The sequence below is a fragment of the Sanguibacter sp. Z41_6 genome (assembly GCF_059621145.1).
The window spans coordinates 172,566-399,146 of sequence record NZ_JCAQIF010000003.1; the positions used below are offsets into that span (position 1 = coordinate 172,566).

216 protein-coding genes, 6 tRNA genes and 1 other RNA gene (2 of these 223 running past the window's edge) are annotated in these 226,581 nt (G+C 71.2%); 80 read left to right on the forward strand and 143 right to left on the reverse strand.

What is annotated here, in order from left to right; translation table 11 throughout:
- Window positions 1–76, reverse strand: partial view of an SDR family oxidoreductase gene (locus AC54T1_RS08385; protein ID WP_484345241.1) — the 5' portion only. It extends 683 nt beyond the left edge of the window; the window shows 76 of its 759 coding nt (coding positions 1–76); it begins with the start codon at window positions 74–76; the stop codon falls past the left edge of the window.
- Between the two features lie 85 nt (window positions 77–161).
- Here AC54T1_RS08385 and proC point away from each other — a divergent pair, with 85 nt between their 5' ends.
- A complete protein-coding gene (proC, locus tag AC54T1_RS08390; RefSeq protein ID WP_484345240.1) occupies window positions 162–995 on the forward strand; it encodes a pyrroline-5-carboxylate reductase in 834 nt (277 codons plus the stop codon).
- A gap of 40 nt (window positions 996–1,035) precedes the next feature.
- Here proC and AC54T1_RS08395 read toward each other — a convergent pair whose 3' ends face one another.
- From AC54T1_RS08395 to AC54T1_RS08425, 7 genes are all read right to left on the reverse strand, one after another.
- On the reverse strand, window positions 1,036–1,266 hold the full coding sequence (locus tag AC54T1_RS08395) for a helix-turn-helix domain-containing protein (RefSeq protein ID WP_496911652.1): 231 nt from the start codon (window positions 1,264–1,266) through the stop codon (window positions 1,036–1,038).
- A complete protein-coding gene (locus AC54T1_RS08400) occupies window positions 1,266–1,937 on the reverse strand; it encodes a hypothetical protein (RefSeq protein ID WP_496911653.1) in 672 nt (223 codons plus the stop codon). Before AC54T1_RS08400 ends, AC54T1_RS08395 begins: the two co-directional genes overlap by 1 nt.
- Window positions 1,938–2,083: 146 nt before the next feature.
- On the reverse strand, window positions 2,084–2,827 hold the full coding sequence (gene narI, locus AC54T1_RS08405; RefSeq protein ID WP_496911654.1) for a respiratory nitrate reductase subunit gamma: 744 nt from the start codon (window positions 2,825–2,827) through the stop codon (window positions 2,084–2,086).
- Window positions 2,824–3,423 carry a nitrate reductase molybdenum cofactor assembly chaperone gene (narJ, locus tag AC54T1_RS08410; RefSeq protein ID WP_496911655.1) on the reverse strand — a complete coding sequence of 200 codons (600 nt, stop codon included), beginning with the start codon at window positions 3,421–3,423 and terminating at the stop codon, window positions 2,824–2,826. Before narJ ends, narI begins: the two co-directional genes overlap by 4 nt.
- Before the next feature lie 56 nt (window positions 3,424–3,479).
- Window positions 3,480–5,189, reverse strand: coding sequence for a nitrate reductase subunit beta (narH, locus tag AC54T1_RS08415; RefSeq protein WP_496911656.1), 1,710 nt, complete (start codon window positions 5,187–5,189; stop codon window positions 3,480–3,482).
- A 67-nt stretch (window positions 5,190–5,256) separates the two neighbouring features.
- The gene (locus AC54T1_RS08420; protein ID WP_496911657.1) at window positions 5,257–8,967 is read right to left on the reverse strand and encodes a nitrate reductase subunit alpha; all 3,711 of its coding nucleotides are present in this window, start codon (window positions 8,965–8,967) and stop codon (window positions 5,257–5,259) included.
- Window positions 8,968–9,035: 68 nt separating this feature from the next.
- Window positions 9,036–10,289, reverse strand: a complete 1,254-nt coding sequence (locus AC54T1_RS08425) for an MFS transporter (protein ID WP_496911658.1) — start codon at window positions 10,287–10,289, stop codon at window positions 9,036–9,038.
- 350 nt (window positions 10,290–10,639) lie between these two features.
- Here AC54T1_RS08425 and AC54T1_RS08430 point away from each other — a divergent pair, with 350 nt between their 5' ends.
- From AC54T1_RS08430 to AC54T1_RS08440, 3 genes are read left to right on the forward strand one after another with little or no spacing between them, the layout of a single operon-like run.
- On the forward strand, window positions 10,640–11,611 hold the full coding sequence (locus AC54T1_RS08430; protein WP_496911860.1) for a putative F420-0 ABC transporter substrate-binding protein: 972 nt from the start codon (window positions 10,640–10,642) through the stop codon (window positions 11,609–11,611).
- Window positions 11,612–11,618: 7 nt separating this feature from the next.
- Window positions 11,619–12,746: a putative F420-0 ABC transporter permease subunit gene (locus AC54T1_RS08435; protein WP_496911659.1), complete on the forward strand. Its 1,128-nt coding sequence runs from the start codon at window positions 11,619–11,621 to the stop codon at window positions 12,744–12,746.
- A complete protein-coding gene (locus AC54T1_RS08440) occupies window positions 12,743–13,582 on the forward strand; it encodes a putative F420-0 ABC transporter ATP-binding protein (protein ID WP_496911660.1) in 840 nt (279 codons plus the stop codon). Before AC54T1_RS08435 ends, AC54T1_RS08440 begins: the two co-directional genes overlap by 4 nt.
- A 37-nt stretch (window positions 13,583–13,619) precedes the next feature.
- On the opposite strand, the gene AC54T1_RS08445 is transcribed toward AC54T1_RS08440, so the two are convergent.
- Entirely contained in the window at window positions 13,620–14,039 is a 420-nt protein-coding gene (locus AC54T1_RS08445; protein WP_484345230.1) for a CoA-binding protein, read from the reverse strand.
- A 168-nt stretch (window positions 14,040–14,207) separates the two neighbouring features.
- Between AC54T1_RS08445 and AC54T1_RS08450 the strand changes: the two genes are divergently transcribed.
- Window positions 14,208–14,801: an HhH-GPD-type base excision DNA repair protein gene (locus AC54T1_RS08450; RefSeq protein ID WP_496911661.1), complete on the forward strand. Its 594-nt coding sequence runs from the start codon at window positions 14,208–14,210 to the stop codon at window positions 14,799–14,801.
- A 66-nt stretch (window positions 14,802–14,867) separates the two neighbouring features.
- Window positions 14,868–15,917, forward strand: a complete 1,050-nt coding sequence (locus AC54T1_RS08455) for a zinc-dependent alcohol dehydrogenase family protein (RefSeq protein WP_496911662.1) — start codon at window positions 14,868–14,870, stop codon at window positions 15,915–15,917.
- Window positions 15,918–15,927: 10 nt separating this feature from the next.
- On the opposite strand, the gene AC54T1_RS08460 is transcribed toward AC54T1_RS08455, so the two are convergent.
- The 5 genes from AC54T1_RS08460 to AC54T1_RS08480 all read right to left on the reverse strand — a co-directional run bounded on the left by AC54T1_RS08460 (window position 15,928) and on the right by AC54T1_RS08480 (window position 20,360).
- A complete protein-coding gene (locus AC54T1_RS08460; protein ID WP_496911663.1) occupies window positions 15,928–16,719 on the reverse strand; it encodes a coenzyme F420-0:L-glutamate ligase in 792 nt (263 codons plus the stop codon).
- The gene (locus tag AC54T1_RS08465) at window positions 16,716–17,714 is read right to left on the reverse strand and encodes a TIGR03557 family F420-dependent LLM class oxidoreductase (RefSeq protein WP_484345224.1); all 999 of its coding nucleotides are present in this window, start codon (window positions 17,712–17,714) and stop codon (window positions 16,716–16,718) included. Before AC54T1_RS08465 ends, AC54T1_RS08460 begins: the two co-directional genes overlap by 4 nt.
- 62 nt (window positions 17,715–17,776) lie before the next feature.
- Window positions 17,777–18,499 (reverse strand): hypothetical protein, encoded by a 723-nt coding sequence (locus AC54T1_RS08470; protein WP_496911664.1) that lies wholly within the window; start codon window positions 18,497–18,499, stop codon window positions 17,777–17,779.
- A complete protein-coding gene (locus tag AC54T1_RS08475; RefSeq protein WP_496911665.1) occupies window positions 18,466–20,076 on the reverse strand; it encodes a WXG100-like domain-containing protein in 1,611 nt (536 codons plus the stop codon). The genes AC54T1_RS08470 and AC54T1_RS08475 overlap by 34 nt, the downstream gene beginning before the upstream one ends.
- Window positions 20,073–20,360 (reverse strand): hypothetical protein, encoded by a 288-nt coding sequence (locus AC54T1_RS08480; protein WP_484345221.1) that lies wholly within the window; start codon window positions 20,358–20,360, stop codon window positions 20,073–20,075. Before AC54T1_RS08480 ends, AC54T1_RS08475 begins: the two co-directional genes overlap by 4 nt.
- Window positions 20,361–20,495: 135 nt before the next feature.
- Here AC54T1_RS08480 and valS point away from each other — a divergent pair, with 135 nt between their 5' ends.
- From valS to AC54T1_RS08500, 4 genes are all read left to right on the forward strand, one after another.
- Entirely contained in the window at window positions 20,496–23,219 is a 2,724-nt protein-coding gene (valS, locus tag AC54T1_RS08485) for a valine--tRNA ligase (protein WP_496911666.1), read from the forward strand.
- Window positions 23,220–23,428: 209 nt separating this feature from the next.
- On the forward strand, window positions 23,429–24,217 hold the full coding sequence (locus tag AC54T1_RS08490; RefSeq protein WP_496911667.1) for a transporter substrate-binding domain-containing protein: 789 nt from the start codon (window positions 23,429–23,431) through the stop codon (window positions 24,215–24,217).
- The gene (locus AC54T1_RS08495; RefSeq protein ID WP_496911861.1) at window positions 24,214–25,062 is read left to right on the forward strand and encodes an amino acid ABC transporter permease; all 849 of its coding nucleotides are present in this window, start codon (window positions 24,214–24,216) and stop codon (window positions 25,060–25,062) included. The genes AC54T1_RS08490 and AC54T1_RS08495 overlap by 4 nt, the downstream gene beginning before the upstream one ends.
- The gene (locus AC54T1_RS08500) at window positions 25,059–25,871 is read left to right on the forward strand and encodes an amino acid ABC transporter ATP-binding protein (RefSeq protein WP_496911668.1); all 813 of its coding nucleotides are present in this window, start codon (window positions 25,059–25,061) and stop codon (window positions 25,869–25,871) included. The genes AC54T1_RS08495 and AC54T1_RS08500 overlap by 4 nt, the downstream gene beginning before the upstream one ends.
- Before the next feature lie 89 nt (window positions 25,872–25,960).
- Here the strand turns inward: AC54T1_RS08500 and AC54T1_RS08505 are convergent, their stop codons facing one another.
- The 6 genes from AC54T1_RS08505 to AC54T1_RS08530 all read right to left on the reverse strand — a co-directional run bounded on the left by AC54T1_RS08505 (window position 25,961) and on the right by AC54T1_RS08530 (window position 32,006).
- Window positions 25,961–27,175, reverse strand: coding sequence for a baeRF2 domain-containing protein (locus AC54T1_RS08505; protein ID WP_496911669.1), 1,215 nt, complete (start codon window positions 27,173–27,175; stop codon window positions 25,961–25,963).
- Between the two features lie 154 nt (window positions 27,176–27,329).
- Window positions 27,330–28,610, reverse strand: a complete 1,281-nt coding sequence (clpX, locus tag AC54T1_RS08510) for an ATP-dependent Clp protease ATP-binding subunit ClpX (protein WP_484345216.1) — start codon at window positions 28,608–28,610, stop codon at window positions 27,330–27,332.
- 166 nt (window positions 28,611–28,776) lie between these two features.
- Window positions 28,777–29,475, reverse strand: coding sequence for an ATP-dependent Clp protease proteolytic subunit (locus AC54T1_RS08515; RefSeq protein WP_484345215.1), 699 nt, complete (start codon window positions 29,473–29,475; stop codon window positions 28,777–28,779).
- A 49-nt stretch (window positions 29,476–29,524) separates the two neighbouring features.
- Window positions 29,525–30,148 (reverse strand): ATP-dependent Clp protease proteolytic subunit, encoded by a 624-nt coding sequence (locus AC54T1_RS08520; protein WP_484345214.1) that lies wholly within the window; start codon window positions 30,146–30,148, stop codon window positions 29,525–29,527.
- A gap of 212 nt (window positions 30,149–30,360) precedes the next feature.
- Window positions 30,361–31,758 (reverse strand): trigger factor, encoded by a 1,398-nt coding sequence (tig, locus tag AC54T1_RS08525; protein ID WP_496911670.1) that lies wholly within the window; start codon window positions 31,756–31,758, stop codon window positions 30,361–30,363.
- A 174-nt stretch (window positions 31,759–31,932) separates the two neighbouring features.
- A tRNA-Pro gene (locus AC54T1_RS08530) sits at window positions 31,933–32,006 on the reverse strand.
- A 244-nt stretch (window positions 32,007–32,250) separates the two neighbouring features.
- Between AC54T1_RS08530 and AC54T1_RS08535 the strand changes: the two genes are divergently transcribed.
- The 6 genes from AC54T1_RS08535 to AC54T1_RS08560 all read left to right on the forward strand — a co-directional run bounded on the left by AC54T1_RS08535 (window position 32,251) and on the right by AC54T1_RS08560 (window position 37,100).
- Window positions 32,251–32,324 (forward strand) — tRNA-Gly (locus AC54T1_RS08535).
- 491 nt (window positions 32,325–32,815) lie between these two features.
- Complete coding sequence (gene cysK, locus AC54T1_RS08540) at window positions 32,816–33,751, forward strand: cysteine synthase A (protein ID WP_484345212.1); 936 nt, start codon at window positions 32,816–32,818, stop codon at window positions 33,749–33,751.
- Between the two features lie 76 nt (window positions 33,752–33,827).
- Window positions 33,828–34,412 carry a serine O-acetyltransferase EpsC gene (epsC, locus tag AC54T1_RS08545; protein WP_484345211.1) on the forward strand — a complete coding sequence of 195 codons (585 nt, stop codon included), beginning with the start codon at window positions 33,828–33,830 and terminating at the stop codon, window positions 34,410–34,412.
- Between the two features lie 180 nt (window positions 34,413–34,592).
- On the forward strand, window positions 34,593–34,946 hold the full coding sequence (locus tag AC54T1_RS08550) for a GntR family transcriptional regulator (RefSeq protein WP_484345210.1): 354 nt from the start codon (window positions 34,593–34,595) through the stop codon (window positions 34,944–34,946).
- Window positions 34,943–35,980 carry a DUF1648 domain-containing protein gene (locus AC54T1_RS08555; RefSeq protein WP_496911671.1) on the forward strand — a complete coding sequence of 346 codons (1,038 nt, stop codon included), beginning with the start codon at window positions 34,943–34,945 and terminating at the stop codon, window positions 35,978–35,980. Before AC54T1_RS08550 ends, AC54T1_RS08555 begins: the two co-directional genes overlap by 4 nt.
- A 70-nt stretch (window positions 35,981–36,050) precedes the next feature.
- Window positions 36,051–37,100, forward strand: coding sequence for an LLM class F420-dependent oxidoreductase (locus AC54T1_RS08560; protein ID WP_496911672.1), 1,050 nt, complete (start codon window positions 36,051–36,053; stop codon window positions 37,098–37,100).
- Here AC54T1_RS08560 and AC54T1_RS08565 read toward each other — a convergent pair.
- The 3 genes from AC54T1_RS08565 to AC54T1_RS08575 form a co-directional block, all read right to left on the reverse strand.
- A complete protein-coding gene (locus AC54T1_RS08565; RefSeq protein WP_496911673.1) occupies window positions 37,071–37,415 on the reverse strand; it encodes an MGMT family protein in 345 nt (114 codons plus the stop codon). The two genes, AC54T1_RS08560 and AC54T1_RS08565, sit on opposite strands and share 30 nt — an antisense overlap.
- An 80-nt stretch (window positions 37,416–37,495) precedes the next feature.
- The gene (locus AC54T1_RS08570) at window positions 37,496–38,536 is read right to left on the reverse strand and encodes an Fpg/Nei family DNA glycosylase (protein WP_496911674.1); all 1,041 of its coding nucleotides are present in this window, start codon (window positions 38,534–38,536) and stop codon (window positions 37,496–37,498) included.
- A 15-nt stretch (window positions 38,537–38,551) separates the two neighbouring features.
- The gene (locus tag AC54T1_RS08575; RefSeq protein ID WP_496911675.1) at window positions 38,552–39,001 is read right to left on the reverse strand and encodes a ribose-5-phosphate isomerase; all 450 of its coding nucleotides are present in this window, start codon (window positions 38,999–39,001) and stop codon (window positions 38,552–38,554) included.
- 55 nt (window positions 39,002–39,056) lie between these two features.
- On the opposite strand from AC54T1_RS08575, the gene AC54T1_RS08580 reads away from it, so the two are divergent.
- Window positions 39,057–41,066: a M13 family metallopeptidase gene (locus AC54T1_RS08580; protein WP_496911676.1), complete on the forward strand. Its 2,010-nt coding sequence runs from the start codon at window positions 39,057–39,059 to the stop codon at window positions 41,064–41,066.
- Between the two features lie 4 nt (window positions 41,067–41,070).
- Here the strand turns inward: AC54T1_RS08580 and AC54T1_RS08585 are convergent, their stop codons facing one another.
- The 3 genes from AC54T1_RS08585 to AC54T1_RS08595 all read right to left on the reverse strand — a co-directional run bounded on the left by AC54T1_RS08585 (window position 41,071) and on the right by AC54T1_RS08595 (window position 42,914).
- On the reverse strand, window positions 41,071–41,670 hold the full coding sequence (locus tag AC54T1_RS08585; protein WP_496911677.1) for a hypothetical protein: 600 nt from the start codon (window positions 41,668–41,670) through the stop codon (window positions 41,071–41,073).
- Between the two features lie 87 nt (window positions 41,671–41,757).
- Complete coding sequence (locus AC54T1_RS08590; RefSeq protein ID WP_496911678.1) at window positions 41,758–42,267, reverse strand: pyridoxamine 5'-phosphate oxidase family protein; 510 nt, start codon at window positions 42,265–42,267, stop codon at window positions 41,758–41,760.
- Entirely contained in the window at window positions 42,267–42,914 is a 648-nt protein-coding gene (locus tag AC54T1_RS08595) for a mycothiol-dependent nitroreductase Rv2466c family protein (protein WP_496911679.1), read from the reverse strand. Before AC54T1_RS08595 ends, AC54T1_RS08590 begins: the two co-directional genes overlap by 1 nt.
- Before the next feature lie 161 nt (window positions 42,915–43,075).
- Between AC54T1_RS08595 and pepN the strand changes: the two genes are divergently transcribed.
- Window positions 43,076–45,622, forward strand: a complete 2,547-nt coding sequence (pepN, locus tag AC54T1_RS08600; RefSeq protein ID WP_496911680.1) for an aminopeptidase N — start codon at window positions 43,076–43,078, stop codon at window positions 45,620–45,622.
- 49 nt (window positions 45,623–45,671) lie between these two features.
- Here the strand turns inward: pepN and AC54T1_RS08605 are convergent, their stop codons facing one another.
- Window positions 45,672–46,331 (reverse strand): DUF5701 family protein, encoded by a 660-nt coding sequence (locus AC54T1_RS08605; protein ID WP_496911681.1) that lies wholly within the window; start codon window positions 46,329–46,331, stop codon window positions 45,672–45,674.
- Between the two features lie 10 nt (window positions 46,332–46,341).
- Entirely contained in the window at window positions 46,342–48,489 is a 2,148-nt protein-coding gene (gene malQ, locus AC54T1_RS08610; RefSeq protein ID WP_496911682.1) for a 4-alpha-glucanotransferase, read from the reverse strand.
- Window positions 48,490–48,612: 123 nt separating this feature from the next.
- Between malQ and AC54T1_RS08615 the strand changes: the two genes are divergently transcribed.
- Window positions 48,613–49,716 (forward strand): mechanosensitive ion channel family protein, encoded by a 1,104-nt coding sequence (locus AC54T1_RS08615; protein ID WP_484345197.1) that lies wholly within the window; start codon window positions 48,613–48,615, stop codon window positions 49,714–49,716.
- Here the strand turns inward: AC54T1_RS08615 and AC54T1_RS08620 are convergent.
- Together AC54T1_RS08620 and AC54T1_RS08625 are read right to left on the reverse strand one after the other, a co-directional pair.
- The gene (locus AC54T1_RS08620) at window positions 49,664–50,152 is read right to left on the reverse strand and encodes a PTS sugar transporter subunit IIA (protein WP_496911683.1); all 489 of its coding nucleotides are present in this window, start codon (window positions 50,150–50,152) and stop codon (window positions 49,664–49,666) included. The genes AC54T1_RS08615 and AC54T1_RS08620 overlap by 53 nt on opposite strands.
- A gap of 14 nt (window positions 50,153–50,166) precedes the next feature.
- On the reverse strand, window positions 50,167–50,397 hold the full coding sequence (locus AC54T1_RS08625) for a PTS sugar transporter subunit IIB (RefSeq protein WP_484345195.1): 231 nt from the start codon (window positions 50,395–50,397) through the stop codon (window positions 50,167–50,169).
- 113 nt (window positions 50,398–50,510) lie between these two features.
- Between AC54T1_RS08625 and ptsP the strand changes: the two genes are divergently transcribed.
- The gene (gene ptsP, locus AC54T1_RS08630) at window positions 50,511–52,202 is read left to right on the forward strand and encodes a phosphoenolpyruvate--protein phosphotransferase (RefSeq protein WP_496911684.1); all 1,692 of its coding nucleotides are present in this window, start codon (window positions 50,511–50,513) and stop codon (window positions 52,200–52,202) included.
- A 24-nt stretch (window positions 52,203–52,226) separates the two neighbouring features.
- Here ptsP and AC54T1_RS08635 read toward each other — a convergent pair whose 3' ends face one another.
- The gene (locus AC54T1_RS08635) at window positions 52,227–53,006 is read right to left on the reverse strand and encodes a hypothetical protein (protein ID WP_496911685.1); all 780 of its coding nucleotides are present in this window, start codon (window positions 53,004–53,006) and stop codon (window positions 52,227–52,229) included.
- 187 nt (window positions 53,007–53,193) lie between these two features.
- Between AC54T1_RS08635 and AC54T1_RS08640 the strand changes: the two genes are divergently transcribed.
- From AC54T1_RS08640 to AC54T1_RS08655, 4 genes are read left to right on the forward strand one after another with little or no spacing between them, the layout of a single operon-like run.
- Complete coding sequence (locus AC54T1_RS08640) at window positions 53,194–54,303, forward strand: LacI family DNA-binding transcriptional regulator (RefSeq protein ID WP_496911686.1); 1,110 nt, start codon at window positions 53,194–53,196, stop codon at window positions 54,301–54,303.
- The gene (locus tag AC54T1_RS08645) at window positions 54,300–54,698 is read left to right on the forward strand and encodes a globin (RefSeq protein WP_496911687.1); all 399 of its coding nucleotides are present in this window, start codon (window positions 54,300–54,302) and stop codon (window positions 54,696–54,698) included. The genes AC54T1_RS08640 and AC54T1_RS08645 overlap by 4 nt, the downstream gene beginning before the upstream one ends.
- 7 nt (window positions 54,699–54,705) lie before the next feature.
- On the forward strand, window positions 54,706–55,653 hold the full coding sequence (locus tag AC54T1_RS08650) for an acyl-CoA thioesterase (RefSeq protein WP_484345190.1): 948 nt from the start codon (window positions 54,706–54,708) through the stop codon (window positions 55,651–55,653).
- A gap of 36 nt (window positions 55,654–55,689) precedes the next feature.
- On the forward strand, window positions 55,690–56,673 hold the full coding sequence (locus AC54T1_RS08655) for a DNA topoisomerase IB (protein ID WP_496911688.1): 984 nt from the start codon (window positions 55,690–55,692) through the stop codon (window positions 56,671–56,673).
- A 131-nt stretch (window positions 56,674–56,804) separates the two neighbouring features.
- Here AC54T1_RS08655 and AC54T1_RS08660 read toward each other — a convergent pair whose 3' ends face one another.
- From AC54T1_RS08660 to AC54T1_RS08690, 7 genes are all read right to left on the reverse strand, one after another.
- Window positions 56,805–57,299: an acyl-CoA thioesterase gene (locus AC54T1_RS08660; protein ID WP_496911689.1), complete on the reverse strand. Its 495-nt coding sequence runs from the start codon at window positions 57,297–57,299 to the stop codon at window positions 56,805–56,807.
- A 35-nt stretch (window positions 57,300–57,334) separates the two neighbouring features.
- Window positions 57,335–58,960 (reverse strand): GTPase, encoded by a 1,626-nt coding sequence (locus AC54T1_RS08665; protein ID WP_496911690.1) that lies wholly within the window; start codon window positions 58,958–58,960, stop codon window positions 57,335–57,337.
- On the reverse strand, window positions 58,957–60,903 hold the full coding sequence (locus AC54T1_RS08670) for an ABC transporter (RefSeq protein ID WP_496911691.1): 1,947 nt from the start codon (window positions 60,901–60,903) through the stop codon (window positions 58,957–58,959). The genes AC54T1_RS08665 and AC54T1_RS08670 overlap by 4 nt, the downstream gene beginning before the upstream one ends.
- Window positions 60,904–60,949: 46 nt before the next feature.
- Window positions 60,950–62,632 (reverse strand): energy-dependent translational throttle protein EttA, encoded by a 1,683-nt coding sequence (gene ettA, locus AC54T1_RS08675; RefSeq protein WP_484345185.1) that lies wholly within the window; start codon window positions 62,630–62,632, stop codon window positions 60,950–60,952.
- A gap of 181 nt (window positions 62,633–62,813) precedes the next feature.
- Window positions 62,814–63,362, reverse strand: a complete 549-nt coding sequence (locus tag AC54T1_RS08680) for a single-stranded DNA-binding protein (protein WP_496911692.1) — start codon at window positions 63,360–63,362, stop codon at window positions 62,814–62,816.
- A 101-nt stretch (window positions 63,363–63,463) separates the two neighbouring features.
- Window positions 63,464–65,011 (reverse strand): GTPase, encoded by a 1,548-nt coding sequence (locus AC54T1_RS08685; RefSeq protein ID WP_484345183.1) that lies wholly within the window; start codon window positions 65,009–65,011, stop codon window positions 63,464–63,466.
- Window positions 65,012–65,034: 23 nt separating this feature from the next.
- Entirely contained in the window at window positions 65,035–66,699 is a 1,665-nt protein-coding gene (locus tag AC54T1_RS08690) for a GTPase (RefSeq protein WP_496911693.1), read from the reverse strand.
- Window positions 66,700–66,796: 97 nt separating this feature from the next.
- Here AC54T1_RS08690 and AC54T1_RS08695 point away from each other — a divergent pair.
- From AC54T1_RS08695 to AC54T1_RS08715, 5 genes are all read left to right on the forward strand, one after another.
- A tRNA-Arg gene (locus AC54T1_RS08695) sits at window positions 66,797–66,869 on the forward strand.
- A gap of 27 nt (window positions 66,870–66,896) precedes the next feature.
- Window positions 66,897–67,361 carry a ribonuclease HI gene (rnhA, locus tag AC54T1_RS08700; protein WP_484345181.1) on the forward strand — a complete coding sequence of 155 codons (465 nt, stop codon included), beginning with the start codon at window positions 66,897–66,899 and terminating at the stop codon, window positions 67,359–67,361.
- A gap of 3 nt (window positions 67,362–67,364) precedes the next feature.
- Window positions 67,365–68,885: an AMP-binding protein gene (locus tag AC54T1_RS08705; RefSeq protein WP_496911694.1), complete on the forward strand. Its 1,521-nt coding sequence runs from the start codon at window positions 67,365–67,367 to the stop codon at window positions 68,883–68,885.
- A gap of 58 nt (window positions 68,886–68,943) precedes the next feature.
- Window positions 68,944–69,711, forward strand: a complete 768-nt coding sequence (gene map / locus AC54T1_RS08710) for a type I methionyl aminopeptidase (protein WP_496911695.1) — start codon at window positions 68,944–68,946, stop codon at window positions 69,709–69,711.
- Window positions 69,708–70,910, forward strand: coding sequence for a thiolase family protein (locus tag AC54T1_RS08715; protein ID WP_496911696.1), 1,203 nt, complete (start codon window positions 69,708–69,710; stop codon window positions 70,908–70,910). Before map ends, AC54T1_RS08715 begins: the two co-directional genes overlap by 4 nt.
- Here AC54T1_RS08715 and AC54T1_RS08720 read toward each other — a convergent pair.
- From AC54T1_RS08720 to AC54T1_RS08745, 6 genes are all read right to left on the reverse strand, one after another.
- Window positions 70,860–71,621 carry a phosphatase PAP2 family protein gene (locus tag AC54T1_RS08720; RefSeq protein ID WP_484345177.1) on the reverse strand — a complete coding sequence of 254 codons (762 nt, stop codon included), beginning with the start codon at window positions 71,619–71,621 and terminating at the stop codon, window positions 70,860–70,862. The two genes, AC54T1_RS08715 and AC54T1_RS08720, sit on opposite strands and share 51 nt — an antisense overlap.
- A gap of 123 nt (window positions 71,622–71,744) precedes the next feature.
- A tRNA-His gene (locus AC54T1_RS08725) sits at window positions 71,745–71,817 on the reverse strand.
- A gap of 134 nt (window positions 71,818–71,951) precedes the next feature.
- Window positions 71,952–72,635, reverse strand: a complete 684-nt coding sequence (orn, locus tag AC54T1_RS08730) for an oligoribonuclease (RefSeq protein WP_484345176.1) — start codon at window positions 72,633–72,635, stop codon at window positions 71,952–71,954.
- Between the two features lie 93 nt (window positions 72,636–72,728).
- The gene (locus AC54T1_RS08735) at window positions 72,729–73,637 is read right to left on the reverse strand and encodes an ATP-grasp domain-containing protein (RefSeq protein WP_484345175.1); all 909 of its coding nucleotides are present in this window, start codon (window positions 73,635–73,637) and stop codon (window positions 72,729–72,731) included.
- A gap of 126 nt (window positions 73,638–73,763) precedes the next feature.
- Window positions 73,764–73,836, reverse strand: a tRNA-Lys gene (locus tag AC54T1_RS08740).
- A 51-nt stretch (window positions 73,837–73,887) separates the two neighbouring features.
- Window positions 73,888–74,091 (reverse strand): hypothetical protein, encoded by a 204-nt coding sequence (locus tag AC54T1_RS08745; RefSeq protein ID WP_496911697.1) that lies wholly within the window; start codon window positions 74,089–74,091, stop codon window positions 73,888–73,890.
- Window positions 74,092–74,274: 183 nt separating this feature from the next.
- On the opposite strand from AC54T1_RS08745, the gene bcp reads away from it, so the two are divergent.
- From bcp to trmB, 3 genes are all read left to right on the forward strand, one after another.
- A complete protein-coding gene (gene bcp / locus AC54T1_RS08750; protein WP_496911862.1) occupies window positions 74,275–74,751 on the forward strand; it encodes a thioredoxin-dependent thiol peroxidase in 477 nt (158 codons plus the stop codon).
- A 33-nt stretch (window positions 74,752–74,784) separates the two neighbouring features.
- Window positions 74,785–74,866 (forward strand) — tRNA-Leu (locus AC54T1_RS08755).
- A gap of 32 nt (window positions 74,867–74,898) precedes the next feature.
- Window positions 74,899–75,651, forward strand: a complete 753-nt coding sequence (gene trmB / locus AC54T1_RS08760; protein WP_496911698.1) for a tRNA (guanosine(46)-N7)-methyltransferase TrmB — start codon at window positions 74,899–74,901, stop codon at window positions 75,649–75,651.
- On the opposite strand, the gene trxA is transcribed toward trmB, so the two are convergent.
- The gene (trxA, locus tag AC54T1_RS08765; RefSeq protein WP_496911699.1) at window positions 75,648–76,013 is read right to left on the reverse strand and encodes a thioredoxin; all 366 of its coding nucleotides are present in this window, start codon (window positions 76,011–76,013) and stop codon (window positions 75,648–75,650) included. The genes trmB and trxA overlap by 4 nt on opposite strands.
- 178 nt (window positions 76,014–76,191) lie before the next feature.
- Window positions 76,192–79,233, reverse strand: coding sequence for a glycosyl hydrolase (locus AC54T1_RS08770; RefSeq protein WP_496911700.1), 3,042 nt, complete (start codon window positions 79,231–79,233; stop codon window positions 76,192–76,194).
- 223 nt (window positions 79,234–79,456) lie between these two features.
- Here AC54T1_RS08770 and AC54T1_RS08775 point away from each other — a divergent pair, with 223 nt between their 5' ends.
- Entirely contained in the window at window positions 79,457–80,026 is a 570-nt protein-coding gene (locus AC54T1_RS08775) for an NUDIX hydrolase family protein (RefSeq protein ID WP_484345169.1), read from the forward strand.
- Window positions 80,027–80,056: 30 nt separating this feature from the next.
- On the opposite strand, the gene AC54T1_RS08780 is transcribed toward AC54T1_RS08775, so the two are convergent.
- Window positions 80,057–81,706 carry an ATP-binding cassette domain-containing protein gene (locus tag AC54T1_RS08780; RefSeq protein ID WP_496911701.1) on the reverse strand — a complete coding sequence of 550 codons (1,650 nt, stop codon included), beginning with the start codon at window positions 81,704–81,706 and terminating at the stop codon, window positions 80,057–80,059.
- Between the two features lie 43 nt (window positions 81,707–81,749).
- Between AC54T1_RS08780 and AC54T1_RS08785 the strand changes: the two genes are divergently transcribed.
- Window positions 81,750–82,175 (forward strand): DUF3054 domain-containing protein, encoded by a 426-nt coding sequence (locus AC54T1_RS08785; protein WP_496911702.1) that lies wholly within the window; start codon window positions 81,750–81,752, stop codon window positions 82,173–82,175.
- On the opposite strand, the gene rdgB is transcribed toward AC54T1_RS08785, so the two are convergent.
- The 7 genes from rdgB to clpS form a co-directional block, all read right to left on the reverse strand.
- On the reverse strand, window positions 82,132–82,749 hold the full coding sequence (gene rdgB / locus AC54T1_RS08790; protein ID WP_484345166.1) for an RdgB/HAM1 family non-canonical purine NTP pyrophosphatase: 618 nt from the start codon (window positions 82,747–82,749) through the stop codon (window positions 82,132–82,134). The genes AC54T1_RS08785 and rdgB overlap by 44 nt on opposite strands.
- The gene (rph, locus tag AC54T1_RS08795) at window positions 82,749–83,585 is read right to left on the reverse strand and encodes a ribonuclease PH (RefSeq protein ID WP_496911703.1); all 837 of its coding nucleotides are present in this window, start codon (window positions 83,583–83,585) and stop codon (window positions 82,749–82,751) included. Before rph ends, rdgB begins: the two co-directional genes overlap by 1 nt.
- 44 nt (window positions 83,586–83,629) lie before the next feature.
- Entirely contained in the window at window positions 83,630–84,433 is an 804-nt protein-coding gene (locus AC54T1_RS08800) for an MBL fold metallo-hydrolase (protein WP_496911704.1), read from the reverse strand.
- Window positions 84,430–85,236 (reverse strand): glutamate racemase, encoded by an 807-nt coding sequence (gene murI, locus AC54T1_RS08805; RefSeq protein ID WP_484345163.1) that lies wholly within the window; start codon window positions 85,234–85,236, stop codon window positions 84,430–84,432. Before murI ends, AC54T1_RS08800 begins: the two co-directional genes overlap by 4 nt.
- 164 nt (window positions 85,237–85,400) lie before the next feature.
- Window positions 85,401–85,556 (reverse strand): hypothetical protein, encoded by a 156-nt coding sequence (locus tag AC54T1_RS08810; protein WP_484345162.1) that lies wholly within the window; start codon window positions 85,554–85,556, stop codon window positions 85,401–85,403.
- Window positions 85,557–85,690: 134 nt separating this feature from the next.
- Window positions 85,691–86,461: a DUF2017 family protein gene (locus AC54T1_RS08815; RefSeq protein ID WP_496911705.1), complete on the reverse strand. Its 771-nt coding sequence runs from the start codon at window positions 86,459–86,461 to the stop codon at window positions 85,691–85,693.
- A gap of 2 nt (window positions 86,462–86,463) precedes the next feature.
- Entirely contained in the window at window positions 86,464–86,757 is a 294-nt protein-coding gene (gene clpS, locus AC54T1_RS08820; protein ID WP_484345160.1) for an ATP-dependent Clp protease adapter ClpS, read from the reverse strand.
- A 48-nt stretch (window positions 86,758–86,805) separates the two neighbouring features.
- Between clpS and AC54T1_RS08825 the strand changes: the two genes are divergently transcribed.
- Complete coding sequence (locus tag AC54T1_RS08825; RefSeq protein WP_496911706.1) at window positions 86,806–88,128, forward strand: nicotinate phosphoribosyltransferase; 1,323 nt, start codon at window positions 86,806–86,808, stop codon at window positions 88,126–88,128.
- 7 nt (window positions 88,129–88,135) lie between these two features.
- Here AC54T1_RS08825 and AC54T1_RS08830 read toward each other — a convergent pair whose 3' ends face one another.
- Together AC54T1_RS08830 and AC54T1_RS08835 are read right to left on the reverse strand one after the other, a co-directional pair.
- On the reverse strand, window positions 88,136–89,938 hold the full coding sequence (locus tag AC54T1_RS08830) for a DEAD/DEAH box helicase (RefSeq protein WP_484345410.1): 1,803 nt from the start codon (window positions 89,936–89,938) through the stop codon (window positions 88,136–88,138).
- Window positions 89,939–89,982: 44 nt separating this feature from the next.
- Complete coding sequence (locus tag AC54T1_RS08835; RefSeq protein WP_484345158.1) at window positions 89,983–90,330, reverse strand: DUF3039 domain-containing protein; 348 nt, start codon at window positions 90,328–90,330, stop codon at window positions 89,983–89,985.
- A gap of 140 nt (window positions 90,331–90,470) precedes the next feature.
- On the opposite strand from AC54T1_RS08835, the gene AC54T1_RS08840 reads away from it, so the two are divergent.
- Together AC54T1_RS08840 and AC54T1_RS08845 are read left to right on the forward strand one after the other, a co-directional pair.
- Entirely contained in the window at window positions 90,471–90,860 is a 390-nt protein-coding gene (locus AC54T1_RS08840) for an RNA-binding S4 domain-containing protein (protein WP_496911707.1), read from the forward strand.
- 34 nt (window positions 90,861–90,894) lie between these two features.
- On the forward strand, window positions 90,895–92,331 hold the full coding sequence (locus tag AC54T1_RS08845; protein WP_496911708.1) for a lipase maturation factor family protein: 1,437 nt from the start codon (window positions 90,895–90,897) through the stop codon (window positions 92,329–92,331).
- Between the two features lie 23 nt (window positions 92,332–92,354).
- Here AC54T1_RS08845 and AC54T1_RS08850 read toward each other — a convergent pair whose 3' ends face one another.
- From AC54T1_RS08850 to AC54T1_RS08895, 10 genes are all read right to left on the reverse strand, one after another.
- Complete coding sequence (locus AC54T1_RS08850; protein WP_496911709.1) at window positions 92,355–93,020, reverse strand: class I SAM-dependent methyltransferase; 666 nt, start codon at window positions 93,018–93,020, stop codon at window positions 92,355–92,357.
- 127 nt (window positions 93,021–93,147) lie between these two features.
- Window positions 93,148–93,515: a transfer-messenger RNA gene (gene ssrA, locus AC54T1_RS08855) on the reverse strand.
- Window positions 93,516–93,649: 134 nt separating this feature from the next.
- Complete coding sequence (smpB, locus tag AC54T1_RS08860) at window positions 93,650–94,162, reverse strand: SsrA-binding protein SmpB (protein WP_484345409.1); 513 nt, start codon at window positions 94,160–94,162, stop codon at window positions 93,650–93,652.
- Between the two features lie 102 nt (window positions 94,163–94,264).
- Entirely contained in the window at window positions 94,265–95,644 is a 1,380-nt protein-coding gene (locus tag AC54T1_RS08865) for a peptidoglycan DD-metalloendopeptidase family protein (protein WP_484345154.1), read from the reverse strand.
- 1 nt (window position 95,645) lies between these two features.
- Window positions 95,646–96,560 carry a permease-like cell division protein FtsX gene (gene ftsX / locus AC54T1_RS08870; RefSeq protein WP_484345153.1) on the reverse strand — a complete coding sequence of 305 codons (915 nt, stop codon included), beginning with the start codon at window positions 96,558–96,560 and terminating at the stop codon, window positions 95,646–95,648.
- A gap of 11 nt (window positions 96,561–96,571) precedes the next feature.
- Entirely contained in the window at window positions 96,572–97,261 is a 690-nt protein-coding gene (gene ftsE, locus AC54T1_RS08875) for a cell division ATP-binding protein FtsE (protein WP_484345152.1), read from the reverse strand.
- Window positions 97,262–97,423: 162 nt separating this feature from the next.
- A complete protein-coding gene (prfB, locus tag AC54T1_RS08880; RefSeq protein WP_496911710.1) occupies window positions 97,424–98,539 on the reverse strand; it encodes a peptide chain release factor 2 in 1,116 nt (371 codons plus the stop codon).
- Between the two features lie 58 nt (window positions 98,540–98,597).
- On the reverse strand, window positions 98,598–99,572 hold the full coding sequence (locus AC54T1_RS08885; RefSeq protein WP_496911711.1) for an NAD-dependent epimerase/dehydratase family protein: 975 nt from the start codon (window positions 99,570–99,572) through the stop codon (window positions 98,598–98,600).
- Window positions 99,569–102,295 (reverse strand): alpha/beta fold hydrolase, encoded by a 2,727-nt coding sequence (locus AC54T1_RS08890; protein ID WP_496911712.1) that lies wholly within the window; start codon window positions 102,293–102,295, stop codon window positions 99,569–99,571. The genes AC54T1_RS08885 and AC54T1_RS08890 overlap by 4 nt, the downstream gene beginning before the upstream one ends.
- Window positions 102,292–103,314, reverse strand: a complete 1,023-nt coding sequence (locus tag AC54T1_RS08895; protein WP_484345148.1) for a 3-oxoacyl-ACP synthase III — start codon at window positions 103,312–103,314, stop codon at window positions 102,292–102,294. The genes AC54T1_RS08890 and AC54T1_RS08895 overlap by 4 nt, the downstream gene beginning before the upstream one ends.
- Window positions 103,315–103,515: 201 nt before the next feature.
- Here AC54T1_RS08895 and AC54T1_RS08900 point away from each other — a divergent pair, with 201 nt between their 5' ends.
- Complete coding sequence (locus AC54T1_RS08900) at window positions 103,516–103,944, forward strand: VOC family protein (RefSeq protein ID WP_496911713.1); 429 nt, start codon at window positions 103,516–103,518, stop codon at window positions 103,942–103,944.
- A gap of 127 nt (window positions 103,945–104,071) precedes the next feature.
- Here AC54T1_RS08900 and AC54T1_RS08905 read toward each other — a convergent pair whose 3' ends face one another.
- The 10 genes from AC54T1_RS08905 to AC54T1_RS08950 form a co-directional block, all read right to left on the reverse strand.
- Entirely contained in the window at window positions 104,072–104,560 is a 489-nt protein-coding gene (locus AC54T1_RS08905) for a pilus assembly protein TadG-related protein (protein ID WP_496911714.1), read from the reverse strand.
- A complete protein-coding gene (locus AC54T1_RS08910) occupies window positions 104,557–104,991 on the reverse strand; it encodes a pilus assembly protein (protein WP_496911715.1) in 435 nt (144 codons plus the stop codon). Before AC54T1_RS08910 ends, AC54T1_RS08905 begins: the two co-directional genes overlap by 4 nt.
- Window positions 104,988–105,386, reverse strand: a complete 399-nt coding sequence (locus tag AC54T1_RS08915; RefSeq protein ID WP_496911716.1) for a TadE/TadG family type IV pilus assembly protein — start codon at window positions 105,384–105,386, stop codon at window positions 104,988–104,990. Before AC54T1_RS08915 ends, AC54T1_RS08910 begins: the two co-directional genes overlap by 4 nt.
- 44 nt (window positions 105,387–105,430) lie before the next feature.
- Window positions 105,431–105,667 (reverse strand): hypothetical protein, encoded by a 237-nt coding sequence (locus tag AC54T1_RS08920; RefSeq protein ID WP_496911717.1) that lies wholly within the window; start codon window positions 105,665–105,667, stop codon window positions 105,431–105,433.
- A gap of 53 nt (window positions 105,668–105,720) precedes the next feature.
- On the reverse strand, window positions 105,721–106,641 hold the full coding sequence (locus tag AC54T1_RS08925) for a type II secretion system F family protein (protein ID WP_496911718.1): 921 nt from the start codon (window positions 106,639–106,641) through the stop codon (window positions 105,721–105,723).
- Complete coding sequence (locus AC54T1_RS08930; protein ID WP_496911719.1) at window positions 106,638–107,498, reverse strand: type II secretion system F family protein; 861 nt, start codon at window positions 107,496–107,498, stop codon at window positions 106,638–106,640. The genes AC54T1_RS08925 and AC54T1_RS08930 overlap by 4 nt, the downstream gene beginning before the upstream one ends.
- 11 nt (window positions 107,499–107,509) lie before the next feature.
- Window positions 107,510–108,733 (reverse strand): TadA family conjugal transfer-associated ATPase, encoded by a 1,224-nt coding sequence (locus AC54T1_RS08935; RefSeq protein ID WP_496911720.1) that lies wholly within the window; start codon window positions 108,731–108,733, stop codon window positions 107,510–107,512.
- A gap of 398 nt (window positions 108,734–109,131) precedes the next feature.
- Window positions 109,132–109,854 carry a GNAT family N-acetyltransferase gene (locus tag AC54T1_RS08940; protein ID WP_496911721.1) on the reverse strand — a complete coding sequence of 241 codons (723 nt, stop codon included), beginning with the start codon at window positions 109,852–109,854 and terminating at the stop codon, window positions 109,132–109,134.
- Between the two features lie 261 nt (window positions 109,855–110,115).
- The gene (locus tag AC54T1_RS08945; protein ID WP_496911722.1) at window positions 110,116–110,523 is read right to left on the reverse strand and encodes an MmcQ/YjbR family DNA-binding protein; all 408 of its coding nucleotides are present in this window, start codon (window positions 110,521–110,523) and stop codon (window positions 110,116–110,118) included.
- On the reverse strand, window positions 110,520–111,038 hold the full coding sequence (locus AC54T1_RS08950; protein WP_496911723.1) for a VOC family protein: 519 nt from the start codon (window positions 111,036–111,038) through the stop codon (window positions 110,520–110,522). The genes AC54T1_RS08945 and AC54T1_RS08950 overlap by 4 nt, the downstream gene beginning before the upstream one ends.
- Before the next feature lie 68 nt (window positions 111,039–111,106).
- Between AC54T1_RS08950 and AC54T1_RS08955 the strand changes: the two genes are divergently transcribed.
- Window positions 111,107–111,973 carry a helix-turn-helix domain-containing protein gene (locus AC54T1_RS08955; RefSeq protein WP_496911724.1) on the forward strand — a complete coding sequence of 289 codons (867 nt, stop codon included), beginning with the start codon at window positions 111,107–111,109 and terminating at the stop codon, window positions 111,971–111,973.
- Here the strand turns inward: AC54T1_RS08955 and AC54T1_RS08960 are convergent.
- The 6 genes from AC54T1_RS08960 to AC54T1_RS08985 form a co-directional block, all read right to left on the reverse strand.
- Entirely contained in the window at window positions 111,957–112,475 is a 519-nt protein-coding gene (locus AC54T1_RS08960; protein WP_496911725.1) for a hypothetical protein, read from the reverse strand. The genes AC54T1_RS08955 and AC54T1_RS08960 overlap by 17 nt on opposite strands.
- A complete protein-coding gene (locus tag AC54T1_RS08965; protein ID WP_496911726.1) occupies window positions 112,472–113,254 on the reverse strand; it encodes a hypothetical protein in 783 nt (260 codons plus the stop codon). The genes AC54T1_RS08960 and AC54T1_RS08965 overlap by 4 nt, the downstream gene beginning before the upstream one ends.
- On the reverse strand, window positions 113,188–113,793 hold the full coding sequence (locus AC54T1_RS08970) for a signal peptidase I (protein WP_496911727.1): 606 nt from the start codon (window positions 113,791–113,793) through the stop codon (window positions 113,188–113,190). Before AC54T1_RS08970 ends, AC54T1_RS08965 begins: the two co-directional genes overlap by 67 nt.
- A 65-nt stretch (window positions 113,794–113,858) precedes the next feature.
- Complete coding sequence (locus AC54T1_RS08975) at window positions 113,859–114,416, reverse strand: hypothetical protein (RefSeq protein WP_484345133.1); 558 nt, start codon at window positions 114,414–114,416, stop codon at window positions 113,859–113,861.
- A gap of 267 nt (window positions 114,417–114,683) precedes the next feature.
- Entirely contained in the window at window positions 114,684–115,340 is a 657-nt protein-coding gene (locus AC54T1_RS08980) for an alpha/beta fold hydrolase (RefSeq protein WP_496911728.1), read from the reverse strand.
- A 218-nt stretch (window positions 115,341–115,558) separates the two neighbouring features.
- The gene (locus AC54T1_RS08985) at window positions 115,559–116,944 is read right to left on the reverse strand and encodes an APC family permease (protein WP_496911729.1); all 1,386 of its coding nucleotides are present in this window, start codon (window positions 116,942–116,944) and stop codon (window positions 115,559–115,561) included.
- A gap of 147 nt (window positions 116,945–117,091) precedes the next feature.
- Here AC54T1_RS08985 and AC54T1_RS08990 point away from each other — a divergent pair, with 147 nt between their 5' ends.
- Window positions 117,092–118,663: a molybdopterin-dependent oxidoreductase gene (locus AC54T1_RS08990; RefSeq protein ID WP_496911730.1), complete on the forward strand. Its 1,572-nt coding sequence runs from the start codon at window positions 117,092–117,094 to the stop codon at window positions 118,661–118,663.
- 53 nt (window positions 118,664–118,716) lie between these two features.
- Here the strand turns inward: AC54T1_RS08990 and AC54T1_RS08995 are convergent, their stop codons facing one another.
- On the reverse strand, window positions 118,717–119,985 hold the full coding sequence (locus AC54T1_RS08995) for a multidrug effflux MFS transporter (protein ID WP_496911731.1): 1,269 nt from the start codon (window positions 119,983–119,985) through the stop codon (window positions 118,717–118,719).
- 66 nt (window positions 119,986–120,051) lie between these two features.
- A complete protein-coding gene (locus AC54T1_RS09000; protein WP_496911732.1) occupies window positions 120,052–120,624 on the reverse strand; it encodes a hypothetical protein in 573 nt (190 codons plus the stop codon).
- 101 nt (window positions 120,625–120,725) lie between these two features.
- On the opposite strand from AC54T1_RS09000, the gene AC54T1_RS09005 reads away from it, so the two are divergent.
- Entirely contained in the window at window positions 120,726–121,481 is a 756-nt protein-coding gene (locus tag AC54T1_RS09005) for an SOS response-associated peptidase (RefSeq protein WP_496911733.1), read from the forward strand.
- Between the two features lie 13 nt (window positions 121,482–121,494).
- On the opposite strand, the gene AC54T1_RS09010 is transcribed toward AC54T1_RS09005, so the two are convergent.
- A complete protein-coding gene (locus AC54T1_RS09010; RefSeq protein ID WP_484345126.1) occupies window positions 121,495–122,532 on the reverse strand; it encodes a LacI family DNA-binding transcriptional regulator in 1,038 nt (345 codons plus the stop codon).
- Between the two features lie 203 nt (window positions 122,533–122,735).
- On the opposite strand from AC54T1_RS09010, the gene AC54T1_RS09015 reads away from it, so the two are divergent.
- The 5 genes from AC54T1_RS09015 (at window position 122,736) to AC54T1_RS09035 (ending at window position 130,064) form a co-directional block, all read left to right on the forward strand.
- Window positions 122,736–124,043: an ABC transporter substrate-binding protein gene (locus AC54T1_RS09015; protein ID WP_496911734.1), complete on the forward strand. Its 1,308-nt coding sequence runs from the start codon at window positions 122,736–122,738 to the stop codon at window positions 124,041–124,043.
- 9 nt (window positions 124,044–124,052) lie between these two features.
- Window positions 124,053–125,081 (forward strand): carbohydrate ABC transporter permease, encoded by a 1,029-nt coding sequence (locus tag AC54T1_RS09020; protein WP_484345124.1) that lies wholly within the window; start codon window positions 124,053–124,055, stop codon window positions 125,079–125,081.
- Window positions 125,081–125,965: a carbohydrate ABC transporter permease gene (locus tag AC54T1_RS09025; RefSeq protein WP_484345123.1), complete on the forward strand. Its 885-nt coding sequence runs from the start codon at window positions 125,081–125,083 to the stop codon at window positions 125,963–125,965. The genes AC54T1_RS09020 and AC54T1_RS09025 overlap by 1 nt, the downstream gene beginning before the upstream one ends.
- A gap of 134 nt (window positions 125,966–126,099) precedes the next feature.
- Entirely contained in the window at window positions 126,100–128,508 is a 2,409-nt protein-coding gene (locus AC54T1_RS09030) for a beta-xylosidase/alpha-l-arabinosidase (RefSeq protein WP_484345408.1), read from the forward strand.
- Entirely contained in the window at window positions 128,505–130,064 is a 1,560-nt protein-coding gene (locus AC54T1_RS09035) for a glycoside hydrolase family 43 protein (RefSeq protein WP_484345122.1), read from the forward strand. The genes AC54T1_RS09030 and AC54T1_RS09035 overlap by 4 nt, the downstream gene beginning before the upstream one ends.
- Window positions 130,065–130,150: 86 nt before the next feature.
- On the opposite strand, the gene AC54T1_RS09040 is transcribed toward AC54T1_RS09035, so the two are convergent.
- Window positions 130,151–131,239: an adenylate/guanylate cyclase domain-containing protein gene (locus tag AC54T1_RS09040; protein ID WP_496911735.1), complete on the reverse strand. Its 1,089-nt coding sequence runs from the start codon at window positions 131,237–131,239 to the stop codon at window positions 130,151–130,153.
- 4 nt (window positions 131,240–131,243) lie between these two features.
- Complete coding sequence (locus tag AC54T1_RS09045) at window positions 131,244–132,092, reverse strand: biotin--[acetyl-CoA-carboxylase] ligase (protein ID WP_496911736.1); 849 nt, start codon at window positions 132,090–132,092, stop codon at window positions 131,244–131,246.
- 169 nt (window positions 132,093–132,261) lie between these two features.
- Here AC54T1_RS09045 and AC54T1_RS09050 point away from each other — a divergent pair, with 169 nt between their 5' ends.
- The 3 genes from AC54T1_RS09050 to AC54T1_RS09060 are packed head-to-tail and all read left to right on the forward strand — an operon-like array spanning window position 132,262 to window position 134,674.
- Complete coding sequence (locus AC54T1_RS09050) at window positions 132,262–133,833, forward strand: acyl-CoA carboxylase subunit beta (protein ID WP_496911863.1); 1,572 nt, start codon at window positions 132,262–132,264, stop codon at window positions 133,831–133,833.
- Window positions 133,830–134,408 (forward strand): hypothetical protein, encoded by a 579-nt coding sequence (locus AC54T1_RS09055; RefSeq protein WP_484345119.1) that lies wholly within the window; start codon window positions 133,830–133,832, stop codon window positions 134,406–134,408. Before AC54T1_RS09050 ends, AC54T1_RS09055 begins: the two co-directional genes overlap by 4 nt.
- Window positions 134,405–134,674 (forward strand): acyl-CoA carboxylase subunit epsilon, encoded by a 270-nt coding sequence (locus AC54T1_RS09060; protein ID WP_496911737.1) that lies wholly within the window; start codon window positions 134,405–134,407, stop codon window positions 134,672–134,674. Before AC54T1_RS09055 ends, AC54T1_RS09060 begins: the two co-directional genes overlap by 4 nt.
- A 24-nt stretch (window positions 134,675–134,698) precedes the next feature.
- Here the strand turns inward: AC54T1_RS09060 and AC54T1_RS09065 are convergent, their stop codons facing one another.
- Window positions 134,699–135,379, reverse strand: a complete 681-nt coding sequence (locus AC54T1_RS09065; RefSeq protein ID WP_484345117.1) for a vitamin K epoxide reductase family protein — start codon at window positions 135,377–135,379, stop codon at window positions 134,699–134,701.
- 138 nt (window positions 135,380–135,517) lie between these two features.
- On the opposite strand from AC54T1_RS09065, the gene AC54T1_RS09070 reads away from it, so the two are divergent.
- The 6 genes from AC54T1_RS09070 to AC54T1_RS09095 all read left to right on the forward strand — a co-directional run bounded on the left by AC54T1_RS09070 (window position 135,518) and on the right by AC54T1_RS09095 (window position 141,939).
- Complete coding sequence (locus tag AC54T1_RS09070; RefSeq protein WP_496911738.1) at window positions 135,518–137,251, forward strand: DUF885 domain-containing protein; 1,734 nt, start codon at window positions 135,518–135,520, stop codon at window positions 137,249–137,251.
- A gap of 101 nt (window positions 137,252–137,352) precedes the next feature.
- On the forward strand, window positions 137,353–138,108 hold the full coding sequence (locus tag AC54T1_RS09075; RefSeq protein ID WP_496911739.1) for a hypothetical protein: 756 nt from the start codon (window positions 137,353–137,355) through the stop codon (window positions 138,106–138,108).
- A 58-nt stretch (window positions 138,109–138,166) separates the two neighbouring features.
- Window positions 138,167–138,844 carry a Maf family protein gene (locus tag AC54T1_RS09080; RefSeq protein WP_484345114.1) on the forward strand — a complete coding sequence of 226 codons (678 nt, stop codon included), beginning with the start codon at window positions 138,167–138,169 and terminating at the stop codon, window positions 138,842–138,844.
- Between the two features lie 169 nt (window positions 138,845–139,013).
- A complete protein-coding gene (locus AC54T1_RS09085; protein ID WP_484345113.1) occupies window positions 139,014–140,786 on the forward strand; it encodes an acetyl/propionyl/methylcrotonyl-CoA carboxylase subunit alpha in 1,773 nt (590 codons plus the stop codon).
- 61 nt (window positions 140,787–140,847) lie between these two features.
- Window positions 140,848–141,351 carry an NUDIX hydrolase gene (locus AC54T1_RS09090; RefSeq protein WP_484345112.1) on the forward strand — a complete coding sequence of 168 codons (504 nt, stop codon included), beginning with the start codon at window positions 140,848–140,850 and terminating at the stop codon, window positions 141,349–141,351.
- A gap of 99 nt (window positions 141,352–141,450) precedes the next feature.
- Window positions 141,451–141,939 carry a hypothetical protein gene (locus AC54T1_RS09095; protein ID WP_484345111.1) on the forward strand — a complete coding sequence of 163 codons (489 nt, stop codon included), beginning with the start codon at window positions 141,451–141,453 and terminating at the stop codon, window positions 141,937–141,939.
- A 19-nt stretch (window positions 141,940–141,958) separates the two neighbouring features.
- Here the strand turns inward: AC54T1_RS09095 and AC54T1_RS09100 are convergent, their stop codons facing one another.
- On the reverse strand, window positions 141,959–143,437 hold the full coding sequence (locus tag AC54T1_RS09100) for an NAD(P)H-quinone dehydrogenase (RefSeq protein WP_484345110.1): 1,479 nt from the start codon (window positions 143,435–143,437) through the stop codon (window positions 141,959–141,961).
- A 101-nt stretch (window positions 143,438–143,538) separates the two neighbouring features.
- Between AC54T1_RS09100 and AC54T1_RS09105 the strand changes: the two genes are divergently transcribed.
- A complete protein-coding gene (locus tag AC54T1_RS09105) occupies window positions 143,539–144,378 on the forward strand; it encodes a purine-nucleoside phosphorylase (RefSeq protein WP_496911740.1) in 840 nt (279 codons plus the stop codon).
- Window position 144,379: 1 nt separating this feature from the next.
- Complete coding sequence (locus tag AC54T1_RS09110) at window positions 144,380–146,197, forward strand: phospho-sugar mutase (RefSeq protein ID WP_496911741.1); 1,818 nt, start codon at window positions 144,380–144,382, stop codon at window positions 146,195–146,197.
- A 15-nt stretch (window positions 146,198–146,212) separates the two neighbouring features.
- Here the strand turns inward: AC54T1_RS09110 and AC54T1_RS09115 are convergent, their stop codons facing one another.
- The 14 genes from AC54T1_RS09115 to AC54T1_RS09180 form a co-directional block, all read right to left on the reverse strand.
- Complete coding sequence (locus AC54T1_RS09115) at window positions 146,213–147,061, reverse strand: siderophore-interacting protein (RefSeq protein ID WP_496911742.1); 849 nt, start codon at window positions 147,059–147,061, stop codon at window positions 146,213–146,215.
- 56 nt (window positions 147,062–147,117) lie between these two features.
- Window positions 147,118–147,852 carry a deoxyribose-phosphate aldolase gene (deoC, locus tag AC54T1_RS09120; RefSeq protein ID WP_484345106.1) on the reverse strand — a complete coding sequence of 245 codons (735 nt, stop codon included), beginning with the start codon at window positions 147,850–147,852 and terminating at the stop codon, window positions 147,118–147,120.
- A gap of 43 nt (window positions 147,853–147,895) precedes the next feature.
- Entirely contained in the window at window positions 147,896–149,029 is a 1,134-nt protein-coding gene (locus tag AC54T1_RS09125) for an adenosine deaminase (protein ID WP_496911743.1), read from the reverse strand.
- Window positions 149,030–149,050: 21 nt separating this feature from the next.
- Window positions 149,051–149,296 carry a hypothetical protein gene (locus tag AC54T1_RS09130; protein ID WP_496911744.1) on the reverse strand — a complete coding sequence of 82 codons (246 nt, stop codon included), beginning with the start codon at window positions 149,294–149,296 and terminating at the stop codon, window positions 149,051–149,053.
- A gap of 150 nt (window positions 149,297–149,446) precedes the next feature.
- Window positions 149,447–149,812 (reverse strand): DUF202 domain-containing protein, encoded by a 366-nt coding sequence (locus tag AC54T1_RS09135; protein WP_496911864.1) that lies wholly within the window; start codon window positions 149,810–149,812, stop codon window positions 149,447–149,449.
- On the reverse strand, window positions 149,809–150,186 hold the full coding sequence (locus AC54T1_RS09140) for a YidH family protein (RefSeq protein ID WP_496911745.1): 378 nt from the start codon (window positions 150,184–150,186) through the stop codon (window positions 149,809–149,811). The genes AC54T1_RS09135 and AC54T1_RS09140 overlap by 4 nt, the downstream gene beginning before the upstream one ends.
- The gene (locus AC54T1_RS09145) at window positions 150,176–151,471 is read right to left on the reverse strand and encodes a thymidine phosphorylase (RefSeq protein ID WP_496911746.1); all 1,296 of its coding nucleotides are present in this window, start codon (window positions 151,469–151,471) and stop codon (window positions 150,176–150,178) included. Before AC54T1_RS09145 ends, AC54T1_RS09140 begins: the two co-directional genes overlap by 11 nt.
- 2 nt (window positions 151,472–151,473) lie before the next feature.
- A complete protein-coding gene (locus AC54T1_RS09150; protein ID WP_484345101.1) occupies window positions 151,474–151,890 on the reverse strand; it encodes a cytidine deaminase in 417 nt (138 codons plus the stop codon).
- Window positions 151,887–153,197, reverse strand: a complete 1,311-nt coding sequence (locus AC54T1_RS09155; RefSeq protein WP_496911747.1) for an ABC transporter permease — start codon at window positions 153,195–153,197, stop codon at window positions 151,887–151,889. The genes AC54T1_RS09150 and AC54T1_RS09155 overlap by 4 nt, the downstream gene beginning before the upstream one ends.
- Window positions 153,194–154,486 carry an ABC transporter permease gene (locus tag AC54T1_RS09160; RefSeq protein ID WP_484345099.1) on the reverse strand — a complete coding sequence of 431 codons (1,293 nt, stop codon included), beginning with the start codon at window positions 154,484–154,486 and terminating at the stop codon, window positions 153,194–153,196. Before AC54T1_RS09160 ends, AC54T1_RS09155 begins: the two co-directional genes overlap by 4 nt.
- Window positions 154,483–156,066 (reverse strand): ABC transporter ATP-binding protein, encoded by a 1,584-nt coding sequence (locus tag AC54T1_RS09165; protein ID WP_496911748.1) that lies wholly within the window; start codon window positions 156,064–156,066, stop codon window positions 154,483–154,485. The genes AC54T1_RS09160 and AC54T1_RS09165 overlap by 4 nt, the downstream gene beginning before the upstream one ends.
- A 118-nt stretch (window positions 156,067–156,184) precedes the next feature.
- The gene (locus tag AC54T1_RS09170; RefSeq protein WP_484345097.1) at window positions 156,185–157,273 is read right to left on the reverse strand and encodes a BMP family lipoprotein; all 1,089 of its coding nucleotides are present in this window, start codon (window positions 157,271–157,273) and stop codon (window positions 156,185–156,187) included.
- Window positions 157,274–157,411: 138 nt separating this feature from the next.
- Window positions 157,412–158,686 carry an amidohydrolase gene (locus AC54T1_RS09175; RefSeq protein ID WP_496911749.1) on the reverse strand — a complete coding sequence of 425 codons (1,275 nt, stop codon included), beginning with the start codon at window positions 158,684–158,686 and terminating at the stop codon, window positions 157,412–157,414.
- Window positions 158,683–159,804: a mannose-1-phosphate guanylyltransferase gene (locus tag AC54T1_RS09180; protein ID WP_496911750.1), complete on the reverse strand. Its 1,122-nt coding sequence runs from the start codon at window positions 159,802–159,804 to the stop codon at window positions 158,683–158,685. The genes AC54T1_RS09175 and AC54T1_RS09180 overlap by 4 nt, the downstream gene beginning before the upstream one ends.
- A gap of 218 nt (window positions 159,805–160,022) precedes the next feature.
- On the opposite strand from AC54T1_RS09180, the gene sdhC reads away from it, so the two are divergent.
- From sdhC to AC54T1_RS09200, 4 genes are read left to right on the forward strand one after another with little or no spacing between them, the layout of a single operon-like run.
- Window positions 160,023–160,403 (forward strand): succinate dehydrogenase, cytochrome b556 subunit, encoded by a 381-nt coding sequence (gene sdhC, locus AC54T1_RS09185; RefSeq protein ID WP_484345094.1) that lies wholly within the window; start codon window positions 160,023–160,025, stop codon window positions 160,401–160,403.
- Window positions 160,403–160,855 (forward strand): succinate dehydrogenase hydrophobic membrane anchor subunit, encoded by a 453-nt coding sequence (locus AC54T1_RS09190; RefSeq protein WP_484345093.1) that lies wholly within the window; start codon window positions 160,403–160,405, stop codon window positions 160,853–160,855. Before sdhC ends, AC54T1_RS09190 begins: the two co-directional genes overlap by 1 nt.
- 52 nt (window positions 160,856–160,907) lie before the next feature.
- On the forward strand, window positions 160,908–162,743 hold the full coding sequence (gene sdhA / locus AC54T1_RS09195) for a succinate dehydrogenase flavoprotein subunit (protein ID WP_484345092.1): 1,836 nt from the start codon (window positions 160,908–160,910) through the stop codon (window positions 162,741–162,743).
- On the forward strand, window positions 162,743–163,507 hold the full coding sequence (locus AC54T1_RS09200) for a succinate dehydrogenase iron-sulfur subunit (RefSeq protein ID WP_484345091.1): 765 nt from the start codon (window positions 162,743–162,745) through the stop codon (window positions 163,505–163,507). The genes sdhA and AC54T1_RS09200 overlap by 1 nt, the downstream gene beginning before the upstream one ends.
- A gap of 114 nt (window positions 163,508–163,621) precedes the next feature.
- On the opposite strand, the gene AC54T1_RS09205 is transcribed toward AC54T1_RS09200, so the two are convergent.
- The 6 genes from AC54T1_RS09205 to sigE are packed head-to-tail and all read right to left on the reverse strand — an operon-like array spanning window position 163,622 to window position 168,660.
- Window positions 163,622–164,185: a 2'-5' RNA ligase family protein gene (locus AC54T1_RS09205; protein WP_484345090.1), complete on the reverse strand. Its 564-nt coding sequence runs from the start codon at window positions 164,183–164,185 to the stop codon at window positions 163,622–163,624.
- Window positions 164,182–165,210 (reverse strand): tryptophan--tRNA ligase, encoded by a 1,029-nt coding sequence (gene trpS / locus AC54T1_RS09210; protein ID WP_484345089.1) that lies wholly within the window; start codon window positions 165,208–165,210, stop codon window positions 164,182–164,184. The genes AC54T1_RS09205 and trpS overlap by 4 nt, the downstream gene beginning before the upstream one ends.
- 43 nt (window positions 165,211–165,253) lie before the next feature.
- Window positions 165,254–165,598 (reverse strand): twin-arginine translocase TatA/TatE family subunit, encoded by a 345-nt coding sequence (locus tag AC54T1_RS09215; protein WP_496911751.1) that lies wholly within the window; start codon window positions 165,596–165,598, stop codon window positions 165,254–165,256.
- Between the two features lie 4 nt (window positions 165,599–165,602).
- Window positions 165,603–166,988: a S1C family serine protease gene (locus AC54T1_RS09220; protein ID WP_484345087.1), complete on the reverse strand. Its 1,386-nt coding sequence runs from the start codon at window positions 166,986–166,988 to the stop codon at window positions 165,603–165,605.
- Entirely contained in the window at window positions 166,985–167,989 is a 1,005-nt protein-coding gene (locus AC54T1_RS09225) for a zf-HC2 domain-containing protein (protein WP_484345086.1), read from the reverse strand. Before AC54T1_RS09225 ends, AC54T1_RS09220 begins: the two co-directional genes overlap by 4 nt.
- Window positions 167,986–168,660, reverse strand: a complete 675-nt coding sequence (gene sigE, locus AC54T1_RS09230) for an RNA polymerase sigma factor SigE (protein WP_496911752.1) — start codon at window positions 168,658–168,660, stop codon at window positions 167,986–167,988. The genes AC54T1_RS09225 and sigE overlap by 4 nt, the downstream gene beginning before the upstream one ends.
- Window positions 168,661–168,842: 182 nt before the next feature.
- On the opposite strand from sigE, the gene AC54T1_RS09235 reads away from it, so the two are divergent.
- Window positions 168,843–169,475 (forward strand): O-methyltransferase, encoded by a 633-nt coding sequence (locus AC54T1_RS09235; protein ID WP_484345405.1) that lies wholly within the window; start codon window positions 168,843–168,845, stop codon window positions 169,473–169,475.
- A 146-nt stretch (window positions 169,476–169,621) separates the two neighbouring features.
- Here AC54T1_RS09235 and AC54T1_RS09240 read toward each other — a convergent pair whose 3' ends face one another.
- The 5 genes from AC54T1_RS09240 to dapE form a co-directional block, all read right to left on the reverse strand.
- Window positions 169,622–171,217, reverse strand: a complete 1,596-nt coding sequence (locus AC54T1_RS09240; RefSeq protein ID WP_484345084.1) for a leucyl aminopeptidase family protein — start codon at window positions 171,215–171,217, stop codon at window positions 169,622–169,624.
- Window positions 171,218–171,219: 2 nt separating this feature from the next.
- A complete protein-coding gene (locus tag AC54T1_RS09245; protein WP_083942151.1) occupies window positions 171,220–171,387 on the reverse strand; it encodes a DUF3117 domain-containing protein in 168 nt (55 codons plus the stop codon).
- A 166-nt stretch (window positions 171,388–171,553) separates the two neighbouring features.
- Window positions 171,554–172,489, reverse strand: coding sequence for a dihydropteroate synthase (folP, locus tag AC54T1_RS09250; protein ID WP_484345404.1), 936 nt, complete (start codon window positions 172,487–172,489; stop codon window positions 171,554–171,556).
- 32 nt (window positions 172,490–172,521) lie between these two features.
- Window positions 172,522–173,364, reverse strand: a complete 843-nt coding sequence (locus AC54T1_RS09255) for an LOG family protein (RefSeq protein ID WP_484345083.1) — start codon at window positions 173,362–173,364, stop codon at window positions 172,522–172,524.
- Window positions 173,365–173,426: 62 nt separating this feature from the next.
- Window positions 173,427–174,536, reverse strand: coding sequence for a succinyl-diaminopimelate desuccinylase (gene dapE, locus AC54T1_RS09260; protein WP_484345082.1), 1,110 nt, complete (start codon window positions 174,534–174,536; stop codon window positions 173,427–173,429).
- Between the two features lie 84 nt (window positions 174,537–174,620).
- Here dapE and dapD point away from each other — a divergent pair, with 84 nt between their 5' ends.
- Together dapD and AC54T1_RS09270 are read left to right on the forward strand one after the other, a co-directional pair.
- A complete protein-coding gene (gene dapD, locus AC54T1_RS09265) occupies window positions 174,621–175,577 on the forward strand; it encodes a 2,3,4,5-tetrahydropyridine-2,6-dicarboxylate N-succinyltransferase (RefSeq protein WP_496911753.1) in 957 nt (318 codons plus the stop codon).
- Window positions 175,578–175,581: 4 nt separating this feature from the next.
- Window positions 175,582–176,502 (forward strand): hypothetical protein, encoded by a 921-nt coding sequence (locus AC54T1_RS09270; RefSeq protein ID WP_484345080.1) that lies wholly within the window; start codon window positions 175,582–175,584, stop codon window positions 176,500–176,502.
- Window positions 176,503–176,572: 70 nt separating this feature from the next.
- Here AC54T1_RS09270 and AC54T1_RS09275 read toward each other — a convergent pair whose 3' ends face one another.
- From AC54T1_RS09275 to fdxA, 3 genes are all read right to left on the reverse strand, one after another.
- Window positions 176,573–177,871 (reverse strand): citrate synthase, encoded by a 1,299-nt coding sequence (locus AC54T1_RS09275; protein WP_484345079.1) that lies wholly within the window; start codon window positions 177,869–177,871, stop codon window positions 176,573–176,575.
- 199 nt (window positions 177,872–178,070) lie between these two features.
- Window positions 178,071–179,237, reverse strand: coding sequence for a succinyldiaminopimelate transaminase (dapC, locus tag AC54T1_RS09280; RefSeq protein ID WP_496911754.1), 1,167 nt, complete (start codon window positions 179,235–179,237; stop codon window positions 178,071–178,073).
- A 9-nt stretch (window positions 179,238–179,246) separates the two neighbouring features.
- Window positions 179,247–179,564, reverse strand: a complete 318-nt coding sequence (gene fdxA, locus AC54T1_RS09285) for a ferredoxin (protein ID WP_484345077.1) — start codon at window positions 179,562–179,564, stop codon at window positions 179,247–179,249.
- A 124-nt stretch (window positions 179,565–179,688) separates the two neighbouring features.
- Between fdxA and AC54T1_RS09290 the strand changes: the two genes are divergently transcribed.
- On the forward strand, window positions 179,689–179,961 hold the full coding sequence (locus AC54T1_RS09290) for a putative acetyltransferase (protein ID WP_496911865.1): 273 nt from the start codon (window positions 179,689–179,691) through the stop codon (window positions 179,959–179,961).
- A 24-nt stretch (window positions 179,962–179,985) separates the two neighbouring features.
- Here the strand turns inward: AC54T1_RS09290 and AC54T1_RS09295 are convergent, their stop codons facing one another.
- The 13 genes from AC54T1_RS09295 to AC54T1_RS09355 all read right to left on the reverse strand — a co-directional run bounded on the left by AC54T1_RS09295 (window position 179,986) and on the right by AC54T1_RS09355 (window position 197,156).
- A complete protein-coding gene (locus AC54T1_RS09295) occupies window positions 179,986–180,987 on the reverse strand; it encodes a prephenate dehydrogenase (protein WP_496911755.1) in 1,002 nt (333 codons plus the stop codon).
- Entirely contained in the window at window positions 180,984–181,934 is a 951-nt protein-coding gene (locus AC54T1_RS09300; RefSeq protein ID WP_496911756.1) for a prephenate dehydratase, read from the reverse strand. Before AC54T1_RS09300 ends, AC54T1_RS09295 begins: the two co-directional genes overlap by 4 nt.
- Window positions 181,935–181,941: 7 nt before the next feature.
- Window positions 181,942–182,799 carry a hypothetical protein gene (locus tag AC54T1_RS09305; protein WP_484345074.1) on the reverse strand — a complete coding sequence of 286 codons (858 nt, stop codon included), beginning with the start codon at window positions 182,797–182,799 and terminating at the stop codon, window positions 181,942–181,944.
- A gap of 61 nt (window positions 182,800–182,860) precedes the next feature.
- Entirely contained in the window at window positions 182,861–184,774 is a 1,914-nt protein-coding gene (locus AC54T1_RS09310) for a VanW family protein (protein WP_496911757.1), read from the reverse strand.
- A gap of 110 nt (window positions 184,775–184,884) precedes the next feature.
- On the reverse strand, window positions 184,885–185,265 hold the full coding sequence (locus AC54T1_RS09315) for a DUF6113 family protein (protein ID WP_484345072.1): 381 nt from the start codon (window positions 185,263–185,265) through the stop codon (window positions 184,885–184,887).
- A gap of 10 nt (window positions 185,266–185,275) precedes the next feature.
- Complete coding sequence (locus AC54T1_RS09320; RefSeq protein WP_496911758.1) at window positions 185,276–186,259, reverse strand: PIG-L family deacetylase; 984 nt, start codon at window positions 186,257–186,259, stop codon at window positions 185,276–185,278.
- A 160-nt stretch (window positions 186,260–186,419) separates the two neighbouring features.
- A complete protein-coding gene (typA, locus tag AC54T1_RS09325; RefSeq protein ID WP_484345070.1) occupies window positions 186,420–188,330 on the reverse strand; it encodes a translational GTPase TypA in 1,911 nt (636 codons plus the stop codon).
- 246 nt (window positions 188,331–188,576) lie between these two features.
- Window positions 188,577–190,379, reverse strand: coding sequence for an ABC transporter ATP-binding protein (locus AC54T1_RS09330; RefSeq protein ID WP_496911759.1), 1,803 nt, complete (start codon window positions 190,377–190,379; stop codon window positions 188,577–188,579).
- Window positions 190,379–191,314: an ABC transporter permease gene (locus AC54T1_RS09335; RefSeq protein WP_484345402.1), complete on the reverse strand. Its 936-nt coding sequence runs from the start codon at window positions 191,312–191,314 to the stop codon at window positions 190,379–190,381. The genes AC54T1_RS09330 and AC54T1_RS09335 overlap by 1 nt, the downstream gene beginning before the upstream one ends.
- 147 nt (window positions 191,315–191,461) lie before the next feature.
- Complete coding sequence (locus tag AC54T1_RS09340) at window positions 191,462–192,979, reverse strand: ABC transporter permease (protein WP_484345068.1); 1,518 nt, start codon at window positions 192,977–192,979, stop codon at window positions 191,462–191,464.
- A gap of 198 nt (window positions 192,980–193,177) precedes the next feature.
- Entirely contained in the window at window positions 193,178–194,992 is a 1,815-nt protein-coding gene (locus AC54T1_RS09345; RefSeq protein ID WP_484345067.1) for an ABC transporter family substrate-binding protein, read from the reverse strand.
- A gap of 250 nt (window positions 194,993–195,242) precedes the next feature.
- Window positions 195,243–195,758 (reverse strand): hypothetical protein, encoded by a 516-nt coding sequence (locus AC54T1_RS09350; RefSeq protein WP_496911760.1) that lies wholly within the window; start codon window positions 195,756–195,758, stop codon window positions 195,243–195,245.
- A 330-nt stretch (window positions 195,759–196,088) separates the two neighbouring features.
- Window positions 196,089–197,156, reverse strand: coding sequence for an ice-binding family protein (locus AC54T1_RS09355; protein ID WP_496911761.1), 1,068 nt, complete (start codon window positions 197,154–197,156; stop codon window positions 196,089–196,091).
- Between the two features lie 398 nt (window positions 197,157–197,554).
- Between AC54T1_RS09355 and AC54T1_RS09360 the strand changes: the two genes are divergently transcribed.
- The 4 genes from AC54T1_RS09360 (at window position 197,555) to AC54T1_RS09375 (ending at window position 200,333) form a co-directional block, all read left to right on the forward strand.
- A complete protein-coding gene (locus tag AC54T1_RS09360) occupies window positions 197,555–198,247 on the forward strand; it encodes a histidine phosphatase family protein (protein ID WP_496911762.1) in 693 nt (230 codons plus the stop codon).
- A gap of 24 nt (window positions 198,248–198,271) precedes the next feature.
- Window positions 198,272–198,841: a DUF3090 domain-containing protein gene (locus AC54T1_RS09365; RefSeq protein WP_496911763.1), complete on the forward strand. Its 570-nt coding sequence runs from the start codon at window positions 198,272–198,274 to the stop codon at window positions 198,839–198,841.
- A complete protein-coding gene (locus AC54T1_RS09370; RefSeq protein ID WP_496911764.1) occupies window positions 198,841–199,608 on the forward strand; it encodes an SCO1664 family protein in 768 nt (255 codons plus the stop codon). The genes AC54T1_RS09365 and AC54T1_RS09370 overlap by 1 nt, the downstream gene beginning before the upstream one ends.
- A 113-nt stretch (window positions 199,609–199,721) precedes the next feature.
- Window positions 199,722–200,333 (forward strand): NAD(P)-dependent oxidoreductase, encoded by a 612-nt coding sequence (locus AC54T1_RS09375; protein ID WP_496911765.1) that lies wholly within the window; start codon window positions 199,722–199,724, stop codon window positions 200,331–200,333.
- 79 nt (window positions 200,334–200,412) lie between these two features.
- On the opposite strand, the gene ychF is transcribed toward AC54T1_RS09375, so the two are convergent.
- The 3 genes from ychF to AC54T1_RS09390 are packed head-to-tail and all read right to left on the reverse strand — an operon-like array spanning window position 200,413 to window position 203,864.
- Window positions 200,413–201,498, reverse strand: coding sequence for a redox-regulated ATPase YchF (gene ychF, locus AC54T1_RS09380; RefSeq protein WP_496911766.1), 1,086 nt, complete (start codon window positions 201,496–201,498; stop codon window positions 200,413–200,415).
- Window positions 201,499–201,540: 42 nt separating this feature from the next.
- The gene (locus AC54T1_RS09385; protein WP_496911767.1) at window positions 201,541–203,106 is read right to left on the reverse strand and encodes a hypothetical protein; all 1,566 of its coding nucleotides are present in this window, start codon (window positions 203,104–203,106) and stop codon (window positions 201,541–201,543) included.
- Window positions 203,088–203,864 (reverse strand): ABC transporter ATP-binding protein, encoded by a 777-nt coding sequence (locus AC54T1_RS09390; RefSeq protein ID WP_484345053.1) that lies wholly within the window; start codon window positions 203,862–203,864, stop codon window positions 203,088–203,090. Before AC54T1_RS09390 ends, AC54T1_RS09385 begins: the two co-directional genes overlap by 19 nt.
- Window positions 203,865–203,939: 75 nt before the next feature.
- Here AC54T1_RS09390 and AC54T1_RS09395 point away from each other — a divergent pair, with 75 nt between their 5' ends.
- Complete coding sequence (locus AC54T1_RS09395) at window positions 203,940–205,214, forward strand: DNA recombination protein RmuC (RefSeq protein WP_496911768.1); 1,275 nt, start codon at window positions 203,940–203,942, stop codon at window positions 205,212–205,214.
- 75 nt (window positions 205,215–205,289) lie between these two features.
- Here AC54T1_RS09395 and AC54T1_RS09400 read toward each other — a convergent pair whose 3' ends face one another.
- Window positions 205,290–206,339: a 4-hydroxy-3-methylbut-2-enyl diphosphate reductase gene (locus tag AC54T1_RS09400; RefSeq protein ID WP_496911866.1), complete on the reverse strand. Its 1,050-nt coding sequence runs from the start codon at window positions 206,337–206,339 to the stop codon at window positions 205,290–205,292.
- Window positions 206,340–206,489: 150 nt separating this feature from the next.
- Between AC54T1_RS09400 and xseA the strand changes: the two genes are divergently transcribed.
- The 3 genes from xseA to AC54T1_RS09415 all read left to right on the forward strand — a co-directional run bounded on the left by xseA (window position 206,490) and on the right by AC54T1_RS09415 (window position 209,016).
- Window positions 206,490–207,764 (forward strand): exodeoxyribonuclease VII large subunit, encoded by a 1,275-nt coding sequence (xseA, locus tag AC54T1_RS09405; protein WP_496911769.1) that lies wholly within the window; start codon window positions 206,490–206,492, stop codon window positions 207,762–207,764.
- 67 nt (window positions 207,765–207,831) lie between these two features.
- On the forward strand, window positions 207,832–208,080 hold the full coding sequence (locus tag AC54T1_RS09410; RefSeq protein WP_496911770.1) for an exodeoxyribonuclease VII small subunit: 249 nt from the start codon (window positions 207,832–207,834) through the stop codon (window positions 208,078–208,080).
- A gap of 6 nt (window positions 208,081–208,086) precedes the next feature.
- Window positions 208,087–209,016 carry a carbohydrate kinase family protein gene (locus tag AC54T1_RS09415; RefSeq protein ID WP_496911771.1) on the forward strand — a complete coding sequence of 310 codons (930 nt, stop codon included), beginning with the start codon at window positions 208,087–208,089 and terminating at the stop codon, window positions 209,014–209,016.
- Between the two features lie 12 nt (window positions 209,017–209,028).
- Here AC54T1_RS09415 and AC54T1_RS09420 read toward each other — a convergent pair whose 3' ends face one another.
- From AC54T1_RS09420 to AC54T1_RS09435, 4 genes are read right to left on the reverse strand one after another with little or no spacing between them, the layout of a single operon-like run.
- A complete protein-coding gene (locus AC54T1_RS09420) occupies window positions 209,029–210,288 on the reverse strand; it encodes an ABC transporter ATP-binding protein (RefSeq protein WP_496911772.1) in 1,260 nt (419 codons plus the stop codon).
- Between the two features lie 60 nt (window positions 210,289–210,348).
- Window positions 210,349–211,191, reverse strand: a complete 843-nt coding sequence (locus AC54T1_RS09425; protein WP_484345400.1) for a carbohydrate ABC transporter permease — start codon at window positions 211,189–211,191, stop codon at window positions 210,349–210,351.
- A 5-nt stretch (window positions 211,192–211,196) separates the two neighbouring features.
- Entirely contained in the window at window positions 211,197–212,162 is a 966-nt protein-coding gene (locus AC54T1_RS09430; RefSeq protein WP_496911867.1) for a carbohydrate ABC transporter permease, read from the reverse strand.
- 47 nt (window positions 212,163–212,209) lie between these two features.
- On the reverse strand, window positions 212,210–213,520 hold the full coding sequence (locus AC54T1_RS09435; RefSeq protein ID WP_496911773.1) for an extracellular solute-binding protein: 1,311 nt from the start codon (window positions 213,518–213,520) through the stop codon (window positions 212,210–212,212).
- A 154-nt stretch (window positions 213,521–213,674) separates the two neighbouring features.
- Here AC54T1_RS09435 and AC54T1_RS09440 point away from each other — a divergent pair, with 154 nt between their 5' ends.
- Window positions 213,675–214,325 carry a carbonic anhydrase gene (locus tag AC54T1_RS09440; RefSeq protein WP_484345045.1) on the forward strand — a complete coding sequence of 217 codons (651 nt, stop codon included), beginning with the start codon at window positions 213,675–213,677 and terminating at the stop codon, window positions 214,323–214,325.
- A gap of 58 nt (window positions 214,326–214,383) precedes the next feature.
- Entirely contained in the window at window positions 214,384–215,805 is a 1,422-nt protein-coding gene (locus tag AC54T1_RS09445; protein WP_496911774.1) for a class II fumarate hydratase, read from the forward strand.
- Between the two features lie 55 nt (window positions 215,806–215,860).
- Here the strand turns inward: AC54T1_RS09445 and phoH2 are convergent, their stop codons facing one another.
- Window positions 215,861–217,180 carry an RNA 5'-3' helicase PhoH2 gene (phoH2, locus tag AC54T1_RS09450; RefSeq protein WP_484345043.1) on the reverse strand — a complete coding sequence of 440 codons (1,320 nt, stop codon included), beginning with the start codon at window positions 217,178–217,180 and terminating at the stop codon, window positions 215,861–215,863.
- A gap of 407 nt (window positions 217,181–217,587) precedes the next feature.
- On the opposite strand from phoH2, the gene nhaA reads away from it, so the two are divergent.
- Window positions 217,588–218,877: a Na+/H+ antiporter NhaA gene (nhaA, locus tag AC54T1_RS09455; RefSeq protein ID WP_496911775.1), complete on the forward strand. Its 1,290-nt coding sequence runs from the start codon at window positions 217,588–217,590 to the stop codon at window positions 218,875–218,877.
- Here nhaA and AC54T1_RS09460 read toward each other — a convergent pair.
- Together AC54T1_RS09460 and eda are read right to left on the reverse strand one after the other, a co-directional pair.
- Window positions 218,874–219,998, reverse strand: coding sequence for a sugar kinase (locus AC54T1_RS09460; RefSeq protein WP_496911776.1), 1,125 nt, complete (start codon window positions 219,996–219,998; stop codon window positions 218,874–218,876). The two genes, nhaA and AC54T1_RS09460, sit on opposite strands and share 4 nt — an antisense overlap.
- On the reverse strand, window positions 219,995–220,642 hold the full coding sequence (gene eda, locus AC54T1_RS09465) for a bifunctional 4-hydroxy-2-oxoglutarate aldolase/2-dehydro-3-deoxy-phosphogluconate aldolase (protein WP_484345040.1): 648 nt from the start codon (window positions 220,640–220,642) through the stop codon (window positions 219,995–219,997). The genes AC54T1_RS09460 and eda overlap by 4 nt, the downstream gene beginning before the upstream one ends.
- Before the next feature lie 112 nt (window positions 220,643–220,754).
- On the opposite strand from eda, the gene AC54T1_RS09470 reads away from it, so the two are divergent.
- Window positions 220,755–221,675: an IclR family transcriptional regulator gene (locus AC54T1_RS09470; RefSeq protein WP_496911777.1), complete on the forward strand. Its 921-nt coding sequence runs from the start codon at window positions 220,755–220,757 to the stop codon at window positions 221,673–221,675.
- Window positions 221,676–221,710: 35 nt separating this feature from the next.
- The gene (locus AC54T1_RS09475) at window positions 221,711–222,094 is read left to right on the forward strand and encodes a universal stress protein (protein ID WP_484345038.1); all 384 of its coding nucleotides are present in this window, start codon (window positions 221,711–221,713) and stop codon (window positions 222,092–222,094) included.
- A gap of 42 nt (window positions 222,095–222,136) precedes the next feature.
- On the opposite strand, the gene AC54T1_RS09480 is transcribed toward AC54T1_RS09475, so the two are convergent.
- Window positions 222,137–223,261, reverse strand: a complete 1,125-nt coding sequence (locus AC54T1_RS09480; protein WP_484345037.1) for a uroporphyrinogen-III synthase — start codon at window positions 223,259–223,261, stop codon at window positions 222,137–222,139.
- Between the two features lie 372 nt (window positions 223,262–223,633).
- Here AC54T1_RS09480 and moaA point away from each other — a divergent pair, with 372 nt between their 5' ends.
- On the forward strand, window positions 223,634–224,731 hold the full coding sequence (gene moaA / locus AC54T1_RS09485; protein ID WP_484345036.1) for a GTP 3',8-cyclase MoaA: 1,098 nt from the start codon (window positions 223,634–223,636) through the stop codon (window positions 224,729–224,731).
- Complete coding sequence (locus tag AC54T1_RS09490; RefSeq protein ID WP_496911778.1) at window positions 224,724–224,987, forward strand: MoaD/ThiS family protein; 264 nt, start codon at window positions 224,724–224,726, stop codon at window positions 224,985–224,987. Before moaA ends, AC54T1_RS09490 begins: the two co-directional genes overlap by 8 nt.
- A 12-nt stretch (window positions 224,988–224,999) precedes the next feature.
- Here AC54T1_RS09490 and AC54T1_RS09495 read toward each other — a convergent pair whose 3' ends face one another.
- Window positions 225,000–226,581, reverse strand: the 3' portion of a protein-coding gene (locus tag AC54T1_RS09495) for a substrate-binding domain-containing protein (RefSeq protein ID WP_496911779.1). 1,055 nt of this gene lie beyond the right edge of the window; the window shows 1,582 of its 2,637 coding nt (coding positions 1,056–2,637); its start codon lies off the right edge, out of view — the gene reads right to left on this strand; its stop codon occupies window positions 225,000–225,002.

The following is a 226,581-nucleotide window of genomic DNA, read 5'->3' on the forward strand; positions in this document are numbered from 1 at the left end:
CACGCAGGAGGCGCACGGTGGCGGCGCCGATCCCCGACGAGGCTCCGGTGACCACCGCTCGTAACGCCTGCGACATCGCTCTCCCCCTGCTTCCCGGGGGGCTCGTGCCTCCCACCCGCTACCGTAAACCAGCACGTCCACACCACGAGAGGTACGCAGACATGACGGTCGGGTTCATCGGTACGGGCAACATGGCGAGCGCGATCGTCCGCGGGATCGTCAGCGACGGCTTCCTCCCCGCGACGGAGATCGTCGTGTCCGACCCGACGACCGAGAAGCGCGAGGCGCTGCGGGACGAGCTGGGCGTGCGCGCCGCCGCGACGAACGCGGAGCTCGTCGAGGCCTGCGACGTCGTCGTGCTCGCCATGAAGCCGCAGGTGATCCCGGAGGTCCTGCCGGAGCTCGCCGCCCAGCTCGCCGACCGGCGCCGGGTCGTCGTGTCCATCGCCGCAGGGACCCCCGTCGCCCGGCTCGAGGCGCTCCTGGCGACGGCCGGACGGCCGGCGGGCTCCGCGCCCGTCGTCCGCGTCATGCCGAACATCAACGCGACCATCGGTGCGGGCATGGCGGCGGTCACCGGCAACGCGGCCGCGACGCGCGAGGACCTCGACCTCGTGCTCGGGATCTTCCGTGCTGTCGGGGACGCCATCGAGCTGGCGGAGTCACAGTTCTCGACCTTCACGGCGATCGCCGGCAGCTCGCCCGCGTTCGCGTACCTGTTCATCGACTCGCTCGCGCGGGGCGCCGTGCAGGCAGGTATGCCGAAGGCGCTCGCGACGCGGATCGCCGCCCAGACCGTGCTCGGGTCGGCGCGGATGGTCCTGGAGTCCGAGCACAACCCGTGGGGCCTCATCGACGCCGTGTGCTCGCCCGGGGGGACGACCGTGGCCGGTCTCATGGCGCTCGAGGACCGGGCGTTCCTGTCGACCGTCGTCCATGGCGTCGCCGCGACGATCGCACGGGACGCCGAGCTCACCGCGCGCACCGAGACCTGACCCGATCCGCCCGAGGACACCCAGGGTGGCGAGGACGAGATCAGGCATCGAGCACAACCTCGAAGAGGTCGCCCGGCCCGCACTCGAGCACCTGGCACAACCGGGTGAGGGTGTTGAACCGGATCGCCCGCGCACGGTTGTTCTTGAGGACGGAGAGGTTGACAACCGAGATCCCCACCCGCTCGGAGAGCTCTACGAGGGTCATCCCCCGTGCTTCCAGGAGGGCGTCGAGACGGCACACGACCGAGTGGTCGTCGGGCTGCTCACCCATCAGACGATGCCGTCCTGGTCGCGAGCGAGCCGCGCACCGCTGCGCAGGGCTATCTGCATGCAGATGCAGAAGAGCATCGCGGCGTAGGCGATCCACACGCCGGACCCGAGGTCGGGGCTCGGGGCCATGCGGCCCTCCCACCCCAGGGAGCCGATGGCCCAGCTGGTGCCCAGCTGCCGCAGCCCTTGCGGGCCCGCGACCGTGGCGAAGACCGCCACCGTGAACACGTTGAGGACGCGCATCGTCGCCGGTGCGAAGAGGCGCCCGTCCGACAAGCGCAGGGCGAGCAGCGCGAGCATGACGGCGACGGCGCACCACAGCACCGTGTGCACGCCGTCAGCCAGCCAGAGCAGAGCCACGGCAGCTCCTGGCAGAGCGTCTGCAGCGACGGTCACCTCGAGCGTTCCCGTGGGCTCGAGAGCGACGCCAGTGGGCGACTGGACGATCGACACGCCGTCGACCTGGTGCAGCGCCAGCACGACGAAGCCCTCGCTCCACTGGTAGGTCGCGGCGAGCAGGTACGACACGACGAGCGCCACGACACCGATCCCGCAGACGACGACGACCCAGAAGAGCAACCTGCGGTCCTTGCGGCTCTGGTCGGTGAGGGTGGTCACGACCGTCGACGGTCGGGGTGCGGGCTCTGCGGGTGGCGTTCCGTTGGTGTCCATCGTCACACCATATTGTTTATCGTTACTAACGACAAACGATATGGCGGGCGACGGCCGGTTGCCCGACGGCTCGTGCGCGGTCTGCTCCCTTGGCTGCACGACGGTCGAGATCACTGCACGCACCGCACGCGCCGAGAGCTGACGGACTACCGGCCGCTCGTCGCTCGGTCCCAGGCTGAGCGCCGGGGCCGCCGAGCCGGCGCGACGTCCTTGCTGCGGTAGACGACGTACGGACGCCACAGGTAGCCCACCGGGGCGCTGAAGACATGGACGAGGCGGGTGAACGGCCACATCGCGAAGAGGATCATCGCCGCCATGGCATGCGCCCGGAAGCCGACGGGCGCCTGCGCCATGAGCTCTCCCCGGGGGTCGAGGTAGAAGATGCTGCGGTACCACTCGGAGACACCGGTGCGGTAGTCGTAGTCCCCGCCGAGGTTGAGGACGGAGCCGGAGACGGTGTTCCACAGGCCGAGGAGGATGACGAGACCGAGCATGAACCACATGGCCTTGTCCGTCCTCGTCGTCGCGCTGAACACCGGACCCACGGTCCGCCTGCGGTAGATGAGCAGCGCCGCGCCGACGAGGGTGCAGAACCCGGCGACGCTCCCGATGCTCACGGCGAGGACGTGGTAGGCGCGCTCGGAGATGCCCACCGCGTCCGTCCAGCTCTGCGGGATCCCGAGGCCGAGGACGTGCCCGAGGAACACGGCGAGGATCCCGAAGTGGAACAGCGGGCTGGCCCAGCGCAGCAACCGGCTCTCGTAGAGCTGCGAGGAGCGCGTCGTCCAGCCGAACTTGTCGTACCGGTACCGCCAGACGTGCCCGAGCACGAAGATCGCGAGGGTCACGTACGGGATGACCACCCACAGGAGGATGTCGGTCGTCGTCATGGGTGGACTCCGGAGTACTCGGGGCGGGCGAACGGTTCGAGGCCGACGTCCTCGCCGGGTGGTCCCTCGGCCGCGAGGCGCAGGACCGCCTCGCGGTCCGTGCCGGCGAGCGCCGGGAGCGTCGCGCTCACCGCCGTGACGGCGTCGGCGTACGGCGACCCGACGTCGAGGAGGGCGGTGCGCAGCAGCTCCAGCCCTGCACGGTGCTCGAGCAGCAGCCGGATGCCCTCCGCCCGGTCGGCGGTGGCGGCGAACTCCAGGAGCACGCAGAGGTGGTCGGGCAGCTCCTCGTCGCCGACGACGAGCCCGGCCCGCCGGTACGCCTGCTTGAGGGTGACGAGGGCGACGCCGCGCTGCCGGGTGTCGCCGTGGGCGTAGTAGGTGAGGTAGAGGCAGCAGCGCCGACGGTGGTCGAACGTCGCGACGTACTCCGCCTCGAGCTGCCCCTGGGTCCCCGCGGCGAGGTGCGCGACGAGCCGGCGCAGCGGGGCGCCCGACTGTCCGGGCAGCGCGCCGCACACCCGCTCGAGGGCGCCGAGACGGCCGAGCAGCGTCGCGTCGGGGTAGTCGAGCAGGAGCGCCGCGACGCGATGCACGACGGCGGTCTCCTCGGATGCCAGCTCCCTCGCTGCGCGCGCCCGCGCCGCACGGTTCACGGCCGCGGCTCCGTCTCTCCGGCGGGGTCGGTCCCCTCCGAGCGGTCCGGGTCGGCGCCGGGGCGGGCGTCCCGGGAGGGGAACAGCCCGGGGGGAGCCCCCTTGCCGTCCCAGTTGAGGAGGTTGACCCGCGCGGGCGTGCCCGTCGCGCTGTCGCTCGTCTGACGCTGCTTGAGCATGTGGAAGTTCTCGATCGCCACGGGAGTGGTCCCGCCCGACCCCTCGCCGAACGGGCCGGACCCACCCATGCCGGGACCGCCGTCGTAGTCGAGGCTGCACTCCGTGGCGAGCTCCTCGAGACCGTGGGCCTGCTCCGCGTGCGCCGGCGGGATGACGTACCGCTCCTCGTACTTCGCGATCGCCAGGAGCCGGTACATCTCGTACATCGAGTCGCCGTCCATCCCCACGGCCTGCGCGATGGACTCGTCGCGCTCGCGTCCGAGGGTGATGTCCCGCATGAACGACCGCATCGCCGCCAGGCGCTTGAGCACCGCCGTCACCGGCGCCGCCTCACCGGCGGTGAAGAGCTCCGCGAGGTACTCCACCGGGATCCGCAGGGTGTCGATCGCCGCGAAGAGGTTGTGCGTGTCCTCCGCGTCCTGCCCTGTCTCGGCGACGACGTCGACCACCGGGCTGAGCGGCGGGATGTACCAGACCATCGGCATCGTCCGGTACTCCGGGTGCAGGGGCAGCGCCACCTCGTAGTCGCTGATGAGGCGCCAGACCGGCGAGCGCTGGGCGGCGTCGACCCAGTCCCGCGGGATCCCCGCGAGCTCCGCCGCGCGGACCACCTCTGGGTCGTGCGGGTCGAGGAACACGCTGCGCTGCGCGGTGAGCAGGTCGTGGTCGTCCGCGACGCTCGCGGCCTCGAGAACCTTGTCCGCGTCGTAGAGCACGAGCCCGATGTACCGGAGCCGACCGACGCACGTCTCGGAGCAGATGGTCGGCAGGCCCACCTCGACGCGTGGGTAGCAGAACGTGCACTTCTCGGCCTTGCCGGTGCGGTGGTTGAAGTACACCTTCTTGTAGGGGCACCCGGTCACGCACTTGCGCCAGCCCCGGCACGCGTCCTGGTCGACGAGCACGATCCCGTCCTCGGCGCGCTTGTAGATCGCTCCCGACGGGCAGGACGCCGCGCACGACGGGTTGAGGCAGTGCTCGCAGATGCGCGGCAGGTAGAACATGAACGTCTGCTCGAACTCGAGGGTGACCTTCTCGGACACCTTCTGCAGGACGGGGTCAGCATGGGCGAGCTCAGGGGCGCCGCCGAGGTCGTCGTCCCAGTTGGCGCTCCACCGGATCGCCGTGTCCTCGCCCGTGAGGAGCGACGTCGGCCGGGCCACCGGCGTGTGCTCCTGCAGCGGCGCCGTCGTCAGCGTCTCGTAGTCGTAGGTCCACGGCTCGTAGTAGTCGTCGATGGACGGCATCCTCGGACTCGCGAAGATCGTCGCGAGGTTCTTCCACCGCCCGCCCTGCTTGAGCTTGAGGCGCCCGCGCCGGGTGCGGGTCCAGCCGCCCTCCCAGCGTTCCTGGTCCTCGTACGTGCGGGGGTACCCCTGCCCGGGCCGCGTCTCGACGTTGTTGAACCACACGTACTCGGTGCCGCTGCGGTTCGTCCACGCCTGCTTGCACGTCACCGAGCACGTGTGGCACCCGATGCACTTGTCGAGGTTCATGACCATCGACATCTGCGCCATCACTCGCATCGTGCCCACCCTCCCCTGTGCGTGCGGTCCCGTCCGGTCCGCCCTGTCGTTCCCGTGCGGCTGCGCATCAGTACCGGACCTCCTGGGACCGTCGGCGGATCATCGTGACCTCGTCACGCTGGTTGCCGGTGGGGCCGATGTAGTTGAAGGCGTACGAGAGCTGCGCGTAGCCGCCGATGAGATGGCTGGGCTTGATGAGCAGCCGGGTGAGGGAGTTGTGCATGCCACCACGCCTGCCTGTGGTCTCGGTCAGCGGGACGTCGATGAGGCGGTCCTGCGCGTGGTACATGTACACCGTTCCCTCCGGCATCCGGTGGGAGACGATCGCTCGCGCGACGACCACACCGTTGCGGTTGACGGCCTCGATCCAGTCGTTGTCCTTGATGCCGACCTTGGCCGCGTCCCGGCTGCTCACCCAGATGGCCGGGCCTCCCCGGGAGAGGCTGAGCATGAGGAGGTTGTCCTGGTACTCGGAGTGGATCGACCACTTGTTGTGGGGGGTCAGGTACCGGACGGTGAGGCCGAGCTCGCCTGTGCTCCCGATCTCGGGTTCCCCGAAGAGCGCCGGCATGTTGAGCGGCGGGCGGAACACCGGGAGGTTCTCCCCCACCTCCGACATCCAGTCGTGGTCGATGAAGAACTGCTGACGGCCGGTGAGGGTGTGCCAGGGCTTGAGGCGCTCGACGTTGATCGTGAACGGCGAGTACCGGCGTCCGCCGGCCTCGCTCCCGGACCACTCCGGCGAGGTGATCACGGGCACCGGAGCGACCTGGGTGTCGCGGAAGGTGACCTGCTTCCCCTCGTGCTCGGCAGCGAGGTCGGCGAGCCGCATGCCCGTCCGTTCCTCGAGCGTGCGGAAGCCCTGGACGGCGAGCCGACCGTTGGTGGTCCCGGACAGGGCGAGGATCGCCTCGCACATGTCCGTGTCCCGGGCCAGGGACGGTCGCCCCGCGCCGACGCCGGTGCGCACGGTCCCGTTCTTCCGCCGCAGGTAGTCGACCTCCTCGCCCACGCGGAACGTCACGCCCTTCGTCGTCTCGCCGAGGGTGTCGACGAGCGGGCCCAGCGCGGCCATCTTCTGCGCGACCGCCGGGTAGTCGCGCTCGACCACCGTGAGCTTCGGCATCGTCACGCCGGGGACGGGGTCGCAGTCGCCCGCGGCCCAGTCCCGGACCCGCCCGTGGGGCGTCGCGAGCTCGTCCGGTGTGTCGTGCGCGAGAGGTGACGCGACGACGTCCTGGCGGACACCCAGGTGCTCGACGGACAGCTCGCTGAACCGCTGGGCCAGCGCGGCGAAGGCGTCGAAGTCCGTCCTGCTCTGCCAGGGCGGGGCGATGGCCGGCGAGAAGGAGTTGATGAAGGGGTGCATGTCCGTCGAGCTGAGGTCGTGCTTCTCGTACCACGTCGCCGCTGGGAGGACGATGTCCGAGAAGAGCGTCGTGCTCGTCATCCGGAAGTCGAGCGAGAGCAGGAGGTCGAGCTTGCCCTTCGGGGCCTCGTCTCGCCAGACGACGTCGCGGGGACGCGCCTGCGGCGGTGCCTCGGTCGCCCGGACGGAGGCGTCGGTCCCCAGGAGGTGCTTGAGGAAGTACTCACCACCCTTGCCGGAGCTCCCCAGGAGGTTGGCCCGCCAGACCGTGAGCACCCGCGGGAAGTTCTCGGGCGCGTCCGGGTCCTCGCAGGCGAACCGCAACCTGCCCGCCGCGAGCTCGCGGGGGACGTACTCGGTGACCGGCAGCCCTGCCTCCGCCGCGTCGTCGGCGAGATCGAGCGAGCTGCGGTCGAAGGTCGGGTAGGACGGCATCCAGCCGAGTCGCGCGGACTGGGCGAGCACGTCGGCTGTGCTCCGTCCGGCGAATGCCCCCGTGCCCGCCGCGGATGCCACCGTGTCTGCGCTGAACGCGTCGTAGCGGTACTGGTCCGTGTGCAGGTACCAGTAGGCGGTCTGGATCATCTGGCGTGGCGGCCGCACCCAGTCGAGCGCGTTCGCGAGCTGCGCGTACCCCGTGATCGGCCGCACCTTCTCCTGGCCCACGTAGTGCGCCCACCCGCCGCCGTTGACGCCCTGGCACCCCGTGAGGGTCGTGAGCGTGAGGAACGTCCGGTAGATCGTGTCGGAGTGGAACCAGTGGTTGGTGCCGGCGCCCATGATGATCATCGAGCGTCCGCGGGACTCCTCCGCGTTCGTCGCGAACTCGCGCCCGATGCGCTCGGCCTTCCCCGCGGGGACGCCGGTGATCGTCTCCTGCCACGCGGGGGTGCCGGGCTGGCTCGGGTCGTCGTAACCCGTGGGCCACTGCCCGGGCAGCCCGGGGCGCCCCACGCTGTACTGGGCGAGCAGGAGGTCGAACACGGTGGTCACGAGGTGTCCCCCGACCCGCCGCACCGGGACCCCGCGGTGCGCGAGCTCGCCGTGCCCGTCCGGCGCGTCGAACCGGGGCAGGTCGACCGCGACCGTCCCCGCGTCGTCCGTGGCCGCCGCGTAGAGGGTGAGGACCGGGTCGACGTCCCCCAGGTCGAGGTTCCAGCGCCCGGCGCCCTCCTCGGCGAAGCGGAACCCCAGCGAACCACCCGGCACCACGGGCGAGCCCGTGGTGGCGTCGAGCAGGACCGTCTTGAACTCCGCGTTCGCGTCCGTCTCGCCGAGGTCGGAGGCTGTGAGGAACTTGTCGGGGACGTACGCGCCCGCCCGCTCGACGAGGCGCACGAGGAACGGCAGGTCCGTGTAGCGCTTGACGTAGTCGGTGAAGTACGGGACCTGCCGGTCCACGAAGAACTCCCGGAGCGTGACGTGCCCCATGGCCATCGCGAGGGCGCCGTCCGTGCCGGGCTGGGCCGCGAGCCACTCGTCGGCGAACTTCACGTTGTCCGCGTAGTCCGGGGACACCGCCACGACCTTCTGGCCCCGGTACCGGGCCTCGGCCATCCAGTGCGCGTCCGGTGTCCTCGTCACGGGGAGGTTCGAGCCCCACATGATGAGGTAGCCGGCGTCCCACCAGTCCCCGGACTCGGGGACGTCGGTCTGGTCCCCGAACACCTGGGGGGACGCGACCGGAAGATCGGCGTACCAGTCGTAGAAGGAGAGCATCGGTGCCCCGATGAGGGAGTAGAACCGCGAGCCGGCCGCGTGGGAGACCATCGACATCGCCGGGATCGGCGAGAACCCGGCCAGGCGGTCGGGACCGTACGTCTTGATGCTGTACACGTGTGCGGCGGCGGCCATCTCGACTGCCTCGTCCCACGTCGCCCGGACGAGGCCCCCCTTCCCGCGCACCGCCTTGTACCGTCGCGAGCGCACCGGGTCCTCGACGACGTCGCCCCAGGCGAGGACGGGGTCCGTGAGGCGCGCCCTCGCCTCGCGGTACATCTCGAGCAGGGCACCGCGCACGTACGGGTACCGCACCCGCGTAGGCGAGTACGTGTACCAGGAGAACGCGGCCCCGCGTGGGCAGCCCCGGGGCTCGTACTCGGGGCGGTCCGGCCCCACGCTCGGGTAGTCGGTCTGCTGGGACTCCCACGTGATGATCCCGTCCTTGACGTACACCTTCCACGAGCACGACCCCGTGCAGTTGACGCCGTGCGTGGAGCGCACGACCTTGTCGTGGCTCCACCGGTCCCGGTAGAAGCTATCCCCGTCGCGACCCCCGATCTCGTGGAGCGTCCGCAGGTCCTGGGACACCTCCTGCGGCTGCAGGAACCGCCGGGTCCGCAGCAGTGCGTCCGTGAGCGCGTCCCCGAGCCCGGCGCGTCCGGGCCCCTCGGTCTTCTCGGTCGTCATCCGGATCTGTTCCTCTCCGCCGTCCCGCGGCGCACGTGGTGGTCGTGCCGTGCTCGAGCTCGTCCAGGTCAGCCAGCCGGTGGTCGCGCCTCCCCCCGGGTCGCCCGCCGGACGGGTCCCAGGGTGAGCGCCGTGACGGCGACCGCGGTGAGGGCGAGCAGGATGAACCCGACCGTGTACGCGCCCGTGGCCTCGTAGATCGCTCCCATGACGAGCGGCGGGAAGAACCCCCCGAGACCCCCCGCCGCGCCGACGAGCCCCGTGACGGACCCGACCGAGTCGGGAGGCACGACCTTCGCGACGAGGGCGAAGCACGCTCCGGACGTAGCGCCCAGGACGGCGGCCAGCCCGAGGAACGCGACGGAACCGGCCGGCAGGAGCTCCAGACGCAGTGCTGCGAGGAGCGAGAGGGCCGCCGCGAGGGAGCAGCAGACAACGAGCACGGGAACGGGGTTCCACCGGTCTGACAACCACCCACCGACCGGTCGGGCGATCACGGCCAGGATGATGAACCCGGCGGTGCGGAACGCTGCGTCGGAGCGGGTGAGCCCGTAGTCCGTCGTGAGGTAGGTGGGCAGGTAGACGCTGAACGCCACGAACCCTCCGAACCCGAGCGCGTAGATGAGGGACAGCTGGACGGTTGCGGGCATCCGCGCCGTACGCACCGTCGCGCGCAGGAACGACCCCTCGGGTGGCCGCGGCGGGGTGGCGTCCCGCAGGAGCACCCACGCCGCGACGGCGTACGCGACGAGGAGCACGGCCACGAGCACGAACGGGGCGGCGCTCCCCAGGGTGTCCGCGAGGGACACGGTCGTGAACGCGGCGACCGCGGTACCGGCGGTGCCCATGCCGAACAGTCCGAGTGCGGTGCCCCGGCGCTCGGGGGCGAACCACTTGTTGACGAACGGGACGCCGATCGCGAAGCTCGTGCCACCGAGCCCGAGGAAGAACCCGCCGAGCAGGAGCATGGGGTAGCTCTCCGCGACGAGCCCGACGAAGAGGACGGGCACCATCGTGCACAGGCTCACCACCGGGAACATGCGCCGGGCGCCGTACCTGTCGGTGAGCGCCCCTACGGGGATCCGTCCGAGCGACCCGACGATGACCGGCACGGCCACGGCGATCGAGACCTGCACCGGCCTGAGGTCCATCTGGTCCTCGTAGGTCGAGGCGAGAGGGCTGATGAGCGACCACGCCCAGAAGTTCACGAGGAACCCGAGGGTGGCCATGACGAGCATGAGCGTCGGGCTCCTGCTCGCACCGTCGCCGCCCCGAGCAACCTCGGAGGAGCGCGCGCTCGGATGGTCGGGCGACGCTGCCATGTCCGCCTCCTGCCGGAGTCCCCAAAAGCGTATTTTGTACACTAACCGGCACGGACCGGACGCGCCCGAGCAGCGAGCCCGTCCTCGGTATCCACGACGAGGACTCCCTCTGCCACGCCCGCACCACGATCCGTCGACATCGGCGTGCATGAGCGCACGCAGGTAGACTCCACGGTGATCCCGAACCCCGATCTGGTCCGGTGCGCGACTCCTGCTTGAGCCGCTGATCTCCGCGCGCAGCTGCCGCGCCCCACGTCGTCGCTCCCCGACCACCGGAGATCTCCGTGACCCCTGTACGACCCCCGCGGGCGCGCGCCGCCCGCGGCGCGGCTCTCGCCACAGCCCTCGCCATGACCCTCACGCTCTCGTCCTGCGCGGGCGACGAGTCGGCTGCGACCCCGTCGGAGCCCGCTCCAGCGGGCGGCTCCACGACCTTCCCGCTCACGCTCGACAACTGCGGGGTCGACACCACCGTCGACGCACCGCCGGAGCGGGTCGTGACGATCAAGTCGAGCACCACAGAGACGCTCCTCGCGCTCGGGCTCGGCGACCGGATCGTCGCCACCGCCTACCCCGACGGACCCGTCGCCGACTGGCTGGCCGACGCTGCGGCGGACAACCCGGCGATCGCCACGCCCCTCTCCGACAAGGTGCCCGGCGCAGAGGCGGTCCTCGAGACGGAGCCCGACCTCGTGTACGCGGGATGGGAGTCCAACCTCACCACCGAGGGCGCCGGAGACCGGGCCACCCTGCAGTCGCTCGGCGTCGCCACGTACGTCTCGCCCTCGGCGTGCAAGGACCCTGCCTACCAGCCCGCGCCCCTGACGTTCGACGACGTCTTCGCCGAGATCACCGAGGTCGGGCAGATGTTCGACGCCACCCAGGCCGCCGCCGAGCTCGTCGCCGAGCAGCGCGTCGAACTCGACGGCGTCGTGCAGGACGACCGCGGGCTGACCGCGCTGTGGTACTCGTCCGGCTCGGACATCCCGTACGTCGGCGGTGGCATCGGCGCCCCCGCGATGATCATGGACGCTGTCGGCCTGGAGAACGCCGCCGCGGGCATCGAGGACACGTGGGGCCCGTACTCGTGGGAGGAGGCCATCGCCGCCGACCCCGACGTGCTCGTCCTCGTCGACTCCGCGTGGAACTCCGCAGAGAAGAAGATCGGCGTCCTGGAGTCCAACCCGGCGACGGCCAACCTCACGGCCGTCCGCGAGGAGCGTTACCTCGTCGTGCCCTTCGCCGCGACCGAGGCCGGCGTCCGGAGCGTCTCGGCCGTCGTGGACCTCACAGCCCAGCTCGCAGCGATCGACACGGAGTGACGCGCGCGTGACTGCCACCCAGACGCCCGCCGTCGACCGGGCCACCCGCCCGGACGGCGGCGCGCCCTCGGGGTCACGGCGTCCCGGTGGACCGGTGGGGAGCGCCGGCGGGGCGTCGCGGATCCCGCCAGCGGCGTGGCTCGCGAGCGCCACGCTCGCGCTCGTCGCGACCGTGCTCCTGGCCGTGACCGTGGGACCCGCCGACATCAGCGTCCCTGACGTGTGGCGGTCGATCCTCACGCACGTCGGGCTCGGGGACCTGCTGGGCCTCAGCGACGTCCCCCTCCTCCAGGACGGGACCGTCTGGCAGCTGCGCCTCCCCCGGGTCCTCACCGCGGCCGCCGTGGGCGCGGGCCTCGCCATCTGCGGGGTCGTCATGCAGTCCCTCACCCGGAACCCGCTCGCCGACCCCTACCTCCTGGGACTGTCCTCCGGGGCGTCCCTCGGCGCCGTCCTCGTCCTCGTCCTCGGGGTCACGGTCCTGCTGCCCGTCGCCGCGTTCACGGGAGCAGTGCTCGCCCTCGTGGTGGCCCTCGCGCTCGCGGGAGCGCTCGGCCGGATCACCGCGACGCGGACGATCCTCGCCGGGCTGGCCGTGAGCCAGCTGTGCGCCGCAGGGACGTCGTTCGTCATCTTCTGGTCGGCGACGGGCGACTCCTACCGCGAGATCCTCTCGTGGCTCATGGGTTCGGTCGCCGGGGCGACGTGGACCTCGGTCGCCATCGCAGCCGGTGCCGTCCTCGTCGTCGGCACGCTCCTCGCATCGACCGGCTCCGTGCTCGACGCGTTCACGTTCGGAGACACGGCGGCCGCGACGCTCGGCCTGTCCGTCAACCGCACGCGGTGGGCGCTGCTCGTCGGGGTCGCGCTCCTCACCGGAGCGCTCGTGTCCGTCTCGGGATCGATCGGGTTCGTCGGCCTCATCCTCCCGCACGCCGTCCGCCTCGTCACAGGTGCCCGGCACCGACTGCTCCTGCCCCTGTCCGGACTGTGCGGCGCGACCTTCCTCGTGTGGGCGGACACCGCGGCCCGCACGGTCTTCGCGCCACGGGAGCTGCCTGTCGGGATCGTCACCGCCGCCATCGGGGCGCCGGTGTTCGCACTCGTGCTGTGGCGCAGCCGGCGGTCCCTGTGAGGGGGCGCCCGGCACCCCGGGCCACCGTCGCCACGGGCACGGACAGGCCGGCGAGCCGCTCCGGGGCGCTCACTGCGTCCCGGGTGTCCTGGTCCGTGGAGGGGCGCCTCATCATCGACGGGGTCGACTGCACCGCTCCTGCCGGTGCCGTCACGGGGCTCCTCGGGCCGAACGGCTCCGGCAAGTCGAGCCTGCTCCGGCTGGTGGCCGGGGTCGAGGCGCCGGAGTCCGGTGCGGTGACGCTCGCGGGGCACGACCTCCTGTCGACACCCCGCCGCGAGCGCGCACGGGTCGTCGCGTTCGTCGAGCAGGATGCTGGGACGGAGCTGGCGCTCACGGTGCTCGACGCCGTCCTCCTCGGTCGGATCCCGCACCGGTCGCTGCTCTCCGGCGACAGCGAGCGTGACCGGGAGGTCGCCCGGGCAGCACTCGACCGCGTCGGCGCGTCCGAGCTCGCCGGGCGTGACCTGTCGACGTTGTCCGGTGGTGAACGTCAACGGGTGCACGTCGCCCGCGCCCTCGCCCAGGAGCCCCGTGTCCTCCTGCTCGACGAGCCGACGAACCACCTCGACATCGCGGCGCAGCTCGCGACGATGGACCTGCTGACCTCGCTCGCGGCGGACGGTGTGACGGTTCTCGCCGCCCTGCACGACCTCAACCTCGCCGCAGGCTCGTGCGACCACGTCGTCCTCCTGTCCGGAGGCACGGTGGCCGCTGCCGGTGCCGTGTCGGACGTGCTCGTCCCGGACGTGCTCGATCGGGTCTACGGGGTGCGCACGCAGGTCCTCACGCACCCCGCCACCGGTCGCCCCGTCCTCACGTTCGCTGGTCGCTGAGCCTGTTCCTGCTCGCCGACGCGCCGGAGCGCGGACCCTAGGTGTCGAGACCGAGCCGAGGCACCTCGATGGCCGGGCACGTGTCCATGACGACGTCCAGTCCGGCGTCGGCCGCGCGGGCGGCCGCCGCCTCGTCGATGACGCCCAGCTGGAGCCAGACGGTCGTCGCGCCGACGGCGATCGCCTGGTCGACGACGTCTCCGGCGAGCTCGGAGCGGACGAACACGTCGACGACGTCGATCTCCCCCGGGACGTCGGCGAGGTGCGCGTAGCCCGTCGCGCCGTGGACCGTCTGCGCCTTCGGGTGCACCGGGACGATGTCCATCCCGAGGTTCTGGAGGTACGCGCCGATGCCATAGGCGACACGGTCGCGGTTGTCAGAGAGTCCGACGACCGCCCATCGGCCCGGCGTGGTGAGCAGGCGGCGGATCACGGCGTCGTCGTTGGTGTGCGTCATGGTCCTACGACACCACATCCGGGTCGCGTTCGGGCTCCGTCGCCTGCGTGGTCCGCCGGCTGACCACGAGCACGCGGGTCGCGGCGACGAACCCACCTCTGTCTCTCGTGCGCCGACCCTGCCCGGGCGTGCAGAGCGAAGGTCGGACGGCGCTGCGATGATGTGGGGATGAGCACCCCAGACCTGTGGCTCACCGGCGACCCGGAGGCCGACCACCTGCTCACGAGCGACCCGTTCGCGCTGCTCGTCGGGATGCTCCTCGACCAGCAGGTGACGATGGAGAGCGCCTTCGCGGGGCCGTCGAAGATCGCCCAGCGGATGGGAGGTCTGGATGTGCGCGCCGTCGCCGACGCAGACCCGGACGAGTTCGCCTCGCTCTGCTCGACACCCCCCGCGGTGCACCGCTACCCCGGCTCGATGGCGGGTCGCATCCAGGGTGTCGCCCGGGCGCTCGTCGACACGTACGACGGTGATGTCACCCGGCTGTGGACCGACGGCGATCCCGACGGCGCCGAGGTGCTCCGGCGCCTCAAGGCGCTGCCCGGCTTCGGCGACCAGAAGGCGCGCATCTTCCTCGCTCTGCTCGGGAAGCAGTACGGCGTCCGGCCGGCTGGCTGGCGAGAGGCCGCGGGACCATACGGGGACGAGGATGCCCGACGCTCGATCGCCGACGTCACGGACCCGACGAGCCTCGCCGAGGTCCGCGCGACCAAGCAGGCGGCGAAGGCCGCAGCGCGAGCAGCGAAGTCCGCGAAGGGCTGACCCACGCACGGCGGCTCGGGTCTCCGGCCGAGCGTCAGGTCAGGTCACTCCCTAGACTCGACAACCATGCGCGCAACAGTGATCCACGGTCCCGGCGACATCCGACTCGACGACGTCGCGGAGCCCCGTCTCGTCCTGCCGGGAGACGCGGTCGTGCGTGTCGTGGCGGCCTGCGTGTGCGGATCGGACCTGTGGCCCTACCGCGGCGTGACACCCACCGACGAGCCCAGGGCCATCGGGCACGAGTTCGTCGGCATCGTCGAGCAGGTGGGCGACGACGTGTCGCGGGTGCGGGTGGGCGACTTCGTCATCGCGCCCTTCTACTTCTGCGACAACACGTGCCTCAACTGCCGTAACGGCGTGAGCACGTCGTGCCTCACGGGCGGGTGGTGGGGCTCGACGGACCGCGACGGTCACCCGGTGCAGGGTGCGCAGGGCGAGCGGGTCCGCGTCCCGCTCGCGGACGGCACCCTCGTCGCGACGCCCGAGGTGCCCGACGACGCGCTCGTGCCGAGCCTCCTCACGCTTGCCGACGTCATGGGCACCGGGCACCACGCGGCCCTCTCGGCCGGCGTGACGACGGGCAGCACGGTCGTGGTCGTGGGCGACGGTGCCGTCGGACTGTGTGCCGTGCTCGCCGCGAAGCGTCTCGGCGCCTCGCGCATCGTCGCCATGTCGCGCCATGCCGACCGGCAGGCCATCGCCCGCGAGTTCGGTGCGACCGACGTCGTCGCGGAGCGCGGCGACGAGGGAGTGGCGCGGATCAAGGAGATGTTCGACGGGATCGGGCCGGACTGCGTGCTCGAGTGCGTCGGCACCGCCGAGTCGATGGACCAGGCGATCCGCTCGGCCCGGCCGGGCGGGATGGTCGGGTACGTCGGCGTGCCGAACGGTGGCCCCGAGCTCCCCGTCCGGACGCTGTTCAACACGAACGTCGGGGTGAACGGCGGCGTGGCGCCCGTCCGCGGGTACGTCGAGGAGCTGCTGCCCGAGGTGCTCTCGGGGGCCATCAACCCGGGGCGGGTGTTCGACCTCGAGCTCCCGCTCGCGGAGGTGGCACAGGCGTACGCCGCGATGGACGAGCGGCGCGCCACGAAGGTGCTCCTGCGGCCCTGACGACCGGGCCTCAGGCTCCCGCGCGGCCGTCCGCGACACCGCGCGCGTACGCCTCGGCCGAGCCCTCGGCGAAGAGGTCGGCCGCGCCGAGCCGGACGAGCACACGTGCACCGGGCCCGTCGTCGGGCGTCGTGAGGTGCGCCAGGCCGCGGACGACCGCGACAGGTCGGCCGGACGTCTTGCCCTTGACGAGCTCCGCTGCCGCCGCGATCTCGTCGGCCACCGCGGTCACCGTCACGCTGAGCGGCCGACCATGCGTGTCTACCGAGCCACGGTCGTCGACCAGCGGACGCAGACCCGCGACGCCGATCGCGAGATCCGTGAGGCCGTCGCGCCACGGCCGGCCGGCCGTGTCCGTGATGACGACGGCGACCTCGGCACCGAGCCGCTCGCGCAGCCCGGCGCGCAGGCGCCGCGCCGAGGCGTCCGGGTCCAGGGGCAGGAGCAGCACTGTGCCCTCCGGAGTGTTCGACGCATCCACGCCCGCCGCAGCCATGACGAGTCCGAGCCGGTTCTCGACGATGCGCAGCGGCGGGCCGTCCGGCCGCTCCCGGGTCGCGACGACGCGCACCGTCTCCGCGGTGATGGCGGCCTCGCGGTCCTGCGCGGCGACGACGCGACCCTCGGCCTTGGAGACGATCTTGCTCGTGACGACGACGACGTCGCCGTCGACCAGCTCCGGACACGCCCCCGCGACGAGAGCGGAGAGATCGTCACCCGCGACGACCTCGGCGATGCCGTCCGGGGCCCAGACGCGGTAGCCCGCGTCCGGGCCGTCGGACGACGTGACGGGACCAGTCACCGGGAGAGCTTCGGCAGCACGTCCCGCCCGAAGACGTCGATCCACTCGCGCTGGTTGCGGCCGACGTTGTGCAGGTAGATGCGGTCGAAGCCGAGGTCTACGTACTTCTGGATGTTCGCGCGGTGCACGTCGGGGTCGGACGAGATGACCATGCGCCCCTCGAAGTCCTCGGGGCGCACGAGCTTGGCGATCTGCTCGAACTCGAACGGCGAGCGGATGTCGGCCTTCGGGAACTTCATGCCGCCGTTGGGCCACTCGGTCATGGCGTTGACCATGGCCTCCTCGTCGGTCTCGGCCCACGACAGGTGGATCTGGAGAACCTTGGGCATCGACCCGGGGTCACGGCCGGACTCGCGGACGCCGTCGTCGAACTTGCCGAACAGCATGGAGATCTTCTCGAGCGGGGCGCCGACGGTGATGAGACCGTCCGCATGCTTGCCCGCGCGCTTGGCGGTCACCGGACCGGCGGTCGCGACGAGGATCTCCGGCGCCACCTCCGGCATCGTCCACAGTCGCGTCGACTCCATCTTGTAGAACGGCCCCGTGTGCTTGACGTCCTTGCCCGCCAGCGACGCCGTGAAGAGCTTCTTGATGATGTCGATCGCCTCGAACATGCGGTTGATCCGCTCGGGCGCCTCGGGCCAGTACTGGCCGATGATGTGCTCGTTGAGCGCCTCGCCGGACCCGAGGCCGAGCCAGTGCCGGCCGGGGTACATCGCGGCGAGCGTCGCGGACGCCTGCGCGACCATCGCGGGGTGCCACCGGAAGGTCGGAGCCGTCACCCCAGGGCCGATGTCCCCCCGCGTGCGCTCCCCCAGCGCGGACAGGACGTTCCACACGAACGCGCTCTGCCCCTGCTGGGGCACCCAGGGCTGGAAGTGGTCCGCCGCCATGACGCCGCTGAACCCCTGCGTCTCTGCGTACTCGGAGAGGGCGACGATGTCGGTCGGGTGAAACTGCTCGAGCATGGCGGCATAGCCGATGGTCAGATCCATGGACCAACCCTAGACGCTCGGGCGCGGACCGCTCGGGGAGCGACCCGGTCCCACGGGATGCCTCATCCGACCTCGGTCCGCGCCTCCCGCTCCCTGTCTTCCCTCGCCTTGTCCGCCTCGTCGAGGATCCCCTCCTCGGTGAGGGGGACCGGAGTGCCCAGAACCTCCGGTCCGTCCCCACCCAGGCACGGGAGCTCGTCGACGTCCACGGCGGGGCTGTGTGCGGGAGGCGCCTCGTCGAGGTGGTAGAGCGTGTACGCGGCGACGGTGACGTCGACGGACGACGCCGCTCCGACGAGGTGCGTGTCAGGTCCGCTCGGGAGCACCGTGACACGTGCGAACGCCGGAGCGTCGTCCAGCTCACGCACAAGGTGCAGCTGGAGGGCGGAGGCGCGGCCGTTCGTGCCACCGGCCTGTCCCTGCTCGTCCGGCGCACCGGGGCAGATGCCGAAGACCGGCGTCCAGCCCGCCGACCGCGCGGCCGCGAGCTCCTCGGCAGCCGCGGCCGCGACCGTCCGTGCGCGCGACTCCTCGAGGATGGCGCCCGGTCGCTCGTAGGGCTGGTACGGTCCCACGGCCGGCCCCCCCGACGTCGTAGCGACGGGGGTGAACCAGAGTGTCGCCCGGAGCGAGCCGAGACGCGCGTCGTCGAGGTCGGTCGGCGGCTCCGCCGCGGAGAAGCACCCCGCGAGCAGGAGCACCATGGGCGCCGCGGCCACGAGCGCCCGGCCCCGCGCGGACGTCCCCCGCGTCACGGGACGACCGCCGCCCAGACCCGCGGCCACGACCCAGCATCGTCGAGCTCGTCACCGCCGGCGACGAACCCGTCCGCGCTCACCGTCTCGACGGTGCCCGTCGCCGGGTTGAAGAGCTCGAGAGCGCCGTCCGGCGTGCGCCCCACGGCGAGCACGACATGACGCGGTGCACTGTCGGAGCCGGTGTACAGCGGCACCGGACGACCGCTGTCCACCGCACGCGCAACGTCGTCGTAGGTCTGCCGCGCGTCGTCGGGCGAGTCGGTGTCGACCATGCTGACGTGGTAGGGCGTCCCGGGGATCCCGGCGCCGTTGTTCATCTCCTCGCTCGCACCCCACGGCGGTGTGCCCAGCGCAGTGGGCCACGGCAGCTTCGTGCCGAGGAACGGTGGGACGACGACGTCCGCCGACCGGTCGACGGCGGAGTTGGTCCGTGCCTGGACCCTCGTCTCCTCCTCGGCGAACCGTTCAGCGATGCCCGCGGAGGTCGATCCGGCCGGGTCCGTCGTCCCGGTCGTCGCGTCGTAACCATCCAGCAGGTGCAACGCGTAGACCGGGTCGGCGAGCATGCGAGCGACGATGAGGGACGCCGAGCCGCAGGTCGTGTCGGTGGCTTGCTGCAGCACGGGCACGCCGTCCGCCGTCCGCTGCCTCGACACCAGGCTCGACGTCGGGTCGAGCACCGCGGCGAGCGCCTCCGGATCCCTCTCCCCGATCCGGTCGGCGAAGCGTACGAGCGTGGCCGGGTCCGCACCGCCCGCGAGCGCCGCGAGGATCCATGCCCGGTGCTCCGGACCTGGGGCGCCGGCCAGGACCCCGTCGACGACCGTCCGCGCGCCAGCCGGCAGGGCGTCGTACGCCTCCTGCGCGCGGCGAGCCGTGTCTCCGACGAGGGGCCGTGTCTCGAGTCCCGATGGCCCGGCGAGGTTGATGACGTCGACGGCGCTGAGACCGACCACGCCGTCCGGGAACGGCATCCTGTCGATGACGGTGTCGAAGGTGCGATCGCACGCCTGCGCAGCGTCGAGCGCCCCGGAGTACGCGTCGACTGCGGCGCGGATCGCGTCACCCACGTCCCCGACGAGTCCGCGGATCATGTCAGGGACGTCCCACGGTGCACAGGGCCGGATCCGGGACCCGGCCGACCGGAGGTGGTCAGCGACCTCGGCGTGCCGGGCACGCGCCGTGGTGAGCTCCTCGGAGTACACGGTCAGCGCCCGTGCCGCCTGTCCCGCGAGCTCTGCTGCCTCGTCGACGAGGCCACCGAGAACCTGGACGGAGTCCGTGCAGGCTTGCGCCGCTTCTCCGGTCCAGACCTGGGGGACGTGCGAGCGCTGGGTGGTCAGCCAGTCGGCGACGGCGTCGAGCGCCGCGCGGAGCTCCACCCAGGTCGTGGCGGCGGCATCCGCTGCGGCCGGGTCCCCCGGGGGCACCTCGGTCATGAGGTCCCAACCACGGTTGACGAGATCCCACAGTGCCGAGAGATTGTCGAGGATGTCGCGGGGGTCGAACGAGAAGCCGAGCGACCGGACGTCATCCGCGAACGCCCACAGGTCACGGATGCGCGCCCTCCAGTCGAGCGCGGACAGGACCGGGACCTGCGTCACGGCCGGACCCCCGTGAAGACGACGGCCTGGTCGTCGTCGCCCGCACGGTAGGCGGCCGCGCAGGCATCGATCTTCTGCGAGATCTCCGCCAGCGCGCCTGCGGCGGTGGCCAGGCCACCCTGCCAGCGCTCGACCGCCGCATCGTGGCGACCCGAGGCCGTGCCCAGGTCAGCCCCCGCGGCAGCACGGTGGGACAGTGCCGCCGTACGGACCCTCTCCCGGGAGGCAGCCACGGAATCCGCCAAGCTGTCGAGGCCCGCCTCGTCCACCCAGAACTCGCTCATACGTCCCCCGCCGCCCCGCGGCGCCGTCGACGCCGTCGCACGTCCGATGCAACCACCCCCCGCACCGGGACGCGATGGGGAGAAGTTCCCCGGGCGTGCACGCGCTGACCCGTGCGTCTGGAAAGATGGTGGCCCATGAGCTCATCTCCTGACGCCGCTGTGCCCGCAGACTCCTCCCAGGCGCAGGAGCGCCGCACGCACCTCGTCGCGACGGTCCGCCAGGTCCCGGACAAGGTCAGCCTGGACGGCCTCGAGCAGCGGTGGGACGCGGGCTGGTCCGAGCAGGGCACCTACGCGTTCGACCGCACCGCGGAGCGCTCAGGCGTCTTCTCGATCGACACTCCCCCGCCGACCGTCTCGGGCTCGCTGCACGTGGGCCATGTCTTCAGCTACACGCACACCGACGTCGTCGCGCGCTTCCAGCGCATGCGCGGGAAGTCGGTGTTCTACCCGATGGGGTGGGACGACAACGGCCTGCCCACCGAGCGCCGGGTGCAGAACTACTACGGGGTGCGGTGCGACCCGTCGCTGCCGTACGTCGAGGGTTACGAGCCCCCGCTCCAGGGCGCCGAGGGCAAGAGCGTCAAGGCTGCCGACCAGCAGCCCATCAGCCGCAAGAACTTCGTCGAGCTGTGCGAGCGGCTCACCGCCGAGGACGAGCAGCAGTTCGAGGCGCTGTGGCGCTACCTCGGCCTGAGCGTCGACTGGTCGCACCACTACCAGACCATCGGCCGGTCGGCCCAGGCCGTCGCACAGACCGCCTTCCTGCACAACCTCGCCCGTGGTGAGGCGTACCAGGCCGAGGCGCCCGGGCTGTGGGACGTGACCTTCCAGACGGCCGTCGCGCAGGCCGAGCTCGAGGCGCGCGACTACCCCGGCCACTTCCACAAGGTCGCCTTCCACGCTGCGGACGAGACGGGAACACCCGTCGTCATCGAGACGACGCGTCCGGAGCTGCTGCCGGCGTGCGTCGCCCTCATCGCCCACCCGGACGACGAGCGCTACCAGCACCTGTTCGGCACGACGGTCCGCTCCCCCCTGTTCGACGTGGAGGTGCCCGTCCTCGCGCACCCCGCCGCCGAGCCCGACAAGGGTGCGGGCATCGCGATGTGCTGCACCTTCGGCGACCTCACCGACGTGCAGTGGTGGCGCGAGCTGCAGCTGCCGACACGCTCCGTCCTCAACCGCGACGGACGGATGACGCGCGACGTGCCGGAATGGATCACCTCGGAGCGCGGGACCGCCCTCTTCGGCGAGCTCGTCGGCCGCACGACGTTCGCCGCCCGCACCGCCGTCGTCGACGCCCTGCGCGAGTCCGGCGATCTTCTGGGCGAGCCGGTCGCGACCCAGCGCAAGGCCAACTTCTTCGAGAAGGGCGACAAGCCGCTCGAGATCGTCACCAGCCGCCAGTGGTACATCCGCAACGGCGGGCGCGACGCCGAGCTCAACGCTGCGCTCCTCGCGCGCGGCGACGAGCTGAACTTCCACCCGGAGTTCATGGCCGTCCGCTACAGCAACTGGGTCGGGGGCCTCAACGGGGACTGGCTCGTCTCCCGCCAGCGGTTCTTCGGTGTGCCGATCCCGGTGTGGTACCCCGTCGACGCCGCCGGTGAGCCGCAGTGGGATGCGCCGATCGTGCCCGACGAGGCGTCGCTGCCCATCGACCCGTCCTCTGACGTGCCCGCCGGCTACACGGCGGACCAGCGCGGCCAGGCCGGCGGGTTCATCGGCGACCCCGACATCATGGACACGTGGGCGACGTCCTCGCTCACGCCGCAGATCGCGGGTGGGTGGCTCACAGACCCGGACCTCTTCTCGCGTGTGTTCCCCATGGACCTGCGCCCCCAGGGTCAGGACATCATCCGCACCTGGCTGTTCTCGACCGTCGTCCGCTCGCACCTCGAGCACGGCTGCCTGCCCTGGAGCGACGCAGCGATCTCGGGGTGGATCCTCGACCCCGACCGCAAGAAGATGAGCAAGTCCAAGGGCAACGTCGTCACCCCCATGGGCCTGCTCGAGGAGCACGGCTCCGACGCCGTCCGCTACTGGGCCGCGTCCGCGCGGCTCGGGACTGACGCCGCGTTCGAGATCGGTCAGATGAAGATCGGCCGCCGACTCGCGATCAAGATCCTCAACGCGAGCAAGTTCGCGCTCTCCTTCGCCGGTGAGGGCGAGGTGTCGCTCGACCCGTCCCTCGTCACGGAGCCGCTCGACCGGGCGATGCTCGCCGGCCTCGCCGACGTCGTCGAGCGGGCCACCGCCGCGCTGGTCGCCTACGACCACACGCGGGCCCTCGAGGTCTCCGAGACGTTCTTCTGGACGTTCTGCGACGACTACCTCGAGCTCGTCAAGGACCGTGCCTACGGGGCGGGCGCCACCGACCCGTCCGCCGAGACGCTCTCCGCGCGCGCCGGCCTGGCCATCGCGCTCGACACGCTCCTACGCCTGTTCGCGCCCGTCCTGCCCTTCGCGACCGAAGAGGTGTGGTCGTGGTGGCGGGAGGGTTCCGTGCACCACGCCACGTGGCCCGTCAGCGACGGGCTGCGCGCAGCGGCCGGCGACGCAGACCCGGCGGCGCTCACCGCGGCCGGCCACGCCCTGGCGGTCCTGCGCAAGATCAAGTCCGAGGCCAAGGTCTCCATGCGCACACCGCTGCTCGCGGTGGAGCTCGCCGTCCCCGCAGCCGCCCGCGACGCCGTCGCCTCGGCCGTCGTGGACCTGCGCGGCGCCGGGCGGGTCACCGGCGAGCTCGTGCTCTCCGAGGGTCAGGGCGACCCGGCCGTGCAGGGCGGCATCGTCGTCGTGCACAGCGAGCTCGGCGAAGCGGAGGCGAAGCAGCCGCGTCAGCCGCGCGCCTGAACCTTGCGTACCCCGTCCATCCGCTCACATAGTGGAAACATCCGGGCGGTACGGTGCCGTTCGCCGAGGTCCGGCGGCGGAACCCTGGTGGGCGACCGTCGAGATTCTCGTCAGAGCCCACCCGTGCCGCTGGCTGGCCCTGGTCCGTCGGACGCACCCCGCGCCGCCGGCCAGCGACCACTGCCGTCCCCATACTCACGAGGAGTCCCATGCACACCCCCCGCCTGACCGTCGCCGCCCTCGCGGCCACCACCCTGCTCCTTGCCGGCTGCAGCTCCGACGACTCCGGCTCGACGACGGAGTCCGACGCCGGGTTCACGCCCGTCACCGCCGGCACCCTCACGGTCTGCACGAACGTCCCGTACGAGCCGTTCGAGTTCGAGCAGGACGGTGAGATCGTCGGCTTCGACATCGCGATCGTCCAGGAGGTCGCCTCCGACCTCGACCTCGAGCTCGCGACGGTCGCCTCACAGTTCGACGCCATCGAGTCCGGTGCGGCACTCGAGTCGGGCCAGTGCGACCTCGTCATCTCCGCGCTGACCATCACCGACGAGCGCGCCGCGAACCTCGCGCTCTCGGACCCGTACTTCGACGCCGACCAGGGCCTGCTCGTCCCCGCCGGTTCCGAGCTCGAGACGGTGGAGGACCTCGCGGACGCGACGGTCGGTGTCCAGGTCGCGACCACGGGTCTCGCCTGGGCCCAGGAGAACGGCATCGCCACGCGGGAGTACGACGACATCGGGCTCCAGGTCAGCGCGCTGCAGTCGGGCGAGGTCGATGCGGTCATCAACGACGTCGCAGCGCTCGGGCCGTTCGTGGCCGAGGGCTACGAGGTCGCGGCGAACTTCGCGACCGGCGAGCAGTACGGCATGGGTGTCCAGAAGGACAACACCGAGCTGCTCGACGCCGTCAACGACACCCTCCAGCGGATCGAGGGGGACGGCACCTACGACGCGATCTACACGGAGTGGATCGGCCTGTCGCCCGACGAGAGCTGAGCATCGTGGAGACAACTTCCACCACCACCGCGCCCGCGACCCCGCGGGCGCGGTGGAGCCCCCGCAAGCGGGCGCGTGCGTCCCGCGCCGTCCAGTACGTCATCCTGCTCGTGGTGCTCGTCGTCGTGCTCACCTCGCTCGACTACGACCGCATCGGTGAGTCGATCTTCAACGTCGAGGCTGCGCGCGCACTCCTGCCGGACGTCCCGCACGCCCTGAAGAACACTCTCGTCTACACCCTCGGTGCGTTCGCCGTCGGGCTGAGCCTCGGCATCGTCCTCGCCCTCATGCGGTTGTCGACCGTCGCGGTCTACCGGTGGCTGGCGACGGCGTACATCGAGTTCTTCCGGGGCATCCCGGCGCTCCTCGTCGTCCTGTCGTTCGCGTACGCGGTACCGATCGCGCTCGGGATCCGCATCGAGTCCTTCACGCTCAAGGCCTCGCTCGCGCTCGGTGTCGTTGCCGCCGCGTACATCGCTGAGACCATCCGGGCCGGTATCCAGGCCGTGCCGAAGGGACAGGTGGAGGCCGCCCGGTCGCTGGGCATGTCGCACACGCGGACCCTGGTGACGGTCGTCATCCCGCAGGCGTTCCGCATCGTGCTGCCGCCGATGACGAACGAGATCATCCTGCTGACGAAGGACACCTCGCTCGTGTTCCTCATGGGCCTCAGCGGATCACAGCTCGAGCTGACGAAGCTCGGCCGTGACGCACTGACGAGCGGCGGCGGCGGCGGGCTCACCGGGCTCTTCGTCATCGGGATCGCCTACCTGTGCATCACCATCCCGCTGGGACTCCTCGCGCGGATGCTCGAACGCTGGACCGGCAAGGGAGCACGCCGATGACCGACACGCCCGCTGCCACGGTGACCGACGACGCCGCGACCGAGGGGGCAGCGCCCGTCATCGAGATCCGCGGCCTCCGCAAGTCGTTCGGCGACGTCGAGGTCCTGCGCGGCATCGACCTCGACGTGGCACCGGGTGAGGTCGTGTGCGTGATCGGCCCGTCCGGCTCCGGCAAGTCGACGTTGCTGCGCTGCGTCAACCAGCTCGAGGAGGCCACGGCCGGGACCGTCACGGTGCTCGGTACCGAGATCACCGACCCCGACGTCGACATCGATCGTGTCCGGCGGCGGGTGGGCATGGTCTTCCAGCAGTTCAACCTCTTCACGCACCAGACGGTGCTGCAGAACTGCGTCGTCGCCCAGCGGAAGGTCCTGCGCCGGTCGCGTGCCGAGGCCGAGAAGACCGCCCTCGCCAACCTTGCCCGCGTCGGGCTCGCCGACAGGGCCGGCGCCCACCCGTCCCAGCTCTCCGGGGGCCAGCAGCAGCGCGTCGCGATCGCCCGCGCGCTGAGCATGGACCCCAGCCTCATGCTGTTCGACGAGCCGACGTCGGCGCTCGACCCGGAGCTCGTCGGCGACGTGCTCTCCGTCATGCGGGCTCTTGCCGACGCGGGCATGACGATGCTCGTCGTCACCCACGAGATGGCGTTCGCCCGTGAGGTCGCGGACCGGGTGGTGTTCATGGACGGTGGCGTCATCGTCGAGGAGGGCGATCCCGAGAAGGTCATCGGGGCCCCGACGCACGCCCGGACCCGCGCGTTCCTCGAGCGCGTGCTCGACCCGACGAACCAGCCGCCCACCGCAGACTGACACGTGCCGACGAGGAGGAACGCCGTGCGGCGTTCCTCCTCGTCGGCACTCCTGCCCCCACCATCGGGACGCGGGGCCAGCGCCGATGCTCAGCCGACGTCGCGCAGTCGCCCGGAGTCCGACGAGAGGCTCGGCACGCCCGTGTCGCTGGGGGTGCTCAGGTCGTGCCACCGCAGGACGGCACCCACCCCGTCCGGAAGGTCGACGCTCTCGTCCTCCGCGAACGTCAGGCCGGCGTCCTGACCGAGAGCCGCCCGCACGAGTGCGACGTCGGCACGCACCTGCCGCCCACCCTCGGTCACGCCGATGTCCGCGAGCTCCTCCTGGGTGGAGGCGATCTGCAGGACCTCAGGGCCGATCCACAGCATCTGGTCGCCGAGGCGGTCGGCGGAGTGCGCCTCCGAGTAGTAGAAGATCAGCTCGGACACCTGACCACGCTGGAGGACGGACACGACGTCGGCGAGGCTCGACACCGCTGCCCCGTCCCGCCCGTGCTCCTGGCGGAACCGGTCGAGGACGACGTCGCGACGGCGCGCACGGAACTCCTCGAGCACGACGTCGAGCCGGTCACGGAACACGTCGTCCTTGACGCCGTCGTTCCGCGAGCCACCGGGTACCTCGACGACCAGCTCCTTGGCCTTCTTCCCGAGCGCACCGCACACGAGAGCGACTGCCCGCACGTCCCCGGTGAGGATGACGAGCTCCGGGTCCTGGACCTCGACGAGCCGGTCGATCTGTGCTGCGACGGCCTCCGCGTTGCGCTCCCACGAGTCCTCGGCGCGGTTCTCGAGCCGCCGGTGCGCCCAGCCGCCCGCGCTCGCCTTGGTCAGCTCGTCGTGCCCGCCGGTCACCGAGGCACGGCGGATCTCCTCGAGGCTGCCCCCGAGAGCACGCGCGGAGTCGACGAACGTGAGGTCAGCGCCTTCCCGGTTCACCTCGACGACGAGCCGGGCCACGGACTCGTCCGCCGCGTGGGCGGCGGGCAACAGGCACGGGAGCGGCCCGTGGGCCGCCTCGTCCCGGACGGGCGGGTTGACGAGGATCTTGTCGATGACGATCTCACCCTCGGCCGCGACGACGAACCTGCCGTGCGGTCCGGCGACCCGGGTGGGTCGCAGCAGGGTGGCCCCCAGCTCCTCGAGCAGGTCCTGCTGGGCGCCCTGGCGCTCCAGCGTCCGCCGCAACCCCTTCCATCGGTTCTCGACCTCTAGGTCTGAGGACTCACCCGCGCGGGTGGCGTCCATGTACACCGCGGTGAACGGTTCTTTACGGCCGATGAGGGGCTTGAGCCAGTCGATCTTCATCCGGTCACACCTCGAAATCTCGTGGGAGGTGGGCCGCACGCCGCCGGATCACGGACCCGCGACGACGTGTAGCCCGGGACCCTTCCACCCTCTGTCAGAAGCGCCCCGCATGCCAGTCGGCATGCGGGGCGGATCCATCAGTCTCACTCTACGATCACGCGCTCTTCTCGCGGGGCGCGCCCTTCGAGCGCTGCTTGCGCGGCACGAGCGTGGGGTAGACGTTCTCGAGCACGACCTCCCGGTTGACCACGACGCGCTCGACGTCGTCGCGGCTCGGGACCTCGAACATCACCTGCTGGAGGACCTCTTCCATGATGGCTCGGAGCCCACGGGCCCCGGTTCCCCGCAGGAGCGCCTGGTCCGCGATGGCCGACACGGCGTCGTCGGTGAACTCGAGCTCCACGCCGTCGATCTCGAACATCCGCTGGTACTGCTTGACGAGCGCGTTGCGCGGCTCCGTGAGGATGCGGACGAGCGCCTCCTGGTCGAGCGGCGTCACCGTGGTGATGACGGGAACCCGACCGATGAACTCGGGGATGAGCCCGAACTTCAGCAAGTCCTCCGGCATGACGTCGTCGTACGCCTCTGTGTCATCGGCGGAGTGCAGGGGCGCTCCGAAGCCGATCCCGTGCTTGCCAGCCCTCGAGGAGATGATCTCCTCGAGGCCCGCGAAGGCTCCGGCGACGATGAACAGGACGTTCGTCGTGTCGATCTGGATGAACTCCTGGTGGGGGTGCTTGCGTCCGCCCTGGGGCGGGACCGACGCCGTCGTCCCCTCGAGGATCTTCAGCAGCGCCTGCTGCACGCCCTCCCCCGACACGTCCCGCGTGATCGACGGGTTCTCCGACTTCCGGGCGATCTTGTCGACCTCGTCGATGTAGATGATCCCGGTCTCGGCCTTCTTCACGTCGTAGTCGGCGGCCTGGATGAGCTTGAGGAGGATGTTCTCGACGTCCTCGCCCACGTAGCCGGCCTCGGTGAGCGCCGTGGCGTCAGCGATGGCGAACGGGACGTTGAGCATCTTCGCGAGGGTCTGCGCCAGGTACGTCTTCCCGCAGCCGGTCGGGCCGATGAGCAGGATGTTCGACTTCGCCAGCTCGACCTGCCCCGCCTCGTCACCGACCGAGCGCGCTGTGGAACCCGCCTGGATCCGCTTGTAGTGGTTGTACACCGCGACGGCCAGGGACTTCTTGGCGCCGCTCTGGCCGATGACGTACTCCTCGAGGAAGTCGAAGATCGCCCGCGGCTTGGGGAGCTCGACCATGCCGGTCTCCGCCGCCTCGGTGAGCTCTTCCTCGATGATCTCGTTGCAGAGGTCGATGCACTCGTCGCAGATGTACACCCCAGGTCCCGCGATGAGCTTCTTGACCTGCTTCTGGGACTTCCCGCAGAAGGAACACTTCAGCAGGTCCGCACCATCACTGATTCGGGTCACTGCGCTCTCCTCCCGGTTCGCCTCGGACGAGGCGGGTTGCGGCTCGTGCCACGTTCCCGACGGACGGCACCGTCGCGACAGTATGTGTCACACCATTGCACACCACCGGGGCGCCGATGTCAGCATGGCGCTCCGGTGGTGCCTCTTCATCCGGATGAAAGGGCGATCAGGCCTTCTTGGCGATGAGCGGCTTGCGGCTCTCGAGCACCTGGTCGACGATCCCGTACTCGACCGCCTGACGGGCACTGAGGATCTTGTCGCGCTCGATGTCCTTGCGGACCTGAGCCTCTTCGCGACCCGTGTGGAGCGCGATCGTCGCCTCGAGCCACTCGCGCATGCGGATGAGCTCGTTCGCGTGGATCTCGATGTCGGAAGCCTGCGCGTAGCCGCCACCCTCCATCGCCGGCTGGTGGATGAGCACCCGCGCGTTCGGCAGGGCGAGGCGCTTGCCCGGAGCACCGGCAGCGAGCAGGACGGCCGCGGCCGAGGCAGCCTGGCCGAGGCAGACGGTCTGGATCTGCGACGTGATGTACTGCATCGTGTCGTAGATCGCCGTCATGGCCGTGAACGAGCCACCCGGCGAGTTGATGTAGAGGATGATGTCGCGGTTGGGCTCCTGGCTCTCCAGGACGAGCAGCTGCGCCATGACGTCGTCAGCCGACGCGTCGTCGACCTGGACGCCGAGGAAGATGATGCGGTCCTCGAAGAGCTTCGTGTAGGGATCCTGGCGCTTGAAGCCGTACGGCGTGCGCTCCTCGAAGTTGGGCAGGACGTACCGCGACGACGGCGCTCCGTACGGCAGCGCCGTACCGCCGGCGCCGGCGAGGCGCTGCGCGGTGGAGATGAACTGGGACTCGATGCTCATGGGGTTACTCCTCGATGTCGGTGCGGGGTCGCGTGCGGTGTGAGCCGGTTCAGGAACCGGTCGTCCCGCCGCCCCCGGCGACCGAGTCGGCGTGGGTCACGACGTGGTCGATGAATCCGTACTCCAGCGCCTCCGGCGCGGTGAACCAGCGGTCGCGGTCCGAGTCGGTGTGGATCTGCTCGACGCTCTTGCCCGTCTGCTCCGCGATGAGCTCCGCGAGGACGCGCTTCATGTGGAGGATGAGCTCGGCGTTGATCCGGACGTCCGTCGCGGTCCCGCCGATGCCACCGGAGGGCTGGTGCATCATGACGCGGGCGTGCGGGGTGGCGTAACGCTTGCCCTTGGCACCGGAGGAGAGCAGGAACTGCCCCATCGAGGCGGCCATGCCCATGGCCACGGTCGCGACGTCGGGCTGGATGAACTGCATGGTGTCGTAGATCGCCATGCCCGCCGTGATCGATCCACCGGGCGAGTTGATGTAGAGGTAGATGTCCTTGTCCGGGTCCTCCGCGGCGAGCAGCATCATCTGCGCGCAGATCGCGTTGGCGTTCTCGTCGCGCACCTCCGAGCCGAGCCAGATGATCCGCTCCTTGAGGAGCCGGTTGTAGATGCTGTCGTTCAATCCCAGGCCGGCCACGTCACCACGTGCTGCTACTGGCATCTGCTCGTTCACGCCGTCTCCCATCGCTTCACTGCTTGCCGTGCGTTGCAGTGACCCTAACGCGCTGAGCACCGCCCGCCCGTCCCTGCAGCACCGTGTTTCGCTTTGGGCGCACTTCGCCCGTGTTCAGGTCCGTCGGGGCAGCCGGTGCACCCAGGAGACGCCGACTGCCCCCTGCTCGAAGGAGCAGGGGGCAGTTCCGCGTGGAGCGACGAACCGTTCGGTCAGGCCTTGTCGCCCTCGGCGTCGGCATCCTGCTGCTCGGAGTCCTGCTGCTCGACGTCCGCGTCCACGACGACGTCGTCGTCGTCACCAGCGACGTCGAGAGCGTCGCTCGCTGCGTCGTCCTCGTCGGAGCCGATGAAGTCGGACAGGTCCACGGCGTTGCCGGCGTTGTCGACGACGCTCACCTGGCGCAGCGCGACAGCGAGCGCCTTCGAACGTGCGACCTCCCCGACCATCGCAGGGATCTGGCCGTTCTCGTCGATCGTCTTGATGAACGTGTTGGGGTCCATGCCGTACTGGCGGCTGGCGTTCACGAGGTAGTCGAGCAGCTCGTTCTGGGCGACCTTGATCTCGAGCTGCTCGGCGAGGATGTCGAGGACGATCTGGTTGCGCAGAGCGGACTGCGTCTCCTCGGTGACCTCGGCACGGTGCGTCTCGTCCTCGAGGCGGTTCTCGCCCTCGAGGTGACGGTGCACCTCGGCCTCGATGACGCCCGCGGGCAGCGGGACCTCGACGGCCGTGAGCGCGGCGAGCAGCTGGTCCCGCGCCTGGACGGCCTGGTTCGACGTCTTGGCGTTGGCCACCTGCTCACGCAGGTCCGCGGTGAGCTCCTCGAGGGTGTCGAACTCGCTCGCGAGCTGCGCGAAGTCGTCGTCCGCCTCGGGCAGGTCGCGGTGCTTGACGGTCGTCGCGGTGACGGTGACGTCCGCTTCCTTGCCCTCGTGCTCGCCACCGGCGAGCGGTGCGACGAACGTCGTCGACTCTCCGGCCGACAGGCCGGTGAGCGCCTCGTCGAGACCCTCGAGCATGTTGCCGGAGCCGATCTGGTAGGACACGCCGGAGACCGAGTCGACCTCGTCGCCCTCGACCTTGGCGGTGAGGTCGAGCACGACGAAGTCGCCCTCGGCCGCGGGACGGTCCACGCCCACGAGGGTGCCGAAGCGCTCGCGCAGCGCGTCGAGCCGCTCGGTGACGTCCTCGTCCGTGACCTCGATGTCGTCCACCGTCACGGAGATGCCGGAGAGCTCAGGGAGCTCGAGCTCGGGGCGCACCTCGACCTCGGCGGTGAAGTGCAGGCCACCGTCGGTCTCGCTGATGTCAGGGACCTGCGTCACGTCGACGCTCGGCTGGCCGAGCGGACGGATGTTCGTCTCGTTGACGGCCTGGCGGTAGAAGCCGGACAGCGACTCGTTGATGGCGTGCTCGAGGACGGCTCCGCGCCCGACGCGCTGGTCGATGATGCGCGGCGGCACCTTGCCCTTGCGGAAACCGGGGATGGAGACCTGCTGGGCGATGTGCTTGTACGCATGATCGATGCTCGGCTTGAGCTCGTCGTACTCCACCTCGACGGTCAGCCTGACCTTGGTCGGCTCCAGGGTCTCGACAGCGCTCTTCACTTCGATGATCTCCAACTGGTCGGTGACATGCGGTTGCCCTGCATGAGCATTCTGAGGTTCTCGGCTCTGTGGCGGGTTCGGCCCCACCGCCGACGGGCGACGATCCGTCCGCTCGCGACCGGGCGACCGCCCACGAGCAACCAGTAGATGGTACGCCACATCGTGCTGCTGCTGTCGGGGTGACAGGATTCGAACCTGCGACCTTCCGGTCCCAAACCGGACGCGCTACCAACCTGCGCCACACCCCGTCCGTCTCGGACGACGCGCTTCTCCGTGATGGGGACGGCGCGACGTGCGGGCGGACCGGCCCGCATCAGCGCGGGCACTCGGGCAAGTGTAGAGGGCTGATCGGGTCCCGACGACCGCCCGACCGGACACGACAGCGACGCGCACCCGGGACAAAGGCGCGGGGGCCGACGATCCTTTGCTAAAGTGTGCTCGCCGGTCTCGGCGCGGACGCCCTCCGGGAACCGCGGCGGTGACAGGTCCAGCGCGGGCGTAGCTTAGTGGTAAAGCCTCAGTCTTCCAAACTGATGATGCGAGTTCGATTCTCGTCGCCCGCTCCACCGTCCTGCAGCCGTTCTCCACGGGCCGCAGGCTCCTCGGAAGCGTTGCAGAGCAGTACCGGCGTCGATAGAGTCGCCGGAAGGGCTGTCCAGGACCGTCGGCGAGAGGAAGCACCGTGAGGCTGCAGGTCGTCACCGCGCCGCTCGACGTGCTCGCCGCCACTCCCCGCACCGTCTCCACCCTCGAGGCCCTCCTCGCTCCCGTGCGTCTTCCGTCCGCATGCGCACGGTGTCGGTGTCTGTAGAGCGGTGACCGCTGCCCGCCCGGGCACCGTCAGCGCTCCATCCCCCGTCACCAGACGCGGCCCCCGATCCACCGCGAACCCCCTGGCACGCCGACCGGCACACGTTCCCGTGCACGCCCGGTCCGGCACGTCCGTGGCTCCCCGTGGATCGGCATGAGCCGCTCCTGGCGACCACCTCCAGGCCCTCGCGCCACCTGCACACCGGTTTTCTGGCTGTCGCCCCTCCCCCCAAGAAAAGGACCCACCATGGCACGCATCTATGACGACGTCACCAAGCTCGTCGGCAACACCCCGCTCGTCCGGCTGAACCGCCTGACGGAGGGCGTGGGCGCGACCGTCGTCGCCAAGCTCGAGTACTACAACCCGGCCAACTCCGTGAAGGACCGCATCGGCGTGGCGATCATCGACGCCGCCGAGGCCTCCGGAGAGCTCAAGCCCGGTGGCTCGATCATCGAGGCCACGTCCGGGAACACCGGCATCGCGCTCGCGTTCGTCGGTGCCGCACGGGGCTACAACGTCGTGCTGACGATGCCCGAGACGATGTCGAAGGAGCGGCGCGCACTGCTGCGTGCCTACGGTGCGGAACTCATCCTCACGCCGGGCTCCGAGGGCATGAAGGGCGCGGTGAACAAGGCCAACGAGATCGCCGCGGAGCGTCCCGGCTCGATCCTCGCCCGCCAGTTCGCGAACGAGGCCAACCCCGCGATCCACCGCGCCACGACAGCCGAGGAGATCTGGGCCGACACGGACGGCGAGGTCGACATCTTCGTCGCCGGCATCGGTACCGGTGGCACCATCACCGGGGTCGGCCAGGTGCTCAAGGAGCGCAAGCCCAGCGTGCAGGTCATCGCCGTCGAGCCGGCCGAGTCGCCGATCCTCAACGGCGGCGCTCCCGGGCCGCACAAGATCCAGGGGATCGGCGCGAACTTCGTCCCCGAGATCCTCGACCGCGAGGTGTACGACGAGGTCTTCGACGTCGACGCTGAGACCTCTGTCGAGGTCGCACGCCGCGCCGCCCGGGAAGAAGGCCTGCTCGTCGGCATCTCCTCCGGTGCCGCGATCCACGCAGCGCTCGAGATCGGCAAGCGTCCCGAGAACGCCGGCAAGCTCATCGTCGTGGTCGTCCCGTCATTCGGTGAGCGGTACCTCACGTCGATCCTCTACGCCGACCTGCTGGACTGACCCGTCGGGTGGGGTGGCGCGCCGCGCCGCCCCACCCCGACCGACCACCGCTGCACAGGGACAGGACGGCACACGCATGGCACGACTGGTGAAAGCATGGAAGCTCCTGCGTGAGGACCTCCAGGCCGCACGGGACCGGGACCCGGCCGCGCGTACGGCCGTCGAGGTGGCGCTCGCCTATCCCGGTGTGCACGCACTGTGGGCGCACCGCCTCACCCACCGCATGTGGTCGCACCCCGTGCTGCGGCTCCCCGCGCGTCTCGTCTCCCAGGCGGCGCGGTCGGCGACCGGCGTGGAGATCCACCCAGCTGCGACGATCGGGCGGCGCCTGTTCATCGACCACGGCATGGGCGTCGTCATCGGCGAGACCGCCGTCGTGGGGAACGACGTCACGCTGTTCCACAACGTGACGCTCGGCGGCCGCAGCATGACGCACGGCAAGCGCCATCCGACGCTCGGCGACCGGGTCGTCGTGGGAGCCGGCGCCAAGGTCCTCGGTCCCGTCTGGGTGGGGGACGACGCGCAGATCGGCGCGAACGCCGTCGTCGTGAAGGATGTCCCCGGCGGCGCCGTGGCCGTCGGCGTCCCGGCCGTGGTCCGCGCCCGTCCGACGCGCTCCCCCGCGGTCGAGCACTGCGAGGATCCCGCGATCTTCATCTGACCGTCCGCCGTGCCGGGGCCCACCGGCGCCGCACGCTCCCGCTGTCCCGACGAGGGCCGCCGCTCCTGCGGCGGCCCTCGTCGGCGTTCGGGCGCCGGCCGGAAGGGGCGGATCCTGACCGTGGCCGTCCGCCACCCCTCACCATTGCGCTAGTTGCACTAGAACAAGTACTCTTGGGTCATGCTCTTCCGTATCGACGCGAGCGCCAGCGAGGCGCTCTTCGACCAGCTCGTGACCCAGGTGAGGCTGGGCGTCGCTCGCGGCGAGCTCGCGCCCGGCGACCGACTGCCCTCGGCGCGCGAGCTCGCCGAGTCGCTCGACCTCAACGTCCACACCGTGCTGCACGCCTACCAGGAGCTGCGGGACGACGGCCTCATCGACCTGCGCCGGGGGCGCGGGGCCGTCGTCACAGACCGGGCCGGCGCAGACTTCACGCCGCTGCGCCGCGCGATCGACGCGGTCGTGCGCGAGTCCCGCGCCCTCGACCTCTCCCCCGACACCACCACAGCCTTGCTCAAGGAGGCACTGCGATGAACGGACCTGCCTCGCACAGACCCGCGACGGACACACCCGGGAAGTCGGGCGGCACGAGCCGCCCCGGTCACCGGCTCTCCACCACCCTGCTCGCGCTCGGCGTCCCGGTGGCACTGACCGCCTCGACCGTCACCGTCGCCCTCACCTGGCGCCACGAGCTTCCCGACCCGGTCGCGATGCACTGGAACGCGTCCGGGCCCGACGGGTTCGGGTCGTTCACCACGGCGCTCCTCGCCCCCGTGCTCGTCGGGGCCGTGCTCGCCGTCGCGGCCTGGGCCTTCGGTCTCCTCGCCGGGCACGCGGCGTCCACCCGCCGTCTGGCCAACGGGACGAGCGCGGGCCTCGCAGCCCTGCTCGGCACCGCGACGCTCACGACGTTCGACGTGCAGCGGGGCCTGGCGGACGCGACAGCCGCACCCGGTGTCGGCAGCAGCCTCGCCCTGTCCCTCGCGGCCGGGCTCGTCGTCGGTGGCCTCGTCGCGTGGGCGACGCCCGGCGACCCGGCGCAACCGACGACCGACGCCGTCTCCCCGGACGCCGCTCGGCTGCCGATCGCCGCAGACGAACGAGCCGTGTGGTTCGCCACGGCCACCAGCCCGTCCTCCCTCGTCGTCGGCGGCCTCGCCGTGCTGCTGACGACGATCACAGCCGTCATCACCCAGATGTGGTGGATGCTCGTGGTTCCCGCCCTCGTCGCGCTGCTCCTGCTCGCGATGAGCCGGTGGAAGGTGCGGGTGAGCACATCCGGCCTCGACGTCCGCTCGACGCTCGGCTTCCCCCGCACCACCGTCCCGCTCGACGAGGTGGTCCGTGCCGAGGTCGTCACCGTCCGTCCGCTGCGCGACTTCGGCGGATGGGGCTGGCGCACCGACGGCACCGGTCGCGTCGGCATCGTCCTGCGCGCGGGAGAGGCCCTGAGCGTCACCCGGACCGGCGACCGGGTCCTCGTCGTCACGGTCGACGACGCGGGCACGGCCGCTGCGCTCCTCAACACCCTGGCTGCCCGTGACCGCGCCCCTGGCAGCGCCGTGTAGCATCGGGCAGGTACCCAGTACCGCCAGTTGCAGATGACCGCGGTCCCGACCTCGACGACGAGGAGCACGCATGCGCACCGGGTTCCACACCGGCTACTGGTCGGCCGGGCCACCCCCGGGGGTCGCCGACGCGGTCCTCGCGGCCGACGCGCTCGGCGTCGACTCCGTCTGGACCGCGGAGGCCTACGGGTCGGACGCCCTGACCCCGCTCGCCTGGTGGGGGGCAGCCACGCGGCGGATCCGCCTCGGGACCGCGGTCATGCAGATGTCGGCCCGGACCCCGACGGCGACCGCCATGGCCGCGCTCACGCTCGACCACCTCTCGGGCGGGCGGTTCATCCTGGGCCTCGGGGTCTCGGGCCCGCAGGTCGTCGAGGGATGGTACGGGCAGCCCTACCCGATGCCCCTCGCCCGCACGCGCGAGTACGTCGACATCGTCCGCCAGGTGCTGCGCCGCGAGGGACCCGTCACCAGCACCGGGCCGCACTACCCGCTACCGCTCACCGACGCGACCGCCTCCGGCCGGCGCGTCACCGGCCTGGGCAAACCCCTGCGCTCGACGGTCCACCCCCGCCGAGCCGACCTGCCGATCCACCTGGCCGCCGAAGGGCCCAAGAACATCGCCCTGGCGGCCGAGATCGCGGACGGGTGGCTCCCACTCTTCTACGCACCGCGCCTCGACGCGGAGTTCCGCGGGATGCTCGACGAGGGGTTCGCCGTGCGCGCCCCTGAGCGTTCGCCCGCCGCGGACTTCGAGGTCAGCGCCACGGTGCCGGTCGTCGTGGACGACGACGTCGAGCGTGCGGCAGACGCCGTCCGGCCCTTCCTCGCCCTGTACGTCGGCGGGATGGGCGCGAAGGGAGCCAACTTCCACCGCAACGCCATCGACCGGCTCGGCTACGCGGACGCCTGCGACGAGATCCAGGACCACTACCTGGCAGGCCGGCGGGACGAGGCCGCACGCGCCGTGCCGACCGGCCTCGTCGAGGACATCGCCCTCGTCGGGCCCCGGGAGAAGATCGCCGCCGAGCTCGACGCGTGGCGCGCGACCGCCGTGACGACCCTCGTCGTCCAGGGGGACGACGTCGCGCTACGGACGGTCGCCGAGCTCTCCGCCTGACCGCGCGGGGCGGGGTCCTCCCGCTCCGAGAGCCGACCACCGGACCCTGCCGTCCGGCGTCAGCGGACATCCCTCGGCGCGCAGCCGCTCGAGCGCCTCGGCCCGCTTGTGCGCGGGCGGAAGACCTGACGCAGCGACGACCCGCCACCACGGCACCCCTCCGCCGGCGTGCCGCAGGACGGCACCGACCTGTCGCGGTCCGCCTCGGCCGAGCGCCCCACCGACGACCTCCGCGACGCGGCCGTACGAGGTGGCTGACCCGGCCGGCACCGCGTCGACGGCGTCGAGCACAGCCTCGAGGTACTCCTCGTCCATGGGTCCACCCTACGACCGCCCCGTGGACGGACCCCGGTCGGGCGGACCAGCCGGGGCGCCGCCCCAGGGGCCCGGACGGGTCACGACTGGCAGCGCGGGCACCAGTACAGGGCCCGGGAGGCAACCTCTCGCACGAGGACGGTCGTCCCGCACACCCGGCACGGCAGACCGTCGCGGTGGTAGACGTAGAAGGACTCGTCCTCCGGGACACCGCCCGGTCGCCCGTCCGTGTTCTGCCGCGTCCGGCGTCGCCCGCGGCGGGCCGGCGGGTCCGGCTGCGTGCGCCCCCCTGCCGGGGCATCACGGTCCTGCGGGCGTGTCGTGACGATCGCGCCGGTACGGGCCCCGTCCTCCATGAGGCCGACGAGATCCGTCCAGATCCCGTCGAGGACCTCGGCCGGGACGAGCCGGCCGGGCGTGGCCGGGTCCAACCCCGCCCGGAAGAGCACCTCGGCGCGGTAGATGTTCCCGACCCCCGCGACGACGCCCTGGTCCATGAGCAGCACGGCGATCGACGACCGTGAGCGGACGACCGCCTCGACGAACCGCTCGGGCACCGCGTCCGCGCGCAGGGGGTCGGGCCCGAGCTGCGCGACGACGGCGTCCATCTCCTCCGACGTGACGACCTCGCACCGTATCGGGCCCGTGAGATCAGCGACGGCGCGCTCCGAGCTGAACCGCGCCCGGACCTGCCCCCGTGGCTCAGGCGGCTGCCAGGCGCCGCCGTCCGGACGCGGACCGTCCGCGCCCAGCGCCTGCTCGCCCTCCCCCACGCGCTTGCGGGGGGCTCCGATCGCGTGCACGACGGCGGCGCTGCCGTCGCTCGAGAAGGTCCAGGCACCGTAGAGACCGAGATGGACCCGTAGCCACCGCACGTCAGGGAAGTCAGCGACCCTGCCCGCGGGCGGACGCGACCTGCTCGTGCGCTCTCCCGCTCCCGGCGGCCGGAACGCGAGGAACATCTGCTTGCCGTACGCCTCGCTCACAACGAGGACCTGCCCGTCGAGCAGCGCGGCGCCAGCAGCGAACCGACCCTGGGGGCTCGAGACAGCCACGACCTGGCCCGCGAAGAGATCCTCGAAGGTCCTCGCGAGCCGGTGGACCGTGTGGCCCTCAGGCACGGGCGCGCGTCGCGGTCAGTGCGAGGACTCGTACGCCGCGAGCTGGTCGATCCGACGCTGGTGGCGCGGGTCGCCGCTGAACGGCTCGGCGAGGAACGCGTCGACGAACGACAACGCCTCCTCGACGGAGTGCTGACGCCCACCGATCGCGACGACGTTCGCGTCGTTGTGCTGACGGCCCAGGCGCGCCGTCTCGAGATTCCAGGCGAGCGCGGCCCGCACCCCGCGCACCTTGTTCGCGGCGATCTGCTCGCCGTTCCCGGAGCCGCCGATGACGACGCCGAGGCTCCCCGGCTCGGCGACGACCGCCTCTCCCGCGGAGAAGCAGAACGACGGGTAGTCGTCGAGGGCGTCGTACTCGTGGGCACCGTGGTCGACGACGTCGTGGCCGGCGGCGCCGAGGTGCGCCACAAGAGCCGTCTTGAGCTCGAACCCGGCATGGTCAGAAGCGATGTGAACGCGCATAGGACCATCATGCCGCAGCACGCGCCGTGCCACCGCATACGCCTAACCTGGGTCAATGACCTCTACAGACACCGGCCGGGGGCCGGCACTCCACTCCGGGATCGACCTCTCGGCGCTCGACCCCGACACCCGCCCGCAGGACGACCTCTACCGCCACGTCAACGGCCGATGGCTCGCCACCCACGTCATCCCGGCGGACCGGGCCGCCGACGGCGCCTTCCGCACGCTGCACGACGAGGCCGAGGAGCAGGTGCGCACGATCATCGAGGAGCTCGGTGCCGCCGGGACCGAGGACCTCACCGGTGTCGCGGCCCAGATCGGTGGGCTGTATGCGAGCTTCATGGACGCCGCAGGGATCGAGGCCCTCGGCGTCGCACCGATCGAGGACGAGCTCGCACTCGTGGCGGCCGTGCAGGACCGGGCCGAGCTCACCCACCTCCTCGGCACCCTGCAGCGCACCGGTGGAGCCGGAGCCTTCGGATTCTACGTGGACAACGACGCGAAGGATCCCGACACCTACGTCGTCCACCTGTACCAGGCAGGCCTTGGCCTGCCGGACGAGTCCTACTACCGCGATGACAAGTACGCCGAGATCAGGACGCAGTACACCGCCCACGTGGCGCGGATGCTCCGCCTCTCGGGCGCCTACGACGACGCGACGGCGACCGCCGGAGCGGAGCGGGTCCTCGCGCTCGAGACCCGGCTCGCCGGACACCACTGGGACGTCGTCCGTGACCGCGACTCGGAGCTCACGTACAACCCCATGACGCTCGACGCCGTGGCGCAGAGCGCGCCCGGGTTCGACTGGCACGCGTGGACGACGGCGATCGGCGCTCCCGCCGGTGCTTTCGACGCCGTCGTCGTCCGCGAGCCGGAGTTCTTCACCGGCCTCGCAGAGCTCTGGCAGTCCGAGCCCCTCGACGACTGGAAGGCCTGGTTCGTCTACCACCTCGTCAGCGCGCGCGCCCCGTACCTGTCCGAGGCGCTCGTCGAGGCAAACTTCGACTTCTACGGACGCACGCTCTCCGGAGCCCAGGAGGTCCGCGACCGCTGGAAGCGTGGTGTGTCCCTCGTCGAGGGAGCACTGGGCGAGGCCGTCGGGGAGATCTATGTCGCCCGCCACTTCCCGCCCACGCACAAGGAGCGGATGGACGTCCTCGTGAAGAACCTCATCGAGGCGTACCGGGTGTCGATCACGCACCTCGACTGGATGGGTCAGGAGACGCGGACGAAGGCGCTCGCGAAGCTCGCCGCGTTCAACCCGAAGGTCGGGTACCCCACGAAGTGGCGGGACTACTCCGCACTCCTCATCGACCCGGCCGACCTCGTGGGCAACGTCCGCCGGTCGAACGAGGTCGACCTCGACCGCGAGCTCGCGAAGATCGGCACCCCGATCGACCGCGACGAGTGGCACATGACGCCCCAGACCGTCAACGCCTACTACAACCCGTCGATGAACGAGATCGTCTTCCCCGCCGCGATCCTCCAGCCGCCCTTCTTCGACCCCGACGCCGACGACGCCGCCAACTACGGGGGTATCGGTGCCGTCATCGGGCACGAGATCGGGCACGGCTTCGACGACCAGGGCTCCAAGTACGACGGGGCCGGACGCCTCCAGGACTGGTGGACGTCGTCCGACCGCGCGGAGTTCGACGCGCGTGCCGCCCGCCTCGTCGCCCAGTACGACGCGTACTACCCCGCACAGCTCGGCCCCGAGCACACCGTCAACGGCGCGCTCACCATCGGGGAGAACATCGGCGACCTCGGGGGCCTGTCCATCGCGCTCAAGGCGTACGAGATCTCGCTCGGCACCGACCTCGCTTCGGCGCCGGTCATCGACGGCCTGACCGGTGCTGAGCGCGTCTTCCTCTCGTGGGCCCAGGTGTGGCAGACGAAGATGCACGACGAGGCGGCACTGCAGCGCCTGGCGACCGACCCCCATTCCCCGGCGGAGTTCCGGTGCAACGGCGTCGTGCGCAACATCGACGAGTTCTACTCGACGTACAACGTGCGCCCCGGTGACGCGCTCTACCTCGAGCCCGAGGAGCGCGTGCGCATCTGGTGAGGCGTCAACCGATCACGGCCACACCGGCACGGGCAAGGGTGAATCCTGCGCCCGTGCCGGTGTTCGTGCACGTCATGCCGGCCTCGGTGCTCGTGCACGCGAACGGCTCCACCGCGACCTCCTGCCCGTACTCGAGCACCGCGGCACCGTCCGTCGGCACACCCGCGGGTGCGTCACCGGTGACGCACGGCACATCCACACCTGCCGACGTGACCTCGACGACATAGCCCACGGTCCCCGCGCACCCCTCGACGGGAGCAGGCTCGCTCGCGAGCTCGAAGATGGTGCAGAGCGCACCCTCGGCGCTCACCTCGCAGGCGATGTTGCCCGACGGCGCAACGATCCGCTCGGCAGGCGCAACCTCCTCCTCCGTCGGCGGCTCCTGCTCAGGAGCCGCGGGCGCGGTCGACGGCTCCGTGGGCGCCGACGCCGACGTCGAGGGCGAGGCCTCCGCGGAGGACTCGTCGCCGGAGCCGCCGAGCATCGACACCGCCAGCCACACGGCCGCGACGACGAGAAGCACGTCGAACGCGATGAACGCGATCAGCGGCCCCCCGAGTCGCCCTCGCGCGGTCCCGGGACGGGGCGGCGTCGTGCCAGACATGCAGAACTCCTTCAGGTCGGTGAGATGTGGCCCTGCGGCCGCTGACCAGCATCCCACGCGCCCCGGACGGTCGGCACGTCACCGCCCTCAGCTCCGGCGCACCACCTCGACGGGTCGACCCGGCGTCCACGTCTCGACGACGATCGCGTCACCGGACTCCGCCAGGCTCGTGAGCACGACCCGCTCGAGGCCGAGGAGGAACACGTGCCCCGGGCCCGCCACCGGTGCGATGGCCACGATCGCCTCCCGCTCCGGACCGCCCGTGAGCTCCCGGGCACGTCCCATGATCTTCGCGTCGCCGCCGACCATGGACCCGTCGCCCGGGTTGGAGTGGAGCGCGAAGCGCGCATCGGCCTGCAGGTCGCGCGCCTTGCGCGCGCCCGGCATGGACCCGATCCACAGCTCCTCCGCCCACCACGCCACCTCCGTCCCGCTCACGCGGGGCGAGCCTGCCGACGTGAGCGTCGCGAGCACGTGGTGACGGTTCGCCTCGAACCGTGCCCGGACGCGGGACGCGAGCTCCGGAGCCTCGTCGACGAACCGCTGCCACCGCACCTGGGGACGCGCCAGCCGCAGCCCTGGCGAGCTCTTCGCCATCAGTCGAAGACCGGGCCCTGGGTCCGCGTGCGCTTGAGCTCGAAGAAGCCGGGTGTCCCGGCGACGAGCACGCACCCGTCCCACAGCCTGCCGGCCGCCTCGCCCTTCGGCGCCGGGGTCACCACCGGGCCGAAGAACGCGACGTCGTTGAACGCCACGACGGGCGTGCCCACGTCCTCGCCGACCTTCGAGATGCCCTCCGCGTGCGACGCGCGCAGCTGCTCGTCGTAGGCGTCGGTGTCGTAGGCGTCGATGAGCGAGGCGGGCAGGCCCACCTCGGCGAGCGCCTCGGCGACGACCTCGCGGCGGTCAGACCGACCGCCCGGGTGGAAGCGGGTGCCGATCGCGTCGTAGAGCGGCTTGACGACCTCGTCACCGTGCTCGACCTGGGCGGCGACGACGACGCGCACGGCACCCCATCCGCCGTCGAGCAGCTCGCGATAGTCCGGTGGCAGGTCCCGACCCTCGTTGAGGACCGACAGGCTCATGACGTGCCAGCGCACCGTGACGTCCCGCACCTGCTCGACCTCACCGATCCAGCGGCTCGTCATCCACGCCCACGGACACATCGGGTCGAACCAGAAGTCTGCGACGTTCGTCCGCGCGTCGGATGCGCTCGTCGTCGGTGCGCTGTCCGTGCTGGTCATGGCTCTCCCCGTGTCGGCCGTGCAGGTCAGGTCCATTCGTAGCACGGACGGCTTGACCGCGTGGAATGATCGGGGGTGGTCGATCGACCACCCACCCCGGTGCCCGTCCCCCCGTCCGCGACCCAGGACCGGCAGGCACCATGAGCCCCAGGGAGCCAGTCGTGCCCGGAGAGAACCTCACCCGAGCGGAGGCCGTCGAGCGCGGCGAGCTCGTCACCGTCCGCGCCTACGAGATCGACCTCGACCTCACAGCAGGGCCGCGGACCTTCGGATCCACGACCGTCGTGCGCTTCGCCGCCACTCCGGGAGCCAGCACCTTCATCGACCTCATCGCGCCGACCGTGCGCGAGGTCGTCCTCAACGGCCGGACGCTCGACCCCGCGACCGTGTTCGCGGACTCACGCATCGCGCTCAGCGACCTCGAGTCGGAGAACGAGCTGCGCGTCGTCGCCGACGCCGCGTACACCAACTCCGGCGAGGGTCTGCACCGGTTCGTCGACCCCGTCGACGGGGAGGTCTACCTCTACTCCCAGTTCGAGGTCCCGGACTCACGCCGGGTGTTCGCCGTGTTCGAGCAGCCCGACCTCAAGGCGACGTTCCAGTTCACCGTGACCGCCCCCGCGGCCTGGCAGGTCGTGAGCAACTCCCCCACGCCCGAGCCCGTCGCGGTCGCAGACGGGGTGGCGACGTGGTCGTTCGAGCCCACGCCGGTCATCTCCTCGTACATCACCGCTCTCGTCGCAGGGCCGTACGTCGTCCAGCGCTCCGAGCTCACGAGCCGCGACGGCCGCGTCATCCCGCTCGGCGTCTTCTGCCGCGCCTCCCTCGCCGAGCACATGGACGCGGACTACATCTTCGAGACCACGCGCAAGGGCTTCGAGTTCTACGAGGAGAAGTTCGACTACGCCTACCCGTTCGCCAAGTACGACCAGCTGTTCGTCCCCGAGTTCAACGCTGGGGCGATGGAGAACGCCGGCTGCGTGACGTTCACCGAGACGTACGTGTTCCGGTCCAAGGTCACGGACGCCATCAAGGAGCGTCGCGTCGTGACGATCCTCCACGAGCTCGCCCACATGTGGTTCGGCGACCTCGTGACGATGAAGTGGTGGAACGACCTGTGGCTCAACGAGTCGTTCGCCGAGTGGGCCTCGACCCTCGCGACCGCCGAGGCCACGGAGTGGACCGGGGCCTGGACGACGTTCGCCGCGATGGAGAAGAGCTGGGCGTACCGCCAGGACCAGCTCCCGTCCACGCACCCGATCGTCGCGACGATCAACGACCTCGAGGACGTCCTCGTGAACTTCGACGGGATCACGTACGCCAAGGGCGGTTCCGTCCTCAAGCAGCTCGTCGCCTGGGTGGGGATCGACGCGTTCATGGCAGGCGTCGCCCAGTACTTCCGCAAGCACGCGTTCGGCAACACCGAGCTCTCGGACCTGCTCGCCGAGCTCGAGTCCACGAGCGGACGGGATCTCGGTCGCTGGTCGCAGCTGTGGCTCGAGACCGCGGGGGTCAACACGCTGCACCCCGAGCTCGAGGTGGACGCTGACGGCGTCATCACGTCGCTCGCGATCCTCCAGTCCGCCCCTGCGGACTACCCGACGATTCGTCCGCACCGCCTCGCGATCGGGTGCTACGACCTCGAGGACGGCGCCCTCGTGCGCACGCACCGCCTCGAGCTCGACATCGACGGGGAGCGCACCGAGGTGCCCGACCTCGTCGGGCGCCAGCGTCCGGCGCTCCTGCTCCTCAACGACGACGACCTCGCCTACGCGAAGATCCGTCTCGACGAGCAGTCGCAGGCCGTCGCCACCGAGCACCTCGCCAAGATCACCGACCCGCTCGCGCGGTCGCTCGTCTGGGGTGCCGTCTGGGACGCGACGCGCGACGGCGAGACGCCTGCCAGCGACTACGTGCGCCTCGTGCTCGGCAACATCGCGACGGAGACCGAGTCGACGACGATCCGCACCACGCTCACACAGCTGACCCTCGCGGCACGCAGCTACGTCGCACCCGCCCGGCGGGAGTCGACCGTCCGGGAGGTCGGTGACGCCCTGTGGGCCCTGGCCCGGGCGGCCGAGGCCGGCTCCGACGCGCAGTTCCAGTTCGTCCGGTACGCCGCCGGGCTCACGAGCACGGACGAGCAGCTGGACACCCTCGCGGCACTCCTCGACGGCGGATCGCGTCTCGACGGCCTCGAGATCGACACCGACCTGCGCTGGGAGCTGCTCGAAGGGCTCGTCCTCGGCGGGCGTGCCGGCACGAGCGAGATCGAGGCGACGCTCGCGGACGACAGCACGGCGTCGGGCCAGCAGGCAGCAGCACGGGCGCGCGCGACGATCCCGACGGTGGACGCGAAGCTCGCGGCGTTCGCGTCCCTCGTCGACTCGGACGAGGTACCGAACGCGATCGTCCGCGCAACCACCGTCGGGCTGGGGCACGTCAACGACGCGGCCGTGCTCGAGCCCGTCATGGAGCGGTACTTCGACGCGATCGAGCGGCTCTGGGAGGAGCGCAGCTACCACATCGCGGAGACCCTCGTCGAAGGCTTGTACCCGGCGGCGCTCGCGAACGAGTCCCTCCGCGAGCGCACCCAGCGATGGCTCGACGAGCGGCCGTCCGCGGCGCCGGCGCTGCGGCGCCTCGTCGTCGAGAACCTCGCGGGCGTCGAGCGCGCGCTCGTCGCGCAGGCGGCGGACGCGCGCTGACTCCACGGCCGTGACGCCGTAGGACGCGCGCCCCTCGCGGGCGCGCGTCCTACGGCGTGCTGCTGGGTCCCCCCGCGCGGCGGGCACCCGCGGACGCCGACCCGAGCCAGGAGTGCGGGTTGCGATCCCAGCACCAGCCGAGCTTCGGAGCCCGCTCGCTGATCCACACAGCGGGCACGCGCTGGTCCCCGCGCCGGGAGCCGAGCAACGAGAAGCACCGGTTGCGACGGAGCATGTCGGGGCGATGCGTGACGAGCGCGATCCCCTCCGCGATGGTCAGCGGGGTGCGTCCCCGGCGCCGGATCACCCCGAGGGCATCCTCCGGAGTCACCCCGCACAGGTCGCTGCCCGTGTCGATGTCGAGGAGCAGGTAGCCGGACGTCGGCGCCGCGTCGAGCTCCGGGAGCACGACGTCGGGCGTCGGGACGTACCCGTCGATCTCGTCAGGTCCGATCATGAGCCGTGCAGGCCGGTCCCCGAGCGTCATCCGCGCCGCGGCCTCGGCAAGCGGTACCTGCGTGAGGACGAGGACCAGCGGCACGTGGTCGTCCCGGTCGGTCCCGGCACCCGTCGTCTGCCCCGGCAGCAGGGCCTCGAGCGGCTCGAGCGCGGATCGCAGGTCACGCTCCGACACGCCGAGGAGATCCGGGTACCCCAGGCGCACGACGTCGTCGACCTGTCGCTGCAGCTCGACGACGTCGCTGTGCACGCTGACCCCGTCAGTCCGTCTCGGCGCCCGGTCGGGCGTTCATCACGCGCGCGAGGGACCGCAGACGCGCGTTCTCGAGCAGGTTCTCGAGCATGACGACGTTCCCCGCCGAGTCCCCGAGGGGCACCTTCCAGTTGGGGTACTCCTGGTCCGTGCCCGGTTGGTTCTGCGCACGTCGCTCCCCGACGCAGTCGGCCAGCGAGACGCCGAGCAGCACGGACGGCGACTCCTTGATGTAGCGGTGCAGGCCCTCGACGAGCTCTCGTTCGGACGGGTCGTCGCCGATGAGACCACGCGTCGCCAGCGCGAGGACCATCTGGTCACGTTCCTGCCGGGCCTCCTGACGCACCTTCTGCACCGGCTCCGTGAGCAGGCCCAGTCGCTCGCGGATCTCGACGTGCTCCCCCGCGAGGTAGCCAGCGCTCGGCGGCAGGTCGTGGGTCGTCACCGTGGCGAGCGTCAGCGCCCGGAAGTCCTCCGGCGGGATGGGACGCCCGTTCCCGTCCTTCTCGAACCACAGCACCGAGGTGCCGAGGATGCCGCGCTCGGTGAGATAGTCACGGACCCATGGCTCGAACAGGCCCAGGTCCTCGCCGATGACGAGCGCGCCGGCCCGGTGCGCCTCGAGACACAGGATGCCGATGAGGGCGTCGTGGTCGTAACGCACGTAGGCACCCTGGTCGGCGGAGTTCCCCTCCGGGATCCACCAGAGGCGGAAGAGACCGATGACGTGGTCGATGCGCAGGGCACCCGCGTGGCGGAAGATCGTGCGCAGGAGCTCCCGGAACGCGGCGTACCCGGTGCGTTCCAGCTCGAGAGGCTGCCACGGCGGCTGCGACCAGTTCTGCCCCTGCTGGTTGTACATGTCCGGCGGAGCCCCGACACCGATCCCCTGGGCAAGGACCGGACCCAGCGCCCAGGCGTCCGAGCCGGACGGGTGCACGCCGACGGCCAGGTCGTGCATGATCCCGATGGACATGCCGCCCTCGAGCGCGGCGCGCTGCGCCTGCTCGAGCTGGAGGTCCGCGACCCACTGGAGCCAGCAGTAGAAGTCGATCTCCGCGGCCAGCTGCTCCCGCATCGCGGCGACGGCGGCGCTCGACACGTCCTGCAGCTCCTCGGGCCACTCGGTGCCCGCGAGATGGTCCGTGAGAGCGCACCACGCTGCGAAGTCCTCGAGCCCACGCCCCTGGGACTGGCGGAACTCGCGGAAGGACGTCTCGCGTGCCGCGGACCGGGGCGCCTGGTAGACGACCTTGAGGGCGGCCTTCTTCGCGTCCCACGCCGCATCCCGGTCGATGGGCCCTGCGTCCTCGCTCATGCCACGGACGGCGTCCGCCGACCACTCCACGAGCGACCGGTCGGCAGCCGAGAGGTAGGCCGTCTCGCGGATGTCCTCGACCCGGAGATAGATGGGGTTGATGAAACGTCGGCTCACCGGGAGGTACGGCGACGGCGTCATCGGCGGCGTGGGCTCCGCCGCGGCGACCGGGTTGATGAGCAGGAAGTCGGCGCCGAGCGACCGGCCGGCCATCCAGCCGAGGTCGGCCAGGTCTGCGAAGTCGCCCACCCCCCATGACTGGTGGGACCGGACCGAGTAGAGCTGTGTCATGAGTCCCCACGGAGCACGCTCCGCCGTGGGCTCGGGCCCCTCGAGGCGGTCCGGGGTGACGGCGAGCGTGGCGCGCGCCTGTCCGTCGGGTGTCCGTGCGAACACCTCGTGCCAGCCCAGCGGGAGGTCGGCGGGCAGCTCGAACGTCGCCCGACCGATCGCCCGGCCGTCGACGGTGCGCGGAGGCGTGTAGACGTCGAGCTGCTCGAGGGCGACGGTGCCACCATGCGACTCGAGCTCGACGAGCACCTCGACCGGCGCTCCGTCCGTGACGTGCACCGGGACCCGGGCGGCGTGCCCCTGACGCACGACGATGGTCGGCGGGAGCATCCGTCGCCAGGGCGCGTCCTCGGCGTTCGCCAGCGCCACGTCCACGCGCTCCGGGTTCGATGCGTCCACGCCCATCGCGCGCAGGACACCGACGAGCGTGCTCGCGGAGACCTTCTGCGTCTCGCCGTGGAAACCGTGGTGCTCCGTCGTGATGCCGTATGCGTGAGCGAGCTGGAGGAGGGCGTCGGAAGGGGGGTTCGCGTTGTCGTGGGCCACGGGTGAATCCTGCCAGAGACAACGGACCGGGGCAGCCGGGAGGCGACGCGTCACCCGTGCTCGACGGTCGTCGCGAGACGCTGGCCTGCGGGCGATGTCGTCGACGATGTATAGCCTTCGAGCATGCTGCACACGGACATCACCTCCTCGTCGTTCGACCCCAAGAGCCTCGACTCGTGGATCGACTGGCTGCTGGGCACCCCGCTGCACCTCGTGCTCATCGCGCTCGTCGGAGCGATCGTCCTGGTCTCCCTGCGGCGGGTCATCAGGACCGCCGTGGAGCACATCGCGGACGGCAGCCTCATGAACCGGCGGGGCCTGCGAGACCTCGGCGGCACGGACGTCGGCGCCGCGCTGCTGCGCGCCAACCCGCTCGCCTCCGCTCGTCGGGCACAGCGCGCCCGGACGATCGGGTCCGTCCTGCGCTCGACCACGACGATCGTCGTGGGCGCCATCGTCGTGCTCATGATGCTCGACGAGGTGGGCGTGAACATCATGCCGTTGCTGGCATCCGCGGGCGTGGCAGGCGTCGCGCTCGGCTTCGGCGCGCAGAGCCTCGTCAAGGACTTCCTCTCGGGCACGTTCATGCTGCTCGAGGACCAGTACGGGGTCGGGGACACCGTGACGTTCGGCGAGGTGTCCGGGACCGTCGAGGCGGTGGCCCTGCGCGTCACGAAGGTCCGCGACGGCAACGGCACGCTCTGGTACGTGCGGAACGGGGAGATCGTCAGCGTCGGCAACAAGACCCAGGGGTGGGCGCGCGCGATCGTCGAGGTGCAGCTGCGACCCGACGCGGACTTCGACGAGGCGCGGCGTCGGCTCACCCGAGCCGGCCGGACCGTCCAGGACGACGCGGTGCTCGGTCGGTACTTCCAGGAGGACCCGGAGGTCATCGGGATCGAGACGCTCACGGCCACGTCCGTGCTCATGAAGCTGCAGGCGAGGACCGACCCTGCGATGCAGTGGGAGGTGGCTCGCGCGATGCGCGAGGCGGTGTGGACGGAGCTCGACGCGGCTGGCATCCCGCTGGCGACGACCCAGCAGCCGACCGTGATCGTCAGCGACCAGCAGCGCACGACCCCGGCCGCTCCCGCAGCACCGGCGAGCAGCGAGCGAACCGCTCCGCAACGAGCACCCGCCCCGGCCGCGTCCCCGGCAGCTCCGGTGGGACCGGTCAGTCCTGCGCCGCCCGCGTCAACCAGCTCAGCAGAGGATCTCCCGCGCTGACCTCCTCGCCCGTCCGTGCGAGGAGCGTCAGCTCGCCGGGACCTGCCTGGAGGGCGACGACCGGACAGACGGTCGAGAGGCCGCGCGCCGCCACCTCCGACGGGCGCCACGTGATGAGGACCTGACCGGCGGCCACGACGTCCCCCGCGCTCACGTGCAGCTCGAAACCCTCGCCGTCGAGGGTGACCGTGTCGATGCCCAGGTGCACGAGCACCGCCGGGCCGTCGGGCGTCTCGATCGCGAAGGCGTGCGGGAACAGCGACCCGACGACACCGGCGACGGGGGCGACCACCGTGAGGCCGGAGGCGGCCCTGGCCTCGTGCCGCGGCTCGACCGCGACGCCGGGCCCGACCATCTCCTCGGCGAAGACGGGGTCAGGCACCTCCGACAGTGCGACGACGCGACCGGCCAGCGGCGCGATGACGACGAGGGCCATCGGAACGGCGTGCGTCAGCGCAGGCCGTCGAGCTCGGCTGCGAGGCTGTCCGCCTCGGGACCGACGATGACCTGGACGACGCGCCCCGAGCGGACGACCCCGAACGCTCCGGTCGCCTTGAGACCGGGCTCGTCGACGAGCTCCGGGTCCGTGACCTCGATGCGCAGCCGCGTGATGCAGGGCTCGCAGTCGACGACGTTGGCCTGCCCTCCGAGTGCTTCCAGAATCTGCTGTGCCTTGCTCATGCCCGAACTCCTGTGGTTGCTCTGTGGATCTGTGGCTCTTGCCTAGGGTAGTCGCCCTCGCTCGGAAAAACTGCGAGACTCCCCTCAGAGCGCGCTGATGAGGAGGTTCGTCGATGAACACCCCAGCTCCCCGGACGGTTGCCGGGATCGGAGTCTGTCCAGGTGTCGTGGCCGGACGGGTCGTCCACCTGCCCGCGCCGATCGCCGAGCCCCCGCCCGGGCTGCGGCTCCCGCCGCGCGAGGACCACGAGGCGCGCGCCCAGGAGATCGCCGCGGCGAGTAAGCGCGTCACTGCGGAGCTCGAAGCAGCTGCAGCGCGCGCCGTCGGCGACACGAGCGACGTCCTGCGGGCCACCGCCGCCATCGCCGGGGACCCGACGCTCGTCGCCGACGCCCAGCGCCGGGTCGTGGAGGACCACCTCGTCCCGGAGCGAGCGGTCTGGGAGGCGGCCGCGGAGGTGACCGCGCAGTTCCGTGCCCTGGGCGGGTACCTCGCCGAACGCGTCGACGACGTGCTGGACATCAGGGACCGACTCATCGCCGAGCTCACCGGCCGCCCGCGGCCCGGGCTGCCTGTGTGCGACTCGCCGTACGTGCTCGTCGCGGTCGACCTCGCTCCGTCCCTGACCGCATCGCTCGATCCGCGGCAGATCCTCGCCATCGTCACCGACGGCGCCGGCCCGACGTCGCACACCGCGATCGTGGCCAACGCGAAGGGCATCCCTGCTGTCGTCGGGGCGCGGGGTGCCAGCGCGAGCCTCGAGGAGGGCGCCCTGGTGCTCGTCGACGGCGCCACGGGCGTGGTCGTCGTCGACCCCGACCCCGAGCGGCTGAGAGCGGCGTCGACGCTCACCGCACGGCACCGGACCTTCCGGGGCCCGGGGCGCACGCGCGACGGGCACCGGGTGCTCCTGCTCGCGAACGTGGGTGATCCGGGCGAGGCGCGCGGGGCCGCACTGGCCGGCGCGGAGGGCGTCGGGCTCTTCCGGTCGGAGTTCTGCTTCCTCGACCGCGAGGAACCGCCGACCGTGGAGGAGCAGGTCGAGGCCTACCGGACCGTGTTCTCCGCCTTCCCGCGCCGCAAGGTGGTCATCCGCACCCTCGACTCCGGTGCCGACAAGCCCTTGCCGTTCCTCCGTGCCGAGCACGAGCAGAATCCGGCCCTGGGCGTCCGAGGGCTGCGCACCGCCGCACGGTTCCCCGGGCTCCTCGACGATCAGCTGCGCGCCATCGCGCTGGCCGCGCGCACGACGGAGGCAGACGTCTGGGTCATGGCACCGATGGTCTCGACCGTCCCGGAGACGGAGGACTTCGTGGCGGCGTGCGCCTCCCACGGTCTCGATACGGCGGGCGTGATGATCGAGGTCCCGAGCGCCGCGCTCCTCGCCGGGCCGATCCTCGCCCGGGCGAGCTTCGCGTCGGTCGGAACGAACGACCTCACCCAGTACGCCATGGCCGCTGACCGGCTGCTCGGGTCGCTGGCCGAGCTCTCCGACCCGTGGCAGCCCGCCGTGCTCCAGCTCATCGACGCGGCGTGCCGGGGTGGCGCCGCACAGGGTCGGCCGGTCGGGGTGTGCGGTGAGGCGGCCTCGAACCCGGTGCTCGCCGTCGTCCTCGTGGGCCTGGGAGCGACATCGCTGTCCATGACGCCCCGGGCGCTGGCCGACGTCGGGGCTGTCCTGTCCGTCGTGGACCGGGACAGCTGCCGGGAGGTGGCGCAGGTCGCGCTCGCCGCCGAGACGGCCGCGGGAGCGCGGGCGCAGGTGCGCGCGCGGCTGCCGATGCTCGCGGGGCTCGGCCTCTGACCGGTCGGCAGCCGGGAGCGTGCCTCAGACGACCGCGCTGGGAGCTCCGGGCCCGGCCCGGTCGGTGAAGCGCAGCTCGATCTCCCGCAGCATCCCCCGGGTGTTCCACGCGACCGCCGTGACGGCCAGCGGGGCGAGGAGCAGCACGACCCATCCGGACGTGACCGCCAGCAGGAACGCCGCGGTGAAGACGATGAGCAGGTTGACCATCGTCGTGCGCGGAGACGCCCCGACGAAGTAGAGGGCGAGCCTGACGAGGTCACGCTGGCGGAACGTGAACGCCGTGCTGATCGCGAGCATGTTCACGAGCCACAGGAGCATGACGAGCGCGAGGAACGGCAGGGCGATGCGGAGCGCGACGTCCCCCACCGGGCCCCCCAGGCTGACGTCGCGGACATCTCCGAGCAGGAGCGCCACCACGATCACGGCAGGGATCCAGTGCACTGCCGTGCTCGTCGCGTTGAGCCGGTACCCCCGTAGGAACTCCTCGACCGGACGGGACGCACCGTCGCGCAGGCTCCTGCGGACACAGTGCAGAGCAGCGGAGAGGGCCGGTCCGAGCGAGAACGCTCCGATCGCCAGCAGGATGCCGTTCGGTCGGTCGTCGGCGAGCAGCGCGAGGGCGACGATCATGGGCAGCGCGGCGACGAGGAAGCACCCTTCGAGCGCCACGACCCAGTGCGCGGTGCGTCGGAGCCCCGCCTGCGGGGCCAACGGGGTCGAAAGGACGTCCGTGGGGGTCGGCTCCTGCGGGTCGGCCCCGTCGGCGTGTGCACGGTGCTGCTCCGGCTCGTTCGTCGTCATGTCACCACGATCGCACGGTGGACAGGTGGCGCGGCGATGCGTACCACCCCGCGTAGGATCACACCGACCGGATGACGGGCACCGACGCACGCCGACGCACACAGTTGCGCCGTCGACCGGGCCCGCGGACCCGGATCCGGTTCCGCTTCGACGAGAACCGAGTGGAGCGACCGTGGAGTCCACGCCGATGACGATCTCGAAGATCGCCGAGGCAGCCGGGGTCTCGGTCCCGACCGTGTCGAAGGTCCTCAACGGCAGGGCCGACGTCTCCCCGGCCACGCGTGCCCGGGTCGAGGCACTCATCGACAAGCACCAGTACCGACGCCGCCGCGCCGTGAGCTCACCAGCGACCGCGGGAGGGATGCGCACGATCGACCTCGTGTTCCACGAGCTCGGCAGCCCCTGGGCCGTCGAGATCATCCGGGGGGTCGAACGGGTCGCCCGGGAGGAACGCCTCGCCGTCGTGCTCGCCGAGTGCGGCGGTGCCCGCACACCGCGCCAGGAATGGCTCGACGGCGTGCTGGCCCGCAAGCCCGACGGTGTCGTCATGGTCTTCGCGGACCTCGACCCGTCCCAGCGGCGCCAGCTCGAGACCCGGAACATCCCCAGCGTCATCGTCGACCCCTCCGGTGAACCGACGATCGACGTCCCGTCCGTCGGCTCCGCCAACTGGAACGGAGGGCTCGCAGCGACCCGGCACCTCCTCGACCTCGGGCACCGGCGCATCGGCGTCATCGGCGGACCGGCGAGCGTGTGGTGCTCACGGGCGAGGATCGACGGTTACCGGTCCGCGATGGAGGAGGCCGGCATCGGGTTCGACGAGACCCTTGTCCGGCAGGGCGACTTCGGCGTGGACAGCGGCCACGAGCAGGGGCTCGAGCTGCTCTCCCTGCCCGACCGACCCACCGCCGTCTTCGCGGGCAGCGATCTGCAGGCGCTCGGGCTCTACCACGCGGCGACAGAGCTGGGTCTGCGCGTGCCGCAGGACGTCTCCGTGGTGGGGTACGACGACCTGCCGGTGGCGGCCTGGATCAACCCGCCCCTGACGACCGTGCGCCAGCCCCTCATCGAGATGGCGGACCACGCGACCCGCCTCGTCCTGCGCCTCGCCCGCGGGGAGCGTCCCCCCACGACCCGCATCGACCTCGCGGCGACCCTCGTCGTGCGCGCCAGCACGACCGCTCCGCACGCACCCGCACCCGCCTCCGGCTCTGGCTCTGGCTCTGGCTCTGGCTCTGGCTCTGGCTCTGGCTCTGGCTCTGGCTCTGGCTCTGGCTCTGGGATAGTGGACGCGTGACACACGAGCCCGTCCCCCCGCCGTCGTTCTTCGAGCAGATCGGTGGCCACGAGACCTTCGTCGCCCTCGTCGACGCCTTCTACGACGGTGTCGCGAGCGACCCCGTCCTCGCCCCGATGTACCCCGAGGCCGACCTCGCGCCCGCGAAGGTGCGACTCACCGGGTTCCTCGAGCAGTACTGGGGCGGACCGACCACCTACTCGCAGGAACGGGGTCACCCCCGCCTGCGCATGCGGCACGCCCCCTACAAGGTCAACCCGGACGCCCGCGACCGCTGGCTCGCGCACATGCGCGCAGCGGTGACGAGCCTGCACCTCGCGCCGCTGCACGAGGCGATGCTGTGGGACTACCTCGAGCGCGCCGCGCACTCGCTCATCAACACGTTCGACGAGTAGGAGGCCCATGAGCGCCCCGACGACCCCGCCGCACACCCCCGACGACCGTGGCCCGCGCGCTCCGGACGACCTCCCGGCAGCCCCGGACTCCGTCGAGCTGGATCCCCTGGCCCACCTGCTGAACGTCCTCGAGCTCGAGTACCACGGTGCCGAGACCGGCGAGGACGTCTACTCGGGCTCGAGCATGCACCAGCCGAACGGACGGGTCTACGGGGGGCAGGTTCTCGCGCAGTCGCTCCTCGCGGCCGGAGCCACCGTGGACCGGGGCCGGCTGCCGCACTCGCTCCACGGGTACTTCCTGCGCGCAGGCGACGTCCGCCAGCCCGTCGACTTCGCGGTGGAGCGCCTGCGGGACGGGCGCTCCTTCAGCGCCCGGCGCACCCACGCCTACCAGGGCGGCAAGCCGATCCTGTCGATGATCGCCTCGTTCCAGGAGGAGCAGGACGGCATCGAGCACTCCTCCAGCATGCCGGAGGTCCCCGGCCCGGAGGAGGTGCGCTCCGTCCAGGACGAGCTCGGCGGGATCGACCACCCGGTCGCCGAGTTCTGGTCCCGGCAGTCAGCCTTCGACATCCGGCACGTCGACGGGTCCCTCTACCTCGGGCCCGCCCAGGAGCAGACCGACCGGCAGTGCGTGTGGATGCGCTCCAAGGGACCGGTCCCGGGCGGCCAGCTCGTGCACCGTGCCCTGCTCGCCTACGCCTGCGACCAGGTGCTCCTCGAGCCCGTCCTGCGGCGCGGGGGGCACAGCTGGATGACCCCCGGCCTGAGCATCGCGAGCCTCGACCACGCGATGTGGTGGCACCGGGAGGTGCACGTCGACGACTGGCTGCTCTACGTGCAGTCCTCGTCCTCTGCCCAGGGTGGACGCGGCCTCACCTCGGCGCGCGTGTTCTCCCGCTCCGGGACGCTCGTGGCGAGCATCGCTCAGGAGGGCATGATCCGGGTCCCCTGACGCGCGTGCTGGTCCGGGACCCCTCAGACTCTCCTCATGCCCCGACTTCGTCGCGTCTCGGTCTCCCGCCCGGGCCTCTCCCGCCGCACGGCCGGCCGCGGCTTCACGTACGTGGACGCCGACGGGCGACGGATCACCGACCCCGTCGTCATCGAGCGGTGCACGGCACTGGCCATCCCGCCGGCCTGGAAGGACGTGTGGATCTCCCCGTGGGAGCACGGCCACATCCAGGCGTTCGGGCACGACGAGGCGGGACGGGGTCAGTACCTCTACCACCCGCAGTGGCGTGCCCGCCGTGACCGTGCCAAGCACGATCACGTGCTCGAGGTCGGCGCCCGGCTGCCCGCCGCACGGGAGCGGGTCGCCGAGTGGCTCGCTCTCGAGGGCATGCCCCGTGAGAGAACACTTGCCCTCGCCTTCCGGATGCTCGACGTCGGGTACTTCCGGCTGGGTGGGGAGGTCTATGCCGCCCAGAACGAGAGCTACGGTCTTGCGACGATGCGCAAGGAGCATGTCCAGGCACGCCGCGACGGCTCGCTGCACTTCTGCTTCCCCGCCAAGTCCGGGAAGGTGCGCGACGTGACCGTCGAGGATCCCGACCTCCACGCGGGGGTCCGGGCCCTGCTCGCGCGGCGCGGCGGGGACCGGCTGCTGGCGTGGCGCGAACGGGCGCGTCCGGCGACCTGGCGGGAGATCACCTCGGCGGACCTCTCGGCGTTCGTCAAGGAGATGCTCGGGGCCGACGCCACGCCGAAGGACTTCCGGACGTGGCACGCGACCGTGCTCGCCTCACGGGGTCTCGCGGAGGCCGGGCCAGCGCCGCGGTCGGACCGCGCTCGCCGCTCGGTCGTCGCGGGCGTCGTGCGCGGTGTCGCGGACGAGCTGGGGAACACCCCGGCCGTGTGCCGCGCGTCGTACATCGACGCCCGCCTGTTCGACCTCTGGGAACGCGGACGGACGATCCCGCCCGGGTGCTCGCCGCAGGACGCGGAGCGCGCGGTCCTCGAGCTCCTCGGCTGACGCCCGGGAGCAGACGTCACTCGCTCAGGCGCACCTGAACGTCCACCGGCCCAGCGCCGTCGGAACGCGCAACAGGCTCAGCGGCGTCGGAACGCGCAACAGGCTCAGCGGCGTCGGAACGCGCAACCGGCTCAGCGGCGTCGGAACGCCACAGGCTCCTCCACGAACGGCGACCACGCCTCCCGCTCGGTGACCGTCAGACGGCGGGGCGCACCGGTGGCCGCATCGATGACGACGATGGTCGTCGTCGCTCGTGCGCACGGGGTCGCGCCCGTCCCCGGGCCGGTCCGCTCCCCCACTCCCGACGCGTCGTCGTGCACCTCGTAGCAGACCTCGAGGCTCGCTCCGCCGATCCGCCCGATCCACAGCTCGATGCGCAGCGCCTCCCGCGTGAAGGCCACCGGTCGCAGGTACTCGATCTCCTGGCGGGCGACGAGGGTGTGCGACGTCGCGTCGGGGCCCGAGTCGAGCACGGCCGTCGGCCACGGGGCACCGGCGCCGGGCTGGCGCCAGAACACGGTGATGCGCGCCTCCTCGAGCAGCCGGAGCATCTCGACGTTGTTGACGTGCCCGTAGGCGTCGAGGTCGGACCAGCGCAGGTGGACAGGGACGTGGAGTCGGGTCATGGGGCTCAGTCAAGCACCCGTGCGGGGGCGTACGGTCAGCGTCCCGCGATGGCTGCTGCGGCACGGCACTCGTCGAGCAGCCGCCGGTGCTTCTCCACCGGCCCGACGACGTTCTCCACCGCGACCATCTCGATCTGGGTCCGCAGGCGACGGGCCGCCCGACGGGCGGCCCGAGAGGCGCCGACCAACGCGAAGACGCGGGACAGCAGCGCTGTGACGACACCGAGGACGACCCCGCCGACAGCGAGCAGCGTCGGGATCGGGAAACCCTCGATGTCGGGCGAGTTCGGCACGGGGATCTGTGTGAAGGCGAGCACGGCGAGCGCACCGAGCCACGCGAGCCCCGCGAGGAAGAGCCCGAAGAACACCCACTGGACGACCGAGACGACGCGCCACCAGGCGGGACGGCTGGCGCCGTCCAGCTCGGTGCGGGCGACGGCCTGGTCGAGCGCGTCCGGCAGGCCGTCGTACCGGACGGCGTCGCGGGTGCGCAGGACCCAGCGGGCGGGGGCACCCGCGGAGGCCGCGTCGACGTAGCTGCGCACTGCTGTCTGGCACCGGGCCGCCATGGCCGCGTCGGGTGCGGGCAAGGAGGTGCGTGTGAGCTCTGTCGCGGCCGCGCGCCGATGGAGGTTGAGTCGGCGCAGCGGATCGGCGCGGAAACGCCCTGCCCACCGGGTGAGCGGCCACCCGGTGGCGGCATGGGCACGCAGGAGCGAGGAACCACGGACGGCGTCGACGACCACGTCGACGCGCGCGGCCTCCTCGAGTCCTTCGAGGAGGCGGTCCCGCGCGTCCGCGGACGTCCCGGCCCGTGCGCTGTTGCCGGTCTCCTCCGCGATGGCCGCGGCCGCAGCGCGCACATCCGCGACGAGTCGTTCCGCCGACGCGGCCCGCTTCGCCGCCGCCTGGGTGAGGAGCTCTCTCAGCTCACCCATGCCCTGGCCGGTGAGCGCCGAGACACCGAGCACGGGTGCGGCGGCCAGTCCGTCCTGGACGACGAGGCGTCGCAGGTCGGCGAGACACTGCTCCTGGTCGGCCGGGGAGAGCCGGTCGATCTGGTTGAGCACGACGACGACGACGTCCGCGTGACCGGCGAGCGGCACGAGGTAGCGCTCGTGCAGTGCCGCGTCTGCGTACTTCTGGGGGTCTACGACCCACACGAGCAGGTCCGCGCGCTCGACGAGCCGCTCCGCCCGCACACGGTGCTCGACGACGACCGAGTCGTGGTCCGGGAGGTCGAGGAGCACGAGACCGCTGTGGTCCTCGTGCCCGTCGAGGAACGTGCGCCGGCTCACCTCGAGCCAGTCGAGGAGAGCACCGGCACCGGACGTCGACGGATCTTCGACGTCCCACACCGCAGCGAGCGCGCGTGACGTCGTGGGTCGTTGCACCCCCGGCTCGGCGATCTCCTTGCCTGCGAGCGCGTTGAGGAGCGTCGACTTGCCGGACCCGGTGGAACCGGCGAGCGCGACGACCGTGTGGTCGACGGACTGGGCGGCGCGCGCCCGCGCGTGGTGCACGGCCTGGGTGCCCCGGTCGAGCGTGGAGGTGCTCAACCAGCCGCGTCCGGAGTCGAGCGCGATCTCGAGCGCCGCCACGCGGCGACGCAGGTCTTCTCCGCGGCCGCGCCACCGAGCGGCCTCACGGAACCGCTTCACGTCTGCTCCGTCCGGGGGGTGCGGTTGAGGATCCGCCCGAGCAGCCCACCTCGACCGGTGCGCGCGGGCGCGGGGCGCCGGTAGGGGTCGTCGACGACGTCGAGCTCTGCCCCGCGCAACCGCCCCAGGCGTGGGTCACCGTCCGACGCGTACGGCGGAGAGTCCAGCGGGACGCGCGTGGCGTGCAGTGCGGGCCTGGCTGCCCGCCCGGCACGCTCGGCCGCGGACGCGGTCTGCACCCCCTGGGCGGCCAGGCGCAACGGTGCCCCGCTCGACCGCCCGGCACCCGCCGTGTCCAACCGGTCGGTGAATCTCGCCGCCTCCGTCCCGAGCAGCGCGTCGACGCGGGCTGCGAGGCTCTCCTCGGCGGCGCGCGCCAGGGACCGCACCGCCTCGTCGCCGAACACCGCCTCGAGAAGGCGCTGGGCGAGGAGGGCCGACCCGCCGGCGATGCCCACCTCCGCACCCGTGAGTCCGCCGGTCTGGGCGAACACGACGACCATGAGGGCCGCGCCGAGACCGTTCACACCGATGGCCAGCACCCGTGCACGTCCGCGCTTGTCCGCCCCGCGCTCGCTCACGAGCGTGAGGACGTCGGCCTGCCAGGCCCGGATCTCGGTAGCCAGGTCTGCACGCAGGTCGGTGGATGCTCGGGACAGCTCGAGGCTGTCGAGCAGCACCGACCCGGCTGGGTCGCGGTGCCAGTCCGCGTAGGTGCGCTCGGCAGCGCGGTCGGCGGCGTCGAAGATGATGGCCTCGAGGCTCGTACTGATGGCTGCGTTGACGCGAGGCGCCGCAGCACGACCCCGGAAGAACCCGGCGACCCGGTCCCGCAGCATCGCGATGCGCTCCTCCACGCCACGCATGAAGTCGCCCGTCCCGACGAAGTCCTGCCACCTCGAGAGCACCTCGCCGCGCAGGAGCGACCCGTCCGACGTGGCGTCCGCGACGTCCCGGCCAGCGCGCGCATACGCGGTGTCGACGAGCTGGCGCAGGTGCGCGTTGGCGGCGCGCTGGGAGTCTGCTGCGTCCGCGAGGGTCATGGCCCGACCCGCGAGATCGTCGATCACACCGTCCCGGGTCGCGGTGATGATGGCGTCACGCGCCGCGTCGTCCCCGCTCACAGCGGTGAGCCAGCGGGAGATCGGGGCGACTGCGTCACGCGGCAGCATGCCGTCCACGAGCGGGGACTCGGGCACGAGGAACACGGGCGCGTCGCCCAGGCCGTGGTCGGCGAGCATCTGTCGGAGGTGGTCGCGGACCACCTCCGCACCGGGATCGACCCGGTCGATGACGATGGCGACCTGGGCGCGGCGCGCCGCCCCCTCCTTGAGCATCTCCCACGGGACGGCATCGGCGTACCGCGCGGCCGTGGTGACGAACAACCACAGGTCCGCCGCGGCGAGAAGCTGTGCGGCGAGCTCCCTGTTGCCGACGACGACCGAGTCGAGATCAGGAGCGTCGAGCAACGCGAGCCCCTGGGGCACGGCATCGGTCGGGACGAGCCGGAGGGCCGGCCCGCTCGAGCCACCGTCCTCGCGTGGGAGGTGCGGGAATATGCGGTCCGTGACGAACCACGGGGTGTCGAGCGGGTGGTGGACGAGCACCGGGGAGCGTGTCGTGGGACGCAGGGCGCCGGGCGTCGTCACGTGCTGGCCGAGGACCGAGTTCACGAGCGTCGACTTGCCGGCTCCCGTCGAGCCCCCTACGACGACGAGGAGCGGCGCAGCGGTGGACTGGAGGCGCGGCAGGAGGTAGTCGTCGAGCTGCGCCAGGGCGTGCGCGCGCTCCCGGCGCGCCGCGGGGGCCGTGACGGTCTCGAGAGGCAGCTCCAAGGAAGCGACCTCGCTACGCAGCACGGCGAGGGCGTCGGCGAGCGCAGCGAACCCTGAGGCCCCGTCCTGCTCGCCGGGGCCGGTGGTTCCGCGGTCTGGGTCGGACATGTGTGCAGTCTGCCCGATAACCGCGGAGCCCACCGGCCCAGGGGCGTCAGTCGCGGGTGAGCTTGCGGTGCGTGACTCGTGTGGGACGCGCCGCGTCGGGCCCGAGCCGGGCCACCTTGTTCTCCTCGTACGACGCGAAGTTGCCCTCGAACCAGTACCAGCTCGCGGGGTTCTCCTCCGTACCCTCGTAGGCGAGGATGTGGGTCGCCACCCGGTCGAGGAACCACCGGTCGTGGGAGACCACGACGGCGCAACCCGGGAACTCGAGCAGCGCGTTCTCCAGCGACCCGAGCGTCTCGACGTCGAGGTCGTTGGTGGGCTCGTCGAGGAGCAGGAGGTTTCCACCCTGCTTGAGGGTGAGCGCGAGGTTGAGGCGGTTGCGCTCACCACCGGAGAGCACGCCTGCCGCCTTCTGCTGGTCGGGTCCCTTGAAGCCGAACGCCGCGACGTACGCACGCGAGGGCATCTCGACGTTGCCGACCTTGATGTAGTCGAGCCCGTCGGAGACGACCTCCCACAGGGTCTTCTTCGGGTCGATACCGCCGCGCGACTGGTCGACGTAGGAGATCGAGACCGTCTCACCGATCTTGAGCTCGCCGCCGTCGAGCGGCTCCATGCCGACGATGGTCTTGAACAGGGTGGTCTTACCGACACCGTTCGGCCCGATGACACCGACGATCCCGTTGCGCGGGAGGGTGAAGGACAGACCGTCGATGAGGGTGCGTCCGTCGAAGCCCTTGTTGAGGTCCTTCGCCTCGATGACGATGCTGCCCAGGCGCGGGCCCGGCGGGATCTGGATCTCTTCGAAGTCGAGCTTGCGGGTGCGGTCGGCCTCCGCCGCCATCTCCTCGTAGCGCGCCAGGCGGGCCTTCGACTTCGTCTGGCGGCCCTTGGCGTTCATCCGGACCCACTCGAGCTCGTCCGCGAGGCGCTTGGCGAGCTTCTGGTCCTTCTTGCCCTGGACCTTGAGGCGCTCGCCCTTCTTCTCGAGGTACGTGGAGTAGTTGCCCTCGTACGGGTACAGGCGTCCGCGGTCGACCTCGCAGATCCATTCCGCGACGTGGTCGAGGAAGTACCGGTCGTGAGTGACGGCGAGGATGGCGCCCGCGTAGGAGGACAGGTGCTGCTCGAGCCAGAGGACCGACTCGGCGTCGAGGTGGTTGGTGGGCTCGTCGAGGAGCAGGAGGTCGGGCTTCTGCAGGAGGAGCTTGCAGAGGGCGACACGGCGGCGCTCACCACCCGAGAGCACGGACACGTCCGCGTCCGGCGGCGGGCAGCGCAGCGCGTCCATCGCCTGCTCGAGCTGTGCGTCGAGGTCCCAGGCGTCGGCGTGGTCGAGGGCTTCCTGGAGCTCGCCCATCTCCGCCAGGAGGGTGTCGAAGTCCGCGTCGGGCTCGGCCATGAGCGCCGAGATCTCGTTGAACCGGTCGAGCTTGCCCTTGATCTCGGCGACCGCCTCCTCGACGTTGCCGAGGACGGTCTTCTCCTCGTTGAGGGGCGGCTCCTGCAGGAGGATGCCCACGGAGTACCCCGGCGAGAGCCGGGCCTCGCCGTTGGACGGCTGCTCGAGGCCCGCCATGATCTTGAGGATCGTCGACTTCCCGGCACCGTTGGGGCCGACGACGCCGATCTTCGCTCCGGGGAGGAAGTTCAGGGTGACGTCATCGAGGATGACCTTGTCACCGTGCGCCTTGCGCGTCTTGTACATGGAGTAGATGAACTCAGCCACTGGCTCTCTGTCCGCCTCAGGATTGATTGCGCGGCGTGCTCGCCGCCTGGGTCAGGGTCGGCCCGCCGGGGTCCCCCCCGCGTCGTGCGCAGGGGCGGACCTCGGACGGGTTGCTCGACCCCCCAGCCTACGCGGTCCCCCCGGCCCCACGGGCGGAGGTCCGCAGGTCCCGCCCGCCGGCTCAGCTCGACTGGAGCTCGGGGACGGGGGCCTCGGCCCTGCTCACGTCCGCCGCGTCGTCGTCGGGCAGCGTGGGTTCCGCCGGGGGCGCCGACGCCCACGGGTCGTCGTCCTCGGGCGCCGGCGCCGCGTCGACGCCGTCCGCGGTCCCGGGCCGGAGCCCTTCCGCTGCGCCTGCGACCTTCGTGTGGACGGTGTGCCGGAACGTCGCCTGCCCGCGCGCGAGGTCCGGGCCGAGCGCGTCAGCCTCGATGACGAAGGACGTCCGTGGTCCGTCGGGCGACATCCACTCGTCGCTCGTGAGGGCCCCGTGCACGACGACCGGGTCAGACTTGCGCAGCGACTCGGCGACGTTCACCGCGAGAGTGCGCCACGCCTTGACGGTGAACCATGTCGTCGGGCCGTCGACCCAGCGGTCCTCCGCCCGGTTGAAGTACCTCTTGGTGCTCGCGAGCCGGAAGCTCGTGAAGTCCGTGCCTGCGTCGGAGACGAAGTGCTTGGGCTGGGTGCCGACCCAGCCCGCGACGGTGACCTTGGTGTCCGTGCTCATGGGTCCTCCTGCGACGAGGGGACGACCGCGTGCCGTCCCGGTGCAGGCAACAGTGGAGGTGGCGACGCTCGCACGCGCCGGACCGGCACGCGGCGTGTGGATCAGACCTCGGCAGGGATCCCTGTGGGGGACGTCTCACGCGCCGACAGCGCTGACCGGCGGACGTCCGCATGCTCGTCGAGCACCGTCTGGGCCGGTTCGACGAGCATCCGCGTCGCGACCGAGGACAGCGCGTCGAAGGCCGCGGCCCGCAGCTCCTGGGCGCGCCGGTCCGCCAGCGCGGCACGCAGACGGGTGGCGACGACGAGGGCGGTCACCGCGCCCGCAGCGGCGAGCACCGCGAGGACAGCCGTGCCGAGGAGAGCCCCGGAGGCGACGTCGATGACGCCGACGCCCATGAGGAGCGCCACGAGGCCGGCAACGAGGGCGATCCCGCCGAGCACCCACCCGAGAACTCCTGCGCGCCGGGCTCCGGGCGACCCGGTGAGATCGACCGGAACCTCTCCGAGCGCGGCCACGACCGCCGCCGACAGCTGTGGGTGCCCGGGCACGGCCGCATCGACCGACTCGGCCCAGGCCGGCCGCATGCCCTCCGTCACCCGGCTCACCCACCGGCTGCGCAGGACGCGCACCGCAGACTCCTGCGGCGCGCGGAACGTCGGCGCGGCGGACTGCCGGGTGCCGCCGAAGCGCACAGCGCCCCGGACGTCGTCGACGACGGCCGCGACGCCCGCCACGGCAGCCAGGCGGTCGACCTCGCCAGCCAGGAGGGGGCGGGCGTCCGTGACCGTGGTCGCCGGCACCTCCTCGGCGATCCGCCGGCCCTCGCGGTCGAGCTCGTCCGCGAGGCGACCGGCCGCGACACTCCTGCGCGCCACGGCCGCGCGCAGCGTCTCGCGGAGCTCGGCAACACCCTCCCCCGTCTGCGCGGAGATCGTCCGGACGTCCACGCCGACGAGCCCGTCCGCCTCCAGCAGGCGGGCGACGTCCGCGACGAGCGCGGGACGGCCCGACTCCGGGACCGTGTCGATCTGGTTGAGCACGACGATCATCGACGCCTCTGCCCCGGCGAGCCCGCGCAGGTACCCGGCGTGCAGGGCCTCGTCGGCGTACTTCTGGGGGTCGACGACCCAGATGAGCAGGTCGACGAGGGGCAGGATCCGGTCCACGATGTCGCGGTGGGCGGACTTCACGGAGTCGTGGTCCGGCAGGTCGAGGAGGATCAGCCCGGTGAGGGGCTGCTCTTCCTGCGCGTCGAGCTCGCTGCCGCGGATGATGCGCCGCTCAGGGTCGACCTCCAGCCAGTCGAGGAGCGGCCCGGCGTCGTCGCTCCACGCGCACGCCGTCACACGTGCGGTCGTCGGACGCCGGACGCCGACGTCCGCGAAGCTCAGGCGCGAGAGCGCGTTGAAGGTGCTGGACTTGCCCGAGCCGGTACCGCCGGCGAGGGCGACGACCGTGTGGTCCACTCCGAGGGCGAGTCGCTCGTCTGCTCCTGCGAGGACAGCGAGGGCGTGCGCCGCGACCTGGGGGTCGAGCCTCCCGCCAGCGACCTCGAGCGCGTGACGGAGGTGGGCGACGTGGGCCGCATACCGCGCACCGTCCGGTCCCGTCGGGCCCTGCGGCGGTGTCGGCTCGGTCTGTGGCACGGGCTGCTCCTGGGGTCGGACGGTCATGTGAGCTGGGAGAGCTCCGCGAGACGCACCCGCAGTCCGACGGCGGCGTCGTCCGCGAGGGCTCGGACCGCGAGGGCTGTCCGCACCGGGAGGATCTCCTCGTCGACCAGCGTAGCGGCGGCAGCGGCGAGGTCCTCGGTCGTCGGCGCCACGAGGTCGCGCCCCGCGTTCCCCAGGAGACGACCTACGAGCGCCTCCGCATCGTCGTGCCCGACGGCAGCAGCGACGAGGAGCGCGTGCAACCCGTCGGCACCGAAGGCACGCATCGCTGCCGCGACCTGCTTCGTCCCGAGATCGAGCGCGTCGATCCGGGCCCGAGCCGCAGCGAGCCATGCGTCCACCACCCGCTCGCACCGCGCCTCCGCGGTCGCCGCCGACGGCACCGGCGGCAGGACGGTCACGCCCCCCTGCACCCCGACGAGCGCGTCGACCAGCGCCGTCCGCGCGTCGTCGAGGGCGGCGGCCACCGCAGCGACGGCTGCCGCGCGCACCGCCGTCACGAGGGGCGCGAGCGCCTCGGCACGGGCACGGCCGCGCCGCGCCGACCCACGCGCGAGCCCGGACCGGGAGATCGCCTTGTCGAGACGCGCCGGTCGCACGAGCTGGGACCACCGGGCTTCGACCGCGCCGCGCGCCAGGGCACCCGACCGGACGACGTCACCGACCGCCTGCGAGACGGGTGGTAGCGCGGCCTGCGCAGCGGCGGCGACGCGCTGCCCGGCGAGGACCTGGGCCTCGACGTGCTCGGTGAGCTCTTCGACCCACGGCGGCAGGGCGACGAGCGAGCCACGCAGTGTGCGCAAGATCACGGTCCGGGCGCGGTCGGTGCCTCCGAGCGTCGTCAGCCACCGGCCGATCGGCGCGACGGACGTGGCCGGGAGGAGCCCTTCGTGCGGCCCCGCGTCGGGCACGACGAACAGCGGGACGTTGTCCATGCCGTGCTCGCGCAACCGCTCCAGCAGGTCACCCCGCACGGTCGTCAGGGAAGCCGCTGGCGCCCTGTTGAGAACCATGGCGACGGTCGCGCCACGCTCGGTCGCACCCCGCAGGGTCATCCAGGGCAGCGCGTCGCCGTAGCGCGCCGCGGTCGTGACGAAGAGCCAGAGGTCGGCTCCCTCGAGCAGGCGGGCGGCGACCTCCCGGTTCTCGTCGAGCACCGAGTCGAGGTCCGGGGCGTCCAGCAGCGCGATGCCTCGCGGGACCTCCGCGCTCGCGACCGAGCGGATCGTCGTCTCGAGGGGCGTCCCCGCGATGACCTCGTAGTCCTGCGGGTTGTAGGCGAGGACCGGCTCCCGCGTCGTCGGCCGGATGACGGACGCGCGCGAGATCTCCTGCCGCAGGAGGGAGTTGATGAGGGTCGACTTGCCCGCGCCCGTCGATCCGGCGATGACGACGACGGCGGGCGACGACAGCTCCTTGAGCCGCGGCAGCAGGTGGTCGTCGAGCTGGCCGAGCAGCCGGTCCCGCTGTGCCCGTGCCTGGTCGACGTCGGAGATGTCGAGAGGGAACTCCAGGGCGGCGACGTCACGCCGCAGGTCGGTGACGACGTCGAAGACGGTGAAGTGCGGTTCGACCTCGTCGACGCTGCCCGACGCGTGACGCCCGGGCGCTACGCCGCGCTGGGGGTCGCCGGGACCGCTGGTGATAGTCACGGTCGTCATTCTCGCAAGGGACCAGGACTGCACCAAACGCGCGCGCCGCAAGAGCCTGCCCCAGTCCGGCCGGTATCCTCGCTGTGCACGGTCTCGCACCGTCCACGCCTCGATAGCTCAATGGATAGAGCAACGGCCTTCTAATCCGTAGGTTGCAGGTTCGAGTCCTGCTCGGGGCACCTCTCACCCCCTGGGAAGATGTGTCCATGACGACGAGCGACACCGACGGCACCGTTGTGGAGATCTGGACCGACGGAGCATGCAAGGGCAACCCCGGGCCCGGAGGCTGGGGTGCGTGGCTGCGTGCCGGTGCCCACGAGCGCGAGCTCTTCGGGGGTGAGGAGCTCACGACGAACAACCGCATGGAGCTCACGGCGGTCATCGAAGGACTGAGCGCACTCACCCGCCCGTGCAGCGTCACCCTCCATGTCGACTCGACGTACGTGATGAACGGCATGTCGAAGTGGATCGCCGGCTGGAAGCGCAACGGGTGGCGCACCGGCGACAAGAAGCCGGTGAAGAACGTCGACCTGTGGCAGGCGCTCGACGCCCAGGTCGCGCGGCACACCATCACGTGGAAGTGGGTCAAGGGCCACTCCGGGGACGTCGGCAACGAGAAGGCCGACGAGCTGGCGAACCGCGGTGTCGACGCCGTGCGCCGCCGGGCCTGACCCGTGCCCGTCGCACGTGCGGTGCTCGCGCACGCAGCGACCACGCCGGACGAGCTCGCACTCGTCGCTGAGGACGGCACCAGCCTGACGTACGCCGAGCTGGCCCGGCGGGCGTCCGCCCTCGCCACGCTCCTGGGCGCCGGACTCCTGCCCACCGGGCCGGTGCGACGCGACGCCGTCGTCGCCGTGGATCTCACCGGCGACGGCCCGGGACGCGTGGTCGACGACCTCGTCGCGCTCCTCGCCGTCGACCTCCTCGGCGGTGTCCCGCTCCTGTGCCCCGCAGGCTGGACTCGCACCCAGCAGAGCGCGGTCCTGACCACGACGAGGCCCGGCCACGTTCTCGGCGCCGTGCCGCATCTCGGCGCCGTGCCGGACGACCAGGGTGTCCCGTTCGAGCCGGTCGAGGTGCACGCCACGGACCGCGGATGGGCCGGCTTCACCTCGGGCAGCACCGGGCGGCCACGTGCTGTGGTCCGCACCCGCGGATCGTGGACCGGTTCCTTCCCGGCGGTGACGGCGCTCACGGGTGCGGGCGCAGGCACCCAGGTCCTCGTGCCCGGGCCGTTGGCGACGTCGCTCTACTGCTTCGGTGCCCTGCACGCACTCTGGGCGGGGGCGACGGTCCGGCACACGACGAGCCGCACAGGATTCCTCCGTGCCGTGGCGACCTGCGACGTCGTGCACCTCGTGCCCGCCGACCTCACGCTGCTGCTCGACGCGAGCGAAGACGTCGGCCGCACTCCCCCTGACGAGGCCCACCCCGGAGCGCCCTGCGCCCCCCGGACCCGGCCGAGGACCGCGATGGTCGGCGGAGCCGCGCTGGCACCAGGCACCCGCCGACGAGCCGAGGCGCACAACGTCCGGGTCGTCGCCTACTACGGCGCGACCGAGCTGTCCTTCGTCGCCGTCGACGACGACGGCACGGGCCTGCGTCCGTTCCCGGAGGTCGAGATCGAGGTTCGCGGCACCCGCGGCCAACCCCTCGAGCACGACGACCGCGCCGGGGCCCCCCGGGGCGAGGTGTGGGTCCGCTCCCCCTGGCTCGCCTCGGGCTACCTCGCCGGCGCCGACGGGCCACTTCACCTCGAGGACGGCTGGGCCTCGGTCGGGGACCTCGCAGAACCGCTCGCCCCCGACGGTCGCCTCGTGCTGCGGGGACGCGGCTCGGGGACCATCACGACGGGCGCCGCCACGGTCGTCGCCGAGGACGTCGAGGAAGCCCTGCGCGACTGCCCGGGGGTCGACCACGTCGTCGTCCTCGGGGCGGCCCACCGGGTGCTGGGCGAGGTCGTCGTCGCCGTCGTCGTCGGCGACGCCCCCCTGCACATGCTCGAGGCCCGTGCGCGAGAGCGGCTCTCCCCGGCCCAGCGCCCGCGACGCTGGTACGCCACGAGCGACATCCCACGGACCCCGACCGGCAAACCCGCCCGGTCCGAGCTGGCCGCCCTCCTCCGGCGCGCCAGCACGGCGAGCCCGGGCGACGACCAGACCGGGCTCCCGCTGCGTCGCCTCTCCCGCTGAGCGCCCTCGAGCACCCGTCGTTCCCACCGGGGCGCGCGGCCGACGTAGGCTCGGAGGCGTGATCGAGAAGAAGACTCCCGCCCAGATCGAGAAGATGCGCGAGGCCGGCCGGGTCGTCGCCCGCGCCCTGGCCGCGATGGAGGACGCCGCCGACGTCGGGGTGACGCTCCGCGAGATCGACGCGGTCGGCGCCCGCGTGCTCGCCGACGCGGGAGCGACGTCACCGTTCCTCGACTACCACCCCGACTGGGCGCCGTCCCCGTTCCCGGGCGTCATCTGCGCATCCGTCAACGACGCGATCGTGCACGGGGTCCCGACCGACCAGGCACTCGCCGACGGCGACCTCCTGAGCATCGACTTCGGGGCCGTCCTCGACGGCTGGTGCGGCGACGCCGCCCGGTCCTTCATCGTCGGCACCCCCCGTCCTGGCGACGAGGAGCTCGTCGAGGTGACCCGCCTCGCGCTCGAGGCCGGCATCGCCGCGGCGCAGCCCGGCAACACGCTCGGCGACATCGGTCACGCCGTGCAGAAGATCGCCCGCAAGGCCCGCGTGGGCATCCTCGAGGACCACGGGGGTCACGGTATCGGCACCGAGATGCACATGGATCCCTTCATCCCCAACGAGGGCCGCCGCGGCAAGGGCATGAAGCTCACCCCGGGCCTCGTCATCGCGATCGAGCCCATGTTCATCGCTGACGGTCGAGGCGGTTACCGGCCCGACGACGACGGCTGGACGCTGCGCTCCGTGCGTGGCGCCCGCGCAGCGCACTGGGAGCACACGGTCGCGATCACCGAGTCGGGACCGCGCATCCTCACCGAGCTGTGACCCGGTCGGCCGCGTCCGGTCATGAGGCGGTGATCGTCGCCGCGCGACGCACCTTCATCGGCACCGCCGGGCGCGGCCACCGGGACCTCGTGGCCCATGAGCTCGCGGCCCCCGTCCTGCGTGCCACCCTCGAGGACGCCCGCGCGACCGGGGTCCACGAGCACCCGGACGACGTCGTGCTCGGCAACTGCACGGGGCCCGGCGGGAACGTCGCCCGCGTCTCGGCGCTCGCGGCCGGCCTGGGCCCACAGGTCCCCGGGATGACCATCGACAGGCAGTGCGGGAGCGGCCTCGCGGCCGTGCTCACCGCAGCCCAGGCCGTCCGTACCGGTGAGAGCGCCCTCAGCCTGGCGGGAGGCACGGAGAGCGCGTCGACAGCCCCCCTGCGGTCCCACCGGCCGGGGCACGCTCCCGGACGCGCCAACGACGGGCCGCAGCCCTACGACCGAGCCCCCTTCGCCCCGACGTCGGAGGACGACCCGGACATGGGACGCGCCGCGGACGCCCTCGCGGCCACGTCCGGCGTCACCCGGGAGCGCCAGGACATGTATGCGGCGCGAAGCCATGCACGCGCCCTGGCGGCGCACGAGCGCGGCGCGTTCGACGACGAGGTCGTGCGCGTCGGGACGCTCGACCGCGACGAGCGGGCGCGCCCCCTCGACCCAGCGCTGCTCGCACGACTGCGCCCCGCCTTCAGCGCACCGGGCGACCCGGGCCCGCCGGGCACCGTCACGGCCGGCAACGCCAGCCCGCTGTCCGACGGGGCGTCCGCCGTCGCGGTCGTCCGCGGGCGGCCCGGCATCGCCGGGCTGCGCATCGTGGCCGGATCCGTCGTCGGGTGCGACCCGCGGCTGCCTGGTTGGGGGGCAGCGCCGGCGGCGCTCGCTGTGCTCGCACGCGGTGAGACAGACGTGACGGACCTCGCAGCCGTCGAGATCGTCGAGGCGTTCGCCGCCCAGGTCCTCGCCGTCACCGACGCTCTCGGCCTCGACCCGCTCGGCCGGGACGGCGAGGTCGTGTGCGCCGACGGCGGCGCGCTCGCGCTCGGTCACCCCTGGGGGGCGAGCGGGGCGGTGTCCCTCACCCGCCTCTTCACGCGGCTCGTCCGGGCGGGCGCTCCCGCCGGGACACGTGGGCTCGCAGCCGCCTCAATCGGTGGCGGGCTGGGCGTGGCGATGCTCGTCGAGGTCGTGCGCTGAGCTGTCCTCAGCCTGCGTCCCGCCCATCCGCAGCAGGTGCGCCCAGCGGTGGAAGGCCACGACGATCCCGAGGACCGCGACAGCGAGGCTGATCGCCGCCAGGACGTCGGTGACGAAGTGGTAACCGAGGTAGAGGCGGCTCCCGGCGACGAGGCCGATGATGACGACGCTCGCCAGGGCCCAGATCGTGAACCGCAGCCCGGTGCGGTGACGCTCCCAGATGAGGTAGCCGCTGACGAGCACGAGCGTGGCGGCGCCGATGGTGTGCCCGGACGGGAACGAGAAGGACGACTCCACCCCGGGGACCGTCATGTGCTCGTCGTCGGGACGAGGGCGCGCCACCACGGCCTTGATCGACACGGAGACCACGGTGGACAGCAGCATCGCTCCGACGAGCAGGACCGGGTCACGCCACTGACCGGCCAACCGCCACCACACGATGCACCCCACGGCCACGAGTATCGGCAGCACGACGGGCCCGGAGCTATTCGTCACCCAGGTGAGGAAGGTCGTCGCGGCGTCGCTGCGGTGCTCGCTCAACCATTCGAGGATCGGCTGGTCGACCACCCAGAGGTCGTCCCGCTCCCGCACGGCGTCGAGGAGCACGAGGAACGCCACGACGCCGCCGAGGAAGACCGCTGCGCCAGGGCCGAGCGCCCGCAGGAGCTCCGCGTTGGAGGGCCGGGGGTGTCGGGTGTGCTCGGGAGACATCTCGTCACCCTAACCGCGGCTGCCGCACGCTGGGCGGTCGAGCGCGACGCCCGGTGGCACGCGTGCCCGGAGACGGAACGAGCCCCCGACCGGCTCTCGCCGATCGGGGGCTCGTTCGCACGGGGTGAGTAACGGGACTTGAACCCGCGACCCCCTGGACCACAACCAGGTGCTCTACCAGCTGAGCTATACCCACCATCGCACCTGTCAGCCGGGGCTGTTCAGGACGTACGCCCGGAAGAACCGGGCCGTCGAAAAGCATACCCGGAGATTCGACCGACCCCTGACCAGTCCCGCCTCGCGGGCGCGTGACGCAGGACACGTCCGACGTCAACCCGGGACGCTGACGCCCTCCTGCGCGCCGGCCTCGCCGCCGAGCCGCCCGCGCAGGGCACCCGCGACCGGGTCCGCGGCGATCTCGGCGGCCACGGCACGAGCCGTCGGCGTGTCCGGTCCCGGCTGCGGGACGAACACGGCGGAGCGGTAGTAGCGGAGCTCGTCGATGCTGTCGAGGATGTCCGCCAGTGCGCGGTGCCCACCCTTCTTGGGTGGCGACGCGAAGTACGCCCGGGGGTACCAGCGCCGCGCCAGCTCCTTGATCGACGACACGTCCACGACGCGGTAGTGCAGGTGGCCGGACAGCTCCTTCATGTCGCGCTCGAGGAACATCTTGTCCGTGCCGACCGAGCTCCCGCCCAGGGGCGCCTTGCCCGGCTCCGGCACCCACGCGCGGACGTACTCGAGCACGGCCGCCTCGGCGTCGGCGAGGCTCACGCCGCCGGCGAGCTCGTCGATGAGGCCCGAGGTCGTGTGCATCTCACGGACGAAGTCGTTCATCTGCTCGAGCGCAGCGTCGGGCGGGCGGACGACGACGTCCACGCCGTCTCCCAGGACGTTGAGCTCGGAGTCCGTGACAACCGCGGCGACCTCGATGAGCGCGTCGGCCGAGAGGTCGAGACCGGTCATCTCGCAGTCGATCCAGATGATCCGGCCGGTGCTGGAGGTGATGGGCATCTGACCAGCCTACGACGGCGCACCTCGGTGCGCCGCGACGTCCACCACCCGGCCACGGCCGGCAGGGCGCGCCGTCAGGTACGCCGCGCGCCCTCAGACGCCGAGACGGTCCGCGATGACGCCGGCGAACCGGTCGAGCGCGCCGGGGACCTTGCTGAGGAACAACGCCGGCTCGGTGAGCTCGAGCTCGAGGAGGATCGGCTCGCCGTCGTCCCCCGGGAGCATGTCGACGCGTGCGTAGAGCAAGGAGTCGACGGACTCGCCCAGGACGGACCGGGCGGCCTCGAGGGTGCGCTGACCAAGAGCGAGCTCGGCCTCGCTGGCCTCGACGCTGCGCATGACCTCGGTCTGGTACAGCCCCTGCGTGGGCCGGTGACCACGCGACAGCATGGCGTTCTTGCGCACCGCGTGGGAGAACTCCCCGCCCATGAAGATCAGCGCCGTCTCACCGGCGACGTCGACCTGGTTGAGGTACGGCTGGACCATGACGTGCCGGCCCGACCTGAGGAGCTCCCGCGCGTGCAGGATCGCCGCACCCCGGGCCTCGGCGGTGTTCTCCTGGTACCTGGCGGTGTCCCGCGAGCCCGAGCTCACCGTGGGTTTGATGACGTAGTCGCCGTGGGCAGGGAGCCGGGTGTGGATGGCCTGCGAGGTGAGGTGCCGGTCCGGGTCCAGCCACAGCGTCCGGACGACGGGCACGCCCATCTCCCCCATCGTCTTGAGGTAGTACTTGTCGGTGTTCCACGCGATGACCTCAGCGGGGTTGGCGATCGCCGGCACGCTGCGCACCCATGCGATGAACTCCTCCTGACGCGAGGAGTAGTCCCAGGTGGACCGCACGACGACGAGGTCGAACGCCGACCAGTCGACGTCGGGGTCGTCCCAGACGGCAGGACTCGCGTCGATGCCGCGTTCGGTGAGCGCACCGACGAGGGGTGCGTCGTCCGGGTCGAGGTCGGGGAGGACAGAACAGGTCGCGAGCGCTACTCGAGGTGTGGGCACCCTGCCAATATAGCGATGAGCGGGGCGAGAGTGGCCCGACGCGACTCTCGACGACGGCTGCCGGAGCCAGCACTGGCCCCTCACGCAGCACGGCCCGGAGCATGAGCCCCGGGCCGTGAGATCTTGTGCGCCATCCTGGACTCGAACCAGGAACCCGCTGATTAAGAGTCAGCTGCTCTGCCAATTGAGCTAATGGCGCGCGGACGAAACCGTACCAGCAGAGGCTGGCCGTTCGCCAATCCCGCGCAGATCAGCGCTCGTCGTCGAGGATCTGCGCCGAGCGGGGACCGAAGGGGCTGGCCAGGTCCGCCATGAGAGCCAGAGGCACGCGTTCGTCGAGAAGACGCGCGAGCAGAGCGCTGACGTCCGGCAGCCCGTGCAGGTCGAGACCGTGGGGGTCGTTGCACGCGTGAGTCGCTTGTCGCGGTGCGGAACGCGTCGTCACGGTGGACATAGGATCCCCCTCCTGGCCGACCCACGTCGGCTCCACCACCATGGCACCACCGTGCACGGTGATCGGCAATGGGAAGAACTCCCCATCGCCGGCCGCGGTGCACGCGCACCCCGACGAGACGTCCCGACCTCAGGTGCGCGCCGTAGCATGGTCGCCACCGACCGCCGCACTCCGAGGAGCATGATGTCGAACCGCCTGTCCCCCGGGGACGAAGCACCAGACTTCACCCTGCCGACCGTCCCCGAGGGCAGCGTCTCCCTGTCGTCCCTGCGGGGGCAGCGCGTCGTCGTCTACTTCTACCCGGCAGCGAGCACCCCGGGATGCACGACGCAGGCGTGCGACTTCCGGGACAACCTCGCGTCCCTCGCATCGGCCGGGATCTCCGTCATCGGGATCTCCCCCGACGGGATCGAGAAGCTCGCAGCCTTCGCCGAGGCAGAAGGCCTGACGTTCCCGCTCGCGTCCGACCCGGACAAGGCCGTCGCCACGGCGTACGGCGCCTACGGCGAGAAGAAGCTCTACGGCAAGACCGTCGTGGGCATCATCCGCTCGACGTTCGTCATCGACGCCGAGGGACGGATCGAGCTCGCCCAGTACAACGTCAAGGCGACAGGCCACGTCGCGAAGCTCCGTCGCGACCTGGGCCTCGACGCGCGCTGACCGCTGCGTCGCAGCCCCTAGACTCGTCCCCGAGCGCGAGTGGCGTAATTGGCAGCCGCGCCAGGTTTAGGTCCTGGTGTCTTCGGACGTGGGGGTTCGAGTCCCCCCTCGCGCACCGCTCACTCGTCGCAGGAGGCCGCACCACCCATGTCCGACGAGATCGCCGCGCCCGCACCGTTCCGCGCGACCACCGTGTCGTTCGCCCAGCGCAGCGGGCGCCTCAAGGACCGGCAGCAGCGCGTCTGGGCGGAACTGGCCCCGCAGTTCGTCGTCGAGCCGCCGCGAGCCCAGGGCCGGGCCTCGGTGGACCCGTCGTTCGTCCTCGACACGCTCGCTGTCTTCGGGAGGCACGCGCCCCTGGTCGTCGAGATCGGGTCCGGTCAGGGTGAGGCGATCGCGCACGCCGCGCTGGCGAACCCGGGGACCAACTTCCTCGGCGTCGAGGTGTACCGCCCGGGAGTCGCCCAGACCTTGCAGCGCATCCGGCGCCTCGGGCTGACGAACGTCCGGCTCGTCCAGGCGGACGCCGTCGACCTCCTCGCCACCGCGCTCCCCGCCGGGTCGGTCGACGAGCTGTGGGTGTTCTTCCCCGATCCCTGGCACAAGGCCAAGCACACGAAGCGTCGTCTCGTGACGGACCGGTTCGCCGGGCTTGCCGCACGGGCGCTCACGCCCGGGGGCACGTGGCGGCTCGCGACGGACTGGGCCGCGTACGCTGACCAGATCCGTGCCGTCGTCGGTCGATCCGAGAACTTCGACGTCGACCCCGAGCCGGGACGGTTCGACGGCCGGCCCGTGACGAGCTTCGAGCGCAAGGGGATGGAGAAGGGCCGCACGATCACAGACATCCGCTGCGTCCGCACGGCCCCTCCCGAGGCCCGGCTGCCCGCCGTCGGCTAGCTGCTGACCTGCGCGGCGATCTGCTTGCGGACGTCGTCCATGTCGAGCCCGCGGACTCCCTCGATGACCTGCGCGAGCGCAGGCGCCGGCAGCGCACCCGGCTGCGAGAAGACGAGGATCCCGTCCCGGAAGGCCATGAGGGTCGGGATCGACGTGATGTTGGCGGCCGCGGCCAGGCCCTGCTCCGCCTCGGTGTCGATCTTGCCGTGCACGATGTCCGGGTTGGCCTCTGCGGACGCCTCGAACACCGGCGCGAACTGGCGGCACGGGCCGCACCATGCCGCCCAGAAGTCGACGAGGACGATGTCGTTGTCCTTGATCGTCTGCTCGAACGTGGCCTGGGTCAGCTCCTGCGTAGGCATGAGGTTCCTCTCGTCATGAATAGGTCTGTCTCTCACTAGACACCACAGCGCGCCGACCTATTCCACGCGTGGCGACGGACCGGAGCACAGTGCTCCGGTCCGTCGACCGGCCGCTCCCCCTGCGAGCTGCCGGCGCCGGTGTCCTCCTCGGCGCGTGCCGGGGAGGACACCGGTGGTGTCACCCCCCGAAGGGCAGCGTCACCGTGCTGTCCCCCAGCCCGAGGTCGGTCGTGGACATGCCGACGGCGTTCCACACCTCCACGCGGACCGTGCCCCCGGCCAGGTCACCGAGAGCGCCGGACGAGGCGACGAGGCCCTGCGCCTGCGTGTACCGCTCGAACCCGGGGAGCGGGTCCGTCGCGAAGTACGCATACGTCTCCTCGCGATCCCACGACCCGTCGCCCGTGAGGTCGTACGAGACGCGCACGTGCGTCCCGTTGCCGATGCTCGGACCGGCGTCGAGCGCGAGGTCGAAGGCCGTCGACCCACCTGTGAAGGCGGCGGTGAGCCCGGTCGTCTCGAACGTCACCGGATTGCGGACGGTTCCGTCAGCGATGCCGCTGGCTGCTGGCACCGGGACACGACCTGCCTCTGCCGGGGCCTCCCCGAGGCTCCCGTCGTCCGTGAGGTAGAGCGTCGGAGCGAACGGGTCGGTGGGATCCGTCGGCGGGTCCGTCGGCAGGTCCGTCGGGTCCGTCGGTGGGTCCGTCGGGTCCGTCGGCGGGTCCGTCGGGTCCGTCGGCGGGTCGGTCGGGTCCGTCGGCGGGTCGGTCGGGTCCGTCGGCGGGTCGGTCGGGCCCGGGTCAACCCCTCCGCCCGCGCTCCCCCCGCTCCACGTGAAGGCTCCCGTCGTGGCCGTCGTACCTGCCGCGACGTCCAGCACGGTCCCGTCCGAGAACGTCACCGTGATGTCCGTCGACGTGACGTTCGACGCCACGTAGGTGCGTGCGCCGTCCTTGGTGAACACCGACGACAGCACATGGTCGGCGGTCACGCTCGTGTCGACGTTCCCCAACGCCGCGAGGTTCGCGATCCAGTGGTACGTGTGAGCACGGGTCTCGCCCTCCTCGACGACGTAGCCGGGGTTGGCGGTGAACCTCTCGAGGGCGAGCTCCCCGTCTCCGAGAGCGAGGAAGCTCCAGAGAATGTCCTGCCACACGTCGGGCTCGCCGCCGTTGAGCCGGACGACCTCGGCGTAGTTCTCGAGGTTGTACTCCGGACGGGCTCCCAGGTAGAGGTGGTTGCCGGTGATGGGGAGCATGTTGATCCCCTGGATCTTCTCGGGGTCGCTGCTGAACCAGGTGGAGTAGGTCGCTCCGTCGCCCCACACCATCCCAGCGGTGGTGTGCTGCTGACCGTCGACCCCGAACTCCTCCGGGAAGGCCTCGCCGGACGAGTTGAACCAGTAGTTCTGGATCGCGCTCGCCTGGGTCGTCCAGAGGTACACACCAGCGTCACGGACGGCGGTGTCCCCGGTCGCCTCGCCCCACTGGATGAGAGCACCCGCGAAGTTCTGTCCCTCGGAGCTCGACTCCTGGTTGTTGCCGGCCCAGAACGCGCCGTGCCCCGACGCCCAGTCGTGGCCGGCGTAGATGTCGAAGTCCCGCAGGTACGGGAACATCTCGTCCGAGCGGTCGTAGTTGTTCGCGTCCCGCACGAGCAGGTCGATCATCCCCCCGTACTGCTCGTCGGACGCCCACTCGGGGTCGAACTTTGCGAGGGTCGCGGCTGCTGCGACGAAGTACCCGTAGTGGAAGTGGTGGTCGTTGAGCTCCTTGTCCGAGCCGTAGGAGGCCGGGAAACCGACGAGCGTCCCCCATGCCTCGTTGTACGCGAACAGCTGCTCCGCCTCGCCGTCCTCGGCCGTGAGCCAGTCCGTGAGGACGCTGCGCATCTCCGCCAGGGTCTGATCCCGCAGCTCGGTACGCCCGACGAGGTCCGCCATCTCGGCGATCCGCGCCGCCCTGCCGAGCCCTTTGCCCGTCCAGTACGTGTCGTTGTTGATGATGACCATCGGCTCTGCCGCCACCTCGTCGAGGTAGGCGTTGAGCGAGTCGAGCCCTGCTCCGCTGCCCGTGGCGACAGCGGGGAGCTCCGGAAGCACCCCGGTGTACGTGGTGACGGTGGTGAACTCGTCCACCCCTCGCAGGACCGGCATGGGGCCGCGCGGCGAGACGTACGCGTCACCGGTGGGCTCCGCGCCGACGAGCTGCTGCGCCTGGTGCGGGTAGAGCGCAACCACCGTCCCCTGCTGATCCCCGAACAGGTCCTGCGTCTCGTACGCGTACGTCACCGAGACTTCTGCGGCGGCCTCGTCGTAGTCGTACGAGACGGTCGTCCCGACCACCTCGGCGTACGCGTGCTCGCCGAAAGCCTCGGCCGCAGCGAGTCGGTCGGCATCCGTGGCGTCGGCGTCGGTCGGGAGCACAGCGAGGGAGAAGTAGTCCTCCTCGCCGAGCGGGCTGCTGAGGGACTGTCCGGAGACGGTCCAGTCGGCACCGGGCGCGGTGAAGGCGACGTAGTCGTGGTCGTTGACCGTGAATCCCACCTGGGCGCCGTCGTCGAGCCACACGTCGGGCTCTGCCGAGAGGGTGAGCAGCGCGTCACCGCCCGTCGCGTGGAAGTAGGTGAACGGCATCCCGTGCCCGATGGTCGCGGTGAGGGTCTGGTCGCCGTCCGACCACGAGGGTGTCACGGTCCAGTCGGTCCAGTCGGCGACCTTGACGTCTCCGGCATCCAGGCCCGCGACCCCCGCGACGAGGTCCTCGGCATATTCATAGTGGTATTCGCCGATGCCCCCACCGGCGCTCGAGATGGTCGGGACGGTCGTGTACGACACCCCCAGCCCGTTCGCCCCCGGGAGGAACGACGCGGGGTGGGCGTGCAGCGGCTCGCTGAACTGGCAGTTGAACTTCTTGAACACGAGCGAGGACCACCAGTCGTTGGTGGGCACCGGCCCTTGCGGCGCAGCCTCGGTGAGGTATTGCCGGGGGTTGTTCGAGATGTCTCCGCACGCCTCGGGCGCGGGACCCACCGCTGCGGTGGTGTAGCTGCCTGCACCGACGGGCTGGATACCGTCGGCCGCTGCGGCCGGGCCGAGCGAGGCGCCCCCTGTGGCGCTGAGCCCGACAGCCAGGAGGACCGCGACGACTCTGTGCCGCCGTGACCCTCGGGTGTCGGATGGTTCGTGACGTGACGCGTGAACTGCGGACATACGCATACCGGTCTCCTTTGACCAGGTGTCTGCTTCCGGGCAGGAGGCTCATCGCCCCCCAAGACGTCCTACCCCTGCGAGAACGTTCCCACAACGACCATACGCCGCGTTTATCAGGACGGCACATTCATCACAAAGGGTCCGGGCCGCGTGTGAGATCCGCCCCGACCGCCCCCGTCCGAGGGCGCCGTCTGGCGATGAGGAGCCCCACCGGGATACAACTGATCCCGTGACCGACACCGCTGACTTTCCCCCACCCGAGTTCGACCCCGCCGCAGCGCGACCCGCCGGATGGCTCGGGGCGGACCAGATGGCTGCGGCACGCCGCAACCTGCCGATCGTCTACGTGGACGCCGTCCCGGTGCGCGTCGACGACTCGGGGGACGTCGTGTCCGTCGGGCTGCTCCTGCGCGTCACCCGCGAGGGGATGATGAGCCGCGCCCTGGTCTCCGGTCGCGTGATGTACCACGAGCGGATCCGCGACGCCCTCCTCCGGCACATCGAGAAAGACCTCGGGCCCGTCGCCCTCCCCCTCATCCCGGCCTCCCCCCAGCCCTTCACCGTCGCCGAGTACTTCCCCACCCCGGGCGTCACCCCGTACCACGACCCACGTCAGCACGCCGTGTCCCTCGCCTACGTGGTCCCCGTCCGGGGCGACTGCCGCCCGCAGCAGGACGCGCTCGACCTCGCGTGGATCGCACCCGAAGAGGCGTGCAGCGAGAGCATCCAGGCGGAGATGTACGGCGGCCAGGGTGTCCTGCTCCGGCAGGCGATGGCTCACGTCGGTCGGATCCAGTAGCCGGCACGGGTTCCCGGGCCGGCGGAGGTCTCAGAGCTCGAGCCGGTCCCAGTCGTGCAGATCGTCCTGCATCCGCCGGTCGTGCGTCGCGACGACGACTGCCGCCGACGTGACACGCAGGGCACGGGTGAGGTCGTCCACAAGATCGATCGACAGGTGGTTGGTCGGCTCGTCGAGCAGCAGGACGTGCGGTGCCGCGAGGAGCGCGCACGCGAGATCGAGGCGTCGGCGCTGGCCCACGGACAGCTCGGCGACCGGTCGGTCGAGGTCCTCTTCCGAGAGCACACCGAGCAGCGCGACGGGCACCACGTGGTCGGGGTCCAGGCTGCCGTCGGCGAGCAGTCGCAGCGCGAGCGCGGCGTACTGGTCGAACCCGGTCACCGGCCCCGCCGCGTCGTCGGTCGGGTCGTGCGCAACTGCGGGGGTGCCCTCCTGGGCGACCACACCGAGCCGGGCGTCCGGCAGCGCCGTCCGGTAGCCGCGGTCGAGCGCGATCGTCCCGGCGAGCACCCCGAGCAGGGTGGACTTCCCCGCGCCGTTCGCCCCGGTGATGAGCAGCCGTCCCGACGGCGGGACGGTGATCCGCTCCCCAGGCAGGTCGAGCCGCGGCGCTCCTCCGTCACCCCGGACCGCCGGGTTGCGGACATCCACGACGGGCGAGTCCGGCTGCCACCCGGGTTGCATCGTCGGCAGGTCCGGGAAGTGCAGCGCGGGCGGGGGTGGGGGGATCTCGACCGCCTCCGCCTTGAGCTTCTCGACGAGCCGGTCAGCAGCCTTGACGTGCGTCCGCGCACGCGTTCCACGCCGGTGCTTCTGGCTGCCCTTGGGCGGCCGCCACTCGTCGGACAGACCTTCGTAGGTCATGTCCAGCCGCGCCGCGAGCACCTCGGCCCGCTTCGTCTCCGCCCGGTACCGCTGCCGCCACCGGTGCAGCGCCTGGGTCTTGGCGAACCGGTACGACAGGTAGCCGGGCTGCCCGTAGAGCACCGGCCTGCCGTCGACGGACGGGTCAAGATCAAGGATGGCCGTGGCGACGTCGTCGAGCAGCTGACGGTCATGGGTGACGATGACGACGGCGCCGGTCCAGGCGGTCAGCTCCGCGGTGAGGTAGTCGATACCGCCCCGGTCGAGGTGGTTCGTCGGCTCGTCGAGCAGCAGGATGTCCGCCCGTTCCGCGAGCGTGCAGGCGAGCCGTACGCGGAAGCGCTCACCGACGGAGAGCGTGTCGAGCCGGCGCTCCGTGTCGCGGCACGCGCCGAGCCGGGAGAGCGCCACCTGCACGCGCCGGTCGACGTCCCACGCCGCCAGGTGGTCTGCACGGGCGAGCAGGGACGAGAACTCACCGAGCGAGCCCGACTCGTGGTCGAAGGCCGCGGCCGCACGCTCGAGGTCCTCAGCGACACGTCGCACCTCCGCGAGCGCGTCGTGGACGAGGTCCCCGACCGTCTGTCCGGGCTCGACGACGAGCTCCTGACGGACGACCGAGCACGAACCGGTACGTCGCACCTGCCCCGAGCCCGGCGGGAGGTCGTCGGCAAGGAGCCGCAGGAGCGTCGTCTTCCCTGACCCGTTCTCACCGACCACGGCGAGCCGCTGTCCGGCGGACACCCGCAGCGAGACGTCGGTGAGGACGGGACGGCCGGGATACCCGAAGCCCAGATGGTCTGCCACGAGATGCACGCAGCAACGATACGCGTCCAGGTGCACCGGTTATCGTCGGGTCGTGCCTGCACCGACCCGTCTGCCCGCCCTCGTCGCTGTCGTCGTCGACGTCGCGCTCGTCCTCGTCTTCGCCGTCGTGGGGCGCTCGAGCCACGACGAGCCCGTCACCCTCGGCGGTCTCCTCACCACGGCGTGGCCGTTCCTCGTCGGCCTCGCGGTCGGGTGGGTCGTGGCCCATGCCGCTCGGCCGGCGGCCGTGCGCTGGACGGCGTCCGCGGCCGTGCGCGCGAGCCTCATGGTCGTCGTGCTGTGGGCGACCGCGATGGGACTGCGCCTCGTCAGCGGTCAGGGAGTCTCGGGTGCGTTCCCCGTCGTGGCGCTCGCGGCGCTCGCCGCACTGCTGCTCGGCTGGCGCCTCGTGGCGGCTGCTGCGCTGCGCCTGCTCAACGGGCGAGGATCTCGGCGATCCGAGGTGCAAGTGCCCTGAACGCCTGACCGCGGTGGCTGATCGCGTTCTTCTCCTCGGGTGTGAGCTCCGCGCACGAGCGGTCGTGACCGACGGGTCGCAGGACCGGGTCGTAGCCGAACCCGCCGTCCCCGCGTGGGGCGGTGAGGAGCTCGCCGACGAGCGCGCCGGTGACGACGTGCTCGTCGCCGTCCGGGGTGACGAGCGCAGCCGCGCACACGAAGCGCGCACCGCGGTGCTCCGCAGGCACGTCGACGAGCTGGGCGAGGAGCAGATCGAGGTTGGCCCGGTCGTCTCCATGGGTCCCCGCCCAGCGCGCAGAGAAGATCCCGGGCGCCCCGCCCAGGACGTCGACGGCGAGGCCGGAGTCGTCGGCGACGGCGGGCAGCCCGGTTGCCGCCGCGAGCACGCGCGCCTTGAGGAGGGCGTTCTCCTCGAACGTCACGCCGTCCTCCACGGGAGCAGGCACGTCGAACGACGTCGCGCCCGCGACGTCCTCCGCGACGAGCCCCGGTACGGCCTGCGCGAGGATCGCGCGCAGCTCGCCGACCTTGTGCTCGTTGTGGGTGGCCAGGACCAGGCGTGGGGTCGGCATCAGGGGTTCTCCGTCGTCTCGATGGGGGTGGTCGCGTCGGTGGCGTCCGTCGGGGGCCCGCCGCGCACAGGGGTCAGGCTCGTGGGCTCCCCCTGGTCCAGTGCCGCACGCTGGGCCGCAGCGAGCCGGGCGACGCCCACGGTGGCCAGATCGAGCAGGGCATCCAGGTCGGCGCGGCCCAGGGGCGCTCCCTCGGCGGTGCCCTGGACCTCGACGAAACCCCCGCGACCCGTCATCGCGACGTTGAGGTCCGTGTCCGCCCGCGCATCCTCGACGTACGCGAGATCCAGGAGCGGCGCGCCGTCGACGATCCCGACGCTCACCGCGGCGACCGAGTCGAGGAGGACCGGGCGGCTGCCCTTGATGAGCTTCGTGCGCAGCCCCCACGCGACAGCGTCAGCGAGCGCCACGTACGCGCCGGTGATCGCCGCGGTCCGTGTCCCGCCGTCCGCCTGCAGCACGTCGCAGTCCACGTGCAGGGTGTTCTCCCCCAACGCCCGCAGGTCGACGACGGAGCGCAGCGCCCGGGCCACGATCCTCGAGATCTCGTGGGCGCGACCACCGACGCCCCCGCGGACAGACTCCCGCGTCCCCCGCGCGACCGTCGCGCGAGGCAGCATCGCGTACTCCGCACCCACCCACCCCTCGCCCGACCCACGCTTCCAGCGAGGTGCGCCGCGCGTGAGGGTCGCGGCGCACAGCACCCGTGTCGCTCCGAACTCGATGAGGACGCTGCCCTCCGCAGCGTCGAGCCACCCGCGAGTGATCCGCACGGGCCGCAGCTCGTCAGCCGATCGCCCGTCGACACGGACCACCTCGGGCGGGACAGGGGTCATGGCAGCCTCCCTAGCGGCACCCGGGACAGCGCGGCCCGCGGGACTCACAGCGTGTAGGTGGCACCGTGCTCCACGACGCCTACGGGTCCGGAGAACTCGCCGCGCGCCTCGGTGACGCTCGCACCAGCGTCGTTCCATGCGGGAATGTGGGTGAGGAGCAGCCGACGGGCACGTGCCTCGGCGGCGATCCGCCCGGCGCGCCGTCCCGTGAGGTGGATGCCGCGCGCATGGTCGCGCCCCTCGACGAAGGCGGCCTCGGCAAGAAGCACGTCCGCGTCCTGGGCGAGGGCGAGAGCGCCGGGGCACGCGTCCGTGTCCCCGGTGTACGCAAGCGTCACCCGCGTACCCGGTCGCTCGGTGCTCGGTCCGGTGATCCGCAGCCCGTAGGCCTCGACAGGGTGCTCGACGGCGAACGGCTCGATGGTCAACGGTCCGACCTCGGTGTGGTCGCCCGGACGCCATGCCCGGAAGTCGAACTGCCCGCCCATCGTCTCCCCCTCGGCCAGCCCGTAGGACTCCGCGAGGCGCGCCTCGGTGCCGCCCGGGCCGTGGACGGGCACCGGCGCGAGCCCGGCGAGACGCTCGGACCCCCGCTCCGGGTGGTACTTGAGGTACACGTAGTACCCGCACAGGTCGGAGAAGTGGTCGGGGTGCAGGTGGGAGATCGCGATCGCGTCGACGTCGAAGAGGTCGACGGCACGTTGCAGCTGCCCCAGGGCACCGCTGCCGACGTCGAGGACGACGGACCACGTCCGGCCCGCAGCATCGTCCGCCTGCAGCAGATAACAGGACGCCGGTGACGCCGGGGATGCGAAGGACCCGGCCATCCCGACGATCGTCAGCTTCATGCGACCGATTCCACCACGGCGACCTCGGGACCGAGGAATCGGCGCGCGAGTCCGGAGAAGACGTCGGCGTCGCCCGTCGACCGGAACCTGTGCACGGGGGGACCGGCGCTCACGTCCCGTTCGAGGTTGTGCGCGACGAGAGTCCGGTAGACGTCCTTCGCCGTCTCCTCGGCGCTCGAGACGAGGGTCACGTCCTCACCCATGACGTAGGAGATCGCCCCCGTCAGCAACGGGTAGTGCGTGCACCCGAGGATGAGGGTGTCGATCCCGGACGCGCGCACCGGGTCGAGGTACCGGTGCGCTGCCTCGAGCACCTGCGGTCCGGCCGTGAGCCCTGCTTCGACGAGGTCCACGAAGTCGGGGCATGCCTGGGGGTGCACGCGCACGCCTGGCGCGGCGGCGAGAGCGTCTTCGTACGCACGGGACTCGATCGTCGCCCGCGTGCCGATGACGCCGATCTCGCCGGTGCGGGTTGCCGCGGCCGCACGGCGCGCGGCAGGGAGGATCACCTCGACGACGGGGATCCCGCGCCCCACGGTGTACCGCTCCCGCGCATCACGCAGCACCGCGGCCGAGGCGCTGTTGCACGCGATGACGAGCATCTTCACGCCCTCGTCGACGAGGTGGTCCATGACGCCCAGGGCGAGCGAGCGGACCGTGGCGAGGGGCTTGGGTCCGTACGGCGCGTTGCGGGTGTCGCCGACGTAGAGGACGGACTCGTTGGGCAGCTGGTCGAGGATCGACCGCGCAACGGTGAGTCCGCCGACGCCGGAGTCGAATATGCCGATCGGAGCGTCATTCACACCCAGAGACTAACCGTGCCCGTTGCCGCGCGAAAAACCGCACGACCGCGCACGGAGGCGGCGACCCCGGGAACAAGAACGCCGACCTGCACGCTGTACGCGTGCAGGTCGGCGAAGAGGTGATGCTGCCCCCTGCTGCTGGCACCGTCAGGTGCCGTGGCCTGTTAGACCCTCGACTTGCCCTTGTTGAGCAGTCCCAGAACCAGGCTCACCACGAGGATCGCGATACCGACCCAGATGAGAACCTTCGCGGCCTCGACGGCCACACCGAGGATCAGGAGGACGACGCCGACGATCAGAACGAGCAACCAGGTAGGCATATGACCCTCTTCTCTCTCACAGGCCCGTGCGGCAGCTCCGCAGCGGGTGAATCGCGACCATGCTGGCAGCAACTGCGCCGACGCGCACGTCGAGAGCACCGACGACGCACATCTCGTGTGCGCTGCGCGATGAACTAGGAGCGCGCCACACCCTCGCGGTACCGCTCGATGAGGCACTCCGTGAGCGATTCCTGGAGATACCCGGCGAGCACGAACACGGACCCGAGGAACAGCCGGGGCCCAGAGTCGTCGGGGGCACCCTCCGGGATCGGTTCGCCCTCCTGCTCCGGCTCGCCCGGGCGGCCCCTGCGAGCGGCCTCGGACTCGTCGTCCCAGCTGCCCGTGACCATGTCGTAGAGCTCCTGGGCGTCGGCGTCCGAACGCAGCGACAGACGCTCCCCGATGACCAGCCGGATGTCCGCGAGGGCGCCGGCGATCGCCTCCGCCTCGTCGTCCAGCACCTCGAAGTCGAGCTGGCGTGTCTCGTCGGACGACGGCGCTGCCTCCAGGAGCAGCTGGGCGAACAGCAGGAGCCGCTCGACCTTGTGCTGACGCAGGTCGTCGTCCGTGAAGCGGCGGAACTCCTGAGCGATCTCCGGGTCGGCGGACGCATCCGGGATGAGCCGCCGCACCGCCGGGTCGGTCGGTGCCTGTGCTGGCTCGTCCGTCATCCCGTCGAACAACCCACGGATCGCAGCATCCGTGTCGTCCTCTGCAGGACCGTCGGACTCGGTGCCGGGGTCCGCCGGCGCGGTGTCCTCCTCGGCCTCGTAGAAGCTCTCCTCGCCGCCGAGGAGCTCGACCACGTCTCCGGTGACCTGAGCCAGCACGAGCCGCTCGGGAGTGGACAGACCCGCCGTGAACGTCGTGGCGCCGTTGTCGCTCGTCGCCCGGAACGGCCGCACCACTACTCCCCGCTCCGACGCATGGTCGCCCACAGCCCGTAGGAGTGCATCGCCCGGACGTCCATCTCGACCTTCTCCCTGCCGCCCGTCGACACGGCGGCCTGCCCCTCCTCGTGGACCTGCATCATGAGGGCGTGCGCCGTGGACTGCGGGTACCCGAAGTAGCTCTCGAACACGTACGCGACGTAGTTCATGAGGTTGACGGGGTCGTTCCACACGACGGTGACCCACGGGTCAGCGACGTCCTGCTCGAGGTCCCCGCGCACGTCGGCGTCGGGAGCGGTGCTGGCTGTCACGACACAATCGTAGGTCCTCGCAGGGCCGCGGTGCCCTACCGTTGCCTCATGGGTACAGCGCTTCTCACGGACCGGTACGAGCTGACGATGCTCCAGGCGGCTCTCGCCGACGGCACGGCGGACCGGCACTGCGTCTTCGAGGTGTTCACCCGCCGGCTCCCGTCGTGGCGACGCTACGCGGTCCTCGCCGGCACAGGGCGCGTCCTCGAGGGTCTTGCCGACTTCCGGTTCGGCCCTGACGAGCTCGAGTGGCTCGCCCGCGAGAAGGTCGTCGACGACCGGACCCTCGCCTACCTCGAGGAGTACCGGTTCACCGGGAGCATCACGGGCTATGCCGAGGGTGAGACGTTCTTCCCGTCCAGCCCTGTCCTCGTCGTCGAGGGAACGTTCGCCGAGGCGGTGCTGCTCGAGACCTACGTGCTCTCGGTGCTCAACCACGACTCCGCGATCGCGTCGGCCGCCTCCCGGATGACGAGTGCGGCCGTCGACCGCCCGTGCCTCGAGATGGGATCCCGCCGGGCCCACGAGGAGGCTGCGGTCGCGGCTGCCCGGGCGGCGGCCGTCGCTGGCTTCGCGGCGACGTCCAACCTCGAGGCGGGGCGGCGCTACGGCATCCCGACGATCGGCACCGCGGCGCACGCCTTCACTCTCCTGCACGACGACGAGGAGGAGGCGTTCGCCTCGCAGATCGCCGCCTTCGGGCCCTCGACGACGTTGCTCGTCGACACCTATGACGTCACGCGCGGCGTCGAGCGGGCCATCGCTGCCGCCGGGACGTCCTTGGGCGCCGTCCGGCTGGACTCCGGGGACCTCGGGGTGCAGGCGCTCGAGGTCCGCCGCCAGCTGGACTCGCTCGGTGCGCACGACACGCGGATCACGGTGACCTCCGACCTCGACGAGTACGCGATCGCGGCCCTCGCGGCGTCGCCGGTGGACTCGTACGGCGTCGGGACGAAGCTCGTCACCGGCTCGGGGGCACCCACGTGCGGCATGGTCTACAAGCTCGTGGCCCGGGAGGGGGCCACCGGCACGCTGGAGCCCGTCGCCAAGGCGTCGTCCGCCAAGACGAGTGTCGGTGGACGAAAGACCGCCGCCCGACAGCTCGACGACGACGGCCGAGCCGTCGCCGAGGTCATCGTGTCCGGTCCGGACGACGAGGTCGCCAGGTGGGAACCGCGGTCGTCCGACCTGCGCCCGCTGCACCACGCCCTCGTGACGGACGGGGTGGTCGACCCGCGGTGGCTCGGACACGCGGGCGTCGTCACCGGGGCGGCCCGGCACGCCGCGTCACGGGACGAGCTCCCCCGTGGGGCCCGGAGGCTGTCCACGGGGGACCTCGCGATCCCGACGACGACGCTGACTCTCGGCTGAGGACCGGCTACTTCTTCCCGACGAACCAGCCGCGGACGACCTCGACCCGGGCGGTCAGCTGGTCGATGCTCGCGAGCGGCACCTCGGGGCCGCCGCTGCGGCGCCTGAGCTCGTTGTGCACGGACCCGTGCGGCTGACCGGTGCGCCTGGCCCAGGCCGAGACGAGCTGGGAGAGCTCCTTGCGCAGCTCAGTGGCGCGTCGGTGCTCGAGCTCGGCACGTTCCGCCGACGCGCGGTGCGCGGAGCTCTTCCCGCTGAGCTGGCTGGCCTGGCGCTGCTTGAGCAGTGCCGTGACCTGGTCGGCGTCGAGCAGTCCGGGCAGGCCGAGGAAGTCGAGCTCCTCGTCGGACCCCATCTCGGCGCCGGTACCGAACTCCCCGCCGTCGAACAGGACACGGTCGAACGTCGCCTGGGCCTCGAGCATCTCGAAGGATCCTTGCTCGACAAGTCCCTCCGACGCCTTGGAGTCCCGGTTGGCCGCCGCCATGAGCGCGTCCTCGGGGTTGAACATGTCCCCGGACTCGGCCGCACTGAGCGGCTTGTCGAGCGCATGGTCCCGCTCGACCTCGAGCGTGTTCGCGAGGTCGAGCAGGTTCGGCACGCTGGGCAGGAAGACGGAGGCGGTCTCCCCACGCCGTCGGGCGCGGACGAACCGCCCGACGGCCTGGGCGAAGAACAGGGCCGTCGCCGTCGACGTCGCGTACACACCGACCGCCAGGCGCGGGACGTCCACGCCCTCGGAGACCATGCGCACGGCGACCATCCACCGCTGCGTCCCGTCGGAGAACTCGTCGATCCGCGCGCTCGCACCGTCGTCGTCGGACAGCACCACGGTCGGCGACTCACCCGTGAGGCGGGCGAGGTGCCCCGCGTAGGCGCGCGCGTCGTTCTGGTCGGTGGCGATGACGAGGCCTCCGGCGTCGGGCACGCTGCGGCGCACCTCGCTCAGGCGCTTGTCCGCGGCCTCGAGCACCGCCGGGATCCACTGGCCGTTGGGGTCGAGCGCCGTGCGCCACGCCTGGGCGGTCATGTCCTTGGTCAGCGGCTCGCCGAGCCGTGCGCTCACCTCGTCCCCCGCCCGGGTGCGCCAGCGCATCTGCCCCGAGTAGGTGAGGAAGATCACAGGCCGGACGACGCCGTCCCGCAACGCCTCCCCGTAGCCGTACACATAGTCGGCTGCCGACCGCCGGATGCCGTCCTGCCCACGCTCGTACGTGACGAACGGGATGGCCGCGGTGTCCGACCGGAAGGGCGTCCCGGTGAGCGCGAGCCGGCGCGTCGCGCCCTCGAACGCCTCACGGACGGCATCACCCCACGACAACGCGTCGCCACCGTGGTGCACCTCGTCGAGGATGACGAGGGTCGGCCCGGCCGTCGTGCGCGCAGCGTGCAGCGCCGGGTTGGCGGCAACCTGCGCGTACGTGAGTGCCACGCCGTCGTACTGCGCGCCGTGGCGCCCCTGGCTGTTCTTGAAGTTGGGGTCGATCCGCACACCCACGCGCGCCGCGGCGTCAGCCCACTGGTGCTTGAGGTGCTCCGTCGGGGCGACGACGGTGATACGTCGCACGATCCCCTGCTCGAGGAGCTCGGTCGCGATGCGCAGCGCAAACGTCGTCTTGCCGGCACCGGGGGTCGCGACCGCGAGGAAGTCCCGCGACGGGTGCGTGCGGTACGCCTCGAGCGCCTCCGCCTGCCACGCCCGCAGCTTCGACGCCGTGCCCCACGGCGCACGCCGCGGGAAGCTCGGTGACAGGTGCGACGCCGCTGCCGACGACGCGGCGTGCGGGACGGGGGTGACGGGCGGCCTCAGGGGGCTGCCGGCTGCTGTGCCGCGGTGCTGGTCCAGATCCCCGCTCACTTGCCGTCGTCGCCCGGACCCGAGCCACCGGGCTCGTTGTCCTGCGGGTCGCGCAGACCGTCGTAGATCTCCTTGCAGATGGGGCACACGGGGAACTTGTTCGGGTCACGGCCCGGCACCCACACCTTGCCGCACAGCGCGATGACCGGCTTGCCGCTCAGGGCGGAGTTGAGGATCTTCTCCTTGCGGACGTAGTGCGCGAACCGCTCGTGGTCGCCGGGCTCGACCTCCTCGCGCGTCTCGGTGCGCTCGAGGGTGCTCGTCGACGTGCCGCCGCCGACGTCGCCGGGGTCGTCGGCGAAAGGATCAAGGGGGCCGGTGCTCATCGACGGGCGTGAACTCATGGCCACGAGTCTACGCGCGGCGGCGGGGACGGCTCGGCCGGATCGCGTGTCCCGCACCCGGTGCCGGGGCACCGTGGTGAGTGTCACGCCCCGGACAGGGCAGCGCCTCATCGACGCGGCGGCACTTGTAGAGTCGAACGATGCCTGACGCCGCACCGACCGCCCGCGTGGACAGCTGGACATGGGCCGTCCGGCTCTTCCGCACCCGCACGCTCGCCTCGGCGGCGTGCCGGGCGGGCCACGTGCGCGTCAACGGTGACCGCGCCAAGCCGGCGACGCCCGTCCGACCCGGCGACGAGGTCCGGGTGCGCGGTGATGGTCCGGAGCGGATCGTCGTGGTCTCCCGCGTCGTCGTGAAGCGCGTCGGCGCGTCGGTCGCGGCCGAGTGTCTCGTCGATCACACGCCTGCACCTCCACCCCGGACCGAGGTCCCGGTCGCGGGCGTCCGGGACCGCGGTGCGGGCCGCCCCACGAAGCGGGAGCGCCGCAAGATCGACGAGATGCGGGGGCGCGGGTTGTCGCGCGAGTAAGGACGGCGGACGTGACGACCGCGGGAGGAGCGCGATGGACTGGCTCGGCTGGTTCGGGACCGGCGACTACGACGTCGCCCGGCAGATCCTGCAACGCGGCGTCGCGGCGATCTACGTCGTCGCCCTGTGGGGGGCCGTCGCGCACTTCCGCGCCTTGCTCGGTGAGCACGGCCTGCTGCCCGCGCCCGCGTTCCTCGCCCGCACGAGCTGGCGCACGGCGCCGACACTCTTCCGCTGGCACTACTCCGACCGTGCCCTCCTCGTCGTGGCCTGGACCGGCATCGCTCTCGCGCTCACGGTCGTGACCGGCTGGGCGCAGAGCGGCCCCCCGTGGGTGCCGATGCTCGTGTTCCTGCTCCTGTGGGGGCTGTACTTCTCGATCGTGGCGATCGGGCAGACGTTCTACGCCTTCGGCTGGGAGATGCTCCTGCTCGAGGCAGGCTTCCTCGTCGCGTTCCTCGGGTCGGACGAGGTCGCCACGCCGATCCTCGTCATCGTGGCCTCGCGGTGGCTCGTGTTCCGGCTGGAGCTCGGCGCCGGGCTCATCAAGATGCGGGGCGACACCGCGTGGCGGGACCTCACGGCGCTCGACTACCACCACGAGACCCAGCCGATGCCTGGTCCCTTCAGCTGGCACGCGCACCACCTTCCCCGGTGGTGGCATCGCGTGGAGGTCCTCGGCAATCACGTCACCCAGCTCGCCGTGCCGTTCCTCCTCTTCCTCCCCCAGCCCGTCGCGTCCGTGGCCGGTGCGATCGTCGTCCTCACCCAGGCGTGGCTCGTGGTCACAGGGAACTTCGCGTGGCTCAACGTCCTCACGATGGTCCTCGCGTGCAGTGCGATCAGTGACAGCACGTGGGACCGGCTGCTCCCCTGGTTCACCGACGACGGCGCCGTCGCTCCCGTGCAGCTGCCGTTCGCCGTCGTCGTCACCGGGGTCGTCGCGGTGCTCGCGGTCCTCAGCTACCGTCCTGCGAAGAACCTGCTCTCCCGGCACCAGCTCATGAACGCGAGCTTCGACCCGTTGAAGCTCGTCAACGCCTACGGGGCGTTCGGGAGCATCACGCGGGTGCGCCACGAGGTCGTCGTGTCCGGCACGCTCCGCGACGACCCGGACGACGCCGACTGGCGGGAGTACGAGTTCCGCGGGAAGCCGGGCGACGTCGCCCGGCGACCGCGCCAGTTCGCACCGTTCCACCTGCGGCTCGACTGGCTCATGTGGTTCCTCGCGCTCGGCAGCCCCAGCGACCGGTGGTTCATGGTGCTGCTGCGCCGGCTCCTCGAGGGCGACGTCCGCACACTGCGCCTGCTGTCGATGGACCCGTTCGACGGCACCCCGCCGCGAGCGGTCCGCGCGGTGCTCTACCGCTACCGCTACACCACACCGGCCGAGCGCCGCGCGACGGGGAACTGGTGGGTCCGCCAGGAGCGCGGCGAGGTCGTGCCGCCGGTCGGTGTACCCGACCACTGACCGGGGAGGCCGATCGCCGTTGGCTACGGGCCGGGAAGGCCCGGTTCGACGCTGGCGGGCGCCTGCCAGCGCAGCACGTACCGGTAGTACAGACCACGCCTGATCCGCACTCCCGGCAGGATCGAGCGGGCAGTCTCCCGGATGGACGACAACCCGTCCCGCGGCGCGGCGATCTGCACGTCCGGGTCCGCTGGCCGCCGCACCGCGTCGACGATCCGCACGACCGGCAGCGCCAGGCCGGAGATCATCCAGTCCGTTGCTGTGACGTTCGCGGCGAGCCCGACGACGACGAGGTGACCACCCGGCGCGACGAGCGCACGAGCCGCCTCCAGACCCGCGCGTGTGTCCATGTGGTGCAGCACGGCGACCATCGTCACGAGGTCGTACTGCTCCCGCAGCACGTCCGCGTGCTCCGCCGGCAGGGAGCCGGCTGCCTCGCTGGTCCCCTTCTCGGGCACGAGTGCACCGTGGGCCAGCCGGACGTCGGGCAGCCCGCGCGTGCGGGTGCGAGCCGCTGCAAGGGCACGTGGGTCCGGCTCGAGGCCGGTGACCTCCGCGCTCACGGCAGCGAGCCGCTCCAGGAGCAGCCCGTCACCGCAGCCGATGTCGATCGCCGAACCGGGCCGGCGCTGCGCGACGCGCAGGATCAGCGGGTGGTACGCGGTGTTGTGGTTCCAGTACGCGGGCACCAGCGCAGTGTGGCGCAGCCTGTCCGGCATGTCGAGGTTCACGCCCCCCGCACGGCCAGGAGCGCCCGGGAACGCCACAAGGCCGCCCTCCGAGGAGGGCGGCCTTGTGGCACTGCGAGGGGATCTCTGGTGGAGGTGCGGGGAATCGAACCCCGGTCCGGTGACGCAAATCCAGGACTTCTCCGGGCGCAGTCTGCTACGGATTTTCTCGGCCCCAGCACTCACACAGACAAGCTGCTGACAGGCCCAGTCGTCTAAAAGTCCCTGCAGCGCCAACGACGAACGCTGCAAGCAGTGGCTCCCTAGATGACGCCAGGGACTGAGGCGGAAGCTACCTCAGGCTGACGGACTTCAGGACTCGCTCAGGCGGCGAGTGCGAAGTCGGTGCGCTTGGAATCGGCACCTATTGGTTTGCAGACATCGTTTACGAGATAAGTCTGCATCCTCGGCCCGCTTCTCCTCGAAACACGACCACCGTCGAAACCGATCACCCCCTGTGCAGTTGTCAACCACGTCCCGTACGCCTGTGGTGGCCGCGCGGGAAGCAGGTCCAGCATACGGTCTCAACGACCGGGGGCGCTCCTTTATTTCCGAGATCCCGGACAGGCGCTGCAGCGGGGGTCCAGCGGTCAGCGCAGCTCGCGGGCCCGGATCGCGCGGTGCGCCTCGCGGTTGTCCTGCTGCTCACGGAGCGTCTGACGCTTGTCGTACTCCTTCTTGCCGCGGGCGAGCGCGATCTCGACCTTCGCGCGGCCGTCGAGGAAGTACAGCTGCAACGGGATGACCGTGAAGCCCTTCTCCTTCGACTTCTGGTCCAGCCGGTCGATCTCGTCCCGGTGCAGCAGGAGCTTGCGCTTGCGCCGCGGCGCGTGGTTGGTCCACGTACCGTGCGCGTACTCGGAGATGTGCGCGCCCTCGAGCCACGCCTCGCCGCCCTCGATCGAGCAGTACCCGTCGACGAGCGACGCCCGACCGGCGCGCAGCGCCTTGACCTCCGTGCCGGACAGGACGAGGCCTGCCTCGAACACGTCGTCGATGACGTAGTCGTGGCGCGCCTTCTTGTTGCTCGCGACGAGCTTGCGCACGGGGCCCTGGTCGACCTTCTTGGGCGGCCGCTTGGAGCCGTCGGGCACCATGTACATCTTCGCCATGGCTTCACACCTCCAGGTGGTCGTCGGTTGCCGTGGGACGTCCCAGCGTAGATCACCGACCGCTGACGTCCCACGGATTTTGCTGGCGGCCGACTACCGCAGCATCGTCATCGGGTCGACGGTGCCACCGTTGACGTACACCTCGAAGTGGAGGTGGCAGGCGGTGCTCGTGCCCGTGTTGCCCGAGTAGCCCACCAGCTGCCCCTTCGACACCGACTGCCCACCCGAGACGGCGAAGCTCGTGAGGTGGTTGTAGCTCGTCATGAGGCTCGAGCCGTTGACGTACCCGTGGTCGACGAGCACCTGGTTGCCGTAGCCGCCGCGGTACTTCGCCCACTGCACCGTCCCACCCGCAGACGCGTAGATCGCCGTCCCGCAGTACGCGCGCAGGTCGGTCCCGGCGTGCAGCCTGCTGTATCCGAGCACGGGGTGCAGCCGCCAGCCGTAGCTCGACGTCACGTACGGGACGGAGGTCGGGTAGCTGAGGACCGACCCTCCCCCGGAGCTCGGTGGGGCTGGCGCCGGCGCGGGCGCCGGTGCGGGCGCAGACGACCCGGGCTTGGGCTTGGCGGCTGCCGCCGCGGCCGCGGCCGCCTGTCGGGCCGCCTCCTGCTCCGCCGCGATGCGCGCTCGTTCTGCCTCCTGGAGGCCGATGATGTCCTGGATCTCCGTCGTCAGGGTGCTGCCCGCCGCAGCCAGCTCGTCCTGGCGCTGCTGCTCGATCGCCTTGCGGTCCTCGATGGTCTGCTTCTTGAGGGTCTGCTCCCCCACGAGCCGCTCCACCTCGGTCTTCGCGTCGGCCGCGGCCTGCTCCGCCTCGTCGGCCTCGACGACCTTCGCGTCAGCCTCCGTCTTGAGGTCGGCGATGGCGACCTCGACGGCTTCCAGCCGGACCTCGCTGTTCTTCGACACCGCCTCCGTCTGGCGGAGCTCGTCGAGCGAGGTCGTCTGGGTCCGCATCGCGGTGGACGCCATGGAGTACTCGCTGATGAACTCCTCGGTCGTCTGGGCTCCGACGACGAACTCGAGGCCGGAGAAGCCCATGTCGCCCTTGGCTGCCTGGCGGGCCATCTCAGCGACACCATTCCGGGCATCCGATGCGGCGGTGGCGTTGGTCTCGATCTCCGCTGTCAGCGTGACCTTCTCGTCCTGCGCGTCCACGAGGCGCTGCGCGAGAGCGTCGGCCTCACGCTGGGCCGTCTCGAGGGTGGCGGTGGCCTGCACCAGGACGGCCTCGGCGACGGGCAGCTGGGCCTCGACCGTCTGGAGGTCGAGGTACGCCTGCGCGAGCTCGGTGTCCGTCTCCGCGAGGTCGGCGGTCGTCTGGTCCAGCGCCGCCTTGTTCGCGTCGGCCTGACGCTGCGCCTCGGCGAGCCGGTCGTCGAGGTCGTCCGCGGAGGCGGGCAGCCCTCCGAGACCGACGAACAACCCGAGACACAGGACGGCGGCGAGGACGGAGCGGGCCTTGTTCATGTCAGACCTTCGTGTAACGGCGCAGGGTCACGATCGAGGAGATCGCGGCGAGCAGGAACGCGACGCCGATGAGGATCGGCGCGATCACGAGCACGTCGCTCGTCGTGACGTAGGGGATCCACTGCACCGACTGACCGAGCCAGTCCTCGATGAGGAACCGCACACCCACCCAGAGCCCAGCGACCGCCATGAGTGCGCCGATGGTCGCGGCGATCGCGCCCTCGAGCATGAACGGCAGCTGGATGAAGAACGTCGACGCCCCCACGAGCCGCATGATCCCCGTCTCCCGGCGCCGGCTGAGTGCAGACAGCCGGATCGTCGTGGTGATGAGGAGCACCGCCGCGACGAGCATGACCCCGGCGAGTCCCGCCGAGAGCAGCGTCATGCGGTCGAGGACGAGGAACAGGGGCTCGAAGATCTGCCGTTGGTCACGGACCTCCTCCACGCCGGGATGCCCGGTCAGGACGTCGTTGATGACCTCGTACTGCTCCGGGTCCGTGAGCTTGATGCGGTAGGACGCGTTCATGTCGTCCTCGGTGACGCTGTTGAACCACCACCGGTCGGCGAACTGCTCCGAGAACGTCACCCAGGCCTCGGCCTTGCTCTCGAACATCACCGTGTCGACCTCGGGGGCGACCTCCGGCGACTCGAGAAGGTCGGCGACGGCCGCGATCTGGTCCTCCGTCGCCTCACCGCCGGCGCACGTCGGGACGGTCGAGCCCTGCGGGCAGAGGTAGACGCTGATCTCGACCTTGTCGTACCACTCCCCCTTGAGCTTCGCGATCTGCATCTGGGTGAGCACGGCGGCGCCGACGAAGGTCAGCGACACGAATGTCACGAGGATGACCGAGACGGTCATCGACAGGTTGCGTCGAAGACCGATGCCGATCTCGGAAAGGATGAACTGGAAACGCACGTGTGATCTCCTCAGCGGGCCGAGCCGTAGACACCGCGGGACTGGTCACGGACCAGCTCACCGCCGGACAGCTCGATCACGCGCTTGCGCATCTGGTCGACGATCTCGTCGTCGTGGGTGGCCATGACGACGGTGGTCCCCGTCCGGTTGATCCTGTCGAGCAGACGCATGATCCCGAGGGACGTCGTCGGGTCGAGGTTCCCGGTGGGCTCGTCGCACAGGAGGATCGAGGGGCGGTTGACGAAGGCGCGCGCGATCGCCACGCGCTGCTGCTCACCGCCCGAGAGCTCGTGGGGCCGGCGCTTCTCCTTGCCGGCCAGGCCGACCATCTCGAGGGTCTCGGGGACGGTCGTCACGATGTGGTGGCGCGGCTTGCCGATGACCTGGAGGGCGAACGCGACGTTCTCGAACACGGTCTTGTTCGGGAGCAGCCGGAAGTCCTGGAACACCGCCCCGATCTGGCGGCGCATCATCGGCACCTTCCAGTTCGACAGGTTCTGCAGGTCGCGCCCGGCCACGAAGACGTTCCCCGACGTGGCGCGCTCCTCACGGAGCACCAGACGCAGGAACGTCGACTTGCCGGAGCCCGACGCTCCGACGAGGAACACGAACTCGCCGCGCTCGATCTCGAGGGACACGTCGTCCAGAGCCGGCTTCGCGCCACGCGCATAGACCTTGGTGACGTTCTCGAACCGGATCACAGGGACCATCTTCTGCTCGGGGGCGCGCGGCGGATGCCACAGGGCGTATCGAGGGTAGACACGCCCACGGTGCTAATCGGCGCAGACACGCCGCCCATGAGCGAGAGCACACGGGCGAGAGCACACGGGCGAGAGCGGGGGCGCCCTCGGCGGCTGCGCGGGTCAGTCGGTCTTGGACCGGCGCCAGCGGATGCCGGCCTCGATGAAGTCGTCGATCTCGCCGTCGAACACCGCGCTGGTGTTGCTCACCTCGTGCTCGGTCCGGAGGTCCTTGACCATCTGGTACGGCTGGAGCACGTACGAGCGCATCTGGTCTCCCCAGCTCGCCTTGACGTCGCCCGCCAGCTCCTTCTTCTTGGCCTTCTCCTGCGCCTGGCGCTCGATGAGGAGCCTGGAGGCGAGGACGCGCATGGCCGCCGCGCGGTTCTGGATCTGGGACTTCTCGTTCTGCATCGACACGACGATCCCCGTGGGGATGTGGGTGAGGCGGACCGCGGAGTCGGTCGTGTTGACGGACTGTCCACCGGGGCCCGACGAGCGGAACACGTCGACCCGGATCTCGTTCTCGTCGATGTCGATGTGGTCGGTCTGCTCGATGAGCGGGATGACCTCCACCGCCGCGAAGGAGGTCTGGCGACGGCCCTGGTTGTCGAACGGCGAGATGCGCACGAGGCGGTGCGTCCCGGCCTCGACGGAGAGGTTGCCGAAGGCGTAGGGCGCCTTGATCTCGAAGGTGGCGGACTTCAGCCCTGCCTCCTCCGCGTAGGAGGTGTCGAGGACCGACGTCGGGTACCCGTGGCGCTCGGCCCAGCGCAGGTACATGCGCATGAGCATCTCTGCGAAGTCCGCGGCGTCGACGCCGCCGGCACCGGCACGGATCGTCACGACCGCCTCGCGCGCGTCGTACTCACCCGAGAGCAGCGTCTTCACCTCGAGCTCGCCGAGGTCCTTGCGGATCCCCGCGAGCTCGGCCTCGGCCTCGGCGACCGTGTCGGCGTCGTCCGCCCCGTCACCCTCGGTCGCCATCTCGACGAGGACCTCGAGGTCGTCGATCCGCGACTCCATGCTCGTGATGCGGTCGAGGTCGGACTGGGCCTGCGAGAGCGCGGTCGTGACCTTCTGCGCGGCGTCGGTGTCGTCCCACAGGTCGGGTGCGGACGCCTGCTCGGACAGCTCGGAGATGCGTACGCGCAGCGCATCGGGGTCGGTCACGGCGCTGATCGTCGCGAGGGTGCCCCGCAGGGCGCTGATCGCGGAGGAGAAGTCGGTGGTAGCCACGATCGTCTAGGTTACGCGACTCGCGTGGTGCCGACCTCGCCGACCGGTCCGCTGGCGCTCACGGCGCCGCGTAGGACGCGGCGAGGCGTCGCATGCCCTCCTCGAGCGTCACACCGGGCGCCCACTGCAGGTCGGCGCGGGTGCGGCGCTGGTCGAACCAGTGCGCGGTGGACAGCTGCTCGGCGAGGAACCGCGTCATGGGCGGCTCGTCCTCGCCGGGCCGGCGACGCCACACAGCCTCCACGAGGGACCCGGCTGCGCGGGCAGCAGCGGCAGGCACGCGCCAGCGCGGCGCGGCGACGCCTCCGGCGGCGCAGATGCCGGCGATCACCTCGGCGATGGGTCGCGGCTCGCCGTTCGTCACGACATAGGCGTTCCCGCGGACGGACGGCGCACGGTCGAGCGCCGCGACGATCGCGCTCGCCGCGTTGTCGATGTACGTCGTGTCGATGAGCGCCGCCCCGTCGTCGAGGAGCGGGAGCCGGCCCGCGCGGGCGCGTTCGACGATGCGCGCCGTGAGCTGCGTGTCGCCCGGTCCCCACACGAGGTGGGGACGCACGGCGACGACGGCCATCGCGACCGAGTCGGCGTCGAGCGCGAGGAGCTCGGCGATCGCCTTCGTCCGCGCGTAGTCGCCGCGTGCGCGGGCGGGATCGGCCGGCAGGGCGTCGTCGCCCATGATCGGCTCGCCCGTGTGCGCGACGGACGGGGAGGAGACCTGGACGAAGCGGTCCACGCCGTGGGTGGCGGCCGCGGCGAGGAGGGTCCTCGTCCCGCCGACGTTGACGCGGTCGAAGTCCGCGGGGTCTCCGGCGAGGGAGACCTTCGCGGCGAGGTGCACGACGGCATCGACGCCCTCGGTCGCTCGTTCGACGTCCTCCCGGCTCGTCACCGAGCCGCGGGCGTCCTCGACACCGACGACCTGGCTGGGGCTGCGCTGGAACGTGCGCACGGTGTCGCCGCGGTCCCGCAGGAGCGCAGCGACGGCGCCTCCGAGCAGGCCGCTCGCGCCGGTCACGAGGACGGTGGTCATGGACGCCTCAGCCTCCCGCCGGCGAGCACCGCGGCAGCCCACGTCGCGAGGCGTGCGCGGTCGATCTTGGAGTTGTGCCGCACGTCTGTGGGCAGGGCGGGCACGACGAGCACCGCAGCGAGGGGTCGGCTCGTCGCGGCGCGGACCGCGTCCGCGAGCTCCGGCGGGGCGAGGCGGACCCGGCGTGACGTCGTCGAGGTCTCGACGACCGCGACGAGGAGCTGCGTGCCGACCGGTCCGATGCCGACGACGGCCGCTCGGCGCACGTCGGGCACCGACTCGACCTCCTGCTCGAGCCCGACGGGCGTGACGACTCCCGCCGCGGTGACCACGACGTGCGCGAGGCGGCCCTCGATCCACAGGCGTCCGGCCTCGTCGAGGTGCCCGACGTCGCCGGTCCGGTGCCAGCGTTCGTCCGTCGAGGCCGCGTCCTTGCTGGCACGATTGGTGAGCCACAGGCGGTCGTAGTGGTCCTTGACGTGCGCCGCGCGCACGACGACCTCTCCCGTGATGCCCGGGTCGGACGCGGGGGCGCCCGTCGCGGCACCGGAGGCGTCGAGGGCACTGATGCGGATGTCGACGCCCTGCGCGGGCGAGCCGACGCACACGCCCCCCGACGCACCCGCGGGTTCGTGGTTCGACGCGTCCCGGATCTCGTCGAGGGTGACGTCCGTGAGGAGCAGGCCCTCGGTCATCCCGTAGGGGGTGTGCGGGGTCGCACCCGGCATGAGCCGTGCCGCCTCGGACAGGAGCTGCTCGGAGACGGGCGCCCCCGCGGAGAGGAACGTCCGGACGCCCGCGAGCGCCTCGCGGTCGGTGGCCGTGAGCTCACCGGCGGTCGCCACGACGTTCGTCAACGCCGCGGGCGAGAGGAACAGGACGGTCGCGTCGACGGCGGCGACCGCGTCGGCCACGGCGCGGGCGGTGAGCGTCCGCGGGGCGGTGACGTTCATGTCGGGCGTCACGGAGCAGGCGCCGAGCGCGGGGCCCAGCAGCGCGAAGGGAGCGAACCCGGCGACGAGGCCGGTTCCGACACCCATCTCGTACTGCCGGGCGAGGGCGCGTGCGACGGCGGAGAGCTGCGCGTGCGTGTAGACGACGCCTTTGGCCGGGCCGGTCGACCCGGAGGTGAAGAGGACAGCGGCGACGTCGGAGGGAGACGGAGCGGGAGGGAGCTCACCCGGGATCCGAGCGAGTCGCTCGGCGCCCCGCTCGGCGAGGTCCGGCAGGCTCCAGCACACGCCGAGGGCGCGGGCCGTGGCGCGCGGCAGGTCCGTGGTGGAGATCTTCTGGCCGGGCCAGCCGAGCGCGCGTGCCGCTGCGAGCCCCGGGACAGCGCCGATGACGTGGTCGGGCCACGCGCCGCGCACGGCGCGGGTCAGTCCACGCAGGCCGAGCCCGGCGTCAGCGACGACGACGACGGCGCCGATGCGCAGGCACGCGTAGAGGACAGCTGTGAGGTCGGCGCCCGGCTGGACGAGCAGGGAGACGCGGTCTCCCTTGCGGACGCCCGCGGAGTGGAGTCCTCCAGCGAGCTCCCGCACGCGTCGTGCGAGCAGGCGCCAGGACACGGTGCGGGGGCCTGTGCCGGTCGGCGGCGCCATCTCCACGAGAGCGGTGTCCTCGCGGTCGCTCAGCGTGTCGAGGTAGTGCCACAACGGCAGGTCGTCGGGCGCGGGCTCGTCCTGGTCCGCTGCCGGTGCGACGAGGGTGCCGCCCGACGGCAACCGGTCGCCGAGCCAGGTGAGCGCGGCGGTCGCATAGTCGACGTCTTCGGCGACGAGGTGCCCGGCATCCTCGAACCGGTGGATGTCGGCGTGCGGGAGGCGGTCGGCGAGGTCGTCGAGGTACCGGTCGCTGAAGATGGGGTCCCGCGGGCCCCACAGCAGGAGCGCCGGGACCGCGAGCGTGCGGACGCCGTCGGCGATGCGGTGGAGCTCTGCGGTGCTGCGGTGGCTGGCGTCGACGGGGATGTCGGCGACGAATCCCCCGATGCCACCGCGGCGGTCCGCGGCGCGGTAGGGCGCGCGGTACGCGTCCTTCACGGCGCCGGGGAGCCCCGGGCGGGCGAGCGCGAGGGTCGTCTCGAGGAAGGCGGGGGTCGTCACTGTGGCCGGGCCGAGCACCCCGGGACGCAGCGCGAGGCGCAGCGGGGCGGGGATGGGGTCCTGCTCGGACTGGTGCACCGCCGTGTTGAGCAGCATGACGCCGAGGAGCTCGTCGGGGTGGTCCACGGCCCAGCCGAGCGACACGACGCCACCCCAGTCGTGCCCGAGGGTGACCACGGGCGTGCCGGCGAGGCCGAGGGCGTCCGTGAGGCGGCCGAGGTCCCGGACGCGCTGCTCCAGTGGACGCGCGCGGCCTGTCCGCTCCGAGAACCCCATGTCGAGCTGGTCGACGGCGACGACACGCCAGGCGTCGCGGCCGTCGGCGGCGGCGTCGGTCGCGGCGGCGACGAGCCGGCGCCAGAGGTAGGACCACGTGGGGTTGCCGTGGACGCAGAGGACGGTGCCGACGGGCGCCACGCCGAGCGCAGCGAGCTGGTCGGCGTTGTCGAGGACGTGCCACGTCCGATCGTGCTGGTCGCCCGCCGGGGCGTCCGCGTCGGACGACGACGTGGTCGTCACGAGGCGGGAGAAGCGGGGATCGAGACCGTCGAGGCCGTGCGGGGGCAGCGAGGCGGGCGCCGTGGCCGACGCCGCCCCGGGGAGGCGGTACCTCACCAGGCGATCTCCATCATCGCGGTATTGAGGCCGGACCCGACCCCCATGAGCAGGACCCGGTCCCCTGCGGAGAGGTGCTTGGCCTCCTGGGCGAGGGTGATGGGGATCGATGCGGGCCCGACGTTGCCGAGGTGCGAGTACGTGACGGGCACCTTGGAGCGGTCGAGCTTCGCAGCCTTGACGATCGCGTCGGTGTGGACGTCGGAGACCTGGTGGAGGATGTAGCGGTCCATCGAGGACCAGTCCCAGTCCTTCTTGGCTTCCTGCCACGCGGCGACGACGAGCTCCATGCCGCCCTTGAGCAGCGCCTTGGCATCGGTGAACATGCCTTCCACGCTGCCGACGCACAGGTCGTTGAACTGGGTGGCCGCACGGGTGACACCACCGAGGATCCGGTGCCCGCCGGGGTGCTTGTCCGCTGGGCCGAGCACGGCGGCGGCGGCGCCGGAGCCGAGGGTGAGGCTGGCGAACTCGCTCATGAAGTCGGCGCGGCTGACGCCGTCGCGGCCGAGCCGCTCGATGGTGTTGTCCTGGATCTCGTCGGCGTCCTCGCCGTTGATGACGACGGCGTACTGGATCTGTCCCGCGTCGATGAGCTGGGCAGCCAGGCTCATGCCGTTGACGAACCCGAGGCACGCGTTGGCGATGTCGAAGTTGATGGCCGAGGACGGCAGGCCGAGCCCGTGGTGGATGCGTACGGCGACGGACGGTTCGAGGTGCTTGCGGGTGACGGAGGTGTTGATGATGAGGCCGACCTGGCCGGCTTCGATGCCCGCCTCGGCGAGCGCCTTCTCCCCCGCCTCGACCGCGGCACCGTCGAACGTCTGACCCTCGGCCCAGTTGCGGCGCTCGTGGACGCCGGCGACCCGCTGGAGCAGGCCCGCAGGCATCCGCAGGCGCTTGAGCACCGGCTTGAGGCGCTCGTCGATCTGCGCGGACGTGGTCACGCGCTCTGCCATCGTCGTCGCGAGCGACAACAGCGCCACGTTGCGGTGCACTGCGGTTGCGTTGCCGTTCACTCCACGTCCGTTCCGTCCACGATGCCGGGCCCTCACTGCCTGACGATTCTGCCACCCGCTCCGCAGCCACGCTCCCGATGGCCCATGACGCATGTCACATCAGCGATGAGCGGAATGTGGGAACCGTCCACGGGGTCTCGGCGGCGCCTGCCGCCCACTCGCACCCTTCCGTCGATTCGTCCTGAATCGTACTGTTGGAGGATGGGCTACCGATTCCAGGTCACGGTCGACGCCACGGACCCGCACACCCTCGCAGACTGGTGGGCACAGACGCTCGGGTGGCACGTGGAGTCCACCGACCCTGCCCTCATCCGTTCGCTCGTCGAGCAGGGTGTGGCGCACGAGACCGACACCCTCGTCCACAACGGGCAGCTCGTCTGGGCTGACGGTGCTGCGATCACCGACCCCGACGCGCCGGGTACCCCGCGCGTGCTGTTCATGGGCGTCCCCGAGGCGAAGACAGTGAAGAACCGGATGCACCTGGACGTGCGCATCGGCGACGACAACGTCGACGAGGTGCGCGCCGCGCTCGAGGCGCGCGGTGCGCGGTTCCTCTACGTCGGTCACGAGGGTCCGAGCTCGTGGATCACCATGGCCGACCCGGAGGGCAACGAGTTCTGCCTGACGTGAGCCGCTCCGCAGGACGGGCCGCGCGGCGCGGCTCACCCGTCGGTGGGCGGTGCCGAGCCAGCGTGGGTGCGTCGTGCGGAGCGGGCGCCGGTGCACGTCGCTGGACCTCGGCGGAGCACCTTTGTTGTCAGGACGGGTCGGTTGCGCGCGCCGTCGAGCGGGCGGTGAGCGTCACCCCGTCGGAGAACAGCTCGGTCACCGGGCTGATGAGGGTCGGCCGGGCCCGCGCGGTGAGCACCACGCGGGCAGTCTGCCCGTCCGGGGTGTCGGCGACGTCGACGCTCAGGCCATCGAGACCGGACACCACCTCGGGGTTCGTCGCGAGGTACTCGGTCACGGCCGCCCGGACGCCTGCGTCGGTCAGCTGCACCCCGTCGACCCCGGGCCCGACCGTCCCGCCGTAGACGGATGCGGCATCGACGGAGTCGGCGGCCTCGAGGGCGAGGTTGTCCGCGAGCGTGACGAGGCGCTTGCGCTCGAGCTGGATCCCGGTGAGCGACACGACCACGGAGACGAGCAGCAGCAGCACGACGGTGAACCCCAGGGCGAGCACGAGGATCTGACCGTCGTCCCCGTGCGGGTCGAGCCTCGACGTCCGTCGTGCGGCGGGCGTCATCGGTCCTCCTTGAACTCGTCCACCGGAGTCACGGCCCGCGCCGAGACGGGGACGGACAACGGCAACCATGACTCCGCCCCACCGATGCCCGGGAGCGCCACCTCGAGACGGACCACCGTGACGACGTCGGAGCCCGCTGCGAGACACCGGTCGACGGAGCACGAGACCTCGAGCGCTGCCCCGGGGTCGGCGTCGAAGCCCTGGTCGCTGAACGAGAGGCCGACGGCCGCGTGGGCACGCGACAGACCGGAGTCGAGGTCGGCCGCCACCGACAGGGCACGCCCAGCCTCCTTGGCTGCACCCTCGACGGCGAAGGTCGCGGCCTGCACGCGCCCGAGGGTCACGACGAGGTAGAGCGTCGGGATGAGGAGGATGAGGGCCGCTCCGAGGAACTCGACGAGGGCGTTCCCGTCGTCGCCGCGCGATCTCATGGCAGCGCCTCGACGAGCGCGTGCCCACGCGTGGTGAGCGACCGCGCCGGCCCCCAGAGACCGATGACCGGCACCGGGGCGGTCACGGTGACCTCGACCATGCGCGCGTCGGCGACGCCGACGTAGCGGGCGACGATGTCGGTCGCGTAGGCACCGGACAACGCTGCGGTCACCAGCTCACGTGAGCGGTCCTCACCGTCCGGCAAGCCCCGGTCCGCGCGCGCGGCGTGGCGCGCGCCTTCGGCGGCCGAGTCCGTGAGCGTCGCACGGACGTGCAGGACGACGGCGACCTGGACCACGCCGAGGAACATCACCGTGACGAGGACGGAGACGAGCAGGAATCCCGCGAGCGCGGATCCCGTGTCGCCGCCTGGGCGCAGGAACCGGCGACGCAAGGTCAACGACCTGTGACGCAAGGTCAGGGACCTGTAACGCAAGGTCAGGGACCTGTGACGCTGTCGAGCGCGTCGGTGAACATCGTCGTGAGGGCGGGGCCGGCGACCGCCCAGATGGCGACGACGAGACCCGCGGTCATGAGCGTGACGAGCACCCAGCCCGGGACGTCTCCGCGGTCCGGCTCGCGTCGAGCAACGGCGGACGACGTGAGCACGGCGGCGTGCAGGCGCGCGAGCGCGTGGGTCACGGTGGTGGCGGACGAGGAGACGAGGCGTGTCATGGCGGTCCTTCGGCGGTAGGGGCGGAGGTCGGGAATCAGGGGTCGGTGGTCAGTCACAGGTCGACCTGCAGCGTGATGAGGCTGGGGAAGACGGCGAACACGACGGTCACGGGAAGGATGAGGAAGACGACGGGGACGAGCATGAGGACCTCCTTCTTGCCACCGAGCTCCATGAGGGCTCGGCGACCGGAGTCCCGGACGTCCTGCGCCTGCGAGCGCAGCACGTCCGCGAGGGGTGTGCCGCGCTCGACGGCGACGCTCACGCCCTCGGCGAACCGGGCGAGACTTCCCAGCCCGGTGCGGTCGGCGAGGTTCTCGAGGGCGTGCGTGAGCGACAGACCCGAATGGACCTCGGCGAGAGTGCGGCGTAGCTCCTCCGTGAGCTCGCCGCGCGCGGATCGAGCCACTCTCTCCAGTGCCGCGACGGGTCCCTCCCCGGCGCCCACGGCGAGCGCGAGGAGCTCAGCGATCGTGGGGAACTCGAGCATCATCGTCTGCTCGCGCTGCTTGACCTGCTGCCCGAGGCGGTAGTCGCAGGCAAGGACGCCGCCGAGGGCCGACAGCGCGACGACGATGACGAGGGGGACGAGCGAGGCACCGCGCGTGGTGGCGAGCAGGACGGCCGCGGCAAGGCCGCCAGCCAGCCCGATCGCCCCCCAGGCCACCTGCATGATGCGGAACTGCTCTGCGGTCTCTGCGCGGCCCGCGCGTGCAAGCGTGCGCTTGAGCTCGACGGTCGGAGAACCGACCTTCTCCACGAGTCGCAGCGCGTCGTGCAACCAGGGCGCGACGATCTGCTCGAGCGCACCGAAAGGTGAGCGCACAGCCGCCTCGCCGAGGAGCCCGGACGTCGGGTCGGGCACCGTGAGGTACGGAGCCAACCGCTCGTCGAGCCGGATCGCGCGGGCGTTCCACGCACGGACGATGAGCAGCACGCCAAGGGCGAACACTGCTCCCAGGAGCGCGCCGATCATCGGAGCACCCGGACGTCCTGGGGCAGGCGTCCGATCCGCAGCATGAGCTGGTACGCGGCGAGCGAGCAGGCGGCGCCGACCCCGAGCACGACAGCGCCGAGGGGTGTGTTGTACGCGGACGACGCCTCGCCCCGGGTCGCCAGCAGGCCGAGGACGACCCAGGGGCCAGCTGCCGCGATCCGAGCGCCGGCCACGGTCCAGCTCTGGCGGGCCTCGAGCTCCCCTCGGGTACGGACGTCGTCACGCAGGAAGGCGGACAGCGTGCGCAGCAGCCGGCCGAGATCCGACCCACCGACGTCCCGGGTGATGCGCAGCGCCTCGATCACCCTGTCGGCGACCGGGTCTGCGAGGCGCGCCTTGAGGGTGATGAGGCAGTCGTCAAACCGGCCGCTGGCCCGGTAGTCCCGGGCGAACGCACGGAAGGGCTCGCGCAGCTCCACCGGGCCCCGCTCCCCCACCTGTGCGACGGCCTCAGGGAGGGACAGCCCTGCCCGGACCCCTGAAGCGAGGTGGTCCACGACCTCCGGCCACACCTCCCGCAGGGCGGCCGACCGTCGCCGTGACCGCGCTCGCACGAGGGCCCACGGTGCGCACGCCGCGATCATCGCGAACGCGACGGCGATCGGGACCGACCGGACGAGCGCAGTCCCCAGGACGAGGACGACGACTCCGAGGAGTGCGCTCGCGCCGAGGAACCCACCCGCCGTCACGGAGCCCGCCCCGGCATGGACGAGGGTGTCCGCCAGCCGCAGCGTCCACGCAGGGCGTGATGCTGCGCGGCCCGCGGGGCGCGGCCAGCACGACAACCACACCGACAGGAGCCCCGACCCGAGGAGCAGACCGCTGACGACACCCATGCCGCGGCTGCTCAGGCCGTCCGCAGCATGGCTGCGACGTCGATCCCCGCGCGCTCGAAGCGCTCAGGGTGCGGAGGGAACCCGTCCCGGCGACGGAGCTCGTGCCCCGACCACGCGTAGAGGTCAGCGGTCTCGACGATGCCCGCCTCGACGCGTCCGGTCACGGCGACGATCTCCCGCACGCGGCGGACGCCGTTGGCGTCCATCCCGAGGTGGACGACGATGTCGATGGCGGAGGCCACCGTGGGGGTGACGAACTGGCTGGAGACGTTCTCGCCGGCAAGGAGCGGCAGCGTGCAGATCTTCGAGACCGCGTCCCGGGCCGAGTTGGCGTGGATGCTCGCCATCCCCGGCACGCCGGAGTTGAGGGCGATGAGCAGGTCCAGGCTCTCGGCCTCGCGGACCTCACCGACGACGATGCGGTCGGGTCGCATGCGCAGCGCCTCCTTGACGAGTCGTCGTAGCGGGATCTCCCCGGTCCCCTCGAGGCTCGGCTGGCGGCACTGGAGCGCGACGACGTCTCGGTTGGGCAGGTTGAGCTCGAACACCTCTTCCGCCGTGATGATGCGCTGCTGCGCGGGGATGGAGCCCGCGAGTGCATTGAGCATCGTCGTCTTGCCGGCCTGCGTGGCGCCGGAGACGAGCACGTTGAGGCCCGCGCGGACGCACGCGTCGAGGAGGCCAGCAGCGTGCCCCGACAGGGACCCGGCTGCGACGAGGTCGCCGAGGTTCGACGCCCGCGCCACGAACTTGCGGATGTTCACCGCCATATGACGACGCGTCACGTCCGGGATCACCACGTGCAGCCGCTCACCACCCGGCAACGACGCATCCACGAACGGACTCGACAAGTCCAGACGCCGCCCGGACGACTTGAGCATCTGCTCCACCAGGCGCTGCACCTGCTCCTCGCTGAGGATCGTCGTCGTCAGCTCCGGACGCCCCCGCCGCGCGATGAACACCTGCGCCGGTGCGTTGATCCAGATCTCCTCGACCTCCGGGTCGTCGAGGTACTTCTGCAACGGCCCCAGACCCGCCACCGCGTCCATGACGGACTTCGACGCCGACGACACGTCCACCAACGTCGGCACCGCACCCAGCATCGAGCGCGAGTCATAGTCAGCCACCGCCTCAGCCACCAGCGCACGGATCCCCGGAAGATCCCGCGAAGGATCCAACCCCCGCCGGCGCACGAGCTCACGAACCTCCGACTCCAAGATCGCCACGCCGTCCATGCCGCTGCTCCCTCGCTTCGCTCGCTGGTCCGAGCACTTCGGCGAGGAGGCGCGGGCTGATCGAATCGCCCGGGTGCGCAATCGTCGCGAAATGGTCACTGTGGTCGAAGCAGAGACTAACGAAAGTTCACCCGGCGCGAGGACGACTGTGCATAACTTTCATCCCGGCCTTCACCTCGGTGACCAACGGAGGCCGGCCTCCCTGCTCAGCCGCCCAGACCGCCGAAGCGGCCGACTTCGCCGTCCGAGGAGATTCACGGCGGCTGGAGCACCTGTGGAACCGACAGCTTCTTCGGCCCCACCAGCAGCCATGCTGGTGCGCCCGACCGGACGAGGACGGCGGCTCCTGTCGACACGACGACCGGCAACTGACGACGCGCCGATGACGCCGCTGTGGGTCAGCCCAGCGCGACGGCGCTTTGGAACCCGAGCGGCATGAAGCCGAGGCGGGCAGCCAAGCGTTCTGATGCCTCGTTCCCTCTTCGGCTGCGCCACTGCAAGACCAGGTCTGCGTTGAGCGCCTCCGTCATGGCCGCCGCCGATGCGTCTGCCGCGTAGCCGCGTCCGCGTTCGGCCGCGTCGGCAGCAACGCCCATCTGTGCGATGTTCGCACCCCAGTGCTCGTAGCCAGCGACCGCGGCGAGGTGGCCTGCCGGCGCGAGCGCTGCCCATCGCTGCGGCATGGATGAGAGACCGCTTTCGTCCCACTCGTCGGCGTGGATGCGCGCTCGGAGTTGATCGACCAGCGCTGGCCCAACGCTCGTGACTGGGACCCGCGGCTGCTCGACGGGGCGCCTATCGCGGTACGAGAGCGTCGCTGTGCCGATGGGCTGCGGGCCGAACTCCCCGAGCCTCGCGGTCACGGCTTGCGCATCAAGGAGCGCCCGCTCTCCAAGATCTTCGAGCAAGAGTTTCACGGGCGGGGGTGCGACGACGACGCAGGACTGACCGAGTTGCAGGACCACGACAGCGGTCGCCGCTTCGCGTGGAAAGAAGTGCGTCCCCGCTGAGGTCAGTGCGTCAAGGGGCACGGCCAGCCGCTCGGCCCATCCCAGCAGGACACGCCTCAGCCCGGAGGGCGAGAGGGCCGAGGAAGACGCCTGGGCTCGGTTCGAAGTCACGGGAGTCATCGTGCCAGCGAGAGCGTGCCGCAGAGGCGAGCCCGGCTGGTACGACGCCCGCCAGGAGCTGCCCAGGATCCGCGTTCTCACACTCCGATCGCCGCGCACCCCCGCTCGCAGATCGGCCTCGCTCCCCGGCACCGACCCCGGCGGCAATCACCGCGAATCGGTTACCAGGGCCGAAACGGAGAGTATCGAACCTTCACCCGTCCGGATCGGCGCTGTGGATAACTCTCACCGGGGAGTCACCCCGTGCTGCGCTCACCCCTGCGGGCGTCTGCCGTGCGTCACCGGCCGCAGCCGCGCCGGCAGCCCGAGCACGACGAGGTCATACGAGTCCTCGATGAGGTCGGCGGCGAGCTCGACGTCGAGGTCAGGCCCGAGGACCACGGACACCCAGTGCCGCTTGTCCTGGTGCCAGCCGGGCAGGATCCACTCGTGCGCCCGGACGAGGTGCGGCAGCTCGTCGGGATCGGCCTTGAGGTTGAGGATCGGGAACGGGGCGAACCGTGGCACCTCGGTGAGGAGCGCGAAGAGCTTGCGATGGATGCGGAACACCTCCGTGTCGGGCCCGAAGGGCGTATCAGTCGTCGCGCTCGGCAACGACAGGCACACCTCACGCGCCCAGTGCACGGGCCCGCCGGGCGGTCCGGGCTCGTCCGACGTCACTGGTCGGGCGTCTCCTGCGCCGCGGCCCACGCCGCGACCCGGGCCGCGCTCTCGGCCTCGGAGAGGTCCTCGACCCGGGACATGATCGACCACCGCACCCCGAACGGGTCACGGATGGAGGCGTACCTGTCGCCGGTCACGAAGGTGCTCACCGGCTCGCGGACCGTCGCGCCCGCCTCCACCGCCCGCCCGACGAGGGCGTCCGTGTCGTTGCAGTACAGGGCTAGCGAGTAGCAGTCGGCGTCGCCGGCCGGCGCAGGGACGAGCCCGTAGTCAGGTGACGGTTCCCCGAGCTGCAGATGACCGTTCCCGAGGTCGAGGTCGGCATGGACCACCACGCCGCCCATCTCCGTGACGTCCACGACCCGAGCGCCGAACACCGAGCGGTAGAACTCGACCGCCCCCGCGGCATCCGCGATGGCGAGGAACGGCGTCAGACTGGTAGAGCCGTGCGGTACCCCGTCGGTAGTGTGCTGACCCGTGACACCACGCTGCGCTTCGTCGTTGTTCGTCATGGTTCGACCCTAGGGGCCGGACGGGCGCACCGCTTGAAGATTCGCGACACCTGCCGCAGGAGGCTCCGATGACGGACGACGCGCGCGGCATCCTCTACCCCACCCGGCTCCCCACGTTCCACCGCCAGCTGGCTCCCCCGGAGCTCGAGGGCCTCGTCCGGTGGTTCTGGGTCCCTCGGTGGGACGTCGCCCCCGGCAGGACGTCACGACAGGAGGTCCTGCCCTTCCCGGCGTCGAATCTCGTCGTCGAGACGAGCGGGGTCGCCCTCGCAGGCCCGACCACCTGCGCATCGCACCGCGACCTCACCGGGTCCGGGTGGGCGGTCGGTGCCCTGCTCCGCCCTGCGGGCGCCGCGCAGCTGCACGCCAGCCTCCGAGCCATCCGCGACGCGGAGCTCCCGTTCCCCGTGCCCGGGCTCTTCTCTCCCGTCGTGTCCGCGATGCACGACTCCGACGAGGCGGCCGGGCGCGCCCACGCGATCGATGCCTACGCGGCATGGGCGACGGAGCGGCTCGACCCACCTGACAGCGCCGGCGCCCTCGCCAACGCGATGGAGGACCTCGTCGCCACCGACCGCTCGATCGTCCGGGTGGACCAGGTGGCCCGGCACCTGGGGATCTCGACCCGGAGCCTGCAGCGCCTCGCGGACCGCTACGTGGGCCTGTCTCCCCTCACGGTCATCCGGCGGTACCGGCTCCAGGAAGCGGCGCAGAGGGTGCGCGACGACCCGGACGTGCCGATCGCCGAGGTCGCCGCGGAGCTGGGGTACGCCGACCAGGCCCACCTCGCCGCAGACTTCCGGCATGTCCTCGGGTTCACCGCGAGCGCATACCGCCGGCTCTCCTCCGGCCCGCCGGATACTGTGCCCGCGCCGCCGGCAGCCGGCGCCGATCGCCGGACGGCACCACCGTCGGCCGTCAACCGACGGTGGTGACCATGAACTGCCCTTGCTGCGGCGAGCCGGTGTGCTCACGAGTGAGGAACGTGAGCACGGGCGCCTCGGTCCAGTCGAGCTGCTCACCGCTGTACATGTAGAGCTGGCCGGTCTGCCAGTTCCACTGGTACTGGCTGGGCAGGCGCGACAGGTCCACGGTCACCCGCGCCTGCCGCCCGGGCTCGGGCGTGTACCCGATGAGGTCGACCTCGAACTGCATGCTTCCCTCGGTGACATAGCCGTCCTCGAAGAGGGACGCCCACTCGGTGAGGATGCGCACGTCGCCGACCCCGCAGCTGTCGACCACGGCCCCGGTCGCGATGTCGAGGACCTCGCACCCTTCAGCCTTCTTCCACGTACCACTGCTCACCTGCGCGGCGAAGGTCGACGGGTCCGCCCACTGTGCGGTCGTGGTTCTCGCAGCGGCACCGACCACGAGCGCGACCGTCAGGAGCAGCCCCGTGGTGGCGACGATGCGTCGTCGCATCACGGCGCGGATCATGCGCTCCCCCCTTCCTGTGTCGAGTCGTGGTCATGGCGTCGCCGGGCAGCGGTGACGAGCCACGCACCGGTCGCCGTCGCGGCGAGCGCGAGGGCGAGCACGGACAACAGCTCCGACCCGGTCATGGCAAGGTCGGACCGACGGGCGGGCGCGGACGCGCCGGCGCTCTCGCCAGCACGTTCGCCGGCACGTTCACCGGCGCTCTCGCCGGCCCGATCGCCGACAGTCACCTCGCCCGCTGCTGCCGAGCTGCCCCCGACGCCCCCAGCATCGGCCCCCGGCCGGGAACCCGCACCACCGTCGTCGACGGACACGTCCCCGCCCTGCAGGACGACGTGGCCAGACACCGTCGACCTGTCCCCCGGCTGCAGGTCGGGCGCGGCCGTCACGGTCACGGTCACGGTCCAGTCACCGCGGGGCATGGCGGTGCCGACGAGGGTGGCGTCGAGCGGGCGGCACCCCCCGTCCGGGCCGCACAGCTGCGCGGCCCACGGCAGGGTGGGGGCGCCGTCGCTGTCGAGCCGGACGGACGTGATCGTCGCGTCATCGAGCACATGCACGACGATGTCCCGGGACCGGATCTCGCCGGGGACGAGGTCGACGAGGTCGAACGTCACGGGAACGACCTCGACGGACGCGGGGTCCGTGCCCGGAGCTGCGTCGGTGAGCGCGGCGGTGGCCGGCACGGCCGCACTCATGACGGTCGTCGCGGCTACGAGGCCGGACGTGACGACGCGACGGGTGCGGCGCGTTCGGCGTCCTCCTGTGGAGGTTCGCATGCGGCATCCTCCTGCGTTCTCGGAGGGTCAAGATGGTGGTCAGGGTCGCGGCCCGGGGCTGGCAGCAGGCTCAGCGCGAGGAGCGAGACGAGCGCGACTGCCAGCGGCACCGCGGTGCCGGGTGCTGTCAGCCGCTCGATCGCCTCCCCGGCACCGGCGATCCGCCAGCGCGGGGTCAGGACGGTGTCGTCGGTGACGACGTAGGCGCCGCTGTCCGGGCTGTCGTTGGCGTCCCCCTGCATGTGGACGTGCCACGAGCCGTCGGACTGCTGCGCGACGTCGATCACGCGGTGGGTGACGGTGACCCCCGTCGACGGGCTCGGCAGGGACAGCACGTCCCCCACCTCGACCTCGTCGATCGGGACGCGTGTCGCGACGAGCAGGTCGCCCGTCATGATGCCCGGCTCCATGGAGCCGGAGATGACGACGAGCGGCTTGATGAGCCCGAGCGACGTCGCCCCCCACACGCTCAGGCTGACGACCCCGAGGACCGCGAGGGTCCAGACGAGGACGTCGGCAGCGGTGCGCAGGATGCGCACTGGGCATCACCCCCGGGGGTGGTGGCGCCGCAGGGGGCTGCGGCGCCACCGTCGTCGGGTACCGGTCAGGAGACTCCGGTGAACTGGACCGTCACCGTCCCGGTCTTGCCCTGGTAGTCGGCGGGCCAGTCGTCCGGCGTGGTGACCTGCAGCGTCACGGTGGCGGTGGCGTCGGGCGCCATCTCGCCGACCGCAGGCTCGATGATCGTGGCTGTCGCGGGCGCGGAGCCACCGAAGATGCCCTCGGCGGCGGTGTCTCCGTCCGTCGTCACCGTTGCGTCACCGAGCGTCAGCGGCACGCTGCTGGCGTTCCTCAGGTGCAGCGTGACCTGCTCGACCGCACCCTGGTTGAGGTCGGCGAACTCGGTCACGGGAATCTGCACGGCGTCACCGACGACGTCGGCGTCGACCCACGAGGCCCCGTCGAGGCTCGCCTGCAGCTCGACCTTCTCGACGGCGCTGGCGCTCCCGGCGAACCACGCGTCGTCGGTCCACGTCGCGCTCGTGAGGGCAGCGCCGACACCGAGTACCGCGACACCCGCGAAGCCGAAGCGGACAAGAGCCGCGCGCCGGCGGCGCTTCTCGCGCTCCTGCTCGGGGGTGGTCGAGGGGGTCGGGTTCATGTCCTGCTCCTTCCTTCGGTGGGCGTGCGTCATCCGACGCACGTCGTTGGTCAGGGGCGCGACCACGATCCGCTCGGAGCACCGCTCACGGCGCACTTCGGTCGGAGCGACCGCTGGAAGGGGTCGGGGACGGCGCGGGTGGTCGACTCACACCCACGATCAGGTCCGCGACCCTCGCGCACCAGTACCACGATTTTAGCAATTCGCCACTAGAGAGCCACCGTCGGTTGCGTGACGTACGTCACGTCCTCAGGATCCTCCCTGGGTCTAGAGGTCGAAGCGGCGCGCCATCGTGTCGAGAATGTCCGCCACCGCACGGGGATGGCTGAGCGCCACGTAGTGCCCACCGGGGATCTCGTCAGGCTCCACCCGCACCCTCTCCCTCACCTGCCGCGCCATGAAGTCCGCAGGGAAGAGCCGATCGTCGCGACAGACGACTCCTGCGGTTGCGACGTCCGCCGGCCAGGGACCCGGCCAGGGCCGTGAGAGCCACGCCCCCCGCTGGTCCCTCCCGCGCGCCCGCGCCTCCACGACCAGCTTCTCGGGGACGCCGGCGTAGAAGGTGTCATCCGCGTCAAGGTCGACATTCTCGCTGCCATGACCCGTCGCCGCCCACCACTCCTCCACGGTCTCCCCCACCCGCGGGATCATCGCCGCGAGGAAGACGAGCCCCACCGCACCCACGAGGTCGCACACGAGCGGCGCGGTGAACCCGCCGAGCGAGTGGCCGACCACGACGACGTCGTCGCACCCCGCCACGGCGTCGGCGACAACCCGCGCACAGTCGCCCAGCTCGGCCGCGTCATCCTCGGTGGGGAGGTCGACGGCCACCGGCCGGTGGCCGCGCTCCTCGAGCAACGGGACGACGAGATGCCAGTCCCACGCCGTCGAGCCAGCACCGTGGACCAACGCGAACGTCGCCACGGGCACCCCCTTGCCGTCCTCGCAGGGCGAGGGCCGCCTCAGCTTGCGATGAACTCCAGGACAGATACGCAGCAGTTGCCGACGAAGCGGAAGACGTTGCGGACGGGCTGCCTGCGGCGGCGCTGGAATCTCCTCGTCATAGCGGCACCCTAGGGCACCGGCAGGGGCTGCGGGAGGGGGAGTCCTCACCATCCCCGTTCCCTCGGCCCGGTCGCCCGTCACCCATCGGTACGACCGGCAGACGACGAGCTCCCCCGGGTCGTGGCCTTCGCCCCGAGGTAGAGGACGATGCCCACCGCGACGAGCACCAACCCGTAGAGCCACACCTCCCAGCTCTGCTTCGCGAGCAGCAGGATGCACGACGCCACCCCGAGGTACGGCACGACCGTCCACACCTGGTAGTGCTCGTGGTCGACGCGGTCCTTGCGCAGGACGAGCACCGCGACGTTGACGGAGATGAAGACGAACAGCAGCAGGAGCACGACCGTCTCGGCGAGCGTCCCCACGTCGCCGAGGAGCGTGAGGAGCATCGCGACGACCGTCGTCGAGACGATCGCCGTCCACGGGGTGCGCCGGTTCGGCAGCACCTTGCCCAGGACGCTCGGCAGGAGGTGCTGCTCCGCCATCCCGTAGGTCACGCGGGAGGACATGATCATCGTCAGCAGAGCGCCGTTGGCGACGGCGATGAGGGCGATGAGGCTGAACAACCAGCTCGGCAGGCCGACCCCGGTGGCCTCGACGACCGCGAGGAGTGGCCCGGTCGACTCCGCCAGCTCCTCGGGTGGCAGGGCGATCGAGCTGGCGAGCCCGACGAGGATGTACACGACGCCGGCCGTGGCCAGGGACCCGAACAGCGCCATCGGGTAGACCTTGCTCGGGTGCCGGACCTCCTCGGCGACGTTCGCCGAGGTCTCGAAGCCGACGAACGAGTAGTAGGCGATGATCGCGCCGCTCAACGTCGCCACCGCCGGGTTCACGCCTTGCGGGAACTCACCGATCCGGGAGACGTCACCACCGCCGTCGGACAGCATGATCGCGACCACGACGACGACGATGACGAGGCCCGACACCTCGATGATCGTCATGACGACGTTGCTCTTCACGGACTCGCTGATACCCCGCGCGTTGAGGCACGCCACGAGGACGAGGAAGACCATCGCCGCGGGGATCGTCGGGACGTCGACGAACGTCGAGAGGTACTCGCCCGCGAAGGCCAGGGAGAGCGCGGCGGCGCTCACCACGCCCGCGGCGAGCATGACGAACCCGACGAGGAAGGAGATGATCGACGGCTTGAAGGCTCGTTCCGCGAACACGGCCGCACCCCCGGCCTTCGGGTACTTCGTCACCAGCTCGGCATAGGAGCCCGCCGTGAGCAGCGCGAGGAACAGCGCGAAGAGCAGGGGCGCCCACAGCGCTCCACCGGACTCGGCGGCCAGGGTGCCCATGAGCGCGTAGATGCCCGCTCCGAGGACGTCTCCGAGGATGAACAGGTAGAGCAGGGGGCCGGTGATCTTGCGCTTGAGCTTCGTCTCACCGCCCCCGTCCCGGTCAGCGGTGGACGCACCACCATCGGTCGCTGTCGAGGGGCTGCCTGAGTCGGTCATGGAAGGAAAATAGACCCGCACGCGCGATCGCGAGAGGTGAAGCGTCAAGTACCTGCGAGGGCCGGGGATCACGCGCCTCGGCCCGCCCCGAGACTCCCGGTCACCCCTCCCCCGGCGGATCACAGCGACCGCGAGGATACTGAGCGGATGTCCGCTCCCCCGGCACCGGCGCCGACCGCCCCTCCCCGTCACGACTCACCGTCGACGCGCGGTCCTGCGGCTCTCGCCGGCATCCTCTCCTGCGCGCTGACGATCGCCGTCGCGGCGCTCGCCTCGGTGGCGTTCAGCCCGGCGTCCAACCCCGTCGTCGCGGTGGGCGGAGCGTTCGTCGACCGCACGCCCGCGTGGCTCAAGGACGCGGCGATCTCCGTTTTCGGCACCGCCGACAAGCTCGCGCTGTTCGTCGGGATGGCTCTCGTCGGCGTCGCCGCAGGCGCAGCGATCGGCCTCGTCGCACGGCGCCGCCTGCCTGTCGCGCTCGCGCTCGTCGTCACGCTGGGAGCCATCGGACTTGCCGCGGTGCTCAGCCGTCCGGGCGCGAGCGCGACGGACGCCCTGCCCACGCTCGTCGGGACCGTGTGCGGGATGCTCGCCCTGCGCGCGCTCGTCACCCGGCTGCCCACGTCCCCTCCTGCGTCAGACGGCGCGTCGCGGCGGAGCTTCCTGCGGGCCGCCGTGCTCACAGGTGCTGTCGCGGTCCTCGCCGGCGCAGCCAGCCAGGTGGTCGGCCGGACCCGCCGGGCCGTCGACTCGGCGCGGACCGCCCTGCGTCTGCCTGCGGCGACGCGCCCCGCCGCCCCGCTGCCCGCGGGCGTGCAGTCGACCGCCCCCGGCGTGGCGCCCTTCACGACGCCGAACGGCGAGTTCTACCGCATCGACACGGCGCTCGTCGTCCCCCAGGTCGACCCCGCGACGTGGACCCTGCGCGTGCACGGCATGGTCGAGAACGAGGTCGAGATCACCTTCGACGAGCTCCTCGCCGCCGACCTCGTCGAGGCGTGGGTGACGCTCGCCTGCGTGTCCAACACGGTCGGCGGCGACCTCGTCGGCAACGCCAAGTGGCTCGGGCTGCCGATCCGCGAGGTGCTCGCGCGGGCCGTACCGCTCCCGGGCGCAGACATGGTGCTGTCCCGCAGCATCGACGGCTTCACGGCCGGCACGCCGCTCGAGGTCCTCACGGACGACCGGGACGCCCTGCTCGCCGTCGGCATGAACGACGAGCCGCTCCCCGTCCAGCACGGGTTCCCCGTGCGGATGGTCGTTCCCGGCCTGTACGGCTACGTCTCGGCGACGAAGTGGGTCACGGAGCTCAAGGTGACGACGTTCGCCGAGGACATGGGCTACTGGACGCCGCGGGGCTGGACGGCCCTGGGTCCCGTGAAGACGGCGTCACGCATCGACGTGCCCCGCAGGACCAGCGAGCTCACTGCCGGGCCCGTCGCCGTCGGAGGCATCGCTTTTGCTCAGCACCGGGGCATCACCGGCGTGGAGGTCCAGGTGGACGACGGCGACTGGACGCCCGCGACCCTCGCGGACGAGGCAGGCATCGACACCTGGCGGCAGTGGACCTACGCGTGGGACGCCCCAGCGGGCGAGCACACGCTGCGCGTCCGGGCCACGGACGGCACCGGTGAGGTGCAGACCCGGACGACCGCCCCGCCTGCACCGGACGGTGCGAGCGGGTGGCACGAGGTCACGGTGCGCGTCGCGCAGGCCTGACCTGTCTGCCGGCATCCTCCCGCCCGACGGACGGGTGACGGACGACTCCGCCGTCAGACAGACGCAGTCTTGCCCTCGCCCCGTGCCTCCAACGCGTGCCATCCACCCTTGCGGTACGCAGGTGTCGCGGCCGCGAGGACGAGCACGGTGAGCACGACGCTGCCGATCATCACGGTCACCATCGCGGGTCCGTCGCCCCCGAGGACACCGACGAGAGGGCTCACGGCCCCGGCGACGCCGGCCTGGAGCGCACCGAGCATCGCGGCCGCGGTCCCGGCCATGTGGCCGTACCCGCCCAGGGCGAGCACGGACGCGTTCGCGGGGATGAGTCCCTGCGTGCCCAGGACGAGCCACAGCGCGGCGACCATCCCCCACAGTCCCCCGGCGCCCGTGAGCACGACGGCGAGGAGGACCAGCGCCAGGACGAGCTGCACGATCACGGCGACACGCAGGATCCGGATGGGCGCGACCTTGCGCACGAGCGACGCGTTGAGCTGCGCGGAGAGCACGAGCGCGACGCCGTTGAACGCGAACACCCGAGCGAACTCCCCCTCGCTCAGCCCGAACCCGTCCTGGAAGACGAAGGGCGACCCCACTACGTAGCTCATGATCACGGCCATGCCGAGCCCGGGGATGACGGCGAGCGCCATGAAGTGCCGGTCCCGGAGCAGCGTCCAGTAGCCACCGGCGATGCCACGGGGCCCGGCGATACGGCGGCGTTCGGTCGGCAGGCTCTCCGGCATGAATCGCCAGACGATGAGCACGAGCACCACACCGATGATGGCGAGTGCGTAGAAGACGGCCCGCCACTGCCACGTGTTGGCGATGGCACCACCGATGGTCGGCGCGAACAGGGGCGCCACACCGATGACGAGCATGAGGCGGGACAGCAGGCGCGCGGCGTCCGACCCGACGAACCGGTCGCGGATGACCGCGATGGCCACGACGCCGGCCGCGGCGTTGAAGAATCCCTGGGCGATGCGCAGGGCGATGAGGGTGTCGATGTTCTGCGCGACCGAGCACAGGAGCGACGTGAGCACGTGCAGCGAGATCCCGATGAAGAGCGGGAGCCTGCGCCCGTACCTGTCCGAGAACGGTCCGATGACGAGCTGCCCGAACGCCCCGCCGATGAGCATCCCGGAGAGGGTGAACTGCGTGGCGGACTGGCTGGCTCCGAGGTCGGCGGCGACTGCCGGGAGCGACGGCAGATACATGTCGGTGGTGATCGCGGGGAGCGCGGCGAGCGCACCGAGCATGAGGACGTACTTGATGCCCGGGCGGTGCCTCGGGGTCTGCTCAGGGGTCCTGGCGGCTTCTGTCACCGAAAGATCATAACGATTCGATCGGGCCCCGCGCGCGCGCTGGGACGATCGGGAAAGTGATCTTCGTCAACCCGGGAGGATGACCTCGAACGTCTCGGCGTTCGGCTGTCTGTCGATCCACGCCTGCAGCCGCTCCGACACAGCCCTGATGTCCGACGACGCGACGACGTCCGCCTCGCCCTCGCGCGTGTGCTGCCACGTCACCGCGTCCCCCGGCTGCTCGCCGGAGCGGAAGACGATGATGACGTTCTTGCCCGTCTCGTCGCTCACCCGGTCCGCGAGGTCCTTCGCCTCCGCCCGGGCCTGGGAGTCCGCGGGCAGCTCCGCGAGGCGCGCCGCCTGCTCGCTCACCTCCTCGCTGACGACCTCCGGCAACCGCTCGTCCGCTCGGACGAGGACGGTCGCCCCGTCGTCCAGCTCGTAGGCCATCTCACCCTGCGGGAGCACCCCCGCCTGCTCGGGGCTCAGGACGGCGCCCGGCTCGGAGGGCAGCTCGAGCGTCCGCGTCGCGCCCTCCACGTACCCCCCGGCGGGCTGCCGCGCGAGGCTGCCGATCGCAGCCCACGACGTCAGCGGGGCGACGAGGACGAACACGACGGCTGCCGTCACACAGACGGACCGCATCCCATGCTTGCTCACGGCTGCCTCCTCACGTGGGGGTGTTCTGCACCTCTCATCGGCAGCACGGCCGCCGACGTGACCGTGTGGCGCGGGCGATCCTGTGCGGGCAGTCTGGAGGGATGTGCGGACGCTACGCCTCCTTCCGACAGGCCCAGGACCTTGCCGACGCGTTCGCGGTCCGGCGCGGCATCCAGGACGTCCTGCCTGTCGTCGACGACGACGTCGCTGCGCTCCCCCCGTCGTGGAACGTCGCCCCCACCGACCCGGTCCGGATCGTCGTCGAACGCGACACAGCATCCGACGCGCCGGTGCGGTCGCTGCGGCTGGCCCGGTGGGGGCTCGTCCCGTCATGGTCGAAGGACCCTTCCGGGGGCGCGCGCCTCATCAACGCCCGGTCCGAGTCCCTCCTCGACAAGCCGTCGTTCGCACGTGCGGCCGAGAGGCGCCGCTGCCTCGTCGTGGCCGACGGCTACTACGAGTGGCACCGGGTGCAACCGGGTTCGGCGCGTCGGCAGGTCAAGCAGCCCTTCTACATCCATCCGCCCGACGACGAGGTCCTCGCGTTCGCCGGACTCTACGAGTTCTGGCGCGACCACTCCCTGCCCGACGACGACCCTGCCCGGTGGCTCGTCACGACGACCATCATCACGGGAGCAGCCTCCGGCACGCTCGCAGAGCTGCACGAGCGCCGCCCGCTGGCCCTCGCACCCGAGGAGTGGGACGAGTGGCTCGACCCCGCCGTACCGGCCCGCGACGCCGTCGCCGCGCTGCAGGGCCCCTCGCCCGAGCTCGAGCTCCGCCCGGTGAGCACGGAGGTCAACCGGGTCGGCACCCAGGGGCCCCACCTCATCGATCCCGTGCCGCTCCCCGACTGATCCGGGCGAGCGGTCAGGCGGGGGCGAGGGCGGTCGTCGCGCGGACGACGAGCCGCGCCGGGAGCCGCACGTGCTGCTCGCGGTCGCGCCCTCCGAGCAGGTCGAGAAGCATGCTCACCGCCTCCGCGCCCATCTGCTGGAGCGGCTGCGCGACGGTCGTCAGGGGCGGCGAGCAGTTGGCCGCCTCCGGGATGTTGTCGAACCCGATGACCGACACGTCCTGGGGAACCCGCAGTCCGAGCTGCTGAGCGACCTCCACCGTCCTGATCGCCGACAGGTCGTTCGCCGCGAACAGGGCCGTCGGTCGGTCACGGAGCGTGAGGAGCTCCCGGGCGGCCTCGGTCGTCATCGCGGGGCTGTACCCGCCGTGGCGCACGAGATCAGGGTCGAACGCGATCCCCGCTCCCGCCAGGGCCTCCCGGTACCCGGACTCACGAAGCACGGCCGATGCGAGGTCGGCACGGCCCTGGACATGTCCGATGCGCCGGTGACCGAGGTCGATGAGGTGCTGCGTCGCGGCGCGGCCGCCCCCGGCGTTGTCGGAGTCGATGGTCGTGTGGCCCGTCGGGCCGGTGTGCGGGTCGATGGCGACCACCGGGATCGAGGCCGCGGGCGAGAGCACGGTGGGCGTGACGATGACCGCAGCGTCGATGAGGGTCCCCGCCAGGCGGGAGAGCGACCGCCGCTCCCAACCGACCTGGTTGTCCGAGAGCGAGCCCGCATAGGCCAGGAGCTCGTAGCCCGTACCGAGCAGCGCCCCGGACACACCCTTGAGCAGCTCGGTGGAGAAGGGCTCGAACTCCGCCACGAGGATGCCGATGACGTTGGTGGTGCGCCGCCGCAGCGAGCTGGCGACGAGCGAAGACTCGTACCCGAGCTCTGCGACGACCCCCAGGACACGCTCAGACGTGGCCGGGGCCACCCCGTACCGGCTGTTGATGACCTTCGACACCGTCGCCACGGACACCCCCGCGGCACGCGCGACGTCGTTGATCGTCACGCGCCCTCCGAGCACACTCGGAGGCGCGGTGGAGCCGGCGTCGGGATTCACGTGATGAGACTATCCCCTCGACCAGGCAGCGCCGTGCCTGTCGACGCGTCGTCGTGCGGGAGCTGGATCCACGACGTGACCTGTCTCGGACAGGCGCGAGCTGCTCATCCGGCCCTGTGACGAAAACGTTATCGAAAACGGTTTGACTTCGTCTCACCGCCGAGCGAACCTTGCTTCGGCAGACTTCTGTCGCGACGTCAACGATGACGAAGGGATTCACGATGACGAGGAAATTTCTGGGCGCGGCGGTTGCGCTCGGCACGAGCGTTGCTCTCCTGGCCTCCGGATGTTCGGGCGGTGACGAGGGTGGATCGGGCGATGGTGACGGCGTCACCATGACGTTCTGGCACAACTCCACCACCGGCCCCGGCAAGGAGTACTGGGAGAAGACCGCCAAGGCCTTCGAGGCCGAGAACGACGGTGTGACCATCAAGATCCAGTCCATCCAGAACGAGGAGATGGACGGCAAGCTCCAGACCGCCCTCAACTCGGGCGATGCGCCGGACATCTTCATGGCACGCGGCGGCGGCAAGCTCGCCGACGTGGTCGAGGCCGGACAGGTCATGGACCTCACGGGCCTCATCGACGACACGGTGAGCTCCGAGGTCCCCGAGACCGCGTTCTCCGCGTTCACGGTCGACGAGAAGATCTACGGCATGCCGATGGCGATCCTCCCGGGTGGCATGTACTACACGCAGAAGCTCTACGACCAGGCCGGCGTCACGGCCGCACCCACGACCATCGACGAGCTCGTCACGGTCACCGACGCACTCGACACGGCGGGCATCGAGCCCATCGCCCTCGGTGCCAAGGACGCATGGCCCGCCGCGCACTGGTACTACTTCTTCGCGCTGCGCGCCTGCTCGCAGGACACCTTCGAAGCGGCCGGCGAGCTCGACTTCTCGGACCCGTGCTGGACCACGGCCGGCGAGAACCTCGAGGCATTCGCCGAGACGGAGCCCTTCAACTCCGGCTTCCTCACGACGTCCGCCCAGGGCGACGCAGGTTCGTCGGCAGGCCTCCTCGCCAACTACCAGGCCGGCATGGAGCTCATGGGCGCCTGGAACATCGGTGTGACCGCCGACCTGACGCCGGAGAAGCAGCCGCTCCCCGACCTCAAGTGGTTCCCGTTCCCCGCGGTCGAGGGTGGCGAGGGTGACCCCAAGGCCCTCATGGGCGGCGTCGACGGGTTCTCCTGCTCCGCGCAGGCCCCGAAGGAGTGCGCTGACTTCCTCAACTTCGCGATGTCGAAGGAGAACCAGGAGGGCTACGCCACGGCGTTCCACACCGTGCCCGCCAACACCGCGGCGCAGGGCGTCGTCCAGGACCCGGCTCTCGTCTCGATCCTCGAGGCGTACAACGAGGCTCCGTACGTCGCGCTGTGGCTCGACTCGGCTCTCGGCCAGAACGTCGGCAACGCGCTCAACCAGGCTGTCGTCGAGATGCTCGCTGGTGACGGTGACGCTGCCGGCATCGTCACGGCTCTCAACGACGCCGCGGCCAAGGGATAGTCGACGACCATGAGCGACTCCCTGGGCGAGAACTCACAAGCATCACTGACCATCCCGCCTGGGGGTCGTTCGGTGGTGGGGGACGGTGCGAAGACCACTCCGGCCCCCGCCACCGCGCCACGGCGGCGCAAGAAGACCGACTGGCGCAAGCACGCCGAGATCGCACTGCTCTCGGGCCCCGCCATCATCGTCTTCCTCGCGTTCGTCATCTTCCCCGTGGTGATGGCCGCCTACTACGGCTTCTACAAGTGGAAGGGTTTCGGAGCTCCGACGGACTTCGTCGGGTTCGACAACTACCTCATCATCTTCAAGGACTCCGCCTTCCACGAGGCAGTCCTCAACAACGGCTTCATCGTCATCGCGTCCCTGGTGATCCAGGGACCCGTCGCGATCGCGCTGGCACTGCTCATCAACCAGAAGATGCGCGGACGCTCCATCATCCGGGTGCTCATCTTCGTCCCCTACGTGATCTCCGAGGTCATCGTCGGGACCGGCTGGGGCCTCATGCTCCAGACCAACGGTGCGATCAACGACCTGCTCATCAAGATGGGGCTCGAAGACAGCACCGTCGAGTGGCTCTCTGACCCCAAGGTGGCCATCTGGTCGCTCATGCTCATCATCTCGTGGAAGTACATCGGCTTCGCCGTGATCCTCTTCCTCGCAGGTCTGCAGAGCATCCCCGAAGAGCTCTTCGAGGCCGCCGCGATCGACGGCGCGTCCTACTGGCAGATGCAGCGGAGCATCACGATCCCCCTGCTCGGCCCGACGATCCGCATCTGGGCGTTCCTGTCGATCATCGGATCGCTCCAGCTGTTCGACCTCGTCTACATCATCTGGGGCCAGTACGTCTCGGCCACGGCCGGCACGTCGACGATGGCCATCTACATGGTCGCCGAGGGACGCATGTCCGGGAACTACGGGTACGGCAACGCCGTCGCCGTCGTCCTGTTCCTCATCTCCCTCGTCATCGCGCTCGTCTACCAGCGCTTCGTGCTCCGCCGCGACATGGCCGGCGCGCTGACCGAAAGGAAGAAGTGATGGCAGCGATCGCGGTCTCTCCCCCGCCGACCAAGCAACCCGTCAAGCTCCGGAAGAAGAACTCCGGCCTGAGCAACGCCCGCTGGTACACCTACCTCGTGGCCTACGTGTTCGTCGGCGTGTGCCTCGCGCCCGTCCTGTTCATCGTCCTCGGTGGCTTCCGGACGAACTCGCAGATCACGCTCGACCCGTCGGGATTCCCCAGCCCCTGGCAGTTCGGCAACTACGCCGACGTGCTCGCCAACTCGATCTTCTGGCAGCAGATGGGCAACTCGGCGTTCGTCGGGATCCTCACGACGCTCGGCGTCGTCGTCCTGGGTGTCATGGCGAGCTACGTCATCGCCCGGTACGACTTCAAGGCCAGCGGCGCGATGTACTCGCTGTTCGCCGCGGGACTCATGTTCCCGATGACCGTCGCGATCACCCCGCTCTACATCCTCATCCGTGAGCTGGGCCTCATGAACACCCTCTGGGGCATCATCCTGCCGCAGATCGCGTTCGCGCTGCCGACGACGATCATCATCCTCGTGCCGTTCCTCCGGGCGATCCCCAAGGAGCTGGAAGAGGCTGCAGCGATCGACGGAGCGAGTCGGCTCGGGTTCTTCTTCCGCATGGTCATCCCGCTGTCGCTCCCCGGCGTGGTGACCGTCGGCATCCTCGCGTTCGTGGCGAGCTGGAACAGCTACATGCTGCCCCTGTTCATCCTCAACGACGAGGCCATGTACACCGTGCCCCTCGGTGTCCAGTCGTTCGCCTCGCAGTACTCGGTCGACACCGCGTCGGTCCTCGCGTTCACGTCCTTGTCGATGATCCCCGCGCTCGTGTTCTTCTCGCTGTTCGAGCGTCGCATCGTCGGTGGACTCACCGGCGCCGTCAAGGGCTGACACCAGCCCGGACGTCCAGCACCACCCCCGTGAGCGGCGCTCCTCCCCGGGAGGGGCGCCGCTCGCTGCATTCCCCTGCCTCCACCAGCTTTCCCAGTCCCGTCGAAGGAGACGTAACCGTGACCATCCCCGCAATGCCCGAGGTGTCCCAACGTGTGCACGATCTGCACGCACAGATGACCCTCGAGGAGAAGCTCGCCCAGATCGTCGGCTACTGGCTCGACCAGGGTGGCAACGTCGTCGCCCCGATGCAGGGTGAGATGGCCAGCGGCAAGGGCGGGAGCGAGGAGATCCTCGAGGTCACGCGCCACGGGCTCGGCCACTACACCCGCGTCTACGGCACCCGTCCCGTCGAGCCCGCGGACCGCGCCGCGTGGCTCTGGGGCGAGCAGCGCCGGCTCAAGCGTGAGACCCGGCTCGGCATCCCCGCGCTCGTCCACGAGGAGTGCCTCACCGGGCTCGCCGCCTGGAAGGCCGCCACGTTCCCGACCCCCCTCGCCTGGGGGGCGTCGTTCGACCCCGACCTCGTCGAGGAGACCGGCAAGGCCATCGGCGAGTCGATGCGTCAGCTCGGCATCCACCAGGGCCTGGCTCCCGTGCTCGACGTCGTCCGTGACCCCCGCTGGGGCCGCGTCGACGAGTGCATCGGCGAGGACCCGTACCTCGTCGGCACGATCGGCACCTCCTACGTCCGCGGCCTCCAGTCCACCGGCGTCCACGCGACCCTCAAGCACTTCCTCGGCTACTCCTCCTCCAAGGCCGGACGCAACCACGCCCCCGTCTCCGCCGGACCGCGTGAGATCGCCGACGTGTTCCTGCCCCCGTTCGAGATGGCCATCCTCGACGGCGGCGCACGTTCCGTCATGAACTCCTACGCCGACGTCGACGGCGTGCCCATGGCCGCGAGCCCCGAGTACTTCACGACCGTCCTGCGCGAGAAGCTCGGGTTCGAGGGCGTCGTCGTCGCCGACTACTTCGCTGTCGCGTTCCTCGAGGTCATGCACGCCGTCGCCAAGGACCGCGGCGAGGCCGCAGCCCTCGCGCTCGAGGCGGGCATCGACATCGAGCTCCCCACGGGCGACGCGTACCTCGCGCCGCTCGCTGAGCGCATCCGCGCCGGAGAGTTCGACGAGGGCTACGTCGACCGCGCGGTCCTGCGCGCCCTGCGCCAGAAGGAAGAGCTCGGACTCCTCGACGCCGACGCGTTCGAGGACGAGCCGCCCACCGCGGACGAGATCGACCTCGACTCCCCCCGTCACCGCGCGCTCGCACGCAGCCTCGCCGAGGAGTCCGTCGTCCTGCTGAGCAACGACGGCGTGCTCCCGCTCGCCGCCCGTGCCACCCCGCTGCGCCGCGTCGCCGTGATCGGCCCGAACGCCGCCCGCGCCGAAGCCCTCCAGGGGTGCTACTCGTTCGCCAACCACGTCCTGGCGCACTACCCGGACCACGAGCTCGGGTTCGAGATCCCGACGGTTCTCGAGGCCCTGCCCGGTGCGTTCGAGACCGCAGGCCTCACGGGTGTCGAGATCGTCCACGCCGAGGGCTGCACCGTCGCCGACGCGGACACCTCGCGCATCCCGGCCGCCGTCGAGGCCGCGACCGGTGCTGACGTGGCGATCGTCGTCGTCGGTGACCAGGCCGGGCTCTTCGGACGCGGCACCGTCGGGGAGGGCAACGACTCCGAGTCGCTCGAGCTCCCCGGCGTGCAGCGCGAGCTCGTCGAGAGCGTCCTGGCGACCGGCACGCCCGTCGTCATGGTCATGCTCACCGGCCGGCCGTACGCGGTCGACTGGGCGCTCGAAGGCACCGGCGCCCTCCCGGCAGCCGTGCTCCAGGCGTTCTTCCCCGGTGAGGGCGGCGGGCTCGCCATCGCCGACGTGCTCACCGGAACGGTGAACCCGTCAGGCCGGCTCCCCGTGTCCCTGCCCCGCTCGACCGGGTCGCAGCCCTTCTCCTACCTGCACCCCATCCTCGGCGGACCGTCCGACGTCACGGCGACGGACTCCACGCCGCTGCGCCCGTTCGGCTTCGGCCTGTCCTACACGACGTTCCGGTACGACGACCTCGTCGTCGACGACGCCGTCGCCACGGACGGCACGCTCACCGCGGCCGTCACGGTGACGAACACGGGCGAGGTGGCGGGCGCCGACGTCGTCCAGCTGTACGGGCACGACGTCCACGGATCGATCACGCGGCCCACCGTGCAGCTGCTCGGGTACGCCCGCGTCGAGCTCGCTCCGGGCGACTCGCGCCGGGTGACCTTCAGCGTCCCCACGAGCAGGTTCGCGTTCACGGACCGTCGCATGGTGAAGATCGTCGAGCCCGGCGATGTCGAGATCTGGGTCGCCGCGCACGCTGCGGCCTCCTCGGTGGAGCTGCCCGACGACGCTGCGACCGGTGGGATCAACAGCGAGGTCGAGACTGCTCGTCGCGAGGTCCCCGGTGCGGCCACGTCGCGGGCGACCGTCGAGCTCGTCGGTGCGGTCCACGCCGTGACGACGGCCGACCCGCGGTGGGTCGGCATCTCGGTGGAGGCGCTGTGACCGTCGTCCACAACCCCATCCTGCCGGGGTGCTACCCCGACCCGACGATCTGCCGGGTGGACGACACGTACTACCTCGTGACGTCGACGTTCGAGTACTTCCCGGGTCTGCCTGTGTTCCGCAGCACGGACCTCACGAGCTGGGAGCAGATCGGCCACGTCGTCGACCGCGCCGACCAGCTGGCGTACGAGGGCATCCGGTCGTCCGGTGGCCTCTACGCGCCGACGCTGCGGCACCACGACGGGGTGTTCTGGCTCGTGTGCACCCTCATCGACCAGGTGGCGCCCGGAGGTGGTGGGAACTTCATCATGACCGCCACCGACCCGGCCGGGCCGTGGTCCGACCCGGTGTGGCTCGGGGTCGCGGGGATCGACCCGTCGATCTTCTTCGACGACGACGGTCGTGTCTGGGTGCACGGCACCCGCCTGGTCCGCGAGCCGCAGTGGCACGACCAGACAGAGGTGTGGCTGCGCGAGCTCGACCCCGCGACCATGACGCTCGTCGGGCCGGAGCACGTGCTCTGGACCGGGGCGCTCATCGGCGCTGTGTGGGCCGAGGGTCCGCACCTCTACAAGGTCGACGGCCGGTACTACCTCCTCGCCGCGGAGGGCGGGACGGACGTCCACCACGCCATCTCGGTGGCGCGGGCGGACACGGTCACCGGACCGTACGAGGGGAACAGGGGAAACCCCGTCCTCACGCACCGGCACCTCGGAAAGGGCTCCACGGTGACAGGGGTCGGCCACGCCGACCTCGTCGAAGCACCCGACGGCTCCTGGTGGGCGGTTCTGCTGGGCATGCGCCCGTACGGCGGGTACCACTACAACCTCGGACGCGAGACGTTCCTCGTGCCCGTCGTGTGGGAGGACGGCTGGCCCGTCTTCGCTCCCGGTGTCGGCCGGGTGCCCGACGAGGTCGAGGTCCGGACCTCCGGCGTCTCGATCCCCGGAGCGGCGCAGGGCACGACGAGCGGGGTGGTGCGGCCCGACGACCTGCGGTGGACGACGCTGCGCGGTCCGGCGTCCGGGTTCGCGACGCCCGCTGGCGACGGCTGGGACGTGCGGCTGCTGCCGGCGACACTGACGGAACGGACCACCCCGGCCTTCCTCGGTCTGCGCCAGCAGCACCAGGACGTGGACGTGCACGTCGTCCTGCGGGCGGACCTCGAAGACGGTGAGGTGGCCGGTCTCGCGGTCCGCCAGTCCGAGCAGGACCATGTCCGGCTCGTGCTCGGCTCGTCGGGCACCGTCACCGCGGTGCACCGCCGGGGGGACACGGACACCGTCGTCGGAGAGGTCACCCTCGATGGTGGGCGCGACGGCGTCCAGCTCAGCGTCAGTGCGCGTGGGCAGGACTACACCCTGCTCGCAGGGGCGCAGGGCCAGGCCCCGGTGGAGGTCGCCGTCGTGGACGGCCGCACGCTGGACAGCGTGTCCGCCGGCGGGTTCCTCGGTCTGTGGATCGGTCCGTACGCATCGAGCAACGGACAACCCACGACCACCGTCGCCCGCATCGAGCGCGTCGAGTACGTGCCCGTGGCGCCCGTCAACGCCTGACCCCACAGGAGGACCGCGCTGCTCCCGGGCGGCGCGGTCCCGTGGGTTCGGCCTCCGGCTCCGTCAGGCTCGGTCCCCCGGCCCGGTCAGGCAGAGCCGGGGGTGTACGCCCACTGCAGGCGCACGGGCGCGACGGCGCCGACCCCCTGGACCTCGCGCGGAGGTTGGCCGGTGAGCGCGAACCTCATGTCACCCGCGAGAAGCGCCGCGGTCGCCGGGTCGAGCAGGACCGTCCCCGGCTCCGCTTCGTCCGTGAGCCGCGCAGCCAGGTTCACCGATGGTCCGAACACGTCTCCGAACCGTGAGAGCACCCTGCCCCACACGAGGCTCACGCGGACCGGCGGCACGCCGTCCGTCCGTCCGTCGCCCCCCGCCTGCGCCAGGCCCAGCGCGACCTCGGCACCGGCCTCGACGTCGTCGGCGATGAAGAGCACGGCGTCGCCGATCGTCTTGACCACCCGGCCCCCGGCGGCCGTCACCACGTCACGTGCGCCGGCCTCGAAGTCGGACACGAAGTCCGAGAGCTCCGACGAGCGCATGCTCGCGGTACGCGTCGTGAAGGAGACGATGTCCGCGAAGCCCACCGCCCGGGGCAGCGGGAGCTCACCCTCGCCGGTCTCGTCGACCGCGCGAGCGCCCGAGAACTCCACGGCCCACCGACCGGCGAGCGCGGCCAGCTGTCGCCGCCAGGCGTGGATGAGCTGCGCCTCGAGGACCGGCGCGAGGCTCGGCAGGCGGTCGAGCACGAGCAGTCGTGCGCTCGTGTCGTCGAGCCTGTGGCGCTGGGCCATGTGCTCGACGAGCGCCTCCGCCTGCCAGAGCGCGAGCCGCTCGGTCGTGTGGCCGACGGACCGCACGAGAGTCGTGAGCGACCGCCGGGAGAGCTCTTCCTGCTCCGCCATCTCCGCCGTGTCGTGCAGCGCGCGCGCGTCGTCCTCGGTGAACGTCGTCTCGTTCTCGATGACCGGCAGCCCGAGCACGCGCCAGTAGCTGCGCAGGGAGTCGAGGTCGAGGCCGGTGCGCTCGATGAGCTCGTCGAGCGGCAGATCACGGGGCCCACCGAGGATCGCCTCGTCGAGGATCCGGCCCCGGTCCCGCGCCTCGTCGGCAGGAGCGGCGGGCGCGCCCGCGTCTTCGGGTTCCTGCGGGCGGGGATCGGTGGACTCGATGGACACTCTGTCAGTTTAGGCGAAGGTGATGCACGTCACCGCTATGCACCGTTCGCTGGGCTTGTCCCGTACGCACGAGGAGGCCACCGTCGGCGGCGAACCCGGTCGCCCGCCCCGTGAGGATCTCCCCGTCCGCGAGCTCCACGCGCACGTCGGACCCGATCGTGGCCGACACCTCGGCGAGCTCGCGGACGAGCCCCGTCCCCACGACGTCACCCCCCGCGGCCGCCCACCGCCCGAAGACGTCGACCACGGCAGCGCCCAGCGCGGCGAGGATCACCGTGCGGTCCGTCGTCGCAGCGCCGGCCAGTGCGAGCGACGTCGCGGTCGGCACCGGCAGCTCCTCGGGGACCTGCGACACGTTGAGACCGATCCCCACGACTGCCTTCCCGTCCGGCAGGAGCTCCGCAAGGATGCCGGCGACCTTGCGGAGGGCGCCCCACCCCTCCAGCTCCGGGACGTCGAGGGGGACGAGGACGTCGTTGGGCCACTTGACGACGGCCCGCACCCCGAGCGTCGACCGCAGCGCGGTGACGGCGGCGAGGCCGGCGAGCAGCGGCAACCAGCTCAGCGCTGCAGCGGGCACGTCCGGGCGCAGGAGCAGCGAGCAGGTCAGGGCCGCTCGGTCCGGTGTCTGCCACCCCCGGCCCGAACGACCGCGGCCCGCGACCTGGTGCTCGGCGACGAGCAACGACGGCACGGGCCACGCGTCCGCGTCAGCGAAGACAGCGGCGGCGAGCTCGCTGTTGGTCGAGGCGGACCGCTCCACGACCTCCAGCCGGGCCAGCGGTCCGGCTGGCTGGAGAAGCAGCCCGCGCAGGAGGTCGGCGTCGACGGGGGCGCGGGAAGGTGTCTCCATCTCCCCATCATGCCGCAGGTGTTGTAGGGACCCGCCAAGCCGTCGGGGGCAAGCACTGGCCGCCCGTGCAGGTGATTCGTCGTTCTGCACCAACTAGGCTCGCTCCGTGACCGACGCACACGCACCGACCAGCGCCCCGGCGACCGCTCCCCCGACCCCGGCCGGTCCGGTGGGCACGGCAGCAAAGCTCACGGACCTCGCCCGCCGGTACACCGAGGCCGTGGCGGTGCCCGAGGAGGCCGCCGCCGCCAAGCAGCACGCCCGCAAGAAGAAGACCGCGCGCGAACGCATCGACGCGTTGCTCGACCCGGGGAGCTTCGTCGAGCTCGACGCGTTCGCCAAGCACCGCTCCGTGAACTTCGGGCTCGAGAAGAAGCGCCTCGCCGGTGACGGCGTCGTCGTCGGGCACGGCACCGTCGACGGACGCCAGGTGTGCATCTACTCCCAGGACTTCACCGTGTTCGGGGGCAGTCTCGGCGAGGTCCACGGACAGAAGATCACGAAGGTCATGGACCTCGCGCTGCGCACCGGGGTGCCGCTCGTCGGGATCTCCGACGGCGGCGGCGCACGCATCCAGGAAGGTGTCGCGGCGCTCACCCAGTTCGCTGAGATCTTCCGCCGCAACGTGGCCGCGTCCGGCGTCATCCCGCAGATCTCCCTCATCCTCGGCCCGAGTGCCGGTGGCGCGGTGTACTCCCCCGCCCTCACCGACTTCATCGTCATGGCCGACGGCACGTCGAACATGTTCATCACCGGCCCGGACGTCATCCGCGCGGTGACGGGCGAGGACGTCGGGTTCGAGGAGCTCGGCGGCGCCCAGACGCACAACGAACGCTCGGGCGTCGCGCACTACATGGGAGCGGACGAGGACGATGCGATCGACTACGTCCGACACCTCCTCGAGTACCTGCCCCAGAACAACCTCAGCGATCCGCCGAGCTTCGCTGCAGGAGGCGCAGACCTCGAGGTGACGGACTCCGACCGCGAGCTGGACACGCTCGTGCCCGACTCCGACTCGCAGCCGTACGACATGCGCGCCGTCATCGAGCACGTCGTCGACGAGGGCGTGTTCCTCGAGGTGCAGCCGCTCTACGCACGCAACGTGCTCGTGGGTTTCGCGCACGTCGAGGGGCGCTCCGTGGGGATCGTCGCCAACCAGCCGCTGTCGATGGCCGGGACCCTCGACATCAACGCCGCGGAGAAGGCCGCCCGGTTCGTCCGCACGTGCGACGCCTTCAACATCCCGGTGATCACGCTCGTCGACGTCCCCGGGTTCCTGCCCGGCACGGACCAGGAGTGGAACGGCATCATCCGACGTGGCGCGAAGCTCATCTACGCCTATGCCGAGGCGACGGTCCCGCTCGTCACCCTCATCACCCGCAAGGCCTACGGAGGGGCGTACATCGTCATGGGCTCCAAGCAGCTCGGCGCCGACATCAACCTGGCGTGGCCGACGGCGCAGATCGCGGTCATGGGCGCCGGGGGTGCCGTGAACATCCTGCAGCGCGGAGCCCTCAAGGCTGCCGCGGACGCGGGTCTCGACGTCGACGCGGAGCGCAAGCGTCTGACCGACGAGTACGAGGAGGCGATCGTCAACCCGTGGGACGCCGCCGAGCGCGGGTACGTCGACGCGGTCATCGCGCCGCACGAGACCCGTGGGCAGGTCATCCGTGCGCTGCGGGCCCTGCGCACGAAACGGGCGAGCCTCCCGGCCAAGAAGCACGGGAACATCCCACTGTGAGCCGGGACGAGATCCACCCGGGCGGGGGCGCCGACGGGTCGCACGACGGCGAGCACGACCACCCGGCGCACGGACCGATGCCGTTGGCCGGCATCGACGCGACGGACCTGCTCAGCACCGTCGATGCACTGGCCGCGGCGTTGCGCGAGTACGTCGGCACCGCCGTGGGCGTGCGGGCGGAGTTCGGGGCGCACGAGGCGGACGAGGACCCCCGGATCCTCGCCATCGAGTCGCAGGTCAACAGTCTCAACGCCGAGCTCTACGACCTCGTCCACGAGCGCCTGGGCATGCACTCGGACCTCACAGGCATGACGTGGGAGGGCACCGAGGCCGACGACGACGACCTCCCGCCGTACGCCACCGAGGTCGAGACGTTCCACCTCGGCTTCCTCGTGGGTCCGCACACGGGCACCTCCGACCTCTCCATGGACTCGGTGCTCGGCATCATCGACGACGAGGGAGCGGCCGTCGCCCGGCGCCTGCTGGAGCGTGGCTTCGAGGTCGCGGAGTGGGGTGCGGCACGGGGCGCGCCCGTGCTGTTCGGCGACGAGGACGACGAGGACGACGCACTGTGACCGCGGACGCCGTGAACGTGCCCCCCGGGAGCGCGCCCGTCGGGAACGCGCCGGTAGCGCTCGTCGGTCCGGCTCTCGTCCGGGTCGTGCGGGGCGCGCCGGACGAGATGGAGCTCGCGGCGCTCGTGGCGGGCATCGTCGCCGTGTCTGAGGGGAACGACGCACCCGCCCCTACGGACAGCAGCCCGTGGACGGACCGTCGCACCGGCCTGCGTGGCGCTCCTCGCGCCACGGGTGCGGACATGTGGCGCTGGAGCCTGCGCTGACCGTCGGGGGTGCGCGCTGACCCGTCAGGCGAAGAGGCTGGAGCCGTACTTCGTCAGGACGAGCGTCGCGAGGACGACGATGATCGCGATCCCCGCGTAGAGGTCGTAGTCGTTCCGCACCCACCGGCGTGCCCTCGCCTGCCACGTCGGCGGGAGGTAGAGGTTGTCCTCACGGATGTTGTAGTGCAGGAGCGTGAGGAACACGAGCGACGTCGAGACCGTGACGAGCATGCACCACGGGCACAGCGATCCGATGACCCACATGGACTGGCTGAACAGCCAGAGCGCGAAGGCGAGACCGAGCAGGTAGATGCCCTGCGCCGTCGCCATGAACCACCGCGGGAAGCGGACACCGGCGAGTCCGGCGACGGCGATCGTCAGCACGACGGGTTCGGTGATGAGCCCGAGGAATGCGTTGGGGAAGCCGAAGAGGCTCGCCTGCCACGACAGGGCGACGGACCCGCAGTTGATGATGGCGTTGACGTTGCAGCTCAGGGCCGACGTCGGGTCGGCGGCAAGCTTGACGGCGTCGTAGGACAGCACGAACGCGGCGACGAGGCTGATGGCCGCAGACAGCGCCATGGTGCCGAAGATCCACCGGTTGCTGTGCCGGAACCCGGACAGCTCGTCTGCCTGGAGCGTCGCCAGAAGGTCCTCCTCGAGCTGGTCGTCCTCGAGTGCGTCGTCGTGCGTGACGTCCGCCATCTGCCTCACCGCCTCCTGCATCGCTCGGTGGTCGGTCGACCACCGGTACCGATCATGCCGTGCCCGCATGCGCCGCGTACGGGACATTCGTCCCGCGAGGTCGTGCGTCCGGCTGCACCGGACGAGTAGCGTCGGGGCATGGACCACGACACCCAGCCCGTGCCCGTGCCCGACCCGGAGGTCCGGCCCCCCTCCCCCATCGACGACGTCGCGAACGCGTTCGTCCGCGGATCGGCGCGGCTCGACCCGTTCGGTGCGACGGCGATCGGGGTGCGCGGGTACGACCACCTCGTGACCGACCTCTCGCCGGACGGGATCGACGCGCGGGCGGAGCTCGTCCGCGCGACGTTGGAGAACGTCCGTGCGATCGCACCCCGCGACGAGGTGGACCAGGTCACGCTGCTGGCGATGTCCGAGCGCCTGGGCCTGGACCTCGAGATGTACGGTTCCGGTGAGCAGCACGCGACGCTCAACGTCATCGCGTCTCCGCTGCAGGAGATGCGGGACGTGTTCGACATCTGCGACCAGGACTCGCCCGAGGACTGGGAGAACATCGCCGCCCGCCTGGGCGGTCTGCCCGCCGCCGTCGACGGGTACATCGCGTCCTTGCGGCTGGCTGCCCAGCGCGGGCAGGTCGCCGCGGCGCTGCAGGTCGAGGAGTGCGCGAAGCAGGCGGCGGAGCTCGCCGACCCGACCTCCTCGTTCTTCTCCCAGTTCGTCTCCGGGCCTGCTGTGGAGCGCGCGCTCGACGGCTCGTCCTCGTGCGCCGCGACCCGCAAGGAGCTGGAGCACGGGGCCCGGGAGGCCAGACGCGCCTACTCGGACCTCGCCGACTTCCTCCGGCGGGATCTCGCGCCCCTGGCGCCCGACCACGACGCGGTCGGCCACGACCGCTACGCGCTCGCGTCGCGGTACTTCCTCGGCGCGGAGGTCGACCTCGACGAGACGTACGAGTGGGGGCTCGAGGAGCTGCGGAAGGTGGTCGCCGAGCAGGAGCGGGTCGCCGAGCAGGTTGCTGGTCGGGGCGCCACGGTGGACGAGGCGGTCGCTCGCCTCGACGCCGACCCCGCGCGGCGGTTGTCGGGCTCCGAGGCTCTGCGCCGGTGGATGCAGGAGACGTCGGACGCCGCGATCGAAGCGCTCGACGGCACCCACTTCGACATCCCGGAGCCGGTCCGGCTCCTCGAGTGCCGGATCGCGCCCACGCAGACCGGCGGGATCTACTACACGCCGCCGAGCGACGACTTCTCCCGACCCGGACGGATGTGGTGGTCGGTGCCGCCGGAGGTCACGGAGTTCAGCACGTGGCGCGAGAAGACGACCGTCTACCACGAAGGTGTCCCCGGCCATCATCTCCAGTGCGGCCAGGCCGTCCACGAGCGGCACGTCCTCAACGATTGGCGGCGGCTCGCGTGCTGGGTCTCCGGGCACGGCGAGGGCTGGGCCCTCTACGCGGAGCGGCTCATGGCCGAGCTCGGCTTCCTCGACGACCCGGGCGACCGCCTCGGGATGCTCGACGCGCAGCGGATGAGGTCGGCCCGCGTCGTCCTCGACATCGGCGTGCACCTGCGCAAGCGCGCCCCGGAGGAGTGGGGCGGTGGCGTCTGGGACCGTGCCACGGCGTGGCGCTTCCTCACGGCGAACGTCAACATGCCGGAGGCCTTCCTGCGGTTCGAGCTCAACCGCTATCTCGGGTGGCCGGGCCAGGCGCCGTCCTACAAGGTGGGCCAGCGCCTGTGGGAGCAGGTGCGCGACGACGCCGCAGCATCAGCGCGCGCTGCCGGTGGCGAGCTCGACCTCAAGGAGTTCCACCGGCGCGCGCTGAGCGTCGGCTCCGTCGGCCTGGACGTGCTGAAAGAGGCGATCCGCTGACTGTGGACGAGCGCCCGCTGCACAGCGTGCCCGTGCGGGCCTGATCCCGACAGACAGCGCGGACACGCTGATGGCTCCTGCACCGAGAGAAAGCAGCAGCCATGTCCGTCGCACGCCCCCAGCTCACCACCCGCCGACGAGAGCAGCGCACCACCCGTCCGGTCCGCGTCGTCGGGGCTGGCACCCTCAGCGCTGGCACCCTCGCGATCGCGCTCCTCACCGGGTGCGCCACGCAGGAGCCCGCCGCTCCCGCACCCACGACCGACGCGAGCTTCCGGGAGTGGGCTGCCGGCGCCCGCAGCACGCTCGAGGAGAGCCGGGGAGACGTCCTGGAGAAGCTCGCCGACACGTCGCAGGAGACAGACTCGGATGACCCCGTGGCTGGTCAGGACGCCCCCGGAGGGAGCGGCCCCCTCCCCGCGTGGGGCGTCCCGGTCGGCCTCGAGGGCTGGACCGTCGCCCAGCTCGACGTCGACGGCGTGACGAAGCTCGCGTCCGACGAGGGGTGCGTCCTGGGCACCCAGCAGATTCACGTCGACTTCGGTACGGATGACGACCGGGCAGCGAGCGAGGACCTGCTCGTCCAGCTCGTCGGTGCCGAGAGCTACCTGCCCGTGGAGAGGCCGGTCATGACCGTGGGCGGGCCCGCTGGACCGCTCGAGATGGTGCAGTACCAGACGACGTACGCCACGCCGGACGCAGCCGTCGAGTACCGCTACCTCGCTCGCGCCATCACGGCGCAGGACAGCGGCCTGCTGCTCGCCTACTCGTGCCCGGTCGGGGTCTTCGACGAAGCTGCGTGGCTCGCGACGCTCGCGCTGACGAGCGTCGCGCACACGGAGGCGACGACGCTGTGAGCGCATCCCGTCCCGGGCGCCTGCGACGTGTCCGCGCGCGGGTCTAGGCTGATCCGTCGTGACCACCCTCGTCCTCGCCTCCGCGTCCCCTGCCCGCCTCGCCACCCTCACCGCCGCCGGAGTCGTCCCCGTCGTCCGGGTCTCCGCGGTCGACGAGGATGCGGTGATCGCCGACGCGAGGCAGCGGTACGGCGCGATCGAGCCCGCGGACGTGGTGCTGCTCCTGGCCCAGGCCAAGGCGCAGGACGTGACACGGGCCATCGAGGACGCCGATCCCGGGCAGGATGAGGGTGCCGGACCCCTCGACGTCGTCGTGGGGTGCGACTCGATGCTCGAGATCGAGGGCGAGGTGTACGGCAAGCCCGCCACCGCCGACGTCGCTCGAGAGCGGTGGCGGCTCATGCGCGGCCGCAGCGCCGTCCTGCACACGGGCCACTGGGTCGTCGACCTGCGCGACACCGACGAGGGTGGCACCGGCGGGACGCTCGGCGCGACGAGCTCGACGACCGTGCACTTCGCGGACGTCTCCGACGAGGAGATCGACGCGTACATCAGCACGGGTGAGCCGCTGCGCGTTGCCGGAGCGTTCACGATCGACGGGCTCGGCGGCGCATTCGTCGAGCGGATCGAGGGCGACCACCACGGCGTCGTCGGGATCAGCCTGCCGCTGCTCCGAGCGCTGCTCACGGAGGTGGGCGTCCGGTGGACCGACCTGTGGAATCGGCAAGCAGACTGACCGCGTCCGCCCCGCGCTGGACCACTTGTGGCGTTTTGCCGCTCTGGCTCGCACTCCACCATGCCGGATCCCTACAAGGCCGTCGGAGCAGGCTTGGCTTTCTCCTCAATCTTGCCCGTGGCGGCCGCGCATCGCGCGGAACTGGGCGCCGCACGCGTTACCGTGAGCCGTGCCCCTCATCTCTAAGGTCCTCATCGCCAACCGCGGCGAGATCGCCGTCCGCATCGCCCGTGCCTGCGCCGATGCCGGGATCAGGTCGGTCGCGGTCTACGCCGACCCCGACCGCGAGTCCCTCCACGTCCGCCTTGCCGACGAGGCGTTCGCCCTCAACGGTGCGCGTGCGGCCGAGACGTACCTCGACATCGCGAAGCTCCTCGACGTCGCCCGCCGGGCAGGAGCCGACGCGGTCCACCCCGGCTACGGGTTCCTCGCGGAGAACGCCGACTTCGCGCGTGCGGTGATCGACGCCGGGCTCGTGTGGATCGGTCCGCCGCCCGCAGCCATCGACGCCCTCGGGGACAAGGTCAGTGCGCGCCACATCGCCCAGCGCGCGGGCGCGCCCCTCGTCCCGGGCACGCCCGACCCGGTCGCGGACGTCAGCGAGGTCCACGCGTTCGCCGCAGCGTACGGTCTGCCCGTCGCCATCAAGGCGGCCTTCGGCGGTGGAGGTCGCGGCCTCAAGGTGGCTCGCACCGTCGACGAGATCGACGAGGCCTTCGACTCCGCGGTCCGCGAGGCCGTCGCCGCGTTCGGCCGCGGCGAGTGCTTCGTCGAGCGCTACCTCGACAAGCCGCGCCACGTCGAGACCCAGTGCCTCGCCGACGAGCACGGCACCGTCGTCGTCGTCTCGACGCGCGACTGCTCCCTGCAACGACGTCACCAGAAGCTCGTCGAGGAAGCGCCGGCGCCGTTCCTCACCGACGCCCAGCGCGACGAGCTCTACGCGTCCTCGGAGGCGATCCTGCGCGAGGCAGGCTACGTCGGGGCGGGCACGTGCGAGTTCCTCATCGGCGTCGACGGCACCCTGTCGTTCCTCGAGGTCAACACACGTCTCCAGGTGGAGCACCCGGTGTCCGAGGAGGTCACGGGCATCGACCTCGTCAGGGAACAGCTGCGCATCGCCGCCGGGGAGCCGCTGGGCTACTCCTCGGTCGAGGTCCGCGGCCACTCGCTCGAGTTCCGGATCAACGGCGAGGACCCCGCAGCGAACTTCCTCCCGGCCCCCGGCCGCATCACCGGGCTGCGGCTGCCGAGCGGCCCCGGCGTGCGCGTCGACACCGGCGTGGTCGAGGGAGACACGATCTCCGGCGCGTTCGACTCCCTGCTCGCCAAGGTGATCGTCACCGGCGCCACCCGGCGACAGGCCGTCGAGAGAGCCCGCCGTGCACTGCGCGAGCTCGAGATCACGGGGATCCCGACCGTCGTGCCGTTCCACCGCGCGGTGCTCGACGCCGAGGCGTTCGTCCCCGCCGGGGACGAGCCCTTCAGCGTCCACACCCGGTGGATCGAGACGGAGTTCGCGGACGTGTGCGCGAACCTCGGCGCTGCGCAGCCATCCACGGACACCGAGTCCGAGGCCGCCGCCACCGAGCGCGTGATCGTCGAGGTCGGGGGCAAGCGACTGGAGGTCGTCATCCCGGCCGGGCTCGGTATCGGAGGTGGACGTGGCCGTCAGCCGGTGCGGCGCCCCGCGCGCCGCACCGTGACCAAGTCGTCCGGCAGCAACGGCGCCACGCTCGCATCGCCGATGCAGGGCACGATCGTCAAGGTCGCTGTCGCCGACGGTGCGCTCGTCGCCGAGGGCGACCTCGTCGTCGTGCTCGAGGCGATGAAGATGGAGCAGCCGCTCCTCGCCCACCGTGCCGGCACGGTGGCGGGGCTGTCCGCCGTCGTCGGAGCCGGAGTGAGCTCGGGTACCGCGATCTGCCAGATCGTCGACTGATCGACCCGTTCGCCGCTCGCACCGCATGGCTTGGGTCCGGCCCGTGTGGCAGGCTCGTCCGGTGACCCGTCCCGCACCGCAGAGCCCGCGCCAGCCCGGGGACGGGTGGGTGGACTGCGCCTGCGGCCGCAAGCACTGGGGCCGGTTCGGGGCGGCAGGCCTGCTTCTCGCCAGACGCGACCACGCAGGTCGCGTCTCCCACATCGTCCTCCAGCACCGCGCGCTGTGGAGCGACCAGGGCGGCACCTGGGGGATCCCCGGCGGCGCCGTGGGACCCGACGAGACCCCTGAGCAGGGTGCGCTCCGGGAGGCTCAGGAAGAAGCGGGGATCACGCCGGACCTCGTGCACGTCGTCGGCGAGCACGTGCTCGACCACGGCGACTGGCGCTACACGACGATCCTCGCCGTCGTGGACGACGGGACGTCCCCCGAGGTCCGTGCGACGGACCCCGAGAGCCTCGAGATGGTGTGGGTCGCGGTCGACGAGGTCGAGGACCATCCGCTGCTCCCGGCGTTCGGCTCGGTCTGGCGCTCTCTCGTCGATCGGATCTCCCAGGAGTCCTGAGCAGGTCGTCCCGGCCGCGTGGTCCCACAATGGGACTGCCACCCGACGCCCCCCACCGGCGAGGCGTCGCAGGTCCACGAGTACCCCGCGAGGAGAGCCATGCAGATCACGTTCCCCATCAGCGAAGCGATGACGGTCGCCACGTCCCAGCAACCGTTGCCACCGATGGTCACCTCCGTCCTCGGCAAGGGCAACGCCGTGTTCGCCGAGATCGACCTGCGGCTCATCCCCGACCCGCCGATGGCGCTGCGCCTCGCGGCCGCTGCCGTGGGCACCGTCTCGGTCGTCGCGGTGTTCACCGGCTACACCGGAGGCGTCGCGACGTTCGAGATCGGCGCCCAGGCGCGGTCGCTCCCGGCTCACAAGCTCGTCAACCACCTCACCGCGCCGATCAACTCCGCGCTGCGCAGCCGGGGCCTGCCCGACGGCCTCGTCGAGGTCCGCCGGGGCACGGACGAGCCCGTGCTCGCGCTGCGCCTGCAGGACGCGATCGCGGCCAAGGTCGCCGGGGTCACGCTCGTCGCGCTCGACGTCCGCGAGGGAGCGATCCACGCGACCCTCGACCTCGGCGCGGTCCGCCCACTCTGACGCGATCGCGCCGCGGCGGTCAGTCGATCCTGTGGTGCCCCATCCGGGCGACCTCCGCGATGGAGCCCGACAGGGACGGGTACACCGTGAACGCCTCAGCGACGTCGTCGACCGTCAGGCGGTGGGCGACCGCAAGAGTGATCGGGAAGATGAGCTCGCTCGCCCGTGGCGCCACGACGACACCTCCCAGGACGACGCCGGCATCGGGGTGCGCGAACATCTTGACGAACCCTTCACGGATGCCGAGCATCTTGGCGCGCGGGTTGCGGCGCAGCGGCAGGATCGTCGTGGAGTACTTCGAGCTCTGGTCCTTGAGTGCCTGCTCGCTGTAGCCGACGGTCGCGATCTCCGGTGCGGTGAAGATGTTCGCCGCGACGCTGCGCAGCCGCAACGGCTGCACGGCGTCGCCCAGGGCGTGCGACATCGCCACGCGTCCTTGCATCGCGGCGACGGACGCCAGCGGGAAGACCCCGGTGCAGTCGCCGGCGGCGTAGACCCCCCGCACGCTCGTCCGGGACACCTTGTCGACCTCGATGTGACCGGTCGTCGTCAGCCGGACACCCGCCTCCTCGAGGCCCAGGCCCTGCGTGTTGGGGATGGAGCCGACCGCCACGAGGACGTGGGAACCGGTGACGACCCTCCCGTCGGAGAGGGTGACCTCCACGTGCGCCGAGGGGCCCTCCCCCACGACGACCGCAGACTCGGCGCGCGACTTCGACATCACGGTCATGCCGCGGTCCGTGAAGACCTGCTCGATGAGGTTCGCGGCGTCAGCGTCCTCGCCGGGCAGGACCCGGTCACGGCTGGACACGAGCACGACGTCGGAGCCGAGCGCGTTGTACGCGCCGGCGAACTCGGCTCCGGTGACCCCCGAGCCGACGACGATGAGGCGCTCGGGGAGCTCGGTGAGCTGATAGAGCTGCGTCCACGTGAGGATCCGCTCGCCGTCCGGCTGCGCCGTCGGCAGGACCCGCGGCGTCGAGCCCGTCGCGACGAGCACGACGTCGGCCTCGATCGTCTCCGGCTCCGACCCCTCGGTGGGGTCGACGACGACGCGTGACGGCCCGTCGAGCCGACCCTGCCCGTCGACCACCCGGATGGACTCGCGCTCGAGGCGCGCACGGATGTCGTCCGACTGCGCGGCCGCGAGCCGCCGCACGCGTGCGTTGACGACGGCAAGGTCGACCGACAGCTGGTCGGCGGGGTCGCCGGCCGCGTCCTGGATGCGGATGCCCAGCTCCGACGCGGTCCGGCCCACCGCCATCCACTCGGCTGTCGCGATGAGCGTCTTCGACGGCACGACGTCCGTGAGGACCGCCGCCCCGCCGAGGCCCTGGCGCTCGACGACCGTGACGTCCGCACCGAGGCGCTTCGCGACGAGGGCGGCCTCGTAGCCGCCGGGTCCACCTCCGAGGATGACGATCTTCGTCGCCTGCAGGTCCGGGTCAGACAGCGAAGCGGCTCCAGGGACGGGGGGCGGGGTCGTGGATGACGTCATACGTCCAGTATCCCAGGGGTCCGGCGGTCGCTCCACGGGTCGACGACACGCGCACCCGGCGACCGGTCGTCGCCTCCCTGTGCGGGCGCTAGCCTCGAACCATGACCACTCCCTCACCCGCACGAGCGGCCGACCCAGCCGTCACCGACCCTTTCGACCTCGCAGCCCAGGCAGCCCGGCACCTCGCGCAGGCCACCGGCATCGAGCGCCACGACATCGCGCTCGTCCTCGGCTCCGGGTGGGGTGGCAGCGCCGATCTCCTCGGCGAGACGGTCGCCGAGGTGCGAGCGGACGAGGTGCCCGGGTTCACGGCTCCAGCGGTCGCCGGACACGTCGGGACGTTCCGTTCGGTCAAGGTCGCCGCGACGGGCAAGCATGCCCTCGTGCTCGGCTCCCGTACGCACCTCTACGAGGGCAGGGGGGTGCGCGCCGTCGTGCACGGGATGCGCACCGCGGCGGCAGCGGGCTCGAGCACCGTGATCCTCACGAACGGGTGCGGTGGGCTCAATCCTGACTGGGCGCCCGGGACACCCGTGCTCATCTCGGACCACATCAACCTCACGGCGACGTCGCCGCTCGAGGGCGCGACGTTCGTCGACCTCACGGACCTGTACTCGGCGCGGTTGCGTGCCGTCGCCCGCGAGGTCGACCCGGAGCTCGCCGACGGCGTGTACGTCCAGTTCCGCGGACCCCACTACGAGACCCCGGCCGAGGTCCGTATGGCAGGCAGGCTCGGGGGGGACCTCGTGGGGATGTCGACCGCTCTCGAGGCCATCGCCGCACGGCACGTGGGCCTCGAGGTGCTGGGCATCTCCCTCGTCACGAACCTCGCTGCCGGGATCAGCCCGGTACCTCTCTCCCACGCCGAGGTCATCGAGGCGGGCCAGGCCGCCGGACCGCGCATCAGTGCCCTGCTCGCCGCGATCGTCTCGAGGATCTGACATGACGAACGACACCACGACCGACCAGCAGCCGTCCGAGCAGGAGCGCCTCGAGCGGGTCCGGGCACTGGTCCGGGACTGGATCGCGGACGACCCCGACCCCACGACGCGCGACGAGCTCCTCGACCAGCTCCGCGTCGCCGACGACCGGGACGACCCCACGCGAGCGCACGTCGCGGCCCTGCACGACCTGGAGGACCGCTTCTCGGGCACGTTGCAGTTCGGGACCGCGGGCCTGCGGGGAGCCCTGGGCGGTGGCCCGAACCGGATGAACCGAGCGGTCGTGCTGCGAGCTGCGGCCGGACTCACCGCCTTCCTCTCGGACACGGTCGGTCCGGGGCGTCCGCCGCGGATCGTCGTCGGGTACGACGCTCGGCACCGGTCGCTCGACTTCGCACGGGACACCGTCGCGGTGGCGACGGCCGCCGGTCACGAGGCGTTGCTGCTCGACCGGCCCCTGCCGACGCCCGTCCTCGCCTTCGCGCTCCGACACCTCGACGCCGACGCCGGCGTCATGGTCACCGCGAGCCACAACCCCGCGACGGACAACGGCTACAAGGTGTACCTCGGTGGCCGGGTCGTCACCGACGCGGGCCAGGGTGCGCAGATCGTGCCGCCGCAGGACGCCGAGATCGCCGCCCGCATCGAGGCCGTGCCGTCCGTCGCCTCGATCGCCCGCGCCGACCACGGGTGGACGGTCGTCGGACCGGACCTGCTCGCTGCCTACCTCGACTCGGTCGACGCCCTCGTCGACGACTCGTCGCCCCGCAGGCTCAAGGTCGTGGCGACGCCGCTGCACGGCGTCGGAGGGGCCGTCCTCGGCGAGGTGATGCGCCGCGCCGGCTACCCGGACGTGTTCCTCGTCCCTGAGCAGGCGGACCCCGACCCCGAGTTCCCGACCGTGGCGTTCCCCAACCCCGAGGAAGCGGGCGTCATCGACCTCTCCCTCACCTACGCGGAGGCTCTCCGGGCCGACCTCGTCATCGCCAACGACCCGGACGCCGACCGGTGCGCCGTCGCGGTCATCGACCCAGGGGTGATCCGCCAGCTGCCGGTGAACGCGGGCGCCGACACCGCCGCGTTCGAGGGATGGCGCATGCTGCACGGCGACGAGGTCGGAGCGCTGCTCGGTGAGCTCGTCGCGAGCCGGGCCGAGCGCGAGGGCCGCAGGGGCACCCTCGCGAGCTCGATCGTCTCGTCGCGGCTCCTCGCCCGCATCGCTGCGGCGCACGGGCTCGAGCACGCGACGACGCTCACCGGGTTCAAGTGGATCTCCCGTGTCCCCGGCCTCCTCTTCGGGTACGAGGAGGCGCTCGGCTACTGCGTCGACCCGCAGTCCGTGCGGGACAAGGACGGGATCAGCGCGGCGCTCCTCGTCGTGCAGCTGGCAGACCACCTCAAGGCCCGCGGTCAGAGCCTCGTCGACGCCCTCGACGATCTCGCCCGGCAGCACGGGTTGTACGTGACCGACCAGCTCTCGGTGCGTTTCACGGACCTCACCGAGATCCCTCGGACGATGGCGCGGCTCCGGCAAGCGCCTCCCGTGTCGCTCGGCGGCTCGTCGGTCGTGGAGACGGTGGACCTCGCCGACGGGGTCGACGGCCTTCCGCCCACGGACGGCCTGCGCCTCCTCACCGAGGACGACACCCGGGTCATCGTGCGCCCGAGCGGCACCGAACCGAAGATCAAGTGCTACCTCGAGGTCGTCCGGGACGTCTCGGCCAGCGCGTCGTCCGACGACCTGGCCGACGCGCGCGCGGCGGCGCGCCTCAGGATCGCCGACGTGTCCGCGGACATGCGCGCAGCCCTCGGGATCTGAGGGCGCCCCTGGGGGTCACGAGGCGGCGAGGGTGCGCTCGTCCTCGTCGACAGCGGCCTTCCACTGTGCCTTCTCGGTGCGCCAGCCCTCTTCCGTCCGGCCACGCCGCCAGTAGCCCGACGCGGAGAGGGCGGCAGGTGGCACGGCACGCTCGGAACGCAGGTGGCGCCGCAGGTCCTTGACGAGCCCGGCGTCGCCGTGGAGGAACACGGACGGCACCCCCTCGGGGAACGGCCAGGACGCCACCACGTCGAGGAGGCTCTGGCTGCGCCCACGGTGCACCCAGGTGACGAGGGGGTCGTCGAGCGGGCCGTCTGTCCGCGCCGCGACGTGCGCAGCGGTGTGCAGGTCCAGCTCGTCGGCCGGTCCGCCGACCTCGAGGAACACCTTCGCGCGGGCGCCGCTGTCGAGAGCGTCGAGGGCGGCCGCGATCGCCGGCATCGCGCTCTCGTCACCGATGAACAGGTGCCACGGGGCGTCCGGGGGCGGGGCGTACCCGCCCCCCGGACCGACGAAGGTGATCTCGTCGCCCGGCCGGGCGCCTGTGGCCCAGGGACCGGCGAGGCCCTCGTCGCCGTGCACGACGAAGTCGATCGCGAGCTCACGCGCCACCGGGTCCCAGGAGCGGACGGTGTAGGTCCGCAGGCGCGGTCTGCCTCCCTCGACCTCGGCAGGGAACCGCAGCTTGACGTACTGGTCCGTGCAGGGCAGCGGCGTGAACCCGTCGAGCCCGGCGCCCCCGAGGACCACGCGGACCATGTGCGGGGTGAGGAACTCCGTGCGCAGCACGACCGCGCTGGTCACCGGGCGCTCGGGCCGTCCGGGTCGGCGCTCGTCGCCGGCTGGCGTGGCATCGGGGGTCATCAGTGCCCTCTCGGGGATACGGGTGGGTGGCGCCCAGCAGCTGGCGCCAGGGTCGGTCAGTAGCCGGAGCTCTCGCCAGCCGCCGGCGGTTCCTGCTGGGCACCACGACCGTCGAGCGCGTCCAGGCCCGCGAGGACGGCGGCGGTGCCGGACAGCCCGAGGCGGGTCGCTCCCGCATCGATCATCGCGAGCGCGGCCTCGGCCGTCCGGATGCCTCCGCTGGCCTTGACGCCCAGTCGCCCGCCCACCGTGCGGGCCATGAGCTCGACCGCGTGCACGCTGGCGCCACCCGCCGGGTGGAAGCCCGTGGACGTCTTGACGAAGTCCGCACCGGCGCTCTCCGCCGCCTGGCACGCCGCGACGATCTCGTCGTCCTCGAGCGCGGCGGACTCGATGATCACCTTGAGCAGTGCTGGAGCGGGGACGGCCGCCCGCACCGAGGCGATGTCCGCCTCGACGGAATGCCAGGCGCCAGCCTTCGCGGCGCCGACGTCGATGACCATGTCGACCTCGTGCGCGCCCTGCTCGACGGCGAGCGCGGCCTCCGCAGCCTTGATCTGGCTGTGGTGCTTGCCCGAGGGGAAACCGCAGACGGTCGCGATCTTCAGGGTGCTCCCGGCGGGCAGCGCCAACGGCAGCATCGACGGCGACACGCAGATGGAGTACACGCCGAGCTCGTCGGCCTCCTCCGCGAGCGCCGCGACGTCGGCCTGCGTAGCGTGCGCCGTGAGGAGCGTGTGGTCGACGTACTGGGCGAGCTCGCTCGCGCTCAGGTGGCTCGTGCTGGTCATGATGGGCTCCGTCGTTCGTGCGGTTCTCGTGGGGCGGGTGGGATCAGAGGGCGCTGGACGTCCCGACGACGTCGGACGCGGCCGCAGCGTCGTACGCGGCGGCGATGCGCTCCCCCAGGGCGTGCCGCTCGTCGTGGTGGACGAAGGCGCTCCATGCCGCGGCCAGCGTCACGTCACGCAGGTCCTCGAGGCTCCAGCCGGCCTGCTCGACGAGCAGCGTCATCTCCCGGGTCATCGAGGTCCCGGACATGAGGCGGTTGTCGGTGTTGACGGTCACCGCGAAGTCGAGGTCCCGCAGCCGGGAGATCGGGTGGGCGGCGATCGAGTCGGTGACTCCGGTCTGCAGGTTCGACGACGGGCACAGCTCGAGCGGGATCTGGTTGTCGCGGATCCAGTGCGCGACGCGTCCGAGCTCCGGCGCATCGCCGTCGATGCCGGTGATGTCCTCGACGATGCGGGCGCCGTGGCCGATGCGGCTGGCCTGGCCGAGGTGCACGGCCTCGGCGATCGACGGCACACCCGCGGCCTCGCCGGCGTGGATCGTCACGGGGAACGACGCGTCGTTGAGGGTGCGCCACGTCGAGGGGTAGCGGGACGGCAGGAAGCCGTCCTCGGCTCCGGCGATGTCGAATCCGACGACGCCTCGGTCGCGGTTCGCGAGGGCGAGCGCCGCGATCTCGTCCCAGCGGTCGGCGTGCCGCATCGCGGTGACGAGCTGGCCGACGCGGATCTCCCGGCCCTCCTGCGCGGCCAGCGCGACGCCCTCCTCGAGTCCCTCCTGCACGGCGTCGACCGCGTCCTGCAGGGACAGGCCCTGGGTGAGGTGCTGCTCCGGCGCCCAGCGCTGCTCGGCGTAGACGACGCCGTCGGCGGCGAGGTCGACCACGGCCTCCCGGGCGACGCGGCGCAGGCCCTCGCGGGTCTGCATGACGGCGATCGTGTGGTCGAAGGTCTCGAGGTACCGCACGAGGGACCCGGAGTCGGCCGCTGCGACGAACCAGTCAGCGAGCTCGGCAGCGTCTGTGGTCGGCAGCGTGTGGCCGGCCACGGACGCGAGCTCGATGATCGTCTGGGGCCGCAGGCCGCCGTCGAGGTGGTCGTGGAGAAGGACCTTGGGGAGCGCCGCGATGTGCGACACGGTGGTCGCAGGCGCGTCGGAGCGCGGAGAAGACGTCATGCCCCAACGGTACCGCCGAGGTCAGACGTACTCGTCCTCGTCCGGGACGACAGCCGCCTGCTCGACGACGTCCGCCTCGGCCGCGGCGCCCCGCTGGTCCGGGCGCGGGGAACCGGGCGCGTAGTCCTCCGGCGCGGCATCGGCCGCGGCCGCGGACTCGGCCTGGTGCTGCGCGTCGAGCTCCTCCGTGAGGTTGACCGCTCCGTCGAGATCGGGGCTCGTGAGCCCTGCGTCGCGGAGCGCGTCGTTGCCGGGCTGGGTGCTCATGGATGACCTCCTGGGGGGACGGGGGTGGGGACGGCCGGGCCGTGCGGCTTCACGCCCCGGATCTCTCCATGCTCGCCCCGTCGGCTGCCACCCGCCACCGGTCGGCGGACCACACGGGGGTCTCACCGCTGGGTCCGGACCGCTCGGCACCTACGTGCCCCGGATCACCGCGACCACGGCGAGCGTCGCACCGAGCACCCCGAGCAGTGCGACGACGGTCGCCACCCGGACGAGGACCGGCCCGGTGCGCGGCTGGCGGCCGGCCCGGTGATCCGCCGCCGGATTGCGCCCGGGCGACCCACCCAGGAGCACGGCCCCCACGTAGCCGACCAGCCCCGCTGCCGCCACAGCGAGCCCGGGCGCCCCGGCGCGCAGCGCGGTGAGGGCGAGGACGAACGTCGCGCCGACCACACCCACGAGGGTCCGCTGCCATGCGAGCGCGGTGCGCTCGGGCTGGGCCCCCGGGGGCGGCTCCGGGCTCGTCGCGCCGCCCTCCCCGGGCCCGTCGCCGGTCAGAACGCCGCCGTGAGCGCGTAGCCGCCGAGCAGCACAGCCATGACGACGACGCCGGCCACGAGGACCGGCAGCGCACGCGGCGCCGGCAGCGGCGTGCGCGTGCGGAGCGCGATCTCGTTGCGCCGCCACGCGTGGACCGCGTAGAGCGCCACGACGCCGCCGGCGAGGCACACGACGGCCGCGACGACGTCGAGGAAGACCGAGAGGTCCGCGAACGTCGCGAAGGACGTGAGAGCAACCCCGCCCGCGACGAGGCCCAGGCCGGTGCGCACCCAGGCGAGAGCGGTCCGTTCGTTGGCGAGCGAGAACCGCGCGTCGGGCTCGTCCCCGACGTCGTAGACAGCAGCCGGACGTCGGGGGCGGTCAGTCGACACGGTCGATGAGGAGCGGTCGCGCGGCGACCGGCTCTCCCGTCGGGGCGATCCGGACGGCAGCCCGCGCGGACTCGAGCGCCCGCCCGAAGCGCTCCGGGGTGTCGGTGTGCAGGGTGAGCACCGGTTGTCCGGCGACGACGCGGTCGCCCGGCCGTGCGTGGATCTCCACACCGGCGCCCGCCTGCACGGGGTCCTCCTTGCGGGCGCGCCCGGCGCCCAGCCGCCAGGCCGCGAACCCGACCTCCAACGCGTCGAGGGACGCGAGCACGCCGTCGTGCGGCGCGAGCACCTGCTCGGTCTCCCGGGCGACCGGGAGCGGGGCCCGCGGGTCACCGCCCTGCGCGGAGATCATCCGCTCCCAGCGGTCCATCGCGCGACCGTCGGCGAGCGCGGCACGGACGTCGTCCGGGCTGGTCTCCCGGCCCGCACCGGCGAGCATCTCGACGGCCAGCGCCACCGTGAGCTCGACGACGTCGTCGGGCCCCCCGCCGGCGAGCACCTCGACCGACTCCCGCACCTCGAGCGCGTTGCCGGCGGTGAGGCCGAGCGGCGTCGACATGTCCGTGAGCAGGGCGACCGTGCGGACGCCGGCGTCGGTCCCCAGGTCCACCATGGTGCGGGCGAGCTCGCGCGCCGACGCCTCGTCCTTCATGAAGGCGCCGGAGCCCACCTTGACGTCGAGCACGAGCGCACCGGTGCCCTCCGCGATCTTCTTGCTCATGATCGACGACGCGATGAGCGGGATCGCCTCGACCGTCCCGGTGACGTCGCGCAGGGCGTAGAGCTTGCGGTCTGCGGGGGCGAGCCCTGAACCCGCCTGGCAGATCACCGCGCCGACGTCCTCGAGCTGCGCCATCATCTCGTCGTTGGTCAGCGCCGCGCGCCAGCCCGGGATCGACTCGAGCTTGTCGAGCGTGCCGCCCGTGTGCCCGAGGCCCCGGCCGGACAGCTGCGGGACGGCCACACCGAAGACGGCCACGAGCGGCGCGAGCGGCAGCGTGATCTTGTCCCCCACACCCCCGGTCGAGTGCTTGTCCGAGGTGGGCCGCGACAGGGACGAGAAGTCCATGCGCTCGCCGGAGGCGATCATGGCCGCGGTCCAGCGTGCGATCTCGGGCCGGGTCATGCCGTTGAGCAGGATCGCCATGTTGAGCGCCGCCATCTGCTCCTCGGCGACCGCGCCCCGCGTGTACGCGTCGATCACCCAGTCGATCTGGGCGTCGCTCAGTGCTCCCCCGTCGCGCTTGGTGCGGATGACGTCCACCGCGTCCAGTGCCTCAGCCATGGTCATGCCCTCCTCACGAGGTCGTCCGGCCCGAACGCGTCGGGCAGCACCTCGGTCATCTGCTTGATCCCGTTCACCGTCTCCACCTGAAGGTCGGCTCCCCCGTGCTCCCACAGGAGCTGGCGGCACCGACCGCACGGCATGAGGGTGCGCCCGTGCCCGTCGACGCAGGTGAAGGCGACGAGCCGGCCACCACCCGACGCGGCGAGCGCGGACACGAGCCCGCACTCGGCGCACAGCCCCACCCCGTAGGAGGCGTTCTCGGTGTTGCAGCCGACGACGACCCGTCCGTCGTCGACGAGTGCCGCGGCCCCCACAGGAAAGTGTGAGTACGGCACGTATGCCCGCGTCATGACGTCACGGGCGGCGGCGCGCAGGGCGTCCCAGTCGACGGGGGGCGGGGAGTCGGCGGTGGTCACTTGGTGTACGGGATCCCTTCTGCAGCGGGCGCCCGCACGCGGCCGACGAGGCCAGCGACAGCGAAGATCGTCGCGAGGTACGGCAGCATGGCCAGGAACTGGCTGGGGATGTCGGAGCCGACGACCCCGAGCGCGCTGCGCAGTGCCTCGGCGAAGCCGAAGAGGAGTGCGGCGAGGAACGCACCGCGCGGGCTCCACCGGCCGAGGATCATGGCCGCGAGGGCGATGAACCCCTTGCCCGCGGTCATCTCCTTCCCGAACGCCAGCCCGAGGGTCACGGTGAACGAGGCCCCGCCGAGACCGGCGATCGCCCCACCGAGCAGCGTGTTCCGCCACCGCGTGAGGTTGACCTTGATGCCGACCGTGTCCGCGGCCTTGGGGTGCTCGCCGACAGAGCGCATCCGCAAGCCCCACCGGCTGCGGAACACCATCACCTGCAGGACCACGACGAAGGCGAACATGAGGTAGACGAGGATCGTCTGGCGGAAGAGCATGGGCCCGAGGACGGGGATCTGCGACAGCAGGGGGATCTCGATGACCGGCAGGCGCGGCGGAGAGTTCCATGTCGACGAGTTGGCCTTGAGGACCGTCGAGAACAAGAAGCTCGTCACGCCGGCGACGAGGACGTTGAGGACGACACCCACGATGATCTGGTCGACCCGGTAGGTGATCGCGAACCACGCGAGAAGGACGGCGACGGCCGCACCCGCGACGGGGGCCGCGACAAGCCCCGCGTAGGGGTTCGACGCGAGAGTCGCGACGACGGCCGCCGTGAACGCCCCCGCCAGGAGCTGGCCCTCGATCGCGATGTTGATGATGCCCGACCTCTCGCACACGAGGCCCGCCATCGCACCGAAGGCGAGCGGGATCGCGATGAAGATCGTCTGCGACAGCAGCAGCGGCACGGGAAGCGACTGTGCCGACCCCGCACCTGCCCACACGAGGAACGCGAGGACGACGGCCACCCCGAAGGTCACCGGCAACCACGCGCCGGTGCGCCGGTGCCGGCTGGCCTCGAAGGCCGAGTACGCCGCCAGGAGGAGTCCCAGCACGGACAGCACGATCGCTGTCGCGCGGGCGGCGACGGTCAGCGGGGCGAGCTGGACGACGTCGCTCGCGCTCGCGAGCGTGAACGTCGTCGAGTCACCAGCCGGCGAGCCGAGCCCGAACAGCACGAGGCTCGCGAGCGCGACGACCGCGTAGCCCGCAGACGGACCCCACGACACGCGCGGTTCGACCTCACCCGTGAGCGTCCCGTGCGTGGCCTTGCCCGGCGGGACGGACGGGGACTTCGTCGTCGCGCTCACGCTGCGACCTCCTTCGAGAGCCGGACGGACGAGCCCGGGGCGGGCAGCCGGAAGATCGCACGGACCAGCGGAGGCGCAGCGATGAGCAGGACGATGAGCGCCTGCACGACGAGGACGATGTCGATCGGTGTGCCGCTCGCGGTCTGCATGAGCGGCGAGCCTGCTCGCAACGCACCGAACAGTGTTGCGGCGAGGACCGTGCCGAGCGGACGGGAACGCCCGAGGAGGGCGACCGTGATCGCGTCGAAACCGATGGAACCGGCGACGCCGTCCTGGAGGACGCCCTCGGTGCCAAGCACCTGTGACACTCCGCCCATCCCGGCGAGGCCCCCCGCGACGAGCATGACCGCGAGGTACACGGACGGCACGGAGATCCCCGCCGTCCGGGCGGCGTCAGGGTTCTCACCCACGGCCCGGAACTTGAAGCCCCACGTCGAGCGCTCCATGAGCCACCAGGTGCCGACCGCGGCGAGGATGGCGAGGATCCAGCCCGCGTGCAGTCGGAACGAACCTCCGAGAAGCCCGACGAACATCGCCGAGTCCTCGAGGCGGGGCGAGATCGGGTTGTTGCTGCCGGGCCGCTTGAACGCCGTCGTCGACAGCAGGTACGACATGAGGAACACGGCGACCGAGTTGAGCATGATCGTCACGATGACCTCGTTGGCGTCGAACCGCGCCTTGAGGTAACCCGCGATGCCCCCCCACAGAGCGCCAGCCATGAGGCCGCCGACGACGGCGAGGATCACGTGCACGACGCCCGGCAGATCGAACGCGAACCCGATGTACGCCGCGCCGATCGCACCAAGGACGACCTGGCCCTGCGCACCGATGTTGAACAGCCCGGACCGGAAGCCGATGCCGATGCCGAGACCCGCGAAGATGAGCGGGACCGAGGCCGTGAGCGTCTCCGTGATCGGTTTGAACATGCGTTGCGTCGTCGAGGCCTGCGGATCGAAGACAGCGCCGCGGAACAACGACGAGTACGCGCCCCACACGGAGTCCCACACGGCTGTGAAGAAGTCGCTCGGCCGGGCGAAGACGTATCCCGCCGTGCGCTGGACGTCGCTGTCCGCGGCCGCGACCAGGACGGCCGCGAGCGCGAGCGCAGCGACGACGGCGAGGACGACGACGGCGGAGCTGCTCTCGAGGATCTCTCGGACCATCGAGCGCGGCGCGGCTGCGCCCTTCTCGGTCGTCGCGCCGGGGGCCCCGGGAACGGTCTCGGTCACGGCGGTGCCCTCGGCGTCGTGGGGCGCCCCGGCACTCTGGCTGGGTCGGGGGTCGGTCACGGGGAAACCTCCGGGATGCTGCCGGGCGCGGCATCGGCCTGGCTGAGGAGCGTGGTGTGCTTGGCGGCCTCTGCCCGGGCCGCGTCGAGCGAGAGCCCCGCCATCATGAGCCCGAGGACGTCGCGTGACGTGTCACCCGGGACGATCCCGACGATCGAGCCGCGGTACATGACCGCGATCCGGTCGGCGAGGGCGAGCACCTCGTCGAGCTCGGTCGAGACGATGATGACGGCCGTCCCGTGGTCGCGCTCGGCGACGATCCGCCGGTGCACGAACTCGATCGACCCGACGTCGAGGCCACGCGTGGGCTGCGACGCGACGAACAGCTGCAGGGGGCGCGACATCTCGCGGGCGAGGACGACCTTCTGCTGGTTCCCGCCGGACAGCGTGCTCGCCGCGTCCTTCGGCGACGCGGCGCGGACGTCAAACTCCTTGACGTACTTGGTGGCGTTCGCGGCGACGGCGTCGCGGTCGAGGGCGGCGCCGCGGGCGAAGGGCGCCTTGTCGTGCAGGTCGAGGATGAGGTTCTCCTCGATGGAGAACGACGTGATGAGCCCGTCCTTGCTGCGGTCCTCGGGCACGAACCCGACGCCTGCGGAGAGCACGTCGCGGATGGAGCGCCCGAGGAGCTCGGTCCCGCCGAGGCGGATGCTGCCCGTCGCGTCGCGGTGCATGCCGAGGATCGTCTCGGTGAGCTCGGTCTGACCGTTTCCCTGGACCCCTGCGACGGCGAGGATCTCTCCCGACGCCACCTCGAACGACACGTCGTCGAGGAGCGTCTCGTCAGACGAGCCACGCAGTGCCAGCCGGGACACGACGAGGCGTGTCTCGGCGGGCTTGGCGGGCGTCTTGTCGGTCGTCAGGTTGACGCTGCGTCCGACCATGGCGGACGCGAGCTCCATCTCGGACGCGGTGGGGTCGGCGGAGCCGACGACCGTGCCACGTCGGATGACCGTGATGCGGTCCGCGACGGCGCGGACCTCGCGAAGCTTGTGGGTGATGAAGACGATGGACGTCCCCGCAGCCTTGAGCTGACGCATGATCTCGATGAGCTCGTCGGTCTCCTGCGGCGTGAGCACCGCGGTCGGCTCGTCGAGGATGAGGACCTTCGCATCGCGGGAGAGGGCCTTGATGATCTCCACGCGCTGCTGGGCTCCGACCGGCAGGTCCTCGACGAGGGCGTCGGGATCGATCTGGAACCCGAAGCGGTCCGAGATCTCCCGGACGAGCGCGCGGGCCTTCTTCAGGTCGATGAGACCGCCCTTGACGGGCTCGTGCCCGAGGACGACGTTCTCGGCGACCGTGAACACCGGCACGAGCATGAAGTGCTGGTGCACCATGCCGATCCCTGCGGCCATCGCATCACCGGGGCCGGCGAAGGTGCGCGGCTCGTCGTCGACGAGGATCTCCCCGTCGTCGGGGTCGTACAGGCCATACAGGACGTTCATGAGCGTGCTCTTGCCCGCCCCGTTCTCGCCCAGCAGGGCATGGATCTCCCCGGGTTCCACGACGAGGTCGATGTGGTCGTTGGCGATCAACGACCCGAAGACCTTGGTGATCCCCCGCAGCTCCAGCTTCATCCCGGTGAGTCCTTCACGTCGATCGGGTGGACGGCCACTCTTCCATTGTGCCGTCGCGGTGCGGACGAACGAGCGGGTGGCCCCTGGCGTCGTGCCAGGGACCACCCGCCGGTGTGGATCAGTCGACCGGAGTCGCACTCACGGACTCGACGACGAGGTCGCCGTCGATGATCTGCTGCTCGAGCACGTCGAGCTGCTCCTGGAGCTCGGCCGGCACGGCCGACTCGAGGTCGTGGAACGGGGCGAGCGAGACGCCACCGTTCGCGAGGGTGCCGACGTAGGGCTCAGGGTCGAACGAGCCCTCGGAGGTCGACGAGACGACGTCGAAGACGGACTGGCCGATCTCCTTCATGACGGACGTGAGGATGATGCCCTGGTACTGCGCGAGCTTCTCCTGCTCGTAACCGTCCGAGTCCACCCAGATGACCTTGACGCCCTCGTGCTGGCTGGCGGACGCGAGCGCGCCCTCACCGACCGGCCCGGCGACGGGGAGGATGACGTCCGCCCCCTGCGAGATGAGCAGGTCGGCCTTCGTGGCGCCCACGCTGATCTCCTCGAAGGTCTCCGTGAACTCGCCGGACTGCGCGTCCTTGTCCCAGCCGACGACCGTGACGGCCGTGCCGTTGTCCTCGTTGTACTTCGCGACACCGTCGACGAAGCCGTCCATGAAGATCGTCACCGACGGGTACGGCTGGCCGCCGAACGTGCCGACCACGCCGGTCTCGGAGACGCCCGCGGCGAGGTACCCGGCGAGGAACGCAGCCTCCTGCGTGTTGAACAGCAGCGGCTTGACGTTGTCACGGACGGGGTCGACGCCCGAGTCGATGAGCGCGAAGCGCTGCTCGGGGTTCGCGTCCGCAGCCTCAGCGGTCGCGTCGGCGAGGTTGAAGCCGACCGTCACGATGAGGTCGCAGTTCGCCTGGACCATCGAGTCGACGTTCTGCGTGTACTGGCCCGCGTCGGTGGACTCCGCGAACTGGACGTCGATGCCCAGCTCCTCCTCAGCGCGCTCCAGACCGCTGAATCCCGACTCGTTGAACGAGTTGTCGTCGAATCCGCCGAAGTCGGACACCATGCACCCGGTGAAGTCGCCAGCTGCAGATGTTCCGTCGGACCCGCTCGTGTCCTCGTCGGGGGCGTCAGCGCACGCGGTCAGGGTGAGCGCGGCGGCGGCGCCCATCGCAGCGATGCGGGCAAGTGTCTTCACGTGGAGCTCCTGTGGTCTGGTCGAGAGAGATCGCCCTGGGTCTTCCAGGTACGCAGGAATGCGCCTAGACCTGGTTCGGTGACCCGTGCGCGCTCACCATACGACCCCGGGTGTGAACATCTCGTTACTGAAGGGTAACTACGCGAGTTCGTTACGAAAGCGCAAGGTTGGTCTGCGCTCTGACACACCGGGTCCCGCGTTTCGAGATGCCGCAGCGCCGCCCGCCGCCGCCACCTCCGAGAGCAGGAGGACGCCCACGGAGATCGCCTGCTCGTCGACGCGCAGGTCCCCCTGGTGGATGTCGTACGTGCGGCCGCCCGGGGTCCGCGTCCCCAGCCGTGCCATCGCACCGGGGACCTTCGTGAGGTACCAGGCGAAATCCTCCCCACCGAGCGACTGCTCGGTGAGGACGACCGACCCCTCGCCGAGCATCTCGCGCGCCGAGCGCTCGAGCGTCGTCGTGCAGGCCGTGTCGTTCTCGACCGGTGGCACGCCCCGCTGGTGGTGCACCTCGACCTCCACGCCGTAGGGCTCGGCGACCTGCCGGACCGCGTCGTGCAGCACCTGTGCGGCGCGCTCCCACGCACGCACGTCGAGACAGCGCAGCGTCCCGCGCAGCAGTCCGCTCATGGGTATCGCGTTGGGCGCCGCCCCGGCCTGCACCGCGCCCCACGTGAGGTTGACGCCCGACCGCGGGTCGAGCCGGCGCCCGAGGACGGCCGGGACCTGGGTGATGATCTGCCCGAGCACGTACACGAGGTCACCCGTGAGGTGCGGCCGCGACGTGTGCCCGCCCCTCGAGGTCGCGTGCACCGTGACCTCGTCGGACGCCGAGGTGATGGGACCGATCCTCGTCCCGATCTTCCCGACGTCGAGCTTCGGGTCGCAGTGCAGGGCGTAGATCTCGCCGACGCCGTTGAGACCACCCTGGTCGAGGACCTCCAGGGCACCGCCCGGCTGGACCTCCTCCGCGGGCTGGAAGATGAGTCGCACAGGTTGGTGCAGCTCACCGGCGGCATGCAGCCTGGCGAGCACGAGGCCCACGCCGAGCACGATGGTCGTGTGCACGTCGTGGCCGCACGCATGGGCGACGCCGCGGACCGTCGAGGCGAACTCGACGCCGGAGGTCTCCGGCAGCGGAAGGGCGTCGATGTCCGCCCGGACCGCGATACGTCGGCGTCCGGAGCCTGCGGCGCCGGGCCCGATGTCACAGGTCAGGCCACTGCCGTTCAAGAGCCTGGGCTCGAGCCCCGCCTGCCGCAGCCGCGCCGCGAGGAGCGCCGTCGTCCGGAGCTCCGCCCGCGCGACCTCGGGGTGCGCGTGGATGTCGCGGCGGATCCCGACGAGCTCGTCGATGATCTCGTCCGTGAGGTCCGCGATGCGTGCGCGCAGCGACTCCTGCTCACCGGTCACAGGAGCTCGTCCAGACCGCGATCACGCAGCTCGGTGACGACGTCCTTGACCTGCTGCGCCCGGGCGCGTGTCGTGACGAGCAGCGCGTCCGGGGTGTCCACGACGACGACGTCGTCGAGCCCGAGGATCGTCACCACCCGACCTGCCGCGGGGACCACCACCGACCCCGCGCTCTGGATCCGCACGACAGCGCCGTCGTCGCCGAGCACCTTCGAGCCCGCCTCGTCCGCGGCAGGCAGCAGCGCGGCGAGGGAGTTGAAGTCCCCGACGTCGTCCCAGCCGAACGACCCGGGGACGACGACGACGCCACCGGCGGCCGCGACCGGCTCTGCCACGGCGTGGTCGATCGCGACCTTCTCCAGGCCCGGCCACACGCGGGCGACGACCGCCGCGCGCTCCGGCGTGTCCCAGGCGGCCGCGATCGTCCGGATGCCGTCGTGCAGGGCGGGGCGCTCCCGGGCGAGGTGGTCGAGGAGCACCGAGGCGCGAACGAGGAACATGCCGGCGTTCCAGCGGTACTCGCCGGTGGCGAGGTAACGCTGGGCCGTCGTCGCGTCGGGCTTCTCCGTGAACCCGACGACGTGCAGGGCGCTCGGCGCCCCGGCAAGACCGAGCGGAGCCCCGGAGTGGATGTAGCCGAACGCCGTCGACGGGCGGGAGGCAGCGATGCCGATCGTCACGACGTACCCCTCCTCCGCGGCGAGCACACCCTCACGGACGGCCTGCTCGAAGGAATCCTGGCCGGTGATGACCTGGTCGGCGGCGAAGGAACCGAGGACCACGTCGCCGTGCCGCTGGGCGAGCACCGCCGCAGCCAGACCGATCGCCGCCATCGAGTCCCGCGGCGACGGTTCGGTGAGGATGTTGGCGGCGTCGAGCGCGGGCAGCTGCTCGGAGACCGCTGCGGCGTGCGCCTCCCCGGTGACGACGACGACCCCCTGGGCGAGCGCACCCACCCGGTCCACCGTCGCCTGGATGAGCGAGCGCCCCGAACCGGTGAGGTCGTGCAAGAACTTGGGCGCGCCGGACCGCGACAGCGGCCACAGCCGGGTTCCTGCGCCCCCCGCGGGAATCACTGCGTAGAAGTTCGGGAGGGCGGGCTCACGGGTCGGGGACATGGCACGAGCATAATCACCGGCTCGCCGCCCGGCCGTCGATCCTGTGGAGTGCATCACAAACGACGAGCGCCACACGCGAACTCCCGCCCTGCGGGCGCAACCATGGCGCAACAGTCACTACAGTGAAGAGGTCAGACGGATCTGGTCGACGACGCCCAGAGACTTCCGTGGAGAACCGGACACAGGTCCGACGCTATGAACAGCCCAGGAGGCGCCCAGTGCCCAGTGCACCCGCTGGCACGTTGTACCGCGGCCGCGAAGGTATGTGGTCCTGGGTCGCGCACCGCGTGACCGGCGTGCTCATCTTCTTCTTCCTGCTCGTGCACGTCCTCGACACCGCACTGGTACGGGTCTCACCGGAGGCCTACAACGCCGTGATCGGCACGTACCAGACGCCCATCATGGGCCTCGGAGAGGCCGGCCTCGTCGCGGCGATCGTGTTCCACGCCTTCAACGGTATCCGCATCATCCTCGTGGACTTCTGGGCCAAAGGTCCGCAGTACCACCGAGCGATGCTCTGGACCGTCGTCGGCCTCACACTCGTCACCATGGCCGCGTTCCTGCCGCGCCACCTCATGAACGTCTTCGGGGAGCACTGATGGCCGCCGCACCTGCGCTGACGAACCCGCGCGACTCCTACAAGCGCGTCAAGAGCACGCGCTCGAACTTCGAGCTGTACGGCTGGGTCTTCATGCGGGCCTCCGGCGTCGTCCTGCTCGTCCTCATCTTCGGCCACCTCTTCGTCAACCTCATGATCGGCGACGGCGTGAACGCGATCGACTTCGCGTTCGTCGGCGGCAAGTGGACGTCGCCGTTCTGGCAGATGTGGGACCTGCTCATGCTGTGGTTGGCAATGATGCACGGCACGAACGGGGTGCGCACGATCATCAACGACTACGCGGAGCGTGACGGTGTCCGGCTCGCGCTGAAGATCGCCCTCTACGTGTCCTTCGTCGTCGTGACCGTGCTCGGCACGCTCGTGATCTTCACGTTCAGCCCGTGCCCGGTCGGCGCACCTGCCGACCTGCTCCCGTCCGTCTGCACGTCCTGAGCCACCGCTCGACCCCCTGACCCACCCTCTCGTCACAGGAGACCTCGACCCGATGCAGACCCATCAGTACGACGTCGTGATCGTCGGCGCAGGAGGCGCCGGGATGCGCGCTGCCCTCGAGTCCTCCGGCGAGGTCCGCACGGCCGTGATCTCCAAGCTCTACCCGACGCGCTCCCACACCGGCGCGGCGCAGGGCGGCATGTGTGCCGCGCTCGCCAACGTCGAGGAGGACAACTGGGAGTGGCACACGTTCGACACGGTCAAGGGCGGCGACTACCTCGTCGACCAGGACGCCGCAGAGATCATGGCCAAGGAGGCGATCGACGCCGTCCTCGACCTCGAGCGGATGGGGCTGCCCTTCAACCGCACACCTGAGGGACGTATCGACCAGCGCCGCTTCGGCGGGCACACCCGCAACCACGGCGAGGCCGCCGTCCGCCGCTCCTGCTACGCCGCGGACCGCACCGGCCACATGATCCTCCAGACGCTCTACCAGCAGTGCGTCAAGCAGGACGTGGAGTTCTTCAACGAGTTCTACGTCCTCGACCTGCTCGTCGACCACGACCTCTCCGAGGGCCACGTGCCCGACGGCGAGGAGGTCAACGTCACCGGCGTCGTGGCGTACGACCTCGCCACCGGCGAGATCCACATCTTCCAGGCGAAGGCGATCATCCTCGCCACCGGCGGTGCCGGGAAGATCTTCAAGACGACGTCGAACGCGCACACCCTCACCGGCGACGGCATGGCGCTGGCGCTGCGCCGCGGGTTCCCGCTCGAGGACATGGAGTTCTTCCAGTTCCACCCGACAGGCCTCGCCGGCCTGGGGATCCTCCTGTCCGAGGCCGCTCGCGGCGAGGGCGGCATCCTCCGCAACGGTGACGGTGAGCGCTTCATGGAGCGCTACGCCCCGACCATCAAGGACCTCGCGCCGCGCGACATCGTCGCGCGCTCGATGGCGAACGAGGTCCGTGAGGGCCGCGGGGCAGGCCCGAACAAGGACTACATCCTCCTCGACCTCACGCACCTCGAACCGGCGCACATCGACGCCAAGCTCCCCGACATCACCGAGTTCGCCCGCACGTACCTCGGCATCGAGCCGTACACCGAGCCGGTGCCCGTGTACCCCACCGCGCACTACGCGATGGGTGGGATCCCCACCAACGTCGACGCCGAGGTGCTGCGCAACAACACCGACGTCGTGCGCGGCCTCTACGCCGCCGGCGAGGTCGCCTGCGTCTCCGTCCACGGCTCGAACCGTCTGGGGACCAACTCGCTCCTCGACATCAACGTCTTCGGCAAGCGCGCCGGTCGCGCGGCTGCGAAGTACGCCAAGACGGCCGTCTACCGGGACATCGCGCCCGACGCGGCCGACCCGGTGGTCGCCCAGCTCGACGACATGCGCGGACGCCCCACGGGCGAGCGCGTCGCGGACATCCGGACCGCGCTCCAGGAGACGATGGACCGCAACGCCCAGGTGTTCCGCACGGAGGAGTCACTCCGCGAGGCGCAGGCGGACATCCGCGAGCTCCAGCGTCGCTACAAGAACGTGTCCGTCCAGGACAAGGGCCGGCTGTTCAACACGGACCTCCTCGAGGCGATCGAGCTGGGCTTCCTGCTCGACATCGCGGAGGTCGTCGTCGTCGGAGCGCTCAACCGGAAGGAGTCCCGCGGGGGCCACTTCCGCGAGGACTACCCCGAGCGCGACGACGCCAACTGGATGCTCCACACCATGGCCTACCGCCGCCCGCTGGGTGACACCGAGGTCGAGAGCGCCGACGGAACTGCCGGTGTCTTCACCGAGCAGAGTGAGTTCGACAATTACAAGGTCGTGCTGGGCGGAAAGCTCGTCACACAGACCAGGTACGAGCCGATGGAGCGTAAGTACTGATGACAGCCACCGCCGAGAAGGCCCCGGAGACCACCGTCGGAGCGATCCCCAGCTTCGAGGTGACCCTCCGGGTGCGCCGCTACTCCCCCGAGTCCGCCCACGGCGACGAGGCGTACTGGGACGACTTCACCGTCACGGCCTACGGCACGGACCGTGTGCTCGATGCGCTCCACAAGATCAAGTGGGAGCACGACGGGTCGCTGACGTTCCGCCGCTCCTGCGCGCACGGCGTCTGCGGGTCTGACGCCGTCCGGATCAACGGACGCAACCGCCTCGCCTGCAAGACGCTCCTCAAGGACGTCAACCCGGACAAGCCGATCCTCGTGGAGCCGATCAAGGGCCTGCCCGTGATCAAGGACCTCGTCGTGGACATGGAGCCGTTCTTCGCGTCCTACCGCGAGATCATGCCGTTCCTCATCACCTCCGGCAACGAGCCGAGCAAGGAGCGCCTCCAGTCGGCCGAGCAGCGCGAGCGGTTCGACGACACGACGAAGTGCATCCTCTGCGCCGCGTGCACGTCCTCCTGCCCCGTCTTCTGGACCGACGGGCAGTACTTCGGCCCCGCGGCGATCGTCAACGCGCACCGGTTCATCTTCGACTCCCGCGACGAGGGCTCCGAGCAGCGGCTCGAGATCCTCAACGACAAGGAAGGCGTGTGGCGCTGCCGCACGACCTTCAACTGCACCGAGGCGTGCCCCCGGGGCATCGAGGTCACCAAGGCCATCAAAGAGGTCAAGCAGGCGATGATCACCCGCGCCTTCTGAGCTCGCGGGGGGGCGATGACCGTCCCCACAGACGACGAGAGGCCCGCAACCACCCGGTTGCGGGCCTCTCGTCGTCTGCGTCGGCGCGGAGGTTCTGCCAGCGGGACACCCTCGTCAGCGGGTGGCTTCCTGTGTGCCGGCCGGCTGCAGCGGGAAGCGCCGCACGGGACGCCAGACGTTGTCGTCGCCGTGCTCGTAGAGCGAGATGAAGTCCACCGAGAACGTCGCCTCGTAGTCCGCCATCGCCTCGAAAGCGGTGTCGAGCGCCGTGTCCGGCACCTCGTGGGCGACCGTGACGTGCGGGTGGTAGTTGAACCGGAGGGACTGCTCGAGCGGGCCGGACCGGACCGCCTTCTCGAGCGCCTCGCACTCCGAGATCCCCTGGGCCACCTGGACGAAGACGACAGGCGACACCGGCCGGAACGTGCCGCTGCTGCGCAGTCGCACGACGAACGCCGACACGTCGCGCACGACACTCTCGAGGTGGGCGTGCACGCCTTCGAAGGCCTCGGGCTCGACGATGGTGGGCCCGAGCAGGGTGATGTGCGGGGGGATGAGGTCGGCGAGCGGGTCGCCGAACCGCCGACGGGCCTTCTGCAGCTCGGGGCCGTACGGCTCGGGCACCTCGATGGCCACACCCACCCTGCGCTGGTCGCCCACCCGCTCGGGGAGGTTCACCGCGCGCGCCCAGGTGCGGGGATGAGTCCGACGCGGTCGTAGATCCGGGCCAGCGTGACGCTCGCGAGGTCCCGGGCCTTGTCGGCGCCACGAGCGAGGATCGTGTCGAGCTCCGCCGGGTCGGAGAGGTAGTGCGAGACGCGCTCCTGGAACGGCGTGACCAGGGCGACGACGAGGTCCGCGAGGTCGACCTTGAGGTTGCCGTACTGCAGGCCGGCGTACTGCTCCTCGAGCTGGGCGATCGTCCGACCGCTGAGCGAGGAGTAGATCGTCAGCAGGTTCGCGATGCCAGGCTTGTTCTCCGGGTCGAACACGATCTCCGAGCCCGCGTCGGTCACGGCAGACCGGATCCGCTTGGCCGTCACCTTGGGGTCGTCGAGCAGCCACACGGTGCCCTTGCCGGTCGACGACTTGCTCATCTTCGCCGTCGGCGCCTGGAGGTCGTAGACCTTCGCTGCGCCCTTGACGATGTGCGCCTCCGGGACCACGGCGGTGCCCTCTCCGAACCTGCTGTTGAGCCGCTCTGCCAGGTCCCGGGTGATCTCGAGGTGCTGCCGCTGGTCCTCTCCGACCGGCACGAGCGCCGTGTCGTACAGAAGGATGTCCGCTGCCATGAGCACCGGGTACGTGAAGAGACCGACCGTGGTGTTGTCCGCACCCTGCTTCGCCGACTTGTCCTTGAACTGGGTCATCCGGCTGGCCTCGCCGAACCCCGTCTGGCAGGACAGGATCCACGCGAGCTCCGTGTGCTCCGGGACGTGCGACTGGAGGAACAACGTCGAGCGGTCCGGGTCGACGCCGCCGGCGAGGTACTGCGCCAGCGTGCGGCGCGTGCGCTCGCGCAGCTTGTCCGGGTCCGGGTTCACCGTGAGTGCATGGAGGTCGACGACGCAGTACAACGCGTCGTACGAGTCCTGGAGGGCCACCCACTGGGTGAGTGCACCGATGTAGTTGCCCAAGGTCAAGGAGTCGTCGGTGGGCTGCATCCCTGACAGGATCCTGGGTCGCGACGCGTCGTTGGGCATGAATGCCATTCTGGCAGCATCGAGCGGCATTGCCGAATCGTTGTCAGGTCGCCTCGACGTCGAACGGGGCGGGTGCGCCGGGCGCCAGGACCGGCTGGGCCACCGGCTGTGCCGGACGCGACGGTGGGGGCGGCGGCTCGTCGAGCAGGGCGTCGCGGACGATCCGGCGCGGGTCGTAACGGCGGGGGTCGAGCTGGGACCAGTCGACGTCCGCGATCTCGGGACCGAGCTCCTCGGAGACCTTCACCTTGGCCTCGCCGAGCAGCGCCCGTCCCTTCCGGACGAGGACGCCGAGCTGTTCCGCGTACCGCGGGAGACGTTCCGGCCCGATGACGAGGACCGCGATGACGAGCAGGACGACGAGCTCGCCCCCGTTGACTCCGAACACCGGTCTACTCGCTCGTGGCCTTGTCGAGCACGATCGAGACGTCCTGCTCACCGCTCCCCGAGCGCACGCGCAGGACGACCGTGTCCCCCGGCGCCTTGGCGCGGATCGCGACGATGAGCTCGTCGGACTGCGTCACCGGCCGCCCGTCGATCTCGAGGATGACGTCGCCCGGCTCGAGCCCCGCGTCAGCGGCCGGGCCGTCCGGCGTCACCGGCTCCTGGCCGTCCTGGACGTCCGTGACGACCTGGACGCCCTCGCCGTCGTACGCCGGGTCGAGGAGGACACCGATGATCGGGTAGCTCGCACTGCCCGTCTCGATGATCTCCTCGGCCGTCCGCTTGGCCTGGTTCGAGCCGATGGCGAACCCGAGCCCGATGTTGCCGGACGCCACCATCTGGCCCGGCGGCTGGGCGATGGCGGAGTTGATGCCGATGACGTTCCCCGACGCGTCGACGAGCGGGCCGCCGGAGTTGCCGGGATTGATGGCGGCGTCCGTCTGGAGCGCGTTGATGAAGGCGGTGTCCCCCGTGTCACCTGCGGACACCGGGCGGTTGAGCGCGCTGATGATCCCGGACGTCACGGTGCCGTCGAGTCCCAGCGGGGCTCCGATCGCGATGACGGGGTCGCCGACCATCACGGCGTCGGAGTCACCGAGCCCGAGCGGCGTGAGGCCCGTGAGGTCCACCTGGATGACGGCGAGGTCGTAGTCCGCGGTCCGGCCGACGAGGGTCGCTTCCTCCTCGCTGCCGTCGGAGAACGTCACCCGGATCGTGCCCGAGGGCACAGCGCCGGCGATCACGTGGTTGTTCGTGAGGATGTATCCGTCCTCACGGATGACGAACCCGGAACCCGTCCCCTGGCCGTCCGCCCCGCTCACCCTGATCGAGACGACGCTCGGACCCACGGTCGCGGCGATGTCCGCGATCGATCCGTCCGGGCGCGTGAGGTCGGGATCGGCGACGACGGACGGCAACGAGCCGTCGGTGGGGCGCCCGTCGAGCGCGTCGACGATCCGCGGTGCGACGACTCCTCCGAGCGAACCCAGGACGAGTGCACCGAGGAGCACCATCGCCACGAATCCCGCTCGTCCGCGGTGCTGCGGCTCCGAGCCGCCCGCGACGCCCGGGTGACCCGCGGCACCGGGCTGGAGGGCGAACGGGTCCCACCCGGCGTCGGTGTCTGCGTCGACCCGGTGCTGCGGCTGCGGGTTCGTCTGCCACTGCGGCGCGGTGTGTCCGCCGGGCGGTGCGGGCTCGGCGACGACGGGCTCGTACCGCCGAGGGGCATAGGACGGGGTGGGCGCCCCTGGCGGGAGCGGGACGGGCGGCACGGGGCGCGCCTGCGGGGTCGGCTCCGGCGAGCTCGGCGGCACAGGACCGGTATCGGTCACGAGAGTCCTCCTGTCAGCGACGACCAGCCGCGCACGAGCTGCGCCTGGACCCTCGTGTCGTACTCGTCGACTGAGAACGACGAGATCAGTTCTAGCACGTTCGCCAACGATGTCTCCGCGACGAGGTCGACGACCGTGTCCCCCGACTGCCACACCACGTGCAGCGGGGCGTCGGAAAGGATGTAGACCGGCGCGTCGTGCACGGTCGCCGTCGCGGCGCCCTCGACCGAGCTGGGATCGAGCCGACCCTTCTGCTCGCGCACGACGGCACGGCCGACGGGGCTCTCCAGGTCGAGCTCGAGCACGGACGCGTCGTGGCCACCCACCCGGACGGCGGCGACACTCACGCCGGCTGGTAGCTCGACAGGACACTCCCACCCGTCCGAACGCACCCATGCCAGGGCGTCAGCGTCCGTGCCCGGCCCGGACAGCGCCTCGTCGAACCCGATGGTCCGCACGACCGTCGACGAGTCGCTGGCTGAGCCCGGTGCCGGGGCGGCCGCGAGCACCGACAGCGCCGCGGACGGCACCCGGTCCGGCACGACGACGGGCCGCTGCCCGAGCACGAACAGGCCGGAGGCGGCGACACCCGACGCGACGAGCGCGGTCCCAGCGCCCCAGGCAGCCCACCGGGAGCGAGCGGTGCGGTGCACCTCTCCCCCGAGCGCCCCGCCGCTCGGGAGCCGGCGCGGAGCGCGATCACGCAGCTCGGCGTGGTCACCCCGCAGCGCCCCGCTCTGCGAGCGCCCGCTGTGCGGCGGGGGGATTCGCGCCGCCGACTGCGCGTCCCCCTCCAGGGCGAGCAACCTGGTCATGAAGCTCGGGTCCGGGACGATGCGCGGCAGGTCGACCGACAGTGCACGCCTCGCGGCGCGCGCGTCACGCACCTCGTCGGCGCACCGCGGGCACCGGGCGACGTGGGCCAGAGCCCGCTCGTGCGTCGCCGGGTCGAGCTCGCCGTCGACGAGCTGCGACACCTTGCTGCCGAGGTGCCCGTTCATCCCGCCACCCCGAGAGCGGCCGCGGGCGCATCGTCACGGGGGGACCGAGGAGCTCTGTCGGCGAGGAGCATCCGCAGCTGCGAGCGTGCCCGGTGGATCCTGGAGCGCACCGTCCCGAGCTTGATACCGAGGGTCACCGCGATCTCCTCGTACGAGAGTCCTTCGATGTCGCACAGCACCACGGCGGCGCGGTACTCCGGCGCCAGGCTGTCGAGCGCGCGCTGGATGTCGTGATCGAGGTTGGCGTGCTCGAACCCACGGACCGGGTCGTGCAGGTCCCCGCGCGCAGGAACCTGCATGTCGGTCTCCCCCATCGCGTCCATCCGGATCCGCTGCTTGCGCCGGACGTGATCGAGGAAGAGGTTGGTGGTGATGCGGTGCAGCCAGCCCTCGAACGTCCCGGGCGTGTAGCTGTGCAGCGACCGGAAGACCCGGACGAACACCTCCTGCGTGAGGTCCTCGGCGTCGTGCTGGTTGCCCGTGAGGCGGTACGCGAGCCGGTACACCCGCCCGGAGTGCTCACGGACGATGGACTCCCACGTGGGTGGCTCCCAGGTGTCCCCGGTGACTGCGTCCCCCGCCCCGCCGACGTCGACAGCACCGTCCTGCACAGCCACGGCCCCCGCAGGGCTGCTCACTGGCACGGACGGGGGGTGCGACGACTCCTGCATGGCGTGATTCTCCCAGGCCACGGCGCCGTCTGTCGCACTCGCGGGCGAACTTTCACGCAGAGCACACACGGGCACCACGACGGACGCCGCACATCGGCGTGCACCGGTAGCATTCGGCTGGGGCGTGGGGGTCTGCGCGCCCCTCCCGCTCTGCTCGACCACTCGTCCGCCTGGAGGACATCATCTGTGCTGACAAGGCCCGCTCCTGGGCGTACGCCGAGGACTTCATCGTCGAGGACGACGTCCTGCTCGGCGCCAGGGAACGCGCCGCACAGCTGGGCTGCCCGTCGATCCTGCCGGGTGCTGGTGCAGCACTGAGCGTCCTCGCCGCTGCCGTCGGCGCCCGGGCGGTGGTCGAGATCGGCACCGGGGCCGGCGTCGCGAGCCTGTGCCTCCTGCGGGGTATGCGTGAGGACGGCGTGCTGACGACGATCGACCTCGAGGTCGAGCACCAACGCGCCGCGAAAGAGGCCTTCACCGAGGCGGGGATCCGACCCACCCGGACCCGGACCATCTCCGGCCGCGCGCTCGACGTGCTGCCGCGGCTCACGGACGGGGCCTACGACCTCGTCCTCGTCAGCGCCGGCAAGCCCGACTACCCCGCCTATGTCGAGCAGGCGCTGCGGCTCCTGCGACCCGGAGGCCTCCTCGTGCTCGACAACGCCCTCCTCCACGGGCAGGTGGCCGATCCCGCGCGACGGGACGCGCTCACGACGACCGTCCGCGAGGTGGGGCGGCAGCTGCGCGACGACGAGCGTGTCGTCCCCGCCCTGCTCCCCACGGGCGACGGGCTCCTCGTCGCCGTGCGGCGCTGACCGAGCACGGATCGACGTCGCCGGAGGCTCGTCCGACCGTGACGGCGCCCGTCCGACCGTGACGGCGCCCGTCCGCGACTGACCGGACGGTCACGCGACCGGACGGTCACCCGGCCGGACCCTGACGCAGCGAGCCGCGCGGGGTCTCAGCGCAGGGACTCGAGGTAGCTCAGGACGAGCCGCGCCCCGAACCCCGTCGCGCCCTTGGGCACCTCGTGTGCTGCTGTGCCGGAACGGGCCGGCCCCGCGATGTCGAGGTGCGCCCAGCGGCGCGCGCCGACGAACTCCCGGAGGAAGAGCGCAGCCGTGATCGACCCGCCTCCGGGCGGGGACTCCGGCACGTGCCGCAGGTCGGCGACCGACGAGGTGAGCGCTGGGACGTACTCCTCGACGAGCGGCATGTGCCACACCTGCTCCCCGGTCCGCTCAGCGGCCGCCACGAGCGCGGCGACGAGCTCCTCGTCGCCGCTGTACAGCGCCGCGTGCCCCCGACCGAGCCCGAGCGTCGCCGCTCCTGTGAGCGTCGCGACGTCGATGAGGATGTCGGGGTCGAGCTCGGCGTCGGCGTACGCGAGAGCGTCGGCGAGCACGAGCCGGCCCTCGGCGTCCGTGTCGGCGATCTCGACGCTCCGCCCTCCGCCGAGCACGACGACGTCTCCCGGTCGGTAGGCCGCGGACCCCACCTGGTTCTCGGCGAGTGCGAGGACGGCGGTGACCCGGTGCGGCAGCCGCGCGTGCGAGGCGCCGAGCACCGCCGCGAGCGCGACCGCCGCACCGGCCATGTCCGTCTTCATCGGGACCATGGCCGCACGTGGCTTGATGGAGAGCCCACCTGTGTCGTAGGTGATGCCCTTTCCCACGACGACGACGTGACGGGGCGTGCGGCCGCGCGGTTCGTCGAACGGGTCGTAGGTGACCGTGACCAGCCGGGGCTCGTGAGCTGACGCGCGCCCGACGGCGAGGAGTCCGCCGAGACCTGCCGCCTCGAGCTCGCGCGCCCCGAGGACGCGGACGTCGAGCCCTTCACCGTCCGCCAGCTCGCTCGCCCGCTGCGCGAACCATTCCGGGGTCTTGACGTTGGACGGCACCGTGGTGAGGTCGCGGGTGAGCCACGTGGCGCGCGCGGCCCGGGCGGCGGCGTCGAGCGTGCTCTGCCGCGTCCGGCCGAGCATCACCAGCTGCTCGGCCGGAGGCGGCCCGGCTGGTGTCGCCGCGTAGCTCGCCGGTCGGTGCGCGCCGAGGAGGTACCCCTCGACGAAGGCCCGGGCGGTGGCGGCGTCCGACGAGCTCGCGATCGTGGTGACCACCCGCTCGAGGCCCCGCGTCGCACGTGCCAGTGCCGCACCGGCGCGCCGCAGGTCCCGGGGCGACTCGTGACCGAGGCCCACGAGGATGACCCGGGACGGAAGGCCCGCCCAGGGCAGCACCGCAGCGGAGCGGCGATGAGGCTTGGGCAGGTCGACCGTGTGCGTGGTGCCGGACGCTGCACGGAACGCCGATCGGCTCGCGAGCTCTGCGAGGTCGATGCCGTAGCGCGTCGCTGCGTCGACGGCACCGTCCCGCGGTTGCAGCTCGTCGTCGCCGTCGACAGGCGCCGCGACGCCGACAGCGACCGCGTCGACGTCGCTCTCCTCGAGGAAGGTGCAGTCGCGCAGCCGCCCAGCGGCGACCACGACCTCGGGGAGGACGCGGTCGAGACGCGCAGCGATCTCCGGGACGCCAGGAACGGCGGACCGGGGCATGCTCAGCCGACGACGGCCTGGAGCGCCTCGCCCAACTCGCTCGCCTCGACCGCGTTGAGCTCGACGACAAGTCGACCGCCACCCTCGAGCGGGACGCGCATGACGATCCCGCGTCCCTCCTTGGTGACCTCGAGCGGTCCGTCACCCGTCCGTGGCTTCATCGCAGCCATTCGTGGCTCTCCATTCGATCGGTACCGCCGGTAGTCTCGAGGAGATTCTAGTTCACGCGGAAAGGGCTTCGTGCCCCACGTCACTCCGGCACGTCGTGTCATCGCTGAGCGGCGCGGGTCGTCGGCCGCGTGACGGGCCCGGTCGCGGCACGGCGCCAGCCGCGTGCTACGTCTCGGTCCCCCGTCGCGCCAGCCGCGGCGGAAGGTCGCCGCGCACCACCGCCAGCATGTCGAGCACCCTGCGTGTCGCCCGCACGTCGTGCGCACGGAACACGCTCGCGCCCAGCCAGGCGGCGACCGCGGTCGCTGCAAGGGTTCCCTCGAGCCGCTCGTCCGCGGGAAGGTCGAGGGCCTCGCCGACGAAGTCCTTGCGCGAGAGCGCCATGAGGAGGGGGAACCCCGTCGCTGCGAGCCTGTCGGTGCGGCGCAGCACCTGGAGCGACTGCGCAGTCGTCTTCCCGAAGTCGTGGGTGGGGTCGACGAGGATCGACTCGCGTCGCACACCGCAGCGCAGCGCCCGTCCGGCTGCGCTCTGCAGGGTCTGGAGGACGTCGAGCACGACCCCGTCGGCAGGATCGGTCCCCGCCGGGGATCCGGGTGGGACGGGGTACGCACCCGGGAACGTGTCCGTGCGTGGTGTCCCACCGCCCGTGTGCGAGCAGACGACACCGATGCCGAACTCCGCGGCGACCTCGACGAGCCGGGGGTCGTGACCCGCCCAGGTGTCGTTGAGCAGGTCCGCACCAGCGGCCGCGACCTCGCGGGCGACCTCGGACCGCCAGGTGTCGACGCTGACGAGCAGGTCGGGGAACTCTCGCCGGACCTGCTCGACGAACGGGACGACGCGGCGGATCTCCTCCTCCACAGAGACGTCCGGGCCGACACCGGCCCGGACGCCACCGATGTCGACGAGCTCCGCGCCGTCCTCCAGCGCGCGCTCCACCGCGGTCATCGCCGCGTGGTCGTCCAGGTGCCGCGCGCCCGAGTAGAACGAGTCCGGCGTCCGGTTGACGATCGCCATGATCGCCGCAGCACCCGCGCCCACGGTCCGGCCACGCAGCACGAGGGCAGGCGCACGAGGCGGTGCCACGAACGGCTCCATGCCTCTCCCGGGATGCTCACCGACGTCCGGCGTCACGCGGACGTCCGCTCCTTCGCCTGGGGGTCTCCTGGCTTTCCGGCCACCTCGTGCGCCAGCTCTGCGACCGCTGCCGCCTCGCGGGCACGGAGCTCGGCGTTGTGCTCGGACACGATCCGCACGGCCTCGTCGGGGTCGTCGACCACCCGCAGGAGGTCGAGGTCCTTCTCGCTGATCATCCCGCGGCTCAGGACGGACGTCCGGAGCCAGTCCACGAGCCCGTTCCAGTAGTCGGACCCGACGAGGACGATGGGGAACTCGGTGACCTTCTGCGTCTGGACGAGGGTCATGGCCTCGAACAGCTCGTCGAACGTGCCGAACCCGCCGGGCAGCACGACGAAGCCTGTCGCGTACTTGACGAACATCGTCTTGCGGGCGAAGAAGTAGCGGAAGTTGACGCCGAGCTCGACGTACGCGTTCATCCCCTGCTCGAACGGCAGCTCGATCCCGAGACCGACCGAGAGTCCGCCCGCCTCCTGCGCGCCCCTGTTGGCGGCCTCCATGATGCCCGGCCCGCCGCCGGTGATGACGGCATACCCGTGCTCCGCGAGCCCGCTGCCGACCCGTCGACCCAGCTCGTAGTCCGGATGGTCGCGCGGCGTGCGCGCGGAGCCGAACACGCTCACCGCCGGCCCCACCTCCGCGAGCGCCCCGAACCCCTCGACGAACTCGCTCTGGATCCTCAGCACCCGCCAGGGGTCTCCGTGCACCCACTCGGCGCTGCCGCTGTTGTCGAGCAGCCTCTGGTCCGTCGTCTCGTGCGGGATCTGCTTGCCCCGCAGCACGACGGGTCCCCTGCGGTACCCCACTCCGGCCTCTGCCACTCCCTCATCAGTCATAGGGCCGAGGGTATGTCCGTGCGGCGACGGCTTCCACCCCGTCCGGACGCCCGGCGCCCGTGTCAGGCGGTCAGCCAGGACCGCAGCGCGAGGTGGCAGAGCTCGATCTGCGCGACGGGGCACCGCTCGTCGTCCTTGTGCGCGAGGAGCGCATCTCCGGGACCGAAGTTCACGGCGGGGATGCCCAGACCTGCGAACCGCGCCACGTCGGTCCACCCGTACTTCGGCGCCGGCGCCCCTCCGGTCAGCGCGAGCACGACCTCGCTGAACTCCACGGCCAGGGGCGCGTCGAGGCCGGGCCTGGCACCCGGCGCCGCGTCGTCGACGACGACCTCGAAGCCGTGGAACACCTCGACGACGTGCTCGAGGGCCTGCTCGACCGAGCGTGCGGGAGCGAACCGGAAGTTCACGGTCACCACGCACTCGTCGGGGATGACGTTGCCCGCGACCCCGCCGGAGATGGCGACGGCGTTGAGGCCTTCCCGGTAGACGAGGCCGTCCACCTCGATCGACTGCGGCTCGTACGCGGCGAGGCGAGCGAGGACCTCGGCGGCACCGTGGATCGCGTTGACACCCATCCACGCGCGGGCAGAGTGAGCTGCCTCCCCGGGCACGCGGACGTGCACGCGCAGGGTGCCGTTGCAGCCTCCCTCGATCCCCGCGGCGGTGGGCTCGCCGAGGACCGCGAAGTCTGCGGCGAGCAGGTCCGGTGCCTCCCGGACGAGGCGGCCGAGGCCGTTGAGGTCGGAGGCAACCTCCTCGTGGTCGTAGAACACCCACGTGACGTCACGGCTGGGCTCCGTGAGCTCTGCGGCGAGCGCGAGCTGGATCGCGACCCCACCCTTCATGTCCACGGTGCCGCGCCCCCACATCTCGCGGTGGATACCCTCACCGACCACCCGGACGGGAAGGTTGTCCGCGATCGGCACGGTGTCCAGGTGCCCTGCGACGATGACGCGTTGCTCGCGTCCGAGGTGGGTGCGTGCCACCACCGCGTCACCGTTGCGCACGACCTCGAGGTGGGGGTGGAGCCGCAGCGCGGCCTCGACCGCATCGGCGATCGCCCGCTCGTCCCCGCTCACGGACGGGATGTCGCACAGGGCCCGGGTGAGGGCGACGACGTCCCCGAGGAGTGGGAGGGGTGGGATCTGTGCACCGTCCGTGAGAGTCATCCTCCGACCCTACCGGCGCCTCCTTCGGGCACGGCCCGCCTGTCGATTCCGGAACCCCGGCACGGCCCCTCTAGGCTGGTCGCCATGACCCCCTCACCCGTGCGCCTGGCCCACGGCCACGGCCTCGCCACCGTGACACGCTCCGGCACGACCCTCGACGTCTGGTACCCCCGGCCCTCGCTCGGCCCGGTCGCCGACGACGCGGCCGTCCCTGCCGACCTCGCCGCGCTCACAGGCCCCGACGACGTCCGGGAGGTGGACCTCGTCGTGGTGAGCACGCAGACCGACCTCGACGCGCCGCCCGCGGACGCAGCGGACGTGTACCTGCGTCTGCACCTGCTGTCCCACCGCCTCGTGGCGCCCCACGAGCTCAACCTCGACGGCGTGTTCGGGCTGCTGGCGAACGTCGTCTGGACGAACCACGGGCCCTGCGCGGTCGACGGGTTCGAGGCGACCCGGCTGCGCCTGAGGGCACGGGGACCGGTCACCGTCCACGGGATCGACAAGTTCCCCCGCATGGTCGACTACGTCGTCCCGTCGGGCGTCCGCATCGCCGATGCCGACCGCGTCCGGCTCGGTGCCCACCTCGCGTCGGGCACGACGGTCATGCACGAGGGGTTCGTCAACTACAACGCCGGCACCCTCGGGACCTCGATGGTCGAGGGACGCATCTCAGCGGGCGTCGTCGTCGGGGACGGCAGCGACATCGGCGGCGGTGCCTCGATCATGGGCACCCTGTCCGGGGGCGGCCGCGAGGTCATCTCCATCGGCCGCCGGTCCCTGCTGGGAGCCAACGCCGGGCTCGGCATCCCCCTCGGTGACGACTGCGTCGTGGAGTCCGGGCTGTACCTCACGGCCGGGACCAAGGTGACGGTCGTCGGTTCCGCCGGTGCCGGAGCCGATCCCGTCGTCGTCAAGGCCAAGGACCTCGCCGGGCGGGACAACCTGCTGTTCCGCCGCAACTCGCTCACCGGAGCCGTCGAGGCCGTGTCCCGCTCGGGCGTCGGCATCGAGCTCAACGCCGCCCTGCACGCCAACTAGAGCCGTGCCGCGGACAGGGACACCGGCGCGTCGGCTGGGCAGGAGAGCCGTCACCGCGGCGCTCCTCCTCGCCACGGGAGCCGCTGCGGTCGGCGGCGTCGTCCTCGCACTCGAGCGCACCTCTCCGCTCGCCGGCGTCCGCGCCCGGTGCGAGGCGCAGCTCGACGGCTCGACCTGGCAGCTCTCCCCCGTCCAGGCCGACAACGCCGCCACCATCTCTGCGATCGCCGTCCGGCGGGCGATGCCGGCGCGAGCCGTGACGATCGGTCTGGCGACCGCGCTGCAGGAGTCGAAGCTCACGAACATCGACTACGGGGACCGCGACTCCGTCGGCCTGTTCCAGCAGCGCACCTCCCAGGGCTGGGGCAGCGTCGAGCAGATCATGGATCCGGTGTACTCGACCAACGCGTTCTACGACGGCCTCGACAAGGTTCCGGGTTACCCAGAGATGCCCATCACCGAGGCCGCCCAGGCCGTGCAGCGGTCGGGGTTCCCCGACGCGTACGCCCAGCACGAGCCACGGTCCCGCGCCTGGGCCTCCGCGCTCACCGGCCACTCACCGGCGAGCGTCACGTGCGTGCTCGACGAGGCGCAGTCCCCCGAGGCCGCGGACGCCGCGGGGGTCGAGTCCGCCGCGACCGCGCTGCGCACCCGGTTGGAGCGAGACTTCGGCGCCCTTCCCACGACCGTCGCCGACGGCGCGCTCGTCGTCGACGGCGCCGGGCTCCCCGGGGGCGGTGAGCAGCCCGCCAGGATGGCCTGGGCGCTGGGCCACTGGGCGGTCGCGAGCGCATCGGCCACCGGTGTCGTGTCCGTCGTCGTCGGCGACCAGCAGTGGACGCGCGACGCGCAGGCGTGGGGTCCGCTCACCGAGGAACGGGCGCCCGCGGACACCGGGACGGCGCAGCTCGTCGTCGCGCACTGACAGCGGACGGCCCGCGCCCTTCCGGGGCGCGGGCCGTCTACCGGCTGGACTCGTGACCGACCGTGGGTCGTCAGCGCTGCGAGAGGTCCACGTACGAGCGCTCGGGGGCGCCCGTGTACACCTGACGCGGGCGGCCGATCTTCGTCTGCGGGTCCTTCATCATCTCGCGCCACTGCGCGATCCACCCGGGCATCCGCCCGAGCGCGAACAGGGGGGTGAACATCGCCGGGTCGAATCCCATGGCCTTGTAGATGAGGCCGGTGTAGAAGTCGACGTTCGGGTAGAGCTTGCGCTCGATGAAGTAGTCGTCGCTCAGCGCGATCTCCTCGAGCTCCATCGCGATGTCGAGCAGCTCGTCGCGCTTGCCCAGGGTCGACAGCACGGCGTCAGCGCTCTTCTTGACGATCGCCGCACGGGGGTCGTAGTTCTTGTACACGCGGTGTCCGAAGCCCATGAGGCGGACACCGTCCTCCTTGTTCTTCACCTTGTCCATGTACGACTTGACGTCCGTACCCGAGTCCTTGATCTCGTTGAGCATCGCCAGCACCGACTCGTTGGCGCCCCCGTGCAACGGGCCGGAGAGAGCGTTGATGCCGGCGGAGATCGAGGCGTAGATGTTCGCCTGGCTCGAGCCCACGACGCGCACGGTCGCGGCTGAGCAGTTCTGCTCGTGGTCGGCGTGCAGGATGAGCAGCTTGTCGAGCGCGTCCACGACCGTCGGGTCGGAGTCGTACGCCATGTACGGGACGGCGAAGGTCATCCGCAGGAAGTCGTCGACATAGCCCCGCGAGTAGTCGGGGTAGAGCAGCGGCTCACCGACGCGACGGCGGTGCAGGTAGGACGTGACGGTGCGCGCCTTGGCGAGCAGGAGGACGGTCGCGAGCTCGACCGTCTCGTCGTCGAACGGGTCGAGGGACTCGGGGTAGAACGTCGCGAGGGCGTTCACGGCCGACGCCATGACGGCCATCGGGTGCGCGTTGCGCGGGAACGTCCCCATGAACGTGCGGAAGTCCTCGTGGACGAGCGTGTGCCGGTTGACCCGCTCCACGAACGCGTCGTGCTCGGACGGCGACGGCAGCTCCCCGTGGATGAGCAGGTACGCGACCTCGAGGAACGTCGACTTCTCGGCGAGCTGGTCGATGGGGTACCCGCGGTAGCGCAGGATCCCCGCGTCGCCGTCGATGTAGGTGATCTGCGACTCGCAGTTGGCGGTGTTCATGAACCCGGGGTCGAGCGTGACCATCCCGGTCTCCCGGAGCAGGGACGACACGACGATGCCGGGGTTGCCGACCGTGGCCGGGACGACCGGCAGAGTCTGGGTGGAGTCGCCGACGGTGAGGGTGACCGGCGGCTGGTGGGTGTCCGACATGGTGTCCTTCCTGCTGCGCCTGCCGCTCTGTGGAGCTGCAGTGCGTGACTGGCATCTGACGAGTGCCCGGGACCGACGCAGGTCCCGGAGGGCGCCGCCGCTGGCCACCACGACGGTACCTGCCGTCACCCGATTGTGACCACCTGGTGAAGGGACGAAGGGCCTGGCAGGACCGTGATCCGGGTCACACCCGGACGAATCAGGCGTCCAACTCCGACAGACGCTCCGCCGCACGCGCCACCGCGGTGTCCGGCGCTGTGAGCGCGACCCGGACGTGACCGGCACCAGCGCTGCCGTAGAAGGACCCCGGAGCGACGAGGATGCCTGCGTCAGCGAGACGCGCCACGAGACCCCAGGCGGGCTCCGCAGTCGGCTGACCGGCACGGTCGCCGGACGTATCGCCACCGTCGGCCCGCGTCCACAGGTACAGGCCGGCCTGCGACCCGTCGACGACGAGCCCGGTACCCGCGAGCGCAGCGGTGAGGACGTCCCGGCGCCTGCCGTACGTCGCGCGCTGCGCGACGACGTGCGCGTCGTCCGCGAGCGCGGTCGTCATCGCGGCCTGGACGGGCGCGGGGACGATCATGCCGAGGTGCTTGCGCAGCTCGAGCAGCCGGCGGACGAGGGCCGGGTCACCTGCGACGAACGCCGCCCGGTACCCCGCAAGGTTGGACTGCTTGGACAACGAGTACGCGCAGAGCACCCCCTCGAGCGATCCCCCGTTCACCCGCGGGTCGAGCACGCTCGGGACACCACCCGACACCCAGGGCTCCTCCCACGCGAGCTCCGCGTAGCACTCGTCGCTCACGACCGTGGCGCCGATCTCACGCGCCGCGCTGACGACCCGCGCCAGCTCGGCGACGGACAGCACCTCGCCCGTGGGGTTCCCGGGCGAGTTCACCCAGACCAGGCGGACGTCAGAGCGACCCTCCCACTGCGTGACATCGCTCGCGGGCACCGCGCTCGCACCCGCGAGCCGCGCACCCACGTCGTACGTCGGGTACGCCACGCTCGGGTGGACGACCACGTCGCCGGCGCCGAGAGACAACATCGACGGCAGCAGTCCGACGAGCTCCTTGGAGCCGATCGTCGGCAGGACGGCCGCAGGGTCGAGTCCAGGCACCCCCCGGCGGCGCTCGAACCATGCGACGACAGCCTCCCGCAGCGCGGCGGTCCCGTGCGTCGTCGGATATCCGTGCGCATCACCCGCGGCGCTCAGCGCCTCCCGGACGAGAGCCGGTGTGGGATCCACCGGCGTGCCCACGGACAGGTCGATGATCCCGTCCGGGTGCGCTCGCGCGCGTGCGGCGTACGGGGCCAGGGTGTCCCAGGGGAAGACGAGGTCGGAGAGGTCCGCGAAGCCCATGCGGGGCGGTCAGGCCTGCGGGGGCAGGACCGCGATGACCGGGTGGTCCTTGTCGATCTCACCCATCTTCGCCGCACCGCCCGGAGACCCGAGGTCGTCGAAGAACTCGACGTTCGCCTTGTAGTACTCGGACCACTCCTCGGGGACGTCGTCCTCGTAGTAGATGGCCTCCACCGGGCACACCGGCTCGCAGGCGCCGCAGTCGACGCACTCGTCGGGGTGGATGTACAAGGATCGTTTGCCCTCGTAGATGCAGTCGACAGGACATTCCTCGATGCACGCCTTGTCCTTGACGTCGACGCAAGGCTGAGCGATCACGTAGGTCACTTCGAGGTCCTTCCCGGACGAGTGGTCCAGACGATCCGCGAGCCAGTCGGCGCGCGACGTCTAGTATCGCTCACGTCAGCCGCGGCCACAGAGCTGCCCACCCTGTGAAAATGTGAGGTCGGTCATGCCGGAACGGGGCGCGTCAACGGCATCTGACCAGCCTGGAGACCCGTGGCGCACCTGGGCCCCCGGGACCCGGGTGATGGTCCGCCGCCGGCTTCCGGACGGCGCCTCCCACCTCTACACCGACCTCCTTGGTGTCGTCGTGAGCAGTGACGACACGACCCTCACGCTCAGGACGCGCACGGGCACCGTCGAGGTGCCCGGGAGCGAGATCGCCGTCGGGAAACCCGTGCCGCCCCCTCCCCCGCGCCGCGAGCGGCGCGAGCAGGTGTAGGCGACGGCTCACGCGCGTCGTCGGCTAGGGACGTGCGACCGCGAGCGTCACGGAGCGGCGCACCAGGTCGACCGCAGTGACGTAGGACCCCTGCACCCCCAGCGCGGTGAGGGTGCGCGCCCAGTCGTCCTCCTCGCGCAGCAGGAGATGCTGCTCGGTGACCTCCGTCGCAGCCGGTGCGCGCAGGGATGCTGCGCGATCGAAGAAGCGGCCCACCGGAGCCCCGGAGTCGAGATCGGCAGCGAGCTCCTCGAGGTGCCGTGCCGCAGCGCGCAGCGCCGGGGCGACGGCGCCGGCGTTGTCGACAACCATCGCCTCTGTCCGTCGCGGGTCCGTCCGCGCGACACGTGTCCCGTCCCGGAAGCTGCCCGCAGCGAGCCGCTCGGCCACGGCGCGCACCGGCGAGACCGCCACCTGGTTGAGCAGCTCCGTGGCGACGACGTGCGGCACGTGGCTCACGAGAGCGACGGCGTCGTCGTGGACGGCGTCGGTGAGGGGCAGCACGACGCCGTCGAGCACCGAGGTGATGAGGTCGACGACCTCGAGAAAGGCGCCGAGGTCGTTCTCTGCACCGAGTGTCACCGCCCAGCGCGCGCCGAGGAGCAGATCGGCGTCCGACGCGTCGAAGCCGCTATGCTCGGTGCCGGCCATCGGGTGCGCGCCGACGTACCGCGCGCCCAGCCCGTCCCGCTCCACGGCGGAGCGCACCGCAGCCTTGACGCTTCCGACGTCGGTGAGGACCGGGGTCCCGACGAGGCAGGCGCGCAGCGCACGCGTCGTCGCCGGCACCGCACGCAGCGGGACCGCGACGACGACGACCGTGGGGAGCCACGCGCAGAGGTCCTCGAGCGACCGACCGACCGGCACGTCCGCGGCGGAGGCACGCTCGAGGGTGGCAGCGTCCGCGTCCCACGCGATGACGTCGACCCCAGCTGCACGCAGCGCACGGGCGAGCGAGCCGCCGATGAGACCCAGACCGACGACCGCGACCCGCCGTCCGCTCGTGGAGCCCGCTCCGTCGGTCATGACCAGAGCAGCCCGCGCCGCAGCACGTCTGCGGGCAGTCCGTCCTGGACGCTGCCCGGTGGGACCCGCTGGGCGTCCACGACGTCGTCGATCTCCCCGCGGGCCGGGAACACCCCGAGGGTCTTCACGGAGTCGCCGGAGGCCAGCAGGCCCTGCAGGACGCTGTGGACCCGGTCGTCCCACGGGGGCCCGTCGACGGTCACGATGAAGACGTACCTGCCCTCGAGCGCCTTGAGGGGCCGGGTGATGAGGCTCGAGAGGTTGACCCCCGTCTCCCCGAAGGCGCGGGTGATGCGCGCGAGGACACCCGGCCCCGTCGCGTGCGGCGTGATCGCGAGCATCGAGCGCCACGTCCCGGTGGGCGAGGGACCGCCCACCTCGGCGAGCGCGGCCTGACGCCCGGCAAGGAGCAGGAACCGCGTGCGAGCACCGTGGAAGTCCTCGACGCCTCGGGCACGGGTGCGCAGACCGTAGGCCTGCCCGCATCCGGGCGGGCCGAGGGCCACCTGTCCGGGCACGAGGTCGCGGCAGGCTGCCGCATTCGACGTGGCTGGCACGGGCACCAGACCGGACGACGTGACAAACCCCTGGCACTGCGCGAGACCATGCGGGTGGCTCACCACCTGGGTGGGCTCGACGTCGCTCGTCGGGTGCTCGAACGCGTCGAAGGTGATGGGCACGAACGCCTCGTCGACCGCGACGACCTGCTGCGCCGAGACGAGGGCGTCGAGCGACGGCACGACGTACCCCTCGACGGAGTTCTCGATGGCGACGACGCCGTGGGTCACGGCGCCGCTGTCGACGCCCGCGTAGACGTCGGTCACGGTGGTCATCGGTACGACCTCGACGTCGCCCACCGCCCCCGTGAGGATGCGCGCAGCCTCGTGGGTGAACGTGCCCTCCGGGCCGAGGTACGCGACCCGGGCGCCGTCCGAGACGAGGCTCATCGGGCGCTCATGCGTGCGTGACCGCCCACCGCGGGGTGAGGGCGTCGGGCCCGGGGATGAACTCCTGACCACCGAGGACGCCGAGCACCCGGTGCGAGACCCCCCGCGCGTCGAACTCCTCGAGGAGCCCGGCCAGGACGCCGGAGTCCTCGCAGGAGAACGACGTGAGGAACACGTGCGGACCGGCCTCGGACCGCTGGCTGCGCAGGTGCTGGAGGTCGATCCCCACGGCGGCGATCACCCCGAGGGTCTCCTGCAGCGAGCCCCGGTGGTCGTCCCGAGGACCGAGCGCGAGCCACACCTGCGAGGGCGAGTGGAACGTCGGCACGCTCTCACGCTTCTCGAGGAGCCCGTACCAGATGACCGGCACGTCCGCGAGGAGGGCGCTGCCCGGCAGCTCCTGGAACCCGGACGGCACGGCGGAACGCTCGATGACGAGCGTTCCGCGCTCACCGGCGAGGGCGATGCGCTCGTCGACGGTCGTGCTCGTGGGGACGAGCCGCGCGCTGAGGCCCATCGTGCGCAGCACGTGCCGGCAGTCCCGCATGCCTGCCTCGTCGACGACCGCGACACCGCTCGCATCCGGCGTCCGGCCCACCCACGCCCATTCGGACGCGACCGGGACGGCCGCCGTGAGCAGCAGCGACGGGTCGGCGGCGAGCAGCGTGCGCTCGAGCTCGGGCGCCGGCTGTGCCGGGTGACCGATGTGCACCACGGCCGAGAGGTTCTCGATGCTCGCGACGGTGGCCAGCACAGCCGTCGTCGAGCCGAGGTCCAGCAGGCCGCTGACGTCGTCGTCCCAACCGCCGCGCAGCGCGGCGAGCCTCGCGTGGGGGCCGGACTCGCGACCGCTCTTGCCGAGCATGGATGTACCTCGCCTGCGTTGTGGTGGGGGTGCTGGACGCATCTGATGCTAACGGCTGGCGCTAGCCGTCACAGACGATGGCGTTCTGGGGCTTGTACCGCACGGTCGTGTTCTCGTCGATGACGAGCTCGCCGGTGGCGATGACCGTCACCTTGCGCCAGACCGAGACGGAGAAGCCGGGGCTTCCCGCGCTCTGCGGCTGGCACGTCGGGCCGGACCGGTGCTCCGTCGTCGGGCTGACGACGTTGGAGCGCCCGGAGGTGCCCTCCTGCACGTCGTAGTACTTCGTGCTCCAGGCCGCGACCCACAACCGGTTGTCCGCGATCCACGACTGCAGGAGCACGCCGTGCGGCGAGTCGTTGCGGAACTTCACGTCGATGACGCCCTCGTAGATGGTCGACTCGCGACCCTCGGGGTACCGGCTGAAGTAGTTGCTGTGCGGCTGGTGCTCGACGTCGACCATCCCCGCGAAGAAGCCCGCGTTGTACGTCGTGGTCGCCATCTGGGACAGCCCGCCGCCCATGCCGTCCTGCAGCTGGCCGTTGACGACGACGCCCGCCTCGTTGTAGCCGTTGCCGGCCGTGATCGGCCCGATGACGTCGATGAGCGAGAACGTCTCGCCGGGCAGCACGAGGGACCCGGTCACCTTCGACGCCGCGATCCGCAGGTTCTCCGTGCGGGCCGCGTTCGCAGTGAGCTCGGTGGAGAACTCGCTCACCTTCTCGACGACGCCGAGAGCCTGCAGGGACTCGGTCGACTGTGCGGGGTCGCTCATGGTGAGGTCGACGGTCGCGGTGCGCTCGGTCCCGAGGGCGGCGTCGCGGACCGCACCAGCGAGAACCACCGGATCGAGGGTCGTCCCCGGTGTCCCGGGCTGGACCTGCGGGACACCGTCGACGAAGACGAAGCTCGCGTCGGCGGCGGTCGTCAGGAGGTTGTTCGTGCGCTCGAGCACCGCGGTGACGAGGGTGGGCCCGTCGACCGTGAGCGTGAGGTTGCCGTCCTGGGGCACGTACGCCGCGGCGGCGAGGAGGTTGGCGGCAGGGATCTCGACGATCTGCCCCGAGACGGTCAGCGTGACGGGTCCGCTCGCGAAGGTCTGGGCCTCGGCGTACGCCGCGTCGGTCTCGCTCTGCGTGATGTCCGGCTCGAGGGGGACCGTCGGCAGCTCCACCGGGCGCGTGCCGGTGAGCCAGAAGTCGGCGATGCGCTCGCTCGCGGTCGGGCTGTCGAGGCTCGTGCCGTCGGCAGCCGCGGTCTGCACGGGGGCTCCGTCGACGAACGCCACGGTGCCGTTGACGGCCGGCACCTCGAGGTCGGTGGCCAACGGCACCAACGCCGCGGTGAGCTTCTCCTCGTCCACCGCGGTGACGGGCGCGACCGCCCCACCGCCGGTGACCTGGGCGAGCAGCCGCGACGGGTCGAGCGTGAACTTCGTGAGGGGCTCGACCGTCGCCGCAGCGTCGAAGGTCAGGCCTGCCGCGACGGGGTCGATCGTGCTCGCGGCACCGCCCGCCGTGACGGGCAGGGGCTGTACAGCCAGGGGGCCGAGCTCGGACTCGAGCTTCTCGGTCGCCTCCGTACCGGACAGTCCGCCGACGTCGACGCCAGCCACGGTCGTGTCGGTGGCGATCCGGTCGGCGAAGTACCACTGGGCACCGAGGTAGGCGCCCGCTGCGACGAGCACCCCGAGCACGGTCCACAGCAGCACCTTGGGCCACTTCCGCGAGGTGTCCGGGTCGTCGAAGACGTCGAGCGGGGAGTCAGCGGCCGGCCCCGCGGGTGCGGTGACCTCGTCGTCCGTGCTGTCGCTCTCCGTGCTCTCGCTCGCCGCGCTCTCGCTCGCCGGGCTCTCGTTCTCCGTGGAGGGAGCAGTGCGGTCGGGCCAGCCGGCGTCACGGTCGACGATCGCGTCCTGGTTCGAGGCGACAGCCGGCGTGGTCTGCCCGGACGGACGGTCGGTACTGCTGCTCATGGTTCTCCGCTCGCGAAGGAAGGGCCGCTGCGCGGTCCTGCTGCATCGGGCGTCGTCTGCCCCCCGACGGACCAGTGTACGGCGCGGCTACGCACGCCCATCAGCGCCGTTCAGTCGGTGAACCACCGCTGTGGAGCGAACGCCGCGACGGCGATCATGAGCATCCCGCCGACGAGCCACGCGACGCTCAGCGCCTGCAGCGGCAGCACGACGTCACCGCCGGGTCCGGAGAACATGAGGACCGCCACGACGGCGAACCACCCGAACGCATAGGGCCCCAGGGCGCTGCTGCCGATCCACGCGCGGACGAGCACGCCCGCGACCGCGACGAGGAGCAGGGAGGCGAGGAGGATCCACGGGGTCCACTGCCTGTGCACGAACGATCCGACGACACCGACGACCGCTCCCAGCCCGAGGGCGCAGGCGTAACCAAGGATCGTCGTACGCAGGGGGCGGGCCTGACGGCTCGCGGCAGTGGGGCTGACCGGCATGGTGGCGAGGCTACCGTCCACGCCCGGACGGTTCCTGGACGTCCGCACGTGCGCGCACGTAGTGCTCGTACGCGAGCCAGGGCACGAGGACGTCGTTGCTCAGGGCGTACCACCCGACGAGCAGCTCGCCGTCGTGCCGGGCGACGCCCTGGACCTGGGTGGCGTGGGCGCGGAGGGCGGCTGCGACACGGTCGACGACGGGCCGGACGTCGATGACGACGTCGGGCTCGCCGAGATCGTCGGCGAGCGACGGGAGGATCCCGGCAGGGTCGGGCAGGACCGGGGCGCGCCCCTCGTCGAGCAGCTCTCCCTCGTCGAGCGGTGCGACGGCCGCAACGAGCTCGGCGCGCGCGCTGCGGAGCGTGGGGGCCGGAACAACCGCCCACCACGTCTCACGGACCGTGTGGCCGGGCTGGTCGGCGGCTGGCTCACGAGCACGGAGCACCGCGTGCATCGTCAGCTCGTGCGCGCGGACGTGGTCCGGGTGGCCGTACCCGCCACCCGGCTCGTAGGTCACGACGACGGCGGGTCCCCGGTCCCGCACGATCGCGGCGAGCCGGTCCACCTGCTCGGTGACCGACCCCGCGACGAGCGTCCCTGGTGATGGCTCACCCGCAGCGCCCGCACGGCCGCCGGGAGCGGAGTCGTCGAGCCAGGCCATGCCCGAGTCCGCGTAGCGCGACGAGCCGCTCCCGGGTGCCGGGATCTCGTCGAGGTAGACGTGGTCCGTCACCCCGAGAGCAGCGAGGGCGTGGGTGAGCTCCACCTCGCGGTGCGCCGCGAGGGCAGGCCCGTCCCCTTCGAGGTGCGCGAGGTCGGCGCCGATGACCTCGCCCTGCTCCCCCCGGGTGCAGGTGACGAGCGTGACCGGCCGGCCTGCGCGGGCCCATGCCGCGAGGAGGCCGCCGGTCGCGAGGGTCTCGTCGTCCGGGTGGGCGTGCACGACGAGCAGTGCGTCGGCCGGCCCGCCGGGAAGGATCTGGGAGTCGTTCATGGTCGGGTTCCTGTCGTGGACGGCGCTCGCGTCGGGCCGGGGTGGGACGGCCCGCCGGGCGGGTCGCGCCGGGGTGAGACGACGCTGAGTGCGGGCCGAGCGGCACGGGTGCCCCTCCGCCCGCACTCAGCGGGTCATGCAGGTCCTGCGAGGTACGTCGTCAGCTCTTCTTCGCGCGGGAGAAGGCGCGGGCGCGCTCCGACTGGTCGAGGATGACCTTACGGATGCGCACGACCTCGGGGGTCACCTCGACGCACTCGTCCTCGCGGGCGAACTCGAGGCTCTCCTCGAGGGTGAGGTGCTTCGGCGGGACGAGGTTCTCGAAGGTGTCGCTCGAGGCTGCACGCATGTTCGTGAGCTTCTTCTCCTTCGTGATGTTCACGTCCATGTCCTCGTTGCGAGAGTTCTCGCCGACGATCATGCCCTCGTAGACCTCCTGCGTGGGGTCGACGAAGAAGGAGCCACGCTCCTGGAGGTTGATCATCGCGAACGGCGTGACGACCCCGGGGCGGTCAGCGACGAGTGAGCCGTTGACGCGCGTGTCGATCGGGCCGACCCAGGGCTCGTAGCCCGCCGCGATCGAGGACGCGATGCCGGTTCCGCGGGTGTCCGTGAGGAACCGCGTGCGGAATCCGATGAGGCCACGGGCGGGGACGACGAAGTCCATGCGGACCCAGCCGGTGCCGTGGTTGGCCATCGTCTCCATGCGGCCCTTTCGCTGGGCGAGGAGCTGCGTGATCGCACCGAGGTACTCCTCGGGCACGTCGATGGTCATGCGCTCCATCGGCTCGTTGCGCTTGCCGTCGATGATCTTGGTGACGACCTGCGGCTTGCCCACGGTGAGCTCGAAGCCCTCGCGGCGCATCTGCTCGACGAGGATCGCGAGTGCGAGCTCCCCGCGGCCCTGGACCTCCCAGGCGTCAGGGCGCTCGGTCGGCAGGACCCGGATGGAGACGTTACCGATGAGCTCCTTGTCGAGGCGGTCCTTGACCTGGCGGGCGGTGACCTTGTGGCCCTTGCCGCCCTTGCCGGCGAGCGGCGAGGTGTTGATACCGATCGTCATCGAGATGGCGGGGTCGTCGATCGTGATGAGCGGCAGCGGACGCGGGTCGTCCGGGTCGGTGAGGGTCTCACCGATGGTGATGTCCTCGATGCCGGCGACGGCGACGATGTCGCCGGGCCCGGCCGACTCGGTCGGGACGCGGTCGAGCGCCTTCGTCTCGAGCAGCTCGGTGATCTTGACGTTCTGAAGCGTGCCGTCGGCGCGTGCCCAGGCGACCGTCTGACCCTTGCGGATCGTTCCGTTGAACACGCGCAGGAGCGCGAGACGGCCGAGGAACGGCGAGGCGTCGAGGTTGGTCACGTGCGCCTGGAGGGGGTGGCCCTCCTCGTACGTCGGCGCCGGGATCTTCTCGATGATCATCTTGAACAGCGGCTCGAGGTCCTCGCTGTCCGGCAGTCCGCCGTCCTCGGGCTGGTTGACCGAGGCACGGCCGACCTTGGCCGCGGCGTAGACGACCGGCATGTCGAGGATGGCGTCGAGGTCGAGGTCGGGGACCTCGTCGGCGAGGTCGCTCGCGAGACCCAGCAGGAGGTCGGTGGCCTCGGCGACGACCTCTTCGATGCGGGAGTCGGGGCGGTCCACCTTGTTGACGAGGAGGATCACGGGGAGCTTGGCGACGAGCGCCTTGCGGAGCACGAACCGGGTCTGGGGCAGCGGGCCCTCGGACGCGTCGACGAGCAGGACGACACCGTCGACCATGGACAGGCCGCGCTCGACCTCGCCACCGAAGTCGGCGTGGCCCGGGGTGTCGATGACATTGATGGTGATGCCGTCGGCCTCACCGGCTGCGGCGGCAGCGGGACCTGCGTAGTGCACGGCGGTGTTCTTCGCGAGGATCGTGATGCCCTTCTCGCGTTCGAGGTCGCCGGAGTCCATCGCGCGCTCGTCCACGTGCGCGTGGGCGCTGAAGGCGCCGCACTGACGCAGCATGGCGTCGACGAGCGTGGTCTTGCCGTGGTCAACGTGGGCGACGATCGCGACGTTGCGCAGGTCGGAGCGCACAGACATAAAGAAACTCATTTCACCGTGTGGGAGGACCGGGGTCGGCGCGCAGGTGCGCACCACAGGTCACCGAAAGGTCAAGGCGGTCATAGGCAGTCGACGTGGCTTTGCGTGGCTGAGCACGCGCGCACGGCGACCTACGGACGACGTTGACCTATGCGATCGTACCGGACGTAGCCGCCCCCGAGCGCACTTCCCTCTGCGGCCGGTCGCCGCTCGCCTCGTCCGAGGCGAACAGCGACCGTCAGGAGGTCATCCGCCGCCGAGCCCTCCGAGGATCCGCGTCGTGGGGTCCGGCCCGTCCGGGTTCGCCCCCGGCTGCAGAGGCTCTGCCGATGGCAGGTGGAGGTCGGAGACCTCCTCACCCAGGCTCGTGAGCAGGGCGCGCCGCGCCTCGCGGCGTCGGCGCTGCTCCCCCGGCTCCGGGACGGGTGCGGCAGCGAGCAGCCGACGGGTGTACTCCTCCTGCGGGTCGAGCAGGACGGCCTCACGGGCCCCCTGCTCGACGATCTTCCCGTTCTGCAGCACGATCACCCGGTGCGCGAGCATGTCGATCACGGCGAGGTCGTGGCTGACGAAGAGGCACCCGAACCGGTAGCGCTCCTGGAGCGCGCTGAACATGGCGAGGACGCTCGCCTGCACCGAGACGTCCAGTGCCGAGGTCGGCTCGTCCGCGACGAGGAACTCGGGGTCGAGCGTCAGCGCGCGGGCGATGCTCACGCGCTGCCGCTGACCGCCGGACAGCTCGTGCGGGTAACGGTTGACCGTCGCACGCGGGAGCTCGACGGCGTCGAGCAGCTCGTAGACCTTCGCGAGCTGCGACTTGCGGTCACCCACCTTGTGCACGACGAGCGGCTCGGCGATGGTGTCCCCGATCGGGAACCGCGGGTTGAGCGACGAGGCCGGGTCCTGGAACACCACGCCGATGCGCTTGCGCAGCGCTTTCGCCTCCGCGCGCTTCATCGCACCGAAGCTCGTCCCGAAGATCGACACGGATCCGCTGGCGGCGGGGATGAGGCCCAGGGCACAGCGCGCGATCGTCGACTTCCCCGAACCGGACTCCCCCACGAGCCCGACGATCTCCCCGGCGCCCACGGAGAACGTCACGTCGTCGACAGCGCGGAAGGGCGTCTTGCCCACGCGCGCATACTCGACGACGAGCTTGTCCAGCGAGAGTGCGGCGACCTCGCCCTCGCCTGCGGGCGACTCGACGACAGGCGCCCCGAACTGCCCGGGTCCGGCGCCGAGGCGCGGGACGGATCCCAGCAGGCGCCGGGTGTACGGGTGCTCCGGGTGGTTGAGGACCTGGTCCGCCGTGCCGGTCTCGACGATCTCGCCCTTGAGCATCACGGCGACGCGGTCAGCCATGTCCGCGACGACGCCCATGTTGTGCGTGATGAGCAGGATCCCGGTGTTGAGCTCCGCCGTCAGTGACCGCAGCAGGTCGAGGATGTCGGCCTGGACCGTCACGTCGAGGGCCGTCGTGGGCTCGTCGGCGATGATGACCTTCGGGTCGCAGCTGATGGCCATCGCGATGACCACACGCTGACGCTGTCCACCGGACAGCTCGTGCGGGTACTGCTTGAGCCTGCGCTCCGGCTCGGGGATCCCGACCATGCGGAGCAGCTCAGCGGCCCGGGCGGTGGCCTTCTTGCCGAAGGCGATCTCGTGCAGCTCGAGCGCCTCGGTCAGCTGCGCGCCGATGGTGAGCACGGGGTTGAGCGCAGTCATGGGTTCCTGGAACACCATGGCGACGTCGTTGCCGCGCATCCGGCGCAGGCCGCGCTCGTCGAGGTCGTTGACGACCGTCTCCCCGACCCTGATCGTCCCGCTGACCCGCGCGTTGTGCGGGAGCAGTCCGAGGGCGGTCATGGAGGTCACGGACTTGCCTGACCCGGACTCGCCCACGAGTGCGAGGACCTCGCCCGCGCGGACGTCCAGATCGATCCCCTTGACGGCGTGCACGGTCCCGAACTCGGTGCCGAACTTCACGTCGAGGTCCGCGAAGGAGAGCACGGACGTCGTGCTGGGTGCTGCGGTGCCGGTGCTGCTCATCAGTCCTTGTTCCTGTTCTGACGTGGGTCGAACGCATCTCGGAGGCCGTCGCCGATGAAGTTCACCGTGAGGGCGATGGCCAGGATGAACAACCCGGGGAACCAGAACAGCCACGGACGGGTGGTGAAGGCGTTCTGGTAGGTGCTGATGAGCGATCCCAGCGAGATGTCCGGCGCCTGGACGCCGTACCCGAGGAAGCTCAGCGACGTCTCGAGGAGGATCGCGGAAGCGATGTTCAACGTGGCCGAGACGATGATGACCCCGACCGTGTTGGGCAGGATGTGCCGGAAGATGATGCGCCCGGGACCCGTGCCGACCGCACGCGCGGAGGCGACGAACTCTCGTTCGCGCAGCGAGAGGACCTCACCACGCACGAGCCGCGCGAGGCCCGTCCACGTGACGACGCCCAGCACGAGCGCGAGGCCCAGCACGCCCCAGCTGGCGGCCATCTTCCCGAGCACCGCGGCGAGCACGAGGAGCGGGATGACGATGAACAGGTCGGTCATGCGCATGAGGATGTTCTCGAGCCACCCCCGGAAGTACCCGGCGAGGGCACCGATGACGGTGCCGATGACGGTGGAGATCAGTCCGACCGCGAACGCGACGATCAGGGAGATCTGCGTGCCCCGCATGACGAGCGCGAAGTAGTCCTTGCCCGTCGAGTCCTGCCCGAACGGGTGCTCACCGATGGCGAAGGGCCACAGCTGCATGGTCGGTCGGCCACCGTCGATGACGTTGGCCGCCTTGGTGAAGTCCTTGTCCCACCATCCGGGGATGGGCCCGATGCCGATCGACGTGAAGGCGAGCACGGCGACGAAGGCGAGGAAGAAGAGCGAGACCATCGCGCCCTTGTGGCGGACGAAGCGGCGCAGGACGAGCTGGGTCTGGCTGTACGACTTCTGCTCGCCTGGTTGCATCTGCGTGCTGACGTGCATGTGTGCGGCGACCGGGTCGATGCCCCCGTCGGCCGGGGTCGGCTGCCCTTCGTGATCGGCAGGCTTGTTCGGGTCAGTCATTGCGCTCTCCGGTGGTCGTCGCGCGGGGCCTCGGCGTGGACGGACGGTGTGGTGACGTCATGCCCGTCACCGCCTGATCCGTGGGTCGAGACCGGCGTAGGCAAGGTCCGCGACGAGGTTCATCACGATGGCGGCGCTTCCCGTCACGAGGAAGAACGCCATGACGGGCGCGGGGTCCACGTGGTTCAGGCCCGTCTGGAAGAGCTCTCCCATGCCCTTCCACCCGAAGACCTTCTCTGTGATGACCGCGCCGCCGATCAGCCCTGCGAAGTCGAAGGCGACGATGGTGGTGATGGGGATGAGGGCGTTACGGAACGCGTGCTTGACGATGACGACCCGCTCCGACAGCCCCTTGGACCGCGCCGTACGCACGTAGTCCTGGTTGAGGACCTCGAGCATCGAGGACCGCGTGTACCGGGTGTAGGAGGCGACCGAGATGAGGGTGAGGACGACCGTCGGCAGGAGGAGCTGGGCGCCCTGGTCGAGGAACGACTCCCAGAAGTCGCCCTTGAAGTTGGGCGTCGAGGAGCCGATCGTGGAGATCGGGCGTGACTTGAGCCTCAGCAGCCCGCTCCAGCTCGAGATCGCGTGGTCCGCGATGATGAGAGCACCCATGAACAGCGAGGTCGGGATCGAGATTCCCATCGCGAGCCTGCGCGACTCGCCACCCCACAACCATCCGATGAGCGCTCCGACGGCCAGGGTCACGAGTCCCAGGACGAGGAGCAGCCCCCAGCTCGGCTCTTCGAGCAGACCCAGGGTGGCGAAGTACCCGACCGCCCCGGCGGCGACAGAGGTGAGAGACGCGTAGAGCACCCTGCGGTTGCCCAGTCCTGCGAGAAGCATCGTCAGCAGCAGAGCGAACCCGACGCCGATGAGCACGACGAGCGCGATGCCGAGCGCCGGGCGGCGGAACCACTCGACAGCCGAGAAGTACGTCATCGCTCCGGCCACCACGACCGCTGCGGCACCCGCCGTGGCGAGCCGCCGGCGCACAGGGCCGCCGAGCGCGGCCTGGAGGATGACACCGATGACGAGCGCTGTGAGCGCGATCTGCAGCGGTGAGAACGTCGGATCCGCGATCCAGTCGTTGAACCGGATGGCCCCGTACTCCTTGAGCAGGACGGCCATCCAGAACACGGGCAGGGAGAAGAAGAGGAACGCGAGGAAGGTCACGGCGTAGTCGAAGCCCGAGTACTGACGGATCGCGGTGAGGATCCCGACCAGGATGCCGATGACGATCGCCAGGACCGTCGCGAGGATGACCAGACGCAGGGTCGAGCCCACCGCGTTCCCGAGCATGCTGTTGACGCTCACACCATTCATGTTGGTGCCGAGGTCGCAGTTGCCGGTGACGCAGCCTGCGACGCCCCGCAGCCAGTCCCAGTACCGCTCGTACCACGGGTCGTCGAGCCCCATGAAGAGCTTGCGCTGCTGGATGAGGTACTCGCGGTTCTTCGCGTTCGACTCACGAAGATCTTCTAGCGGGTCTCCTGCATTGATCGTCAGGACGAACATGAGGAGCGAGCCGCCGATCAGGACGAGGAACGACTGCCCCAGCCGACGCAGGATGAACTTGGCCACGAACGAACCCTTCGAGTGCTCTGGGGAAGCGGAGCGCTTCACCCACTAGTGCGCGCGAAACCACACCATGGTGTCATGGCGGATCGGTTCCGGACGGCCACCGGGGTGGAAGCAGCAGTTCTGCCTCCACCCCGGTGTGATGCAGTTCACGGTCCGTAGACCGTCGGCCCTTCACTCACGTGATGGACGTTCGAGCGATCAGGACGCGCGGACCCACTGCTCCGCGTTCCACGGCACTGCGGTCTGCGCCGAGGAGGAGCGGACGTTCGAGATCGTGGAGTCGTACGCGATCACGCCCGGGTGGGCGAACAGCGGGATTCCGTAGAGCTCGTCCCAGAGGACCTTCTCGATGGTCTCGATCTGCTCGAGCTGCTCGTCGCGGTCGAGCGTTGCGGAGAGCGCGTCCCAGGCGGCGTCGACCTCGGCGTTGGAGAACCCGCCGTAGTTCTGGCCACCGGTGGTGGAGTAGATGTTCTGGCCCGAGACGATCTGGCCGGAGCCGGCCCACGCGAACAGCGCGACCTCGTAGTCACCGTTCGGCAGGGTCTGGTCGAAGAAGTCGGGGTTGCCGACGTCCTGGACGTCGAAGCCGACCTCGTCACAGCTGGACTTGATGAGCGCGACCTGCTCCGTGCGTCGCTGGTTCGGAGCGGAGTAGCCGATGCGGACCGTGATCGGGCCGGCAACTCCGGCCTCCTCGATCTTCGCCTTGGCGCCGTCGAGGTCGACCTCGTCGTAACGGCCGTCGTAGCTGGCCTCCACGATCGTGTCGTAGTCGTCCTGGAACGGGAAGACCTCACGGGCGTTCATGACGCTCGCTTCGTCGGACACCGGAGCGATGAGGTTGTCGACGATCTGCTGGCGCGGGACGCACATCGCGAACGCCTCGCGCAGCGCGAGGTTGTCGGCGAAGACACCGTTCTTGAAGTTGAAGTCGAGGTGCTCCCACGTGAGGCTCTGGTCGGTCTCGATGGTGATCGCGTCGCCGAGGCCCTCGAGCTGCGCCACGGTGTCGACGGTGGCCTGCGGCTCGATGATGTTGAGGTCACCGTTCTGCAGCGCCTGGACCTGCGCCTCGGGCGCGACGAACCGGTAGACGAGCGTCTTGGTCGCGGGCGGCGTGCCCCAGTAGTCCTCGTTCGCGACGAGGGTGATGGACTGGCCGGCCTCCCAGGAGGACAGCTTGTACGGGCCCGACGACGGCGTGAGCGCCTCGTCCGGGAGCTCGCCCGGGTTCGGCGAGAGCCACCCGGTGTTCCAGAACTCAGCGGCGGGACGGAGCGCCTCGACGTCCGCGTCCTGGATCGCCTGGACGAGGTCCTCGACGGTCATGCCGGCCTGCTCGGCGACGATGTGCGCGGGGAACGCGCTCGTGACCTGGAGCTGGTAGTCCGGGTACGGGTTCGTGTACTCGTACGAGAAGGTCTTTCCGCCGACCTCACCGGTCGGGCCCTCGGGAACGAGCTCACCGAAGTCCAGGCCTGCCACGTGGTTGAACAGCGGGACGGGGTTGCCTTCCTCGTCGGTGCCGTCCGACATCGCCTGCGCTGCCCAGTCGAGGAGGTAGTCCTCGTAGGCGATGGGCGTGCCGTCGGACCAGACCGCGTCCTCGTTGAGCGTGTACTCGACGGTCATCGGGTCTTCGCTCGTGAGCTCGAACGTCCCGTATTCCTCGTTCTGGTAGATAGCCCCGTCCGTACCGAAGTACATGAAGCTGCCCATGATGCGCTCGTTCACGACGCTGTTGTACGTCGAGTACGTCTCAGGCGTGAAGTCGTTGTAGCCGAGCCACTCGTCCTCACCCAGCGTGTAGGAGATGGTGTCGTCAGCGGTGACGACCTCGCCGAGGTCCGCCTTGCCGGTGCCGTCGGGCTCGCCCGCAGCGCCGGAGGACGACGAGGACGACGACGGCGTCGAGCTCTCGTCGGGGTCCTCGGACGTGGTGCAGGCTGACAGCACGAGTGCGCCGCTAGCGAGCATGGCGACCGCGGCATGAGTGCGCCTGATCTTCAATGTTCCTCCTTGAAGGATGGGATGAGTCGTGCGCCGCGGACTGTCGGAGCCGGATCGGCTCGCTCAGCCAGCGTTGGCGTCGGCATCGTTGCGTACGAGAAAAGTACCCAGCGGTAACCGGCACGAGAGCCAGATCACCACTGTCCTGCGCGATCGTTACCGAGATGATACTGGTCGGTAACGTTGGACACCTGATGGTCACACTCTGAGACGGACGTCTGGGGCGGGATTGTCGGAAGTGCGCAGAGTGTCAGGTCAGGGTGGCGTCGGACCCCGTCGCCACGGCCGGAGCGATGCTGTCGTGAAGGGCCATGATCGACGCGTCGGGACCCTCGACGATCCTGCGGGCCACCCGCCCACACACACCGACCCGGACCGCGACGGCGGGCTGACCGACGACGAGCCAGAACGGGTCGTCCTTGTCGCCGGCGACGTATCGCCCTCCGAACTCCTTGCGCGCGACCTCGCCGACATACGACGCGAACGCGTTCCGGATGTCCGCGGCGACCGGAGCGGTACCGAGCTCGGCCGCCGCACGCTGCTCGTGCAGCGCCTGCAGCACCTCGTCCAGCCGGTCGAGCGACGCCCGCGAGAAGTTGAGGCTGCCGGGCTGCAACGGGCCGTCGGTCCCGGTGAGGTCGTTCACGAGGTCGAGCGCTGCCCGCGCGACGACCTGCTCGACCGAGCCCTGGGCCGACGGGGCGGGGCGGCCCGACGAGGCGCCGACTGCGGGTGGGCCATCGACGGGGCTGTGGGCGTGAGCCATCTGAAACACATCTCCTGTGGGTGAGGGCGGCGAGACGTCGGCGCGGAACTCCCCCGCATATCCTCGTGCCCGGAACACCGCACACGAGATACGCGGTCCTGTCCCACGACGCCCGCGTGAGCTGCGACTGCAGCGCCAGCGTTTCGCCGCGATTATTGTACGCCTGTCTTGACCACGTCCATCCCGCGAGCTCTGGGAGAGCGACTGTGCCACGTCCAGCAGGGAGACTGCGGGCTACGGCTTCACCATGATCGGTCCGGTGCGTCGTCGTGCCCACGGGTCGTCGACTCCGCGTACCCCTTGATCACCTGTCGGCTGTGGAGGCCGTTCTCATCGCAGCCCGCAGCGACGCGTGCCGATGACGACTCCCGTCCCCACGAGTATGGACGCGGCGGCCACGAGGATCGGCGCGGTCATCGTGGGCCCGGTGACCGCCAGCGCCGGTGGCGTTCGTCCCGGCGGAGTGGTGAGGTCGACCGGCGGCGTGCCCGATGGACCGCCCGGGACGATCGGACCGACGGGCGGTTGCACGGGCACGACGGGCTCGGCCGGCGGCACGGTCGGGTCGCCGGGCCCGGTCGGTACGCCCGGCCCGGTCGGGTCCTCCGGCACGGTCGGTACGCCTGGCCCGGTCGGGTCCTCCGGCTCAGCCGGCGGCTCGTCGGGATCGACCGGAGCTTCCTCCGGCTCGTCGGGCAGCAGCGCTGGCTCGCACGCACCGCGGGTGAACGTGTTGGTATCGAGGGTGACAGATCCGGCGCGTGCCAGGGCGCGGCCCTCGACCGTCGCTCCGGTGTTGGCCGTGATCGAGGTCAGGGCCAAGATGTTGCCGACGAAGGTCGTGTCCGTCCCGAGCGTCGCGGAGCTGCCGACCTGCCAGAAGACGTTGCAGCTGGTTGCTCCGTTGATGAGCTCGACGGTGCTGTCGGACGCCGTGGTCAGGGTCGACCCGATCTGGAAGATGAAGACCGCGTTCGGGTCACCTTCGGCGTCCAACGTCAGCGTCCCGGTGAGCCCGAGAGAGTCGGCGGCGTTGTACACACCTGCCAGCATCGTCGTGCCGCCGATGTCTCCGGCGACGGTGGCGTCGGGCGCTTGGCCGGCGGCGTCGTCGTACGCGATGACGAGATCGGCCTGGGCCTGGAGCGCATGAGCGTCCGTCCGATGCTCGACCCCCGCGGTGAGGCCCGGCGGGAAGCCGCTGATCGCCGTGCCTGGACTCACTCCGAGGTCGCCAGCGAGGCGGCTCGGTCCGGTGTTCGTCACGGACTGCCCGGCGAGGACCGCGTACGACTGAGCAGTGCCGAGGTCGACGGCGGTGCCGATCGCATAGGCCGGTTGCGTGCCCAGGAGGAGCACGCCCGCTGCAGCCAGAGCGAGCGCTCCTCTGACCGGCACCCGCACCCGTGACGGGGCTCGATCGTGCATTCGTGCGTGGCTGATCTCGTCGCTCCCCATGGAAGCACCCCCCAGTCTTCCCCGGCTGCCGGGGTCAAGCTCGCTGTGAATAGAGGCGACCATACGCATCGCCGCAGCCGTTATCTCGGACATCAGCGGCACACGCGTGAGATTCACCCGCGGAACCTGCTTCCGAGTCCGGTGGTCGCCGGCACGGTGGCAGCGGCCTCATGGGCGATGGCCACGGCGGGCGGCGGAGTCGTCCGCGGGAGCCGGCTGCCCCGCCGACCTGCCAGAAGACGTTGCAGCTGGTCGCCTTCCGGGAACGTCGTCATCCGGCGCTCGCCCGCGCCACGGTGCGATCGGACGGCCGTCGCCCGCGTGGTTAGGCTGGCTGGATGGCGACAGCTCTTCTCGTGCGGCACGGCCGCACCACAGCAAATGCCACGGGGCTGCTTGCCGGGAGGGCCGCCGGCGTCAGCCTGGACGAGATCGGGCGCGACCAGGCGGCTCTCGCCGGAGACCGGCTCGCAGCCGTTCCCCTTGTCGCGGTGGTGTCGAGCCCCCTCGAGCGGTGTCGGCAGACCGCCCAGCACATCCTCGATCGCCAGGCGGGCATGCCCTACGCACCGATCGATCTCGATCTCACCGAATGCGACTACGGCCAGTGGCAGGGCCGCACGCTCTCCGAGCTCGCGACCGAGGACCTGTGGCCGCTGGTGCAGTCGCACCCCTCTGCCGTCGTCTTTCCCGGCGGTGAATCCATGGCCGCGATGCAGGCTCGGTCGGTGGCAGCGATCCGTCGCCACGACGCAGCGGTCGAAGCCGAGCACGGGGCCGGGGCCGTGTGGGTCGCGGTCAGCCACGGCGACGTCATCAAGTCGATACTCGCCGACGCGCTCGGCATGCACCTCGACCTGTTCCAGCGCATCACCGTGGGCCCCGCATCCGTCTCGGTCGTGCGCTACGGCGCCAGCCGACCGAGTGTCCACGCGATCAACACCGACGCGGGTGATCTCTCGTGGCTGTCGAAGGGCATCGCGTCCGGGGATGCGCCGGTGGGTGGCGGCGCAGGGCACAAGGCGCCGTGAATCGCATGAGCCTAGGATCCTGACATGCCCACACGCGTCCACGAGTTCGACTGGCCTGATCGGGCCGTCATCGGCACCATCGGCCTTCCGGGGGCGCGCACGTTCTACCTCCAGGTGCGCTCAGGGACACGGCTGGTGAGCGTCGCCCTCGAGAAGCAGCAGTCGGCTCTGCTCGCGGAGAACATCAACGAGATCCTCGACCAGCTCATGACCATCGAGGGCAATCCCTTCAGCGTTCCCACGGGTACGCCTCCCGAGCTCGTCGACAACGACCAGCTCGAGGCCGTCCAGGAGCAGTTCCGCACCGGCGCCATGAGCCTGGGCTGGGACCCGAGCACGGCTCAGGTCGTCATCGAGGCCTACGCCCTCACGGACGACGACGGTGACGACGGTGACGACGGTGACGACGGTGACTCGCCTGATGAGGACGGCGCGCACGAGACCGAGATGCTGCTGGTGCGACTGCCGGTGGGCACCGCCCGCGCATTCGCCAAGCGCACCCTGGAGATCGTCGGCGCCGGGCGCCCGGCCTGCCCGCTCTGCGGACAGCCCATGGACTCCGACGGGCACGTCTGCGCCCCTCCCGAGGACTGATGTCGGCGACGGACCTGGTGACGGCGCAGCTGACGATCACCGGCCGCATCAGGACGGCCTCCAACGCGACGTTTCTCGGCACCATCGGCGACGTGGTCGTCGTCTACAAGCCGATTGCCGGTGAGAGTCCGCTGTGGGACTTTCCCGACGGCACGCTGGCGCACCGGGAGGTGGCCGCCTACCAGGTCTCCCAAGCTCTCGGTTGGGGCGTGGTGCCGCACACCTGGCTGCGCGACGGGCCCCTGGGCGAAGGAATGGTGCAGCTCTGGCAGGAGCAGGACCCCGACCACAGCGCCGTCGACCTCGTCCTGACGGACGACGTGCCGACGGCAGGCTGGAAGCCCGTCCTCGAAGGACGGGACGAGACCGGACGGAGGGTCACCCTCGTGCACGAGGATTCGCCCGCGCTCAGGCGCATGGCCGTGTTCGACCTCATCGTCAACAACGCCGACCGCAAGGGTGACCACATCCTTGCCATGACGGACGGCCGCCGGCACGGCGTGGACCACGGGCTCACCTTCCACCGTGACCACAAGCTGCGCACCGTCCTGTGGGGATGGCTCGGAGAAGCACTGACCACCGAGGAACGTGACGGCATCGATCGTGTCAGCGAAGGGCTGCACGGTGACCTGGGAAGGAGCCTGGCGGACCTGCTCAGCGCCGACGAGATCGCCTCACTCGCTGCTCGCTGCTCGAGGTTGCGCCTGGGAGGGCGGTTTCCAGCTCCCGCCGGCGGGAGGCCAGCGGTGCCCTGGCCACTCTTCTGAGGGAGCCGCGGCTGCGAGCATCGCCGGGGCGCGTGATGTCCAATCGGTGATGGCCGGACGGCGCATAGAATGGCCTGAGGTATCACCTCCTTCCGGCCACTCAAGAGGACCCCGTGAAGATCACGATCATCGGCGGCTCGCAGGGCACAGGAGCCGTCCTTGCCACGCTCGCTCACGATGCCGGGCACGAGGTCACCGTCCTCTCACGCAGCGGCACCGCACCGGCGGGCGTCCGGGCGGTCACCGGGGACGCTCGCGACCTGGCCGCAGCATCCCGGGCCGTCGCCGGAGCCGACGCCGTCGTCATCACCGTGGGCGGCGCCAAGGGCGTGTCCGACCACCGCGCGGCCGTCACCCGGACGGTCATCGCTGCCATGCACGACGCCGGCGTCCGCAGGCTCGTCGTGCAGTCCTCCCTGGGCGCTGGCGACTCCGGCAAACAGATGCCCGCGCCCATCCGGCTGATCACCAAGGCGCTCCTCGCCAAGCCGTTGGCTGACCACAACCAGCAAGAAGCTGCCGTGACCTCCTCCGGCCTGGACTGGACTGTCGTACGACCGACCGGCCTGACGAACAAGCCGGCGACGGGCTCGTGGCATGCGCTCGACACCGGGAGCGAAGGGAAGCTGGGCGGCTCTGTCCCCCGCGCTGACCTCGCCGCGTGCATCCTCGACGTCCTCGGCGACGACTCAACGATCGGCAAGGCTCTCGGCGTCAGCAGCTGAGCGGCCGACCCGATTCACGCGAGGATCTACCTGCCCCCTGAACAGACCTCGGCAGGCAAGGAAGGGTCCGCTCACAAGCTCACACGTTAAAGCGGAACTCCACGACGTCTCCGTCCTGCATGACGTAGTCCTTGCCCTCGATGCGGGCCTTGCCCGCGCTGCGAGCCGCCGCGACGGATCCGGCCTCGACGAGGTCGTCGAAGCTGATGACCTCGGCCTTGATGAAGCCTCGCTCGAAGTCGGTGTGGATGACGCCGGCGGCCTGGGGCGCGGTCCAGCCCTTGTGGATCGTCCATGCGCGCGACTCCTTCGGGCCCGCCGTGAGGTACGTCTGCAGGCCGAGGGTCTCGAAGCCGACGCGGGCGAGCTGGTCGAGCCCCGGCTCCGCGATGCCGGAGTCAGCGAGCATCTCCGCGGCCTCGTCGGGCTCGAGCTCGACGAGCTCGGACTCGAACTTCGCGTCGAGGAAGATCGCGTGGGCGGGCGCGACGAGCGCCCGCAGCTCGTCCTGGAACGCCGTGTCCGCGAGACCGGTGTCGTCGGTGTTGAAGACGTAGATGAACGGCTTGGCCGTCATGAGCTGCAGCGACGCGAGCTGCTCGAGGTCGAGCTTGGCCTTCGCGGCACCGGCGAAGAGTGTGGTGCCCTCCTCGAGCAGGGCCTGAGCGCCCTGGGCGGCGGCGAGGAGCGCGGGGTCGCCCTTCTTGATCCGGACCTCCTTCTCGAGGCGCGGGACCGTCTTCTCGAGCGTCTGGAGGTCCGCGAGGATGAGCTCGGTGTTGATGGTCTCGATGTCATCCTTCGGGGAGACCTTGCCGTCGACGTGCACGACGTCGGGGTCCGCGAACGCACGCGTCACCTGGCAGATGGCGTCCGCCTCGCGGATGTTCGCGAGGAACTTGTTGCCCAGGCCCTCGCCCTCGCTCGCGCCGCGCACGATCCCGGCGATGTCGACGAACGACACGGTCGCGGGCAGGATCCGCTCGGACCCGAAGATCTCCGCGAGCTTCTCCAGGCGGGGGTCGGGCAGCGGGACGACGCCCACGTTGGGCTCGATCGTCGCGAACGGGTAGTTCGCAGCGAGCACCTGCGCCCGGGTCAGCGCGTTGAACAGGGTCGACTTGCCGACGTTGGGTAGTCCGGCGATACCAATAGTGAGAGCCACGGGACACGAGTCTACGTGGCGCGCCTCAAGAGGCGGCCCGCCTCAGCGCGTCGCGAGGACCTGCTGCAGGAGCTCGGCGGACCGGGAGTCGTAGACGCGCCCACCGAGACGCACCCCCGCCACGAGGCACACCGAGGACAGGGTGAGCCCCACGGCACACGCGGCCCAGCCCACGATCGCGTTCGAGGTGACGATCGCGATCACCGCGAGGACGACCTCGGGCAGCACGAGGACGAGGAGCACGAGCCACCCGCCCGACTGGATCGCGAGGCTCGCGACCGCAGACCCCTGCGGTGTGCTGAACGGCCCGTCCCCGGGGCGCGGCACCGGGTAGACGAAGCGCGCCGAGACGATGCTCGACAGGCCGAACGCCGACAGCAGCACCCCGACGCTCACACCGAGCAGCGCCGGGAGATCGGCCCACCGGTCGGTGTACCAGCACACGCCGACGACGAAGACGAGCGTCACCGGCAGCCCGACGGCGCCAGCAGCGAGCACCCTCCCCACCCGGTCGGCCTGCCCGCGGACCCCTGCCGCGACGTGCAACCAGAACGCGCTGTGGTCGTACGCGACGTCGGCCGAGATGATCCACCCGAGGAGGAAGGCCGTCACCGGCGGCAGGAGCAGGAGCACCACGCCGCTGCCCGGGTCGAGGAACTCGAAGAGGAACGGCAGGAACGGCACGACGGCGAGCGAGCTCGCGTACCTGGGGTCCCGCAACCAGTACGTGAGGCACCGGGCCGCGACGCTCCACGCCGGCCCGGACGGCAGGGCGCGGAACAGACCAAGACCGCGCACGCGCTGCCCGCTCCCGTCCCGCCCGGGGGGCGAGACGACGGCGCGTCCGAGCGCCCACCCCCACAGGAGCGTGAGCACCCCCAGGGTCGCGACCGCGGCGCAGAAGTGCGCGAGCGCGAGCCAGGGCTGGCCGGTGGCGATGTTGCCCGGGACCGCCCACACCGCCGCGAAGGGCATCCACGACACGATCTCCCCCGCCTGCGCGAGCGTCACCCGGTCGGTCTCCAGCTCACCGGACGCCCACGACATCACGGGCGCGAGAGCGAGCACCGGCACGAGCACGAGCACCCCGGTGACCTCACGGAAACGCCGGGACGTGCGCAACGGTGCCAGCAGCGTCGTCGTCGCCCTCGACCCCACGACGCACGTCGCGACGGCGACGACCGAGCACACGAGAGCGGCGAGCGCCGCCGCTGGCGACCGCCGCCACACGAGCGCGCTGCCGACGCTCACGAGGACCGTCACGAGGCCGGGCACGCCGACGAGCGCAGCCGCCGCGAGCCCGAGCAGGAGGTCCTTGCGGCGGATCCCGTAGAGCGCGAACCGGTGCGGATCGAGCGTGGAGTCGACACCGAACGCCACGAGTGGCAGGAACCACCAGCCGAGCACGAGGAGACTCCCCGCGAAGACGACGATGGTCGCCGCGAGCGTGACGTCCCGTCGCCCGAGGTAGGCGAGGCCACGCAGGAGCGCGGCGAACACCGTCGTGGCGTACAGCAGGGCGACGACGAGCCCGATGACCTGCCAGACGCTGCGCCGCAGCGCGTTGCCGAGCATGACGAGCTTGAGGCTTACGAGGTGCGCAACCACGGGAGCCCTCCCGCGACCGGGCCTCCACCGACGAGCTCGACGAACCGGTCCTCCAGGGTCCGGCCGGCACGGACCTCCTCGACCGTGCCCGCGGCGCGCACCTGACCGTCGGCGACGACCGCGACGTGGTCGCACATGCGCTGCACGAGGTCCATCGCGTGGGAGGAGACGATCACCGTCCCACCCGTACGGACGTAGCCGGTGAGGATCTCGCGGATGTGCGCGGAGGAGACGGGGTCCACGGACTCGAAGGGCTCGTCGAGCACGAGCACGCTCGGAGCATGGATGAGCGCGGCGGCGAGCATGGCCTTCTTCGTCATGCCCGCCGAGTAGTCGACGACGAGGGTGTCCGCCGACCCGTGGAGGCCGAGCGCGTGGAGGAGGTCATGGGTGCGTTCCCGGACCGTCGCGCGGTCCATCCCGCGCAGGAGCCCCGCGTACGTGACGAACTGCTCTCCGGTGAGCCGGTCGAACACGTTGAGCCCGTCGGGGAGGATGCCGAGCGTCCGCTTGACCTCATGGAGGTTGGACCACAGGTCGACACCCAGGACGGCAGCGGTACCGGCGTCCGGCCGGAGCAGCCCGGTCGCCATGGAGAGCATGGTCGTCTTCCCGGCCCCGTTGGGACCGACGACCCCGTAGAAGGACCCACGGGGGACGTCGAGGGAGACCCCCGCGACGGCGACCTTCTCCCCGAACCGTTTGGTCAGCCCTCGGAGCGCCAGCGCGGGCACGGGCTCCCAGGACGTTCCTGTCATGGACGCACAGTAGTTCCTCCCGGCGCGGAGGACCGCCCGGCCGCCGATGTCAGTGGCGGGAGCGAAGGTGTCGCCATGGAAACGATCCTCTGGCCCCTCCTCACTGCCGTGCTCGGCGCCGTGCTCGGCCTCCTCGCCGGCGCGGTACGCGCGGCCGCCGCAGTCCGCGCTGCCGACGTGCGGGTCGCGCGAGCCGAGGCAGAGCTCCTCGCGGAGCGGCGCGGGTCCGCGGAGCGGCTGCGGGTGCTGCAGGAGGACTCGGACCGCCTCTCCGACCAGTTCCGGGCGCTCGCCGCCGACGCCCTCGCGGCCAACAACGAGCAGTTCCTCGGCCTGGCCGAGCAGCGGCTGCGCTCCACGCAGGTCGCCGGTCAGGCAGACATGGCCAAGCGCGCGGAGGCGGTCCACTCCCTCGTCGACCCCCTCACCCGGACGCTCGCCGAGGTCCGGCAGCAGATGACCGCCGCGGAGGAGGCCCGCATCGCGAGCGCCGCCGCCCTCGGCGAGCAGGTCCGCGGGATGCGGGAGACCTCGGACCTCCTGCGCTCGGAGACCGGCTCCCTCGTCACGGCGCTGCGCTCGTCGCAGGTCCGTGGCGCCTGGGGCGAGATGCAGCTGCGGCGCGTGGTCGAGGCAGCCGGCATGCTCAACCGCGTCGACTTCGTCGAGCAGAGCCACGTCGAGACAGACGGCGGAGCGCTCCGCCCCGACATGGTCGTGCACCTCGCGGGAGGCAAGCGCGTGGTCGTCGACGCGAAGGTCGCGTTCCTCGGCTACCTCGAGGCGCAGCAGGCGACCGACCCGGACGTCCGTGCGGCCCGCCTGGCGGCCCACGCCCGGCACGTCCGCAAGCACGTCGACGACCTCGCGGGCAAACGCTACTGGGACCAGTTCAGCCCGACGCCCGAGTTCGTCGTCATGTTCCTGCCCGCCGAACCGTTCCTCGCAGCGGCGGTCGAGGAGGACCCCGGTCTGCTCGAGCACGCGTTCAGCCGCAACGTCGTCATCGTCACCCCGGTGACGCTCATGGCGCTCCTGCGGACCGTCGCCTACGCCTGGCGCCAGGAGGCCCTTGCCGAGAACGCTCAGAAGGTCCTCGTCATCGGCAAGGAGCTGCACGGCAGGCTCGCGACCATGGCCACGCACCTCACCCGCCTGGGCCGCACGATCCAGCAGTCCGCAGACGCCTACAACCGCACGGTCGGTTCGCTCGAGACGCGCGTGCTCGTCAGCGCCCGGAGATTCTCCGAGCTCGACCTCGTCGACGACCAGCTGCCCGCACCGACCCCGATCACGCCGCACCTCACGGTGCTCACGGCGCCCGAGCTCCTCGAGGCCGCCGACCTATGAGCATCGGACGAGCTGGGAGGATCGGACGAGCTGGGAGGATCAGACGAGCTGGGAGGATCAGACGAGCTGGGAGGATCAGACCGGCTGGACGGGCAGCTGGGTGCGCTGCCCGCGGCGCAAACGCTCGGGCTGACCGCCCGCCTGCTTGAGGTCCGCCCGGAGCTCCTTCGGCAGGGAGAACATGAGGTCCTCCGTCGCCGTGCGGACCTCCTCGACGGTGCCGTACCCGCGCTCGGCGAGGAACCGCAGGACGTCGTCCACGAGGATCTCCGGCACGGAGGCGCCGGAGGTCACGCCGACGGTCGTCACACCCTCGAGCCAGGCCTCGTCGATCTCCTTCGCGTAGTCGATGAGGTACGACGCGCCCGCACCCGCATCCAGGGCGACCTCGACGAGCCGCACCGAGTTGGAGGAGTTCGTCGACCCGACGACGATGACGAGGTCGCACGCCGGCGCGAGCTTCTTCACCGCGACCTGGCGGTTCTGGGTCGCGTAGCAGATGTCGTCGCTCGGCGGGTCCTGCAGCGTCGGGAAGCGGTTGCGGAGTCGGCGCACCGTCTCCATCGTCTCGTCGACGGACAGGGTCGTCTGCGAGATCCACACGACCTTGTCGGGGTCGCGGACCGTCACGCTGTCCACCTCGTCCGGGGAGTTCACCACCTGGATGTGGTCGGGCGCCTCACCCGCGGTGCCCTCGACCTCCTCGTGGCCCGCGTGGCCGATGAGGAGGATGTCGTAGTCGTCGTCGGCGAAGCGGATCGCTTCCTTGTGCACCTTCGTCACGAGGGGGCACGTCGCATCGATCGTCTTGAGCGACCGCGCCTCGGCTGCCGCGACGACGGCCGGCGACACCCCGTGCGCCGAGAAGACGAGCCGCGCGCCCTCGGGCACCTCGTCCGTCTCGTCGACGAACACGGCCCCACGGTCCGAGAGCGTCTCGACGACGTACTTGTTGTGGACGATCTCCTTGCGCACGTATACGGGTGCGCCGTGGAGGTCGAGCGCCTTCTCGACGGCGATGACGGCACGGTCCACGCCGGCGCAGTACCCACGCGGAGCGGCGAGGAGCACGCGCCTGGTGTCGGGGCGGTGCGCGTCCGGGGAGGTCGTGCTGGCGGGGGCGATCGAGGGTGCGGTCACACCCTCGAGTCTAGGCGAGAAGCCCTCGCCCTGGCCTGCATCGTGATCCACCGCACCAGCTCTTCACCAGCCCGACCCGCCACCCGCACGTCGTACCGCGCCGACGGTGTCAGCCGGATGGGGCAGGCTTGACCCGTGGCCACCCCGAACACGTCCGAGCACACCCCCGTCGCCCCGCTCGCCGCGAAGGCCGCGGACACGACCGCGGAGCACCCCTGGCCCGTCCGGCTGCTGTCCGCGAAGATCGCCGAGTACGTCGACCGCATGTCGCCCCTGTGGGTCGAAGGCCAGGTGGTGCAGCTCAACCGCCGCCCCGGGGCGGGGATGGCGTTCCTCACGCTGCGAGACACCGACACGGACATGTCGCTGCCCGTGTCCGTGTACGCCAAGGTGCTTGAAGCCGTCGAGACGCCACTGGCCGAGGGCGCGCACGTCGTCGTCCGCGCCAAGCCCGTGTTCTGGACCAAGCGCGGCTCGCTCCAGCTCCAGGCCGACCAGATCCGGCCCGTCGGCGTGGGTGAGCTCCTCGCGCGGATCGAGCACCTCCGACGGATCCTCGCTGCGGAGGGCCTCTTCGACGTCGAGCGCAAGAAGCCATTGCCCTTCCTCCCCGCCGTCGTCGGCCTCGTGTGCGGACGAGAGTCGAAGGCGGAGCACGACGTCGTCGTCAACGCACGTCAGCGCTGGCCGCAGGTGCGGTTCGAGATCCGCGAGGTCGCCGTCCAGGGCCCCGGCGCTGTCCCCCAGGTGAGCGCCGCGATCGCCGAGCTCGATGCGCGCCCCGAGGTCGAGGTCATCGTCGTCGCCCGCGGCGGCGGCGCCGTGGAGGATCTCCTTCCTTTCAGCAACGAGGCCCTCGTCCGGGCCGCAGCGGCCTGCCGGACGCCGCTCGTCTCGGCCATCGGCCACGAGACCGACGCGCCGTTGCTCGACCTCGTCGCGGACTACCGCGCGTCGACCCCGACGGACGCGGCCCGCCGGATCGTGCCCGACGTCGGCGAGGAACGGGCCCGGATCGTCCAGGCCCGCTCACGGCTCCGCACCGCGGTGACCCACCGCGTCGACCGGGAGCAGCACGGCCTCGACTCCGTCCGGTCCCGCCCGGTCCTCGCCGCGCCCCAGACGATGGTGGACGCTCGCGAGGCGCAGGTCGACCGGTTGCGCGAGTCCGCCCGCGGCCGCTTCGACCGGTTGCTCCTCGCGGCACGATCGGAGATCGGCAGCATGTCGGCGCAGGTCCGCGCCTTGTCCCCCGCAGCGACGCTCGACCGCGGGTACGCCGTCGTCCAGGCGCCCGACGGGAGGGTCGTCCGGGCCCCCGGCGACGTCACCGCGGGCGACACCCTGCGCATCCGCCTCGCAGGTGGCGAGACCTTCGCGACGGCACGCCCCACCCGGGGCGAGCCGTAGCCCTGGTGCTCGGCCGCGCGCACAGGCGCGTCCGTCCGGCGCCGCCGGATCTTGGTTTACTTCTTCTATGTCCTCCGACCAGCACGACACCGCGCCCACCGTCCCCGACACCGCGGACCTCAGCTACGAGCAGGCCCGCGACGAGCTCGTGCAGGTCGTCGCGCGCCTCGAGGCCGGAGGCGAGCCGCTCGAGGCGTCCCTCGCGCTGTGGGAGCGTGGCGAGGCCCTCGCCGCGCGCTGCCAGCAGTGGCTCGACGGCGCACGGGAGCGGCTCGAGGCCGCCCGCACCGCCACGCAGGCCCCCGACGAGGACTAGGGCATCATGACTCCGACGCCACCCGTCCCGTGCGCCCTCGTCGTCGGTGAGGCGCTCATCGACGTCGTCCGCCGACCCGACGGTTCGGTGGACGAGCACCCGGGTGGCAGTCCCGCCAACGTCGCCCTCACCCTGGGCCGGCTCGGCCGCCCCGTCGAGCTCCTCACCTGGCTGGCGCGGGACGCGCGCGGCGAGGTGATCGACGGGTGGCTCGCCGAGTCGGGCGTCACGCTCGCGTCGGGCAGCACCGGCGCCCCGGCCACGTCGGTCGCCACGGCGCACCTCGACGCCGACGGAGCAGCGAGCTACGAGTTCGACCTCACCTGGGACCTCGCGCCGGACGCGACCGTGCCCGAGGGCACGGTCGTCGTGCACACGGGGTCCGTCGCTGCCGTCCTCGACCCCGGCAGCGCGGCCGTCCGACGCGTCCTCGACGCGGCCCGCCCCTCAGCGACGGTCACGTACGACCCGAACGTGCGCCCCACCCTCATGGGTGACCCCGGCACGGTCCGTGGGCAGGTCGAGGAGCTCGTACGCGGAGCCGACGTCGTCAAGGTGAGCGACGAGGACCTGCACTGGCTCTACCCGGGCGCCGACCCCGACGACGTCGCTGCCTCGTGGCAGAGCTCCGGCCCGGCTCTCGTCGTCGTCACCTACGGCGGCGAAGGCGCGGTGGCCTTCTCCGCTGCGGGCCGGGCTGACGTCGCCGCCCCGCGGGTGACCGTCGCCGACACGGTCGGCGCGGGCGACTCGTTCATGGGCGCACTCCTCGACGGACTCTGGAGCGCCGACCTCCTGGGTCGCGACCGCCGAGGGGCCCTCACCGACATCTCGCTCCGCACGCTCACGCACGTGCTCGAGCAGTGCGTGCGCGTCGCGGCGATCACCGTCTCACGCGCGGGCGCCAACCCGCCACGGCTGGCCGAGCTCGGCTGACGACGGCGTGGCTCAGGCCGCAGCGTCCGCCTCCTGCTTCTTCGACCGGTCGAGCGACGCCTTGCGGTCCTCCTCGTTCTCCTGGTCGATGCGCTGCGCCTCGGCATCGTCGCGCGTGAGGTTCACGCCGCTCTCCGGGTCGAACGCGAGCATCTTCTCCGGGTTGAACCACAAGGTGGTCGTGCTGCCGTCCCGCACGCGGCTCGCGGAGTCGAGGGCGACGACGAACTGGGTGCGCATCCCCTCCCCGTCCAGGTCACGGTCGAGCTCCTCGAGCTTCGCGGCGATGTCGGGATGCGTCTCGAACGGGACGTAGGCGTAGAGCTCCGAGCCCAACCACTCCGTGACGTCGATGGTCGCCTCGAAGGTCTCTCCACGCTCTCGCTTGCCCTCCTCGACGAGCGCAGCGTCCTCGAAGTGCTCGGGGCGCAGCCCGATGATGACGAGCGAGCGGTCCCCGATGCCCGCTGCGATGCGCTCCGGCAGCGGGAAGGTCCCGAACGGCAACGTGATCCGACCGCCGGACACCTCACCGGGCATGAAGTTCATGGGTGGCGACCCGATGAAACCGGCGACGAAGAGGTTGACCGGCTGCTCGTAGAGCGCACGGGGGCTCGCGACCTGCTGGAGCTCACCCTTGCGCAGCAGCGCCACCCGGTCGCCGAGCGTCATGGCCTCCGTCTGGTCGTGCGTGACGTACACGGTCGTCGTCCCGAGCCGCCGCTGCATCCGGGCGATCTCGGTGCGCATCTGCCCGCGCAGCTTCGCGTCGAGGTTGGACAGCGGCTCGTCGAAGAGGAAGGCGTCGGCGTCGCGGACGATCGCACGCCCCATGGCGACCCGCTGGCGCTGTCCACCGGACAGGTTCCCCGGCTTGCGGTCGAGGTGGTCGGTGAGCTCGAGGGTCTCTGCCGCCTTGCGGACCTTCGCCTGGATCTCCTCCTCGGTGAACTTGCCCTTCGTCAGCCGCAACGGGAAGGCGATGTTCTCCCCCACGGTCAGGTGCGGGTACAGGGCGTAGTTCTGGAAGACCATCGCGAGGTTGCGGTCCTTGGGTGCCTTCTCGTTGACGCGGGTACCGCCGATGAAGAGATCCCCCGAGGTGATGTCCTCGAGGCCGACGATCATCCTCAGCAGCGTCGACTTCCCGCATCCGGAGGGCCCGACGAGGATGACGAACTCACCGTCGGCGATGTCCAGGCTCACGCCGTTGACCGCCGGGAAGCCGTCTCCGTACTTCTTGACCAGGTTCTTCAGCGTGATGGAGGCCATCAGTTCACTCCTTCGTGGTGAGCAGAGACGGTGCGCGGTGGGAGCGGGCTCGCCCGACGGTCATCCCTTGACCGCGCCCTGGGTGAGGCCGGCGACGATCTGCCGCTGGAACAGCAGGACGAGGATGACGACCGGGATGGTCACGACGACGGCGGCCGCGGAGATGGCCCCGGTCGGTTCCTCGAACTGGGACGCTCCCGTGAAGAACGCGAGCGCAGCCGGGACCGGACGGGCTGCCTCGGTCGACGTGAGCGAGATGCCGTACACGAAGTCGTTCCACGCGATGAAGAACGCGATGAGCGCCGTCGTGAAGACCCCCGGTGCGGCGAGGGGGACGATCGCCTTGCGGAACGCCTGCCACGTCGTCGCGCCGTCGACCTGTGCGGCCTGCTCGAGCTCCCAGGGGATCTGCCGGAAGAACGCCGCGAGCGTCCAGATGGAGATGGGGAGCGTGAGCGAGAGGTACGGGATGATGAGGCCGAGCCAGGTGTCGTACAGCCCGATCGTCCGCCAGATGTTGAACAGCGGGGTGACGATCGAGATGACGGGGAAGATCGACACACCCAGCGCGGTGGTGAGGATGAGCTTCTTGCCCGGGAAGTCCAGGCGGGCGATCGCGTACGCGGCGAGCGTCGCGAGGACCACCGCGATGGCGGTGGCGATGAGCGAGATGCCGATGGAGTTGCGCAGCGCCGAGAGGAACAGGTCCTGAGCAGCTCCGTCCGGGGAGAGGATGGCCTCGTAGTTCGTCCCCGACCAGGTCTTCGGCAGGAACGTCCCCGTGTTGAGCTCGCTCGGGAGCTTGAACGAGGTCGCGATGATCGAGGCGAGCGGGAAGAGCGCGTAGAGCAGGACGAGGACCGTGATGACACCCCAGCCGACCTTCTGCTTCGTCGTGAGCATGGTCATCAGCTCTCCCCCCGCGCGCCGGCCAGATCCACCTTGAACAGCTTGATGGCGATCGCGCAGATCCCGATGACGCACAGGAACAGGAGCACGGAGATCGCCGAGCCGAGGCCGATCTCGAGCCGGTTGATCGACGTCTCGTAGGCGAGCAGGGACAGCACCCTCGTCCCGTACGCACCGTCGGTCATGATGAACACGTTGTCGAAGATCCGGAACGCGTCGAGCGCCCGGAAGAGGACCGCGACCATGATCGCCGCCTTCATGTTGGGCAGGATCACCCGCTGGAGCACCTGCCACGACGTCGCGCCGTCGACCTTCGCGGCCTCCTCGAGGTCCCCGGGAACCTGGGCGAGCCCCGCGAGGAGGAGGAGCGAGATGAACGGGGTCGTCTTCCAGATCTCGGAGGCGATGATGACGAAGAGGCTCGTCCCGGTACCCGCGAACCAGTTGAGGTCAGGACCGATCCCCGGCACCCAGTCGAACCACTGGTTGATGAACCCCGAGTTGATGTCGAACGCGTAGAACCACGAGAACGCGGACACGACGGTGATGATCCCGTAGGGCACGAGGATGGCCGTCCGCAGCATCGGGCGGAGCCTGCGCACCGCGCGGTGCATGACGAGGGCGAGGGCGAACCCGAGGATGAGCTCGATGACGACGGTGACGACGGTGATGAGGAGCGTGACGGCGAGCGCCTGCCAGAACGCCGAGTCACTGAGGATCACCACATAGTTGCCGAGCCCGACGAACGTGCGCTCGTCGGGCGCGGTCAGGCGGTAGCTGAAGAGGGACTCGAACATCGCCTGGAGGATCGGGACGAGGGTGACAGCGAGCATGATGAAGAACGCGGGCCCGGCGAGGTACCACCCGAGGCGGATCTCCGCCTTGGCCCGGTCGCTCCGGACGGGCTTCTTCCCCCGCCGCGCACGCCCGCCGGACGAGTCCGACCCTCCCGTGTCCTCGACGATGCGTGGCCCGTCGCCACCTACCGTCCCCGTCGCAGCCGTTGATGCGCTCACAGCAGCTTCTCCCCTCGTAGCACCGCAAGGATGAGATCGGTCGACACCTCGGGGGTGGTGTCAGGGTTCACGGACGAGATCGGGTGCCACGTCTCCTGCAGACCGCTGGACACCTCGTTGTAGTACGGCGTCTGGGGTCGGGGCACCGCGAGCTCGAGGGACTCCCGGATGACGTCGGCCATCGGGTACGTCTCCTGCACCTCGGGGTCGTCGAACGCCTCGACGTTCGACGGCGGGTTGCCGTTCGTCACGAAGTACTGGGCCTGGTTCTCAGGCTGGACGATGCACTGGACCGCGTCGTACGCGAGGTCCACGTGGTCGCTGAACCTGCCGACACCCAGGTTGATGCCGCCGTACGGGGGTGCCGTCTCCTCGCCCTCGTTCGTCTGCGGGTAGAGCGCCCACCCGACGTCGTCGAGCACGGCCTGGTCGAGCGAGCCCGAAGCGACGGCTGTCTGCATGGCGGGCCAGACGAACGGCCAGTTGACCATGAAGGAGCCCGAGTCCCCCTGGAAGACCGTGAGGGACGCGTTCTCGTCGCGTGTCGGGAGGCCCGGGCCGCCGACACCCGTCTCGGCGATCGTCTGGAGGATCGTGGCGGCCTCGACGCCGGCGGCCGACTCGAGCCCCAGCTTGATCTCGTCCGCCGGTGCTTCCGGGTTCTCGACGATCCTCCCACCCGACGAGGCGACGAGGGCGTTGATCCACACCGTCAACGACTCCGCCTTGGCCCCCTGGACACCGAGCACCTTGTCCTCGCTCGCCGTGGCCTCGATGATCTGGTCCCAGGTGACCGGCTGGGTGAGGTCGAGGCCCGCCGCCTCCGCCACGGACGTGCGGTACCACAGGAGCTGCGTGTTGGCCCAGAACGGCGCCGTCACGAGCTCGTCCTTCCACGACGCGCCGTCGAGCGCACCCTGGACGACGCCCTCGGAGACGACCTCCGCCACCTCGGGAGGCATGGGCGCGAGGAAGTCGGCCTCCGCGAACTCCGGGATGAAGGGCGGGTCGAGGCTCATGATGTCGATCGACGCGTCGTTGGCTGCGAGGCGGCGCGCCAGCTGCTGACGCTGCTCCGACGCTTCCTTCGGCAGCCCCGCGACCTCGATCACGTACTCCCCGTCGGCCTCCTCGGTGCACAGGGCGGCGATGTCCGCCTGCCCCCCGGCGTCGGGGTTCGTGTACCAGGTGAGCGTCGGAGGGCCGCCGTCGTCGCCGCCGCCGCCGCACGCGGCGAGCGACAACGCGACCACAGCTGCGGCGACAGCGGACACAGAACTCGAGCGACGGTCCACGGGTCTCTCCATCACTGCTCATCCAGGTACCGCACATCGTGGACACCTGGGCGAGCCGGGTTGAATGATGCCTACATTCAGGGATACACGAGGTTGGTCCGGCGCGCCCGACGAGAGACGAGCCCGCGCGACCTCAGCACCGATACCCGCACAGATTGGACCGCACATGCCGCACGCGATCACGCCCGCCGAAGCCTGGAGGGACCTGCGCGCCGGGAACACCCGGTTCGTCGAGGACGCCATGCTGCACCCGTCCCAGGGCTTCGACCGTCGCGCTGAGCTCAAGGTCGCCCAGCACCCGTTCGCGGTGGTGTTCGGCTGCTCGGACTCCCGCGTCGCGGCGGAGATCATCTTCGACCAGGGTCTCGGCGACGTCTTCGTCGTACGTACCGCGGGCCACGTCCTCGACACCACGGTCATCGGTTCCATCGAGTACGGCGTGAACGTCCTCGGCACCCCCCTCGTCGTCGTCCTCGGGCACGACTCGTGCGGCGCCGTCGCCGCTGCGGCCCACGCCCTGACGACAGGGGAGCAGCCCCCCGGGTTCGTCCGTGCCGTCGTCGACCGCGTCATCCCGTCCATCGTCAACATCACCGCCAAGAACGGCGGGGGCCTGGTGTCGGTGGAGCCGGACGTCCTGCGGCGGGAGCACGTGCGCAACTCCGTGTCGATGCTGCACGCCTACTCGGCAGGTGTCGCTACGGCTGTCGCCGAGGGCCGGTGCGCGATCGTCGGTGTGGAGTACGACCTGTCGGACGGCAACGCCCGGCTCGTCGAGGTCATCGGGGACATCGGCGACGTCCAGCCCGACGTGTGACCACGCCCGCCCGAGGTCCGGCTCGAACCGGACCTCGGGCGTGGGGCACGATGGGCTCATGACCTCCACACCTGAGACAGACAGCACGGGCGAGTACCGGATCGAGCACGACACGATGGGTGACGTGCGCGTCCCGGTCGCGGCCCTCTACCGCGCGCAGACCCAGCGCGCCGTCGAGAACTTCCCCATCTCCGGCACCCCCCTCGAACGCAGCCACATCGAGGCGCTCGCCCGCGTGAAGAAAGCCGCAGCGCGCGCCAACGCCGAGCTCGGGGTGCTCGACGCCGACATCGCGGACGCGATCGTCGCCGCCGCTGACGCCGTCGCGGCCGGCGGCTACGACGAGCACTTCCCCGTCGACGTCTTCCAGACGGGGTCGGGCACGTCGTCGAACATGAACACCAACGAGGTCCTCGCGACCCTCGCGACGCGCTCCCTCGGACGCGACGTGCACCCGAACGACCACGTCAACGCGTCGCAGTCGTCCAACGACGTCTTCCCGACCTCGGTGCACCTCGCGGCGACCTCCGGTGTCGTCACCCGGCTCGTCCCCGCGCTCGAGCACCTCGCCGCCGCGCTCGAGTCGAAGTCCGAGGAGTTCGCCGGGGTCGTCAAGGCGGGTCGGACGCACCTCATGGATGCGACGCCCGTGACGCTCGGCCAGGAGTTCGGTGGCTACGCCGCCGCGGTGCGCTACGGCATCGAGCGCCTGCAGACCGCTCTGCCTCGCGCGGCGGAGGTGCCCCTCGGCGGGACGGCCGTCGGTACCGGGATCAACACCCCCGCCGGGTTCCCCCAGCGCGTCATCGCGCTGCTCGTCGAGGACACCGGGCTGCCGCTCACCGAGGCTCGTGACCACTTCGAGGCACAGTCCTCCCGGGACGGGCTCGTCGAGCTCTCCGGCGCGCTGCGCACCATCGCCGTGTCCCTGACGAAGATCTGCAACGACCTGCGCTGGATGGGATCGGGACCGAACACCGGCCTCGGCGAGATCGCGATCCCCGACCTCCAGCCCGGGTCGTCGATCATGCCGGGCAAGGTCAACCCCGTCATCCCGGAGGCCGTCCTCATGGTCGCCGCCCGCGTCATCGGCAACGACGCGACCGTGGCCTGGGCGGGCGCGAGCGGCTCCTTCGAGCTCAACGTCCAGATCCCCGTCATCGCGCTCGGCGTGCTCGAGTCGATCCGCCTGCTCGCGAACGCGAGCGTCGCGCTCGCGGACAAGACGGTCGCGGGCATCACCGCCAACGTCGAGCGCGCGCGCTCTCTCGCCGAGTCGTCGCCGTCGATCGTCACGCCGCTCAACCGTGTCATCGGTTACGAGGCCGCTGCCAAGGTCGCGAAGCACTCGGTCGCGCAGGGCCTCACCGTGCGTGAGGCCGTCATCGACCTCGGGTTCGTCGAGCGTGGCGACATCACCGAGGCGCAGCTGGACACGGCACTGGACGTCCTGTCCATGACGCGGCCGCCGCAGGCCTGAGGCGGTCGGCGCGCGGACCTGCCCGCCCGTCGAGGGCGGGCAGGTCCGCGCGCGGTCACACCTCGACGCTCTCGAGCATCTCCGTGACGAGTGCCGCGACCGGGGACCGCTCCGAGCGCGTGAGGGTCACGTGCGCGAACAGCGGGTGCCCCTTGAGCGCCTCGATGACGGCCGCGACGCCGTCGTGGCGCCCCACCCGCAGGTTGTCCCGCTGCGCGACGTCGTGGGTGAGGACCACGCGTGACGACTGACCGATCCGGGACAGGACCGTGAGCAGGACGTTGCGCTCGAGCGACTGCGCCTCGTCGACGATGACGAACGCGTCGTGCAACGAACGTCCGCGGATGTGCGTGAGCGGAAGGACCTCGAGGATCTCCCGCGCGAGCACCTCCTCAAGGACCTCCGTGCTCACGAGGGCACCGAGCGTGTCGAACACCGCCTGCGCCCAGGGGTTCATCTTCTCGGCCTCGGAGCCCGGCAGGTACCCCAGCTCCTGACCCCCGACCGCATACAGGGGTCGGAAGACCATGATCTTGCGGTGCTTGCGCCGCTCGAGCACCGCCTCGAGGCCCGCGCACAGGGCGAGTGCGGACTTTCCCGTCCCGGCCCGTCCGCCCATCGACACGATGCCGATGGAGTCGTCGAGCAGGAGGTCGATGGCGACGCGCTGCTCCGCGGACCGCCCGTGCACGCCGAACACGTCCTGGTCCCCCCGGACGAGCTGCACGCGCTTGTCCGCCGTGACACGTCCGAGCGCCGAGCCCCGGGGCGACTGCAGCACCATCCCTTCGTGGCAGTACAGCGCCCCGGCGGCTTCGACCGCCGCGGGGTCGAGCGCCGCGAGCTCGACGGACTCGTTCTCCCACAGGGACGTCATCTCGTGCTCGACCAGGGTGAGCTCCCCCATGCCCGTCCACCCGGAGTCGACCGCCAGCTCGGCGCGGTACTCCTCAGCGCGCAGGCCGACGGCTGAGGCCTTCACCCGCATCGGCAGGTCCTTCGAGACGACGGTCACCGTGGCGCCCCCGTGCGCGAGGTTCGCGGCGACCGCGAGGATCCGCGTGTCGTTGTCCCCGAGCCGGAACCCGTCGGGCAGGACGGCCGGATCGGTGTGGTTGAGCTCGACGCGCAAGGTCCCGCCGGCCGTGCCGACCGGGAGCGGCGCGTCGAGCCCGCCGTGCTTGATCCGCAGGTCGTCGAGCATCCGCAGCGCACTGCGCGCGAAGTACCCGAGCTCGGGGTGGTGGCGCTTGCCCTCCAGCTCCGTGATCACCACGATCGGGACGACCACGTCGTGCTCCGCGAACCGCACGAGAGCCCTGGGGTCCGAGAGCAGGACCGAGGTGTCGAGCACGAACGTCCTACGAGTGTCCACAGCGGACTCCCTCCGGCGCTGGCGCGCCACGATGCTCGGTGCCCGCACGACGTCGCGGGCACCGGGCGGGTGGGTGGGTCGGTCGACCGGTCCGCAGGGGACCGGGGCCGGCCCCCCTGCTCGGAGCGAGAACTCCATGCACGCGGCCTCCCGGGAGCAGCGGATGCTGCCCACACCTGAAAAGTACGCTCGTGTGGTTCTCCGGCATACCCCCCGGAACGGACGAACCTCGATCATCACGCGATGGTGACCGTGAGCGCGTGTTCCACGGACGCGGCGCGGGGTGCACGCGGCCGGGCTCCCGCGCGGCGCGCGCGGTCGAGGTGCACCCGCGTAAAATTGCCCGTGGCGTGCCGGGACGTCTGTTCGACGGCGAGTCCGCCGACCTCTGCGAGCACCGGAGAACCATGACCTCGAGCACGCCCGACCGGCCCTCTGCCCTCGTGCAGTCCTGGCGCCAGCGGACCCGCTCCTGGCTGGCGCTCGAGACCACCGGTGGGGCACTGCTCATCGCCGCGGCCGTGCTCGCGCTCGCGTGGGCCAACTCGCCGTGGCGGGAGGCGTACCAGGACCTCGCGACGACCACCGTGGGACCTGCCTCGCTGCATCTCGACCTCCCCCTCGCCACCTGGGCGGCCGACGGGCTGCTCGCGATCTTCTTCTTCGTCGTCGGGCTCGAGCTCAAGCACGAGTTCGTGGACGGGTCGTTGCGCAGACCCAAGCAGGCGGGCGTGCCGATCCTCGCTGCCGTCGGCGGGATGGCCGTGCCCGCTCTCATCTTCGTCCTCGTCGTCCACCTCACCGGTGACACGACGGCACGCGGCGGCTGGGCCATCCCCACGGCGACCGACATCGCCTTCGCCCTCGCCGTCCTCGCCGTCTTCGGGCGCGGGCTTCCTGCGGCGATCCGCACGTTCCTGCTCACTCTCGCGGTCGTCGACGACCTCCTCGCGATCGTCGTCATCGCCGTCTTCTACACGGCTGCGCTCGACCTGCTGCCCCTGGGGCTCGCTGTCGTGGGGCTCGTGCTGTTCCGGTTCCTCGTCACACGACAGAAGGTGCGGGTCTGGGCGCTGCTCCCGCTGGCGGTCGTCATCTGGGGACTCGTGCACGCGTCGGGCATCCACGCGACCGTCTCAGGTGTCGCGATGGGCTTCCTCGTGCCGGCGCTCGCGGTGCACGGCGAGAAGCAGCCACGCACGACGACGATGGACCACGCCTGGGCCCCGTGGTCGGCAGGCGTGGCGCTGCCGGTGTTCGCCTTCTTCGCCGCGGGCGTGTCCCTCGTGGACGACGGGATCGTCGAGGTCTTCAGCCAGGGCGTCGCGCTCGGGATCGTCGCGGGCCTCGTCGTGGGCAAGCTCGTCGGTGTCCTCGGCACGACGTGGTTGCTCACCCGCCTCACGCCGCTGCGCCTCGCCCAGGGCATCGGGCTGCGGGACCTCCTGCCCGTCGGCCTGCTGGCCGGGATCGGGTTCACGGTCTCCCTGCTCATCGCCGAGCTGTCCTTCTCCGAGGAGTCGATCCACGGTCATGGCGCGAAGGCCGCGATCCTCCTCGCTTCCGTCATCTCGGCCGTGCTCGCCGCTGTCGCGCTGCGGCACGACGTCCGTCGCGCCCGCAGCGACGACATGAACGACGACGGGATCCCCGACGAGGTCACGGAGCACATCGGGGACCCTCGCCCCGGGTCCTAGCGCTGGACGCGCGCGCCGCCACCGGACGCCAGCTTGCGGACCTCGGCGAGGCTCGCTGTCGAGGTGTCCCCCGGCGTCGTCATCGCGAGCGCACCGTGGGCGGCGCCGTACTCCACCGCGGTCGCGAGGTCGTCGAGCTCCATGAGTCCGTAGACGAGACCGGACGCGAACGAGTCACCGCCGCCCACCCGGTCGAGGATCTCGAGGTCGCGGCGGTGCGTGGCCTGCGCGAAGCCCTCCGCGCGGCTCCACGCGATCGCGCCCCAGTCGTTGCGACTCGCGCTGCGGACCTCCCGCAGCGTCGTCGCGACGACCTGGAAGTTCGGGTACTGCGCGGCTGCCGTCTCGATCATCGACCGGAACGCCGCGGTGTCGAGGTCGGTGAGGGACGCGTCGACGCCCTCGACCTCGAGCCCGAGGCTCGCCGTGAAGTCCTCCTCGTTGCCGATCATCACGTCGACGTGCTGCGCCAGCCGCCGGTTGACCTCCTGCGCGCGCGCCTCGCCGCCGATGCCGCTCCACAGGGACGGGCGGTAGTTGAGGTCGTACGAGACGACGGTTCCGTGTGCGCGCGCGGACCGCATCGCTGCCTCGGCGACGTCCGCCGAGGACTCCGAGAGCGCGGCGAAGATCCCCCCGGTGTGCAGCCAGCGCACGCCGCGACGCCCGAAGAGGTCGTCCCAGTCGACGTCGTCGGGCTGCATGGCGGCGACCGCCGTGTTCCCGCGGTCCGAGACACCCACCGCCCCACGGACGCCGTAGCCGCGCTCGGTGAAGTTCAGCCCGTTGCGGACCGTGCGGCCGATCCCGTCGTACGGGACCCAGCGGACCAGGTCGGTGGCGAGCCCGCCGGCGAGGATGAAGTCCTCCACCAGGCGCCCGATCTCGTTGTCCGCGAGCGCTGTGACGATCGCGCCGCGCAGACCGAAGCACCGGCGCAGGCCGCGTGCCACGTTGTACTCCCCGCCGCCCTCCCAGACGTCGAAGCTCCGCGCCGTCTTGATCCTCCGTTCGCCGGGGTCGAGGCGGAGCATGACCTCACCGAGGGCCACGACGTCGAGCTCGCACTCGGCAGCCGGGCGGGTGGCCACCGAGCGGCCCGGGATGCTGGGGGTGCTCATGCCGCTGCTCCGTCCTGTGCGGCGAGGCGGACTGCGGCGGCTGCCCGGCGGGTGATCTCGGACCAGTCGCCAGCCTCGATGAGGGCGCGCTCGACCATCCACGACCCGCCCACAGCGAGGACGGACGGGAGAGCGAGGTAGTCCGCCGCCGTGCTGGCCGTGATTCCTCCGGTGGGCACGAACCGCACGTCACCGAACGGCGCGGAGAAGGCCTTCACGGCAGCCGGGCCACCGAGGGTGGCGGCCGGGAAGAGCTTGACGGTCGTCAGCCCGAGAGCCTGGGCATGCATGATCTCCGACGGTGTGGCGACGCCGGGAAGGATGGGCAGGTCGGCGTCGTGGGCCCGGCGGACGATATCGGCATCGGTGCCCGGCGAGACGAGGAACTGCGCGCCGGCGGCGGCCGCGGAGTCCACCTGGTCGGGGCGGACGACCGTGCCCGCCCCGACGACGAGCCCGGGCACCTGGGCGAGCGCAGCGAGGGCGTCCTGGGCTGCTGCGGTCCGATAGGTGATCTCGATGACGTCGAGGCCACCGGCGAGAAGGGCCTCGCCGAGCGGGACGGCATCGGCAGGGTCGTCGATGACGACCACGGGGACGATCTGTGTGGCGGCGAGCGCCGTGACGAGCTGGTCGGAGTTCATGTGTGACCCTTCTTAGCGACCCTGCTAAGTTTCGTATCAGCAAACGACTATTGGTGATGACGAAATGACCCTACCAAGCGGACACTCCACCCGCTCCACCAGGAGATCGACGATGACCGAGCAGGCCGGCGGTGCCACAGCCCCCACGGACTCCCCCGGGGCCGCATCTGCGGGATCAGCACAGCGGTCCCCGATGGGCAGCGTCGACAAGGCGCTCCTCGCCCTCGTCGAGCTCGCCGCCGCAGGTGTCACAGGCCTGGCCCTCGCAGACCTGTCCGCCAGGCTCGGGCTCAACAAGACCTCGCTCCACCGCACCCTCGCAGCACTGAGGTTCCGCGGGTTCGTCGACCAGGACGCGCGGACCGGACGCTACGTGCTCGGCGTCGGTGCCGCGGCACTCGCCGCTGCCTTCTTCTCCGACGAGAACCTGCCTGCCCTGCTCCGGCCGTGGCTCCTGGAGCTGTGTGCACGCACCAACGAGCTCATCCACCTCGGTGTGCTCACAGGTGCCGAGGTGCTGTACCTCGACAAGGTCGAGCCCGTCAGGCCGGTCCGCGTGTGGTCGTCCGTGGGAGCCCGCCGCTCCGCGTCGACGACGGCGCTCGGCCGCGCGATCCTCGCGCACAGCGCCCCGGGCCGCACGCACACCTCGTGGTACGCCGGTCCCCACCTCACCGAGGACCAGCTCGTGACGATCCTCGACGACGCATCCGCACGGGGGTACGCGGTCGAGGACGAGGAGAACGAGGTCGGCATCAGCTGTCTCGCCGTCCCGCTCCTGCGTCACGGAAGCCCGGTGGCCGCGATCAGCGTCACGGCCCCCGCGGAGCGGATGACCCCGGAACGCCACGTCGAGCTCGTCGCCACGGTCGTGGCGACGGCGCCGGCCCTGCTGCCCGCAGGCCTCACGCTCCCAGGACCCCTGGGGCGAGGAACGCAGCACCTCCCGGCTCACGGCCCCGGGACGCCTGTGCGCCCCAGGGCAGCTCGTGGCCCTAGGCTGGGCACCGGACGACGCGCGGACGAGACCTGACGTCCGGCAGGCAACTGGCGAGGAATGGGTGCAGCATGACGGTACTTGTGGCCTACAACGAATCCCCTCAGGGCGAGGCGGCGTTCGCCGCCGCCGTCGAGGAGGCGACCCGGCGTAGCACCACGCTCACCGTCCTGGTCCTCACCCCCCAGCCCGACGACGCACCCGTCCCTACGCACCTCACCCACCTGCTGCAGACGCTCGGCGGGGGCATGCGGGACGTCGAGGTGGCGTTCCGCAGCGACCGGATCGACGTGGCGGACGCGATCCTCGACCACGCGGAGAAGGTCGACGCCGAGATGATCGTCATGGGTTCCCGCAAGCGGTCTCCGGTCGGCAAGTTCCTGCTCGGCAGCACCACGCAGCGCGTCCTGCTCGACGCCGCCGTACCCGTGCTCGTCGTCAAGGCCACCCGCTAGCGACCGCCCCGCGGTCACCGCTCGGCGGTCACCGCTCGGCGGTCACCGCTCGGCGGCGAGGACCAGCCGGTACCCGCGCTTGACGACCGTCCGGATCGCGGTCCGGTCACCGATCGCGTCACGCAGGCGGGCGATCGCGACGTCAGCGGCGTGCGAGTCCTGGGACGCCCCCGGCAGCGCACGGAGCACGTCGGCACGCTGGACGACCCCGCCGCCCGCGGCGACCAGCACCCGCATCACCTCGACCCCGCCCCGGGCCAGCGGGACGACCGCCTCGTCGAGCACCACGGACGTCGCACGGACCTGAAGCACCCCCGCGACCGTGCGCAACGCGTGCTCCCCGAGCGCGGCGTAGTGGGCGACCATCGCGCGGACGAGGCTCCCGAGGCGTCCGCGGTCGGGCACGAGCGGCTCGATCCCCGCGTCCCGGAGCGGCTTCGCCGTGATGGGCCCGACGGCGACCGCGAGCAGCGTGCCGGCTTCGACCCGCTCGCAGATCTCCGGAAGCACGCCCTCGTCCCGCGCGACGTCCAACCAGGCGGCCGCCCCCGGCGCGGACGTGAACACGAAGGCGTCGAGCTCGCCGCTCGCGGTCGCCCGCACCGACGCGCGCAGCGCGGCGGGGTCCGGGGGCGGCCCCCACCGGTACACGACGAGGCTCTGCACGGTAGCGCCGGCATCCCGGAACATCTGGTCGAGACCGTCCGAACCAGCACCGTGGTGCTGGATCGCGAGGTGCAGCCCGTCGACCCCCTCACCGAGCAGGTAGTCGGCGACCTCGGCGGACGTCTCGGACTCCGCGACCCAGTCCGTCTGCAGTCCCACCTGCTGCACGGCGCCGCGGGCCTTGGGGCCGCGCGCGACGATCCGCGCGCGCGAGAGGACCGCGTGCAGGTCACCAGCGAGGCCGACCGCGTCCGCCGCCTCCATCCAGGCGCGGAACCCGATGCCCGTCGTGGCCACGACGACGTCCGGCGGGCACGCGATCACGGCTCGGGTGTCGGCGATGAGCTGCTCGTCGTCGTGGTTGGGGACCATGCTCAGCGCGGGGGCGTACTGCGGCACCGCCCCGCGGCGCGCGAGGGCCGCGCCGAGCTCGGCCGAGCGGCGGTCGGCGGTGATGAGGACGGCGCACCCGGCCATGGGCTGCCCGACATGTGCGTTCATGGGCTCACTCTCGTCTGGGGGACCGTGTCCGGGGCTGCGCCGAGGAGCCCGGTCTCGACGACACCACCGATGCCAGACCGGAACCTGTCCTCGGTCGGCAGCGACTGGGGCAACCCTACCGACCGCCGACCGGGTCTCCGCACGTCGTGGTCGCTCGCCATGTCACCCCGTCCCCGTCCACCCGCGGGCCCCCGCGACGGGCGGCGATGGCACCCGTCCGCCCAGGCTACGAACCGGACGTTTCGCGACCGTTGGTGCCGTGTTTCGGCAGTGCGTCGCGTCCCTCACACGTCGATGCGGTGCGCTGAGAGGTCTCCGCACGGCGCCCGCACCCGTCGGCGCGGCACCAGCGACGGCTGTAGCATCGGCACGATGACGACAGTCGCTCTCGGGATGCCCGCTCCCCTGCGGCCCCGCGCGGCGCAGGAGGCGCCGCGCCCAGCCAGCAGCGCGCTCGTCGACAGGTTCGGTCGGGTCGCCACAGACCTGCGGGTCTCGGTCACCGAGAAGTGCTCACTGCGCTGCACGTACTGCATGCCTGCCGAGGGGCTGCCGGCGATCACCCGCTCGAGCCTCCTCACCCCGCTGGAGATCGCCCGCCTCGTCGGTCTCGCCGTCAACCGGCTCGGTGTCCGCGAGGTGCGTTTCACCGGCGGCGAGCCCCTCATGCGCCACGACCTGCACCACATCGTCGCAGCAGCCAGGGAGGCGGCGCCCGGCGCCCCGCTCGCCATGACGACGAACGCCATCGGACTCGACAAGCGGATCACCGCCCTCGTCGGCGCGGGCCTCACCCGGGTCAACATCTCCCTCGACAGCATCGACCGCGCACACTTCGCCGAGCTCACCCGCCGGGACCGCCTGCCCGACGTCCTCGCGGGGATCGCCGCTGCCCACGCGGCGCTCGGCCCCGTGAAGATCAACGCCGTACTCATGCGCGAGACCCTTGCAGGCGCCGCCGACCTGCTCGCCTGGGCGCTCGACCACGGCTGCAGCCTGCGGTTCATCGAGCAGATGCCCCTCGATGCCGACCAACGCTGGTCCCGCCAGACGCTCGTCCCCGCCCAGGAGCTCCTTGACGCGCTCGCTGGACGATTCACCCTCACCCCCGCCGGGCGCGACGACCCGGCCTCCCCCGCCGAGGACTGGGTGGTCGACGGCGGCCCGGGACGCGTGGGGATCATCGCCTCCGTCACGCGATCCTTCTGCGGGGCCTGCGACCGCACCCGCCTCACGGCCGAGGGGACCGTGCGCTCGTGCCTGTTCTCCGACACCGAGACCGACCTGCGTGCACTGCTGCGTGGCGGAGGCTCGGACGACGACATCGTCGCCGCCTGGCAGGGCGCGATGTGGGCCAAGCCCTTCGCGCACGGCCTCGATGCACCCGACGGCGGCGTCCCGACCCCGGCACTCGCCCGGACGCAGACCTTCGCGACCTCGGCGCGGAGCATGGGAGCCATCGGTGGGTGACGACGTGCGGTCCCCCGTGCACGTCGCGTACTACGCCGCGGCCGCCGAGGCAGCGGGCCGCACGGGCGAGTCCCTCCTCCTGCCGGTCGGCGCGACCGTCGCCGACCTCAAGGCGCTGCTCGTCGAGAGGTACGGCACGCGGATGGAACGCGTGGTCGCGTGCGCGTCGTTCCTCGCAGACGGCACCGTCACCCGGGACGACGCGCACGAGCTGGGTGCCGGGATCGACGTCCTCCCGCCGTTCGCGGGCGGCTGACCGCCCGCGCCGTCACGCGTCGCTCGACACGACGCCGACCGTCGTGGCCAGGGCCTGGCGGAACGCATGCTCGGCGTCGGCGACGTCGCGGAGGCTCGCGACGAGCCCCACCAGCGCACGCTCGCGCACACGATCGTGCAGCCGGTCGACGCGTTCGCGGGCGTCGACCGCGGTGACACCGTCGAGCAGGACGGCGATCTCGGTCGCGGCGCGCAGCGTCGCGCAGTCTCCCGGACCGGTCGCCCGGAGCACGGCATCGACGACCCCCGTGACGTCCGGAGGCACACTCCCCTCGTCGGCCCCGGAGAACCGCAGGACGACGAGGGCGCAGTCGTAGCCCGAGAGGCGGTGCGCTCGCTCGACAGCCCTGTCCAGCCGGTCGCGGAAGATCTCGGACGCGACGAGACCCACCATGCCGCTCTGCCTGGCGAAGTCACGCATCGACAGCTCCAAGCACCGGGCGTCCGAGAGGTCCGTGAGCGCACCCACGAGGCGTGAAGGGCTCCCCGCTTCGTTGACCACGGTCACCGCGCGGCACAGCATCCACCGGTAGGTGCCGTCCCCCGCGAGGACGCGGTGCTCGAGGGCCAGCGGTTCCTCCACCCCGGAGAGCTGCGCGGCGATCGCGGTCGCCAGCTCGTCGCGGTCGTCCGGGTGCACGCGGTCCGTCCACTCCTCGAGGGACGACCCGATCTCGGACTCCGCATACCCGAGCGCACTCTTCCACCGGGGCGAGAAGTACACCGAGCCGGTCAGCACGTCCCAGTCCCACATCCCGTCGTACAGCGCCGCCGACGCGAGCGCGTACCGCTCCTCGCTGGCCTGCACCGCCTCGGCGAGTGCGCGCTCCCGCTCCGCCGCGACCTGCAGAGCCTCCCGCTGCTCACGCAGCGAGGCGAGCATGGTCTCCTGGTCGAGTGCTACCGCGAGCATCGCGGCCCACTGGTTGTACTTGTCGCGCGGGCTCGTCGACCGGGTGTCGACAGGGCCGCCGATGCTCAGGTACCCGCGGTCGCTGCCGGCGAACGTCACGGGGATGACGAAGATGACGTCCGTGCGGCCACCACCGGGCGACCGGGTGAGCGCCGCCGGTGGAAAGTCCCTCATCGCGACCGTCGTCCCCACGAGCCTGCCGCCGGCAGCGCCGACGTCACGTGTCCCGACGATCTCCAGCTGTCGGTCCCCCTCCGGGGTACGACGACCGGTCCAGAGCGCCAACGATGCGGGACCGCGGTGCGACGCCGGCAGCCAGCCGAGCGTCCGGGGGCTCGCGTCGTCGGACCGCATGAGTGCGAGGTCGATCTCGTACTGGCTCACGAGGGTGCGCTCGAGATGGCCCGAGCGTGCCAGCAGAGCGCGGGAGCAGCCCTTCGTCAGGGCCACGGCCATACCCGTCGCGGCCGTCCGCAGCGCACGCGCATGCGCAGGGGACCCCACGCCCTGCCCCGCCTCGATCTCGAGCGCTCGCAGCGCGACGAGCAGCTGCTCGAGCGCTTCAGGGTGGGGGTGCAGCGCCGTCGTCGTGTCGGCGACGCGGCTGAGCGCGGCACTCGTCGGGACGACAGCCCGTTCCGCGGCTGCGACGAGCACCTCG

Coding starts and splice junctions, on each gene's coding strand:
- proC (WP_484345240.1), top strand. CDS start 162: ATGACGGTCGGGTTCATCGGTACGGGCAACATGGCGAGCGCGATCGTC.
- AC54T1_RS08395 (WP_496911652.1), bottom strand. CDS start 1,266: ATGGGTGAGCAGCCCGACGACCACTCGGTCGTGTGCCGTCTCGACGCC.
- AC54T1_RS08400 (WP_496911653.1), bottom strand. CDS start 1,937: ATGGACACCAACGGAACGCCACCCGCAGAGCCCGCACCCCGACCGTCG.
- narI (WP_496911654.1), bottom strand. CDS start 2,827: ATGACGACGACCGACATCCTCCTGTGGGTGGTCATCCCGTACGTGACC.
- narH (WP_496911656.1), bottom strand. CDS start 5,189: ATGCGAGTGATGGCGCAGATGTCGATGGTCATGAACCTCGACAAGTGC.
- AC54T1_RS08420 (WP_496911657.1), bottom strand. CDS start 8,967: ATGACGACCGAGAAGACCGAGGGGCCCGGACGCGCCGGGCTCGGGGAC.
- AC54T1_RS08425 (WP_496911658.1), bottom strand. CDS start 10,289: ATGGCAGCGTCGCCCGACCATCCGAGCGCGCGCTCCTCCGAGGTTGCT.
- AC54T1_RS08430 (WP_496911860.1), top strand. CDS start 10,640: ATGACCCTCACGCTCTCGTCCTGCGCGGGCGACGAGTCGGCTGCGACC.
- AC54T1_RS08445 (WP_484345230.1), bottom strand. CDS start 14,039: ATGACGCACACCAACGACGACGCCGTGATCCGCCGCCTGCTCACCACG.
- AC54T1_RS08450 (WP_496911661.1), top strand. CDS start 14,208: ATGAGCACCCCAGACCTGTGGCTCACCGGCGACCCGGAGGCCGACCAC.
- AC54T1_RS08455 (WP_496911662.1), top strand. CDS start 14,868: ATGCGCGCAACAGTGATCCACGGTCCCGGCGACATCCGACTCGACGAC.
- AC54T1_RS08465 (WP_484345224.1), bottom strand. CDS start 17,714: ATGGATCTGACCATCGGCTATGCCGCCATGCTCGAGCAGTTTCACCCG.
- AC54T1_RS08480 (WP_484345221.1), bottom strand. CDS start 20,360: ATGAGCGAGTTCTGGGTGGACGAGGCGGGCCTCGACAGCTTGGCGGAT.
- valS (WP_496911666.1), top strand. CDS start 20,496: ATGAGCTCATCTCCTGACGCCGCTGTGCCCGCAGACTCCTCCCAGGCG.
- AC54T1_RS08490 (WP_496911667.1), top strand. CDS start 23,429: ATGCACACCCCCCGCCTGACCGTCGCCGCCCTCGCGGCCACCACCCTG.
- AC54T1_RS08500 (WP_496911668.1), top strand. CDS start 25,059: ATGACCGACACGCCCGCTGCCACGGTGACCGACGACGCCGCGACCGAG.
- AC54T1_RS08505 (WP_496911669.1), bottom strand. CDS start 27,175: ATGAAGATCGACTGGCTCAAGCCCCTCATCGGCCGTAAAGAACCGTTC.
- AC54T1_RS08515 (WP_484345215.1), bottom strand. CDS start 29,475: ATGAGCATCGAGTCCCAGTTCATCTCCACCGCGCAGCGCCTCGCCGGC.
- cysK (WP_484345212.1), top strand. CDS start 32,816: ATGGCACGCATCTATGACGACGTCACCAAGCTCGTCGGCAACACCCCG.
- epsC (WP_484345211.1), top strand. CDS start 33,828: ATGGCACGACTGGTGAAAGCATGGAAGCTCCTGCGTGAGGACCTCCAG.
- AC54T1_RS08550 (WP_484345210.1), top strand. CDS start 34,593: ATGCTCTTCCGTATCGACGCGAGCGCCAGCGAGGCGCTCTTCGACCAG.
- AC54T1_RS08555 (WP_496911671.1), top strand. CDS start 34,943: ATGAACGGACCTGCCTCGCACAGACCCGCGACGGACACACCCGGGAAG.
- AC54T1_RS08560 (WP_496911672.1), top strand. CDS start 36,051: ATGCGCACCGGGTTCCACACCGGCTACTGGTCGGCCGGGCCACCCCCG.
- AC54T1_RS08565 (WP_496911673.1), bottom strand. CDS start 37,415: ATGGACGAGGAGTACCTCGAGGCTGTGCTCGACGCCGTCGACGCGGTG.
- AC54T1_RS08575 (WP_496911675.1), bottom strand. CDS start 39,001: ATGCGCGTTCACATCGCTTCTGACCATGCCGGGTTCGAGCTCAAGACG.
- AC54T1_RS08580 (WP_496911676.1), top strand. CDS start 39,057: ATGACCTCTACAGACACCGGCCGGGGGCCGGCACTCCACTCCGGGATC.
- AC54T1_RS08585 (WP_496911677.1), bottom strand. CDS start 41,670: ATGTCTGGCACGACGCCGCCCCGTCCCGGGACCGCGCGAGGGCGACTC.
- AC54T1_RS08590 (WP_496911678.1), bottom strand. CDS start 42,267: ATGGCGAAGAGCTCGCCAGGGCTGCGGCTGGCGCGTCCCCAGGTGCGG.
- AC54T1_RS08595 (WP_496911679.1), bottom strand. CDS start 42,914: ATGACCAGCACGGACAGCGCACCGACGACGAGCGCATCCGACGCGCGG.
- AC54T1_RS08615 (WP_484345197.1), top strand. CDS start 48,613: ATGCTGCACACGGACATCACCTCCTCGTCGTTCGACCCCAAGAGCCTC.
- AC54T1_RS08620 (WP_496911683.1), bottom strand. CDS start 50,152: ATGGCCCTCGTCGTCATCGCGCCGCTGGCCGGTCGCGTCGTCGCACTG.
- AC54T1_RS08625 (WP_484345195.1), bottom strand. CDS start 50,397: ATGAGCAAGGCACAGCAGATTCTGGAAGCACTCGGAGGGCAGGCCAAC.
- ptsP (WP_496911684.1), top strand. CDS start 50,511: ATGAACACCCCAGCTCCCCGGACGGTTGCCGGGATCGGAGTCTGTCCA.
- AC54T1_RS08635 (WP_496911685.1), bottom strand. CDS start 53,006: ATGACGACGAACGAGCCGGAGCAGCACCGTGCACACGCCGACGGGGCC.
- AC54T1_RS08640 (WP_496911686.1), top strand. CDS start 53,194: ATGACGATCTCGAAGATCGCCGAGGCAGCCGGGGTCTCGGTCCCGACC.
- AC54T1_RS08650 (WP_484345190.1), top strand. CDS start 54,706: ATGAGCGCCCCGACGACCCCGCCGCACACCCCCGACGACCGTGGCCCG.
- AC54T1_RS08655 (WP_496911688.1), top strand. CDS start 55,690: ATGCCCCGACTTCGTCGCGTCTCGGTCTCCCGCCCGGGCCTCTCCCGC.
- AC54T1_RS08660 (WP_496911689.1), bottom strand. CDS start 57,299: ATGACCCGACTCCACGTCCCTGTCCACCTGCGCTGGTCCGACCTCGAC.
- AC54T1_RS08670 (WP_496911691.1), bottom strand. CDS start 60,903: ATGTCCGACCCAGACCGCGGAACCACCGGCCCCGGCGAGCAGGACGGG.
- AC54T1_RS08680 (WP_496911692.1), bottom strand. CDS start 63,362: ATGAGCACGGACACCAAGGTCACCGTCGCGGGCTGGGTCGGCACCCAG.
- AC54T1_RS08690 (WP_496911693.1), bottom strand. CDS start 66,699: ATGACGACCGTGACTATCACCAGCGGTCCCGGCGACCCCCAGCGCGGC.
- rnhA (WP_484345181.1), top strand. CDS start 66,897: ATGACGACGAGCGACACCGACGGCACCGTTGTGGAGATCTGGACCGAC.
- AC54T1_RS08720 (WP_484345177.1), bottom strand. CDS start 71,621: ATGTCTCCCGAGCACACCCGACACCCCCGGCCCTCCAACGCGGAGCTC.
- orn (WP_484345176.1), bottom strand. CDS start 72,635: ATGCCCATCACCTCCAGCACCGGCCGGATCATCTGGATCGACTGCGAG.
- AC54T1_RS08745 (WP_496911697.1), bottom strand. CDS start 74,091: ATGTCCACCGTGACGACGCGTTCCGCACCGCGACAAGCGACTCACGCG.
- bcp (WP_496911862.1), top strand. CDS start 74,275: ATGTCGAACCGCCTGTCCCCCGGGGACGAAGCACCAGACTTCACCCTG.
- trmB (WP_496911698.1), top strand. CDS start 74,899: ATGTCCGACGAGATCGCCGCGCCCGCACCGTTCCGCGCGACCACCGTG.
- trxA (WP_496911699.1), bottom strand. CDS start 76,013: ATGCCTACGCAGGAGCTGACCCAGGCCACGTTCGAGCAGACGATCAAG.
- AC54T1_RS08770 (WP_496911700.1), bottom strand. CDS start 79,233: ATGCGTATGTCCGCAGTTCACGCGTCACGTCACGAACCATCCGACACC.
- rdgB (WP_484345166.1), bottom strand. CDS start 82,749: ATGCCGACCCCACGCCTGGTCCTGGCCACCCACAACGAGCACAAGGTC.
- rph (WP_496911703.1), bottom strand. CDS start 83,585: ATGACCCCTGTCCCGCCCGAGGTGGTCCGTGTCGACGGGCGATCGGCT.
- AC54T1_RS08800 (WP_496911704.1), bottom strand. CDS start 84,433: ATGAAGCTGACGATCGTCGGGATGGCCGGGTCCTTCGCATCCCCGGCG.
- AC54T1_RS08810 (WP_484345162.1), bottom strand. CDS start 85,556: ATGCCTACCTGGTTGCTCGTTCTGATCGTCGGCGTCGTCCTCCTGATC.
- AC54T1_RS08825 (WP_496911706.1), top strand. CDS start 86,806: ATGGGTACAGCGCTTCTCACGGACCGGTACGAGCTGACGATGCTCCAG.
- AC54T1_RS08835 (WP_484345158.1), bottom strand. CDS start 90,330: ATGAGTTCACGCCCGTCGATGAGCACCGGCCCCCTTGATCCTTTCGCC.
- AC54T1_RS08840 (WP_496911707.1), top strand. CDS start 90,471: ATGCCTGACGCCGCACCGACCGCCCGCGTGGACAGCTGGACATGGGCC.
- AC54T1_RS08845 (WP_496911708.1), top strand. CDS start 90,895: ATGGACTGGCTCGGCTGGTTCGGGACCGGCGACTACGACGTCGCCCGG.
- smpB (WP_484345409.1), bottom strand. CDS start 94,162: ATGTACATGGTGCCCGACGGCTCCAAGCGGCCGCCCAAGAAGGTCGAC.
- AC54T1_RS08865 (WP_484345154.1), bottom strand. CDS start 95,644: ATGAACAAGGCCCGCTCCGTCCTCGCCGCCGTCCTGTGTCTCGGGTTG.
- AC54T1_RS08885 (WP_496911711.1), bottom strand. CDS start 99,572: ATGACCACCGTCCTCGTGACCGGCGCGAGCGGCCTGCTCGGAGGCGCC.
- AC54T1_RS08900 (WP_496911713.1), top strand. CDS start 103,516: ATGGGCTACCGATTCCAGGTCACGGTCGACGCCACGGACCCGCACACC.
- AC54T1_RS08905 (WP_496911714.1), bottom strand. CDS start 104,560: ATGACGCCCGCCGCACGACGGACGTCGAGGCTCGACCCGCACGGGGAC.
- AC54T1_RS08910 (WP_496911715.1), bottom strand. CDS start 104,991: ATGAGATCGCGCGGCGACGACGGGAACGCCCTCGTCGAGTTCCTCGGA.
- AC54T1_RS08920 (WP_496911717.1), bottom strand. CDS start 105,667: ATGACACGCCTCGTCTCCTCGTCCGCCACCACCGTGACCCACGCGCTC.
- AC54T1_RS08925 (WP_496911718.1), bottom strand. CDS start 106,641: ATGATCGGCGCGCTCCTGGGAGCAGTGTTCGCCCTTGGCGTGCTGCTC.
- AC54T1_RS08930 (WP_496911719.1), bottom strand. CDS start 107,498: ATGGGTGTCGTCAGCGGTCTGCTCCTCGGGTCGGGGCTCCTGTCGGTG.
- AC54T1_RS08935 (WP_496911720.1), bottom strand. CDS start 108,733: ATGGACGGCGTGGCGATCTTGGAGTCGGAGGTTCGTGAGCTCGTGCGC.
- AC54T1_RS08950 (WP_496911723.1), bottom strand. CDS start 111,038: ATGACGAACAACGACGAAGCGCAGCGTGGTGTCACGGGTCAGCACACT.
- AC54T1_RS08955 (WP_496911724.1), top strand. CDS start 111,107: ATGACGGACGACGCGCGCGGCATCCTCTACCCCACCCGGCTCCCCACG.
- AC54T1_RS08960 (WP_496911725.1), bottom strand. CDS start 112,475: ATGATCCGCGCCGTGATGCGACGACGCATCGTCGCCACCACGGGGCTG.
- AC54T1_RS08965 (WP_496911726.1), bottom strand. CDS start 113,254: ATGCGAACCTCCACAGGAGGACGCCGAACGCGCCGCACCCGTCGCGTC.
- AC54T1_RS08975 (WP_484345133.1), bottom strand. CDS start 114,416: ATGAACCCGACCCCCTCGACCACCCCCGAGCAGGAGCGCGAGAAGCGC.
- AC54T1_RS08985 (WP_496911729.1), bottom strand. CDS start 116,944: ATGACCGACTCAGGCAGCCCCTCGACAGCGACCGATGGTGGTGCGTCC.
- AC54T1_RS08990 (WP_496911730.1), top strand. CDS start 117,092: ATGTCCGCTCCCCCGGCACCGGCGCCGACCGCCCCTCCCCGTCACGAC.
- AC54T1_RS09005 (WP_496911733.1), top strand. CDS start 120,726: ATGTGCGGACGCTACGCCTCCTTCCGACAGGCCCAGGACCTTGCCGAC.
- AC54T1_RS09015 (WP_496911734.1), top strand. CDS start 122,736: ATGACGAAGGGATTCACGATGACGAGGAAATTTCTGGGCGCGGCGGTT.
- AC54T1_RS09020 (WP_484345124.1), top strand. CDS start 124,053: ATGAGCGACTCCCTGGGCGAGAACTCACAAGCATCACTGACCATCCCG.
- AC54T1_RS09025 (WP_484345123.1), top strand. CDS start 125,081: ATGGCAGCGATCGCGGTCTCTCCCCCGCCGACCAAGCAACCCGTCAAG.
- AC54T1_RS09030 (WP_484345408.1), top strand. CDS start 126,100: ATGCCCGAGGTGTCCCAACGTGTGCACGATCTGCACGCACAGATGACC.
- AC54T1_RS09045 (WP_496911736.1), bottom strand. CDS start 132,092: ATGGAGACACCTTCCCGCGCCCCCGTCGACGCCGACCTCCTGCGCGGG.
- AC54T1_RS09065 (WP_484345117.1), bottom strand. CDS start 135,379: ATGGCGGACGTCACGCACGACGACGCACTCGAGGACGACCAGCTCGAG.
- AC54T1_RS09070 (WP_496911738.1), top strand. CDS start 135,518: ATGGACCACGACACCCAGCCCGTGCCCGTGCCCGACCCGGAGGTCCGG.
- AC54T1_RS09075 (WP_496911739.1), top strand. CDS start 137,353: ATGTCCGTCGCACGCCCCCAGCTCACCACCCGCCGACGAGAGCAGCGC.
- AC54T1_RS09095 (WP_484345111.1), top strand. CDS start 141,451: ATGCAGATCACGTTCCCCATCAGCGAAGCGATGACGGTCGCCACGTCC.
- AC54T1_RS09100 (WP_484345110.1), bottom strand. CDS start 143,437: ATGACGTCATCCACGACCCCGCCCCCCGTCCCTGGAGCCGCTTCGCTG.
- AC54T1_RS09105 (WP_496911740.1), top strand. CDS start 143,539: ATGACCACTCCCTCACCCGCACGAGCGGCCGACCCAGCCGTCACCGAC.
- AC54T1_RS09110 (WP_496911741.1), top strand. CDS start 144,380: ATGACGAACGACACCACGACCGACCAGCAGCCGTCCGAGCAGGAGCGC.
- AC54T1_RS09115 (WP_496911742.1), bottom strand. CDS start 147,061: ATGACCCCCGATGCCACGCCAGCCGGCGACGAGCGCCGACCCGGACGG.
- deoC (WP_484345106.1), bottom strand. CDS start 147,852: ATGACCAGCACGAGCCACCTGAGCGCGAGCGAGCTCGCCCAGTACGTC.
- AC54T1_RS09125 (WP_496911743.1), bottom strand. CDS start 149,029: ATGACGTCTTCTCCGCGCTCCGACGCGCCTGCGACCACCGTGTCGCAC.
- AC54T1_RS09130 (WP_496911744.1), bottom strand. CDS start 149,296: ATGAGCACCCAGCCCGGCAACGACGCGCTCCGCGACGCAGGGCTCACG.
- AC54T1_RS09145 (WP_496911746.1), bottom strand. CDS start 151,471: ATGGCTGAGGCACTGGACGCGGTGGACGTCATCCGCACCAAGCGCGAC.
- AC54T1_RS09165 (WP_496911748.1), bottom strand. CDS start 156,066: ATGAAGCTGGAGCTGCGGGGGATCACCAAGGTCTTCGGGTCGTTGATC.
- AC54T1_RS09180 (WP_496911750.1), bottom strand. CDS start 159,804: ATGTCCCCGACCCGTGAGCCCGCCCTCCCGAACTTCTACGCAGTGATT.
- AC54T1_RS09190 (WP_484345093.1), top strand. CDS start 160,403: ATGGCCGCCGCACCTGCGCTGACGAACCCGCGCGACTCCTACAAGCGC.
- sdhA (WP_484345092.1), top strand. CDS start 160,908: ATGCAGACCCATCAGTACGACGTCGTGATCGTCGGCGCAGGAGGCGCC.
- AC54T1_RS09200 (WP_484345091.1), top strand. CDS start 162,743: ATGACAGCCACCGCCGAGAAGGCCCCGGAGACCACCGTCGGAGCGATC.
- trpS (WP_484345089.1), bottom strand. CDS start 165,210: ATGCCCAACGACGCGTCGCGACCCAGGATCCTGTCAGGGATGCAGCCC.
- AC54T1_RS09225 (WP_484345086.1), bottom strand. CDS start 167,989: ATGAACGGGCACCTCGGCAGCAAGGTGTCGCAGCTCGTCGACGGCGAG.
- sigE (WP_496911752.1), bottom strand. CDS start 168,660: ATGCAGGAGTCGTCGCACCCCCCGTCCGTGCCAGTGAGCAGCCCTGCG.
- AC54T1_RS09240 (WP_484345084.1), bottom strand. CDS start 171,217: ATGCCCCGGTCCGCCGTTCCTGGCGTCCCGGAGATCGCTGCGCGTCTC.
- AC54T1_RS09245 (WP_083942151.1), bottom strand. CDS start 171,387: ATGGCTGCGATGAAGCCACGGACGGGTGACGGACCGCTCGAGGTCACC.
- folP (WP_484345404.1), bottom strand. CDS start 172,489: ATGGAGCCGTTCGTGGCACCGCCTCGTGCGCCTGCCCTCGTGCTGCGT.
- AC54T1_RS09255 (WP_484345083.1), bottom strand. CDS start 173,364: ATGACTGATGAGGGAGTGGCAGAGGCCGGAGTGGGGTACCGCAGGGGA.
- dapE (WP_484345082.1), bottom strand. CDS start 174,536: ATGACTCTCACGGACGGTGCACAGATCCCACCCCTCCCACTCCTCGGG.
- dapD (WP_496911753.1), top strand. CDS start 174,621: ATGACCCCCTCACCCGTGCGCCTGGCCCACGGCCACGGCCTCGCCACC.
- AC54T1_RS09275 (WP_484345079.1), bottom strand. CDS start 177,871: ATGTCGGACACCCACCAGCCGCCGGTCACCCTCACCGTCGGCGACTCC.
- dapC (WP_496911754.1), bottom strand. CDS start 179,237: ATGGGCTTCGCGGACCTCTCCGACCTCGTCTTCCCCTGGGACACCCTG.
- AC54T1_RS09290 (WP_496911865.1), top strand. CDS start 179,689: ATGCCGGAACGGGGCGCGTCAACGGCATCTGACCAGCCTGGAGACCCG.
- AC54T1_RS09295 (WP_496911755.1), bottom strand. CDS start 180,987: ATGACCGACGGAGCGGGCTCCACGAGCGGACGGCGGGTCGCGGTCGTC.
- AC54T1_RS09300 (WP_496911756.1), bottom strand. CDS start 181,934: ATGAGCCTCGTCTCGGACGGCGCCCGGGTCGCGTACCTCGGCCCGGAG.
- AC54T1_RS09305 (WP_484345074.1), bottom strand. CDS start 182,799: ATGCTCGGCAAGAGCGGTCGCGAGTCCGGCCCCCACGCGAGGCTCGCC.
- AC54T1_RS09310 (WP_496911757.1), bottom strand. CDS start 184,774: ATGAGCAGCAGTACCGACCGTCCGTCCGGGCAGACCACGCCGGCTGTC.
- AC54T1_RS09315 (WP_484345072.1), bottom strand. CDS start 185,265: ATGCCGGTCAGCCCCACTGCCGCGAGCCGTCAGGCCCGCCCCCTGCGT.
- AC54T1_RS09320 (WP_496911758.1), bottom strand. CDS start 186,259: ATGAACGACTCCCAGATCCTTCCCGGCGGGCCGGCCGACGCACTGCTC.
- typA (WP_484345070.1), bottom strand. CDS start 188,330: ATGTCTGTGCGCTCCGACCTGCGCAACGTCGCGATCGTCGCCCACGTT.
- AC54T1_RS09330 (WP_496911759.1), bottom strand. CDS start 190,379: ATGAGCAGCACCGGCACCGCAGCACCCAGCACGACGTCCGTGCTCTCC.
- AC54T1_RS09335 (WP_484345402.1), bottom strand. CDS start 191,314: ATGCACGTCAGCACGCAGATGCAACCAGGCGAGCAGAAGTCGTACAGC.
- AC54T1_RS09350 (WP_496911760.1), bottom strand. CDS start 195,758: ATGGCTCACGCCCACAGCCCCGTCGATGGCCCACCCGCAGTCGGCGCC.
- AC54T1_RS09360 (WP_496911762.1), top strand. CDS start 197,555: ATGGCGACAGCTCTTCTCGTGCGGCACGGCCGCACCACAGCAAATGCC.
- AC54T1_RS09365 (WP_496911763.1), top strand. CDS start 198,272: ATGCCCACACGCGTCCACGAGTTCGACTGGCCTGATCGGGCCGTCATC.
- AC54T1_RS09370 (WP_496911764.1), top strand. CDS start 198,841: ATGTCGGCGACGGACCTGGTGACGGCGCAGCTGACGATCACCGGCCGC.
- AC54T1_RS09390 (WP_484345053.1), bottom strand. CDS start 203,864: ATGACAGGAACGTCCTGGGAGCCCGTGCCCGCGCTGGCGCTCCGAGGG.
- AC54T1_RS09395 (WP_496911768.1), top strand. CDS start 203,940: ATGGAAACGATCCTCTGGCCCCTCCTCACTGCCGTGCTCGGCGCCGTG.
- AC54T1_RS09410 (WP_496911770.1), top strand. CDS start 207,832: ATGTCCTCCGACCAGCACGACACCGCGCCCACCGTCCCCGACACCGCG.
- AC54T1_RS09415 (WP_496911771.1), top strand. CDS start 208,087: ATGACTCCGACGCCACCCGTCCCGTGCGCCCTCGTCGTCGGTGAGGCG.
- AC54T1_RS09420 (WP_496911772.1), bottom strand. CDS start 210,288: ATGGCCTCCATCACGCTGAAGAACCTGGTCAAGAAGTACGGAGACGGC.
- AC54T1_RS09425 (WP_484345400.1), bottom strand. CDS start 211,191: ATGCTCACGACGAAGCAGAAGGTCGGCTGGGGTGTCATCACGGTCCTC.
- AC54T1_RS09435 (WP_496911773.1), bottom strand. CDS start 213,520: ATGGAGAGACCCGTGGACCGTCGCTCGAGTTCTGTGTCCGCTGTCGCC.
- AC54T1_RS09440 (WP_484345045.1), top strand. CDS start 213,675: ATGCCGCACGCGATCACGCCCGCCGAAGCCTGGAGGGACCTGCGCGCC.
- AC54T1_RS09445 (WP_496911774.1), top strand. CDS start 214,384: ATGACCTCCACACCTGAGACAGACAGCACGGGCGAGTACCGGATCGAG.
- nhaA (WP_496911775.1), top strand. CDS start 217,588: ATGACCTCGAGCACGCCCGACCGGCCCTCTGCCCTCGTGCAGTCCTGG.
- AC54T1_RS09460 (WP_496911776.1), bottom strand. CDS start 219,998: ATGAGCACCCCCAGCATCCCGGGCCGCTCGGTGGCCACCCGCCCGGCT.
- eda (WP_484345040.1), bottom strand. CDS start 220,642: ATGAACTCCGACCAGCTCGTCACGGCGCTCGCCGCCACACAGATCGTC.
- AC54T1_RS09470 (WP_496911777.1), top strand. CDS start 220,755: ATGACCGAGCAGGCCGGCGGTGCCACAGCCCCCACGGACTCCCCCGGG.
- AC54T1_RS09475 (WP_484345038.1), top strand. CDS start 221,711: ATGACGGTACTTGTGGCCTACAACGAATCCCCTCAGGGCGAGGCGGCG.
- AC54T1_RS09480 (WP_484345037.1), bottom strand. CDS start 223,261: ATGAACGCACATGTCGGGCAGCCCATGGCCGGGTGCGCCGTCCTCATC.
- moaA (WP_484345036.1), top strand. CDS start 223,634: ATGACGACAGTCGCTCTCGGGATGCCCGCTCCCCTGCGGCCCCGCGCG.